Origin of the sequence: Burkholderia sp. Leaf177 (genome assembly GCF_001424345.1) — a bacterium.
In the GTDB taxonomy this organism is placed as follows: domain Bacteria; phylum Pseudomonadota; class Gammaproteobacteria; order Burkholderiales; family Burkholderiaceae; genus Caballeronia.
The window spans coordinates 288,358-501,580 of record NZ_LMPF01000022.1; the positions used below are offsets into that span (position 1 = coordinate 288,358).

Sequence of the window (213,223 nt, forward strand, 5' to 3'; positions counted from 1 at the left end):
CGAGGACGCACCTTTGCCGGGGACTCGCGCCGCTAAAAATGTGAGTCAGCTTCTTGATTGGGTTTTAGAGTGTCTAGTCTCGAAATTAGACGTTATCGATTGAGATTCGTTCGCCTCTAAGTGCAGCGAACACGCGGCAAAAGCCGTTACAACACGCAATGTACGGGCCAGAGATGTCTGGGCTGCATAGCGGATTAACTGTTCTTCTTGCTGGGCCGTGTTTTGTCTGGTGGCTTGCAGCCGCCTGGGAACATCGCGCACTTATTCATCACAGGGAGAGACGAAGGTACAGTTATATCGCACGTATGTGCGGGTGATAGGCCTGCCGTCGCGAATGCTTGATGAAACCGAACTGCGGCTTTCAACCTGGAGCTCGTCGTCTCGTCCAGTTTAATCTGTTATTGAGGCGTTATTTACACAATGCAGATCGGTTCGAAAATAGGAGTTAAGCTCGCTCATTCTTGGTTGTACCCTCGCACTTTGTAGCGTCATTTTCACAAACTTGCCACGTATTTTTTAAATAGGATAACGAAGGAAAAGACATTCATTTGTTTTTACATCGCTGCATCACCGCCCTTTTCAAAGCCTCTGAAAAGACAGCAAGCAGATACAAAACTGTGCTTGCGGATGCTACAGCAAGAAGGGTGTTAGGGCAGGTTCCCAAGATTGTTGATTTTTTGCATGGGTTGACGGGAAATCATGGCAGGTGTGACGCTGCGCAGGATCCCGACGAAGCTTTTTAACCAAATAGGTAGGATTGGAAGCCATGAACAGAGCAATCATCTTGTCGTGCGTGCTTGGCGGAGCCTGCGCGGGTGCGCAGGCTCAGAGTAGCGTTACGCTTTACGGAATTGTGGATAACGGTCTGTCGTGGCAGAACAGTTCCGCCTCACTCGGATCTACGTCAGGGGGCCGATCGCTCGTGAAGATGACCGCTGGTGTGTGGGCCGGCAGCCGCTTCGGCTTAAAGGGCAGCGAAGACCTTGGAGGTGGCACGAAAGCAATCTTCGCACTTGAGGCAGGTTTTAACAGCGCAAACGGTACGTCCCAGTTCACAGGCGGGTTGTTCACGCGACAGTCGTGGGTGGGTGTGACGAACACCCGCTTTGGGACACTGACAGCCGGCCGACAATACACCGCGTATTACACAATCCTCGCGCCTTGGAGTCCAACCACATGGTTGACCGGCTACTTCGGTGCGCACCCCGGCGATGTCGATTCTCTTGATAACATTTATCGCGCCAATAATTCGCTCGTCTATCAGTCGCCCACAATCGGGGGCTTCACGCTTGGCGCGTCTTATGCTTTGGGAGGCGTGGCCGGCAGCGTCAATGCAGGTTCGACTTGGACTGCGGGCCTGCAATATGCAAACGGGCCGTTTGGGGTGGGCGCTGCGTTCGAACGCATCAACAATTCGACGCCAGGTGGAGGCACTTGGGGCCCGGCTTCGACAACATCAAATGGTGGCGCGGAGCCGGCTGTCTCGGCAATCAACAATGGCTACCAGACCGCGCAAGCGCAGCAGCGTTTCGCAGTAACCGGTGGCTACCAAATCTCCGCTGCGTGGGACGTGTCGGCTTCATACTCCAATGTCCAGTACATTCCAGGCATCGGATCAGGGTTTCGTACTACGGCTATCTTTAACTCTGCCGGAGCGGTGTTGCACTTTCGACCGTCGACATCGTGGGACTTCGCAGGCGGGTATAGTTACACGCGCGCAACGCTTGCGAATGGCGTCTCTAATGCTGCTCAGTATCACCAGGTCACGTTATCTCAGTACTACGCTTTGTCAAAACGGACTGGTCTCTATGCCGTCGAATCAGGTCAACGTGCCAACGGCAACACTCTTTCGAGCAACGGCAAGGTCATCATTGCAACTCCATCGCTTGGCGATGGATTCAGTAGCACTCCGGCATCCTCGCGAAGCCAGATTGCTGTCGGCATAGGCTTTGTGCACCGCTTCTGATGTCGAGCAGGTCGGCCCGAGGATTTATAACCCCGCTGCCGACCCGCAGTTTGCTGCTTGCGCGTTATCGTCGCGCGGATCCGCCGACGCTATCCCACAGGAACGGGGCAAGCACGGCTCTGTTCAGTTCGGCGCCGAGACCAGCGCCTTCGGGCAGTGCTAGGTACCCATGGCGGATTCAACTCGGGCGCATTGGTAATCGTTTCAATGGCGCCATCGTGAAGGCGGAAGTATGGGTAAAGCCAAGCATTCGGCAGAGGCGCCGATGATCTGTGTCAACGTATTAACATCGGGCTTGCTGATGAAAATCGCATCAATCGCTTCTGTTAGGCTTTGACAGACTGTTCCCGCCTATTAGGTCGTACGCCGCGCGAACGCGACGAAGACAGGAACTATCTGGTCCCTATTTTCGTGGCCGATCTGCGCTGCGAGCGCATAGTTTTCGGCCGACGCTGCGCGAGGTGCGCTCAGGATTTGTACGATAGGGTGCACTTCCCGTAAAGCCTCACGAGGAGGGGTCTAACCCTTCGCACGAACCATATATGGAAGCCTGCATGCGGCAACACCGCTGCGTGCCGTTCAGTGGGTAGAACTGTTAATGACACGCAAGACCGACCCACCTCGGCAAAAAGGTAGCAAGACAGTAGGACGAATTCGACAAGTGATGTATCGGGGACAAAAAATGGGTAGCTTTTCAAGCTGACGCGGTCGGCTATTACCTGAGAGTATGCGCACGCTTGCCGCTGAGGTGTAGGAAGTAATGGATAACACCGATATGGGAACCGGCGAGCAACGTCGAAATGCCCGCAAACGTGTTCCGCGATTCAAAGTGCGCACCTGACATCCGTTGGAATGCTCTGAGCGCGTCAACGACCCATATTTTCAGCTGCCCGCCAATGATCAAACTGTCCAGTCAAGAATGACCTTTCCGCTTTCGCCCGAAAGCATCGTGGCGAACGCCTGCTCATAGTCGGCGACGGGGAAGCGGTGGGTGAGGATCGGCGAAAGATCGAGGCCGCTCTGCAGCATCGCGACCATCTTGTACCAGGTCTCGAACATTTCTCGGCCGTATATGCCCTTGATCTCCAGCCCCTTGAAAATTACCTGGGTCCAGTCGATTGCGGTTTGTGATGGCGGAATTCCGAGCAGGGCTACCTTTCCGCCATGATTCATCGCGTCGAGCATGCTGGTGAAAGCGCTTGGCACGCCCGACATTTCTAGACCAACATCGAAGCCTTCTATGATGTGCAGGTCAGCCATTACGTCGCGCAAAGAGTCCCGCGATACATTCACAGCCCGCGTCGCGCCCATTTTGCTGGCGAGTTCAAGGCGGTAGTCATTAATGTCGGTAATCACCACATTGCGAGCGCCCACGTGCTTCGCGATCGCCACCGCCATTATTCCGATCGGGCCTGCGCCGGTAATTAGCACATCCTCGCCGACGAGATTAAAAGAGAGCGCCGTGTGCGTCGCATTGCCGAATGGGTCGAAGATCGCAGCGAGGTCGTCCGAAATTTCGGCAGGGATTCGGAACGCATTAAACGCGGGGATCACCAAGAATTCCGCAAAGGCCCCCTCACGGTTCACGCCAACGCCGATCGTATTGCGGCAAAGGTGGCGCCGCCCCGCACGGCAATTGCGGCAAAAACCGCACGTAATATGCCCTTCGCCCGACACACGGTCGCCAATTGCAAAACCGCTTACCTCCTGGCCCATGGCCACAATTTCACCGACATACTCATGACCAACATGCATCGGGACAGGGATGGTTTTTTGCGCCCACTCGTCCCATTTCCAGATGTGGATATCGGTACCGCATATAGCAGTACGCGTGACGCGGATCATCACGTCGTTGTGGCCGATCTCAGGCTTATCGACGTCGGTCAACGTGAGGCCAGGTGCGCGTTCGAGTTTCGCCAATGCTTTCAAGGTCGTCTCCTGTCAGATGATGCCGAGCAAGCGGCCGACGCGCGCGAACGCATCGACTGCGAAATCTATTTGCTTGAATGTGTGCGCCGCACTCATTTGCGTGCGAATCCGCGCGCGTCCCTTTGGCACCACGGGAAACGAAAACCCGATCACATACACTCCTTCCGAGAGCAATGCCTCGGCCATGCGTGACGCCAATTGAGCATCGCCCAGCATGACTGGGATGATCGGATGCTCCCCAGGCACGAGCGTGAAGCCGAGCGCGTTCATGGCAGAACGGAATCGCGCGCCGTTGTCGCGCACCCGCTTGCGAAGCGCCGCACCTTCGGTGTTCGCGAGCAGCTCGAGCACCTTGAGTGTCGCTGCGGCAATGCTGGGTGCGAGCGTGTTCGAAAACAGATAAGGCCGTGAGCGTTGGCGCAGGAGGTTGATCACCTCTTGGGATGCGGCGACATACCCTCCAGAAGCGCCCCCAAGCGCTTTGCCGAGCGTCCCCGTGATAATGTCCACGCGCGACAGCACGCCGCAATGTTCGGGCGTTCCGCGCCCATGCTCACCAATGAAACCGACCGCGTGTGAATCATCGACCATGACGAGCGCGCCGTAGCGATCGGCCAGATCGCAGATGCCGGCGAGATCGGCGATGATCCCGTCCATGGAAAAGACTCCATCGGTGGCAATCAGCTTGAAGCGCGCGCCGGCGGCATCCGCTTCGCGCAACCGGGCTTCGAGATCGGTGAGATCGTTGTTCTTGTAGCGGTATCGTTTTGCTTTGGACAAGCGCACGCCGTCAATAATGCTTGCGTGGTTGAGCTCGTCGCTGATGATCGCGTCCGACTGGTCAAGCAAGGTCTCGAATAGTCCGCCGTTGGCATCATAGCAACTGGAGTACAAGATGCAATCGTCGGTTTGTAGGAACGCCGCGATGGAGTGCTCTAAATCTTTGTGGACCTGTTGCGTTCCACAGATGAAACGCACTGACGCCATACCAAAACCGTCTTGGTCAAGCCCCTCCTTGGCAGCGTCAATTAGACGCGCATCGTCCGCGAGACCCAAATAATTGTTCGCGCAGAAGTTCAGGACGTTCGAACCGTTGGCAAGCCGGATATCCGGGGATTGCGGACTTGCGATGACACGTTCCGTCTTGTAGAACCCATCCGCGCGGATTTGTTCGAGCGTGCCACGCAGATGGGTCAGATACTGGTCGTGCATTGAATAAGCTCCTAAAAGAGCGGTTGCCGATGCCTGCTATAGTGTAACGAAATCCACCGGAAGTAAACGATATATCGAACAGATTTCCGGTATGCCGAACATATTATTTAGATGGGTCCACAAATGGCAAGTTCCGGAACCCGGCGCGCAGTGAAAAGCGGCGTGGCGGCAGCCATCGAATTCGCAGCGGCTCCGCCTCGAGTGGGCGAGCAGATCGCGCGCTTGCGCGCTGAGCGAGGCATGACTCTGGACAACTTGTCCCGGGCAGCAGGCGTGTCGAAGTCGATGCTCTCAGAGATCGAACGCGACAAAGCCAATCCCACGATTGCGGTGGCGTGGCGGTTGACCAACGCGCTTGGCGTGAGCCTCGACTATCTGTTTGCGCAGCAACATGCGCCAGAAGCGATTGCGGTATCGAGTCCGCACGATATCCCGACGTTAAATGGACCAGAGGCGAAATATCAACTGCGTGTATGGGGACCAATCGAGCTAGCGGGAAAATTCGAGTGGTACGAGTTGTTGCTGCAACCGGGCGGAGCACTGGTATCGAATCCACACGAACCAGGCACCCGGGAACATCTAACAGTGCTGCAAGGCACTATAGAAATCGAAGCGGCGGGGACGACCAAACGCCTGAAAGTCGCAGATACGGCCCGATATGTTGCGGATGAGCCGCACTCAATCCGCAATCCCGGGAAGACGGAAGCAAAGGCGCTGCTGGTCGTGATCCACTTATGAAACAGAGCATCGGAGCCATGCTCCGGAGTTGCATGTGTTCGATGCAGGGGCGCAGAAGCCTTTGCAATGAGTTAAGCGGGCAAAATTTCTTTCGTGCGCCTGCTCACGACTTGAGGCGTCAGAGAGCGGGCGTTTCCTCCAAAGATCCGATTCGCGGATTTAGTGCGGCGCACCTTTATCATTAGTACCCATTGCAGAGGCTGCTGCTGCCGCCGAAGCGCCGTGCAAATGCATCGCCTTGTCTCGCTTATGAAGCGTCGTTCCGATGTCGCCCTTATGCAGTTGTCCTGCTGCGGTGGACGCGGCCGTGTTGCCGCTTGAAGCTGCGTTTTGAGCGAATATAGGTGGCGCAAACGCGAGCGTGAGGACCCCAAGCAAAATCAATTTTTTCGTTTTTTCCATGAAAGATCTCGTCAGTGGCAGGGATAAACCGTGTTTCTTATTCAAACACATTCGTTGGTCTCATGTAACTCTGGCCCGATAAACGACCTCCATCCCATCGTGCAGATGGGCCGAATGACAAAGTACCTCGACGTTGCTCTGTCACGGACATATTGGTTCATCGGAAAATATCTTAAGATATTCTAAGTTAAGCTGTGATCGGGATGCGTCGAGCAAACGGAAACGCGAACACGCAATGCGCTTCCAGCCCTTGCCATCACGTCACATTTACTAGAACTTATGTCGGATACCGACAATCGCAGCCATCTGGTTTGAAGTCGATGACGGAGAAAGGAAGTTGATATTGGCGACGGCAGCCGTTCCGGTCGAATCAACCCCAGACGCATGCTGGTACACGGCATTAGCGTAAAGGTCGGTTCGTTTCGACAAAAAGTAATCGGCACCCATCATTCCTTGATGATATTTCGCATCGTTGACACCATACCCCTTCGTATAGTCGTATGCGATACCGAGGACCAAGGCAGGAGTGAGCTGGTACGCGAAGTTCACTTCGGCATTATGAAACTTCGCGGCGCCCCCGGCGCCTACCCTCGGTAACCCTGCTTCCGTTCCGATATCCTTGAACTGAGTGTTACTGTATGTCGCCCCAACCGTTGCCGACCCGAATTTATAAGCGGCGGCTGCACTTATAACTTGCTGTGTCTTCGCAGAAGCGTAGCCCGAATACACTCGACTGCCCGTCATGTTGCTGGCGGTCGTGCTCGATGTCGCATTATTTCCAAAGAAAGAATAATTTGGATCTTTCACATTCAAGTATGCAGCGCCAAGGGAAAGTGGCCCTTGTGAGTACGCGGTGCCGACTGACCAGATCTGGTTTCGGTTGAACTGTCCGGAAACACCGCCGAGGCTGTAGAGGCCGCCAAAAGTGAAGCCAGCGTAGGAATTGCTGGCGTACTTGATTGCATTGTTAGCCCGGAGCGTATTGTTCATGTTATCTAGGTCACCAGGATGGGCGCCAAAATATGACATCCACTGGTCGGCAGCGATAAAGAGGCCAGTGTAGTCAACCACTGAATCGTATTGCCGACCCAGTGTGATGGTGCCGAACTGTTTCGAAGAAATTCCGACGAAGGCCAGTCGACCAAATTCATCGCCGCCTTGCCCCAATCTTCCATTATAGGAGTTGAACCCATTCTGAAGATTGAATACAGCCGATAGGCCGCCCCCGATGTCCTCACTCCCGCGTAATCCCCAACGACTACCATTCAAATTACCGCTGCTTGCCTCATAAAGTTTCTGACCAGAATTGTTGTTACTGTATAGGAACCCCTGATCGACAATACCGTAAAGCGTAACATTGCTCTGAGCGTACGCCACGTTGCCAAGCACTGCAGTCGCTGCCATTGCATAAATCGCTTTTTTCACAGCAGATCCTTATTAGTAAGAACATGTTGGGCCGATACGGAAAACCTAAGGACAACTTAGCGTATCGTTTTGAGAAACTAAGATCCCAAAGGGAAGGTTGGGAAATCTACAACTCGCCAATTTATACTTTGGCTAAGGCTTACATTGCACGAACGTAAATACTACAGACCGAGGTGAAGCTGATGAATAAAGGAAGGCTTTTCAATGACATCCTTTTTTCGAAACAATCGAGTAAGCGAAGCCGCACTCTTGGGATACCGGACCGTACGATGTGCGCAAATCAGTGTCCGCGCTAATCCTCGAGACATGCCGCAAGTCTTGGCACCGCCGCGCGCGCTTCACATCCAGTCGGGAAAACGGAGGCGAAACTGAGAAAGCCGATCTTTGCTCCTGCTCGCTGGATGATCGTCGCCGCCCTCGCTTCTGACAGGCTAGAACCGGCTCCGACTGTTGAAATACCTTGGGACCGCAGCAGCTTCATCGTGTCTGCGAGGCCTTCGTATCCAGCATCGAGAATGTGATTGTTTGCTAGCGCCATGACGTCGAAACCGGCTAGGGACAATTCGCTGCCATTTTTGCCGGCGATAAAACGCGACAAAGACAAGATCGAATTTCTGCAATAAGTCACTAGATCCCCGGAAGGCATCACTTGAGTGCTGGCGTTTTACAAATACGTCACCAACTGCACCGAACATCCATTTAGTCATTACTGCTCCAACCCAAGCTCAATCGGGTTTCGAGATTATTGAGATGCGAATGACATTCAGTCAACGAGCAGGTGCGAGAATAAATAGTAAGGGTATCTTGTATCGCTCCAGCACAGTTCGCCATTTTGTACTATGAAACCAGGGCTTACTAAGCGAGCGCATATGTCGTCGATTCGTTGACAAGTGCGCGAGTGTTCTAAGTGACTCGTTTAAATATCCCAAGTGCCTTAGCTATCTTCGATTTGCTTAGTATCATCTAAGCTACGAAGCCTTCTCCACATAAATGAATGATGAGAGTTTGGATTCGATACAGCAGGGCACCCTCTAAACCTTTGAGGGTTACGCCTTTTCTTTTCGCTGCTAGAGAATGCTTGGCAGACTGCTACCTTTTTCAGACAAGAGAGCGTTTGTAGGTTTCCGGCAATACGATTAAATAGGTGAAAATCGAAACAATACAAATAACGCCTATGTAAGCTGCGAGATACAAAGTACCGCCCTTCCCCTGTAACCAAGTCGCAACGAGCGGGGCAGTGCCTCCGAAAATCAATGCGGAAATCGCATACGGTACGCCAATTCCCGATGTTCGTATGTGAGTGGGAAACAGCTCCGCGAAGACTGTTCCGATCACCGAATTATTCATCGCAACGAAGAGCGAACCTACAACTGCTACAAGCAAATAGGTACGAAAAGTTGCGACCCCTACTAGCATTGAGAGAAGCGGATAAGTGAAAAAGAGAAAAAGGAAAGCGGCTGATATGAGCATAGGCTTTCTGCCTATCCGATCAGAGACGGCCGCAAGAATCGGAACCGCGACGCAAAAAACGACGTTCGCGATCACGCTGCCGGTGAATGCCTGCGCAAGGTTCATCTGACCGACAAGGTGCGCATAGGTAGGAAGAAAAATCATCCACATAAAATATTGAACTGTATTCATTTGAATCACAAAAACCGTAAAAACCTCTTTCGGGTAAGCTCTCAGGGAACTCAGGATCGATACGATTCCTACACGCTGTTGATCAACGGCCTTTGTAAGTCTCTCAAACGCGGGGGTTTCTCCGATATCGCGGCGGATATAAAGCCCAAAGAGAGACAAAATCGCGCCGAGCACGAATGGCAAACGCCATCCCCAAGAGGTGAGTGTCGCGGGCGCGAAGCTTGCGGAAACCAGACCAGAAACGCCGGTTGCCATAAGGATACCCAAGCCGATGGCCGCCATTTGCGGCGAAGCATTTACAGCCCGATGTCGGTTCGACGCATGCTCGTTCAGGAAAGTCACTGCAATTTGAAACTCACCTCCGGCAGCTATACCCTGTAGCAATCTTGCAAACACAAGAAGAAGCGGCGCTACAAGCCCTACTTGCGCGTAGGTCGGGCAAAGCGCAACAATAAGGCATCCACCACCAGACATAAGAATCGTGGCAGACAATAGTTTTCGGCGGCCGAGTTTGTCGGCAAGCGGGGATAGTAGAAACGCGCCAAGTGGCCTTCCAACATAGCCAATTGCGAAGACGGAATAGCTTGCGATCAATGATGCGGCAAGGCTGCTAGCGGGAAAGATCTGTTGCGCAAAGATGGCAGTCATTAATCCATAGATAGACCAGTCGTACCATTCAATCAGGTGGCCGACCGAGCCGGCCAAAAGTGTCTTGAACCGGTTCCCCTTGCGCTGTTCGGACGCTATCTCGAGACCATGTGCCGAGGGATTTTTCATGCCTTTTCCTGGTTGTGCTACCGCCAAGCCTAACGACAGTCAATGTCGGCCATGGGAGTCGATAGCGTTGTGAATAGCTGAACGGCTGAGTAAATTCACTATATTGAACTCAAAAAATTTCGTCAACAAAATATTGTGCTTTTGCAGCTTCGGCGATCGCTTTCGTATGTTGATGCCTCACCTACCTTTTCGAACTGGCCATTCGAGTTGTCCTGAATCACCCGTTCCCTTTGCGTCTTTGATCGTATTTGAAAGATAGGACCGGTGAATGTCGTAAACCCCTATATAAGCCGTAAATACTTGAGTAGCCATCTTTCGGTAGTGGAAACCCTGAGCGGGTAATCTCTTAGAGGCCTATTGATATGGTGGAAACCGTATGAATTGAAAAGCAACCTTGAAAAACGAGTTTCTGAAAATAAACTGACTACCGAGCTTCTGTGTCTCCGGATAGTGATATCTGAGGTTCTACCGAATACTTCGCACTACCGCGACAAGCCTGATAGTCAGTATTGTGGGCTACTGGCGCGAGCATAGAGTCTTAGGAGCGGTATCGGTCTTGCCATAAAGGCGCTCAGGTTCTCGTCGAACGTGATCGCTTTTCATCCCACGGCAACCTTGGGGTGAAATCAGAGATGGATGAAATTTTGCTTTGTGTTCATAATCCATAGGCAACGAGCTTCCGCATCAGTTTCGTTACAGATGGAGTGTGGGAGTGCGCTTTTGAATTGGAAACTATCGCCAGTAATGAGTTGTCGTTTCACTCCGTCGATAGATAACGTGATGATTCCTTCTAATACCAATCCAGCCTTTTCTCCGGCACCTATAAGCATTTCTTCGGCCGAAGAACGAGGTGGGAAGCTTACAATCATCACTTGAAGGTCGTGGTCCCCATGGGGTGATAGCAGCTGCTTCTTAACGCCGGTATCACCCACTCGGAAGAGTGGCCCTTCACCTCGCTTTCGAACGGTCTGATGATCAGAAGGGAGCTCAAAAACGAAATTGTCTTCTAGAAGCGTGGTCAAAGGCACTAATAACGCTAAGCGCAACCGTTCAAGAATTCGAATCGAGGGATTTGACACGCCTCGTTCGATCTGACTAATCATCCCGGTGGAAACGCCTGAAAGGACCGAGAGTGCGACAAGAGATAAGTTTTTTTGCTTTCGAAGCCTCAATAGTCGCTTGCCAACTCCACCGCTTGCATTCATTTTTTGTTTTACAAGATAAGGACGTTCTCTAAACCCGGGAGCACTGCGACCCATTGCCATGACGCTCAGCTTTGCAAACCTCCGAGACGGTTATCCGCTGCTCAAAGAATGCTTTACACATCATTCGCATCCTCTTCGATGGCATCGAAATCGATCAGAATACTTTTTTGGCGCATGCATGCCTCCATTGCTTGTCGGCCGAGGTCTTTACCTACGCCCGATCGTTTAAATCCGCCCGTTGGAATGATCATGTCGCCGCTACGGCCATAGCGATTGACCCAAATAGTTCCAGCAGCAATGCCGCGCGTCGCACGCAGTGCCTGGCCGATGTCGCTTGTATGTATCCCCGCTGCTAGGCCGTAAATTGGATGCCCAGCGAGCGCTATACCTTCTTCTTCTTCTTCGAAAGTTTGGACCGTTAACACTGGGCCAAAAATCTCTTCAACCACCGCGGTATTGGTTTCTGTCACATTGCCTAGTAGAGTAGGACGATGATAAAAGCCCTTCCCAGTGCCCTCGAAGAATCCTCCGCCATGGAGCACTTCAGCACCTTCATCGCGGCTTTTCGAGACTAAGAAGTCAATTCTGGAGGCTTGGGCTTGACTGATGATTGGCGAATAAGTCGTCCTGCTGTCCCACGTAACACCAGCCTTTATGGGCTCCAATAAGGCCGTCACCGCTTGAATCAATGGGCCTGCAATCCGCTCGTGAACAATAAGACGTGTTCCGGCGACGCAGGCTTGGCCTCCGTTACTCGTGAACCCACGAACAATGCACTTTGCAGCATGTGCAAGGTTAGGCACATGCTCAAATACGAGTTGTGGGCTTTTGCCTCCAAGCTCGAGAGTTACCGGCTTCACTCCGTGCTCTGCGATATCGCGCATGATCGCTGCGCCAGTCCGAGTAGAGCCTGTGAAGCTTACTTTTGAAACGTCTGGATGCCGTACAAGCGATGCGCCAGCCGTTTGCCCCCTACCATGGATAACGTTAAATATCCCAGGCGGTATCCCCGCCTCAATTGCCAGTTCGGCAAGACGAACCGTCGAAAATGGCGTCATTTCTGATGGCTTTAATACGACTGCATTGCCAGCCGCAAGGGCGGGACCGCATTTCCACGAAGCCATCGAAAGTGGAAAATTCCAAGGTGTGATCGCACCTATTACTCCGTAAGGCTCCGTAGCGATTAGCCCGAGGCTGTTAGTTCGTGTCGCGGCAACGTCGCCACCCAGTTTGTCCGCCATTTCGGCAAAAAAACGAATGGCCTCGGCAGTAAAAGGAACGTCGTCGGAAAAAGCGGCATACACCGGGCGTGTTGAACTAACCGCCTCAAGCTTCGCAAGATTTTCTACGTCACGATCAATGAGTGACGCCCAACGGAGCAAGATGCGCCCTCTTTCGCGAGGAGATCTAGTGCCCCAGCCGCTGATCCGAAGTGCTTCAATCGAGTTTGAAACTGCGAAATCAACGGTTTCCTTGCTTGCGTCTGGAATACTCGCTAAAAATTGACCGTCTGAAGGGCGCACCACGGCGATTTCGTCTTCTGCAGTAGGCGCACTGTAGGCCTGTCCTCCAATGTAGTGAGCAGAATTAAAAGTCAATGTGACAGGGTCGAAGTCCAAGAAAGTGCTAGTCATGTTGGTTCCCAGTGGAAAGCGCGCGTGTTTTCATTATATTGAAGTTTAGACCTTCGGTCGCAGCTTAGATGAATTTTTAAAAGGGTCTTTTCGCGTGCAGCTGACTTCTTGTTTGTAAATAGATCGGCACGTGCAGGTCCCCGAGATGCAAATAGATATAGACCCACAAAAGACAGACTGCGTTGAGGCCCACTTTTCAGGCCGTTCTTTGGCCTCCGCTCTAGGAGATAGGAGCCGAGCGGCCGATCGGCGAGACGCCAGAGATGCCGACTTAGCTCGCACGCTTGCACCTAGGCCGACATCCCCGGTCTCGGAACTGATGTGGTGTGGCGCGGTGCTTCGGGCTAATCGTGCGATAGCTATCGTCGAGACTGGTGAAGCTTAAAAGGCGGGCTATCAAAATGCCTATATCAGCAAGGGTGGTTTGCGTAAGTCGACAGGGTTGAAGCAATACTTAGCAGATCTGCGGCTGCTTTTGGAATGTGCGTGACAGCTACGCTGCTGGGATGGGATGACCCGAGCCGCGTCATGAGGAATGAAGTTTCGGGGAACATATGTGCGTACGGGATCACGGCCGACACGATCCAGGCGCATTACTCGCTGACAAAAACCCGCAGAAACTTACTGCGGAAAACAAAATTTACCGCTATTATTTTCAATATATTGACGATAACGAAATTTTGTTTTATAAGTAGAGCCGCCTCGGTATCCGTCGGATGCCGTCAATTGTTAACGTTCATTTATCATGCCCAAGAAGCAAGTAGTCGCTGTCAAAGAAAATTCCGTAAATGAGGGTCAAGTTGGCCAGCGACTTCGTGCGATTCGCATGTTGCGCAAATTGTCTATCAATGAGCTGTCGTTGAAGGCGGGCGTCTCAACGGGCATGGTTAGCCAAATTGAGCGGGGCCTTGCTAATCCGTCCATAAAAATGCTTGAACGATTAAGGCAAGCGCTTGATGTTCCACTGACCTCGTTTCTTGAAGACAGCGTACCTGAAAGACAGAGCGCACTTGAGAACGGGTTCGACGACGTCGAAGCTGCGATTCGGCGCGTCAACGACAGACCAGTCTTTCAGGTTGGCCCAAACGGAATCGTCAAGGAGCTCCTTTCGCCACGTCGAGATCACGATCTGCAATTTATGATTGTTCTCCTTCCCGCTGGCGTCGGCTCTGAAGAAGTGCTCATCGGCAGCGGGGAAAAGGCAGGATTGGTACTTGAGGGAAACGTCTTGCTGCAGATAGCTGATCAAAGTGCGGAGCTCTTTACAGGCGATAGTTTTCAGTTCAGTAGTACGCTGCCCCATAGCCTTCGAAACGGAAGCGATAGGACCGCACGTATTCTTTGGATCATGAACACCAAGCGTCCTGTCGTACACATTTAAGCTAACTAATAAAATGCCGCCGCTGCAGGCGTAAAAGCCTGAAGGGCGGGTTTTCGGTGTGCGCAACTGTCAAACGGGAAGGGCGCTTTTGGTCTCCTGTAGGACAAGCGCCGGAAACCGTTCGGCTAAACTGGCGAAGATCCCTTGCATCTGCGCCTCGAGCGTTGATGTGGCATGCTCGCCATTTGATACGGCTTGGAAAACCTGGCGCTTCAAGAAATGCCGCCAAAGGACTGGTGCACTCGCGAGGAATGAAGTAAGCAGATCGTAGCGTTCGGCGGACCACACTTGCTCAAAAGCGTGACGGGTTTCGCCATGGTCAAAATGTTTCGATTGCTGGACTATATGGCGACGAGCGCGCGCTGCGTCGGTCCGAACTTCATCGACCGAGCCTTCAGCAATCACAACGCCATATAATTCGTGTGCTTTTGCCTCAGATACAAATCCAGACCGAACATCTTCAAGCACACGTGCGGGATCACGTAACAATGGGTTGCCGTAGCCGCCGGCTCCGGGGCCAATCACGCGGATCACATCACCAGGGTCACAGGCGACTACATCGATGTTACCCAGCTCTAAACTATGTGGAGTGTCCGGATTTTTTTGAAACGTAGATACTGTTCCCGAAAGGCCGCCTAACACGCCCCATGACGCGAACAACGAGCGGTTACGGTTGCGGGCTGTTACTACAGTGTTGGGCGTGGATATCCGGAACTCCATTACTATGGCGGATCCACCCCGATACTGGCCTGCGCCGCCTGTATCAGGCTGAAGCCCATACCGCAAGAAATGGATCGGTACCTCGGCTTCGTTGATCTCAATGGGCGTATTCTTTAAAAAAGCCGAGGCTCCGCCGCAGCCTTCGATTCCATCCGAGCTCGGCGTCGCACCGCCGCCCCCGCCTACAGGTCCGATCGACGCCATAACCGGCCTGTCGTTGCGATCGGTAGTTTTCACATTCATCATTGCTGTACCACCTGGCGTCGTCACAGGCATCTTGCCTGGCAACGCGAGGGAAAACGCGCCGAACGTTGCGATCTGCGTGATTATGCAGGTCATCGAACGCATGCCGACGGCTGCGGGCGCTTCGCAGTTTACGACTGTCCCAGGCGGGAGGATCGCGCGAGCAACGCGCAGCGTGCCAGCATTCAGCCACAGTCTCGGGTCGAGGGTGTAAAGGACATAGGTGAGTCCCACTAACGCAAGCGGATGGCGTTCACGTCCGCCTGTCGGCATGTTCAAAGAAGATGCGAGCTGCGGATCGCTTCCGGTATAGTCAAGTATCAACTCATCTCCCTTGACTTTTACGGTAAGGGCAATACGGCAAGGAAACCCGCCGTCAGCGTCCTCATCGGCATAATCCGCGAAGAAGTACTCACCGTCTGGGATCTCCCGCACGATGTTGCGGGCTTGCTGCTCGGCGTAATCGAGAATAGCTAGAGCGCCATCTTTAAAATCTTTTACTCCGAACCGCTCAATGATTTCCTTGATTTTTCGTTCGCCGATATTCACCGAAGCAATTTGTGCCGTGAAGTCCCCCCAGTTCTGGTCGGGGGCTCGAACGTTAAGGCGCAAGATGCTCGCTACATCTTCATTGAGTTGGCCAGCTTTAAAGATTTTCAACGGAGGAACGCGGATTCCCTCCTGAACTGCCTCCGTCAAAGCACGAGACAATGATGCGGGAACAGCACCACCCATATCCGTATTGTGAATGTGACCACCTACGAAGCATACCAACTCACCTTCAACGAACACCGGCTTCCAAATGTGGATGTCGGGCGAGTGGGTCGCAACATGGCCGCTGTACGAATCGTTGGTGATACAAATGTCACCATCTTCATAATCATCGATCATGTCAATGATCGGCGCATAGTCTATGCCGCTATACCAAGGTGCACCAAAACTTCTTGGATTGGCGAAAGCCATACCCGTGGAAGTCAAAATCGTGCACGAGAAGTCCTCCGTTTCCTTGATGAAAGTGGAATGTGCTGTACGCATTAGGGTGAACGCCATGGCATCCGCAGCAGCAGTGCAATAGTTGGCTAGTACGTGCAGGTTGCGACGATCGATTGTCATGATCCGTAATCCCGAGCTTAGTCTTGGAGGGTCGAAATAATGAGATTGCCGAAGTCATCGACGTTCGCTGTCATCCCGGGCAGAATACAAGTTGTACAGTCATCTTGGGCGACAATAGCCGGCCCAGAAAACTGTTGACCAGCCAGCAGGGTTGCTCTTCGATAAAGCGGCATCGATAGGTTCTTGCCATCGATGTAGGCTTCGACGGTCGACTGCGGAGCAGGCGGCAAAAGACTGCGTTCGATCTTTGCCATCACGGGCTTCTGGGTCGCACCGGCAATCACTAATCGTAAGTTGATGATTTGTACAATTGCATTGCTATCGCAGTGACCAAAAAGTTTTTCATGTTGGGCGTGGAACGCTGACACGATGCTTTGAGTGTCGCCGCTCAAGAGCCATTCAACTTCAAGGGGTGTTTCAACTTCAAACGATTGGCCACGGTAACGAAGATCAGCTGAGCAAGTCACCGTCTGCTCGCCTTTGAAGCCCTGATCGTCTACCAACCAACTTTGCGCGCGCTCGTGCAACCGATTAAATGAGTCTTTTAGGTCCTGCGCAATGCCGACGTCTAGGTCACGGTAGATGGTTTGAATAAAGTCGTTTTTGAGATCAGCAATCAACCCACCTAGCGCACTTAATACACCAGGCGTAGGGGGCACGACGACGCCACGGACGTTCAGTTCGCGAGCCAAAAAGCACGCCATCATTGGCCCAGCACCGCCGAATGCGAGCAGGTAGAACTCTCGCGGATCAATACCGAATCGCGATACGAGGCCGCTCGTGTCCGCAAACATACCCGAAACTGCAATGCGGATGATGCTCTCCGCGGTCTCTTGCAGACTCAATCCGAGTTGGCTGGCAAGTGAGTTTACCGCAGCGTCCGCTTTGGAAACATCAACGTTAATCGCACTGTAGCCGAGCTCGCTATGACCAATAAGTCGACTTACCGCAAATGCATCAGTGACGGTCGCCCGGTCTCCCCCTTTGCCAAAGCACGCGGGTCCAGGAGACGATCCAGCGCTTTCGGGACCAACGTTGAGTACGCCCAATTCATCAACCCAAGCGATGGATCCCCCACCTTGACCGATAGAGGTGACCGAAACCGAAGGAATGAATATTTGAAATTCACCAATGATTTCGCCCGTACCATATTCGGCTTTCCCGTCAACAATGACAGCAACGTCCGCGCTCGTTCCGCCAACGTCGAAACTTAAAATTTTGGGTAGCCCCATCGTTTTCGCCAGAAACCCAGCGCCTATTACGCCAGACGCTGTTCCCGACAAAATCATCTGTACGCATTCCTGCTTGGCTTGCGCTGCGCCCATGACGCCCCCGTTGCTCTTGGTAATGCGCGGAGGTACGGGGACCCCAAGCTCAAGCAACGCATTCTCAAACGATGTCAAGTAGTGCGCTACTTTCGGCTGTACATAGCCACTAATGACCGCAGTAACAGTTCGTTCGTATTCCCTGATAATGGGCCATATTTCGCTAGAGCAAAAAACCGGTAAATTTGGAGCGAGCGAATTCAGAATTTCTTTAGCTCGCTCCTCGTTCTTGCTATTGCGATAGGAGTGTAAGAAGGAGATAACGATGCCTTCGCAACCGTGCAAGTTTGCCGATTCAAGCGCGCGCACGACTGTCTCGTGATTTACTTCCGTCAGTACCTCACCTGTTGCATCAGTTCTTTCCCTGACGGGAAACACTCTGTCTCGTGAGATCAGTGGTGCGGGACGACGAGAATAAAGGTCATGAAAACGCGGAATTTTTAGTCGGGCAAGTTCCAGAACGTCTTCAAAATCCTCGGTACAAAAGAGTGCCAGCTTTGCACCCTTACGTTGGATTACAGTGTTAATACCTACCGTCGTTCCATGCGTGAAATAGCTTATGTCAGTCGGGCTAATGCCATCCCTCGCCGAGAGGACGCCAAGGCCCTTTAGAACCTCCGCGCCAGGTTGATCGGGACGTGATAACACCTTGAGGGTTCGGATGCTGCTGTCAGTTTCGTCCAGCACTGCGAAGTCTGTGAACGAACCCCCTATGTCTACACCAACTCTGTAACCCATGGCATCTCAATAAGTGTGTGAAGTGTGGAACGAGTATTCACTATAGTGAATATTGTGTCAAGGCGATGTAGGCATCGTTTTCCTCTTCAGTTTCTCCCGAGTAGGCGATGCGGCGGGAGGCGCCGTATAAAATTCTGGTAGATGCATCCGCCATGCAACATCAACTGCCGCGTGCTCACGAAACGAGGTTCGTACAAGCACTACATCCTCACATGATTTCAATTGGGATATACGATGACACATATGCCGTTATCGACAGAAAGCAACACGCGAAAGTGATCTTTCAAATCAACTAAGTACCTCTTTTGCTCATCGCTATGTATAAATGTGAAGCGCCTCCTCGCTCTGCACAGCTTTGCCGCTGCAAGCAATCTTATGAGGTCGGCGATGATCATTTGATTGGTAGAGAGGTCGCACCGGTCGAAGATGGCAGACCTATAGCGTTCAATATATTGCTTGACACTCCGCTTTGTTGATTAAACAATATATGCTTTGTTGCAACACGCAGGCGATTGAGGCACTCGGCGCATCGGACATTTGATGAGGGTTTGCCCTTGGTAGAGGATACGCATGCAAATCGACTTGAAAGATTTTCATCAGCTTCATCAACTATTGGCGCCTCGAAGCGTCGCACTGTTCCTGAGCAACGGCCTGGAGTCTCGATGCGTATTTCACACCTGAGATCGGCAGTTGACCCAGCGTGACCCCCCGCAACTAGTGGTGAATTTGACAGTCCAACGAGACTTCACCATCGATGTGGTGAATAACCAGCTTTACTCCAGCAGTGAGCTTCGCATCGGTCAGCTTGGTTCAGGCCACGTTAGAAGGTCATTTTGGTATGAGACAAGACGTCGATTGTGCAGTTTGAAAGAAATCCAGGCGGAATTTATGTTGAGAGTGAATGAGGTTGCGGACAGCGATGGCTTTCCGGACAACGTAGACGTTGCGATCATAGGCGGAGGCATTGTTGGCGTAGCAGCGGCTTACGAGCTTGCCCGGTTCGGAGTGTCCGTGGCGCTCTTCGAAAAAGGATACATAGGTGCCGAGCAGTCCTCACGTAATTGGGGTTTCGTTCGGCAACAGAACCGTGATTTGCTTGAGTTACCCTTGGCCATGCGGAGCTTGCGTCGATGGGGCGAACTCAGCGACGAAATCGGATTTGATCTCGGGTTTAGACGAACTGGCATCTTATACGGAAGCGACAATCCGACCGAGATCGAGAAATGGGAGGAGTGGGGTAGGGCTGCACGTCAACAAGGTTTCGTTAGCCACATGCTTTCAGCGTCCGAGATTCGAGAGATCAGTGGTGTGCAACATCCAAATTTTAAGGCTGGCGTGTGGTCCCCTGACGATGGTCGCGCTGAGCCTTCAATGGCAGCTCCTGCTATCGCCGAAGGAGCGAAAAAGTTCGGTGCGAATATTTACCAGACCTGTGCGGTGCGAGGGTTTGACATTAGTGCAGGCCGTATATCCGGAGTTGTAACAGAGCGCGGACTTGTCCGCTCATCCACGGTTATTTGCGCTGGAGGGGCTTGGAGCTCGCGGCTGTGCCGTCAATATGGCATTGCGCTGCCATCAGCGAACATTGTCGGCTCTGCTATGCGCACTTCGGTGGCGCCCGAAGTTACAAATGGTTGTCTAAGTGCTGGCAATTTCGCAATGCGTCGACGCATTGACGGGGCCTATACCTTAGCGGTTCCCGGTCACGGCCGAATGGAATTGACGCCGCAAGGTCTTGGTTACGCGGCCAAATTCTATGAAGTCTATCGTAGCAAGGTAGCAAAGAAATTAAAAATCCGTATTGGAAAGAGTTTTTTTAACGGTCCTGAAGCAGCCGGTACGTGGTCATTGGACGATATCTCGCCGTTCGAAAAACAACGTGTACTGAATCCTAGTCCTGATCACGAGTGGGCAGCGATCGCTTTGCGTAGAGTTATTTCTGCTTATCCGGTCCTGTCACAGGTCCGGGTGGTACAGATGTGGGCGGGATTGATTGACACTACTCCAGACCTCTTTCCGGTGATCTCTACAGTTGATCAATTGCCGGGACTTGTGATCGCCTCCGGTTTTAGCGGACATGGCTTCGCGACCGGTCCAGGAGCGGGGCAGCTAATCGCCGAAATGGTGACTAATCGGCAGCCGTTCACTGACATATCTGACTACCGTCTTTCACGCTTTAGTGATGGCTCGGCAACGAAGCGCCCTGAAATGATGTAAAGCTGCAACCGGGCGCGGGCGGGTTGCTTGTCGCATCTGATAATCAAAATGAGCCTATGAGGGCCTGAGATCCAGATGGTCAAAGGACTTGATGATTGAAACGGCTGGCGCCTAGTCGACCCTTACTGATCGAAAATTGCCGAGGCTTATAACGATGAGCGTTGAAATCTATCCCATTGAAGTGGCGTTTCCCAGTATCGGTAGGCACGAGCATTCAAACACCGGCATTCCTTTCGTACATACATTCGAGTCAGGCGTCGCTGGGCCTCACGTGATGATAAATTCGCTTACACATGGAAACGAAGTGTGCGGTGCGATCGTCATTGACGCTCTCTTGCGCGGCAAATTGCGTCCGCGACGCGGTCGGTTGACGCTTGCGTTCGCCAATGTTGCTGCCTATAAAAGCTTCGACCCATCGTCACCCGACGCGGCTCGTTTCGTTGATCAGGATTTTAATCGCGTTTGGACGTCGAGTATTCTTGACGACGCGGCCAATATATCGAGCGAACTCTGTCGTGCTCGCGACATGCGCCCGCTCATCGATACCGTCGATTTATTACTCGACCTTCATTCAATGCACGAGGCTAGTTCGCCATTGATCGTAGCGGGACCTCTCGAGAAGGGCGAAGAGTTGTCGTGTCAGGTTGGCGTGCCAGCTACCGTCATCTGCGACCATGGTCATCCCGAAGGACGCCGACTGCGCGACTATGAGGGATTCGGAAATCCCGACAGTCCGAAAAATGCGTTGCTCATAGAATGTGGACAGCATTGGGCTGCGGAAGCCGTGGTTGTCGCAAAAGATGTAACTGCGCGATTTCTAGTATCGACGGGTGTAGTTGATACGGTAGACCTCCCGAGCGAATGGACAAGACCGTTGGAACCAGTGATGCGAGTCGTACGCGTCACGGAACCGGTTGTAGCTAACAGCTATGACTTTCGCTTTGCCGATGCGTACACAGGGTTGGAGCTCTTTGAAAAGGCCGGCACAATCATCGGTTGGTCAAACGGCGAACCGGTGCGCACCCCCTACGATCAATGCGTGCTTGTCATGCCGTCGCTTCGACAACTACGCCCTGGCGTCACAGTTGTGCGGTTTGGAAAATTGGCAAAAGAACTCAGACTCCCATGTTGAGTAGGATATTTGAGTCGACGCCTGAATGGTGCCCAAGGCACGAATAGAGCGTCTCGACGATACATCATCGGGTGACTCAGCGAGGCCGGCGCCGCCGTCTTTGTTTTCCCCGAGAGAGTTCGTATTACCGGTCAGGCGATGAAGTTCTTGGAAGGGTCAATTTATGTTTAATCGTGCTCAGGACGGCAGCGAAGGGGTTGTGATCGCATGCAATGTTGTAGCCCGCAACGTTACTGGCTGCATATTTTCATGTAACCAGTGAACATGATTTATAAAAGAGCCATTTCTTTGCCTTTCCCCGGCGCCGCGCCGAGTTTTACTCGAGCAGGGGACGCAAAAAAGATGTGTCGATAGTCCAAGCTCACGGTGATATTGATCTGGAGAAAGTCGCACAATAGCGCTCGAATCCTACGTGGCGGGCAGATGCGTGCTTCTACCACGAGAGTACTGCTATGACGAGGTGTTCGCGCCCGTACAGTCGAACAAATCGAGTCGTTAAACGTGCGGGTCAAGTCATCTTGGCAAGAAAGCGCCACACGTGATGCTATGTAAAACCACGATCGCGTTTAGCAATGCGTTAACGTTAGCTTTAATCACCATCTCCCGAGGTCAACCTCAGAGATCGGGAACACCGCTGACGATCCGTTTTGCAATTGGGAACAATAGCAATACGACTCACACTTGACGGAGACGGAAATGGCTGACTGGAATTTCGCCGCTGTGGGCGATGTCTTGATTAACCGAGAAAATCCCCGAGACGCATTTTTTGGGTCAAAGGATTTGTTGGAAAGATTCGATCTGGTGTTCGGCAACTGCGAGGGAGCTTTCACTGATTGTCCGCATTTTGCACCGAGTGCCGGGCTCCGAGTTTACTCTGCAAAAGCTAACGGAATGGGCCTAGCCGAGGCCGGTTTTAATGTTATGGGGCTCGCGAACAACCATATTCTTGATGCCGGGTACGAAGGGCTGGCGGATACTTTGGAGCTTCTGCACTCGCAGGGGATTAAGACAGTTGGGGTTGGTGCCAACTTGGCGGAGGCAAGAACGCCGACGATTGTGGAAAGGGACGGAGTGAAGGTTGGCTTCCTTGCTTTCGCTTCTGTGTACCCTACGGGCTATGAGGCTCGTGCGTCGGTCCCTGGCTTGGCCGCTATGCGAGTGCATTCGTTTGTTGCTTCCCTTAACCATCAGGATCCCGGCGTACCTCCTGAAGTTCGCACTATCCCGTATCCAGAAGATGTCGAACTGCTCAAATCGTTGATCATGGATCTGCGCACGAAGGTAGATGTCGTCGTTGTCAGCCACCATTGGGGACAATTTAGACCAGTCTATTTGACTGAATACGAGCGTGTGTTGGCCCACGCTTCTGTAGAGGCCGGCGCAGATATTGTCTTAGGACACCATCACCACTTCCTGCGCGGCGTAGAGATCTACATGGGCAAGCCGATCTATTATGGGTTGGGCCATTTTGTCTTTGACACTTTTGGCATTGAAATGACCGGCTATCTGCGTAAAGAGATGGGTGAGTACGCGATATATCCGCGCGATGGCTACCCCTTGCTTCCGTTTCACCCGGACGCCCGCATGACCTTGGTCGCATCGTTTGATTTCGACGGGAAGGTGATGAAATCATTTGGGTTCTTCCCGTGTCTCATTAATCAACAAAACCACGCTATTCCCTTTTTAGCGGGGGATCAGCAGGCTCAGGAAGTTATAGATTACGTTTCAAAGATTACCGATGAAGTATCGCTAAAAACACTGTACGGGCCTGTGTCGGAGAAAAATGGCTTCGCGTATTGTCGCTTATGGGAGAGCTAATTTCGGCGGGTCGAATAAGTGCGCTTGCGAGTAAAGAATTGACCTAAGCTGGTAGTTTCGATTGTTAGGCGGCTTAGGATCCGGTTGCCGTTTCCTTCGGTTTCTGGTTCCCGCTAGGCTTGCAGCTGACCGACAGCTCTGTCGGTTTTGCGCCAACTAGTCACCCTACCGTATAGCTTTTAGGTTGAAATTGAAGTCGTTGTAAGTTGCGGATCTGTATTGAACGGAAACACCTGTTTTGTACCGCTCTGTATCCCCGGGGCTTTCTGTTCTATTTCGGAAAATCCGGGGGCATTTTTTAATTCGCGGTGCAGCGAAACCATATGGCAAAGTTGCTTTTACATTATTTACCTTAAAAATTAAAAGGTCTTATATGGTTTTGTCCATACGTATCCGGATTCTTATTACTTGCACAGCTATCTTGGTCGCATCACTGGCTATTACTAGTGCTGTGAACTGGGTGATAGCACGCACCTATAATCATAAAAGCATCGACGAAAATCTTAATGCAATATCAGCTGGCCACTCCCTTGCTATCAGCGACTGGATTGACGGAAAGTCCAGAATGGTTGCTACAATTGCACCCGAGCAATTGAATGGCGATGCAACGATAGCTCTCACCCAACTTAAGACAGGCGGCGGATTTTCCGCGGCGTATGTAGGCTATCCAGATAAACGTTACATTGCTAATGCCGGAGAACCACGACCGGGGCCAGGTTTTGATCCGACTATGCGCCCTTGGTTTAAAATGGCGGTAGAAGCTGGAAAGTTGACCGTGACTAAGCCCTATATGGCATTAACGCTAGATAAGCTCGTCGTGACGTTCGCTAAGCCAGTGACTCTAAATGGCATATTCGAAGGCGTACTTTGTGCAAATGTACCACTTGATACGGTAAGCGCCGACATAAGGGGTATCCATCCGACCCCAAACAGCTTCGCTTTCATCACCGACAGCAGTGGCATCATCATTGCGCATCCCGATGCTAAACTTGCTTTAAAGGCTGCCACATACATAGTTCCGAACTTGACCGCTGAGACGCTGAATGGGCTTGCTGACACGTCGAAGCCCATGGCAGTCATAATTAATGGTGCAACGAAGTTGTTGCATGCAGAAAAAATCAAAGGCACTGACTGGAACTTGATCATCGCACTTGATGAATCGGAAGCAACAGCTGGAATGCGCGCAACGGCAATTGCGAACGTCATCACCCTGTTAGTCGTTGCTCTAGCAGCTAGCTTACTTTTAGGCGCCCTCACAGCGCCGCCATTTAGGCGCTTGTCCCACGTCCGCGATGCAATGCAGGAAATCGGCTCTGGCAGTGGAGACCTTACTAAACGCTTGCCAACGAGGGGCAATGACGAGGTCTCGGCTATCGCTAGTTCGTTTAATCTGTTTGTCGACAAAATGACATCGGTGCTGATCGACATCCGCAATAGCAGCGAATCCGTAAAAAATGCTGCGACTGAAATCTCCCAAGGCAACCAAGATTTGTCGGCACGCACCGAACACGCTGCGTCATCGCTTCAGCAAACGGCGGCCTTAATGGAAGAATTGCATGGTACGGTGCGGCAGACGGCCGATTCAGCGAACCATGCTAACCAATTGGCCAACGTGGCATCTCAGGTAGCCTTACGGGGTGGCATTGTTGTTGATGAAGTCGTTGCAACAATGGAAGCTATCTCGGATTCGTCAGGGAAGATCGCTGACATTATTAGCGTGATCGACGGCATTGCCTTCCAAACTAATATCCTCGCCTTGAACGCGGCGGTGGAAGCGGCGCGCGCCGGCGAGCAGGGCAGAGGTTTCGCGGTGGTGGCTGGCGAGGTTCGGACACTGGCGCAACGCAGCGCGCAAGCCGCAAAAGAAATCAACCAATTGATCTCCGACTCAGTAAGCAAAGTCGGCTCAGGTACACAACTTGTATCCACGGCTGGCGCCGCGATGCGCGAAATCGTCGATAGCGTACACAGGGTTAGCAATATTATCGAGGAAATTTCGATAGCGACGAGCGAGCAAAGCACCGGCATTGGACAAGTCAATCAAGCCGTGACGCAACTTGATGAAGTCACTCAGCAGAACGCAGCGCTGGTCGAAGAATCGTCGGCCGCTGCAGATTTTCTTAAAGAGCAATCGTTTAAACTGGCTGAAGCAGTGGGACGCTTCCGTATGATCGATCTCGGCCCGTTGCCATAGTAAGCTCGGTTTCGGATTAAGAAAGCTTTGGGCTGAGTCGCACAAGAGGCAGCGCGCCGTCTTGCTGATATTTCCGAGCTAATGCCTCAAGACTGGAGCAGCGGTTGGTGACACGGCGCAGCCTGAACTACCTTGGGGCTCTATAAGGCAGGGACTGCACGAAGCTTGATGCGTACTGTCCAGTGTTCCCACTCGCGAAAGCCTTTTCGGTGTGGGCCGTGCGGTTTTGCGGTTTGAGTGGCCGAGCGGGTGCGTCCAGCACCGCAAGCATGTTTCAGAGTGCCCGCGAAGTGAGGTATTCGGGCGCCCGTACAGCGGGTTTGCCCAATGGTAGCGCAATTTCCGTGGGACTTTAGCTTGCCGCACTGACGCTTCGTTATAGCGGACTGACCGCGGATACATGCCGATTCTGCCGAAACCGCGCGGACCGAGGATCCTATAACCGCCTGCCGCTTGCGAGATGTTTCGAAGCGGAAAAAGAGGGGAGAAGGAAAATGTCAACGCAGATGGCCCCAAGGGGCTTCAGCAGATGACCGACGAAGGACTTCGTCTCGCAAGGTACGCAGATAATGCCTGTAGCAAAACCGAAATGGGGTGTTAGCGATCATCACAGCTAAAACAGTCTGAGGAACACTTTAGTCATCCGCAGGAAAGCCAAAGGAACATCACCTCCGGACCATCGGCGTATGAATGGGTTATTACCGATGTAGGACGCCCGTCCACAGTCTGAACTTCTTCCTAAACTTAAATCTGTGCATAACATACTGAAGAGAGTTAACTAAAATAACCTCTTGTTGAAGGTTTAGTTGTCATGTACTGTTACAACGTTCCAAATATGCAGCACGGGAGAGATCGTTCGACAGAACGGCGCCGACGGAGCAACCGCCCCGGAAACTCTCAGGCAAAAGGACTGTTGCTGCAGGAACATCTGGAGAGTGGCGCTGCGTGCGTCCACCGAAGGGGAGCCTCGATCCTGAGATGGGCGGGCGAAACTCTCAGGTACAGGAACAGATGGGGCATCGCCGCCGGAAGCCGCAACGCGTAACGAACGCGTTCAGTTGCGACCAGCGATGCTCAACTCATCTGGACCACCTCGTATGCCACGAATTGCCATCATCGGCGCCGGGATTACTGGCGTCACCAGCGCTTATTCGCTCGCGAACCGCGGGTTTGAAGTCATTGTTTTTGAACGGCATCGCTATGCCGCCATGGAAACATCGTTCGCAAACGGCGGACAGCTTTCAGTAAGCAATGCCGAGGTCTGGAACCATACGGCGACAGTAATGAAAGGCCTGCGTTGGATGTTTACGCGCGATGCGCCGCTGCTGCTTAACCCGTCGCCCTCGTGGCACAAGTATTCATGGATGGGCGAATTTCTTCGCCAAATCCCGAATTATCGTGCCAACACCATTGAGACCGTGCGCCTTGCGCTCGCGGCGCGTGAGCATCTGTATTCGATCGCCAGTTGTGAAAGTATCCAATTTGATCTTGAGAGGCGCGGCATCCTGCATATTTATAAAAATCGGAACGATTTCGACGCTGCGGCGAAGGTCAATGAGTTGCTGCGTGAGGGCGGACTCGACCGGCATGCGGTTGGCGCAAATGAAATAGGCACTATCGAGCCGGCCTTGCACGGCGACTTCCATGGCGGCTTTTTCACTCCTTCGGATTCAACGGGCGACATCCACAAGTTCACGCGCGGTCTGGCCGACGCATGCGCGCGTCGCGGCGTCGAGTTCCGGTATGACACTTCTATAACGTCGATCAAACAAGACAGCGACGGACGTTTTTGCATCGAAGCGTTAAACGGTGGTGAGCCGGCCGAAGACACGTTCGAGCAAATTGTTGTGTGTGCAGGCGTGGGCAGTCGAGCGTTCGCCGCTATGCTGGGTGACCATGTTAACGTCTATCCGGTGAAGGGGTATTCGATCACCGTTTGTCTTGACGACGAGAAGAGCCAACGTGCTGCGCCCTGGGTGAGTCTCCTTGACGACAAGGCTAAGATTGTTACTAGCCGGCTTGGAGTCGATCGCTTCCGCGTGGCGGGCACGGCCGAGATCAACGGCATCAATCGTGACATACGCGCCGACCGTATAGCGCCGCTGGTCGGGTGGACGCGTCGTTTGTTCCCGGAAGTCTCAACGGGTCGCGTTATTCCGTGGGCAGGCCTGCGCCCGATGCTGCCGAGCATGTTACCGCGCGTCGGACGCGGTAAGCGTCCAGGCGTTTTCTACAATACCGGACACGGGCACCTTGGTTGGACACTTTCCGCCGCGACGGCCGAGTTGCTTGCTCAAAATGTCGAAAAGATAAAACGGCAATCGACCTCTTGAGTTTTCTTCGCAAATCGGGTCGACAGAAACGCCCTTATGATTGACTCCGCAACGTGGCCGATAAGCGTGACCATGTATCCCGTCATGCATATACAGGTCTTTCCGATGGGAACGATGTACTGAAGCAACCGGCGCTTTTTGGGCCGTAAGCGCTCGGCAATCTAAGGGTTCGGGAGCCGATGTCAGCCTACTGTTGAAGCTGAGGCTGCCAGAGGTGCGGTAACAGCTCATCGAGCCGACTGGCGGGCTGCGTAGGGAGCCGCGTCAGGAAGTCTTCAGATAGGCACAAAGATCGTGTCCATTAAGCTTCACAGACCGGATGAGACTCATCACTGCAACTTGGCGCCGACCGGCGCGAACTGAGCCTGCGAAGAGCAAATTCCGCCGGTTATGGAGAACTTCGCATAACCGGCGTCATGTGCACTTCCGTATTGTGCAGCGCGCGTTTCGTCTCCCAGTTCCTTTACCGGCCTAAACGTTTTGCGTAGCGGCGCCGAAGGGCTCAACTCCGCATAATAAATCGTGATCCGATGGTGTTCCGCAAACCCCTCCTGCGGAGACCGTTTTCTGGAGCATGCCTGAACCGTCTGGCCGGCGAGACTGGTTGTTAAATGGGCCACTGAACCAATTCGTCGATTCCTACATTGCTGAACTGGAGCGCCGACATTATGCACGAGATACCGTTGAAGCGCAGCCCCGGTGCCTCGCTCAATTCAGTTATTGGATGAGACGTAAGCGCCTTTGCGCTTCGGCTGTTGATTAAGCGTACGCACCCGGTAAAGTCATTGGCGGCTAGGATCAGGCGATAGCTTGTTTCAAGGCCGTTCGTGCAGTCGACCGGGCACATCACTGCACGACGTCCTCCACGCTGCGTAAGAGAACACAGCGAAGCCCAGCGCGAACATGCTTAATGGAGGCGATCATCGTCCATGCTGTCGTTGGAAGCTGTAAAAAATGCTGGGATGCGTTCTGCTAGGGCCACGTAACACGTCGCTGTCCAATCCGTGAAAATTCTTGTAGAGCGAGTTCAACAAATCTTGGTTCAACAGCGCGACCCGCACTCGCACGGACTGTTGCAATAAGAATGGATAGGCGCGCAGAGACGATATGGTAAATCAGCTGGTTGCGACGGTAGTACTTTTACGGGAGCGAATTTTGCCGTCGATTTGCGGAATGAACTCTTGTTTGATGAGTTCCCGCATGACGTGCATGAAGTCTGTCACGATCCTAGATCGCGGCTGGTGTGCTGGAAGTACCATAGAAACCTCGAACGGGATGGGAGGCTCAAGCCGACGAAATACCGCGCCGGGGTATTTAGCGTAGGTGGCCGAAAACAGGTCGATTACTGTTAGGCCCAGACCGCCGGCGGCCATGCTGCAAGCTGAGGGCGCAAGGGTGGTTTCTACCGGGCGTTCGCACGTAACGCCTGCCCCGTCCATCGCCATTTCCAGGCGCATGCGCAAAGGGTTGTTGGGGCTTAGGGAAATCAGGGGCTGGCCCTGCAGGTCGGAAATCTTGATCACTTTTTTGCGAGCAAGCGGATGAGTGCTCGGAAGCATACAGACGGCCTCGACAGCGGTGAACGGGATAATATCGACACCTGGGTATTCGTTGCCCATGATATGGACAAAACCGATGTCAAATTGATTGGCTGCGGTCAGCTCCAGAATGCTCAGTGAATTCCGCATGTCCAGCGACGTAGTGACGCCCGGCCGGTCGTGGGAAAAGCGGCGGACGCCTTCGGTCAACACACTAAGGCCCAGCGTAGTCATCGAGCCGATGCGCAAGGTACCTGCACGAAGTGTTTTCAAGTCCTGCGCCACGCGCTCAACGCGTTCAATTCCTTGGTAAAAGCGATCAACTTCGCTGAATAGACGCCGCGCTTCCGCGCCCGGTATCAGGCGATTGCCTTCTCGGCGAAACAAGCGCACCTGCAAGGTCTGCTCAAAATCCTTAATCAAACGGCTCACCGCAGGCTGGCTGATCTTCAACATCTCCGCTGCAATCGTCATGCTGCCGGTCACCATGACCTTGCGAAACGCTTCGAGTTGCCGCGGGTTCAGTTGCATGGCTGCCACCAAAGAAAAGGAGGATTAAAAGTTTCAGCATAACATTTTGTTATGTGCGTCCAACACTGTATGGGTTTGCGTTTGGAATATCGGAGCGGAATGATCTTCACCGTTGCCTTCATTGTCATCGGCCCGCCACATCATGGGGACGAGCCAAACTACTTCAAAAGATTAGAGAGCCGCCGTGCTGAACTATGCTATCCGACGCCTGTTGCTGCTGCCGCCCATGCTCCTGGCGATATCTGTTGCCGTGTTCATGGTGATGCATTTCATCCCCGGTGATCCCGCTAGGTTAGCGGCAGGTCCGGATGCCACCGAGGCAGATGTACAGCAAATTCGAGAGAACTACGGCCTAAATCGCCCGTTGGTTACACAGTACGTGGTCTATCTCAGCAAGGTTTCTCGAGGCGATTTTGGCGAATCGTTTCAGACCTACACCCCTGTGAGCGAGGGCATCGCGCGAACCCTTCCCGCAACTCTTGAATTAACAACTGCAGGAATGTTCCTGGCAGTCATTGTCGGGGTACCTCTTGGTATAGCAGCGGCGCTTAGGCCGCATAGCGCCCTAGACAATCTTCTAACAACGTTAGCTGTATTAGGAATTTCCATGCCAGGATTTTTTCTAGGCTTGCTGCTGATCTTGATATTTGCAGCGACGCTGGGCTGGCTTCCTCCAGATGGTAGAGGCGGGCCCCTTCACTTGATAATGCCAGCGATCACCCTTGGTTTGCCCTATGTCGCGACTTTCGCTCGTTTAACTCGTTCCACCATGATGGACGTCCTAGACGAAGACTTCATCCGGACCGCCTATGCCAAAGGGGTTCCGCGGTATCGCGTCGTTATTAAGCATGCCCTGGTGAATGCAGCCATTCCACTCATCACAATTTTCGGTATGGATTTTGGGCGGTTGTTGGGCGGTGCGGTGATAGTGGAAACCGTCTTTGCTTGGCCTGGACTCGGGAGATACATGCTGGCTGCGATCATCGCGCGAGACATATATGTGGTCCAAGGAACAATCCTCGTTTTTGCGACATCAGTTGTGCTCATCAATCTTCTAGTGGATCTTGCATATGGAATCATCGACCCTCGCATCGCATACGCCTGAGGCAGTCGTGTCGGCCTCTCGCTCTCCGCGTCGCGGGTTTATACGCTTCCTCGTAATCAGACGCCGATGGGTCGCGTTATCGGCCTTGTTGATCATCACGCTGATCGTGGGTGCGGCTGTAGCTGCGCCGTGGCTTTTTGATTGGAATGCGGTGACGCGAGTAAGTTTGGAAAAATCGTTAATACCACCAGGAGCCACCTACTGGCTCGGAACGGATGAACTAGGAAGAGACCTGTTAGGGCGTGTGCTGTGGGGCGCTCGCATTACGCTCGCCGTTGCGTTTGGCAGCGTTGTTATTGCGATGGTAGTTGGGATTTCATTAGGCGCAGCGTGCGGTTATTACTCCGGTGTAGCCCCGGCGGCCATCATGCGGCTTATGGATTTCTTGATCGCGTTTCCCCGCACTTTGGTGGCGATAGTTGTGGTAACGGTGGCGGGTAACAGTATCTCCAGTCTCACGCTGGCAATCGCAATTTCCACAATTCCAATCTACGTACGTTTTTTCGCGGGACCGATTAAGGCATTAAAGGAACGGGAGTTTGTGCTGGCATCAAAAACGATTGGGATGGGCGACTTTAAAATGCTGGTTACCCATATTCTTCCCAACGTTGGCTCGCTGATTATTGTGCAAGCGACTGTTTCTCTAGCGGAAGCGATCTTGATTGGATCGGGTCTAAGTTTTCTTGGCCTGGGTCCACCTCCTCCAATTCCGGAGTGGGGAGCGATGATCGCCGCGTCGCGCCCACTTTTAGTGATCCACCCATATGTCTTAATCGCACCAGGTGGAGCCTTATTCATTGTCATCCTTAGTTTTAACTTGGCCGGCGACGCTTTACGGGACTATGTAGATCCAAAGTCGCGGTATGGTCATTGACCTCATCAGACTCGATCGAGCAGCAATGAAGGCAGTTGATGAGCGAATCGAAGGGTTTGCCTTACATATCTAGGGAGCAGCAGCGCATGAAGCACCGAAGCATAAAACTGATGCTAGCGATGGTCCTGAGCATTACGACTGCTGCTCTCGACATAACACTGGCACATGCAGATACTGCGCTGACATACGTGCAGGGCACCGATATTGACACGCTCGACCCTGCGATAACACGTAGCACGACCTCGCAAATAGTGATCGCGCATTTGTTTAACCAACTGGTGATGTGGGACGGCCCGCAACTGAAAAAGATTGTGCCAGATCTGGCTGAATCATGGTCTACGTCAGCCGATGGTAAAAGTTGGCTTTTTAACTTGCGCACGAATGTAAAATTTCAAGACGGCACCATATTCAACGCGGCAGCGGTAAAGTTTAACCTCGATCGTATTCGCAATCCAAAGCTGGGGTCCCCTAATCGCTCCTACTTTGCCGATATTGAATCAGTAACGGCACCTTCGGAATTTGTCCTTGAGATTAAGACAAAGCGTCCCTCGCCGGTGTTACTTGAGACTCTCGCACAAAGTTGGGCGGCGATGAGTAGTCCGACTGCGATCCAAAAGTATGGCCGAGCTTATGGGCATCACCCAGTTGGAACGGGGCCATACGAATTCGAAAGCTGGATACCTAACGATCGGACGAATATCAGGCGCAACCCAACTTACTTTGGCCAACCTGCTAGCGCTGACGAACTGATCTTTCGCCCAGTACCGGAGGATTGGGCACGCGTTATCGAAATCAAAACGGAAAATGCTGACATGGCCGGCGATTTGTCGCCAGAGTCGGCATCCCAAATAAAAATTGACGGCAAAGTTTCGCTAACTCAAGTGCCCAGTTCGTATCAAGTTTTTTTTGAACTAAATGTCACAAAGCCGCCATTCGACGACGTCCGGATTCGACGTGCAGTGAATCTCGCAATCGACAGGCAAGCCATTGTTAGTAAGGTACTAATGGGCTACGGGAAGGTCCCCACAGGTCCGTTTCCTGAAGGCACTCAGGGCCGCAGAGTCTTTTCACCTGAGGCATTTGATCCTGAGGCTGCGCGTAAATTAATACGCGATGTCTATCCAAAAGGCTTCCCTGGAACGGTCGTAATCTGGACGCCTTCAGGGCGTTACACGAAAGATCGGCAGGTCGCTGAGGTAGTGCAGGGATACCTAAATGCGGTCGGCCTAAAGACCGAATTTCGAGTTTGGGAGTGGGCGTCTTACCAAAAAACGTTGTACCGACCTGAGACTGGAAAGGGTACGGGCAAGGGAACTAATGACGCCAACATGTGGCTGCTAGGGACTGGAATAAACGTGGCTGACATCCGCTTGCGACGCAAGCTCTCGACGGGAGATCCATCAAACCTGACCGGCTACAGCAATCCAAGGGTGGATCACTTATTGGAGGCGGCCGCCACAGAAATGAACTACGACAAGCGGTTGGGTTACTACGGAGACATTCAGGAGATTTTGTGGAAGGAAGCGCCCAACACAATCCCATTATTTGACGAAGTGCAGTTGTTCGGGACACGTAAAAATTTGCAAGGCTTTACTGTTTACGACGACGGAATTGTCGACTTAAAGCGGGCCGTACTAACAAAGTAACTGAGAAAACTGATGACTACACATATTGCTGAGAACGAAACCCTACTGACCGAAGCGCGCTTGAGTGCTCCCCCGGCTGAGCGTTTAGTCAAATACCACGACATCCCTGGCCTGGAACGTGAGAAAAGCCAGTACCGAGAGTTCCTAGCGGTCGATCTTGCACACACCGCAATGCTGGTCGAGGAAGGGATTATCGGGCGTCCGGTGGGACGTTCAATCTTAAAGCAACTGTTGCGGTTGCGGGAAATGCAGGCTGATGATTTTCCGACTGATGTTCGAAAAGGTAGCTTCTTGCTGCAGGTCGAGTCGTTTCTTTTGGCCGCAATTGGAGAGGATTTTGCCGGTCAGATGCATACCGGACGAAGCCGTATTGACCAAGGCGCCACTGTCCGGCGCCTCTACGATCGTAATCGCATGTTGGACGTCATGGATCGGCTAAATGTCCTTCAAACCGCGATATCCAATCAGGCTGCTCGGCATTCGCGAACCATCATGCCTGGGTACACACATATGCAACACGCTCAGCCCTGGGTTTTTGGACATTATCTGCTGAGCTTCGCAACACGTTTGCACGATAGTTTCGAACGGCTGACGCAAGCCTACGCGAGGGTGAATCGCAATCCGCTGGGGGCCGTAGGGCTTGCAGGAACCTCGTGGCCCTTAAATCGAACACGAACCACCAACCTTCTTGGCTTTGATGCTGTACTCGAAAATTCCAAATTGGGGCGCGAGGCGTGGTATGCCGCAGAAGCTATTGGTGCCCTTTCATTTGTGATGGCTGATATGAATGACCTCGCTACAGATCTGCACTTGTGGTCGAGTATTGAGTTCGGGCTGGTTGAAAGCGACGACAGCTACTGCGGAACCAGCAGCATATTCCCGCAGAAAAAAAACCCGGCAGCTTTGGAGACAATCAAAAAAGCGGCCGGAGAGGCGGTGACTTGGCTAGCAACTGCCCTAGCAACATTTCGGGCAGAAGGCACTGGAGACCAGGCGATGCGCGATTTGCCGCTCATTCATAGTGCATTGCAAACTACTGAAGGCATGCTCGACCTTTTCGCAGGAGTGATCGACACTCTAATCGTACATGACGCGCGGATGTCGGAACTGCTTGCCGGCAGTTGGTGCACGGCGAGCAACCTCGCTGATGTGATTGTGCGTGAGACGGGGATCTCGTTCCGACAGGTACACCATATCGTTGCACGCGTAGTACGCAATAGTTTGGCAACAGGCGTCAGACCGGCTGAACTAACGGGTGCTTCGCTTGATCGGGCGGCGATGGAAACGGCCGGTTTTTCTTTGAATCTCAGCGATGAGATTGTGCGCGACGCGCTTGATCCGCGTCGGTTCGTCGAAACACGAGTAACAACCGGAAGTGTCGGGCCTTCTCAGGTTGATCGGCTGTTAGCCGATGCATGTGTGGAACGCGAAAAAGATCGAAAATGGGTTGAACTTGCGCGGTCTCGACTGTCCTCAGCCGGCGCCGAACTGGATAGGGCAGTAGAAGCAATTTTGGCATGATGGAGCCTGTGATGGACGAGCAACTGGTAGCCCGAATAAAAAATCTACGTATTGCTTTTGGGGCTGGAGGTGCCGCGACGCCGGTAGTTCATGACGTCTCGTTCGATGTACGCCGCGGGCAGACGCTCGCAATAGTAGGAGAGTCCGGATCTGGTAAATCAGTCACCTCGCTTGCAATGATGCGCCTGGTAGAACTAGGAGGTGGCCATATTGTATCGGGCAGTATTCAGTTACGCACAAGGTTGCACGGTGTAATTGAACTGGTGAACGCCACCCAGGATACGTTGCGTAAGGTGCGGGGTTCCGACATAGCAATGATTTTTCAAGAGCCGATGACATCGTTGAACCCAATTTTCAAGATTGGTTCTCAGCTTGTTGAGGCCATCCTATTACATCGGCCCGAAGGCCATCGCGCCGCGAGAGCACGGGCTTTGCGAATGCTGGACCTTGTTCGTATTCCGGATTCTCGACAAGTCATAGACCGCTATCCACATCAACTTTCAGGCGGCATGCGACAGCGGGTGATGATCGCAATGGCGCTTGCGTGCGAGCCTGCCCTGTTGATTGCGGATGAACCAACAACGGCATTGGACGTAACCGTTCAAGCTCAAATCCTGCAAATCATCCGAGAACTGCAAAGCGAAATGGACATGGGGGTTATCTTCATAACGCATGACATGGGTGTTGTGGCTCAGATAGCCGACGATGTCATGGTGATGCGTCAAGGAGACACCTTAGAGCGTGGTACGGCCAAAAAGATATTCGGCTCTCCGGACCACGCATACACCCGGGCACTACTAGCTGCTGTGCCTAAGCTAGGAGCGATGAAAGGAACCGATCGGCCTGCGAAATTCCCTGTCGCTGACGACAGCGCCTCCCAAAACCCTGATCCGACGGCCGTGCCCACACGGTTGGTTCCGCAACGCAACAGCGACCCGTTGCTTCGAGTAAGGAAACTTGTTTGCAGGTACGACTTGCGCGGGGGGGTATTGGGAAGAGTGCAGAAACGGGTCCACGCCGTTGAAAGCGTGAGCTTTGATCTGCACTCAGGAGAAACCCTTGCGCTTGTCGGCGAGTCTGGTTGCGGCAAGTCGACAACAGCGCGCACGGTAGCTCGGATTATAGCGGCGCAAGGCGGCAGCATCGAATTCGGTGGCAAGAACATCGCTGATTTGAGGGGTGCCGAACTCAAAGCAGTGCGCCGCGAGATACAAATGGTATTTCAGGACCCGTACGCTTCTCTAGATCCGCGGCGAAGCATCGAGCAAAGCTTAATAGAGCCGCTTCTCGTTCATGGGATCATGCACGGCGCAGCAGCTCGCACTCGCGCAGGCGAATTGCTCGAACGAGTTGGATTACCGGCGTCATCCGCGCATCGGTATCCCCATCAGTTCTCAGGCGGGCAACGGCAGCGGATTTGCATCGCGCGGGCTCTAGCGTTGTCTCCTAAATTGGTCGTCGCTGACGAATCCGTCTCGGCACTTGATGTTTCTATCCAAGCGCAGATTATCAACTTAATACAGGACCTTCAGGCAGACCTCGGAATTGCCTTCCTTTTTATCTCGCATGACTTGGCTGTCGTAGAGCGAGTTAGTCATCGCGTGGCAGTGATGTACCTAGGTAGGATTGTCGAAATCGGGACTAGGCGCCAAATCTTTGAAACGCCGAGACATCCCTACACGCAGAAGCTGCTATCTGCAGTCCTCGTTGCTGACCCCGAAAAACGCACACTAAGTCGATCGTTGATCAGCGGAGATATTCCTAGTCCGGTGCACAACTTAACATATCGTCCAGAAGACGTTCGTCTAGAGGAAGTTGCCCCGGGCCATTACGTAGCCGCAACCTTATGACCCTTTGATCTACTACTCTCTAAGCGGAGTTTAAGTTTTCTGGTTTTTTTGGGCGCTTTTATTGACCCATTTTTTCAGTACGTAATCTGAAGTTCCGTCAACTTAAAAAATCAAAACGATTAGGATAACAAATGAAACGTTCCTTGTTTGCGCTTGCCGCACTGGTGGCATCAACCGGCGTCTCACATGCTCAGAGCAGTGTCAATCTGTACGGCATCGTCGACGCTGGGTTCTTATACACCAACAATTCAGCAGGGCAAAAGCTGTATTCGACGTCCGCCGGCAACCAGCAGGGCGATCGATGGGGCTTGCGTGGAAATGAAGACCTTGGTGGTGGTCTAAAGGCACTTTTCGTCCTCGAAAACGGTTTCAATGTGTTTACGGGTAGATTGAATCAGGGTGGAGACGAGTTTGGACGTCAGGCCTATGTGGGTCTTTCAAGCAATAATTTTGGTGCAGTTACATTAGGTCGCCAATATGACTCGGTTGTAGACTTCGTCGGGCCACTAGAAGCAGCGGATCAGTGGGCTACCTTTTATGGGGCACATCCGGGGGATCTTGACAACCTTAACAATTCAAACCGCACCAACAATTCAATCAAATACACAAGTTCGAATTACGGCGGTATCAAGTTTAGCGGCCTTTATAGTTTGGGGGGCGTCGCTGGCTCGTTTAACCGCAACCAAATCTTTTCGGGGGGTGTTGGATACACGCAGGGCCCTCTGATATTAGGGGCGGCGTATTTTAACGTAAAAAATCCTAACTATTCGGCGTTCGGGAATAACGCTTCATCGTCAGCCACTTCGTCGAATATGGGAGGCTCGCAAGTGTACTCAGGCTTCGCGTCAGCGCAGGCACAACAGGTGTTCGCGGCAGGCGGTGCTTATACGCTTGGTGCTGCAACCGTGGGCGGTACTTACAGCAATATACAATTCAAAGGGCTCGGACAGACCGCTGTAATGGGTCAACCTACTGGTGCGCCCAAGTTCGGCAATGCCAAGTTAAATAACATCGAAGGCAACTTCAAGTACCAAGTGACACCCGCGTTACTGTTAGGCATTGCTTACGACTATACGAAAGCTTACAGCCTTAATAACGAAAAAATCCATCAAGGTATGATCGGCGCTGATTACTTCTTGTCGAAACGAACGGACTTGTATGTGACGGGGTTATATCAACATGCATCCGGCAACAATTCGTTCGGTGCGCCAGCGACCGCTCAGCTTGCAGGTCTTTCAGCTTCAAGTACGTCAAATCAGGTCGCGGCGCTGCTTGGTATTCGTCACAAGTTCTAAAAAAGCGTGTTGCGATGCGACGCCATGCTGACGAAGAGTATGGCGTCAACGCTTTTGGTGGTTGTAAGAAACCAGCCCTTGTTCGAAAGACCCTGATCATCTTGTTCCTGTAGTTCCATAGCCTAATTAAAGACAACGTCAAGCAACCCATGTTCTCATCTATTCGCGTTCGTATCTTAATGATCTGCGTCGCAACTCTGGTCGCTGCTTTGTCGATAAGTGGGGTTCTAAATTACTATGTTGCCCGTTCCTATGACCAGGAGACGATTAACCAGAATCTTGCCGCCATCTCGGCCGGGCATTCATTGGCTATTAGTGATTGGCTGACAGAAAAGGCTACGATTGTCAATGCCATCACTCCGTTGCAGCTTGACGGCGATGCTGAAAACCTGCTTACCCAGGTAAAAGCGAGTGGCAGCTTTGCGGCTGTTTATATGGCATTCCCTGATAAGCGCTTCACATCGACGTCAAGCTTGGGCCATCGACCTTCCAGCGCCGACGTTGATCCCACAACACGACCCTATTACAGACAGGCTTTGGCAACTGGAAAACTCAGTGTGACTGATCCGTACATTGCACATACGTCCCGTAAGTTGGTTGTAACGCTGTCCCGTCCTATTCTAGAAAACGGCGCTATAAAAGCGGTCCTGGGTGCTGATATTGCCTTGGATTCGGTCAGTGCGAATGTGAACGCCATCCATCCGACTCCTGCAAGTTTTGCATTTCTAGTAAATCAAAACGGCACCATCATTGCTCATCCTGACGTAAAACTGAGCATGCGACCTGTTACTGACATTACGCGTAGTCTAACCGCAGAGACGATCAAGAGGCTTGGCGCCGCTTCGGAGCCATTGAATGTCAAAATCGGTGACAGAAATAAATTGTTGCACGCAGAAGCAATCCCTGGCACGGATTGGGAACTCGTCATTGCCCTCGACGAATCTGACGCCACAGCGGGTATGCATGCGCTAGCTCGAACGGAGTTTTTTGGCACGATGATTGTCGCTTTGGCAGCCATTTTACTTATTGGCATGCTTACAGCACCGCCTTTCAAGCGATTGTCTCATGCTCGGGATGCGATGGAGGAGATCGGTTCCGGAAGCGGCGATCTAACTAAGCGATTGTCTGCTGAAGGCGACGACGAAGTCGCCGCTATAGCGCGGTCGTTTAACCTTTTCGTCGACAAAATGACTTCAGTTTTGGTCGAGATAAGAATTAGCAGCGAAGCTGTAAAGAACGCTGCGTCCGAAATTTCACAAGGGAACCAAGACCTATCGGCTCGCACTGAGCATGCAGCCTCTTCTTTACAAGAGACAGCCGCGTCAATGGAAGAAATTCATGGCACGGTAGGACAATCAGCTGAGGCGGCTACTCAAGCTCACCGTCTCGCAGAGGCGGCTTCACAAGTGGCTCTGCAGGGAGGCGTCGCTGTTACTGAAGTAGTTTCAACCATGGCGGCGATATCTGCATCCTCGGGTAAGATTGCTGCCATCATCGGGGTCATCGATGGGATCGCTTTTCAGACTAATATCCTCGCTTTGAATGCTGCGGTCGAGGCTGCACGTGCAGGCGAGCAGGGCCGGGGATTTGCTGTCGTAGCCGGAGAAGTTCGAATTCTTGCTCAGCGCAGTGCGCAAGCTGCCAAAGAAATCAAGCAACTCATTGACGATTCGGCGAACAAGGTTACTAGAGGTGCACAGCTCGTGACAAACGCTGGTGAAACGATGGATGAAATCGTCAAGAGCGTTCGACAGGTGAGCACGATAATCGCAGAAATATCCGTGGCAACGAGCGAGCAAAGAACTGGCGTCGGGCAGGTCAATCAAGCCGTTACGCAGCTTGACGCAGTCACTCAACAAAACGCTGCTCTTGTCGAGCAATCGTCTGCAGCCGCAGATTTTCTGAAAGAGCAGTCATTTAAACTGGCGGAAATTGTAGGCAGGTTCCGTTTGGCCGATATCGCTTCGGCGCGTTAAGTCAATCTACTGCGACTGTCGTACTCCAGATAATCCACGGGGGTGTGCGCAGTCAACTCGTTTGACCCCATCCACGGTTATTCACCAACGGATTGCGCTTGCAAACAGCTTTTTATTAGGTACTCGTCGTATCCACTAAGCAAGTTAGAAGTACGCCTGAAACTAACCGTTAGGGAAAAGCATGGCAGTCAGTGTTCTAGATATATTCAAGATTGGCATCGGACCTTCGAGTTCACACACCGTCGGTCCCAAGCGCGCGGCGCCCATGTTTGTGCAGTCTCTTGAAGTGATGGGCTGCTAGAAGATACGGTTTCGGTAAAGTGCGAACTGTACGGCCCGCTGGGTGCCACCGGCAAGGGCCATGGGACAGACCGCGGTGTAACGAAGACGACATTCGGCCCAAACTACTAAGGATATGGAACGTAATGCAAGCCTGCGTGAGACGCGGTTGCGGGATCGCAAATGCCGACGCGGATGGGCTTCTTTCTGGTCCTTTCAGAGTAAAGCGGCGAGCCCCCGCCTTAACCTAGCGCTCCTTGACAGGCCGTAACAGGCGCTGACCGATCCCCCGTCCACCATCGATTGGATTAATCTGTACGCAATCGCAGTGAATGAAGAGAACGCGGCTGGTGGGCACGTCGTTACTGCGCCGACCAATGGCGCAGCGGGCATCATTCCAGCCGTGCTGCACTACTACGATCGATTTGTACCTGGGTCCAATTTAGAGGGCGTGAAAGATTTTCTATTAACGTCTGCCGCAATTGGAACGCTCTATAAGCTGAACGCTTCGATTTCAGGCGCTGAGGTTGGGTGCCAAGGCAAGGTTGGTGTTGCTTGTTCAATGGCGGCCGCCGGATTGACCGCTGTGATGGGCGGACCGCCCACCGAGGTATGTAATGCTGCTGAGATCGGCATGGAACACAACCCTCGGCCTCACATGTGACCATGTTTGGGGAATGGTCTAGATTCCTTGCATTGAACGCAATGCGATGGGTTCAGTAAAGGCGGTGAATGCGGCGCGCATGGCTTTACGAGGGGATGGCACGCACTATGTTTCGCTCGATTCGGTCATCAAAACAATGATGCAAACAGGCGCGGATATGGAGACTAAGTACAAAGAGACATCGCGCGGCGGTTTGGCAGTTAATATTGTCGAGTGCTGAACCTCACGGCGATGAAGTTCATCCTCGCTAATCGATCCATCGTACGTGTTCAACGCGTGCATTCTCGAAGCGCTTTCTCTTTGCTGCGTCTGCAGGAGGCGCTTTGGCAGCCCGTTCTCAATCTCGAATCCGAGGCCTTTCCGCAGGGAAGGGCGAATTGCGATCACTTGTCGGGGCATCGCTCGAGGTCCCGAATGAGCGGCTTGCCTATGCATTTTCAGTCGGCAGCTTTCACGTTAACTCGGTGTGCGAAACCGGTTTCTACCCAAAAACGGGTGTTAACACATTTATACGCGCAACGGTGAAAGAATTATGTCGCTGCACCGTTTCTGATATTCAAGCCGTACGGATGCCCATGCATGTCCCAAAGTGTTGGTGATGTCAAAGGCAAGTCGGACCCGTACGCACATACACATGCCTTCACTCTCAAACGTGATGGTGTTGCGAATCTAGAAGCGACAGCTTCGACCTAGGTTGCGCACAATAGATAATTGACGTTTTTCTGGAGAGCTTTTTTATGTTCCATTCTCGTTTCGTCGCCGTGGTCGCTGCTCTATCAATAACTGCTGTTGGGATGATTCCACCGGTCGCAATGGCGCAAAATGCTGAAACGGCTGCATCAACACCCAAGCAAATCAAGAATTTGCAACGCAAGGAAGCCCGAAAAGCTAACCGCGAACGGAAGGACGCAGAAATAGGCACTCTAGAAAAGAACGGTTACAACCCCTCTGCCAACCAGACCGACTATCCGCAAAACATCCAAAATGCGGAAAAGAAAGCTGCCGCTGCGAAGGCTTCGTCGACACCCTAATGCTGGCTTTCCCGCGCGCGGCCGCTTGCTCCGGATCGAGTAACCCGCCGGAGTGGGCTTCTCGAAGTCGGGGAGGTCCCAAGATTGAGCGCGTCGGCAAGTGCCTGATCACTGTTTAAGCTGAATTTCGGGAAGTGAGCGACTCTCTGTGAAAGTGCCGACTAGCTAGCCCGCCCGCGCGTGGGTCACCAACCTCTCCATGCGGTTGCACATCTTCCGAATGGAAGATCGCGGCTCACCTTTGTAACTAGGTCCGCGGGACAGTAATGGTTCCCACAGCTTAGGCCGTGGCATCGAGTCACCCGCGGCATGCGTCGCTCGACGCGGTGCGTGCAGCGAGTCGTTCTCGTGCTCATCTCGCATGCCGCTGGGGAAAGCTCGCGCAGATCTTATACGGGTCCGCTGACGCTGTCCCATAAGAACGGGGCGAGCACGGCTTGGTTTAATTCGGCGCCAAGACCCGCGCCCTCGGGCAGCGCCAGGTAGCCATCTTTTATCTTCAACTCCGGTGCGTCGACGATCGTGTCAATGGCGCCATCGTGAAGTCGGAAGTAGGGGTAAAGCTCAAGCATGGATACATTCGGCAGATTAACCCCTAAATGAAGCGCGACCTGCGTGGCAAGCGCACTTCCACAAACGTGGGGAGCAACTCGCATCCCGAATGCTTCGGCCATTGCAGCAATCTTTTTCGTCTCCATTATTCCGCCGGTGTTGCANAAGCGCGACCTGCGTGGCAAGCGCACTTCCACAAACGTGGGGAGCAACTCGCATCCCGAATGCTTCGGCCATTGCAGCAATCTTTTTCGTCTCCATTATTCCGCCGGTGTTGCACGGATCGGGCTGGACGATGTCGACTGCTCGCGTTTCGATTAGCGCGCGCATCTGATGACGCCCGTAATTGCGCTCGCCCGCAGCCAACGGAATCGACGTGCGTGCGGCGACCCACGCCATTGCTTCGGCGTCGGATGGATCAGTGGGCTCTTCGACGAAGAGAATATCGTAAGGCTCGAAGCGGCTGCAAAGTCGCGTGGCTTCTGCCGCGGTGAGCCCGCCACTCAGATCCAGCATCAGATCGACGTGAGGCCCGATCGCGTTGCGCACCGCCCTAACGCGCGCAACTGCCAGGTCAGCCTGTTCACGTGTGATCGCCCGTTGGCTCACATGTCGCATATTGGCTCCGACCATCTGGCCGAGCGGATAGAACTTGAGCGCGGTGTAGCCATCGTTAAGTGGACGTTCGGTCGCGCGAGCGAATTCATCGGGCGTCTGAGCAGATTCGTACCAGCCGTTTGCATAGCAGCGAACGCGGTCGTTGACCGCACCACCTAGCATCTCGTAGACCGGAAGACCGCAGGCGCGGCCTTTGATGTCCCATAAGGCCTGCTCGATTGCACTCAACGCGGCGAACACGATCGTGCCACCACCTTTGCCCCAGAAGGTGTGGTCATAGACGTGCGTGGAAAACGCTTCGATGCGAGCGGGATCGCGGCCAATCAGATCAGCGGCGAGGTCCTTTAACATGCCGGCGGCGGCTGTCGCGCCACGACCGTATGCAACGCCTGCTTCGCCGATGCCGCGCAACCCTTCGTCGGTTACTACTTCAACAAGGATGGGATGCAGTTTGCCGCTTTGGGCCAAATAGATGTTAACTTGCGTGATTATCATGGGGATCGGAAGAGAATTTATAACGTCGATTTAAAGAATGGGCGTTTCACCATCGAACTACACCACTACATAGGGCACTGGGTTAGCCCCTAGATGATCCCCCGATTCAAGCCGCCATTGGCTAATAGCAACTGGCCCGTGACGTAGGACGAGGCGGGACACACCAGAAAGCGACGGTGTCTACTATTTCCTCTAGTTTTCCTCGTGCGGCCCATTGAGATTGTGCGTGGCAATTGCAAATCAAAATTGAGTACAGCGCTCTCCATCAGCCTAGGAAGCACGCAGTTCTTGCGTATGGCCGATGCAGCGTTTCGGGCGGCGTAAAGACGCGTGAAGCCGTGATGGGCTGAGCGCGCAGGACCAAGCAGGTTCCGGAGCCTTGACCTGAAGGCCTCCATGCCCGATAACGCGACGATTGCGCCGCCTCCCGACCCAGTGGATGAGGCGTTGTGAACTTAGCGGTACTTACCGTTCCGTCAACCAGCAAGTCGACGGTTTTTTGCCAGGCCTCGCGGGTAATCGCAAACAAGTCAGGTTTGATTTCAGGTTCGAACCTGAAGCCTTCCAAGCTAATCGACGGAGCCGGAGTGATCTCAAGATTGTTCAGTATGGACGCATAGCGGTCGGTGCTGCTTACTTCCGCGTCCAGCAGGCCACATTGGGCAATTGTGTCTCTGACGAAGCCCTTCAGATCGCTCTTTTCTGTCAGTGAGCCTGCGAAACTCCATGCATGGAGCTCGGCAGCAAGCCTCTGGCAGCCGGAGCGCAACCTTAAAGCCAGCCGATAGACCTGGTGGGCAAGTAAGCGTGCCGTCGCAGCTCCAATGCTGCAGCTCGCTCCTGTAACCATGGCAACAGAAGGCTCCGCGCGGTCCGACACGCTTGCTATCCCAATTGCTCTACGATCGGCGTCTCCGGCCACATTAATCTCCATAAAGATTGGCTTTCATCAGTCGACACAATAATCGCCGTCAGGGGTTTCGATGAAGTTCAAAGTATTTCTAACCGCGCAGACCGGATGCTCGTCATTTCGCCGATACTGCCGGGCCATCCAGGAGGCCGTAGCCGGAAGGAGGCGCAAACAATCCACCGCGCTGAACTTCGAGCGCGCGTCCGATTTGAAAAGCCATGGGGTCGGCGTAGCGACGAACAACTATCTGAACAGCAGTGGGGAGGCCCTCGACATCTCCCATAGGTATGCTCAGGGAAGCGAGGTCCATCAGATTAACGAAACGGGTGAAAAGACCAAACGGCGCGGCTGCGTCGTGCGCGCCTTCTATGGGCTTTGCCGTAATCGGCGATGAGGGAAGCAGTATGGCATCCGCACCTGCGAAGTAGTGATGGATCTCTGTTTGCAACAGCCGCCGCTGCGCTTCGTAGCCAAGGTAGTCCTTGATGTTCATCGTTTTGCCGCGCGACATTCGCTTCGCAATTTCCGCGTTGACGAGACTGTTCTCCATGTCGACAAGATCGCCGTAACGGTCCCAAGCTTCCACGGTCGTAATGTTGGCACCGAGGCTTGCATATGTTTCTAGCGAGCGAGGTAGTGGCTTCTGCTCGAGGACCGCGCCCATCGCTTCGAGATCAACGATCGTCGTCTTGAAGCGCTCAAGGATTCCGGGTTCTGCGCCTTTGAGGTCATCCATGGTCGGATAGCGCAAAGTTAGCCCCGCAACACCCTTGTTGAGATTCACAAGAGCGTCTGCCCGCTGAACCCCAAATGTTGCCGGATCGTCTGCATCCTCTCCTTGCAACGCCGCTTGAATGAGTGCCGCGTCCTCGACCGAACGGGTCATCGGCCCGACTGTGTCGAAGATTAGGGCGAGCGGCTGCACCCCGCCGCGTCCGACCAGCCCGAGCGAGGTCTTCATTCCTACAATGCCACACAATGCCGAAGGGCTGCGCACTGAGCCGCCCGTATCGGTGCCTAGCGCAACGGGGACCAGCCCGGCAGCTACCGCCACAGCTGATCCGCTGGATGACCCGCCCGGCACTCGTTGAACTAGAGCATCCCGTGGGTTGACCGGAGTGCCGACGCTTGGATTCGTTCCCCAACTGCCGTAAGCGAATTCGACCGTATGCGTCTTGCCAACAAGGATCATGCCCTCGTCCAACAATCGCCGGACAGCCGTGGCCGATCGAATTGCGGGCGTGGTTGCGGAGGCCTTCGATCCGGCCAACGTGGCATATCCCTCGACGTCAAACAGATCCTTGGCCGCGAATGGAACACCGTCAAGGGTGCCCCTTGCCTGGTTGCGGGACCGTCTTTCGTCCGATTCCCTCGCCGCCCGTAGCGCGTCATCCCCGTAGACCTCGACAAACGCGCTCAATGCCTGGTCGTACGTATGGATGCGAGCAAGCAATTCGATCACCAGTACTTCCGATGTGAAATCGCCTCGGGCCAATGCCTTGCCGATACCGGTAGCGGAAAGAAATGCAAGGTTCATGTCAGTCCGTTTTCCAAGGATGTTTGTTAGAACTTATAGGCGCGCCGTTGCTTCAGCCTTACGGTGAGCCTAAGGATCAAAGCGGATTTTAACATGATACAATCGATTGCATCAGAAAAACAATCGATTGTATTTTTCGAAGTTCGCCGCGGGTTCTTAGTGCGGGGTTAACAAGGCACAAAACGTTGGTGTTCGTTCCGACATTTGTAAAACCCATAATTTTGGCAGCAAGCTTGTTTCCGTGAGTGCTTTGGATGCATCCAAAGCAAACGGATAAACTGGGTCTGCTAAAAAGGCATCTTGAGCGGGGCAGAAAGATCCTGGCTCCGCATGAGACGGTGATGATCGACAACGGTGCGCCGAACAAATGCTCAAACTTGGGAATCACAGGGTGACTTCGTCTTGACCGTTGAGACCTGGCGTGACCCAAAGGCTGACTAAAATTGTGAAGTGCTCGCATGCCAGGCCTACGAACCAATCAAGCTGAATTAGGCACGGTCAAAAGCGTCATTTAAAGAAACTCTTATATTCTAGTGCCGTCAGTCGGAATACGGCAGCGCGAAAATTATCTTCTACGGTATACCGCTCTGAAACAAGTTCAAACGGTCTTTCTACAAAGGTTTCGAATGGAACGTTCAGCCGATGCCCCTGTTGCGCAGTAGCTCAGGCTCCGCACATGTGTATGCTACGCCCTAGAAAAGCGTCGTCGAGAGATCCGAAGATGCGAAGAAGAAGGCCACTATGTCGGCAACTCTTTGAATGAGGCCTAAATTTATCGAACCTTGCGACCCTCTGAGGATATTGAATAAGTTCAACCCAGCTATTACTCTATGAGGTTGCGCCTTCGGGAGCCGCTGGGTCTTTTCCGAAACCGCTGCTAAATGCGCTCGTGAGCAGCAGCACCTTTAAAGTGATCAACCTACAACCTTGGACTCATTGAAAGAACGGAACATGCCTACTTCATCAACCGACGACACATCGCTACGGCAGGCCGGGAGACGACCAAGGATGGCCGAGATCGCGCGCTTGGCAGGTGTCGATATCTCGACCGTCAGCCGCGCCTTGGCGGGAAGCCCACTAGTTGCCAAAGAGACTCGGGCGCTGATTGATCAGATTGTGCGCGATACCGGATACGTGGTGAATGAAGCAGCCCGCAATTTGCGCGATGGCCGCGCCAATCAAGTGCTTGTCATTGTTTCAGACATCGCCGCGCCATTCTATTCTGATGTTCTCCAAGGCATTGTCGAAACACTTGCGGAACGGGGAGTAAATGTTTTGTTGGGCGTTACGTTGCGCCAGCCCAAGCGTGAGGAAAAATTGGGGCAACAACTGCTGACCGGCGTCGTTGATGGCATCATCACCATTACAGGAAGTGCCCCAAAGGCGATCCTTAACATGGAGGGATTCGATCGGAAAGTGGTCGCGATATCGCGACCAGTACCACACGATGGCGTTACATGCGTGACCATTGATAACTTTGCTGCCGCCAATGAAGTGATGGCACATCTTTATGCGATGGGGCATCGGCGCATTGTCCACATCGGCGGCCCTAACCACTCTGAGACATATCGTGATCGTAGCGCGGCGTACGTCGATTTTATGCGCGATCACGGCCTCGCAGAGCTAACGAACGTACGCTCGACGGGCTCTTTCAAAGACGACGCTGAGTCCGGTTTTGAGATCATGAAATCTATGCTCGAAGATGGGTTGCATCCTACAGCGGTTTTCTGTGCCACCGATGAGCTTGCCATTAGCGCTATGGCCGCTGCACGGCAGGCCGGCCTTGACATACCGGGTGACGTGTCGTTCTTTGGTTTTGATGACCTGAAACTGGCGGGGCTCATGTATCCCGCATTGTCGACAGTGTCCGTGCCGCGCTTCGAGATGGGGCGACGGGGGGCAGAAGTGCTCTTCCGCCAGATTTACAAGGGCGCAAGAGCATCCACCAGAATCGCGCTTGAGCATCGTCTGGTTCTAAGGAAGAGTGTGGCGCAAATCTGAATTGGCGTGGATTGCTCGGCTCGGCAACACCTGTGTAGATGACGATCAACAGCAAGGCCGCAACTGATGTTGTAGCTGGGTCGTCGCCAGGGCCCCCGGACGATCTAATAGCGGCACGCTTGCCGTCTATGTGTGAATTTCTTTTCCATCGCCGTACTAGCGAGGACCTAGCTTTGCCGCGCTATCTCGGTCAGGCAGGCGCTAGAGTCTTATCGTATTGAACGGTTAAATCTAAGCATGGTATTAGCCCAAAGTAGATTTATAAGGTTCCTTGCAATCGCATTGGCTCTTCGCAGTCGCCACGCCAAGACGCTTCTGTCTTCGGACGTCTAGGTCTTTCGAGCCAATGACTTCCGGGTTGACCTTTTCCCGTAGTCGCGGCCACAGTTCCACTGACACAAACATTCCGCCACTATTTTCGCACCCGTCGCGACCGTGCAGAAATAAAGGAGATTCGCTACTGACTATGCAATCGATTGCATATCGGATACAATCGATTGTAATCCGTATTGTGACTTGTCAGGCGAAATTTTCAAACCGATGCCCGGGGCAAAGGGTGCCTAGACGATGATAAAAGTCATGGGACTTTTTCGCTATAGGTAAACCCTTATTAAATCGTCGCGTGTGCCTACGTGATAAGGCCCCACAAACCATTTCTCAGAGAAAAGCATGCTCTTTACCACGCTGCGTAGCCGGTTAATCGCGGTATGTGTCACCACGGTTATGTTTGCAATGCTCTCGCTCATCGCGACGAACTATTTGACGACAAAATCACGGATGGTGGACACGCTGGACAAGCAGATGCGACAGTTGTCTGAGAGCGATTCAGCAACGATCGCCGAATGGATTTCTTCGAGGAAGTCGGTGGTCTCATCGATTAAGCAAGCGATTGCATTCCCAGATCCATCGTCTGCAGTTAAGGCTGCGAGAACGGCCGGTGGCTTCGACGACGCCTATATCGGGTACGCGGATAAACGCGCAGTATTCTCGCAACAGCGACCTCTGGCGCTTGGTTACGATCCAACTAAGCGCCCTTGGTATATCAAGGCGTCTCAATCGCCTGGGCCTGTAGTCACCTCACCTTATGCAAGCGCAAGCACAGGCAAGCTATTGGTGACCTTTGCAGAGGCCGCCACTGGTGCCGGTGGCGCTGTCAGCGCTGTCGCTGCTGCTGATGTTTTACTCGACACTGTCATACACACAGTGATCGAGATTAAGCCAACATCGAACAGCTATGCCTTCCTTGTTGATAGCGCTGGAAAAGTCATTGCGCATCCCAATGCGAGCCTGACATTAAAGCCAATTTCAGACTTAGATGGAGCTCTCTCGGCTACCTCTTTAGCTGGAATAGAGGCTTCACATCACAGTAAGATGGCCAGACTCGACGGACGGGAACGCTTGTTGCAAGTTGCAAAAGTTGCGGGAACGGATTGGATGCTTGTTATTGTGCTCGACCTGTCCGACGCGATGCTTCCCCTAACTGCGATGCTAACCTCATCAGCGCTTATCGCCCTAGTTTTAGTACTTGTTGCATCTTTGCTTTTAAGCGTGCTCATTGCGAAATCGTTAAAGGGCCTGGGATTGGTGCGTGATGCTTTGCAAGAGATCGCGACTGGAGACGGTGACTTGACGCGTCGTCTAGATGCGAGCGGTGCGGACGAACTGGGACAGATCGCAAAAGCTTTTAATCGTTTTGTCGACAAAATCGCTTTAGTGCTGTTGGACATTCGTACTGCGAGCGAAACGATTAAAGCGGCTTCCCGTGAAATTGCAGAGGGCAACAGCAATTTGTCTTCTCGAACTGAAACTCAAGCCGCTTCGCTTGAGGAAACCGCGTCTGCAATGGAAGAGCTTACGTCCGGTGTGAATCAAAATGCCGGCAATGCCGAACAAGCAAATCAACTCGCACTTTCAGCATCTAATGTTGCTTTCCAAGCAGGAGCGATGGTGAATGAAATCATCAATGTAATGGGAGCAATCAATACGTCGTCAAAGAAGGTCGCCGATATTATTTCCGTTATTGACGGAATTGCTTTTCAAACCAACATTCTAGCGCTTAATGCCGCTGTTGAGTCTGCTAGAGCAGGCGAACAGGGGCGTGGTTTTGCTGTGGTGGCGAGTGAAGTACGTAACCTTGCTCAGCGATCTGCGACAGCTGCGAAGGAAATAAAATTGCTCATTGTTGAATCTGTAGGGCAAGTAGAGCAGGGTAGCCAGTTAGTCGAACAAGCTGGGGCAACAATGACAAATGTCGTCACCAATGTTCAGCGTGTCAGTGATGTAATTGCGGAGATCACTGTCGCAAGCCAAGAGCAAAGTCGAGGGATCAACGAAACAAATCAAGCCATCTCGCAGATGGATGAAACCACGCAGCAGAATGCTGCTCTTGTCGAAGAAGCCGCTGCGGGTGCCCAATCGTTGCAAGACCAGGCAAACCATCTTGCAAAGGTGGTGAGTTCTTTTAAGCTCGAGTAATAGGGATTATTGCATTGCGCAACCTTGATCGACGACTAGTTGGGAGTCCGCGTATCAAACCATGCAAGACGGTAATTGGACTTGAGATCAGGTTGTGACTATATATGCCCGAAGCATGATGCTTTATAAGCGGTTTTTGGCATGTGGGCGACGTTCCGCGCCGGCTCGATAGCGAATGCTGTATGCGGTTCAAACGTCTGTCTTTTGATTCGATTTTCGATTTTTGCGCTTGATGCGTCTCGTCGTTGCAGCAAAACGGTGTGATCTTGGGCATGAGGTTGCCGGGTTCACGGAAACAATAGGTGGTTTCGCCGCACGAACGAGTGCTAACGAGGCGTCGCTCGGTTCGCACTTGATCGTCGCTCATTGCGCAAATCGACTATGGCTGTGGCAAATAACTTTGGCATCGAACTAGACTTTATGCGGCCGAAAACCTTTGGCATAAGCTCGACGACTTAGAAACACGAACGTCTCCGGCGTGTCGTGCACGTATATGCCGCGCAAAATATGGCTAACATCAGAGCGCGTCTCAGTCATTTAACGGCTCCCGTCCCGTGCGGCGGCGCAGCTATCAATTTTAACCGACCGCTCGAGCCGCGTACGCGGATCGTGAATGACAACAACGCTTTGCCTGCCCGCCTGCCCGCTGCCTAGCCGCCGCGTGCTCGTGCCGTCAGGCGCATGCACTTTTTCTGTCTGTTTCCGAACAAGATAGTCTCGAAAATTTATTTTGAAGGTTTGACAATACAATCGATTGCATGTCAAATACAAACGATTGTATAACTATTCCTGGAGATGACGTAATGACCGAAAGCTCAGCAACTACCAAGCTGACTTTGCCCACCGATATGGATTACCGCACGCGCATCGAACGCGCTCAAGCTGCGATGAAGAAGCATGGCATCGATGTTCTCGCGTTGGCAGGCATCGACATGCATCGCTTTTTTACCGGACTTAACGGCTTGCCGCTCACTAGGCCAATCTGGTTGGTCCTTCCGAAAGAAGGTAACGTCGGATTTGTCTCGCCCGGCAGTGAAGTCAAGGAAATACGAGCGCGGTGCGGCGCGCCGGTAGTTGCCCGGTGGGTCGAATGGAAGGAGGCCGTGCCAGCCCCCCTGACGCATCAGGATGCGCTCGCCAAATATCTCGAACAAATCGCACCCGCCGCGCGTTCCATTGGCGTCGACTTCAATGGAACGAACGGCGGAAACATCGGCCTGGTGACTCAAGCGCTCGGCGCCGAGCGTGTCAAAGACGTCACGGCGATGATGCGAGATTTGCTTGCAGTAAAAGATGCGGCCGCGCTTGGCGTTATTCGGCTTAGCTGTGACGTCATTGCTCACCAGTTCAACGCCAGCTGTGCTGTGATCGCCCCTGGCGTCCCGGAATGGGAAGTGTCGCTCGCTTCTTTCGTCGCTGGGACCAGACGAGCTGCAGAGCTATGGAACGGGGACGAGGAGCAGTCACCATTAGCGCTGGGCCTGCATATGACAGGAAGTGGGACCGACCGCACGGCGCGCTGCCATGCCGCAGGAGCGGGCCGCAGAATGCAGGACGGCGATATTGTGCAAATATGCCGTTGTAGTACCGGTTTCTTCGGACACCTGATTGGCTTCGACCGTCCTGTTAAAGTTAGTTCGAAAGAGCCGTCTCAGGAATTGCGCAAGATCGTTGATTTCGCGCGTGAATCACAAGAGGCGGCGTTGGCCGCGGTGCGTCCCGGTGCAACAGCCGGCGAGGTGCATGCTGCCGCAATGGAGGTGATCGAACGCGTCGGTTGGGAGAATCCTATCCTGCACCGGACGGGGCGTTCAATCGGTTATTCTGGTTGGGACGGCCACGAGATCAAAGCGGATTCGCCTACCATTCTTGAACCGGGCATGGTGTTTACCGTCGAGCCGGGAATCTACGTAGATGGCGTTGGCGGTGCGCGCTTTGGCGACACCGTCGTTGTGACTGAGAATGGATGCGAAGTTCTTACCCCGTTCGACCTTGGCAGAGAAGTCAAATGAGTAACCAGTCGTCCGCCGCAGTTTCTTTCCAGCGGGTTACCCGACGTTATGGCCACGTCAATGCGGTAAGCGATGTCAGTCTTGACATCTCACCGGGCGAGTTTTTCGCGCTGCTCGGATCGAGCGGTTCGGGCAAAACAACGCTTCTTATGCTCCTTGCCGGCTTCGACAAACCAACCGAAGGCCGCGTACTCATGTCGGGCAAGTCTGTGTCCGACGTACCGCCGCATCGGCGGCAAATTGGTGTCGTCTTCCAAAACTACGCGCTTTTCCCGCATCTAACGGCTGCCGAAAATGTTGCCTATCCCCTAAAGATGCGTGGCGTCGGGCGCGCCGAGCGCGAAACCCGTGTGAAAGCGGCTCTTGGCCTCGTCAATCTTACTGATCGCTGGTCATCGTATCCGTCACAGATGTCTGGTGGACAGCAGCAACGTGTGGCGCTCGCCCGCGCTCTTGTCTTCGGACCCGACCTTCTGCTCATGGACGAACCATTGGGTGCTCTCGACCGAAGGTTGCGCGACCAAATGCAGCAGGAGCTGAAGCGCATTCAGGGTGAGCTTGGCATCACAGTTATCTACGTTACGCATGACCAGTCGGAAGCCATGGCTATGGCTGACCGTATTGGCATCATGGCCGAGGGGCGTCTGCTTCAGGTTGCCGATCCGACCACCATCTACGCAGCGCCGACCAATCATTTTGTGGCACGTTTCCTCGGTGAATGCTCGATTCTGCGCGTCTCGTCAATCGATGGCGGACGAGGATATGAGATTTGCGGCGTACGTCAGTCGTTGCCGTCGCCCGCAACGGCGCCCTTCGATATTGTAGTGAGACCGGAAAATGTCTCCATCCATTCCGTCAACGAAGCCGTGTCAGGCGATGTCCGCGGTGTACCCGCATCTATACGAAACATCACATATCTCGGCGCGGGCTGGCACGTAACGCTGGAGCTTCCTGACGGGCAAACCCTGCTCGCCAACATCGTGCGTGGAGACCATCTGACCGCAAAACTAGCGCCTGGGGAATCCGTCGTCGTCCGATGGGTGCCGAAAGTGGTCGCAATTCTTCCGGCTGAAAAATCTTCGTGAAACAAAGTTTTTTGGGGGTAGGACAAATGAGACAAATCGGACTGAAATTGAATACCTTCGCTGGGTTAATCGTTGCGGCCAGCGCAATCTTCCTGCACCAGTCGGCATTTGCGGCCGACCCGGCTAAGGTCGTGGTCGCCGCTTATGGCGGCTCCTTCCAGGATGCACAGACAAAGGCTTTCTTTGATCCTTACGCCAAAACGACTGGAGCCAAAGTCATTGGCACGACCGGCAGCGGTCATGCCAAGATCAAAGCCATGGTCTTGAGCGGCAACATCACTTGGGACGTGGTCTCGGCTGACGCTGCAGCCTACGAGAGCGAGATGAAGGATAACCTTCTTCAACCACTCGATTACTCAGTTATTAAGGCCGATGGCATTCCTGCCAATCTCCGCACGAAATACGGCATCGGCTACATGAAGTTTTCCGAGAACCTTGCGTGGAATAAAAGTAAGTTTCCGAATGGACTAACCCCAGCACAATTTTTCGACCCAGCGGTAAAAGCGCGTCGCGTGCTGCTGGCGTTGCCGTATTACAACCTCGAGTTCGCACTGTTAGCTGACGGTGTGAAGCCGTCTGAACTTTATCCTTTGGACGTAGCCCGCGGTCTCAAAGTCATCGATCGTATCAAGGACCAAATCGTCGGTTTCAAGCCGCCGTCAGATGTCCAAGCGCTCATCCAGCAGGGCGAGGTTGACGCCGCGTTCGCTCCCGGCGGGCGCGTCAATAATGCCATCAAGGCCGGGGCTAACTGGGCTTATACGTACGACGGATCGGTTACTGTTGTCGAATATTGGGCGGTAGTGAAGGGCGCTCCTAATGCAGCGGAGGCAATGAAATTCATTAATTTCGCCGTTCAGCCGAAGCAGCAGGCGGAACTTCCGCGCCATATCTTCTATGGCCCGACTAACATCGACGCGCTTAAGCTTATTGACCCTTCCGTTGCCAAGGATCTGCCGGGCACACCGGAGAACGAAAAGCGCAGCGCAATTCTCAATTCAAAGTGGTGGAATGAGAATCTTGATTCTGTGACGGCCCAATGGAACACGTACGTCATGCGCTAACAGGCGCGTAAATAAAAAATAGGAAACACGAAGATGAGACGCAGTAGCGGGTTCATAAATTGGAACGTAAATGGGGATTTGATTCTACTGTTGGCGCCAGTAACTATTTTGCTTCTCCTCGCTTTCGCTCTACCGTTGCTGGCTATCGTGCCGGAGGCGTTCGGAGGCGATGCCGCTGCGCGCTTTATGCGTATCTTCGGCGATCCAGTGTACCGAACGGTGATCTGGACAACGGCGCGGATCAGCTTGGAGGCCACCGCGATAACTCTGGTGGTCTCCTTTCCACTGGCGTGGATTTTAAGCCGGGCGACTGGAATGAAGGCGTTGCTGCTTGGGCTTTTAGTGTTGGTTCCCTTCCTGACAAGCGTGTTGGTGCGAACGTTCGCCTGGCTGGCGATCCTCGGACAGCACGGCCTTATCAACGCGACCCTTCTGAGCTTGGGGTTGATTTCGGAGCCGCTTCCCCTTCTGTTCAGCGAGCTAGCAGTCTTGCTCGCACTCGTGCAATGTTCAATCCCAATGATGGTCTTCGCTCTCGTCACTGTTCTCCGGCGCATTGACGGACGCATTCTCTTAGCCGCTCACACGCTTGGGGCGGGCCCGTTGCGCATCTGGTCAGGGGTCATTCTTCCGCTTTCGATCCGCGGCATCCAATCTGGCGTCACTATCATCTTCCTGTTCACCATGGCAAGCTTCATCGCGCCGGCTTTTCTTGGCAGTCAGCGCCAGCAGATGCTTGCTCAAGTAATTCAGTCGGAGATCGATACCGGAGCGGACTGGGCTTTGGCAGCGGCGCTTGGTATCACGCTTGCATTAATAGGAACAATCTTCGCCACGGCATTCTCTTCGCTAGCCCGGTATGTGTCGCGTTGGCAGCGTCCAGGTTTGTTACCAGTGACTGCTCCGTCAGTACATGTGGAGCAGGCGGACAAGTCACTTCTTCGGAAACCTGTAAAGCTGTCACCGTCCCGTTTCCGCGTTTTTGCGGGTCTTCGCGTCGACGGGCGCTTGGTGAAACCGATCTACCTGTGTGTCATCTCTTTCTTCATCCTCCTTCCGCTGGTCGTGCTCATCCCGGTGTCGTTCAGTTCGGCAGAGGTTCTCATTTTTCCGCCTCCCGGCTACTCCTTGCGATGGTTTGAAACGATCTTTCATAGCCAGGAATGGATTGCGGCAGGGCTGACCAGCCTTCGCATTGGTACCGCGACCTGCGCTGCGACCTTGGTCATTGCCACCTTAACGGTGCTCGGCATTGGCCGTACTTTTCGTTACGAGAGTGCTGCCGAAGCGCTACTGCTGTCGCCCTTAACGGTACCAAGTGTTGTCTTCGCATTAGGTGCTTATCTCGCTTTCTCCCGGGTGGGACTTGTAGATACTGAGATAGGGATCATCATTGCTCATACCGTTTTGATCTTCCCAATTGTCTATCAGGTTGCATCGGCAACATATAGTTCCATTGATTCTCGCCTGTCCCTTGCAGCGGCGAGCCTTGGGGCGAACCCGTGGCGCATTTTTCGAACGATTGTTTTTCCTTTGCTCCTTCCGGGCCTCGGAGTCGGAGCCCTGCTTGCGATGCTTCTATCGTTCGATGAATCTGTCGCTTCAATTTTTCTCAGCAATTTGTCGGTGAAGACCCTACCGCGTATGTTGTGGGAAGGCATTCGCTTCAATACGAGTCCCGAATCTGCGGCCGTCTCCGTGGTGCTAATGGGCATGACATGCACCTTGGTCGTCGTCGGCATGGTGGTTGTTCTGCGGCGCCGCCGAAAGAACGCGCTATTGCCGGTATAAACGCACCTGGTGTTTTTGAGCGTCGTAGCGGCGGGAGGTGGCCACACTATTGCGATGTGGCGGAATATTCCTTTCGCCGTATGAAAGCAACTGGGCGGCCGCATCGCAGTAGACGGCGCGCTGCTGGATTTTTCTATCGACGGAAGGGCAGCGTATCAACCTAGGCAGCTGCTTGTATGAGATCAAAGCATACATATCCTGCCTTCTCATAGTAGTTCGTCGAGAACGTTGACCTTAGAGGTTGTACATCTTGGCCTGGGCGACAGGCCTGGTGGTGGTAAATAGACCGCGCCTCAATCGACTCGAAGTGTAATTTTTTTGTTTATTGCCTTGTGGCCAGGGCGTCTGGCCGAGCCGACTTTAACAGTAGTAGCTTGTTGGTCGTTGCACCGTGTTTTGGGTGAAAGTGAAGTATTAAATCTCCGCCGATTCATCGTCTTATCTAGACATTTAGGATTACACATGAAAAAATCGCTTCTTTTTATAGCAGCGCTAACCTCATTCGCCGGTGCTGCCCACGGACAGAGCAGCATCACATTGTATGGCATTGTCGACGCGGGTCTTTTGTACAGCAACAATTCCGCTGGCCAAAAACTTTATGCGACAAGTGCCGGCAATTTGCAAGGCGACCGCTGGGGCCTGAAAGGGACTGAAGATCTAGGCGGCGGGCTGAGGGCTGTGTTTTTGTTGGAAAACGGTTTTAATGTTTATACGGGAAGGCTGAATCAGGGCGGGGACGAGTTCGGCCGTCAAGCATACGTTGGTATCAAGAGTGACCAGTTTGGCGCGGTGACCCTCGGTCGTCAATATGACTCTGTAGTCGATTTTGTGGGTTTGCTTGAAGCTGCGGACCAATGGGCGCCAGGTCAAGCGGCTCATCCGGGCGACCTCGACAATTTAAACAATACTAACCGAACTAACAACGCCATCAAGTACACGAGCGCTAACTATGGGGGGATAACATTCGGCGGCGTGTATAGCCTGGGAGGCGTTGCTGGCAATTTTAATCGCAACCAAATCTTCTCGGGCGGGATCGGCTACTCCCGAGGTCCGCTGGTGTTTGATTTAGCGTATTTGAACGTCAAAAACCCTAACTATTCATTCTTTGGGAATAATTCAACGTCGTCTGCAACCGCAACTAGTATGGGTGGCTCGCAAGTCTATTCAGGCTTCGCGTCTGCGCAGACGCAGCAAGTGATCGCTGCGGGCGGGGCGTACACGTTCGGCCCGGCGACGTTGGGCGGTACGTACAGCAACACCCAATTCAAGGGTCTGGGGCAGACCGGTGTGACAGGCCAGCCGACCGGGTCGCCAACATCCGGGAACGCAAAACTTCACAACGCGGAAGTGAACTTTAAGTATCAGTTGACGCCGGCACTGCTGCTCGGTGTTGCGTACGACTACACGAAGGCGTACAGCGTAAATAATGAAAAGATACATCAAGGGATAGTTGGTGTGGATTACTTCCTTTCAAAACGTACTGATCTATATGCTACAGGCTTGTATCAACACGTTTCAGGCACCAACTCTTTCGGAGCTCCAGCCACCGCACAGTTGACAGGCCTGTCAGCGTCAAGCACGTCAAATCAAGTTGCAGCAGTTTTCGGAATCCGACACAAATTCTGACATCGATGAATAGTTTGAATATGGGTGCCACTAGCCGTTAGCGTGAAGGCACCTATAGCAACTTTGTTGGAAAATCGACGATAGAAATTTAGGTTTGGACGCTATCCCACTATCCAAAGTTATAGACTTCCTTTGTTGACTTTTGATTGCCTGGGTCGCTAATGGCGCTCGCGACAATCGGAGTTGGTCAAGCAGGAGTGTTTGGAGATAGTGGTATGTCCGGGATTCGGGATAAATTCCCGCACGGCTTCGCGCATTGTGGCCTAGACCTCGTTTGGATCAAATCTCGCAATCGTTGATCACGTCACGCCGGCCTCTCATCCTCGTCCGTGGCTTCGGGTGGCATATCCGCGACCGCTTGGATCGACTCCGCGGTTGCGGTAATCGAGCGAACTCGCTCGAGGTGAGCGGCTTGACCAGAAAGCGCAGCTCAGTGCGTATAGAATTTGCGAGCGGTCGCTGCCCGCCTTGACGAGAAGCGCGTCGGCGCAAGGGTCGCGCGCGTCTGTTGCTGGATGTCGGATGTCGCTGCTCCTTTTGCTGTCTGCCCACAAATATAAATCACTCCTGCGTGGCGCACGATCTTGCTTATGCGTGGCTTCACGTCATTACGGTCGATTTGATTGGTCATCTAGACTTATCCTTATTGGTCCCCGGCGTATCGGAACCAGAATTCAGTGCAGCAAGTGAGTGCAGCGGGATCGGTTTGATCGGTGCGCGCACGTGGTACGCTCCAATTTGCTGCGGCGTCTCATGCCGGGCTTCTGCCAATATTTGCGTGACAGTAATCCCACACAGCCGGCCTTGGCATGGACCCATGCCGCACCGGCTAAAAAATTTGGTTTGGTTGGGCCCGGCACAGCCCATACGGGCCATTTCGCGCACCCGGCCAGCGGTCACTTCTTCGCATCGGCAAACCATCGTGTCGTCGGCGGGAGAACCGATCCACAGCGGCGGGCGATAGAGCGAATCCAGGAACGGGCGAACTGCGTGCTCGCGTGCGAGTGTCCGCCGCCAACGCCTCGCATAACCGTCGCGCGCTGCCTCGCTAATTCGGCCCGAGAGGTGCGCGATTGCCAGCGCCGCCAGGGTGCCGCTGGCCTCGGCCGCTAGTGCACCCTCGACGCCGCCGCCATCCCCTGCAATCCAGACTCCATCAAGAGTGCTCACTCCCCAGGCATCGCGCACCGGGCGCCAGGCAAGTTGAGTATTGCTCCATGTATGCTCTAGCTGAAGCAGGCGGGTGATCTGCGAGTTTGGCACGACGCCATGGTGCAAGAGCACGACGTCGGCTGGCACGATAACTTCGTTTCCGCGATGGCGGAAACGCACTGCTTGAGCATGCGTTGCTCCATCGACCGCAAGATCGGTGGCGCATTTATACCAAGGGATTTTTGCTGAGCGCAACTTAGCGAGCATGCGCAACCCTTTGACCAAGGGCCCCGGCGCCCGCATTGCGCTCGGTAATGCGCGCAGTGCCGGAATCCTGTTGGCACGAGGTGCAGTTTCCACCAGCGCAGTCAGTTGGGCTCCCGCGTCGAGCAGTTGACATGCAACCAGCAACAAGAGGGGACCGGCGCCTACCAGCACGACACGCCCATCAGGTATGGACGGTCCAGACTTCAAGGCGATCTGGGCGGCTCCAGCATTCATAACGCCGGGCAGCGTCCAGCCGGGGATCGGTGACGGCCGCTCAAGCGCGCCAGTTGCAATTACTAGATGTGGCGCGCAAATCCGCTCGGATCGGCCGGCCGCAAGAAAGGTTACGGTGCGATCCTCCCCAATGTCCCACACGAGCGCCCCCGTTCGAACGTCGACGTTGGTCTGCTTAAGCCGTTCCACCAGATTTCGCCCGGCAGCGTAATCCGGTCCGAGAAGCGTCTTGATGGATTCATCCAAAGTCCCAACGTTCCGATAGATTTGTCCGCCAGGGCGTGCCTGTTCATCGAGAAGTGCCACCTTAAGACCGATCTCGCTAGCCGTAATGGCCGTAGCCATGCCGGCAGGACCGGCGCCTATTACGATAAGGTCATGAGTCATTTCACTTCTCCCGGCGCGCGTGGCCCGTTCTGCAACCGTACGGTCATGCCGTCTCGGACTTCAATCATGCAAGCCTGCACGTTTGCCTGACCGTCGACCTCGACGAGGCACTCGAAACACGCTCCCATTAGGCAGAGCGGCGCGCGCGGGGCTCCCGAGACGGGCGTGGTGCGAGTATGGTTGAGCCCTGCTTCGAGCAGTGCGAGCGCGATTGTGTCGCCGTCACGGGCGTAAATGGTCCGGCCCTCGACCTTCAATGCGACGGGTCGTCGCGGTGTGTCAACGTCCAGCGGTCGGAACATGGAATCGCTCTGCAGTAAAGGTCTGAATTCCTGCCGGCCGGGACACGCCGCGGATCCAATCCGCGATATCACCCGCGTGCTGCGCGGCAAGCGTTATCCCGCTGTGGCAAGTGACCAGAAACGCGCCGGGACACGAGCGCGACTCTTCGTAAATCGGATACCCGTCGGGCGTCATTACCCGTAGTGCACCCCACGCACGGACAACGTTGACGTTGGCGAGCAGAGGAAAATAGCGCGCGGCGTCACTCGACATTTGGGCAAGCTCAGGCACCGTAGTGCGTTTATCGAAACCGACGTCTTCCTTTGAGTCTCCAATCTGGATCACGCCTTCACCGGTCTGACGTACATGCAGCGTCGGATAGCGGAGGAAGGGCTGCAGACGTTCCGTGACAATCACCTGCCCCCGCACCGGGTCGACTGGCGCAAAGAGCCCAACCTGCGGCGCGAGCAGGCGATTTCCTAGTCCGGCCGCCAGCACGACGCGACTTGCGATATGCGTAGCCTTGGCGGTCTCAGCGTAAAAATGGCCCTCTCGAAAATCTAGTCGCTCGACAGTTTCTCCGGTGCGTAACGTTCCATGTAGATTCGCGAATGCCTGAACGAGCGCTCGAAGCAGTCGCAATGGGCTCACGTGCCCATCGAGGGGCGAAAAAATTGCTCCAGCTACCGCCGGTCCACTATGCGGCACGCGCTCGCGCACCTCGGTTGCGCTCAGGTGTTCAAACGGATACGCCTCCTCAATTGAGTCGCGGATGCGCGCCATGTCGCCAGCGCGTTTGGCAAGTTCTTCATCACTAAAGCCCATGCGCAGGCCACCGATTTGCGACAGCTCGAGGTCAACACCGCTGAGCGCGGCCAGCTCCGTAGCAAATGCTGGCCACACCTTAGCGGATCCGACAGTCCAGCGCGCATACTCCGGTCGATTTAGCCCCTTTCCCTGGACCCACACAAGGCCAAAGTTACCGCGCGCCGCGCGAAATACGTCGTCGCCCTGATCAAGCACAGTAACATTTTGCCCCGCGCGGCAAAGTCCATACGCGACGGCCATGCCGATCACACCGCCGCCGATCACGAGTGTCTCAGCAGATAGAAGAGGTTTCATGTGTTCCCCGAAAGAATGCGATCAAGCCCGAACAGACGGTCGAGCAAAAGCATCAGCACGAGCGTGAGTACAATCAACACTGTGGACACTGATGCGAGCATCGGATCGATTGTGTTGGCGATGTAGTTGTACATTTTCACGGGCAGGGTTTCGGAGGACGGTGACGCGACGAATATAGTCATCGTCAGTTCGTCGAAACTACTAATGAACGCAATCAGCCAACCGCCCGTGACGCCTGACGCAATAAGAGGCAGTTCAACGCGTCGAAAGGCGGTCCATCCTGACGCACCAAGGGTCTGCGCTGCGTAGCCTATCGACCGGTCGAATCCAGCCGCGGAAGCAATCACCAAACGCAAGACGTACGGCAAAACGACAAGCGTATGCGCGAGAATGAGGGTCGACATAGAGCCGACCATGCTGAACTGCGTGAAAAAGCGTAATAAAGCGATCCCTAGCACGACATTAGGAACCATCAGCGGCGACATCAGGAGACTCATCAGCGTTTCGCGTCCCGCGAAACGGAACCACGCGATTGCGAGTCCCGCTGGGAGCGCCAGCAGCGTTGCGAGCGTGGCGGCACCGGTAGCAAGCCCCATGCTGCGCCAAAATGCATCTATGAAGTCGGGCGCTTCGATAATCGCGCGATACCAACGCAAAGACGCGCCGTCAAACGGCATCGACACGTAGCCCTTGTCAGTGAACGACACGAGCACAACGGTCACCAGTGGTGCGAGCATGAATATCGCAAAGAGTGTGTGAAAGACAAGCAGTGGGAAAGTTGTACGTCGCATCAAAACACCTGTTTGTAACGACGTTCGACAAAGCGCCCAACAGCGATCGATGTGGCGAACACCGCCACCATCAATACAACCGCGAGCGCAGTGCCCAGTGGCCAGTTGAGGTTGCCGAGGATTTCGTCGTAGATAGTTGTTGAAACAACCTTAAGGCGCCGTCCGCCGATGATCGCCGGCGTCGCGAACGCACTCGCTGTCAAGGCGAACACGATCAGACTGCCGGACAGCACACCTGGAATAACCTGAGGTAGAACGATGCGCCGCAGTACTGTGACAGACGCAGCTCCAAGCGTTTCGGCAGCGCTCTCTGCAGCGGGATCGGTCTTCTGTAATGACGTCCACACAGCGAGCACCATGAATGGCACCTGGACGTGGACAAGCGCTATCACGACGCCTGTGAACGTGAACATCATCGTGATCGGATTATCGATGATATGAAGGGCTAGCAGCGTGCGATTTACGATTCCCTCGTTGCCAAATAACACCGCCCAACCGAGCGTGCGCACGACGACCGACATCAACAGTGGACCGAGCACGATGAACATCGACACAGCGCGCCAACGCTTGGACAGGCTAGCCAGCACATACGCCTCAGGCACGCCGATCAAGATGCAGAGGAAGGTGACGATTGCGGCTAAGCCCGCCGTACGTAAATAGATGTGCTGGTAGTAAGCATCACCGAAAACCTGCGAGTATTGCGTGGCTGACAAATGCGTCACGCCATTCGACGCGGTGCCGTACAGGCTGAGCGACAGCGTCATGAGGAGCGGCACAACTACAAACCCGAGCATGACGAGTGCCGCTGGGCCAGCGAGCCCGTAGGGAAGCGGACTGCGGATAGAAGGCGTCATCGCATGCTCCTTGCGACTACGCGAACATGTTCGCACTCCCAACTCAGCCCGATGCTAGCGCCTTCGGGAGAGGGCGCTATGCCGTTGTTGATCTGGGCATACTGAATCATCCCAAACGCAGTATCAACGTGTAAAAGCCAGTGATTGCCGAGAAACAGGCGTCCCGTGATCTGTCCCGTCACAAGGGCGGAATTTTCCGTCTGGCGGATCTTTTCCGGCCGAATAATATAGTCCACCTCGCCTTCGGGCGCGTCTATTGGACAGGGAAGCGTGCGGCCGTTAACCTCCAGCACGCCATCCCGGCTCCGACCACAAAACACGTTCGCCTTGCCAAGAAATGTGGAAACGAACCGCCCGTTGGGTGACTCGTACATTTCAAAAGGGCTCGCGACCTGTTGCACCGCACCTTTGTTCATCAGCACGACGCGGTCTGCAAGCGTCAAAGCTTCGGCTTGATCGTGGGTAACCATCAAGGTGGTGATTCCGAGCCGATGCTGCAACGCGCGCAACTCTATCTGCATATCGTCGCGCAGCTTCGCGTCCAGCGCACCCATTGGTTCATCGAGTAACAGCACGCGTGGCTCTATAACGAGTGCTCGCGCCATTGCTACACGTTGACGCTGCCCACCCGACAACTCACTCGGATAACGGTGCTTGGAGCCGTCGAGATGCACAAGTTCTAGGGCCTCGTCGACCCGCTTTTTACGCTTCGAAGCCGGCGTTTTCCGCATTTCAAGGCCAAAACTCACATTTTGCTCAACTGTCATGTGCGGGAATAACGCGTAGCTTTGAAACACTACACCAAGGCCGCGCGAACTTGGCTTCATGCGCGTGATGTCCTCGCCATCCAGCATGATGGTGCCCGCACTTGGTAATACGAGTCCCGCCAGCATCTGCAGAGTTGTTGTCTTGCCGCAGCCTGATGGTCCAAGCAGACAGACGAATTCGCCACGCTCGATTGAGAGCGTGCAATCCTGTACCGCAACAAAATCATCGTAGCGCTTCACTAGGCCTTCTAGTCGCAGGTAGCTCATGCTGAAGCAACCTCCCGACAATGCCGCGCCGAAGCAATTTCTGCCGCGCTTATGATTAAAATGTAATGCGCCATCAATCATGTCTCCGGTATTGTTTTTGAGCTTGCATCAATGCTAAAACACCCAAAATGCCATGAACATGCAGGATTTAGACGCTGTATATGCCCACAGGTTATATGAGAAATATTCCTAGTTTTCGACACATTGAGGCGTTTCGGGCGGTCATGCTAACCGGGACGGTTGTCGGTGCGGCAAGCCTTCTGAGCATCACGCAGCCCGCGGTTAGCCGAACAATCGCGCTGCTTGAGCTGCAACTCGGCTTCAGCCTATTTCTAAGGCGCGGCCGGCGGCTTTTGCCAACTGTCGAGGCGCAGACGCTGTATCGTGAGATTGAAAAGGTGTATATCGGCGCTGAACGGATAGGTCAGGTCGCGCAGGACATCCGCTTTCAGCGCGCCGGCGCGATACGCGTGGCGACATTACCTGCGCTCGCGCTCTCTATAGTGCCGCGCGCAATCTACGCTTTTTTGGCGTCGCGGCCGTCAGTCACAGCGACGGTCCACAGCCTTCCATCGCGCCAGATTGCTGACCTAGTTTCGACGGGCCAGTTCGACGTGGGACTGGTCGAAATGCCGATTTCGAGAGCCGCGATCACCATGGAGCCGCTCCAGCCCGTCGATTCGACCGTGATCATGCCGCCGGGCCATCGGCTCGCCGCAGCCCAGTCCGTACGAATTGCTGACCTCGATGGCGAGCGCATGGTGATGCTCTCCCAGCACAGCTACGTGCGCTACCAGATTGACGACGCGTTTGCGCAGGTCAACGCGTCAGCTAACGTCGTTGTGGAGACACACAACTCTTTAGTCGCGGCAGGACTGGTCGCGGCGGGAGTCGGCGTCTCGATCGTCTCGGCGTTCACGATCGAATCATTCGACGCAAGCAAGGTGATCGCCAGGCCGCTCGAGGGCGGACTTATGTCGCGCTACGCCATCATTTTTCCGGACTCCGCAACAACTTCATCTCTCGCGAAAGCTTTCGCGACAGAGATTGAGAAAGCGATGTCTACGGAGTGACCGAAGTTTGCGTGCACTGCGGCGATCCATAACATCTGGGCATAAGCAGCCCTCACAATTCCTCTTTTCGACCAGGGCAGCCGTCTCTAATATTTCATCAATCTGGCCATTGAGCTGGGCAACCCGAGGGTCGGTGCTACGCTGACCTTCACTGTAAATATAGTGAGACGCCGATGCGCGCACATATCAGTTTTCTGGGCATTCTTGCGATGACGGCGACGATCGGCGTGCATGCGGCGGATTCGACGTTGTACGTCGCCGGTTTTGGCGGTGACGTCGAGAAAGCGTTCCGCGACAAGATCATTCCACCCTTCGAGGCGAAGACCGGCGTTAAGGTGGTCTATGTGCCAGGCAACTCCACCGACACCTTGGCAAAATTGCAGGCACAAAAGGGCAGGCAGTCGATCTCTGTTGCGATCATCGATGATGCGCCGATGAGTCTCGCGATCCAGGCGGGTCTGTGCGCCAAGGTTGAAGACGGCCCTAATTCTGCGAACGTGTACCCGAGCGCGAAACGTGCAAACGGCGAAGCGATTGGATTGGGTTATGGCGCAACGGGCTTGGTGTACAACACGCAAGCGTTCGCGAAGAATGGCTGGCCGACTCCCACGTCATGGAAGGACCTCGAAGACAAGCGCTACGCCGGCAAGATCGTCATCCCGCCGATAACGAACGGTTTCGGCTTGCTCGCGCTGGTGATGGAAGCACGCCTAAACGGGGGTGGCGAGGACAATATCGATCCCGGCTTTTCAAAGATGAAGAGCATCGCACCGAGTGTATTGGACTGGGAACCGTCGCCAGGCAAGATGGCTGAGTTGCTGCAAACGGGCGACGCGGCGCTCGGCGTATGGGGCAACGGTCGGGTGCGCGCGTTGGTAGCGCAGGGCGCGCCAGTCAAGTTTGTCTATCCAAAAGAAGGCGCCCTGATGATTCTGAGCGAAGTTTGTCCTGTGCAGGGTGCGCCGCTGCAGCAACAGGCGCAGGCTTTCATCCAATATCTTCTAAGCCCAGACGTCCAAGCCATCTTCACGCAAGCGACGGGTCTCGGCCCCGTCAATAAGGACACGAAGCTGCCACCTGCAGTTGCCGCAGATGTTGTCTACGGACCGGAGAACGTCCAAAAGCTGATCAGGACCGACATCATCGTCATCAACGCGAATCGTATGGCGTGGACCGGGCGCTGGAATCGGGAAGTCGAAAAGTGAGCGATCGGACGAGTGATATTGTCGGCCATCGCTGCTCGCTGACCGTGGTCCAACGGCTCGCTGACTACGTGGACACGGCGCGAGCGCGGCCCGCATCGGCGACGGCCACAAACGCTGCGGTTCGTTGCTTACTCGACCTGCTCGGTGCAGCGGCTGCGGGCATGTTTGAGCCGGGCGTCGCGGCTGTTCGACGCATGGCCCAAGCGGCAATGCCTGGAGGCTGCGCACCTATCTGGTTCACGGGCGAACGCGGTTCTGTGCTGTCTGCGGCATGGGCCAACAGCGCCGCAGCCGCGGCGCTCGATCTCGACGATGGCCACCGTCTGGCGCGCGGTCATCCAGGCGCTGCGGTGATTCCAACAGCCTTGGCCGTTGCAAGTGAAACTGGCGCAACGATTGACGTGCTTTTAAATGCGATTGTGATCGGCTATGAGGTCGGGATATCGGTGGGTGCTGCGCGCCTGTCTTACGGCAACACGGGCACATGGTCGGCGTATGCGGTCGTAGCAGCCGCAGCCGTTCTGCGCGGGACATCTCGCGACTTGCTGGCACACGCGTTTGCGATAGCAGGCGAAAGTGCCCCGAATCAGCTATTTTCGAGCGCGCCAGCGCAGACACCATTGCCCGAAGGCAGCGACGTCAAGGAAGGGATTCCATGGTCTGTTGTTACCGGGCTCGCAGCCCTTGGTCTCGCCGAAGCGGGCCATACAGGACCGCGTAACGTCCTGGACAGCGCGCTGCATTACCGTTTCGCAAAGAACTTCGAACCGGGCTCCGCGCTGCACATTGGCAACGTATATTTCAAACTTTATGCCTGTTGCCGTCACGTGCACGCGCCGCTCGACGCGCTGCTCGCACTGATCGAAGCGCATTGCATTGACCTGCGTAGGATTGAGATGATTGAGGTCGAAACCTATAGTGGCGCTTTACGCATCTCGAACAGCGTGCGTCCCGCGAACTTGGCAGATATTCAGTACAGCATTCCCTATTGTCTCGGGCTCGTCGCGACGCTTGGACAGCAATCGTTACTTCCGCTCACCGCCGAATCGCTCGGTAACGAACAGGCAGCCGCGCTTGCAGCAAAGGTCAGGCTCAAGCTGGATTTCGACCTTGAAGCGCGCTTCCCGGCGGAAACGCTGGCCCGAGTGGCGATAGTGTGTGGCGGGGTGCGTTATGTCTCGGCGGTGACCGCACCTCGCGGGGAAGCGAGTGCGCCTCTTTCCAACGATGCATTGGAGACGAAATTTATCGCCGCAACGCGCAAAGTGGCAACGGCTACACAGCAACAACGTCTCTTGAACGCGCTGCGTGATGTCCGTAGTGAAGATTTATGTTCACTCGACGCCTGTCTCAACGAGTTGACGTTGACGTGTCAGTGAACATGACTAACGACCACATCAAAGTACTCCTGCAACGCGCCGGTCTGCATTTGTCGTCAGTCCAGAGTGAGCAGATCGCTGGAGGCTGGACACTCATCGAACCGATGCTTGTGCGCATCCGAGTTGGCAAGCCTGGCTGCATAAATGAACCGGCGCACATTTTTCGCGTTGACGCCTACACAGCCAGCGCGACAGATACGGAGAAGCTGTGATGGACACGCCGACGATTGCGGAGGCCGCCGCCCTAATAGCCGCGCGGAAGCTCTCTCCGGTGGAGTTAGTCGAGCATTGCCTTGCCCGCATCGAGGCACTCGACGGTGTGCTTCACAGCTTTATCACGGTAACAGCCGAGCGCGCACGGGACGACGCTCGCGCTGCGGAAAAACGCATGATGGCCGGCACGTTGCGCGGCAAGCTCGACGGCGTTCCAATCGCGCACAAGGACATATTTTCCACGAGGGGTATTGCGACGACAGCGCATTCGCGGCTGCTACAACACTCGGTGCCGACCGAAGACGCCCATATCGTCGCGCGTCTTGCCGATGCTGGCACGTCACTGCTCGGCAAGCTGGCTACGCATGAGTTCGCCCTGGGCGGACCACCCTTCGATCTTCCTTGGCCACCAGCGCGTAACCCGTGGAACACTGATTACTTCACCTCGGGCTCTTCGAGTGGCACCGCTGCGGCCATTGCCGCCGGTCTGATATTAGGTGGTACTGGTTCGGATACCGCGGGATCTATCCGCAGTCCTGCGTCTTTGTGCGGCATCGCAGGCATCAAGCCGACCTACGGGCTATGCAGTCGGCGCGGTGTCCTGCCGCTGGCGTATTCTCTTGATCATGTCGGGCCGATGGCTGCAACTGTTGAGGATTGCGCAATCTTACTGCAAGCGATGGCTGGGCACGACTGCTACGATCCTGCAAGCGCGGACCGTGCGGTGCCCGATTTTAGCGCCGGGATCGGACGAAGCGTGGAGGGTCTGCGCATCGGCGTCGTTTCAAATTGGCACGAAATCGATCACCCGATCAGCGCCGCCGTTCTGAACGGCATCGCAGATGCGCTCGCAATCTGGCGCGCTCAGGGCGCCGACATTGTCGAAGTCCAGATGCCATCGCTCTTTGAGTACCAGGCCTCGAGCTTTGTCGTAATGCTGAGCGAAGCATATTCCGTGCACGAAGCCACGATGAAAAAGCGCTTTGACGAATATGGCGAGCGTTTGCGCAATCGTCTTTCGATAGGCGCATTGATTTCGAGCGCTGATTACATTGCGGCGCTGCGCAGCCGCGAGCACTTGTGCGCCAGGACGGCCCGCTGCGCTGCGAGCGTCGACGTTCTAATCACGGCAGGCGCACCAGCTGAGGCACCGCGCATCGACAGTGTGCCGGAGTGGGGCGACCTCTCGTCGCCAGGATTCAACACGCCCTTTAATCTTACTGGCTGGCCAGCAATGTCCGTGTGCTCGGGCTATGGCGAAGGTGGATTACCGGTGGCGGTGCAAGTTGCCGCAAGACCTTTTCAAGAGGCAGCGGTACTGCAGGTCGCACATGCGTTTGAGCGGACAGCCAATCTGCGCGAGCGGCAACCGTCGATGCGTACACAATCTAGGCCGACGCCGTTAGGTACCGACCCGGTGAAACACCTGATAAGACATTAGATACGTTAAGCTCAACGCTCTAGTTTGCTTTCTTCTTAAACGGAGACTCAAGCTTCCATAGCGCCAGGGGAAATCGCAGCCGATAACAATATTCAGTTGCTGGTATGACGATGATTTCGTAGCGAGCGTTCAAACGTGAGAGCATGCCGGGCAACAGTTCGGTAGTTAAGAACCTCACTTGCGGCTACGCTCTCACTCCACGGTGCGCCGCCATCTGGAAGTGGCGTACTTCGCCTGTGCATTCAACCATTGGCGCGTTATGCGCATGCGCCAGGCAGACGAATAAATAGCGCTCCGTGTGGATTGATGAAGGGACAGGACTATTTGCACTGGCTAACGCTGCTCGGTATACGCGCTTTCAGCCTCGGCGACGCTAATTAAGCGGGTCGTGAATGTGTTTGTACGTTTGAAGTTTGCGGATTCGCTCGTGCCGACTCTGAACTTTATTTGTTTCGGACAAGGCAAGGTGCATTTTGTAATGCCTGCGGTGGAGCGAAACCATATGGCACGAATTGCTCGGAAGTGTTTTTTCAGAAAATCAAAGGTCATCTATGGTTTCATCCATACGTATCCGGATTCTTGTTACTTGCATAGCTATCGTGTTCGCAGCTTTGGTGGTTACCGGCTGCTTGAACTGGGTAGTAGCGAGCACCTATAACCAAAAGAGCATTAACGAGAACCTTACCGCGATTTCAGCGGGCCACTCGCTGGCTATTAGCGACTGGATTGAAGGGAAGTCGACGATGGTTGCGTCGATTGCACCTGAGCAATTGCATGGCGATGCAACGACCGCCGTCACGCAACTTAAGCTAGGGGGCGGATTCTCTGCGGCGTATGTCGGGTATCCAGATAAACATTTTACTTACAATGTTGGAGGAAGTCGACCGGCTGCGGGCTACGATCCGACCCTTCGCCCTTGGTTCAAGCAGGCGGTAACAGCTGGTGAGCTGACAGTAACCAAACCTTACATGGCATCAACACTACATAAGCTGGTAGTGACCTTCGCCAGGCCAGTAACCTTTAATGGAATATTCGAAGGCGTTGTTGGCGCGGATATCCCACTGGATACAGTGAGTGCTGGTGTTACCGCGATCCATCCGACTCCAAATAGCTTCGCTTTCGTAACCGACCGCAATGGCACGATCATCGCGCATCCGGATGCGAAATTAGCTTTAAGGAAATTCACAGACTTAGTCCCTGACGTGACCGCTGCGACTCTTAATGGGCTTGCCGACGCCTCCCAGCCCCTTGCGGTGGTGATCAACGGCGCAACAAAATTGTTGCACGCAGAAAAAATCGCGGGCACTGACTGGGTACTGGTTATTGCGCTCGATGAATCGGAAGCAACAGCCGGAATGCGCGCAACGGCGATTGCGAACGGCATTACTCTTTTAGTCGTCGCGCTAGCAGCCAGCCTATTTCTTAGCGCCCTCACGGCGCCGCCATTTAGACGCTTGTCCCAAGCCCGCGATGCAATGCAGGAAATCGGCTCTGGCAGCGGAGATCTAACCAAGCGCTTGCCAACAGTGGGTAACGACGAAGTTACGGCTATCGCACGTTCATTTAATCTGTTTGTCGACAAAATGACATCAGTGCTGATTGAAATTCGTACTAGCAGCGCATCCGTGAAGCATGCCGCAACTGAAATCTCGCAAGGCAACCAAGATCTGTCGGCACGCACCGAACATGCTGCGTCGTCGCTGCAGCAAACCGCGGCGTCAATGGAAGAACTGCACGGTACGGTGCGGCAGACGGCAGAATCAGCTAGTCATGCGAACCATTTAGCCAACGTTGCTTCTCAAGTAGCGTCACAGGGCGGCATGGTTGTTGAAGAGGTCGTTGCAACAATGGAGGCGATCTCGGATTCGTCAGGGAAAATTGCTGCGATTATTGACGTCGTCGAGGGCATCGCCTTTCAGACTAATATCCTTGCTTTAAACGCTGCGGTGGAAGCGGCGCGCGCCGGTGAGCAAGGTCGAGGGTTCGCGGTCGTGGCTGGCGAAGTTCGAACACTGGCGCAACGCAGCGCGCAAGCAGCCAGAGAAATCAAACAGTTGATCTCCGACTCAGTAAGCAAAGTTGGCTCAGGTACGCAACTTGTATCCACGGCCGGCGCCGCGATGCGCGAAATCGTCGATAGCGTACATAGGGTTGGTAATATCATCGAGGAAATTTCGGTAGCGACTAGCGAGCAAAGCACCGGCATTGGACAAGTCAACCAAGCAGTGACGCAGCTTGATGAAGTCACTCAGCAGAACGCAGCGCTGGTCGAAGAGTCGTCGGCCGCTGCAGACTTTCTTAAAGAGCAGTCGTTTAAGCTGGCTGAAGCAGTGGGACGCTTCCGCATGAGTGATCTCGAGTCGTTCCCTTAACAAGGGCAGACTTAAAAGTGAAAGTTGGCTTAAGCCTCAAGTCGGGTTTCACAAAGCATAAAGTGATAAAAGGGAACGGGGCGAGCACGGGCCGGTTCAGTTCGGCGCCAAGACCCGCGCCCTCGGGCAGCGCCAGGTAGCCATCTTTTATCTTCAACTCCGGTGCGTCGACGATCGTTTCAATGGCGCCATCGTGAAGTCGGAAGTAGGGGTGAAGCTCAAGCATGGATACATTCGGCAGATTAACCCCCAAATAAAGCGCGACCTGCGTGGCAAGCGCACTTCCACAAACGTGGGGAGCAACTCGCATCCCGAATGCTTCGGCCATTGCAGCAATCTTTTTCGTCTCCATTATTCCGCCGGTGTTGCAAGGAGCCCCATTCGGAGATGAAACCGTGGCCGCCGTAGNTTAACCCCCAAATAAGCGCGACCTGCGTGGCAAGCGCACTTCCACAAACGTGGGGAGCAACTCGCATCCCGAATGCTTCGGCCATTGCAGCAATCTTTTTCGTCTCCATTATTCCGCCGGTGTTGCAAGGATCGGGCTGGGCGATGTCGACTGCTCGCGTTTCGATTAGCGCGCGCATCTGATGACGGCCGTAGTTGCGCTCGCCCGCAGCCAACGGAATCGACGTGCGTGCGGCGACCCACGCCATTGCTTCGGCGTCGGATGGATCGGTAGGTTCTTCGACGAAGAGAATATCAAGTGTGCCCAATATACTGTTTCACTCACGCGTCCGGCTTAATAGGTGGCCTGGTACCCGCCATATGCATCAGCTTGCAATGAGCCACTGAATGCCTCGAGATGATGTTGCGGATGGATGCTTGGAGTCTGGCGTGTAGCTAAACCATACCGCCCGACGACGTCTTATCAGCCAAGCAAGATCATCACGCATATACACCAACAGGCACCCTGTCTTAGTCTTACCGTTGCCGGGCGCGAGCACTGTACAGCCGTGTCACAGGCATTGCGTCTAGACGCCGCCACCAAATGGCGACGTAACGCCTCAACGAGCCGTTGCAGGAACGTCGCGCAGTGATCCGCCGACTTCGCGAGCAAAGAACGATCAAGCTTCACACCTTTGCATGCCTCTAGTTAACACTCGACAATGTTAACAGCTAAACCGCCGCGAGAAGTCTCTTTGTACTTCGTTTTCATGTCCGCTCCCGTCTCCATCATCGTCTTGATCACAGAGTCCAGTGAAACATAATGGGTTCCATCTCCAAGCATCGCCATACGTGCGGCGTTTACCGCCTTAACCGCACCCATCGCGTTGCGTTCGATACACGGAATTTGAACCATACCGCCCACTGGGTCGCAAGTCAGCCCAAGATTGTGCTCCATGCCAATTTCTGCGGCATGCTCGACCTGCGAAGGTGTGCCACCAAGTGACGCGCAAAGTCCGCCGGCGGCCATAGAGCATGCAACACCTACCTCGCCCTGACACCCAACTTCTGCGCCAGAAATCGACGCATTCATCTTGTAAAGAATTCCTATCGCCGCCGCGGTTAGCAAGAAATTACGAATGCCAGATTGATCTGCTTTAGGGACGAATTGGGCGTAATAATGCAAAACGGCCGGAATGACTCCTGCCGCTCCGTTTGTGGGTGCTGTAACTACAGTACCGCCACTCGCATTCTCTTCGTTGACCGCCAGCGCGAACAGATTTAGCCAATCCAGCGTGGCCAACGAGCGGTCGCCGTCGGCCTGTTCGCGAGAAAGCAGCTTCTGATATAAGCCGGCGGCCCTTCGTTTGACTTTTAATGGCCCAGGAAGATGCCCCTCTGTTCGGCAACCGCGCACCACACAGGCCTGCATAACCGTCCAGATACTCTGGATTTTGGCATCAATCTCCTCTCCCTGCCGCCAGGTAAGCTCATTTTCAAACATTAGCTCAGCGATCGACAAATTGTCTCGTTCACACAACTTAAGAATATCGCTTCCACTTGTGAAGGGGTAGGGTAACCTTTGCGGAGCTGCTAAAACATGGCTATTCTCCGAACCGGCTGTAACGACAAAGCCTCCACCAACCGAAAAGTATGTTTGCTGTCGGACGACTGCGCCCTCTTTGTCGTATGAGAATAGCTTCAAGCCATTAGGATGTTCCTTCAAGACTCGACGATAAAAAATCACGTCTTCATCGACCAAAAAGGTCACATCACGCATTCCTCCAAGTGAAAGCTCTCGTTGTTCCCGGATCATACTGACCTTGACATCAATGGTATCGGCATCTATTTTTTCTGGGGCCTCGCCCATCAAGCCAAGCATTACCCCTTTGTCTGTTCCATGGCCTTTTCCCGTCGCACCAAGCGACCCATATAGCTCTACTCTCAGTCGGGAAACACTCTCGAACACGCCTTCATCTTGCAAATGCTTGACGAACAACAATGCTGCACGCATAGGTCCAACTGTGTGCGAACTGGATGGGCCAATACCAATCTTGAATAGGTCAAATACACTGACTGTCATTTTATCTTCCGGAATATGCGACGGATAATGCTGCCCGCTACGCGCCTATGCGCAAGGAATGTGTTCACTCGAATAATTCGGGGCGTTCTTCGCTAAAGCGGAATGCCCTATAGAAATCGTATTTAATTGGTGCTTGGGTTTTTAACAAAATGTAGCCTGCGCCGGCGCTTCTGTTTGCACTCCAGATCACTGTGCGGAAATGAGCTGACCACGAAGCGCGTAGCGTCCAAATTTAATAAGTGAAGCTAGCGTGCTTTAAAATCCGCTACGGTGTCGCAATAGACTCATCGTTCGTTGCGCAAATGCGCAATGGGACTTGCGAATTGTGCCACAATCGCCCGCGCCAAATCTAATTCATTAAAGCTTAGTTGCTATCGAATTTCTTGATGCCACAGGCTTCTTCTGTATTTAGTCCAGCATAGGGAAAAGAAAGTCTGGCGCTCTTGTCAGCTGTGCGCAAGTGCTTACGGTTAGATCAATTGAAAGACAGACACCGCAGAGCGGAGCCGGCCAGCTTGTTCGTCCAATGAAGATGCGGCAGCTGCAGCCTGCTCAACAAGCGCCGCGTTATGCTGCGTGACCTCATCCATATCTGTTACAGCGCGGCTTACCTGCTCGATCCCGACGCTTTGTTGATCGGACGCTGCAGTGATTTCGCCGATTATCGTTGAGACTCGGCCAATCGATTTAACAAGTTCGGACATCCGCTCGCCTGCTATTTCGACGAGCCGATTGCCATCAGTTACCTTTTCGGCAGTAACTTGAATCAGTTGCTTGATATCGTTCGCCGCACTTGCACTGCGCTGTGCAAGCGTACGCACTTCGGAGGCGACCACTGCAAACCCGCGGCCTTCTTCGCCGGCGCGCGCCGCTTCAACTGCCGCATTAAGCGCAAGAATGTTTGTCTGAAAGGCGATGCTCTCAATTACCGAGGTGATGACTGCTACTTTCGTGGATTGGTCGGCAATTTGTTTCATCGTTAATACTACTGCTTCTACAGCGGATTTCCCACGCAACGTAGCCTCCGTAGTCGAGTTAACAAGCCCCTTCGCCTCACGAGCGTTGTCGGCGTTCTGCTTAACCGTCAAGGTAAGTCGCTCCATGCTCGAGGCCGTTTCCTGCAGAGAAGCCGCCTGCTCCTCCGTGCGCTGGGACAAATTAAGATTGCCCTGCGCAATCTCGCCCGAACCGAGTGCGATTGATTGACTGGCTGCGTGAATCTCAGCAATCATCGTGATTAGCCTTAACCTCATCTCGCCAAGCTCCGCAAGCAGGCTGCCTGAAGGCGCGGATCCTGTGTCGAATTCGACGCTTAAGTTGCCGTTGGCAATTTCCGATGCGACCGCCATTGCATCCGCCGGTTCGCCACCGAGTATAGACTTAACGCTGCGCAGCACCGTCCATGCGATCGCAGCAACAGCCGCGACAATGACGACAGCAATAACGCCCAGCCTTAGCATCAGCATGTTAAACATAGCATTGATGTCGTCATAGAAAAATCCTGTGCCAACCCACCAGTTCCAATCCCGAATAAAGACAACGCCTTGCAACTTGGGCACGGGGTCACTACCTGGGCTGCGCATAACAGGTTCGTCGACCAGTGCAAAGTGAGATTTGGCCATCGCCGTGCCATAAGCCGAGCTTTCGCTTAAGCCACTCCGGGCTTTCGTACCAACAAACTTTTCGTTCTGATGAACCAAAACAGTCCCATCGGCGCTGTGCACCCAAAAGTAGCTCTCTGGATTTGCGTTCAACCTACTCAGTGATTCTTTCGTCGCCTGCTGTGCTTGATCATGCGACATTGTCCCGCGGGTTTCCAAATCCTTATATGCGTTGACCAGATGCTCAGCTTTCGTAAGGAAGACCACAATTTCGTCGCGGCGACTTTTGACCAATGCCGCATGCAGGGTCTGTAAAGCGGTCCCTGCAAGCAGCACAATGCCCAGCAGGGCTATTCCCACCAAAATCAACAATTTCGTAAAGAGTTTCATTCCAATCCTACTTGTTAACGGATGACCTGCTTGAGGTCATTTTTTGCGTCGCGACTAAGTAAATTTTGATGCAGGTCTCATAATAGAGGCCGTTCCTCGATGAGACCTACCATCTAATTACTGGCCGCGGCGCTTCTCCCAGTGACAACAGTGGAGTTTTTTGCTGACGGCTCTCGACAAGCTTCCAGTCCGCTTTGCAAGCAATTGACGCTTCGCCTAACCACCGCATTCAATCTAAAATTTGTGTCGAATGCCTACACGCGCAGCAAACTGATTCTGGGTTGCAGAAGCCGTAACGTTTGGCAAGGCGGCGACCACGGCGACAACACCGGTACCTGCCGGGTTTGCTCCATAACCGCTCGCATGTTGATACTGAGCTGTAATATAAACGTCAGTTCGTTTAGAAAGGAAGTAGTCAAGCCCGGTCATGCCTTGGTGATACTTGGCTGCCGAAGAACCGTTGACGCTGGTTCCACACAAATAGTCGTAGGCAAGCCCTAGAAGAAGAGCGGGTGTCAATTGGTATTTGAAGTTTGCTTCGACATTATTAAAAGTCGCCGTTCTGCCTGAAAAGGCCGAGGCATAAGAAGATCCCAAATCGTAGAACTTGATGTTCGAGTAGGTTGCGCCTATTGTCGCTGCACCTAAAGCGTAAGCGCCACCTGCGGCAGCTACTTGGTATGTGTGCGCCGAACCATAACCGCTATACACGGCCGATACGGCGTTTGATGTCGTTGTGTTAGGTGTGCCCGATGTCGAATTCCCAAAATATGAAACATTTGGATTTCTTACATTTATATAAGCAGCAGATAGCACGAGTGGTCCGCTCGCGTATTGTCCACCGACTGACCATATTTGGTTGCGAGAGAGATCACCCGAAACGCCTCCAAGGCTATACAAGCCATCGAAAGTAAATCCGTGAATTGTAGGACTTGCATATTTAACAGCGTTGTTCACGCGAAAAGAGTTATTAAAGTTGTCGATATCCCCCGGGTGCGTACCGATCGAAGTAGCCCATTGCGTACCCGCCTCAAGCGGACCAAGAAAATCTACGACCGAGTCGTACATACGGCCAAAGGTGACCGTACCATAAGTACTCTCTAAGCCAACGTACGCTTGGCGACCGAACCCAAGGCCGCCTTGTCCAAGTTTGCCGGTGCTTGCGTCATACCCCCCCTCAATTCTAAAAATGGCTTTCATGCCGCCGCCCAACTCTTCCGATCCCTTCATGCCCCAACGGTTTCCCTGCATGATCCCGCTATTTACGAGATATTGGTGTTTACCGCCGCTGTTATTAACCATGGTCACGCCTTCATCGATAAGCCCATAAAGGGTCACCGTGCTCTGCGCGCACGCGATCGTGGAAGAAGAGAGCAAGACCACTGCCGCAGCGCACACACAGTGTATTTTGATTTCTGTCGTCATTAAATTCTCAGTTTGGTTAGGATAGCTGATTACAAAGCTTGAATGCTGGCTCTTGATTCGTCCCTCCGCACCCCACAGTCCGCTAAGGGATATTGAGTCACGCGACGGCAAAGGCTTATCAAGCGCCTTGTTGAGGAACCTAAAACTAGCGGGATTTATCTGTTCTCAAAGCCGGAGATCGTGGTCGAAGTGAGAATGACCTACGAGCATCAGGTTTTAGGGATATTAGAGGCGCCTGAAAGCGTTGTTTTCAACGTGCTTTGAACGATAGTGCTCCACCCTTCCATGACGAAAGCGTGCAGATTACTAGCCCGCTAACTAGGGCGGCCGGAACGAGCAAGAAGGCAGGAGCAGCCGGCATGTGCGATTTAGCGATGAGCCATGTTGAGAGGAATGGCGAAAATCCTCCAAATATAGAGACCGATAATGTGTATCCAACACTCATCCAAGTAGTGCGAAGCTTCGTCGGAAATATTTCGCAAATGGTTGCTGGCGCAGGTCCAGAGAACAATGAAAACAAGGCGCCGAAGCAACATTGCAGTAAAATCACCTGACCGAAACTTGTTCCGCTGGACATAACATGGAGGATGGGATAAGCGACCACCGCGGTGATTCCGCAGCTCAGGAGGAGAAGCGGTTTTCGTCCGACCCGGTCAGATAAGGCGCCCGCAATCGGCAATAAGATCGCTTGCACGAGAAGAGCTACATCACTGGAGATCAACGCCTGATTACGTGTTAGTCCAGCTTCCCGTTGCGTATATGTGACCATGTATGCATTGACGAGGTAAGCAAGAACGGTCCAAAAGATCGTAAATCCAAACGCTTTAAGTCCAAGAACCAAGGCATCAGACGCTTTTGTCAGCGGTTGCTTATCCTTTTTACTCTGGGTGTATTCGGGCGTTTCTTCGATGTTCGAACGTAAGAAGATGCTAAAAAAAGATATTGCCAACCCGCCCGCTATGAACGGTATGCGCCACGCCCACCCTTGAACTACCTCTGCTGGAAGGAACGAAAGCATGGACGCAACTAAAGAAGCGAGCAATGCCGCAGTTGTCGCACTTAATGTTTGAAAGCTACCAAAGAAACCTCGTCGCTCAGGCGGACACGATTCGACTATGAACGCTGTAGACGTACCATACTCACCGCCGGCTGCAAAGCCTTGTAAGGCACGCAACATAACGAGCAGTGTCGGGGCTGCCAGACCGATCGTCTCAAAGCTCGGTACTAGACCAATGCCGATGCTGCCGATAGCCATACAAGTTACGGTGAGGATCATTGCCGGTTTGCGCCCTTTGATGTCGCCAATACGGCCGATGACAAGACTGCCGATTGGACGCGCCACGAACCCGACGCCGTAGGCGGCAAACGTCTGTAATAACGAAACTATTGGATCGGCATTGGGGAAAAACAGTTTGGCAATAGTCGAAACAAAGTAGGCATAGACTGCAAAGTCGTAAAATTCTAAAAAGTTTCCGCTTGCTGCTGCAATCACGGCAACCCAAGTCTTTCGAGTTGCATTGTTGGGCGGCGTCATAGATGTCCTTTCACTCATCGCATTTCTCGCGTCACTCGGGATTAACTGCTTGGAGTTCGTTGATAATTAGTTCAGGCGCAGCGAAACGCCGATTTGAAAGCACCGGCAAGATGGATCTAGCATATGCAATACGCTTAGGATCTATTTCTGCGAAAATGAGTGCCTCGGTCTCACCGGCGCGCACGATAGATACTCCCAGCGGATCAACGACAACACTTGCCCCAATGTTGCGCGGGCCACATTCTCCGCTAGCTATAACGTAGCAAGTGTTATCTAATGCGCGAGCAGTCGTTAAAACTTCCCAGTGCCACTCTTTCAGAGGGCCTCTCACCCAGGCTGCAGGCAATACGAGGGCGTCAGCACCGTCGAGGGCAAGCTTCCGAGCTAACTCAGGAAAACGGATGTCGTAGCACGTCATCATGCCAAATCGCATTTCATCTATTTCGACGAGTGATGGGACCTCATTACCGGGCGCAACACCCACTGACTCCTGCATAGAGAAAGCATCGTAGAGGTGCAACTTCTCGTACTTCGCGATAACCTTTCCGGTACGGATCGCAACGAGCACATTTTTGACACGTTTTGTCCCGGTCGAAATGTGAATGGTAAGCATGGTGGTCATGTCATTGCTGCGACTCGCGTCGAGCAGCGCTGACAGGAATGGGCCGTCGAGCGGCTGCGCGGCGCTTAGCACGAGGTCTGGGTCAGCGATGTCACGTGCGAGGACGCCTTCCGGTAAAACCAAAAGGCGGGCGCCTGACCCCGCCGCAGTTTGCATAACGTCAACGCACGTACGTTGATTCTTTTGCCATTCGCGGTTTACTGCAATTTGTCCGATCGCTATTTTCAATCTCGTCTCCTTAGTTATACAAAATGTCTTTTCAACGTTGAAATACCGCTCTAGCCTCGATGGGTCTATCGATAATGCGCTGCTCGAATAACTCAAGTGCGAAGTCGCCAATCATTTTTTCATTGTGTTCCAATCCGTTAGCGTTCCAATCTAAAGGCAGATCGCGACTCGTTCGCACGATGTCATCAATCAGCCAAGGTGTGGTGTCTTGGTACTTAACACGTTTTTCTCGCCAGAGGCGTGCCGATTCGTCTAGAAGCTCACTAAGCTCATCGACAAGGGTGGGAAACATCCCAGTCAAGTCCCTCTTAATCCCGAGCAAATGGATTCCGGGTACGTAACCAACGTCATGAAAATACTGAACTTCGTGTTTTCGAAAATCTGATAGTAGAAACCGAAGTTTCGTGTCTGAACGCATAAATTCGGAAGGGAGAAATGGCGTGAAAAGGGCGTCGAGTTCTCCAGTATCCATCAATGCCGTTAACGGGCGCTCTCCGGACACAGCTTCAATATGTCCCTTCTCTGCAAATTTCCCTAAGCGGTCAAAAACCGGGTCGTCTGCTGACAACCTGCCAGCAAACCAACGGACATCATCAATGCTCACACCGACGCGGCGAAGTAACGTACGTGTCCATGTATTGCCAGAGTCGGCCCAACCGGTCACTCCAACGCGCTTACCTGCCAATTGCTCTAAGCTGACGACATCGCTGTCGGTGCGGGTAAGGATGCAACGTTGACGGAAACCCCGCATCAGGAAGTGTGGAATGCACTCTAGTGGGTAGCCACCGTGCGAGATACCTTGTACAAATTTACTAAAGGAAACCTCGCCCGCGTCGTATGCGTTGTTAAGAGTCCAATCCTGCACAGACTCCATGCGATGGACCTCTACCTCCAGCCGCTCTGACTGCACATCTCCTAAAGCAAGTGGCGTCAGGTAGTCCCAATCTCGAACCGCTAGCTTTATCTTTACCCGCATTTGCTTTTCCTTTATCGCCTTACTAACTCATAATTTGAGTGTATGAACGTCACAATAAATGTACAATCTGTTTTTTGTACTTGCACAAACTATTGCTATGCGCGACGACGAAAGAATTGCTGACCTTGCTGCACGGATCCAAGACCGTAGCCCGCGCGGGATCGCGGTTGAGATTTCGAACCTGATCCGCTCTGGCGATCTGCCGATCGGCACCAAGCTTCCCGCAGTTAGGGATCTCGCCGCTGCGCTCGAAGTAAGCCCGTCCACCGTGTCTAGTGCTTGGCGTCAACTACGCTCATACAGAATGGTTTCGGGAACACGTCGAAACGGTGTCTGGGTACAGGGCGACCAAACTTCTTTGCGGCCCATCCGGTATGAAGGTCGCGGCAACTTCGGTCCTTATGTCGTTAAAGACCTACGCCTCGCCGCGCCTGACCCGGATCTTCTTCCTGACCTATCACAAGCTCTTGTCCAAGCAACCGACGCTCCGAATCTGCATAGCTATACACGCGAAATCATCACTCCCGCATTGGTTGAGGCTGTTACCAATGTCTGGCCATACGATGCGCCAGCGTTTATCGCGACCAATGGCGGATACGATGCGCTATACCTCGCCCTTATTTCAGCAGTGCTTCCCGGGGCTTATGTAGCGGTCGAGGATCCGGCTACAGTACGCATACTCGATATCGTCGACAAAATCGGGGGGCGCTCTATCTCTGTCGAATGCGATAACGAAGGACCGCTTCCCGAATCGCTAACGGCGGCTCTCGAACGCAAGCCTGCAGCTTTCCTATTTCAACCAGGGACGCATGCAACAACCGGGCGTCAGCTAACCGCAAAGCGTTTGGCTACCTTGGCTGCTCTTTTAAAAAAAAGCGGCACTTTGATTATTGAAGATGATGGTCTGAGCTTCGTTGCGCCCAAACTCGCAGCAAGCCTAGGAAAATGGTATCCGGACCGCACTGTTCACATAAAGTCTTTTTCCAAGTCCCATGGTCCCGATTTACGTCTGGCGGTTATGTCTGGTTCGGAAAAAATAATCGATCAAGTTCGCGGCTATCGTAATTTTCGCGAAGGCTGGACAAGCCGCATCCTGCAAAACGCAGCGGCGTGGCTATTACAAAATCCTGAGTCGGTCGCCTGCGTACAGCGAGCGCGCGAAATCTACTTCGAGCGCAGCGCCGCATTCTCACGCGCGCTTAGCGAGCGAGACGTTACGCATACTGCCGGCGGACTTGTCGCTTGGGTCGCTGTTCCATCTGAGCAGAGCGCCCTCGTTACACTTGCTTCGCGTGGGATCGCGGTGAATGCAGGTAGCCCAAACGCACTAACTAAAACGGCCTGCCTCCGCATCGCTACGGGCCAACTGGCCGACGGAGTCGAAAATATCGCAGATGCGGTTTTTGCCGCCCTAAATAATTCAGATTGGCAAGGACCAGCTAATGTCGATTACTGATCATTTAGAAGCATTCGAACTGTTTCACGATTGCCTAAGGCATACTTCCTGCCGACAAGTCCATCCAATACAAGGCGTTCAATATTTATTCAGTCAACTTACTCGCTATCGTCGCGATCCTGGCGAGGCGGGTGTACTGCCACAGGTCTCCCTTAAGTCCAATGTTCACCGTGCAAGTAGGTGTTCGACCGCGCGGTATAAGCCATAAGGGATCTCTTGAGGATTCCCTTTAAGCGCTACTGCAGCTTCCAGTTGAACGATCCTATCAGTCAATGCCGCATGCTTATCTAGAACACCATGCTCGTCCAGTCCTGACGGCGCAAGGTCGAACGGGTCGCTAATACCTACAGGTATTTCCAGCTCGGAGCCGCTGCCGGTACGCAACTTGATTGCTTTTCTCTCAGAGTGCTGATACCGAAAAACTCTTGTAAAGCGAAGATGTTCAGAAGTTGAGCTGATCGAGTCCCATTCGGGACCTGGTTCAATGTCAGCGACTAAAAGACTGAAAGTTGCGGGAAAGCTAAACGCAATGTCCGCCGACCCAAGTAGCTCGCCCTCGCAAAATTTCTCCACGTTGGACGGTCCATAAAGAACGATCTCTACTATCTCCTCGCATTTAGCCAGGGACATGAGCAAATCCGCGAAGGCCTTTAAGTACTCCTGCATAAACCAGCAGACTGGGAAACGTTTGAACCCTACACGCATTACAGCAGGTTTGTTGTTTGAAAAATCCGCGCACTGCCATTGATCGGACCCAGCCATCCGCCACATGCCATTCTCGCCGTCAAGCGGATTAGTTATACCCGTTTGTCCTTCGGCGGCAAGATCCGCTGCTAATACGGCCCCGGCGGCGACCCAGCCGAGGTTGTTTTTTAATGACGGTACCGGTCGTTCATACCATTTTGCGGTGTACGGAAGCACCGAGTGGGCAACAGCTACTCCGATAATCCGATCGATCATCATGTCGGAGACGCCGAGAGCAACGGCTATTGCAATACTCGCCGCGACGGTATCCCATACACCAACTGATCGAACCAGAGCGGCTTGTTCGGACGACGGCAACGCGGCGGAACTCAATAGCCAGTGTGCCTCATAACCTGCAGCTATACCGCGTAAAAGATTTTCAGTAGGCAAAGCGCCACGCGCCCCAACTGATAATACCGCTCCGACAATCGGCGAGCCGGGATGGCCAAGCAGCGTATCGTCGTAATCCAAACAATTAGCCGCTTGTCCATATAAGTAGGCCATTCCAAAAGCCGAGACGCAACTAGCAAGACCAAGTCCCTGTATCTTCGTTGCAAACAGCGATTGCGCAACAATCGCGCTTGGTTGGAAATGTTTCAGAGAGAGTCCTGCACAAAAGCACGAAAGGCTGTCTAAGAGGCACAACTCGGTCCGGTGTCTTAGATCCGGAACCAAAGCCTTATCTCGAAAAGGCGTAACACGCGCTATCAACTCAGACGTCGCTTGCCCGTAATAATCCATTCCCAATTCTCCAAACATGAAAATTTTAGGGTTGCTGCCTCGGCGAGCGTCAACCATCGTGAAGGATCTGGTTTATTGCGCTGCGTCGCAGCGCGCGTTTTAGATTGGTTCGCTATCTTCAAAACACTGCACTTCAAGCGTGTCAACAGCTGACTCGACCATCCAAAGAATATTGATAAATAAAAAGTTGCACAATGACGATTTTGTGCTTGCACAAAAATATTGCGATTTTTAGGGTTTTCCTTAGAACGCTTGAGTCGTAAAAGCACGAGAGGAACAATGGGCGAGCTTACAAGTTAAGGGATGGTTGTTTGGGGAAAAACCTTTCGGGGAGCAAGGGGCTGGGCGGTATTTCGCCGCTGCGTTGCTTGGTGCAATCACTGCCTGGCGACGTGGTCACTCATCAAAGTTTTCGATAACCCTAACGCGAGGGTCGATTGGGCAAACGGTCTTACTCGCGCCACAATGAAATCCCCACGAACAAGGCACTGTCCCCCCAACGGTCGACATGTCGGACCGGGGTTACCCCACAGTGTTTTCGAATTCCATATTGATAGGTCAAACATGAACTTTACCGTCACATCGCTCGTTAAAGAATTTGTGGCTGAAATTCCCGACTTTCCATTTGACAGATACAACGACGAAACCATTGCCCAGTTCCGTGAGGTTTGGAAGCAATATCCACTTATTCGTTTCCGCAATGTTAATATCGATGACGCGACACAAGTGAAATTCAGCAAACGACTTGGGCCGCCAGTTATCCATCCTCGTCAGCTACAAGAAGGTAAAAATTCAGAATTTCCCGAAATTCTTGTTATCAGCAACAAGAAGAAGGCCGATGGCTCGGCGGCCGGTGACCTAGGCGACGGCGAAGTGAAGTGGCACACTGACACATGGTTTGTTGAACAACCTCCTTCGGCGGGCATCCTTCGATCGATAGAACTCCCTCCTGAAGGTGGCAATACGTATTTTGCGAACATGTATGCGGCGTACGCGCAGCTACCTGAAGAACTTAAGCAAAAACTGAAGGGTTTGCAAATTCATCACCAAGACGTAGTCGACGGTCGGGGCGATGTCCGCCTTGGCAAGCAAAAACCTAATAACGACAATTACGAAACTTGGTCGGGAATTGACCATCCAATCGCGCGTCTCCACGCTGATTCGCGAAAACCTTGCATCTATCTCGGTGGTGAACGCAATCGCCAGTCTATCGTCGGGATGCCATCGGCCGAAGCACAAGGGTTGCTTTCTGACCTTTGGGAGCGCGCTACTGACAAGCGGCATGTTTGGGTTCAGCAATGGCAAACAGGCGATATGATGATGTGGGACAATCGTTGCCTAATGCATTATCGTGACTCTTTCGATGCCAATGCTAGTCGGTTAATGCATCGCACAACAGTTGAAGGGGAACGTCCCATCGCCGCTACTTGAGGTATCTAACCCTTAGCCTTATAAAGACGCGAATAGTTGGTACGCTAACAAACCTACGGTGAAGCGATTACAACGTCGCTTTGCGGTGTCGTCTTGACTACTCCAAATGGTTTCGTTGTTTTGACCGTTTCTACGGTGCTCCCCATAATGGGACTAAAACTTAGACAGATTGAAGCATTTCGCGCCGTAATGCGTGCTGGCTCAATGACAGCAGCAGCTGAAACGCTCGCCATAGGCCAGCCGGGAATAAGCTATCAGATATCGACTCTTGAGACTGCAGTAGGCTTTGCGCTTTTCAATCGAGCCAAAGGGAAGCTCACCCCCACTTCAGAAGCATTTCAGCTGCTGTCTGAGGTAGATCGACTCTATGAAGGCCTTACGGGAATCGAGGCTGCCGCGGTAGAGATCGCGGGGCACCATCGAGCGGTCTTGCGTGTGCTGCTCACGTCAGCTTTCTCAAATACTACACTCGTAGGCGCGATCGGACGATTTGCCGCGAGTCATCCCGGTTTGCGCATAGACCTCGATGCCGCACACAGGCCCGCAGTAGTGCGCAATGTTGCGAATGGGCTGGCCGACATTGGTATCGTTTCGCTTCCGGTTAATGTAAGCCGGACTCTTGCAGAGCCACTTTTTACAAGCGCATTAGTTTGTGTTCTACCGCAAGCACATCCGCTTGCACAAAAATCATCTATTTGTCCGGACGACCTAGCGTCGGTGTCGCTAGTCGCAATGAAACCCGGCGGCGTGATCCGTCCAATTCTAGAGCGTTGGTTCAGCGCTGCAGGCATTCATCGGGTTTTTGACTATGAAGTTCGTGACGCATGGGCCGCAATTGAACTCGTGCGGGTTGGACTCGGGGTCACGGTCGTCTCTCGAATCAGTGCGGCGTCTCAAGCTGTAAGACGTGACGACGATCTAATAATGGTTCCAATTGAAGCTATTGAGAACATAGAAGTCGCAGCTATCATGCCCGAGACTGGGGCAGTTAACCGGACGGTTGCGTCGCTCGTTGCTTTCCTAAAGGAAAACTTGCCAATGTATGGGTGACGCGTTTCGTGCAGGTTTGAAGCGTTTCTCCAAACAGGCGGATGGCGAAATGTAGGGATACGGGATAAGTTAGACTAGGGCGCTTGTCGTTAGACTAGACAAGCGGAAATTTTTAGACCAGCCCGGACTTGGGCGGAATGTTGAGTGCAGCGGGCGGCGCCATGGTCGGGGGGCAGCCATGCTACATGGCGCTGACACATCTTCCAACGTCAAAAAATGGCCGAGCAACCCGAACGTTCGGAGCGCATCCGAACGGTCAGCCGACGGCTTCCGCTGGTTGGTAGCCTTCAGTGGCAGGAAGCACAAGACGGAACACGATGCGGGCTTGCATTCTTCGGTAAATCTCCTGTGGGTTAGGTTTTAATCGGAGTTGACATAATCTTATTTATCACCGAAATGGGTGTAGCAGCTAAGTTGTAATGTCCGCTTCTAGCCATATTCAAATGTCCGCTTCTCGGCGGCTTAAGCTTAGCCGGCGTCGATTCCCACGGCGCTGGAGGCTACGATGGCGGCGACGGACAGAATCACCATGACGATGCGCGAGTTGGACCGGTTCAAAGTGATTCAGTCGGTGGTCGACGGGCACCTCAAGCCGTGGCGAGCCGCCGAGCGATTATTGTTGACGACGCGCCAGGTTCGACGCCTCGCAGCACGTCTGCGCGAACAAGGACCGCCAGGGTTGATCTCGGGCAGATGCGCCAAGCCGAGCAATCACCGGATTGATGCAGGAGTCGCGGTGCGAGCCGTAGCCATCATCAAGGAGCGCTACGCTGATTTTGGCCCGACTTTGGCCTGCGAGAAGCTGCGCGAGTGCCACGACCTGAAGCTGGCCAAGGAGACGGTCAGGCGCTTGATGATCGACGCGCGCTTATGGACACCGCGCCGACAACGTCCGCCCAAGATCCATCAGCCGAGGAACCGGCGTTCGTGCCTGGGCGAGCTGATCCAGATCGATGGCAGCGATCACCGGTGGTTTGAAGACCGGGTGCCGGCGTGAACGCTGCTGGTGTTTATTGACGACGCGACCAGCCGGTTGATGACGTTGCACTTTACTGCGACCGAGTCGACCTTCAGCTATTTCGAAGCGACGCGGCGCTATATCGAGCAGCATGGCAAGCCCATGGCGCTCTACAGCGACCGCGCCAGCGTGTTCTCGGCCAATCAAAAAAGCACGGCTGACAAAGGCATAACGCAGTTTGGCCGGGCCTTGTACGAACTCAATGTCGACACCTTTTGCGCCAACAGCAGTCAGGCCAAAGGCCGCGTCGAACGGGCCAATCTGACTTTGCAGGACCGGCTTGTGAAGGAATTGAGGTTGCGCGGAATCGACACGCAAGCGGCGGCGAATGTTTATGCGCCCCACTTCATTGCCGACTTTAACAACCGGTTTGGCAAGGCACCGAAGAGCGACTACAACGCGCATAGGCCACTGCGCGACGACGAGGACCTGGATTCGGTCTTAACGTCTCGTGCATCGCGCTGCGTGTCGAACACACTGACCGTGCAATACGATCGCGTGCTCTACCTGCTCGATGATTCGCCCGTGACCCGAGCGCTGATTCATCACTATCTGGACGTGTACGAGTACCCGGATGGTCGCATCGAAATCGTGGCCAACGGCACTGCTCTACCCTATCGCCAGTACGACCGGCTCTCGGATGTAGACCAGGGTGCCGAGATTGATAACAAGCGCCTTGGACACATCCTTGCGCTGTCTAGGCAGGTGCAAACAGAGCGCGACAACCGACGTATCTCGGGCTCGCCATCAAGGACCAATCAGGGCGAACCGGTAAAACCGAAGATGCGGGCCAACAACACGCGTAAGCAACGCGAGCTCAAGCAGATTGACCTGGATGCAATGATCTTGCGAACCTCTGAAAGGCAGGCAGCCGCGGTGGGGAAACTACCTTCTACAGAGATAATTCTCGACCTAAAACCGGACATTTCAACTTAGCCCGAACCCCGACATCTGAACTTAGCCTCGACAGTGGGGCCACATCATTATCGCTGTGTTACTGTCCGAACTGAACGCCAATGAGGCGCTCATATGCGCCAACGTCGGCGGATTTTATCGCGCGGCAAAGCTGATAAACGGCGCCTTCTTTTTTTGCGTCAGCTATGAGTGAAATAGCATCTGCCGAAAGAATTTCGATAGGTTTAGAGACGTTTCCATCGACGATTTCAATTTCAAAATGCCACCCGCCAGAACCCTCGGACGAACCGGCAAATGAAAAGCTAAGGAGACGAGCGAGCGTGTTCTCTCTTTTAGGAATCGAGCGGTCTTCAAGCGCGGAGACGGACTACGCCACTCATCAAGAATAGTTCACTGTTAGCGCTTTAGAGCGCGAAACGTAGCTAATCCAGCTCGGGGTTCGCGATGTCAGCACGAACGATCGACTGTCCCATTTCTTCAGCGGCTTGAGTTGCCTTTTCTCGGGACGCAAAAGGACCTATGCTTTCGGCGCCCATTTTATCGACAACTCGGTTTGTTCATTTTGCGCCCCGAACGCCTGGACGAGATCAAGATACTCGCGAGTCATCGCCTCTGCCTGATCTGAAGACGACGCGGTCTCGCCCAATACATCGACGGTTGTTCGGAAACCTGCCGCATGAAGAGCATGGATGCGCGCGCGGGCACCGGAAAGCGTCTCGTCGGCGATATACCGGCGAGAGATCTTACGTATCAGTGAACGGGGGACGAGCGGGATGGCGTGAGCAGCCATCGTATTGAAAATACGCATGTTGTGGTCTCTTGAAAGTGCAACCGCGCGAATCTAAATGTGGGGAGTCGATTCGAGCGGCATCTCCGGACTATCGTTGACAATAGGTCCGGGACGAACACCGAGGTGGATGCAACGACTGCATCAACTCAGGTTTCAGTGCGTTCTCGAGGGAGGCCAGGCAGCTGCATACATTGTTCAATGTGGACTTGATGCTGGATTGATTAAAGCCTGTTTCGCTGTTTGAAGCAGGTGAGGCGGATCGTAGCACGAATGAGCCGTGCTGGATTCGACCGTGATTGTTGGCGATCGCCGCGAAGACCTAAAACGCTTGATAGTGGCCGAGCACGATCAGGTATGGCGTTCGAGCGACGCCAAATAACGGCGTAGCGTAGCGACACCATCTACCTGGAAGCCGTGCTTTGTATCGCTCCAGGGAGCTGACGAAGGTTCCTTACGATCGCGTGGAACGTTCCCGTTAGCGCCGTATGCACTGCTTTAAGGTGCGCCATCTGCTCACGACTTGCGCCGAGATCCGTCGAGTATGGTAGATCCATCGGCCACAAAACCCCCGGGGAGTCGGCAGTGCAGGCGGTATTCGCAACATCCAGCCTTATACCGACCGTTCGATTTGATCAAAGTATGGCTTCGTAACATTCAAATATTCGCGAACACCCGGCTGATATAGGCTGTGTTCTCCATAGCGGCCATGAACTGCAGATTGAACGGAGCCAATCATGCCATTTATCAACGTCAAAATCGCGGGCCCGACCCTTGCCATAGAGCAGATTTGTCGACTTCAGCGTGGGCTGACCGACCTCATATCAGAGGCATTTCACCAAGAGCGCGAATCGACGTCCGTCCTTGTCGAACAAGTGCCAACGGGCAAATGGTCGATTGCGGGTGACATCGAGCCTGTTCTTGCTCATGTCACAGCCACTGTCAATGCCGCCAGCCACGCCGCAGACAATAAGGCGCGATTTATCGCCGAAGCACATCAGCTCCTCAAGTTGATCCTGGGCGATGGCCTGCCTTCGGCAACCTACGTGGTCGTCAACGAACTTCCAGACGATTCCTGGGGTTACGGCGGGATCACGCTAGAACATCGAGCGAAATCTGCACACCTCGGTACTGCATGATCTTGCTCGGCTAAATATCTACCTTCGGAAGGAGTTTGCGATGCCCCTCGTACGAATCTCAGTCGTCAAAGGCAAATCGCCAGCGCAGTTACGCGCAATGGCGGACGGTATTCATCAAGCACTGGTCGAAACCTATAACGTCCCTCTAAAAGACCGCTTCCAAGTAATCGAACAGCGAGAGCCTGGGGAGATTATTTACGACAGCGACTACCTAGGAATAGATCGAACTGACGACTTGGTCATCGTACATATCATTGCCGGCCGTTGGCGCGACACTGCAGCCAAGAAGGCGCTTTACTCGGCGATTGCTCAACGGTTGTCTTCCGACCCTGGCGTGCGCCCCGAAGACGTACAGGTCATCATTTCATCCAATGACAAAGACGATTGGTCTTTCGGGAATGGCATCGCGTCTTATGTCCCGGACACGCAATCATCCTGAACCATTCAAACAGCTCTCTCTTGGAAAATAACATGATCGTTCTCGTAACCGGTGCTAGCTCGGGCTTTGGTGCGGCTATTTCACGACGTTTCGTGTCGGCAGGTCATCGAGTCATTGCGGCAGGACGTCGTCAATCGCGGCTTGAAGCACTTGCCGACGACCTAGGGCGAGACCACGTCTACCCCCTCGTTCTGGATGTTCGAGATCGAGATGCAGTCGAAGCTGCGATTGTCGGTTTGCCCGTGGATTTTGCCGAAGTAGATCTGCTGGTGAACAACGCCGGTCTCGCCGCGGGCCTGGATCCGGCCTATGCAGCTGACGTTGAAGACTGGGACACGATGATTAACACTAATGTGAAAGGCGTCATGTATCTCAGCCGCTTTGTACTGCCCGGAATGGTCGCACGCAACCGTGGCCACGTGATTAACCTGGGATCTACCGCAGCAACATATCCCTATCCTGGCGGTAACGTGTACGGAGCCACAAAGGCATTCGTGCGTCAATTTTCTCTGAATATGCGTGCCGACTTGTCCGGTACTGCGGTTCGCATAACAGTAGTAGAACCGGGTCTCGTCGGCGGCTCTGAATTCTCGACGGTGCGTTTCCGGGGCGACCAGGATCGTGCGTCCCAGGTGTATGAGGGGACTAACGCCCTCACACCTGACGACATCGCGGAGACGGTCTTTTGGGCCGCAACACTGCCTGCGCACATGAACATTAATGCTATCGAGTTGATGCCGGTGAGCCAGTCATTCGGGACGCTGCCGGTGCATCGCGCAAGTGGAAGCTGATTAATAGATATCCACATCGATCCGATAACGATGGGCAAAGAGCAACTCAATGCTGTTAATGCGCGGCGACGCAAAACACTCGCAGGCTTCGCCAGCCTGACGCTTGTTCCATGGGTGAACGCATGGGCACGCGATCAAACAATCCAGTCCAATCCGTTAAATGTAGGGAGCAACACAATGCCTGGCAATCAAATGAATGGTGTACCGAATATGGACGGGATTCGACAACTTACATTTGACGACATCAACGGGCTTTCAGTCCGTGTTCTGGAGGCGGGTTATGAGACACCCGGGCGCCCCGCCGTGTTGCTTCTGCATGGTTTCCCCGAGACGGCGTACAGCTGGCGCAAGGTCATGCCCGCGCTTGCCGCTGCGGGCTACCACGTCATCGCTCCGGATCAGCGTGGCTATGGGCAAACCACCGGTTGGGACGATCGATACGATGGGGATGTCTCGTCTTTTCGCACTCATGCGTACGCACGAGACGCTCTGGGTGTTGTCATGGCGATGGGTTACCGGACAGTATCGGCGGTGGTTGGGCACGATTTTGGCGCGATGGTTGCGGCGTATTGCGCGCTTGTGCGTCCGGACGTCTTTCGTTCGCTCGTGCTCATGAGCTTTCCGTTCGACGGACCACCTTCCATTCCCTTCAATACACTTGAAAAACCGGCAGCACCGGCCCATCCATCACTCGACGAACAACTGGCCGCGTTGCCCCGACCCCGTATGGACAGCATGACCTATTTCGGGACGCGAGAAGCGAACGACAACATGCAATTCTCCGCTCAAGGCCTGAACAACTTTCTGCGAGCGTATTACCACGTGAAGAGCGCTGACTGGCCGGAAAACCATCCTCACGCACTGGTGTCTGGTTCGGCTCAAGAGCTTGCTACGTTACCAACGTACTACATCATGGACCGTGGTATTGGAATGGCGGAAACCGTCTCGCCCCACATGCCTACATCGCTTCAGATTGCGGACAACCATTGGCTGACCGACAGCGAGCTGGCCGTCTATGTAAATGCATTTCAACGCACGGGCTTTCAGGGTGGACTCAATTGGTTTCGCTGCCACACCGGGGCGATTGGCAAGTCGGAGATCGAGTTATTTTCTGGACGCACCATCGATGTGCCGTCGTGCTACATCGCCGGGGTGGCGGATTGGGGGACCTACCGCAAAGCGGGCGCTCTCGATCGAATGCAGACCCATACGTGTACGCGCATGCACGGGATACACCTGGTCGAGGATGCGGGGCACTGGGTACAACAGGAGCAACCTCAACGCTTTACGCGCTTGCTGCTGGACTTTCTGCAGCAAAGCAAAGGCGAGTTGAGCAAAGAGACCGTATGAGCAAAAGCCTTTATTCAAGCAGCCGCGCTAGCGCGACACGCTTGTTTGCCGCTGTCTTTTCATACGCTTTCCCCGCGACAGCCGCCAACAGAAACGAGGAAGAGAGGTTTCACAGCAGTGGGAGCCAGCATGAATAAACCGGTGCTCGTGTTTGACATCGCCGAGACGATTCTGGATTTGCAAGGGCTGACGCCAGTGCTTGAACGGATATTCGACCACACCACGATCCTGCGTACTTGGTTCGACGAAGTGATCCTTTACTCGCAAGCGCTTTCGATCACCGGCAATTATGCAGACGCAGGCCGCGTGGGGGTCGCGGTTTTGGAGATGTTGGCGAGAACACGCGGACGCACCGTTAGCGCGGCGCATTTGGCCATGTTCAAGCAAACTGCCTGCTCGTTGCAGCCCTATCCAGATGTGAAGTCGGGGCTTGCGCGCCTTCAACTGAATGGCTTCGACATGGTGACCCTGAGTAACAATCCGCGCGCAACCTGCGAGACGCAACTGACGTACGCTGGTATCCGCCCCTTTTTCAAACATGTGTTCAGTATTGACGACGTCGTGCGTCGTTACAAACCTGCGCCGGAATCATATCTCGCCGTGGCGAAAGCGCTTGACGCGAGTCCCGCTAACTTGTGGCTCATCACCTGTCACGCCTTCGATGCAATGGGCGCAAAATCCGCAGGCTTGCATGCTGCGTTTATCGAGCGGCCGGGCAAGGCATCGTTTATGGTCGGTGAACAACCGGACCTGATGGGCGATGACCTGGATGAGCTGTCGCATTTGCTGATCAATCAATTCGCAAGCTGATAAATTGCGCGAAAGGGAGCAATACCATGATCATCAAGCAATATCAAATTTCCTTGCCTGCCGACTATCGCATGCAGGTCATTCGCGATCGTGTTGCAAGCAGGGGAGCGTCCTTTGACACCTTCGCAGGGCTCGGCCTCAAGTGCTTCCTTATTCGCGAGAAAGGAAAGTTTGGCGCTATGGCCAACGAGTACTCGCCCGTTTATTTGTGGCCGCAAACCGGTTCTATGTGGGATTTTCTCGCTGGCCCTGCTTTCGAAGCAATCAAAGAATCATTTGGCGTACCACTCGTCAATGCTTGGCCCGGGCTGGTCTTCGCTCAGAGCGAAAACTCGACCGATCCAACGACCATTGCATCCGTTACGCGCGAAGAGGAATGCTTGCTACCGGACACGAATCTAACGGAGCTCCGACATAGAGAGGCCACAATTGCAGCAGAGCGTGTCAATGCCACGAAGGGCTTGTTCGCTCGTGCCGTCGGCCTTGATCCACGCGGCTGGCGTCTCGTTCGGTTTGACTATTGGACACAGCCGCAGGCTGATCTGTCCAGTGAACTTCTTAGCTATGAAGTCCTGCACGTTTCGGCTCCGGCCTTTGATGACCTGATGGCGCCCGCGCGAGATTGACATTACCAGCAGGGCAATCTTGCCGCACCTGCCTGCCCGATGTGCGATCACGCGCGACTCGCACGCGCGACTCGTTTTGCGCCCCGTACACAAATTACGAAGTACCATCCGGATAGGGCCCGACGGCCAACCGCACTTTTCGCCGGACGAATCATACGAATAGCGCCTTGATCCAGGCAAGGTCGAACAGAATAATGGTCCGCTTAAAAACCGCATCTTTCAAAAAGTTATTTCGGGGTTAATAGACCATGGCCGGTCGTACGAATCTTGACATGGATGTTCTGCGCACGTTTGTCACCGGCTTCGAACTCGGCAGTTTTGCAAGGGCGGCAGACAGGCTTGGTCGTTCGCAATCGGCCATCAGTACGCAGTTGCGCAAGCTCGAAGAGCAGATTGGCGTGCCGCTGGTGCAGAAATCTGGCCGGGGACTGGCGCTTACCACGGCCGGGGAAGCGCTGCTCAGCTATGCAAAGCGTTTGCTCGAACTCAATGACGAAGCCGTGGACACTATCCGCGGCTCGGATCTTGGAGGTTGGGTTCGAATTGGCATACCCCAAGATTTCGCAGATACGTTTTTGCCCGCTGTTTTGGGACGCTTCTCCAAAGCGCATCCTAAAGTCAGAGTTGAAGTTCAAGTCGACCGAAGCGCGCTTCTGATCGAAAAGACAATCAAGGGTGACCTGGACATCGCGCTGGTTTGGGGAGATAGCGGAGATGCGCCGAACGCCCAGCGGTTAGCTGAGCTTTCGATATCCTGGATCGGTCGTCCTGATTGGGGTGGAAGGCAGAGTTTGGGACTCGAGCCAGTTCCATTGATTGCATTTGCCCCACCCTGTTCGTTTCGTGCCTCAGGCATTGCCGCGCTTGACGCTGCCGGGATTCCCTGGCGGCTAGTCGTCACTTCTCCAAGTCTTTCCGGACTCTGGGCCGCTGCTGGGGCGGGACTCGGCATCACAGTGCGCACGACGATCAATATGCCCGGTACGCTGTCAGCGCTCGATGCAGTAGCGACGGGCTTACCGCCGCTGCCCTCCGTACCGCTTGTGCTACATCGAGCAGAATCAGAGCCTGACGCCGCGGTAAAGAAGCTGACGAAGATCGTCTTACGCGCTATACACGACGAGATAAGACATTTGCACGTGGGATCTCTGATAGTAAGTGGCGAAGCAAGCTAATCGGGATCCTTGAGCCTGGCTATGAACCTTCCCGCCAGCTCGAACTGGAGGCGCTTGCCGAGTCGCCTGAACGCGGTCAGGGATGAACATTACGCTTCTGAGCGCGTTGATTGCGATAGTCCGAAAGCGGCAGCCCGCCCTGTCCGATGTCCTCAATCCCATGTTCGTGGAAAATAACGGTTGTATCTTCATGCGGCTTGCCCATTACGGTAAAGAGAAGATCGGCAATGCCTTTGTACACTGCGGCTTTCTGCTCGCGCGTCGTGCGCTCTGCGCCAGGACTGGTGCCCTCACGGGTCACCAGGATATTCACGATTGGCATACGGTTCTCCGGGAAAAAAACGGTGGCGCCGCGTTGCGCGCCTCCTATGCATTTATCGCCCGGCGATCAGTCCGCCATCGACGTGAAGGATTTCCCCGGTCGAGAAGGCTGCGTCCTCGAGGTAGAGCACCGCTCGAACGATATCTTCCACCTCGCCTAGCTTGTTCATCGGATGGAAGGCGGCCAGCTTCTCCAGCATGCTCGGATCGTGCATGGGCGTGCGGATGACGCCCGGCGCCACTGCGTTCACGCGGATGCCGCGCGTGGCGTACTCGATCGCCATGCTTTTGGTGGCGGAATTCATCCCGCCTTTCGTCAGCATCGCGATAAACGCAGGAGAGAGCGAGCTGGCAAATTCCGCCGTTGAGGCCGTGATCTGGACGACATGTCCGCTGCCTTGCTTCAACATCACCGGAATAACCTGCTGGGTGGTGAAGAAAAACCCGTCGAGATTGGTCCTTACCTTGAGCCGATAATCTTCTTCTGTATATTCAGTAAATGGCTTACCGATAAAGATGCCGGCATTATTCACCAGCGTGTCAATGCGGCCAAACCTGTCCATGGCTGCCGCGACCACCCGCTTGCCCGTCTGCGGATCGCCGATATCGCCCGCGACGGTCACTATGTCCGGATCGGCCGATGGCTGGATCGAGCGCGACGTCGCGACAACACCGTAGCCACGCGCACGAAAACCATTGACTATGCCTTCGCCCATTCCCTGTGAAGCGCCAGTGACAATGACTACCTTTTTTTGACTCATGATATTGCTCCTAGCAGTTGACTTGACCCGGATGCCCTAGGCATCTCGTGGCATGGAGAGAAGGTTATCGCTGGACTTTGGGAATTGGGAGTCGTTATCCTTGCGCAATGACTGATAAAAAACGCACAGAAATCGATTGGCAGGACATGCGGATTTTCTTGGCGCTGGGACGCTACGGGAGCCTGTCTGCTACGGCACGCGCACTGCGCGTAAATCACGCGACGGTCGCCCGCCGTGTTCAGTCTCTCGAGGAGAGCGTGGGCAAGAAACTGGTCGAACGCAGGCCGGAGGGATACGTACTGACACCTGCCGGACACGATGCGTTGAAGGTTGCAGCAGAAATGGAAGTTGCGGCGCAGACAATGAAGCATGCCGGTACGAGCGATGGCGACGGCAGCCTTCGAGGCCTGGTGCGCATAAATGCGCCGCCTGCGCTGGCGCAGGGTTTCATACTTTCCCGGCTCACCCAGCTGGCCGAGTCCTATCCTGGCATCGACATAGACCTTGCGACGAACCTTCGTTCGGTTAGTCTCGATCGGCACAAAGCAGATATCGCGGTGCGCGTGGGCCGTCTTGTCGATGCGGACCTGATCGCGAAATCACTCGGCGGGATGGCGTTTGGCTTCTATGGCGCACAAGCGCAGTGTGAACGAATTGAACGCGGAGAGCCTCCCGTATTTGTGAATTTCAACGAGGAAAGCGCTGACATGCCGGGCACAAGCTGGCTGACGCAGCATTTTCCCCGCGCTCGCATTTCACTTCGTGCAGAGAACCACATCCTGCAAGCCATTGCAGCGCGGGACGGTGCAGGACTGGCTTTGCTTCCTCATTATCTGGGCCGAGCTCTATCTGGACTAAGCTTATGCGCGCTCGGGCCAGTGCCTCCTTCGCGAGATATGTGGCTGCTCATACGCAGGCAGGATCGGAACGTCCCGACGCTACGCGTGGTAATGCAACACTTGATCGATTCCTTCAAGGAAAACGAAGCGCTTTTTGGCGACTGAGCGTCCGGTGTGTCAGACCCGCAAAGCACCCATGCCGTTTATGCCGAAATCCGGTCTGACGCTAACCTAACTTTTAGGCTTGGTTACTTCTGTCTCTGTCCTTTTTTTGGGCCGCGAAGCCAAATACGCATTTTCGCGCGCCCAGATCACTACCTCGCTACGACTGTGAAGATCGAGTTTCGCGTAAATGGTCGCCACGTGGTTGCGAACGGTATTCAAAGCGAGATCCAGGTGCTTCGCGATTTCCTTGTCGGCGAGTCCTTCACATAGAGCGTCGAATACGTCTCGCTCCCGTGCAGTCAGATCGTCGAGCCGACCCTTAGACGTTTCCGACGCATTCGAACGCCGGACATTTGCCAGTTTTTCGATAAGCGTTTTACTGAACCAGGATGCGTCCTGCATGACTGCTTCGATGGCATCGACCAGTTCCATTTCCGAACGCTTTCGCTCACTGATATCGAGCCACGCCATCAACACGCAATCCTGCCGATTGATGCTGACCGATTCGGCCGATACCAGGCAGCGGATCGTCTCCCCGTTCTTTTTGCGTACGTCGAACTCCACGTTGCGAACCCCGGTGCCCGTTTCGAGCAAATCTGCAAGTCGGCTGCGCACATCGCCGATCCAGACGTTGGCATCTGCACCCGCACGGCCAATAATATCTTCCGCCGCGTAACCCGTTGTTGCAGTGAAGGCCTCGTTGAGATCGAGAATCACAAACCCGTCCGCCGTCACCACCGCGCTCGGGACCGGTAGCATGCGAAAAGCTTTCTGGAAACGTTCCTCGCTTTGACGAAGCGTACTCTCCGCCTTTTTGCGTGGCTCGAGATCCATGAAGGTGAAGAGCATGCAATCCTCATCACCTATATCGATAGGTTGCCCCGCCACCACGACCGGCTTCAAACCGCCGTCCGGAAGGCGAAGCTCAGCTTCCATCTGCGGTATTGTCGCGCCTTGACTCAGGCGTTCGATCGCGATGCCCCGCTTTTCAGCGTTCTCGAACACATCCAGTTCATACACTGATCGTCCGATGACATCTTCACGAACATACCCCGTCATCTCCAGGAACCCCTGATTGACCTTCATGTAGCGCTGATCGCTCAACCGGCAGATCACGGCAGGTGCGGGATTTGCATTGAAGGTCTTCTCGAAGCGCTGCTCGGCGCTCGCCCATTCAGTTGCATCGTGAACGATCAAAGCAAGACAGTCCGGTTCGCTCTGGCTGTTCGTCAGCACAAGACTGCGCACCCGATGCACCCAGTTGACCGAGTCGTCATGTGCGGGAAATACCTCGACCACGACGTCGCTGAAACATTCTCCCGCGATCACGCGTTCGATTGGATATTGCCCGTTTGAAAGGGTATGGTTGTTGCGATAGCGAAGACGGAACCTCTCGCGATATTCCGCCACGTCTCGACCGAGGTCGCTGACATTTTCTACGCCATGCATGCCGAGGGCCGCTTCATTCGCCCACAGGATGCGTTGATCCGGCTCGATCAGGATGACGCCCTCGGTCAGTCCGGTGATAATCTGCTGAAGTTGACGCCTGTCCGTCTCGGTACGCAGCACGCGGTCGTTCATGGTTGATTTCTTCCTGGATAGCGATGCAGCTTTACCGCCGGCATTGTTAAGAACTGCATGGGCAAATCGCGCCCTCGGCGCCACACGCAAAAAAGATCGTGGCATCGACGGCGCGGGGACACTCAATCACTTGCCATTACACCACGACTTCCTCACGCAACGGATTGCTGCGACGTCCCAGAAACCCGGCGAATCCGGACACAAGCGCACCCAGAAGCAATATCACGACGCCGGCCCACGCGGCATGACTCACGCCGCTTGCGGCCGCCTCACCGGCTTGACGCGCCTTCTGCTCGGCCTGGATCTTCAGGCTTCGATATTTCTCGAGCGCCTGGTTATACGTCTGCTCGTAGTTATCCGCGATGGTCTGCGCCTCAGGCCGACTTTTCCCGGTGCGTGCCATGATGACGTTCACAAGCGCTTCCTTGTCCGCCGCGTTGAGCGCGGGGTACGCCTTCTGTTTCAACCTATCGAAAAAGCTGCTGAGATCATTGGCGGAGTCCTGCGGCGCCGCGGCAGCGTTTGCAGCCGCAGCAGTCCCTTCGCTCGCTGCGCCCTGAGCAGACGCCTTGAGATTTGACGGGTCGAGCGCCGGCTTGCCGGTCTGGCGCAGCAGCGACTCGAGTTGCCCCTGGACGTCGGTCATGTCTATGTCGATGCCATTATCCTTAAGCGCCGTTTTCACGCCGGATGCAATGCCCGGAGCAGCTGCTGCTACGCCCTGACCTGCCACCGATAGTCCCGCTCGAGCCATCCCGGATGCGGTCCCGAGCGCGCCCCCCGCCAGGCTTGAAAGCATGTAGAGCGTGACCAGCGTGGTCATCGACCAGCACAGGACGCCGTGAAGCGCGCCGCGCCGTGGCGCAGACCGTCCCGCGAAAAAACCGCCGATCGCAAGCGACACGAGGGTGGATACGCCGACCCAGATCCCCGCGCCAGTGCCGAATCCGGCAAACGGATTGCGCTCGCCCATCGGGTCTAGCGCGCTTGCACCGATCGCTGTGCCCAATACGCCAAGGAACAGATAAGTCATCATGGCCAGCAACAAGCCGACGAACACAGCACCCCACGATACGCGCAATGCGTTCATTGGCGATGTGTCGAGAGAAGCATTGATTAGATTCATGGATCACCTTCTTTTAGCAGATCAGGGAGCACCCAAGTCGGGGTCCCATTTCGACGTCTCTGTCGGGCGGACTAGCGCCCTGCCCACAGGACACCTGCGATAAAACTTACGGCTGCGACCAGCGCCAGCGACGCAACAGGATTGCTCTTGGTCGCACCACGCACGGTGTCGAGCGCTTCGCCGTAGGTCTGCTGGGCTATGCCGGCAGCTTGACGAGCATGACCTTCGAACTGCGTGCCGTTATCGCCGGTAGCGCTGCCGAGCGTGGCCTGCGCCTTGCCAACGGCTTCTTTGACCGATCCTTGTGTTTTCTCAAACATACAATACCTTTTTAATGATTTAATTCGGATGACGAATCATCGATGGCTTTCGATGGTTGTCTTTTCAACAATAGTCATGTGCCGGCGTTTAGTCTTTGCCGGTAAATTTATCGCCGATGTCCTTCGCCTTCTCCTGTGCTTTGCCCACGCCTTCCTGCACTTTCCCCTCGGTCTTTTCAGCGGCTCCTTCGACTTCCAGTGACGTGTTGCCCGTCACCTTTCCCAGCGCTTCCTTCACCGAGCCCTTGACCTGCTTCAGCGTTCCATCGACCGTATTCTTGTTCATTTCACTGCTCCGTAGGTATATTTAGGAGGTAGGTATCGACACGGGCGACATGGCACCGTGTAGACAAAAGTTTAGGGTTAGGGAGCAAGGAGGCGCCAGATACAAACGCGCTATATAAAGTAGTGCGTTTGCGTACCATCACGCACTTGGATTAGTAAGGTTCAGATAAGCCGTGGGCCATTTGGTAAAAACGCCGGCAAGCGCGTCCGCTGCGGCGTTCACCCGCGGATTTCCAAGGCAAACGCACGAGGTTAGTCGAAAACATGGCGTTGGCGATTGATGTCTTGCGTGTTCGAGAAACGTGGACTGCGGGTGACACGCTGCGCGGGAAACGATAAGATGTCCTTCAAACTTCATCACAAGGGCCACGCCGCTCACCATAAGCACGGAAGTTCGCGCAGATGGTCAGCCCGTTGATCGCTCCAACACCGACCTTCTGGACCAGCGTCAGGCCTGCAAAAACAGCTACCGCGCCCACGATGCCGCCTAAAGGCGACCACCATTTCTTATAGCAAAAACACATGCGTGAGAATTACAACTCGCGTCGCGCAGCTGTCGGCATAAATGCCATCATCTATATGAGGCAAGCCAAGGTCGAAGAAGATCGCATCGTAAATCGGGCAGCTGTCAGCTCCAACGCGGGCCACCGTCGTAGGCAACATCAGCGTGATGTCCAAGGTTATCCACAAGCGCTCCTAAAGCCTCAGCAGACGGAGTCATCCTCGACAAATAAAACTCGCATAATTACGCCAACGTTTGGTCAAATCTGCATACCTTCAACTTCACCGAGCTGGGTCGAAGACTCAACTGGAATCCGGTAGCTTGGTGCATGGTTAGATGCCTGAAAACGCTCAGACGCGAAACTTCAAGGCATGGCGAGCATTCAGGCAAATGCCGCTGAACTTATAACACGTGCAAACCGCTACACCAGCAACTTGATTAACTGACTACAAATCAAGTGAGCCTACGTTTAACGTTGGAATAGCCATAAATGCAGGTTTAGCAAAAAAGAACCCTTGCATGAGCGTGACACCGTACGCGGCAAAGAAATCGCGCTCGCCGCGTGTCTCAATGCCTTCGGCAATAACTTTGATGCCTAAACCTTCGCACATGGCGAGCACGCCCCGGGCAATGATCTGCCTCGCCGCGTCCGTATCAATGTTACGTACCAATCCCATATCGAGCTTTATGAAGTCCGGTTGGAAGTCCGCTAGCAACGTAAGGCCTGAATAGCCGGCTCCGAAGTCATCAATGGCGGTCTGGAAACCGAACTCTTTGTATGCCTTGAATATATCTACCAGATGAGGTCGGCTAACGATGTTTTCGCCCTCGACTGTTTCGAAAATTATCCGCTCTATAGGAAAGCCATACTTTTCTGCAGCGGCGAATGTACTTCGGATGCACGCTTCTGGCCGGTAGACCGCGTTCGGCATGAAATTAATTGAGAGCAGCGACTCCATTTGAATGCTAGCGGCCTGTCCGATCGCTGTTGTTCGACATCGCTGGTCGAACTGATACCGGTTGGTCTCACTGACCTGCGACAAGACCGATCCGGCGGATTCGCCGTTAAGGCCGCGAACAAGCGCCTCGCATGCAAATATTGTCTTCGATGCCAAGTCAACGATCGGTTGAAACGCAAAAGCTAGTTCGATAGGATTTGGGATGTCCGAATGACAGCCAACACAACCCGAGTTTTGTATGGATTGGAAACCTTTCGTAACCACCGACATAGCACAATGCTCCTTATCTATTCATTCTCTCGCGCTCCGACAAGCCGCGATAACACACCCTTAACGACGAGAATCCCGCCAAGCTTTAGGAAATTACTGGGTCGGCAATCCTTACTCTGAAGACGGTGTCATACTGCCTTCGCCTACGCTCCCGTGTTTAAACGCAATCACTTGGGGTTCAAGCAGTTTTTGCCAATTTAGGCCCGCCATGCAGCATGCGTGATCGGATCATTTACGGCTTTTACAGCATTTGATGATTTCACTTCGTGTCGCTCACTGCCTTAGCGGCGAGCTGGCGCTCCCGCATTCTTAAATTAATTCGATCGGATGTGAGTTCGGCCAGTGTTTTGAGCGTTGCCCGCTGCTCCTTACTGATCTGTCTTGGCTTGTTGTCGATTACGCAGAGCGATCCCAGCGCATAGCCTGCATAGTCCCTGATCGGCGCGCCCGCATAAAAACGAATTTGGGGCGTTCCGGTGACCAGAGGATTGCCGCGAAAAAGATCGTCAGCCGCCGCATCTTCGACCACGAAAACGCCGTTTTTCACGATCGTATAGTTGCAAAATGCCCAGAGGCGCGGCGTCTGGCGTTCGGTCAGGCCGACCTGCGCTTTGAACCACTGCCGGTCATACGTTAGCAGACTCATCAGGCAGATCGGCGTTTGTAATACGTTTGCCGCTACCTGGACTATTTTGTCGAAGGCATGCTCCGAAGGAGTATCGACTAGGCCCGTCCGGTTCAGTGCCTTGAGCCGCTCGTTTTCGTCGGCAGGAACCGGATATCCGCGGATGCTCTCCGACAACGCAGGTATCTGTTTCGATGGATCGGGTTCGCTTTGCCCCAGGATTGCCTCGACGATCGCGCGCAATTCTTCGTTGCCCGACTGCGGCGACGCGACAGTTACCTGCTTGTCTGCAGCGAGTTGCGTCACGGCCTGCTCCGCCGTCATGTCGCCGAGTAGGAGCACGTGCATATGCCCGAGCAGCGGATCGCTAAAAAGATGCGTGAGCATTGCGAGCTGTTCGCGTTTCGTACCTCCCAGTTCAATCACTACGACCGACGGCATGGTGCGGCCAATGATGGTCAGAGAAGAAAGCGGATCGCCTTCATCAATCGCGATCACTTCACCGAGCCCCGATAGTGCTTCGCAAATTCGCGCACCGTTGGCCTTGCCCACCTGAACCATAACTACCGGTCTGCGCATTGGCTCCGACGGCCCCAGCCGTTCGCGCAGCGAGATCACCTCGCTTCTACGCACGCGCCGGTGTCCGCCGGGCGTCTTCCAAGACTCCAATGCGTATTGCTCGATCCAGGTTTGCGCGGTGCGCGTCGACACTCCCAGCAAGGCTGCAGCTTCTCGGGGGGTGATGATTGGATCGTCCATGATGCGGGAAAAAAGTGGAATGGGCATGGACACACGCTGGGAAAACGATTGCGCGGTCGTTTCTCCATTTTACCTGTTCCGGGAGGCTCAATCAGTAAAAATGCGAAATCTGGCAAATTCGGAAAAATTGTTAAAGTATCCCGCCCATCCATCGTTAACCATCTATGAATGGTTCCGCGGACTCTCTTCCGCACTCGGAAAACGCGAGACTCCGCGGCCCCAAAATAACTAAAGAGGTGTTTGATGAGATGGAAATCCTGGACAGTTCGCGGTCGGCTTGCAGCTTCTTATGGCATGCTGATGATCCTTCTCGTCGTAGTCGCGGGACTCGCGCTTATTGAGCTCAGCGAGGCAAACCACCGACTGAAAACATATATCGACGGCGTGAGCGAGCGCGCAGATCTCGCCATGCGAGTGCGAACCGCCGTGGACCGGCGCGCGATCGCGGCGCGCAATCTCGTGATCGTCGTTTCAGCCGATGACATGGCGGCCGAGAATGCAGCGGTCCTCGCCGCCCATGAAGATGTCTGGTCGAACCTGACAAAACTCAATAACTCCGTCGCCAGATCCGATGACCCCGACGCTAAAACATTGATCGACGCAATTGCATCGGTCGAGCGTGAGTACGGGCCGGTTGCACTGGACATTGTGAAAGACGCGCTCGAAGGCCGCCAGAATCAGGCGCGCGTAAAGATCACGTCAAATTGCCGCCCACTTCTCGCTGCACTTGTGAAATCGACCGATGATTTCGCGCTCTACACGCGAGAGCAAGCGGGCAAGCTAAAAATGCAGTCCGACGGCGCGTATGCAACGCAGCGCGCGATTCTTGTTGGGCTTTGCGCCCTGGCTCTGGCGCTGGCGCTCGCAGCCGGTGTGCTCATCACACGCAGCCTCACCCGCGCGCTCGGCGCCGAGCCGGACATGTTGCGCGCCGAGGCCGAACGGGTGGCCCGCGGCGAACTTACGCTCTCCCACGCGTCGCACAACGCGCCGCAGGGCAGCGTGATGGCGTCAATGGAGAACATGCGCGCGAGCCTAATTCGGCTGATCGGCGAAGTGCGCGGAGCGGCGCAGAATATCGCGAATGGTTCGACAGAAATTGCTGCGGGCAACATCGACTTGTCCTCGCGTACAGAACAACAGGCCGCGTCCTTGCAGCAAACCGCCTCAAGCATGGACGAACTGACCTCGACCGTGCGCAGCAATGCAGAGAACGCCGTGCTTGCCAGCACGCTTGCGTCGGACGCATCGAACGTCGCGACGCGGGGCAATGAGGTTGTCGGCCGTCTCGTGAACAGCATGTCGGCGATCAGCGACAATTCAGGCCGGATTGCGGAGATTACCGGCATTATCGAAGGCATCTCGTTCCAGACGAATATCCTGGCGCTCAACGCTGCCGTGGAAGCCGCACGCGCGGGCGAACAGGGTCGGGGGTTTGCGGTCGTTGCGTCCGAAGTGCGTAGTCTCGCCCAACGTTCATCTAATGCGGCCAAGGAAATCAAGGGGCTGATCTCAACGTCGGTTGACACCGTCCGTCAAGGCTCGCAATTTGCAGACGAAGCAGGCGTCACCATTTCAGAGGTCACGGCGGCCGTCTCGCGCGTAACCACCATCCTTGGCGAAATCTCATCTGCCTCGGGCGACCAGAGCCGTGGCATCGAGCAGGTCAACCTCGCAATCACTCAAATGGACCAGGTAACGCAACAGAATGCTGCGCTCGTGGAGGAAGCCGCGGCCGCTTCGCAATCTCTTGAAACACAGGGCAAACGGCTTATCGAAAGTGTGTCGCAGTTCCGGTTTGCTGTCGTGCCCGGCGAACACATGGTACTTTAAGACCCGATGATCGAGTCGTCGGAACTTAAGCGTACAGCGTCCGGCTACATGCATTTTATTCGGCCGGCCCCCCTGACACGTCTGCGGGGCGCCCTATGACCGTGTGGCCCACATTTTGGCAAGAATCTTTGGCGCGCCAACAGCGTTGGTACCCCAATCGAACACGACCGGTGTTGTTTAAGGTGCGAGTCGAGCCCGACTGAACCGGAACCCCGCAAGTGCCCAGCCCTGCGCGCATGCAATCGAAAGGACTGCTCCGCTGTTGGTGAACGAGGCCACCAAAGACGAATACCGACTTAATTCTGTCACCGTTGCGCGTATAAAACTGTCAACTCGTGTTTTTGGGTTGAACGCCGGTTTTGCGCATCGGGTTAACACTGAAGCGCGAACGAACGAAAACGCTTGAACGGCCCCGTCATTCGACGCCTCTAGCAATGCTCCGGCGGATGATCGCTATGCGCACTTCCCTACGCAACGGCTTCGGATTCAAGATTGAGAACGGACCACCGTAGCGCGCTCTGCAAAAGTCGCAACGGAATGGTGCTTCTAGAATGCACGCATTGATTACATAGGGCGTTTCATGGCCACAACGGCGGCACTCTGTTTCCAAGGGAAGCTTATGGACCGGACAAATGCTCTCGCTCGGCCGCTGAAACAGCACGCTGTGATAGCCAAGGCTTGAGCATGAACGGCAGTACCTGAAATGCTCGCAGCACTGTCGATGCTCAGAGCCCGCCAGAAGCGAACGTCGCAAGAGTCGCACCGAAACACCCAACGTACTCGACAGTTTCCGGATATCGACGAATGCGAGATTTGGAGGCACCCCCTCGTAGGGATCAAGCTTCGCATTCACCTAATTGGCCACAAGATGGCCCGGCAATCGGTTGGCGAGGACGAACTTCCACAATATCGACACGATGGATTCGCGCGGCCAGATCCACCTCGGATCAAACACGTAGCCGAGAGCAGGAGCGAGCAGTTCCTCGTCTAGGGACAGTATTGGAAACCGCGACCATGCCCGCTCATCAGGCAGTCGCGAGCATGTTGCCGGTGGCATGGCGGGTCATCAGGCAGTCGCGAGCACGTTGCCGGTAGCATGGCGACTCTGCACGTAACCACAGTGGCGCACGGCGTGAGCCCACATCGCCGAACCCGGACGGTAGTGAGGATCGTCGCGAAGCTCGCTTTCTTTAAGACCGATTTCTACCGCTCGAACGAAGGATTCCATCGGAATCTCTAAACGACCCGGAAGACACGCTTTGTTATGCGCTTCCTCGAAGGCATTCCATAAAACATGAGCGTCGTCCATCAGGCGATATCCAGCGTCGAACGCTTGTGGAATGTAGAAACGCGTGAACGTCCAATCGTTGCCTTAAGGATACGTTGTCTCGTCATAACCTAGCAGGCACGTTGCGACGTCGTCGGCGTTCCTGACCCCGTAAAACGCCATTTCCTCGACCATGAGGCGCGCGACAATTTGCGTCTTGTTGGCGATTTGAAGCCCTGTCTTCTGCGCGAGCAACTCTTGCTGACCCACCAGGAACGTGAAGAGCTTGATTTGTTGCCGGTCAAGTGCGTCGTGGACGTCGCGAAGCCACTCATATTCATTCTCGTTCAGGCGCTGCGCCTCGTCGCAAAAGAGCACTACAACGCCGCTACCGGCTCGTGCAGCGGCTTCGCGGATCTTGGCGGTCAGTCGCATGCGTTTCGACGGGTTCCCGCCCGTGTCCGGCTGTGGATAACCCACCGCCGAAAGGAGGTTGGAAAAGAAGGGGCCTTCCGCGTGGCGCGGCTTGTGTTCACATTGCGCGTGGTACGTCGTCACCTTCGGATAGTTTCGGGCGAACAACAGGCGTACATACTCGATCGCTCGCGTCTTGCCGATCCGAGACGGGCCGTAGATGAGAGCGCCCGTGATTCGATAGCGAAGGCAACGAGCGACGAGGTCGTAGAGTTCCTGGATGGCGGGCGTTGCAATACGATAGTTACCGGTGGCCAGTGGGTGAATCGAGGGGTCGATTGACCGTGGAATTTCGATAGACATTGCACACCCCCTTCACTATCTCGTCCTAAAAGACCTGCCCTGTCCCGATGCTGAGCCTACGTGCGTGAGCAATTGGCGTCGGCAGCGTTTCCCGGTCCACGACTTCTGCAGCCATCGGCGATAACGCCTCATTGGCACCGCTTGCGGTGCCTCTCACCCGCGGCGGCCCGGCTGGTGTGCGTATCAACGGCGCTGGCGTCATCGCGCGCATCGCCTGCACTAATTCGGTTGCCGCCTTTCGCTTATGTTTTGCTTGCGCCAACTTCTGCTTCAAGTACGCTTCGATTGGATTGGAATCGAACGTCCCGCTGTAGCGTCTGGTGTCGGAGGCCTTGCGGATCTCTCGTCGTAGCTTCAGATTGTGGGGAACAACTCGCCACATCCCCTGCGCTTCGAGGACACCGAGTTCCGAACCGTCAGGCAGAAACGCGCGGACGGAACGAAGATCATCCGAATTGATGTAGACCAACAGCTGGCGGCCAATCAAATGCGTGCTCGATGCCAGGATCGCATTGGTGTAGCGGGCACCGTACAGGTTGATATGTGGCCGCACCCCCAGTTCCAAATACGCTCTTACCCGAGAGCGTCGCGCGCTCTGCATCAGGCACATGGCTTCGAGAGGCGTCACGTTATTCAATCCAGCGTGGGGCGTGCCGTTGTAGTTGGCCATGGCATATTCGATCAGCTCCTCCAATTCATCGAACGAGACATACAAGCGAAGGCCGCCCTTTGGATCGGATAAGGCGCGCCGCAGATCCCTCGGGTGTGACCCGGTGTAACCCGGGAGGCGGGATGAAAACCGCGTGTGCACGGTGCCGAAAAGACGTTCAACGTAGGGCCGTTCATCCGGGCTATGCCGAGGACCGGCATCGACACAACAGCCGACGAATTCGCAAAGCGCCGATAGCGTCTCGTTTGCAAGGTTGGCTTTCGCGTTATCCAGCTTGATCCATTCCCAGGTCGCGTAGCCCAACTCGAGCAGGCGTTCCGATGGGAACCCTTCTTGCGGCCCGTATGAGAGGCCCGGGATCGTGAATATCCGGGATCTGTGCGGTTCCAATGCTTTCTCGATCGTCTTGATCACGTCGTATCGACTGTATTCCCTGCCAAGAACTAGGTTGTATCCGAGCACCGCTCGGGTACATACATCGATGATAACCAGCAGCCAGACCCTTTCGATCTCAAACTCGTGCTCTAAGCCAAGAGGGTCCGCGATGACTACTTTAAGACGAATATCGAGGCGGTGACCGTCGAACTCAACGACCTGATAGGGACGCGTCGCCGTCGGCGAAGAGATTAGGTCGTCGATGCGCGGGAGCCCCTTGAGATGAGTGGCGCCAGCCGCATGCGCGGCCACGCCGAAGTTGCGCAACATCTCTGCCTTGAGACGTCTCGACAACACTCGGAGCGCCTTGTCTGCGGTGTTGAAGGGATAATCGGCTGCGGTCAATCCGGCGGACCTGCATTGCCGCAGGAATTCGTCGTGAACAGCGGCCAGCCCGCTTAGCCGCGTACGCAACGCCCCGTCGGTGTGAATCTGTTCAAGCAAAACTTTGCGTCGCTTCACCTGAAGCGCAAGCCACGCTGAGAGCGCCGGGTAACGCTCTAAAAGGTATGAAAATGCGCCGGCTGTTCCGCGAGATCCTTGCTCACCACGCACAACGACCGGATTTATACGCTCATATCGATTGCAATGGACGCCAGACATCAACCCGCGATAACCATTGATTCGCCCATCGTCATGTTGAGCAAGCGCTCGGTCAAGCCATCGATAGAGCTGGCGGCGGTTAATCCCATGCTCGAGCTCGATGCCTTTGATGGCTCGCCCGTTTGCATACTGCTGGACCGCAAGCATTCTTGTCTGAAACGCCGCCTTCGCCCTGGGTTCAAAATCCGTGTAGGCCACGGTTGGCCATTGACCGAGGTCAATCGCTTGCAGCTCGGCTTTACGCCGATTCACGATGGCGCTCCGGCCACGACGAACGGCGTTAGCAATGACAGTGATTCACATGCATATCTGGCGCAGTTAGCCGACCCTCGTGCAGCAGCTGGAAAGTTGCTGCGCGCACAACGGTTGGGTCACCCGTTGAGAACTCACGCTCAATCGTCACCAGCTGCTGTGGCTTGTTCGCGAACCGTTCGATACCCGTGAGAAGAGACCTCGAGATTAAACCTCGTGTCGCTACGATGCTGGGAAGCATGCGATGCCAATTATCGATCCACATACGGGCAGCGACCAATTCTACGTGCGGAATGAAACGCACCGGTAATGCCGACGTATCAAGCGTGTCACGAACATCGGCATCCTCCTCTCCGGGCGAATCTGCCGCGATCAACAACTCGGATTTGTCGGCATACCGCACAGAGAAGTCGACTTGATGGTAACGCTCGCCGATCAAAATCGTCCCCGGACGTTCGCTAAACGTAACAACTGATGGATCCGATTCAATGAGCATCCACGCATCCAGTACGACGCGGCGATAGATCGTGAGCCTGCGGCTAAGCTTGGGGGCTAAAAACCTCAAACCGGTGCGCGCCTCGGGCGCGAATCATCGCGGTTGGCGCTCTCGAATGAAGGGAATGTTCCATAAGATAAAAACCTCATGGACGGGCTTTGAATTTTAAAACGCGAATTGACAAAATCAAGTCGCACTAACGCGAGTTGACGATTTTAAGTCGTTTGGAGTGTGCTTAACAATGTCAACTCGAATCAGCGCTTCATTGCTGTACATGGTTTCCGGATTGACAGAATTCTGTCGAACGACGCCTGCCGAGCACCCGTCATTGAGCGCTTTGTGCTCCTTAGCCCATAACCGATTATTTAGGCACTAGGGATGGCGCCGGTACGTCGAGCATACTCAACTCATCAGCCGCTTCGATCGGCTTTCTCACCATCACGAGATAGATCACCGCAGCCGCTGCGGCAACTCCTGCACTAATAAGCAACGCTTGTACAAAAGAGTGGGTCCGGTCGACCACGATACCCGTTACAAGCGGTGCAAGGGAGCCGCCGAAATACCCCCCAAAATTCTGAATGCTGCTCAGCGAAGCAACCTGGTGTCTCGGCGCCACAACTGTCACGAGCGCCCACGCTGAGCCGCTCGCCATTTGCACGAAAAACATCGCGGCACAGATGTACACAACGGCTAGGGTCGTGCTTGGCGTATATGCAGCCGGAATGGTGAACGCAGCGCCTCCAAGGAGGCCAATACACAGAGGCCACTTGCGGCTCGCCAAAGGAGCCAAGCCGCGGCGCAACAATCTATCTGCAATATGCCCGCTTAGCAAAACGCCAATGGTGCCAAACACGTATGGCACTGAGACAAGCCATCCGGTCCTTGCAATCGACAAATGGCGCTCATGTTCGAAGTATGCTGGCAGCCAAGCGAGGTACAGCCACACCATATAGATGATGCCAATGTTGCCGAGCACCATGCCCCAGGTCGTACGCATGGTAAAAAGCCGCCGCCATTCCGGCCAGGTCAAACGTCGGGACGCGCCTTCGGCAGCCTGTCCTTCGGTCAGGTAAGCAACGTCGGCAGCATCCAACAAAAGACCGTTTCGATTGCGATAGATCGCATACCAGCCAATCGATATTGCAATGCCTACCACGCCCATTGCGATAAACATACCGCGCCATCCGAGCGTGAGCATCGCGATGGTGAGAACGGGCGGTGCAAGTCCTGGCCCGAGCGTCGTTGCTGCTGCGAACAAGCCGGTCGGCGCACCGCGGTCACGCAGTGCAAACCATTCGCTCACCACTTTCGCCGATGCAGGAAATTGTGGCGCCTCACCAATCCCGAGGAACACCCGCGCGACGAGAAATTGATGGAGTGACTGCACGAGCCCCCCCGCGAGTTGCGCCACGGACCAGACGAACATGCCGAGCCCGAGCATCAGCCGCGCGCCGAACCGGTCGACCATTACGCCGATAGGCAGTTGCGATATCGCATAAGGCAACGCGAACGCAGAGAGCAGCAAGCCCATCTGCGACGCGCTGAGTCCAAGCTCGCCCGCGACCGAATGATTGGCGATCGACAGCGTGCTGCGGTCCATGTAGTTCACGATTCCGGCGACCGTGAGAAAGGTCATCGCGATCCATTGGACGCGACGAAGCCTGGACGTCTTCCGTTCCATGACGAGTGTCTCCCCGACGATTGATATGACTGGTTTTTTTACGGATCTAGCGCGAATGTTCGGGCGTGGCGTCTTCGCGTAGACGTCGCGGTGTCGGCTTTACGTGCTTTTCCGACATGCCGTTGAAGACCGTGCCAATCAGACCGCGCTTCAAGTCCGACGTGCCGAACATCCAGTCGGCGAGAGGCAATGTGAAGTTCATGTTGTGTGTCATCATCCATTGCGGATTGTGGTGGGCAATGTGATGACGCCGCATGGTGTTGACGAGGGGAATGCGCCGGACGGTGGCGTTGTCCGGAAGATGCGCACACAGGTGCATGGCTTCAAACAGCAGATACATGCCGACCACCGTGGTCATCACCAGCCAGCCGGCATTCGCCGATACGACGAAGCCCGCGATCACCGCCGGAATGGCGGTCAGCACGACAATGCCGGGCAACGCAAAAGTGGGAAAAAACACAATGTTGAGATCGCGTGAATTGGCAAGACGTGCGTCGTCGTGGGTGAAAAACTGATGATGCGTCAACGTATGACGCTGATACAGCGCGCGCGTCACCGCGTTGTTGCCAGGCTTGTGCAGGAAGTTCACATGCACGTACCACTCCATCAGGTTCCACGCGATTATGACGATCGGCACGATCAGCCATTCGAGCGGACGCACCGGTCCGTGGATGCGCCATATGCAGACAGCCACCACGATTGCGCCGATCGCAAGAATGATGCTGCCGTGACGGACGCCGCTGTAATCAGCCGCTATCTTTGATCGGTAGTCCGATTGAAACGCAGCCTGGCGTGCCGAAGGTCGAGCGGGCTTGATGGTGGGGTTCATTGTCGTCTCCTTAGCTTACTTGTATCTTGGTGCCGTGCATGCTTTCAGGTTCAAGTCTCGTTCGCGCGCCGCGGCGGCGCTGCGGCAGGAAGCAACAGCTTGTCCGGATTGAACAGCATGCCCGGATCCAGGACCGCCTTGATCTGGCGCATCAGATCCAGTTCCACCGCCGATTTGTAATGCGCCAGCGCGCCCCGCTTCGTCCGGCCAATTCCATGTTCCGCGCTGATCGACCCTTCGTATTGCGTCACGAGGTCGAAGACCGCGCGATCGAAGTGCTCGGTCATCGGCACGAACCGTTCGTCGCCACCCGCGGGCGCGGTGAGATTGAAGTGGACATTGCCATCGCCGAAATGGCCGAAGGCGAGCGGGCGCACACCCGGCAATAGTGCACGGCACGCGGCAATGGCTTCATCGACAAAACGCGGGATCGACGTGACCGGCACCGACACATCGTATTTGATCGATGCACCTTCGGCCTTCTGCGCCTCGACCACGGCCTCGCGGATTTTCCAGAGCGCAAGGCGTTGCTGCTCGCTGACTGCAACCACGCCATCGACCACGCCGCCCGCTTCCATCGCTGACTCGAAGAGCGTCTCCATTACGCTGTTGAGTTCCGCGTGCGGCGACGACGTCGACATTTCCAGCAGCACGTACCACGGATAGGCAGCGGGCAATGGATCGCGGACTCCCGCCACGTGCTGCGACGCAATCTCGATGCCAAAGCGCGGAATGAATTCGAACGCGGTCAGCAAGTCGGCGGTCTGCGCGCGCGCGAGCGCCAGCAGGTCGATAACGGCATCGAGCGAGGTCAGCGCGAACAACGCCGTTCCTGTGCACACTGGCTTCGGAAAAAGCCGCAACGTGGCCGCGGTGATGATCCCGAGCGTTCCTTCCGCGCCGATAAACAAATGCTTCAGGTCGTAGCCCGTATTGTCCTTGCGCAGCGCGCGCAGGCCGTTCAGCACGCGGCCATCGGGCAACACCACTTCCACGCCGAGCGTCAGTTCGCGCGCGTTGCCGTAGCGCAGCACTTGCAGACCGCCGGCGTTCGTAGAAAGATTGCCGCCAATCTGGCAACTGCCCTGCGCGCCGAGACTCAGCGGAAACAGGCGGTCGTATTTATCGGCTTCTTGCTGGATATCGGCCAGAATGCAGCCCGCTTCAACGGTGATCGCAAAGTTGCCCGGATCGATGCTGCGAATCTGGCGCATGCGTCCCATCGACAAAACGATGTTGTCGCCATCTTCCGGAGGAACGCCCGCGCCGCAAAGCCCCGTGTTGCCGCCTTGCGGGATGATCGTCACACCCGCCGAAGCGCACAGCGCAACCACTTCGGACACTTGCGCGGTGCTTGACGGCCGCACCACCAGCGCCGTGTTACCGCGATACAACCCGCGATGCTCGATCAGGTGCGGCTCGATATCGTCCGCTTGCTGCAGCCAGCCAGCGTCGCCAACGATCGCCTTGATCCGTTCGACAACCGCGTTGAGCGCGAGCGAACGCAACGCTGGCTCGACGGCGTTCATGGTTTGGCCTCGGGCGTGCCCGAATATTTTTGCGCGCCGCCGACAGCGAAATTTTCCGGCTTGATTTCGCGGATGATGATCCGCACGTCTTCGCGTTTTACGCCTGCCGCTTCAATGGTTGCATCGGTCAGCGCGGCAATCAGCCTGCGCTTGATTTCCACGCTGCGTCCTTCAATCAGGTTCACTTCAATGATGGGCATCAGATCGTCCTTGAGTCGCGTGTCGGAGCATGGAATCGAATTTATCGAATAAATTCTGATATGTAAATGGTGTTATATTTGCGACCGATATCGGAACAAAAAGCCGCCAATCTTCTTTTCCTGACCTGGACACGCATGAAAATGACGACATCTCCCGACACTTCGCCCGACGAAGACACGCTCGACGCCTCCGGGCCGCCGCGCTCACCGGTGCGCAGCCTCAATATTCTTCAGCGCCTCGTGCGGTCATCGGGCGGACTCACGCTGTCGCAATTGAGCTCGGCGCTCGACGTGCCGAAAACCTCGGTGTTCTCGTTATTGAAGGCGCTCACGCAAGCCGGCTACGTACAAACCGACGGCACGCGCTACGAGCTCGGCCCCGAGGCGCTGCAACTCGGCACGCTGATCGCGGCGCGCGGCAGCGCACCGGACGCAAGCCAATTGCCGAGCATCGCGCAACCATTCCTCGAATCGCTCGCCGAGCGCTCAGGCGAAACCGTCTTCGTCCTGACGCGTACGGAAGACGCCCAGTCGGTGGTTTATGTCGCTCGCGCCGAAAGCGCGCATCCAATCCGGTTCATGGCGTCGATTGGCGAAAAGCGGCCGCTTTATTCGTCGGCGGGAGGACGCACGGTGCTTGCGTTCATGCCCGACGACGAACAGGAGCGCTACCTGAAGCCGCTGAAAACCATTGCATTCACAAGCAAGACCGTCACCGATAAAACCCGTCTGCGCGCGATGCTCAAGGAGATTCGCCGCACGGGCATTGCAACCACGACCGACGACACGCATATCGGCGTCTCCGCCTACGGCACGCCCGTTTATTCCGCCAACGGCGCGGTGATCGCGGCGCTGGTCCTCGCCGCGCCGACCGAGCGTGCGTTGCCGCAAAGCGAGCGCTTGATTGCGTTATTGCGCGAATACGCGGCAACACTTTCCCGCGCGATGGGTTACGTCGCGCCTATGCGTTGAGCGTTTGCCGTTGCTTCAGGGTGTCGGCGACTGACAGCGCGCTGGTATCGCTTGTGGTCACGCGGCGCAGGTCGCGCGGGAACGTTTCGTCGTAAGCGCGGCCGCGATGCATCGTGCAGCGGTTGTCCCAGATCACGAGATCGCCCACGCGCCATTCATGAACATGGACGAACTCGCGCTGCGTGGCGTGATCGAGAAGGTCGCGCAAAACCATGCGCCCTTCCGGCACGGGCAAGCCGACAATATGCGACGCATGCGAACCGATATACAACGCCCGCCGGCCATGCGCAGGCGATGTACGCACCAGCGGATGGCGCACGGGCGGCAACGCATCGCGTTCTTCCTGCGAGAAATCGGTAAAGCCCAGTTGCTCGCGCGAATACATCAACGCGTGTTCGGCGACCATCTCGCCAATGCGCGATTTCATCGGTTCGGGCAGGTGATCGTAGGCGCTGCGGGTATCGGCGAATTCGGTTTCACCGCCTGCGGGCGGCACGGTGCGCGCGTACAACATTGAAAGCGCGCCGGGCATCGCGCGAAACGAGCTGTCTGTGTGCCACAGCCGGTTCCCGAGCAACAGCATGCGCAAGCGGTCATCGACTGCGCGCGGCGCGCCGCTTTCATCGAGATTCGATACATCCACAATCTCGCGCCGCTCGATCCGCTGCTTCGTCTGCGCGTTGTAGCGCGTGACCGAAGGTTCGAGCGGTCCGAATCGCTCGGCGAATGCCACTTGCTGCTCGTTGGTCAGCGTCTGGTCGCGGATCACCACGACGCCGTATGTATCGATGGCGACAGCGATTGCTTCGAGCGCCTCGTGATCCGGCTGCGCGAGATCGACGCCGCTCACCTGCGCCGCGAAGTTTCCGTGCAGGATTTCGGTGACAGGATGCATGACGGCTCCCTCCTGATTTTGGGCACGGCGAATTCAACGGCTCGCCGATGTCTTCGTGATCATGGGACATGTGGAACTGGATAGCGGCTGGAACGCATCCGCAGCCGGTACGGTTGCCCGGATGTTGTAGTAGTCCCACGGTTTCTTTGATTCAGCGGGCGTCTTCACCTGCACCAGATAAAGATCCTTCAGCAGCCGTCCGTCCTCGCGGATCGTGCCGTTGTGCGCATAGATATCGTTGACCGGCGCGCTCTTCATCTGCTTCATGACAATGGCGCTGTCGTCGGTTCCTGTCGCCTTGACGGCCTTCAGGTAGGTCAGCGTGGCGGAATAACCGGCCGCTTGAATTGCGGTTGGCATCTTGTTCATGCGTTTGAAGAACCGCTCGGAAAACTTGCGGGTCTCGGCATTTGCGTCCCAATAGAAGCCCTCAATCGTGTAAAGGTTCTGCGCGAGCGGCAAGCCGAGCGAATGGACGTCAGTCAGGAGAAACGCCATGGCGACCACGCTTTGCTTGCCTGAACGCGTCACGCCGAATTCATTGGCTGCCTTTACCGCGTTGATCATGTCGCCGCCAGCGTCGGCAAGCGCAATCATCTTCGCGCCCGATGCCTGCGCCTGAAGCATGAACGACGAGAAATCGGATGCATTGAACGGATGCTTGGCGCTCCCGAGAACCTTGCCCTTGTTGCCGACAATGACCGCCGTTGCGTCCTTTTCCATCGCCTTGCCGAATGCGGAATCGGCGGTGATGAAAAACCACGAGTCGCCGCCGCGTTTCACGAGGAGCTTGGGCGTGCTGGCAAGTGCGACCGTATCGATCTGATAATGAACGGTATAGGGCGAACACGCGTCGTTCGTCAGGCGCGACGAATACGCGCCCGTCACCATCACCACACGCTGCTTTTGCCGGCCGATCTCGACCACCGCCAGCGAGGGCGATGAGCCCACCAGATCCGTGATCATGTCCACGTGACCCTGGTCGAACCATTCGCGCGCCTTCGACGACGCCACGTCCGCCTTGTTCTGATGATCGGCGTAGACCACATCGATCTTCTTGCCGGCAACCGTGCCGCCGAAGTCCTCGACTGCCATGCGCACCGCCTCGACCGATCCTTTGCCGGAGAAGTCCGAGTACAGGCCGGTGAGATCGGTCAGCACGCCGATACGGACGACGTCGTCGGAGATGCGCGGGTTCTGGGCAAATGCCGCCGTGCATGAAAGGGAAAGCGACGCCAGCAACATGCGCCTGGCGTTGATAGGGTTGGGGCTCATGTAACTTGTCTCCTGAATGTGTTTTTTATGCCCGGCGTGATTTTTGCAGCACCTCCGGATTCAGGATGTTTGGCGGACGTCCGGCGTCGTGACCAACGTCGAGCGCAGCCAGCAGATTGTCCACGGCGAGATTCGCCAGTGCACGGCGCGCGGCGGTTGTCGCGCTGCCTATATGCGGACTCATCACGAGGTTCGGTGCATCGAATAAAGACGGATGCAACGCCGGTTCGTTCTCGAAGACATCCAGTCCGGCACCCGCCAGCTTTCCTTGTCTGAGCGCATTTGCGAGCGCGGCGTCATCCACGATTCCACCGCGCGCCACGTTCACGAGCGTGGCGGTTGGTTTCATTGCCGCGAGTTCGGCTGCGCCGATCGTGTGATGCGCCTCCACGCTGTAGGGCAAGGTCAGCACGACATGGTCAGCCTCGTGCAGGAGTTCATCGCGGGGAACGTAGGACGCGTTGCACGCCTCTTCGATATCCGCATCGAGCCGCGTCCGGTTGTGATAGATAACCTTCATCCGGAACCCGGCTGCGCGCCGCGCGATGGCCTGCCCTATGCGCCCCATTCCCATGATGCCGAGCGTTGAATGATGCAGGTCCACACCAAGGAACAGGTTGTACGCAAAACCCTTCCACGTGCCGGAGCGCACGTGGACATCGCTTTCGGGAATGCGCCGCGCCGCGCTGATCAGCAAGCCCCAGGCAAGATCCGCGACGCTTTCGTTCGATATATCCGGCGTGTTCGTCGCGATAATCCCGGCCCGCGTAATAGCGGCCAGATCAAAGTTGTTGTAACCCGCCGCGCAGTTGGAAACCGCGCGCAAATGCGGCGCGTGCTCGATCAGCGCGCCGTCTATACGCTCTCCGCCCATGAGCATGGCGCCGGTTTTATCGGCGATACATAGCCGCAGTTGCTCAGGCGTGAGCGGCACATCGTCCATATTGCGATCGAGTTCGAAGTGCGCTTCGAGGCGTTCGAGTATGTCCGGAAAAGTCGCGCGCGCGACCAGCACCTTGGGTTTCACTGCGGCTCCTTCGAGGTAAAGTCCGGCGTGAGCACGGTGCGTCCAATGACTTCGCCCGCGCGCATTGCGTCGAGGACCGCGTTGACTTCTGACAACGGGCGGCGCGTGACGGGCAACGCGGGCAGGCCTTTTGCGGCGACCAGCGTCATCAGTTCGCGCATCTCGGCAGGCGAGCCGACATACGATCCTTCAACCGACAACGCGCGCAATACGAGTGTGGGAATGGGAATGGAAAGCTCGCCGCCGAACATGCCGACGATCACGAGCTTTGCGCCTTTTCGCAGCACGCTTGCGCCTCGTTCCACCGATGCCGGCGAACCGACAAAGTCGATCACGGCCGCCGCGCCGCCATGGGTTGTTTCGATAATGCCGAGCGCATCTTCCGCCGATGTTCCAAACGCCGCGCTTGCGCCGAGTTCGAGCGCTGCATTGCGTTTCTCTTCGTTCGGCTCGATCACGATCGCAGGCGGCAACCCCATCAGCTTGATCAACGCAAGGCACATCAGCCCGAGTCCGCCCGCGCCGATGATCACAACCGGTCCGCCGTTCGCGTGGGCGCGCGCCCTGGTGAGCGCGCTGTAAGCGGTAATACCCGCGCAGGCAAGCGGCGCGGCGCGGGCGGGATCGGTATCCGGAGTCAATGGGAAAAGAAAGCGCGCTTCAGGCACGTGCAGATGGGTCCCGAACCCGCCGCTGCGGAACACGCCGAGAAAGCGCGGATTCGGGCACAGATGATCTTCGCCACTCACGCAACGTTCGCACGCGCCGCAGCCAATCCACGGATAAGCCAGCACGCGTTGTCCTACGGTTATTCCTTCTACGTCCGGTCCCATTGCGATGACTTCGCCAACGCTTTCGTGACCGAGCGTATGCGGCATGCGAATGCCTCGATCGGCCATGGAAATGCGCTTGCCGCGCCCGAGGTCGAAGAATCCATCGATGAGATGCAGGTCTGTATGACACACGCCCGCCGCAAGCACGCGCAACGTCACTTCGGTTCCCTTCGGTTGCGGCATCTCGACCTCGGCGCGTACGAGCGCCGCGCCGTTCGCGACCATCTGGAACTGATGGGGCCGGGTGTCCAGCGTCATTTGGATTGTCTCCTGCTTACGATGTGCTTGCGGTTTGGTCCAAGATAGCACGCACAATCTCATAACGGAACGTAATTATATTTGTTCTTATATCGGAATAACAAAGACGCAAAGATGCAGCTTCCCGTATCCGGCCAGTATCAGGAAGCGGGACGTTTTTCGAAGGTGGGAATGCCGTCCGGCAAGCAATGGAACGACTGCTTGTCAGCGAGATTGATGATGCGATCCGGCATGCCGTAGATACCGGGGTCATCGAGCGTGCCGACCTTGATCAGCATCAGGCCTGGCATGCGCGGCGAACGGGTCAGGATATGCGTGCCGCATTCAGGACAAAAGTCACGCGTGACGGGCGCGGCGAGGTCAGGCCGTGTGAATTGTTTCGGCGAACCCGCCGTGTACGTAAAAGCGCTTCCCGGCATCACGATCAACACGTTCGGACCACCGCCCGACAAATATTGGCATTCGCGGCAATGGCATTGAAGCCGCATGAGCGGCTCGTCTTCAGCGCGATACGAGAGATGCCCGCAATAACAATGTCCGGTCAGGGTCATGAGGAATGTGCAGTAGATGAAGCGGCAGCAAGCAAGCCGGAAAACCCGGCGCGCAACATGCTTTGGTCCGATCCAATGATGAACATGGTCACGCCGAGCGCCGCGAACCGGCCGACTTCGGCGCCGTTGGCAAGGAACATTGCGACCGGTTTGCGAGCGGCGCGAGCGCGCACGCAGATTGTTTCGACGTGGCGTTGCAACAGCGGAGCGTCGAGTGAATCCAGGCCGCACGACAACGCCAGATCCGCGCGGCCGATAAACCAGCCATCGACGGCGGAAGCGCCGATTTCATCGAGGTGATCGAGCGCTTCGGCATCCTCGATCTGCGCCAGGCTGATCGTGGCGGCATCGGCGGTATTCACGTGCGTTTTCATCTGTACCGAACCATAGCGCCCAGCACGCGGCGAGTTCGAAAAACCGCGCGTGCCGCCGCGGTATCGGCAGGACCGGTCGAACGCGATCGCATCGGCCGCATTGCGCACATGCGGCGCGACGATTCCCGCCGCGCCCAGATCCAGCGATTCGCCAAGATGAGCGCCTTCGAAAGATGGCACGCGCACCAGCGCCGGCAAATCCGCGCTGCGGGCGGCGAGCATGCAAAGGTCGAGCGATTCACGCGAGAACGGCGCGTGCTCGGCGTCCAGCACAATGAAATCGAGCGCCGTCTCGCCCAGCACTTCCACGGTCTGTGGCGACGTCGTCTTCACGAACGTGCCAATCAGCCGTTCGCCACGCAGCAATCTGCCGCGCAATTCAAGGCTGCGGTTCATTGGCCTGTTGATACTCCACCAGATGCAGATAATCCGCGCGCACCGGCGCGAAGATATCGAGATTCAGCGCGACTTCCGTGCCGAGCGGTTCCGCGTAGTGCTGCACGTTCGGCGGAATGCGAATGATGCTGCCCGGACCGGCGTCGAAGGTTTCATCGCCGACATGAAAGCGCACCTGTCCCTGTACGATCATCACGACCTGCTCAAAAGTATGGCTGTGCGGCGAGACATCCATGCCCGGCGACAGCCAGTTCATCACGGCCATGAAATGGTCGCCGCGAAACGCCGCGCGTTCCACGCCTGGGCGCACGGTCTCGCGCGGCAAGTCGTTGAAGTTGTAGAGGGTGGTCATCAAGCTGTCTCCGGTTTGAGCATCACATCTCGCTCACGAACTTCGTATTGAGAAACGCGTCGAGTCCTTCCTGGCCGGCTTCCGACCCGTAGCCGCTTTCCTTGATGCCGCCAAAAGGCGCTTCAGCTATGGATACCGTCAGGTTGTTGATGCCGACAACGCCTGCCTCCAGCGCACGCGCGACCGCAATGGAGCGCTTGTTCGACTCAGTGAACGCATAGGCGGCGAGCCCGTAGGGCAGGCGGTTGGCGTGATCGACCGCTTCGTCCAGCGTACTGAACGGATTGGCGATGGCAAGTGGTCCGAACGGTTCCTCGTTCATCATTTGTGCGTGGTCCGGTACTTCGGCGAGGAACGTGGGTTGCCAGAAATGACCCTTGTTAGCTCCGCGCTCGCCACCGGTGAGCACGCGCGCGCCTTGCTTCGTCGCATCGGCGACCAGACGTTCCATTGCGTCGATCCGCCGCCCGTTCGCCATGGATCCCATCTGGTTCGCCGGATCGAGACCGTTGCCCACGCTGACACGTCCGATCGCCTCGGTAAATGCCTGTACGAACTGCTTGTAGATGCCTTCCTGCACATAAAAGCGCGTAGGCGCAATACAGACTTGGCCCGCGTTGCGGATCTTGCCGATCACGAGCGTTTTCACGACGTCTTCCACATTTACATCGTCGAACACGATCACCGGGGAGTGGCCGCCGAGTTCGAACGTGGCTTTCTTCATGCCGTCGGCGGCGAGCCGCGCAAGATGCTTGCCAATACCGGTCGAACCTGTAAACGTGATCTTCTTGATGACCGGCGATGCAATCAAATAGCGCGAGATGAAATCCGGCACGCCGGTGACAATATTCAGCACGCCGTTGGGCAAACCCGCATCTTGCAGCGCCTTGGCAAAAGCGAGCGCTGCAGACGGCGTTTCCTCCGCCGGTTTCAGGATGCAGGTGCATCCCGCCGAGAGCGAGGCCGCGATCTTGCGCGACGAGAGCATCGCTGGAAAATTCCATGGCGAGAACGCGGCAACCGGACCGACAGGCTCCTTCATGACGAGCCATCTGTGCCCCACGTTACGGGACGGCACGATTCGCCCGTATGCGCGCCGCCCTTCTTCCGCAAACCATTCGAACGTATCAGCAGCGCCCAGCACTTCGCCGCGCGCTTCGACAAGCGTCTTGCCTTGCTCACGGGTGGTCTGCGCTGCGATCAGTTCAGCCCGCTCGCGGATCAGGTTAGCCGCGTCCTTCAGGATTCGGGCACGGTCATACGGTGCGACGCAAGACCAGCTCTTGAAAGCCCGTGCGGAGGAATCGAGCGCGGCGTTTAGATTCTGTTCCGACGCATGCGGAACACGTCCGATTTCTTCTTCTGTCGCCGGATTGCGCAGCGGCTGGGACGGGTTGCCTTGCGCTCTGATCCACTCTCCGTCGATGAAAAGATGCGGTTCGGGTATGAAATCTTTCATGAACGGGTCCCCTATTGCGACGCAGGAAAATTGTGATCATCGGATGACCGCTAGTCTAATGCGTCCGTTCTCATAAGAAAACAATATATTTATAGTTCCGATATCGGACCCATTTAGCCTCTGGGTATTGGCGGAGTTCTTGCATGTCGTTGATTCATCCAGGGTCGATGACTCGCTGCTCTCACGACTTCGATCAGCGCAAGGTGCGCAAAACGACCTCTACCCAGCTCGGTTGCCTAATAACGAAGATACCTGCAAGGCACGAGTCTAAAAAATTCTTTCGAGCGGCGACGTGGAATGGGATCAGCGCATACATGGACATGAACATGGACGACATTAGTCGCATACAAAGAAGCTTGACGCGATGTGGAGGCTTAATCCGACTGGCTCGCGCTCCTCGCAGTACATCATCAAAAAATGCGGCGACCGATCTGCCAGTACAGCACGGTGAGTTCCGCGTTCACTGCAGCAGCTGCGCGGGCACGTGCGCCATCGATCAGCTGTCGAACGTCGTCGAGCAAGGAACTGAAAATCAAATCAGTCATACGTAAAAGCCAAAGGAATTGCGTGCACCGCGGATGGATCGAGGGGGCACCTTACCGGAAACCATGCAGGTGCGAAACCCCGCCTTATCGATCGTCAATTCTCTTCGCAGCTCGGAGAAAATCTTGTTTCTCTATTGCTTGTCGCGCGATGGGCGACGGCACGAACACGCGACAGATGATGTGCTGGCCATCTTCGGTAATATGTATATATCGCGAGTACTGTACTATTAAGAATCGTCAGGAGCAAAAATGGAGCACTAGGGGTTTCGGTGAGCGTCGAGGGACTGTGTCGCGCTGGTGGCGTCTTCAGCCATTCGAGCACTCTCATCCCAGAAGTCCCCATGCTGGGCGGAGAGGACAGAATCGGCATGAACCAACTGTGCTTTCGTCACTGTTGCCTTGATAAGAGCGAGCAGACGACGCTCAATATCCGATCAGATCGAACGGCCGAGGTCCCGCAGTTTCCGTTCGGCGGGTATCAGGATGCGACGCTCATACGGCCGGCAATGAGCGTGCTGGAGCAGCTCATCAAGGGTAAGGGATTCGATGGCATTCTGTCGCATCCACGCTTCCAGTCCTGCCCAGTGGCTCGGTCCGATGGACGTCAGGCCGAGATATTCGCAGATCCAGACCTGATGCTCGTACAGCGTCTWATAGCGCCGATAAAGTGTGCGAAGGGACGCGATAGTCGGGGTGGGCAGGCCGAGCCGCTCGCCAATGTRGCGCAGTAACTGGCGCGGGAGTGTGCCGACATGATCCAGGGTGCGGCCACTGGACCGCAGAAAGACCAGTTGGATGGCAACGCCGGCAAGCCGATCGCGTCGAAAGCGCTCGTTGATTGCTGCAATGTCGCTGTCAGTCAACGCGAAGTAACGCTCCACGTCGAATTCCAATAGTCGAGCGGGCAGGCGATCCTGTCCCACATAACGATATTCTAGGCTTGGCATTTCCGCCTCCCGTCAAGGTGGCGCGTTTTAATCACGGGCAGATATGTTATCGCAGACGCATTTTGAGCCTTCGGACAAAAGTCGAAACCTCTTGGCAGCCCATAAATTAAGGTGCTTCCGAGAAAACCGCCTGATTTAGCACGAAAAGGACGAATACCCCGGTCCGAGGCCCGGACTATCGAGTGCCGCCTTTTGCAATGTCTAGCTTCCAAGCATTTTGATTAAAGACACTGGCTGCTGCAAAAAAGTTTTTAACGGTATACCTGGATCGACAAGACGATCGGGCGAAATCACTTTTCGGGCGATGACCAACCGGCGGCACACTCCCATATCCCGTCCGTTGTTCACCGTGACCGCGGCTGCCAATGATCCGTTCGAGTCCAGCGCCAGCACGCAGAAGGAGCCTTGCACAGGATCGCCGCGAACAACCTTGGTCTGATTCGCCGTGAAGAACCCAAGCGTTTGTACGTTGCAGTCGTATTGATCCGACCAGAGCCACGGAGTTTCCTCGTAAGCTACGTTGTCGCCGAGCATGTTTGCCGCGGCAACGGCTGGCTGGTTCTCGGCAACTTGCCAAGATTCCACCCGAACGTGGCGGCCAACCGAAGGGTTAAAGTGATTCGTTACCTCGCCGGCCGCGTAGATTGCCGGGTCGGATGTGCGGCAATGTGCATCGACCAAGATTCCGTTGTCCACAGCAAGACCCGCCGATTCCGCGAGTTCCACATTCGGAAGCACGCCAATGCCCACCACAACAACATCGGCATGGATGACGGACGGGCCGCTTGCATCCATAGTCACGATCGATGCAACCGCATTAGCAGATGCATCAATGGCGACCGGTGTGGTTGCAAGCTTGACATCCACGCCGTGACGCCTGTGCAGCTCAAGCATGAATGCGCCGACTTCAGCTGGCATGGATCGTTGCAGCAAGCGGTCAGCAGGTTCGATCAAGCTCACAGCACAACCGCGTGTCCTGGCCGATGCCGCCACCTCCAGTCCGATGAACCCGCCGCCGAGAACCGTGACACGCGCCCCCGGAACGAGCGCCTTACGCAACGCACGGGCGTCAGCAACGGTACGCACATAATGAATATGCACTGCCCCGTTCACAGGCCCGCCAAAACGGCGCACCCGCGATCCCGTTGCAAGCAGCAAGCATGTGTAGCCAATGCGCGACCCATCGTCGAGAATCACGCAGCGATCAGAACGATTGACTTTCGCCACGCGCATGCCGAGACGCAACTCGATGCGCTGATCTTCGTACCAGTTCGCATCCCGAATGAATGCACGATGCTCGCCATCGTCCATGAGCAACGCATCTTTCGACAATACCGGCCGGTCGTAAGGCAGCTCTGTCTCTTCGCCGACCATAACGATACGAATATCCGGCGAGCGTTCGCGTAGCGTTTCAGCAGCTCGCCGCGCGGCGTGGCCCGCGCCGACAATCACATAAGCGTCGTTCATTCAACCTGGACCTCGACGTTGTCGCCGTTGATGCGAACCGGATAGCTACGGACCGCCTCCACAATAGGCGCGCACCGTGGCGCACCTGTGCGGATATCGACCAGACCTTGATGCAGCGGGCACTCCACGCATCCGTCTTCCACGAAACCATCCGACAGCCGCGCGTGACCGTGCGTGCAGAGATCATGCAGCGCGAAGATATCGTCGCCAAGACGAAACATTGCGATAGGCTTGTTGGCCGCAACCACGGCAACAGGCTCGCCTTCCTCGAAGTCATTGAGCACGCCAACAGGATGCCAGGCGTTGTCGATCTGGTTCATCGCAGGCTCCATCAGATTGGCGTGGCGAGCAAAGTCTGCACGCGCGATGTGTCATAGATCACGCGTTTGGACCGGTAGCGCAAACCGTCAACTGTCCTTACTACTTTGTCGTAGTACTTTCCGGCCTGATAGACGTTCGATTCGCCATTCGTACGTGTCTGAACCACGACGTAGTTGCTTTCTGTTTCGATCACGCCATCCTGTTGTCCGATCACGCACAGACCGGACGTCATATGCCGGTAGCTGTGTTCCTCGAAGATATTGGCGTTGCGCAAGGACACCACACGGTCGCGCAGCATCTTCTGGTTGTTGCAGAAAATGATGCCGATAGGCAAGCCCATGTCGGCGTTTTCCTTCGGGACGATCTCGTACAGACAATCTTCGGTGAAGAGCGCCGGCCACATCTCCAGCCGGTCGTTGTCGAGGGTGTTGATGTACTGGTCCTGCAGCAGGTGAAGCTGGAACCACAATGTCATGTCTTCCATGATGCTTGGCGTCTGCATGGATTAGTACCCCATCAGTTTCTGATATCCGACCCAGAACTTGCGGATCAGGCTTTCGGTGATGACGGTATCCTGCTGGTCGGGATTGCCGCGTGACATTTCGATTACCGATGTCGCGCCGGCGTCGCGAATGGTCCCCCGCTGAACGAGTTCGGTCGCTTCAGTATCTTCCATCGATATATAACCGGCGGGCCCGACCAGATTGGCCTGCTTGATACGCAATTCGCGCATTTCGGGCGTGTCGTCCGCATAGCCGAAGAAGTGGAAAATCAACTCGAAGCTATCTGGTCCCTTCGGCAACAACTGGCGTGCAACCAGCGTGTTATGGATCTGCTGAATCACGAGCTGCGGAAAAATCGGCTGGATATGATTGGTCGTGTCTTCTTCGAATTCCGAAATCAACCCGAGGATGGATTCATCTTCAAGCGCAAATCCTTCGTCGAACGAGCGGATGTTTTGCTGCTTGTATGCGGCCGAATTGTCCTCGCCTGTTTTTGTCACCGTGATGATGCTGTGAAGGCCATGCGTGGCGTCGGGAATGGATCGCGCTTTCATTCCGACGCGGAAAATATTGAAAGTCGTATGGAACAGGTGGAGCATGCTCGCGTGATACGGGTCCTTCACGTTCTCGAAATAAAGCTTCCAGTTCGACTTCGAAAACTGACGCGTGCACCCGAGATATTCAATTGGCTTATGAAAAATCCGGTCGATCCACGGACGCATTTCCGCGCCGAGATAATTAGGCAACGGTTCCACGGTGTCACTGAACGTGGCGAATACCACGCCGCGATAACTCTCCACGCGAAGTTTCCGCAGACCATGATTTTTCGGATCGAAGTCGGCGGGCATTCCGGTCATGCTTTTCTGTCCCCGTCGAAACGGCACGCCGAGCAGGTTGCCGCTTTTATCGAAGCTCCACTGGTGATACACGCATGTGTGCGAACTCGCATTGCCGCGCGATTTGCGGCACACGGATGCGCCGCGATGCGCACATCGGTTGACCCACGCCGCCAGCGTTCCGTCGTCGTTGCGCGTGACAACGACCGGGGTATCGCCCACGAACGTGCTCTTGAAATCGCCCGGCTTCGGAATCTCTGCTTCGAGCGCGACAAAATTCCAGGTCGGCCCGCGATAAATCCGCTCCTGCTCGCGCTCATAAACGGCTTGCGAACTGAAGACCTTGTACGGCACGCGCGATCCGTCGTCGTGAGGAAAATTGACCATATCGGTGTCGAGCGCGTTCATGGGGCGCAGGGGCACCTCGCGCAGCACGTCCGGCGCATCGAGCGCATTCAATCCGTTCGGTTCCATGGCGGATAGTCCTTTTTGTGGGGATTTCGTATGGAGCGATTTTTGGTGCGCCAAAATAGGTGGTCTATCCATTAATGGCTGCATTCATGGCGCGTTATCCACTTCCGGCACTTTTCCACCGGCACGGTCAAACGCCGGTTGCAGTACCATTGCTAACACTGTTTTCCGCTTAACGGACACGTCCATGTCACCCGCCGCTTTTCGTGCCGATGCACTGCGAAGCTACCGATTATTCGAATCGAACGATCTCGATGAAACACGCGAACTGATTTCGCGCGTGATGCAGCCGCACGCGCTCGTGCCTGCGGGTCTTGGCGGCGGCCGCTCGCATATGGATTTCGTGAAGCTCGGTGGATTGGGACTTGGCACCATCGGCTTTGGCGAAGCCATGCGTGTGGATGTAAAAGCAGTCGATGGTTATTACCTGCTGATGTTTTGCGTCGCCGGCGAAGCCGAAGTTCGCACCATGGGCCGTTCCATGCAGGTGAACCGGAAGCAAGGCGTGCTTTGCGCGCCCGGCCAGGCATTTAACGCGCATCTATCGCCGGGATGCGAGCAGTTCGTGCTGCGTATCGATCCGCAGGCGTTCGAAACGCAGACAGGGTTCGCCGCGAGCAGCCTTGCGTCGCTGGTACCGGTTGGTGGCGTTCATCTGCGTGGCTGGATGCAGCAGCTTCAACTCGTCGCAAGCTCGACCGAATTGCTTGCGTGCGCGCGCGCCAATCCGAATGTCGCCACGCAACTGGAACGCCTCTTGATCGATTTGTTCGCTGCGGGACACGTAAGCGACGCGAACCACGCGACGGCATCGAATGGCCGCGCTGCGATGAGCGTTTCGCCGGGGTTCGTCAAGCGTGCGGAAGCGTTTATACAAGCGCGCTGCACGGAACCGCTGGAACTCGCCGATATCGCCATCGCAGCAGGCGTTTCTTCAAGGACCTTGCGTGACGGCTTCCAGCAATTCAAGGGCGTCAGTCCCATGCAATACGTGCGGACGCTACGTCTTGACCGCGCTCGTGAAGCTTTGCGGGAACGACCGTCAGACGTGCGTGTCGCGGAGATTGCTCTAGATTGCGGATTCACGCATCTTGGTCGTTTTGCGATTGCCTACAAAGAAATCTTTGGCGAATCGCCGTCGGATACCTTGCGCATCAGATAGCGTAGCGGCAACGTTCCTCTAAGCTTTCCGCTTACCTCAACGATCGTCCGCATGCACCGACGACGGGTGCCGGCAAAGCGCCCTCACCTCCACTTGCATATACGGAAACAGCGGCAACTGGCTCAAGACTTCGTGCAAGTGCGAAGGACTTTCGACGTCGAAAATGCTGACGTTGGCGTACTGTCCGACAATGCGCCACAAGTGCCGCCACACGCCGCTCTGCTGTAATCGTTGCGCCATTTCTTTCTCTTTGGCTTTCAATGCAACGGCTTGCTCCGCGTCCATATCGACGGGAAGGTTGACGATCATCTCAACGTGAAACAGCATCGCTGCTCCTGGATTTTTGCATGCTCAAGAAAGAAAACCGTGAGCGCGTCAATCGCGCCCACGGCCGGAGAGATCACGCTTTTGCGCGGAGACGCTCGACTTCCGTTGCGGGCACATTGTCCCGCTCCTTGAAGAGCGTGAAATCAAAGTCGATCAGCGCAAATTTTCCTTCGACGCCGTATGGCTTGCCCGCATCGCCCGCCGATTTTTTAAGCTCGGGCACGAGGCCATCGCGCGTAGCGAAAGCGAAGTCGTCCCACAAGTAGGGATCTCCGTCGATATTGATTTGTGTCGTCAGTTTTCTGGAGCCGGGCGCGGAGATAAAAAAGTGAATATGGGCGGGACGATGCCCGTGGCGTCCCAATTGGTCGAGCAGAAGTTGTGTCTTGCCTTGCGGCGGCACGCTATAGCCGACCGGGACCACGCTGCGGAAACTGTAGTTACCGTCGCGATCGGTTTGAATCGAGCGGCGCAGGTTGAACGCCGGTTGCGACTTGTCGAAATGGGAGTAATTACCCAGATGATTCGCGTGCCACACTTCGACCAGCGCACCGCCGAGCGGCTTGCCGTCCTCGCCGAGAACGCGCCCGCGCATGACCAGCGTTTCGCCCGGGTCCGTACCGTCGTCCAGACGCGCGAATCTCTCAGAAAGCGGCGCGCCCGCAACGTACAGCGGCCCTTCAATAGTCCGTGGCGTGCCGCCTTCGAGACCCGCGCTGGCTTCCGCCTCGTCGAGCCGCAGATCCAGGAAGTGCTCGAAACCGAGCCCCGCCGCGAGCAGACCCAATTCACCGCTCTGTCCGGCTTCCGCCAGGTAATTCACCGCGGTCCAGAATTCACCGGGCTGGACGTCGAGGTCTTCGATCGTATAAAACAGATCGCGAATGATGCGATTGACAATAGCCCTCGTGCGCGGATTGCCGGCCTCCGTGGCACTGTCGTTGAACTTTTGCAGCAGCGAGTCGATTGCTTGATGGTCCATGCTTGTCTCCTTTGCTTTGGGGGATTCGATATGACGCGCAGCCTCACAGCGCCCGCTTTCAACTTGCGCCGATGCTCACGCTTTTTGTTGCATCGCGTCGCAGACGGCCAATCTTTTCCCAGTCAAGCGTCACGCCGAGACCTGGTCCATCGGGCAGGTGCAGCGCGAAGTCCTGGTATCGCAGCGGCTCGGTGAGAATTTCTTCCGTGAGCAGCAACGGTCCGAACAGCTCGGTGCCCCACTTCAGCGAAGCAAAGGTGCTGAAGAGTTGCGCGGACGCAATCGTTCCTATCGCGCCTTCCAACATCGTGCCGCCATACAGGTCGATCTGCGCAGCAAGCGCGATTGCCGCCACGCTGCCCGCGCCGGACAGTCCGCCCGACTGAGCAATCTTTATTGCGAACACATCGGCTGCTCGCAGGCTTGCAAGCTCGAACGCATCGGCCGGACCGTGCAACGCTTCGTCGGCCATGATCGGTGCACACGCCAGTGCGCTCAGACGCTTGAGCCCCGCCTTGTTATGGGCGTGTATGGGTTGTTCTACTAAGGTAATGCCCGCGCCTGCCAAACGAGGCAGCGCCCAGATTGCATCGGATTCGCGCCAAGCCTGATTGACGTCCACGCGCACTTCACCCCGCTCGCCCAACGCTTCCTTGATGGCGATCACATGCGCCACGTCGTCAGCCACTTCGCGCAGACCGATCTTCAGCTTGAACACGCGATGCCGCCGGCTTTCGAGCGCACCTCGCGCCTCTTCAATGTCGCGTGCCGTGTCGCCACTTGCAAGCGTCCACGCGACTTCCACGCTATCGCGCACGCGACCGCCGAACAGTTCGGAAAGCGGTACGCCCAGACGCTGCGCCTGTGCGTCGAACAATGCAGTTTCGAGCGCGCATTTGGCAAAGCGATTGCCCTGGAAAAGCGTGTGCAGCTCCGCCATTGCCGCGCCCGGTCGCGTTGCGTCCCGCCCCATGAGGCGCGGCGCGAAGTAGGTATCGATATTGACCTTGATGCTTTCCGGACTCTCCTCGCCGTAAGCAAGTCCTCCGATTGTCGTGCCCTCTCCCACGCCTACAATACCGTCGGCGCATTGAATGCGAACGAGTACGAGCGTCTGGCAATTCATGGTCGCAACCGACAGCCGATGCGGCCGGATAGTCGGCACATCCACGAGAATGGTCTCTACTGCCTGTATTTTCACGGGTGTTGCTATCATGCGTTCCTCCTGAAGGCCCCCATGTTACGAACGAACCTGCAGGGACGTCCAACACCTATTTCGACTACTTCCATACCTTAGGGGTATGCATGGAACTTCGCCAGCTTCGATACTTCGTCGCCGTCGCCGAAGAGATGAACATCACGCGTGCGGCGGACCGGCTGCACATGACGCAGCCGCCGCTCAGCCGGCAGATACAACAGATCGAGGAGAGCATCGGCTTGCCGCTTTTCGCGCGCGGTGCGCGGCCCTTGCGTCTCACCGAAGCAGGCCGGATCTTCTACACGCAGGCCAAACGCCTGCTCACGGAAGCGGACGAACTCGCACCGCTCACGCGCCGGCTCGCGCAACTGGCAGAGCGCGTGGTGATCGGATTCGTGCCTTCGACTTTGTACGGCGCGTTGCCCGCTGTGATCCGCGCTTTTCGGGAGAGCGCGCCACACATCGAGTTGTCGCTGATTGAAATGTTCACGATCGAGCAGCTTGCTGCGCTCAAGGGCGGACGTATCGATGTCGGATTCGGCCGCCTGCGTTTCGACGATAATCAACTTGCACGCGAAGTGCTGGTGGAAGAGCCGCTGATCGCCGCCTTGCCGCAAGACCATCCGCTTGCGAATACCGATGGGCCCCTGACGCTTGCGGCGCTCGCACGCGAGACGCTGATTGTTTATCCGAGCACGCCGCGTCCGAGTTATGCGGACCAGCAGTTATCGGCAATGCGCGATCACGCGCTCGAACCTGCCGCGGTTCACGAAGTGCGCGAGTTGCAGACCGCGCTCGGCCTCGTGGCGGCGAACGTGGGCGTGTGTCTCGTGCCCATGAGCGTCGACGGCCTGCGTGCGCATGGCGTGGTCTACAGAGCCATTGCGGAACATTCCACGTCGCCGATCATCATGAGCCGCCGCAGCGAAGATAGTTCGCCTGCGACCACGCTGCTGTGCGCGCTTGCCCGCCAGTCGTTCCACGCGTGACGAACCCCTACCGCTCGAAATCGTTCGCTGCGATCTTGATCACGATGTCGTTCGGACGAACCAGCCTGTTCGATACCGCAGCGTAGAGCCGGCCGGGCCGCACGGCGCGAATCTGCGTGCGTGCCGTGGCCGGGTCGTCGGCGGTCGGATCCACGATTTCCGCGATGACATCGCCCGCGTTCACGTCCGTGCCGAGCGCAAACGGATAGACGATCACCCCGCCCACCGGCGTGCGCATCATCGAGATGGCTTCGTGCGGCGTTTTCTCGCCCGACCAAACCGCGTCGGGATTGAAGTTGCCTTCCACCACGCCCATGCGCGCAAGGTAGCGGAAGATTGCCTGCGCGTCCGCACGAGCGAGTTCATCAGATACATCGGCCGTGCCGCGCATCTCGATGGTGACGCTGACATTTCCCTGCGCCACAGGAAACTCCTCGCCGAACTTTTGCGCCAGATCGTGCCAGGGCTTGCTGCAGGTTCCATCGAAGAGAATGGGGGTATCCGTCACATGCACCAGCGCCGGATCGATCTCCGCAATCAACGGGTCGAGCATTGCCTCGCACCACGGCGCGACGACCATGCCCGCGATTGCAACCAGTTCGGAATGCGAATCGATGACGAAATCCGCATCGATTGCCAGCTTGAGCAAGTTGTTCTGCAACGACTGAACCTCGGTCGCGGGACGCAGCGCTTCGAGCGTGTCTTTCAGCGCGGCACGAATGACGTCCTTGTTCGTATCGATATCCGCGCCGAGCTTGCCTTCGACGCGCACCGCCAGGCCCGCGCTCAGATCAGGCCAGCCACGGTTGTAATTGCCGCCGCCATCGAGCGCTTCGCGGCCAATCTGATTGCCGAGCACGTTATCGGACAGCCCGATCGGATTGGCGAAAGGCACGATCACCAGTTCGCCCTTCATTTTTCCCGCCCGGTCGGCGGCCAGCGCGAGATCGAGCAAATGATGGCCAATCAGAAGGCCAGGCGTTTCGTTCGCGTGAAGTGCTGCCTGATAATACGCCTTGGGCCGCGCTCCGGCCTTCCCGACACGATGCACCTTGAGCGTTCGCTGCGTGCCGGGGCTTGAGGAAAGAAGAGAAACGTATTCGATCAGATGTGCCACAGAAATCCTCTTTAATGCTATTTTCTCTTTACTCGACGGCGCGTCATTTGACTTCACCGGTCGCCGGGGTTCTGAAGCTTACTTTCGCCGATGAACTAGCTTCTTTGCTCTCGCCCTCGAAGCGGGGATACCGGCCAAGCAGCAACAAGACTCCAGCGCCCGCTACGACAACCACCGCGTTGATGATCAAGACCGCTTCATAGCCATTCAGCGTGACGAGCAACTTGCTGAACGAGAATGGCCCGAGACCCGCGCCGACCGCAAAGCCGATGAACACGCCGCCGTAGATGGCGCTGTAGGCGCGCATGCCGAAATAACGCGATACCAGGTAGGCCAGTGCATCGTACTCCACGCCCGACGACGTCCCGACAATCAGGACCAGCAAAGATGCAATCCAGAAACTGTTCACGCCGTGTGCCAGCAGCAGAAACGAAAGCGCGCACGGCAGCAACATGCCGAAGATCACAACCGGCGCCCAGATACGGTCGAGGAACCATCCCGTCAACAGCCGGCCGATCACAATCCCGATTCCGTACCACGAAGCAATGCTGACGGCATCGCTCATGCCGAAACCCGACTTGGTCCAGAAACGCTCGAGGTTCGGTGCAATGCCGGCAAGCGCTAGAGAGAGCAAAAAGAAGCTGCCGGTCAGGATCCAGAACGCCGGCGTTTTCACAGCCTGGATAAACGGCATGCCGGGAACGTCGGCAATTTTTGTATCGACAGCACCAGCGTGAGCGGCCGGATCGATCTTCGGCTCGCGAAAGAACGCAATGGCAATCGGCAGCGTGATCACGAGCAGGAATGCACCGAGACACACGTAAGCGATACGCCAGCCGAACATCGAGATCATGTGGAACGCATACAGTTTGATCATCGCGCCGAAGATGCCTGTTCCCACCAGACAGATGCCGAGCGCCATGCCCCGGTGCTGCCTGAAATGCACCACTACGCTCTTGGTCCACGTCACTGGCAGCGTGCCTGCGCCCAAGACCGTGATGACCGCATACGTGAGGTAGAACCGGACGATTGAACCGTTCGTGAACGCGAGCAGCATCCAGCCAATGGCAAGACCAACAACGGAGACCAGCACGATACGGCGCGGCCCGATCCTGTCCGCCAGCGTGCCAATATAGGGTCCCAGAAGGCTTGATCCGAAGAACAGGATCATGAAGGTCAGCATGACTTGCGAGTCGGCCCAGCCGAACGTCTTGGTGAGCGATGGCAGGAACACGCCCGCGCTGTATGACGCCATGGTTGTCATGCTGGTACCAATGCCGATGGTCGCGGCAACGATGATGCCCCACCCCGTTTTGAATTCACTTGCGCTTGACATGACGTTTCCTTGGTCCCTGCATTCATGGCTGATGATGCGCCGCGTAGGCGTCGAATGATTTGATCAAATTATTCTTTGATCGGATTCGATTTTTTGCGAGCAAAATTCCCGTGTCAAGCCAAAGGGCCGTTCAGCGCGAAAAAAATCCGGTACCGCATGTTCGGAGACACCATTTCAATGATTCAAATTCGGCGCGCAGAGCCAAATTACTTTGGTTTCCTTAGCGTATTCACGGCTGGGTTCTGGCCGGATTAGATACCCGCCTTTTCGCCTGCGCAATCCGCGTAAAGCCCCTGCAATTCAAGTGCGCTTCGTCTTCACCGGCGCATTGCGTCCTGCACGATTCCGACCGGTAACAACAGCTGCGGGGCAAACCGTGCGAACCCGTGCGCCTTGATCGGCGAAGCGCTCGTAATTGGCATAGGCAGGATGGATGGATCGTTCTCAACGAGGAACCGGCCGAGCCGCGCGCCCATGGAAGTCGACATGGCAATGCCCCGGCCATTGCAACCGAGCGGAGCAAGCCAGCGATCATCGATACGAAAAAGTCGCGGCAGGAAATCCGGCGTCAGCGCGGCAGACCCACGCCAGATGTAGTCGAAACACACCGTCCCCAGTTGCGGAAAGATGCGCTCCATGCGACGCGCGAGCGAGCGCAGCAGTCGCGGCTTGGCAAGCCACTGCGAAACCGGCGCCATGCCGCCGGTCACAATGCGTCCGTCGGACGTGTAACGCAGCGCGAAAAGATTGTTTCGCGTGTCCGAAAGCGCCTCGTTGCCCGCAAGCACCTGCTTGCGAACGAGATCCGCGACCGGCTGCGTGGCCAGCTGGAACACCGTGAGCGGGACGATGCTTTTTCGGACCGCGGGCGTGAGGTCGTTATTGGCGCCTTGCATGGCGTTCGTGCATTGCAGGACCTGTTTCGTCGTCACCATGCCATGCCCTGTACGCAAACGACGGCGCTCGCCGTCAGCCACGACGGACTCCACGCGCGTGCCGGAAAAGATTCGGACTCCTTTCTCCGATGCCACCCGCGCAAGCTCGTTCGTGTACGCGAAGGGATTCAGGTGGCCACCGCTGGCATCGAACAATGCGCCGTGAAATTGCGCGCTGCCCACCCGTGCGCGCGTCTCTTGTGCGTTCAGCCACTGCGCCCGGCCGCCTGCGCGCTGCCAGTCTTCGACTCTTCCTGCAAGTGCTGGCGCAAGTTCCCGGGCGTGAGCGGGATTGAGCCAGCCGGACTGGATGGCATCGCACGAAAGACCATGGCGCGCGATCAGATCGAAAACTGTCTGCGCGCCCTGTGCAACCATGGAAACCATGCGCTCGCCGTGCGTGTCGCCCATCAGGCGAAGAACATCGCGAGGACCGAGACGCGGCAAGCTCGGCACGATCAACCCGCCGTTCCTGCCGGACGCGCCCGCAGCCGGAGTGTCCGCTTCCAGCACGATCACGCGACGTCCAAGTTCGGCCAGCGTCAGCGCGCAACTCAAGCCCATGATGCCGGCGCCTATGATAGCGACATCGCAGTCGAGCTCTCCTTGTAATTCATCGAATGTCACTGCCGGCGCTGCCGCGACCGGCCAATAATTTACATCCAGCGCTTGCGTGTCCATGCCGAATCATTCGCCCCGCGCGAGACGCAGCGTGCATGCGCCGCTTTTTCGAATGGCTCCGCACGCGCGCGCGAGTTCAGGGACATCGGCTGGATCGGCTCGGGCAATCACACTGCCTGCCAGCCAGCCGATCGGAAACAACATGCGTCCGCCGGGTGCGTAGAAAAAGCCCAGGTCGAACACGGGATTCGGATTGCCGCCCCACATCTTTGCGGGCACGTAGGCGAGCACGAGATCTCCGGCCTGTGGCGTGACGGTCGCGTTCTCCGGCGCCAGCGGCCGCGAATTGCGCTCGGCGCCGATCATCGCCGATGGAATCGGGCACGAAATCTCAGGGCCTGTCCACATGGCATGGATGGCCGGCATCTCGCGCGGCTGGGCGAGCAAGTCCCACAGAAAGCTCGTGCCTTCCGGCGCCGCTTGTTCCAGCAAGCCGAACCGGATTGCCAGGCCGCTGCCCGATTCTGAAACCACCACGCTTTTGCTGCTCATCGATCATTTCTCCAGGGTCCGTCGTCTGGCGCGTTCAATGTCGCACCGGCCAAAAATAATTTGATCAAATCATATCCCACCGATTTTTGCGATGGCAAGGATTAGTTTCCTGAGGGCTCAATTAGACGGTTAGCTGTGGATTGAGCCCGAAAAAACTTGACACCGACTTATCGTCAGAAAACACTAGCGCACCTCGTGATAATTTGATCAAATTTGGATGCGACGCCGAAACCCGAGCTGAATCATCCGCCGTTCCAGGAAAGGAGTTCTAGCAATGCTTTTATCGCCAGGCATGTCGGTGCCTGATTTTCCGATTGTTATCGGCGGGTCGTCGCGCCAGTTTCACGATTGGATGGGCGAAGGCTGGGCGCTGGTTGTCGCGCTCAAAGCCATGTCGCCAACCTGCAGCACGGAAGTTGCCGCGCTCGACGCGCTCGTGCCGTCGTTCGCGGGTTGCAATACGAAAGTGCTCGGCGTGACCGCTGATGCGCCTGCGCTGATCCAGGCGTGGCTTGGCGATTTGAGCGAAGTTCTGGGATGCGTGCCGAGTTTCGACCTGGCAACGGACGCTTCGCCTGCAGCGTCCACGGCGCTGGGTTTCGTCGATGAAACCGCGCTCAACACCTTGCATCGCACGGCGCTTATTGTCTCGCCCGAGAAAAAGATCGTGGCGACGGTGACGTATCCCGTGACGAACGGGCGCAACTTTCCGGAACTGCTGCGTGTATTGCGGGCGGCACAACTGACCGCAGCGAAGCGCGTCGCGACGCCGGCGGCATGGAGCGACGGAGAACCCGTCATGCTGCCTCCGTCGCTTTCACAAGCCGACGCCGAGCGGCTTTATCCGGCAGGCGTCAGGGTGTTACGCCCCTACTTGCGCATGGTCGCGCAGCCGCTGCCCTAACCGCCTAACTTGCAGGATCGAACCAATGACTGGAGTCAAGCGTTTCGAAGTCGTCTCCCGAGAGACTGTCTTCAACGGCATGGCGTTTGGAGAAAACGGCAGCGTAGGCGCATACGAGTTGCTTTCGGGCCGCGCGCATTGCGAGATCGATCCGGCGCACGCGCTGAACGAAGGTATCGTTAATCTTGCGAATGCGCCTCGCTCGGCCAGCGGCCTGGTTGAATACGGCGTCGATTTTCATATCTACAAGCCAGTCGAGCTTGCGCGCGGCAACGGCTGGATGTTTTACGAGTTCCTCAATCGCGGGACTCAACGCGGTATTGTGCGTATCAACAATGCGCCGGTCGTGGCGTTGCCGAAGCAGCCTGAAGATATCGGCAATGGCTTTCTCATGCATCAGGGATTTTCGATTGTCTGGACCGCGTGGCAAGGCAACGTGGAACCGGGCGGCGGACGCATGCTCGCGCAATTTCCAGTAGCTACGCGAAATGGCGAGCCGGACGGCAAGCCGATCATCGGCACGGGATGGGAAGAATTTGTGCTCGACGCGACCGACTCCATTCGTGGCGCGCAACTGAAGGAACTCGACGATACACACGTACTGCTTACATTGTCGTATCCAGCGGCGAGCCTCGATCCCACAACCGCAACGCTGACCGCGCGCCAGCACGAGCGCGATCCGCGCGCGATGCCGCCGGGAATCGCATGGCATTTCGTCGATGAAAACACGATTTGCGTCGAGCGTTCGCCGGAGTGCACGCTGGATCGCGGCGCGATCTTCGAATTCATCTATCGGGCGCGTGATCCGGTCGTGATGGGACTCGGCTACGCCAGCGTGCGTGACGTGATGGACTTTCTCAAGCACGAGACCACTGATACCCACGGCAATCCCAATCCTCTGGGCACGCTGCCCGGCATTCCGCCAAGCCGGGCGCTCGGCTTCGGTTTGTCCCAAAGCGGCCGGGTGCTGCGCGATTTTCTGTATGAAGGCTTCAACGAAAGCACGTTGCACCGGCAGGTATTCGACGCGGTCGTGCCGATCATCGCAGGCTCGCGTCGTGCGTGGATCAATGCGCCCTTCTCGCAACCGGGCCGATATTCGCGCCAGCACGAAGACCATTCGTACCCCGGCGATCAGTTCCCGTTTGCTTATGCCACGCTCGCAGATCCCGTCAGCGGACGCACCGCGGGCATTCTCCAACGCGCGCGGGCGTCGAACACAGCGCCCAAGGTCATGCACATGGATACCGATTCGGAAGTCTGGTCGGCGCGCGCGTCATTGGTCGCCACCGACTGCGAAGGCCGCGACCTTCCCGACGATCCCGACGTGCGCCTCTATCTGACAAGCGGTATTGCGCACGGCGACTATCCGCTGCCAAGCGCCCCTGTGACGCTGCACGCGACCAATCCGCTGACCTACGGCGCGACGCTACGTGCGCTTTTCGTGGCGATGGTGGATTGGGTCGATCGCGGTATTGAACCGCCGCCGAGTGTGTTTCCATCGCACAAGGAAGGCACATGGTGGACGCTCGACGCCTTTACCGAGCATTTTGAAAAGACAACCGGCCTTGCAAGTCCGGGTGTCATGAACGAACTGCGGTTGCTCGATCACACACAGGTACCGCCGCTCGAAGGCGCGCTTTATCCGGCGTTCGTGCCCGCCGTGGATACAGACGGAAACGGCAGCGCGGGCATACGCCAGCCTTTCGTTCAGGCACCGCTCGGCACGCACGCGGGCTGGGCGCCGCGAGCGCCGGGCTTTGCGAAAGGCGCGCTCTACAGCGTGTACGGCTCGTATATTCCGTTTGTAGCCGATGACCCAATGCGTGCATCAGGTGACCTCCGGCCGTCGCTCGCCGCACGATACGCTTCCCGCGACGAATGGAAAGCGCGGCTCCTTGCATCGGCGCAAAGTCTCGTGGATGCCCGGTTAATGCTCGCTTCAGACCTCGAACAACTGCGCCGCGAACTCGATATCTCAACCGATCCATTTCATATCCTATGACCATGAAGCCGCACGACTGGAGCAGCACCATAGCGCTTGTCACGGGCGCGAATGGCGGGCTGGGCACCGCGTTTATCGACGAATTGCTGCGCCTCGGAGTCCAAAAAATCTACGCGGCGAGTCGCAGCGCAACGATCTCGCATGCCGATGAACGTGTGGTGCCGATCACACTGGACGTGACCGATCCCGCTCTGGTCGCCGCTGCGGCGCGTGCTGCCTCGGACGTCACGTTGCTGATCAACAACGCGGGACTCAACACGCAGTCGGGAGCATTCGCACCGGATTGTGCCGATGCCGCCTGGCGCGAGATGGAAGTCAATTACTTCGGTATCCTTTCCATGGCGCGGGCGTTCGCGCCCGGTCTTATCGAACATCAGGGCGCGATGATCAATGTGCTATCAATACTTGCACGCATTGCGCTTGCGCCCATGGCTACACTGTGCGCGTCCAAAGCGGCCGCGCTGCGCCTGACCGAAAGCCTTCGTGCCGAACTCGGCGCGAAAGGCGTGCGTGTGTTGGCGCTGCTGCCGGGCGCAATCGATACCGCCATGAGCCGCCATTATCCCGGCGAAAAGCTCGCGCCGGCTGAGGTGGTGAAAGCCGCCTTCGAAGGTCTAGTGAAAGACGAAAGCGAGGTCTATGTGGGCGATATGGCCCAGGGCGTAGCCGCTGCGCTCGCTACGAACCGCGCCGACGTGCAGGCTCAGTTCCTCGCCGCGGCAACCGCAACATGAACATCCGGGAGAAGTCAGTGGGACATAACATCGAAATCACGAGCAGCGGCGGCAAAACGTTTTCGGCCTACATGGCTGCGCCCGCGCAAGGATCAGGACCAGGCCTCGTGCTGTTGCAGGAGATCTTCGGCATCAACGACTACATGAAGTCGATGGCCGAACGATTCGCGGAAGAAGGATATGTGGTGCTGGTTCCGGATCTGTTCTGGCGCATGCAGCCAGGTGTCGAGCTCGGTCACGACGATGCCGGATTTGCCGCCGCGCTCGACTTCAACGAGCGGCTCGACATCGACCTGGCGGTGAGGGACATCGCCTCCACAGTCCAGGCTCTGCGAGCGCTTCCCGAGCATGCGGGAAAGGTCGGCGCTATCGGCTATTGCCTCGGCGGCAAGCTCGCCATGCTCTCGGCTGCGGCAATCGATCTGGATTGCGCAGTCAGTTACTACGGCGTGGGACTCGACGCCTATCTGGACCGGGTCGCATCGATTTCCTGCCCGATGATCTTTCACTTTGCCGGCAACGACGGGCTGTGCCCGCCTGAAACTCGCGCGACCATACAGACTGCGTTGAAGGCGCGGGATGGCATTGAAATGTACGTGTACGAAGGTTGCGACCACGCGTTTGCAACGCCATCGCGCGAGAGCTTCGACAAACCCGCATCCATGATGGCGTACTCGCGGACCATGGGAATGCTGCGCAAGATCCTTGGACCGGTCTACGACCTGAACGCGCTGTGGGAAGAGCACTGCTATTACGAATTCGGCACACGCGACGTCGACGCGGTCATGCCCACAATGGTTGCCGCGCCGTATGTGAACCACGTGCCGACCATGACGGGCGGCGTGGGCCACGACGAATTGAAGCGCTTCTACAAGTACCATTTCGTCGATGCCAACCCCGCCGACACGCGCCTCATTCCAATTTCGCGCACCATGGGCGCAGATCGAATCGTCGATGAATTCGTTTTCTGCGCCACGCACGATCGCGAGATCGACTGGCTGCTGCCGGGCCTTGCGCCCACCGGCAAATACTTCGAGATTCCCATGCTCGCGGTGATCTGCTTTCGCGGCAACAAGCTGTACAACGAACACATCTATTGGGATCAGGCATCGGTGCTCGTGCAAATTGGCGCACTCGATCCTGCTGGCTTGCCGGTGGCCGGGATCCAGACAGCTAAGAAACTCCTCGACGAAATGCTGCCCACCAATGCGCTGATGCCGAACTGGCAATCGAGCGAGGGCCGGCCCGTCTAGTTCCTTCGAACAACCGCGTTGCTTTTCTTCGTCGTAACGCGCCGTTTGCGCGGGGACGGCGTTCGTCTATATAACGGATATTGAATACTCATAACGAGCTTCATCATGAAACTTGCCAAGCGCATTACCGGAACGTCGAAGAAATCCTTCGGCATGTATGAAAAAGCTGCCCGCATGGGTGGCGATACGTCGGACCTGATTCATCTGGAACTGGGCAGCCCGCATGCCGACACACCCGACCTGATCAAGCAGGCAACGGTCGACGCCCTCATGCGCGGCGACGTGCATTACAGCGACCTGCGCGGGCTGCCCGCACTGCGCCGCGCGCTCGCAGCGAAGCTGCAACAACAGAATGCGCTCGATGTCACCGAAGACGAAGTGATCGTCACGAACGGCCTCACGCATGGCTCGTTCGCTGCGTTCTTCGCGCTGCTCGACGAAGGCGACGAAGTCATCTTGCTAGCGCCGTATTATCCGCAGCATGTCGGCAAAATCGAGCTTGCGGGTGCGCGTCCGGTACTCGTGGACCTCGACCGCAACAACAATTTTTCCATCGACGCGAAAGCGATCGAAGCGGCCATCACGCCGAAAACGAAAGTGATCGTGATCGTGAATCCGGCGAATCCCACAGGCCGTGTCTACACGCGCGAGGAACTCGAGCAACTCGCCGACCTTGCAATCCGCCACGACCTGGTGGTGATGTCAGACGAAGTGTATGAAGAGATCGTGTACGACAGCGCGCGTCACATCAGCATTGCAAGCTTGCCGGGAATGAAAGCGCGCACGATCTCCATGTTCGCATTCACGAAATCGTATGCCATGGATGGCTGGCGCATTGGTTACGTGGCCGCGCCCGCGGACGCGATTGGCGCAATGCTCAAGATCACCGCGAACGACGTCACGCACGTGAACACGTTCATTCAGGCAGGCGCGCTCGCGGCCGTCACCGCGCCGCGCACTGCGCTCGCTCATCTTCTCGACGATGACCGCGAAAAGCGAGACCTGGTTGTCGAGAGTTTGAACGACATGCGTAACGTCACGTGCGCGCAGCCGGAAGGTGCGATCTATGCATTTCCGGATATCGCCAGGACGGGGTTGTCGGCGCAAGCGTGCGCTGACCGCATCCTGGAGGAAGCGCGTGTCGTAGTGGAAGCAGGCAGCTTCTATGGCGCGGCGGGCGAAGGCCATCTTCGCGTGTGCTTCGGGTCGGAATCGAAGGAGCGCGTTGCGGAAGCCATGACGCGCTTGCATCAATTCTTCGAAACGCTTTAGAGAATCCAGCGGCGTTCGAGCACACTAAAAAGCCCGCTGACCTTCGAGTCAGCGGGCTTTGTCTTGCATGGAACGTTTGCACGTCCCATGCTGCCTGCATCAGAAACGATGCCGGATACCAATGTCGCCCACCACCTGATTCGCCGACGACGACGTGCCAATACCAATGATCGACGCGCGCGCATTGTCACCCTGGGCGTGCTCGGTCAGCACCATTGCGTAGACATCGGTGCGCTTGGATAACGCATAGTCGATCGTCGTGCTGATTTGATGCAACTTGAGGCCGCCAAGCGTTGTAAGCGTGTAGCCGGCTGCGCCGGTCAGCGCCGGCGTGAACGAGTACGTAAAGCCCACCTGGCCGTTGCGGAACATCGCGTTTTCTACGTTTTTGCCGCGCACACCTGCGTACAGCGCCTGCGTGTACATGGCATAGACGAAGGTCTTTGCGAACCTGTAGCTCGACGCAACGCCCATGGTTCGCAGATAACTGCCGCCTACCACATTGCGCCCTGTTGGCAGACCTGTCAGCGACGAGACGTCTAGCAGCGACCCCGATCCCGCGACCTCCGTATAGGCGGCTGCTACGTTCCATGCGCCAAGGTTGTAGCTTGCCGAGTAGCTGTATGAACGGCCATCGCCATTGATATCGCCGGGCAAATTCGAGAAGCCGTACATGGCGCCGAATTGCAGGCCCGACCAAACCGGCGTGAGGTACTGCACCGAGTTCGTCAGGCGCTGCGCATTGGCGCGATCGTTGGCGAGCGGATGGTCGGAAAACTGGCCTAGAAGCCAGGTCGAGGTCTCATACATACCCAGCGTCGCGCCCATGTAGTCGTACTGGTTGCCGAGCGTCAGCGTGCCGTATGTGTTGTCCCTCAGGCCGACATACGCCTGGCGGCCAAAAAGCTTGCCGCCCTGCCCCAGCGCGCCGGTGCCTGTGCTGTAGCCGTTTTCAAGCACAAAAATTGCGCTCGTGCCGCCACCCAGATCCTCGATGCCGCGAAAACCTACGCGGTTGGCCTGCATGACGGAGTTGGTGAACTCGTATTCGTGCTTGCCTCCGACGTTGCTTACATATCCCACGCCGGCATCCACGATGCCATACAGCGTGACCGAGCTCTGAGCATGGGCGGCTGGCGAGAGCGCGGTGACGCAAGCTGCGGCGACTGCGGGAGCGATTACCTTCGAACGGCGCGAAAAGAAGCGTCTGGTCATGTGCTGGTTTCGTGAAAGAGTAAGGATCGACCAACGCCGTCCGGGAAGACTATCCGGTCATGGCGGGTTCGAATGACAATTCAGATAATTTGATCAAATAATAATTTGATGAAACGAATTGTTTTTGAGCCGAAATTCGCTGTCAAGCATTCGATTAGAATTTCGGCTGGTGTGCCACACCGCGTGCTTGTGGCGGGCGGTTCGTATCGCTGATACGATATGGACGCTGTTTTGATCGAACGATCACGGAGCTTCGATGTTAGGAAACCAGATACAACGCGTCGTCAAGCGGGGCACCTTGCAGGAGTCCATTTATGGGCAATTGCGCACGTCGCTCATGCAGGGACGGTTCGAGCCCGGGCAACAACTCACGGTCGCCGTCCTGGCGGAAGCCTTCGGCTCGAGCGCCATGCCCGTACGCGAGGCGCTACGGCAGCTGGTAGTGGAAAAAGGACTCATCGCACTTCCCAACGGCACAATCCAGGTACCGGAGGTCAGCGAAAAGCGGCTGCGAGACTTGTGTGAGGCCCGGCTTGCGCTCGAAGGACTTGCAACGGCCATGGCCTGCGAGAACATGGATGCGTCGTCGCTGCGTCGGCTCAAGCGGCTTATTTCAGAGCACGAACTCGCAATCAAGCATGACGGCATCCACGAGAGTCTGGAGAAAAACCAGGAGTTCCATTTTTTGATTTATAACGGCTCCGGCTCCACGGTGTTGCCGCAACTCATCGAAACCGTGTGGCTGCAATGCGGTCCGTATATGCGTGTGGTGACCGAAGAGGTCGAACGCAATCAGGACGTGCCGTATCATACGGCGGGCACCAATTATCATCATATCGTTGCTGAAGCGCTCGAAAAACGTGACGCACAAGCGGCTCGCAGCGCGATGGAAAAAGACATCAAGCTCGCCTTCGATTTTCTTATCGATGTGATGCGGACTCGAGAGCCTCACTCGGTCGTTTGATGCCTCAACTAGCGAATCCCATTGCGCTGCTAAACTGATGTTTGGTCCAGCGAGGTAGGCAATGCCCTGATACTGGTCTTGTTCATTCTTTGACCCCGGGCATTACAAAACTTAACTATCCACTTGGCCCATCGCGCGCCCGTTTAGCCGCGATCAAATTCCCTTTAGATCAAGTGTTTCGATGCTTACGGCAGTCTGAAATTCCAGCCCGTCGGGCAGGACTGTCATGCGCAGGCAGGGCCGCATCTCGCCGTAGACTTCCTGTATGCCGACGTGGTGGACAGCAACACGGCCCAGCCGGTGCCCGACGGCACGCCGGGAGTGCTGGTTCTTACGCATCTCGACAAGCAGGCGGGACCGCTCGTACGCTGGTGGACCGGCGATATCGTCGTGAGGACAGCACGCCCTGCACGTGCGGGCGCACGCATGCGCGGCTCGCCGGCGGCGTCCAGGGGTGCGCGGACGATATGCTCGTCGTGCGCGGGGTAAAGGTGTTCCCTCATCGGTGGAGCAGATCATGCACGGTTTCGAAGAACTCGGCAGCGAGTATCAGATCGTGCTCGACCCCTCAGTGCGCGACGCAAACAGCGGTTTCCTAACCGGCATCTGCCTGCGCATAGAAGCACTCAACTGATCGTCACGAGCATCATCGAATTCAACCTTGATGCCGTTGGGAAATCGAATCTCCAAGCGAGGTGCAGTCTCCCTTGGCTGGGCCTGAGTTGGAAGCACGGGTATGAAAGCCGCTGCCGCCGGATTCAAGGTCTTAGCCACCGGCACGATCCCGGTGCTCGCCCGCCGTTTTTTGTCGGCCGTAACCCACGTACGCAACAAGTTCGCGTTTAATCTGTGGTTCAGTGCGAGACGTGCGACGGACACGCCCGGCGCCATGCAGGCCTCGATCAGTTCTCGCTTGGCTTTCGGGTCGTACACGCATCGACCGTCCTGCTTGCGGCCTACAATAAGCCGCGCTTTTAACTCTGAGGTGATGTCAGTCATAGATGTCCACGTTGATTTACGTGGACATATGGTCGCCACTGTGAGGCGCTTCCGCTAGACGCTGACAACGGACCGCTTACGAAACAACGTAAGCGCTCGGCGATCTCAGGGGTTCGGGAGCCGATGTCAGCCTACTGTTGAAGCTGAGGCTGCCAGAGGTGCGGTGACAGCTCATCGAGCCAACTGGCGGGCTGCGTAGGGAGCCGCGTCAGGATGTTTTTCAGATAGGCATAGGGATCGTGTCCGTTAAGCTTCGCTGACTGGATAAGACTCATCACTGCAGCCTGGCGCCGACCCGCGCGAGCTGAGCCCGCGAAGAGCCAATTCCCTATGTTAGAGAAGCAATTCCATAACAGAGGGAACTGGCTCTTCAGTGACACCGTCGTCGGCGCAAATGCCGCCGCCAATCTGTATTCGCTCGTGCAGACTTGCAAAGCCAATAGCATCGAGCCGTACCATTACCTCATCGCGTTGTTCAAAGGTCTGCCGAACGCGCGCACCGCCGACGACTACGAGGCTTTGCTGCCCTGGCGACTAAATCCTCACGTGGCCTGACGCATGTCGTACGGCAATGCGCAAGGGACACCGTCTAATGCGCGCTTACGAAACTCCGACGCAGCCGATACACCGTCGTCCAATGCACGCCGAGGAGAAGCGCAGCGAGAACTGCCTGTTCTCGGGATAGCGGTCCCCGACCCAATGGTCGAAGCACCGATGCGACCTTCTCATTGCGGCCGCTCCTCTCGTTAGCGTCCGTCACCGCCGCTCCTTTCCGACCTTCGTCCAAAGGCATTAGCAGAATTAAAGGGCACGGCGGACGCGCTAGCAAATAACGATTGCTTATGTCAAATTAGTACTTGAATTGTCCAAACGCAGGGTCGAACACCGCGCGCACGGTCGCATATCCGGCTCTTTGTTTGCACGACGCCAGCTACCAATCACAGTCTATGCGCATCAAGCCGTAGCTGTCGCGTTGTGTCGGCCGCCTCATAACCCCGCATTACTTTGGCAAAATCTGCCAAAGCGTGCTAGAGCTGTTTTATGACGACTATGAACATTTCCCTACCGGATTCGCTGATGGTCTACGTCCACGAACAGGTTGGCGAGGGCAGGTACGGCTCGAGTAGCGAATACGTCCGCGAACTGATCCGAAAAGACCAAGATCGCAAGCCTCTGCGCGAAATAATCCTGCAGGGTGCGATGTCCGGCCTCGCCGCCCCTGTTGACGCCGACTACTTCAAATCGCTGCGCGCTCGCGTGCATACTTTTCGCAGATAAGGGCTGAGCCCGTCATACCGACAAGGCTAGCTAGGCAGGACGAGGTGACGCACTACAATGTAGACGAAGGCTCGCAGGAGGCTGCGCTCGGATTCATCGCGGAGATCGAGCAGGCTTGCCAGCGCCTTTCCAAACACCCGAACATCGGGTCTCCCCGTTACGCGTACGAGCTGGGTATCCCAGACCTGCGGTCGTGGCCACTGATCGCTATCCCCACCTAATCTTCTGTATTGAGCGCGAGGCCCATGTGGAAGTCTGGCGCGTGCTCGACGGCAAGCGGGATATTCCGGCTTGGCTGGAAAGTAACGACGATGAGACTCATTGACAGCCTCTGCACTACACCAGGTCCGTGAGGAGCATTCACGCACTTTCCCCTTTTGCCGCTTCATCGTGCATCTAACCGGCAGCACTCCCCGCCATGCGCAAACTGTCACGTCGCATTTCGGGGGTACCATATATCCGAACCAGTGCAGCGGCCCGCTGCACAAATTGATAAACCGCTAGCTTTAATACGCATAGGAATGCGTACTATCGTTAAGGTGCATCTCCCACATATTATGTTCACTTCCGAAATTAGTGAACTGCAACAGCACCTACTCGAGGCGAGCGGGTCGCTGGCCCGCCTCGACACAACGCAATCCGCTCGAACGACAAATGATGCCCGTTGAACGCTAATTTGAACTCTCGGCGCAAGGCGGAGGCGGTTTCCTTGTTTTGGTCATTGACGAAGCGCGGGATATGAGTCTGCGCAAGTGACTGTGGCTCGTGGAGATTCACAGTCTTCTTGGGAAGCAGTGCGTGCGCTCGTGAGTATTTCTGATCGCTTCGTTGCATTTCCTCGATGAACCACTCGGCACCGTGACAATGCAGCCATTCTATTTTTGATCTGCTGAGCAGACATTCGCCGATTTAAAACTAAGGCCAAGACCCTACGCGCGTGTATTCATAGGTTTCGCGACCCGTTCAATTTCGTTCAACGGGTCATTTTTTTTTTGAACTGGTGGCCGTTCGCTCCCCTATCTAAGCTGCCTGTATGTTTATGACGAGCGACTGGACGCTGCATCGAGCGCCCGCCGCGTCCGCCCATTCATTAATAGGATTCAAGATGAACGGAATTAAAAAACTGACTGCAATCCTCGCGTTTGCGACCACGTTGACGATGCAAACGCGCGCCTTCGCGGTGGAATGGGATTTTGCAAGCGCAAACGCACCTGGAAATTATCAAACGAAACTGGACGAGAAGTTTGCAGCAGAAGTTGCTGCCGCCACGTCCAACGAAGTGAAGATCACGGTACATGCTGGTGGACAACTGGGGTTCAAGGGACCGGAGATGCTTGGCGTTATCCGCGATGGACTTGTCCCAACAGGAACGTTCATGTTTTCGCAGCAGGTCGGCATCTCGCCTGTGCTGGGTGCCGGCGCCCTGCCCTATCTGGTGTCGGGCTTTAATGAAATGAAAGTCTTCTGGACCATCGCGCGGCCAGTTTTCAACGCCGAATTCGCGAAGTTCAACCAGAAGCTGCTTGTCACCATCCCGTGGCCCGGGCAAAACGTCTTTGCCAAAACGGAGTTGTCGAGTCCGGACACGTTCAAGTCAATGAAAATCCGTACCACCGACCGCAACGGTAGCGACTACTTCCGCACGCTGGGAGCATCGCCCGCGCAAATTCCCTGGGGCGAAGTCGTGCCCGCGCTGTCGACAGGCGTCATCAACAGCGTGTCCACATCGACCTCTTCCGCCGTCGACGGACAGTTCTGGGACTTCCAGAAAGTCTGCAACGTCGTCAACTGGCAATCGAATCTGGATGTGATCTCCGTCAATCTGGATGTCTGGAACAAGCTAAGCCCCAAAAACCAGAAGGCGATTGAAGCGGTCGCCGCGCGGCTCGAGCCGGAGTTCTGGAAAGCCGCGCAAGCAGAAGACGCGCGAAACTTCGAAACGCTCAAAGGCCGGGGAATGGAAATCTACTCGCCTCCGGCAGGCGTGCGCAGCGCCATGGCCGAAAAAGCCAAACCGAGCTGGACAGCCTATGAGCAATCGGTTCCCGCTGCAAAACCGCTGCTCGACCAGTACCTGAAAGCCGTCGGCAAATAATCAATTCTGGGCCGTGCTTGAGCACGAATATGGCACGGATACGGGCCCGGATCCGGCCAGTACAAAGAGCTTAAGGCGGAGCGCTTCAATGGAAAACATCGATACACACGTCCCGGTAGCCAACTCGCGAGTACGCCTGCTGATTCAGCGGGCGCTCCTTGCAATCGATACGGTGGCAAAGCTGGATGGCTGGCTGGGCGCGCTATGCCTGTTTCTTCTCTGCCTTCTGATGATTGCGGGCATTGTCGTCAGAACGCTGTCGAGCGCGGTGAGCTGGCTGCCGAAGGACATTCCGATTGCATGGGAGTACAGCTCCTATCTGATGGCCGTGACCTTCACATTCGGCGCCGCGCTCACGCTTCGAGCCGGCGGACATATCCGGGTCAGGGTGTTCTTGTCGAATGCCTCGCCCGCAGTCGTGACTGCGCTCGAATGCATCTCGAGTGCCGCCGGCCTCGCCTTCGCCACGTTTTTCACCGCTGCAATGACGCACTTTTCGTACAGGGCGTATGCCATCGACGAACGTTCGCTTGCCAGCAATACGCCGTTGTGGATACCGGAAGCGCTCGTCGCGTTCGGCGCAATGCTGCTCGCCTTGCAGTTGCTCGCGCGTCTTGGCCAGCTCTTTCTCGGCGAGCCGGTCGAAGACAAAAACATGGTTCGCTGATCGCGGACGGCACACCACAGACAGAGGTCGGATATGGCAATGATATTGACGACGATGGGCGTGCTGCTGTTCGGCGGATTGTCCATCGGCATCTGGGTCGGGCTGACCCTTGCAATCACAGGTTCGCTGACGCTGTTCATCTTCAAGTCGATTCCCGTGGACCGGCTGGTCGCCCAGTACGCGTGGAACATCATGACGACGCAGGAGCTGCTGGCGCTGCCGCTTTTCATCGTGATGGGCGAGATCTTGTTTCGCACCCGCATCTCGACATCGCTCTTCAAGGGACTCGCGCCATGGGCGAGTTTGTTGCCGGGCAAGCTGCTGCATTCGAATGTCATCGGATGCTCGATCTTCGCCGCGATCTCCGGTTCGTCCGCGGCGACCACGCAGATCGTCGGACGGGTCACGCTGGCCGAGCTGGACAGGCGTCACTATGACCGGCGTATTTCGATGGGCAGCCTGGCCGGCGCGGGCACGCTCGGCTTTCTGGTGCCGCCATCGAACATCATGATTGTGTATGGCGTGCTCGCGCAGGTCTCCGTACTCAAACTATTCGCCGCTGGACTAGTTCCCGCGATCCTTCTTGCGTTGTGCTTCATGGTGTGGATCATGATCCACACCACGTTAGACAAGAGCCTGATTCCCGAAGAAGAAAGCCTCAGCACCTTGCCGTGGAGCGAACGCTGGGCGTCGCTCCGACATCTGGCGCCGGTGTCGCTATTGATCCTGGCGGTGCTGGGAAGCATGTACGGCGGGCTGGTCACGCCTTCCGAAGCCGCAGCGGCGGGCGTGGTCGGCGCGCTTGGAATTGCAGGGTTTCAGAGAGATTTGAGCCTTGCGAAACTCAAGGAAGTCGGACTGGGTGCGGTGAAGACCTGCTCGATGATCGCGCTGATCATCCTGGGTGCGTCAATTCTGGGAAGCGCCTCCGCATTTCTTGGCGTGGGTCAGGCAGCCGCGAGCTTCGTGCATGAACTGCACCTCTCGCCATTCGCCCTGCTGTTCGTGCTGTTCCTCGGCTATATCCTGCTCGGCTCGTTTCTCGAGGGCTTTTCGATCATCGTGATTACGCTCCCAATCGTATTACCGATGGTGGTAGCGGCCGGCTTCAACGCAATCTGGTTTGGCATCTTTCTAGTGATCGCAGTCGAGATCGTGCAGGTGCATCCGCCAATAGGCTTCAATCTTTTCGTGATCCAGGGCATCACGGGCGAGAAGCTGTCGGTCATCACCAAAGCCACGCTGCCTTATCTTGCGTTGCTCATCTTGTTCGGCATCACCTTGATTCTGTTTCCGGAGATTGCGCTCTGGTTGCCCGAACACCTTGGCATGAAGTGAGCGTTCGTGGTTCGAGTTAGAGACTCACGCCGCCACGCGGTTGTTTATCGCAGTTGAAAGGGAAAAATAATGACGTCAAGGTTTGCTGTTTCAGTTGATATCGGCGGAACGTTCACAGACTTTGTCGTGCTCGACAGCGCGAAGAGGAAAGTGACGACAGCCAAGGTGCTAAGCACACCGCACCGCTCGGAGGAAGCGATCTTCTCCGGTTTCGAGCATCTGCGAGAGCAGTCGGAACTGGATCTGGCGGATTGCGATGTCTTTCTGCATGCCACCACGGTGATCACCAACGCCGTCATTGAACGGCGGGGACATGACTTCATCCTGCTTCACACGGAAGGATTTGGCACGACACTCGAAACTGGCCGCGAGCACCGCTACAACGTATCGAATCTCAGGCTGGCATTTCCGAAGCCGCTGACCCGGCACCGGCTCAAGATACCGGTCCGCGAACGTATCGCGCATACGGGCAAGCTCGTGCAGCAACCAGACAAGACCGCATTGATCGGCGATGTTCGCCGTCTGGTCGACGCAACCGGCATTCGCAACTTCGCCATCTGTTTCCTGCACGCGTTTCAGAATCCGGAGAACGAGCAACGCGTGGAACACTGGCTCACTGAAGCATTTCCGGATGCGGTCATCTCGACATCCAGCGCGCTAGCGCCGCGATCCGGCGAATACGAACGCTGGATGACCTGCGCCGTCAACGCATTTACCAAGCCGTTGCTTGCGCAATACGTGAAGCGTCTGGACGAAGGCGTGCGCGACAGGGGTTTCGCGGGCCGGCTGATGATGATGACGTCGTCCGGCCTTCCCCTTCCGATCGACCATTGCGTGCATGCGCCCGTTCGTTTGATTGAGTCCGGGCCCGCAGCGGGCGTGCTTGCCGCGCGGGAGATTGCTGCCCGCAATGCACCGGAAGGCAACGACGCGCAACACCCTACGGTGCTCGCCTATGACATGGGCGGAACGACCGCGAAAGGCGCGTTTCTCATCGAAGGCAAAGTCGATGTACATGCCGGTCTTGAAGTGGCACGCGAGGGCGCATTCGAAGCCGGCAGCGGTTTCCCGTTGATGATTCCCGCGCTCGATCTGATCGAGATTGGCGCGGGAGGTGGCAGCATCGCGGAGGTCGATGAGCGCGGCGCAATTTCCGTCGGGCCTCGAAGCGCAGGGGCGGCGCCCGGTCCCGCCTGTTATGCGCGAGGCGGGCTGGCTGCAACCGTCACTGACGCGAATCTTTTTCTGGGCTTCCTTGGCGAAGAAAACTTCCGCAACAGCGGCATCGATGCGTCACGAGCCGAAGCGAAGCGCGCCATCCACGACAACATCGCCGCACGCCTCGATATTCCGGTGGAGCGAGCGGCAATCGGCGTTCATCGCACGATCAACGAGAACGTCGCGCGCGCGTTTCGCGTTCACGCGGCCGAGCTTGGCGTCGACTATCGCAGGGCGACGCTGGTCTGCACCGGCGGCTCGTCGCCAGTGCACGCGTTGCCTATTGCGCGGCTGTTGTCGATTCGCCGGGTGATCTTTCCGTTCGCCGCGGGCGTTGCATCGGCGATGGGCCAGTTTGCGAGCAGCGAAGGCATCGTCCTGCAGCAAACGCGAAAAAGGAATTTTGCCGAAGTCGACCGTGACACGATCGCGCGCGAGGTCGATCAACTCGTGCAAGCGGAACCGTATGCAAGGCAACTGGTGGAAACGGGCGCGCGAACGGTCGTGAAACTTGGCATGCGCTACGAAGGACAGGATTCCGAAGTAACGGTCGATATCTCCGATGCGGATGGTTTTCCGGACACGGGCACGATCCGCGAGCGCTTCTTCGACGCCTACAAAGAGATTTTCGGACTGAGCTTCGCGAACTACGGCATCGAGATCAGCACGTGGATCGTGGAAGTCTCGCTGCCGGACCAGCTCAAGTCGGTCCGCGAGTTGACTTACGATGCCCTGACGCCATCGGCGAAACCGGAGAAGAACCCGCGCTCGTGCTACATCAGCTCCGACGAAACGCAGACCGAGGAATGGACCGAAGTCCCGGTCTTCAACCGCTACGCATTGCAGGCCGGCTGGACCCATGCGGGTCCAGCGCTGATAGAAGAGAACGATACGACCATTTATATTCCCGCGTACGCCCGCGTTCAGGTGGCGGCAACGCTGGATCTCATTGCGGAGATCAAGCCGTGACAGCTATATCAAGCATGGACCCGGTGGACGCCGGCATTATCTGGTCACGCTTTGTTTCCGTGGCCGACGAAATGGTCTCGGCCATGGAACGGACTGCATTTTCCACCATGGTGCGGGCGAGCGGCGATTTTTCGTGCATGTTGTTCGATGCGCGCGGCAAGCTGATCGCTCAGGGCGCGACAAGCGTGCCGTCATTCACGGGAACGGGTCCAAGCACACTCGGGCACATGCTCGAAGCGTTCAACGCGGCCGAACTGCAGGACGGCGATATCGTGGTGACCAACGATCCGTGGATTGGAACGGGCCATACGTTCGATATCAACGTGATGAAGCCCATCTTTTTCCATGGCGCGATCGTGGGCTTCTGTCTGACCGTATCGCATTTGGCGGACGTGGGCGGCGTGGGCATGGGATCGGTGGCACGGGACGTTTATGAAGAAGGCTTTTCGCTTCCACCCGTCAAGCTCTTTCAGGCCGGCGTCGAGAATCGCTTCGTGATCGACTTCATCCGGCATAACGTGCGCACGGTCGACTACGTGCTGGGCGACATCTACTGCAATGTGGCCGCCTGCAACGTGGGCGCGCAGGGCCTGATCAAGATTCTTGCCGAGCACAGGCTGTCGAGCACCATCGATGCAGCCGATGCCATCTTCGCGCTCACGCGCAAGTCGATCATCGCGAAGCTGGAAGCAATGCCGAAAGGTCGATACACGGCCACGATCCCGGTTGAAGGCGGCGGCGATTTTCCGGACATCTCGCTGTCGGTCGCCGTCACGCTGGACGATACGGGCTTTGGCTACGACTTCGCCGGAACAGACCCGGTCGTGGGCCGCGGTGTCAACGTGCCGCTCTGCTATACGCGCGCATTTTGCTACTTCTGCACGAAAGTGCTTGTCGCGCCCAACATTCCGAACAACCAGGCCATCCTCGATTTCGTCACCATCCAGGCGCCCGATAATTGCATTCTCAATGCGCTCAGGCCCAACCCCACGGGTGCGCGTCACGTGTTCGGACATTTTGTCGGTCCGCTGATTTTCAATGCGCTCGCCGATGCCTTCCCGCACGACGTGCAAGCCGATTCCGGCATGGTGTTTCAGATGAACCTTCGCGGCCAGACGCGCGCGGGCAAGCACTATTCGTCGATCTATTTCTCGGCGGGCGGATACGGTGCATTGCTGGGCTACGATGGCCGCGCGGCATTGCCGGCACCGGCCAATATCATCGGCGGATCGGTCGAGTTCTGGGAGCAGCAGCTCGACTGCACATTCCTCAAGAAGGAAGTCCTGGAAAACACCGGCGGCGCGGGGGAATTTCAAGGCGGCAACGGGCAGGTCTTTGCCATCCGGAACGACACGGGGCATCCGCTCGAAGCGTCGTTCATGGCATCGCGCACGCGCATTGCCGCCAAGGGATTCGCGGGCGCCAATGCGGGCGCGCACCGGCTTGTGCTCGTAGATGGCGTCGAGACCGATCCCAAGGCACGCGTGCTGATTCCGCAAGGGGGTATCGTGGAGATTCGCGATGCGGGCGGTGGCGGATTTGGTGACCCCGATCTGCGTTCGTCCGACAAAATCAAAGCGGACCTCGAAGCCGGTTTGATCAGCGAACGGTTCGTGGAAGCGCATTATCCAAAACAATCGCGTCAGATCGAATTGGCGGAGCATGCGGGCGCTTCTCGCGCGACTTTTTGAAAACGGTCTGACTCAAACATGAAGAGGGAACGACATGAATGGCGTGACAGAACTGGGCGGCAAGACATTCAAGCGGCGCTTCGTGCGGAGCGGTGACATCCGCTTTCATATGGTCGATGGCGGTGTGGGACCGACTGTTGTGCTGATCGCGGGCTTTCCGCAAACTGCTTACGCGTGGCGTCGTGTTCAACCCTTGCTGGCCGGCGCGTATCGCACCATTGCAATCGATCTGCCGGGCCAGGGTTATTCCGACAAGCCAACGGACGGCTACGACACACAGACGGCCGCCCGTCGTATCCATGATCTCTTGCAGCAATTGAGCGTGGGCCGGCACTTCTATGTGGGGCACGACATTGGATCGTGGATTGCGTACCCGTACGCTCACGATTACGCCGCGGATCTGGACGGCATCGTTTTTATCGACGGCAATATTCCCGGCATTACGCTCAAGGCAGAGGTCTCGGTCACCGCGCCGTCGAACTGGAAAAGCTGGCACTTTCTGTTCAACGCGGTGGACGATCTTCCCGAGGCGTTGATCGCGGGCCGAGAGCGCATTCTGATCGAATGGTTCTTTAACCGCAAAACCGCCAACGCAATGGCCACGTTCGAACCCGCCGACGTCGATCAATACGTCAAAGCCTATGCATCTCCCGGCGGCCTGCGCGGCATGCTCGGTTATTACCGGGCCGTCGAAGAAGACATGCGCCAGAATCAGAAGCTCTTTGCCAACCGGATCAAGCCGCCCGTCCTCGCGCTTGGCGGCGACGTAGGCAGCGCGCCGACAATCCACGAGTTGATGAAGCCACTTTGCGAGAACCTTCAGGGCGGCGTGATCGAGGACTGCGGACACTACATTCCCGAAGAGCAACCTGAGGCGCTCGCAGCCGAACTGATGCGCTTCTTCAACGGGTGTCTCGGATGATTTTTTGAAACGCGCTATGCTGGCCGTCATGCAAAGCAACGGGAGGTCGAATGACAGCCGGTTCGAAAAAGCAGGTTCCCGGCGATGCCGATTCATCGCCGGATTTACCGTCTCACGCGTCGCCTGAATCGCCTGCATCGCCTGAATCGCGTCGTGCCCGTTTCCCGCCGCTCAAGTCGCTGATAGCGTTCGAAGCAGCCGCCCGTCATGGCAGCTTCACCCAGGGCGCAGATGAAATCGGCATCACGACTTCAGCGGTCAGCCATCACATCCAGCAGATCGAGGATTTTCTCGGCGTGCCGCTATTCCAGCGTCACGCCGGGCGCGCCGTGGTAACCGTGGCAGGCCGAACCTATGCGCGCGAACTGGAGAAAGCTTTCGGGCTGATCGCCAATGCAACGAGCCTGATTGCGCCACGATCATGGGGAGGCGATCTTTCCATCGCCGTGCCGAACAGTTTCTCAGTGAAATGGCTGCAACCGCGTTTGCGAACCTTTCTCAAGGCCAACCCGCTTTTCAGGGTCCGACTCGCCACGCTGCACACGCATGAGCTCGACGCCAATCGTTATGATATTGCCATTGCGCATGGCCCTCAGACGCCGGGACTCAAGCTCGCCGAGCCGCTACTGATCGAGCGGCTCAGGCCGCTGTGCAGTCCGCAACTCGTCCAGGAACTAAATCTCAAAAGTCCCAAGGATCTCGCCAAGGCAACGCTCATTCATTCGAACAATCCGCTGAACTGGGTGGAGTACTTCCGGCGCATCGGCAACTTTGTCGTCAAGCCGGCTCACGATCTCTGGCTCGATCGTTCGGCGATGGCAGTAGAGGCCGCCGTGGAGGGGCTGGGCGTGGTGCTGGAGAGCGAGATTATCGCGGAAGAAGAGTTGCGCGATGGCAGGTTGATCGAACCGTTTCCTGATCTGAAATTCAGCGTCGAAAACATTTCCTACTACTTGCTGCGGTCCTCGAGTTTGCGCAATTCCGCCGAGGCGGCTGTGTTCGAAAAATGGCTGCGTGCCGAGCTTGAACTCGCCAATCTGCGCACGATGGTCTGAAACAGATGGCACGCGCACGCCGCTGGCATTACGTCGCGGCCTGCTCAAAGTCGCGTCGCCATCCCAATCCCTCAATGGTGGTCGAACGCGGCAGGTATTCGCAGCCGATCCACCCCCCATATCCGCTGTTCGCGATTGCCTGGGCGATATCGTTCCACGGCAGGCCGCCTGTGCCCGGTTCGTATCGTCCAGGCACGTCCGCGACCTGAATGTGCGCAATATCCTCCCGGTAAAGCGCGAACGCCTCAAGCACGTCAAGTCCGCTCATTCCCGCGTGATAAAAATCGAAAAGCAGTTTGACCTTACCTTGCGGCATCTGGCGGATTATCGCGCTCGCTTGAGCGAGACTTCGTAGAAAATAACCGGGCACGTCATGCTGGTTTAGACACTCGAGTACGAAAGTCACGTTGGTTCCTTCCGAACGACGCGCGGCCCAAGCCAGATTGTCGATGAAAACAGCGTCGGCCTCCGGCATCGTGCACTCAACAGGCACCTTTCCGGCCATCAGATGAACCAGATTGCAGCCAAGTGCGTCCGCATAATCGAGCGCCTGCTCAACACCATCGCGAAACATGTCCGTGCAACCTGGAATGCAGGCGTAACCGTTGGCGCCGACTTCTGCCGAGCCGGGAACAGGCGTATTGATCAGCACTTGCGTCAGATCCCATTGCTTCAGCGCATCTCGCAGCGACACCAGATCATAGGCATACGGTGAAGCGTATTCGACCGCCGCGAAGCCGTTTTTCGCGGCGACCTCGAAACGTTCAGTGAATGGCAGCTCCGTGAAAAGCCACTTGAGATTGGCAGCGAAGCGGACGTTCGCATGGGCTTCGTTCATCGACGTGGCGCTATCGGCAGCATTAAATTCACGATTCATACCAGTCCCACGATCATTTCAACTTCGACGGCCGCGCCGTGCGGAAGTTGCTGCACGCCGATAGCGCTCCGTGCATGCTTGCCGCGCTCGCCAAGCACATCGATAAACACACGCGACGCACCGTCGATCACTGCACCCTGCCCGACAAAATCCGGCGTTGAAGCAACGAAACCCGTGATCTTCAGTATCCTGACGATACGTTCATACCCGCCTAGCGCAAGTGCGAGCGAATCGAGACAAGCCTGCGCGCAAAGCGCCGCCGCGTGTTGGGCGTCTTCCGCTGAAACGTCGGCACCGACCCGGCCGGTATATTTCAGCGCGCCGTTCTGACGCGGCAACTGGCCGCTTACAAATGCCAGATTGCCGAAGATCGTGACAGGGGTAACGAGTTGATTCGGCGCTTGCTTTGCAGCCGGATGCGACATGAGATTCTCCCTTTTATCGGATGAGATAGCGTTGCCTGCTTATTGTTCGTAGAAGTCATAGAAGCGTCAGTCCGAGACGGCGATACGCCTCTCGCGCGGTCTCCGAAAACAGCGACTCGATCAATGCGACGCCGTGCGCCGATGACATGGATTCAGCGAACATCGCCACATCGAAGTCTGTATAGCATTGGCATTCTTCGGGAAGCGGCCCGATTATTTCGATGCCATCGACCATGGCCAGCTCGCTCATTTGCTGGATGGCAACATCGGCTTCGCCTCGCGCCACGCATTCGCCAGTGAAGCCTTTGTCGATGATCGTGGCTCGCTCGTTGACGCGCGCGGCAATCCCCAGCTTCTCTATCAAGGCCGCAAAGTAAACCCCGCTTGCACCTGTCCTGGAGTACGCGACCGAGCGCGCGCCCAGCAGCAACAGCCGTAGTTCGTCGACGCTCCCCACTGGCTTTTGCGATGCCCGCGCTGAACCCGCGATGCCTACGCCGGTCCTGGCCAAAGGACGCACTGTCGATGGATTCACGATCTGCGCCGCGCCGAGATCGCCTACGTACTCGCGCGTGGCGATCAGCACATCAGCTCTTTCACCACGGGACACGCGCTGCCGAAGCATATTGGTGGGATCGAACGTGCATCGCACGTCAACGCCGGCACGCTTCTCGAATGCGGGGATGATGACCTCGACAAGCGCGCTTTTCACGGCAAGCGTACTCATGAGTGACACGGTCTGGTTGCGCGGCTCAAAAGACATCAGCGGTTCCGTTGTGGAGATGGGCGAGCGTCACGTCTCAATCCAGCAGACCCAGCCGCCTTTTCAGATCGGCTACGGCACTGCGCGGCGCGGAAAACACCGGACAACTCGCCACGAGCGAGACAGCGTCGAGCGCTTCGGAGGTCGAGAAATGCGCCAGCATGATTGCGTCGTAGCCGTGCAACTGCGAGGCCTTTTCAGCGACGAGACGGTTATGCGTGGCAGTGTCGCCAGCGCGCAGACTATCGATTGCGCCATCCACCACGAACGTGGCGAGCGTGGCCTCAGGATTGATTCGCGATGCTTCCTCGAAAAATTCCGCCACCATCGTGGGAAGCGCCGGAGCAAACGTCGCAATCATGGCGATGTTTTTTCCTCGCGAAAGCGCGTCGGCAAACATCGCGGTATTTGGCTTGCAAACGGGAATGGGAAGCGCCGAAGCGGCTGCGTCGACGGCGGGACCAAATGCCGAGCACGTGGCGAGCACGGCATCCGCGCCTGTTTCGAACCCATAACGCGCGAGGTTCACGAAGCGGGTTCGCAGCGCGTCGGGCAGTTCCTTGCTTTTGCCTCGCGCTGTTGTCAAACCGTCGTCAAGCAGATTGGTGAGTCTGGCCTCGGGCCAGTCGATCGCGAACGCCTGCAGGACAGGCGCCATCGCGACCGGCGTAGCGTGAAGCAGCACGATAGAAACATCAGGTCTCATGGAATTGTTGAAGCGCCTTGTTCGAGTAATGCTGCGATCAGCGACGGCTAAACCTTATCGGCTGAATCGACCCTGTTCAAACGCAAAAAATTCAATGCGCGTTGAGTCTCAATCAAGTCGGGTGAACGTTTCCCACCTTCGTGGTTCGTTTTTACCGTGTAGGACGCGACAGAACCGCATTTCCTCACCCGCGTCGGCGCACGGCGTCCATCATGTACACGCACGTGATGGACCGCTGGGGGATCTTCTACGATCAACCCATCATCCTCAACGAGCTGCAAGCAGGCGCAGCGATCGAAGGCGTCATTCGACAAAGTGCACGAGGGACGTGGCACAACTCGCCGTGGACACTCATGGGTATACGGATTTCGCAATGGGGCTTGCCCGGGCGCTCGGCTTCGACCTGTGGCCACGAATTGCTCATCTGCGCGACCGCCGTTTGCATGTGCCACGGCATCACGCCGTGCCAGCGGAGCTTGTGGCCGTGAACGACTGTGATGTGCACCTGGACCTCATCGAAAGCATCTGGGACGAATTCGTTCGGGTGGCAGCGTCGATTCAAAGCGGTCGCTGTACGGCGGTCGAGGCGTTGACCCGGTTCGGCGCAGCGGCGCGTGGACAGTCCGTGTACGACGGTGGCGTTCATATCGGGCGACTGTTCCGTACGGTTTTTCTGATCGACTATTTCACCGATCCGATATTCCGCAGCGAGCTTCAGCATGTCCTCAATCGTGGTGAAGCCGTACACGAGTACCAACCGGTTGGCAGATCATTGCGCTGTCTCTGGCAGGCGAGACAACTCGCGGATCAACAAGAGCAGCACGCTCGGCGATACCTCTCCCCGCACGCGAAGGCGCGCATGGTCGAAGTCGACCTCGCACACGCCAGATTCGGTGCGTGCATCCTCCGTTACGGATGCGCGTGTCGCTGGCGTCACGGTCGGCGCGTCCTCGACCATTGAAACCAGGCAAGCAATAACGTAGGCGCGTGAATCTCAGCAACCGCCGCCGCCAGCTGTACCGTGGGCAAACCGAAGGCACCGTCCAATTACTGATGGCGCCACTTAAACAGCAGGTCTGCGTTGACGTCGTTCTTACGGGCGCTCAATGCCAAGGAAGCACCCGGTTCGAACGATTGTTCGGCAAGCTATCGCTTGAATTCCAATGAGAAATTGGGCCGCTTATAGCGACCTTCCATGCCGCGCCCACTCAATGACTTATCCATGTATTGCGTCCACCAACGATTTGGTGGACGCAAAAATAGCCGAAGCCGCTTGTCTCGTAAAGACGGCCCTGATGCATCGCTTACGTATCACAGGTCGATTTGTGAGGCTCTAAGAAAGCGTGGACGAGGCCGCCTGACTCCTTAAGAATTTGGATATGTTCAAAACGTGGATCAGCATTTGTTCGGCAACGCACAGGCAATTTCGCAACTGTTGCCACAATTCGCCAAATGCAAGGACTAACCCTGATATGCTGAAGGCCTCTCAGGTTCCGTGCCCTCGGCGGGAACCTTTCAGCCCTGCCGACAAGGTGGGGCTTTTTTTCATGCTTGTCCGACCGGGAGCAACGCTTGTTTGGGTGGCACGCACCTACGTGGGCGCGTGCCTATCTTGCTCTCAGGTTCCATCCCCCGGTTACAACGTTCGCTCCCGGTAGGCAAATAGTATAAGCGACCAACCTAAGCGTCATTGTTTTGTTTACCCAATTCGGGAAATTGTGCAGCAACACAACGATTTACGGGTAACTGTTGCCGAATCACTGTATAAGGTTGTGCGCCCGCGTCTAAGATGCATCTTTGTGGGACAGCGGCTAGGGTTTGCGCTGAAGGACGGGATATCTATCCCCAAGAGCCTTTAACACCTAATCACTAGGAAAAAGCTTCCCGTCTATTCCACTTAACGGGTGGCGTTGTAGCTCTAACGTATTGAAGATTGGGCGATTGTCCTTGTCTTTTCCGCATCGGCGGAGACATAAAGTGCGTGTCCTTTTCAATGTCACAAAAGTTTAGAAAAAACAAAGACCCCGCAAAGAAACAAGATGCAAGATGCAAGATGCGATGCTCGACCTTGACTTGCAAGTCAGATGAAACCATCGCGTATTTCTTCGAAACATTCTAACGGGTAGGCTCAGCCCGTCAGACAGTCAAGCTTTCAAGATGAAGATCTTCGGTTTCCATTCGGCACCGGCAGCGAGGAACACAACGTCATCAGTTGTCGCGGATGTTCGAAGCGCGACAGGTCACCCAGCTCGGAGACCAGGCCGATCGCCGACGTGAAGTTAATTCCGCGCATAGCCTGCAATGCGAGTACGACTGGGTAAAACCGCCAGCTGATGACAGATTCACGCAATGCCAGCTCCAGCCTCTCACATTGCGCGAGTCGATCTTCGATCGTGCGCCTGTGTTCATTGAACGTCAGCTGTTGCCATGCGCTGTCGAACGAGAACGTACTTATCCAGCGTCGGTGGGTGGGCCCCCAGTTGGCCCGGCCAAAGTAATGAATGCCGTGGGCAAGCAGAAACGATTTGAGCCTGCAGCGTGCGGCCTTCAGATCTTCCCTAGCAGCCGACCAGGCGCGTGCCAGGTCTCGGAACGATTCGTCTTCGACCGATGGCACATGTACGGCCGAGAGGTCTCCGGCGCGTGGAGAACGCACCAGTTTGATCGCGTCGCGACGGTCTGTTTTGACGCGATCTCCCGGTTTCCGTGGAATGAGTGACGGTGCGCAGACCATGCAGTCGAAGCCTTTAACGACCAGCCTCCTGTACAACCCATATCCGCAGGGCCCTGCTCCATAGACAAAGCAAATGTGTCGCGCCTTTGTTTGCAACCTCTTGCACAACCGGTCGATATCAATTTGCATGGTGCCGACCTTTCCAAACAGTTTAACTTCGCTCATGCCGATCGGCGTACGCAACCGTGATCGAATCCTTATGGACATCCAGTCCTAAGTACAACGTGCTATCGTTTTCCACGCTGGCCTCCGTGTCGGAACAGTCCATTGAGCGGAAACTCCGTCCCCACTCAATGCGGGTCTGGCAGCAATGCTAACCCGCGCTCAATTCCCTCGGCGGCCAGCCTTGCCGAAGGGGAGTCATACTGACTTGCTTATCCTCTGGAGTTCCATCTTGCTGCCCGAACCTGTCTGTCCCGGGACGAGACCGAGCCACGCGGCAAATTGACGGCCCGACTTGAAGGCTTTGGCTTGGCCCATCGTTGCCACTGCGGCCGTAGCGGTTAACAAACCAACGCCCGGAATCTCCGCGATCGCCTTGGCAGCCTCATCATTCTTCATCCATTCCTGCAACCGACGCTCGATCTGGGCAATCTGCCGATCCAGATCCTCAAGCCCGCTCCATTGCTCCCGCAATATGTCAATCAAACTCGCAGGCAAGCATCCTGCCAACCTTTCCGGAACTCCCGCGACCGCCCAATTCAACACCGCCCGACCAACGCCCATCACCTCGCCATATTCAGTTGGCAACCCACGCAGGCTGTTGATCTGCATTGTGCAAAACTTGACCAACTGCTGACGCACGCGATGTAGAGCGAGGACCAACTGCTGCGCCTCGGTCTTCACGGCAACCGATTTGCTGGCCATCTGCGTCGCCATCCAAATTGCTCGCGCGTCTGCCGCGTCGTTTTTGTTGCAATGTTAAAAGCCTTGTCCAACATTGCGCGCATAAGCTTTACCAGACGGCCCATCTCGATCAATCGTCGGGCCCAGGGTTGCGAACCGCTGCAAGACTCCATCCCGATGAGGCACGCATTGCGATTGGCGAAGTACTCAAGAAACGCCGCGCGCTTAACAGGCCTCTTCACGATCTCGCTGGTCTCTGGATCGACCCAGTGAACCTGCATCACGTTTTTTTCGATGTCCACACCAACGATCGTATGCGTCATGACGGAAACCTTCCTAACAGCAGTGAGCCAATATAATTGCCGATTTTCCAAAATCGATATCGATCAGCGCGCACCGGTTGATAGCTAACGCGGTTATTACCGATGGGTGGGGGTCTTTCATATCATTCAACTCGACTCAGTCCATCCCCGTTTTACCTGAATTCCCGATTGACAGAATTCCGTCTAACGACAGCGAAGGGTCAGTCTGCAAGGGGCCGCTCATCATTCGGGAAGAGATGTTCGCTCAAGAAATCGACAAACACGCGTACCTTGGGCGGTGTCATGCGTCCTGACGGCCATAACGCGCGAAACGGGATATGGTCTTCGAGGAACGCATTTAGCACCGTGACGAGCCTGCCATCCGCCAGTTGGGCGCGCACCAGGTAATCGGGCGCGTTGGTCAAACCTAGTCCATGCTCGGCCATTGCGATAAGCGGTTCTACCGCGCTTGCGATGGCTGTCGCCGGAAGCTCGACTTCCACGGGCGCGTTATCGCGTACGAAGTTCCATCGACGCAATCGGCCGCTGCGCGAGAGACGGTGTTGCAGACACGCGTGCGTCGTCAGTTGTTCGGGCGTCGTAGGCATCCCGCGCTCCTTCAAATAAGCCGGCGATGCAACGATCAGATGCGCGTAATGCCCGAGCATCCGCGTGGTGAGTTGTGAGTCCGCGGCATCGCCGGTGCGCAACACGACATCGAGACGATCGTCAATTACATCCACGATACGGTCGCTGAAATCGATATCAAGTTGAACGTCGGGATATCGAAGCATAAACGCAGAGATGACCGGCATCAGCAGCGTGCCGACCAGCGGAATGCTCACGCGCAAACGGCCTGTCGGCTTCGCGCGTGAGAAAGCGAGCTCCGATTCGGCTTCCTCGATCTCGCCGAGAATGCGCTGGCAGCGCATAAGAAAGAGTTCGCCTTCGTTCGTAAGCCGAACGCTGCGCGTGCTGCGATGAAACAGCCGCACGCTTAAACGCGCTTCGAGTCGCGCAATAGCCTTTCCGATGGCGGACGCCGAAAGCCCGAGTTGCCGCCCCGCCTCCGCGAAGTTCAGCACTTCCGCCGCGCGCGTAAAGATCACCATGCCGCTCAAGTGATCCATCGCGCCGTTCGATGCACTCGCCGGTTCGGCCTTGGCCATCGCGCGTGTCTCCGTGGTTGCGCGTCTATTCGGTGAACATGAAGCGGCGCGTCGAGAATGACGCAAGCGCGCCATCGATCAGCCGATGCATGCGCACTGCATCCGCGAAATCGGGTGCTTCGTGCGTGCAGTGCGAAACATCATGCGCGTATGCCCAATATAACTCGCCTAACTCGAGCACGGCCGAAGGTAGCTCTGACGCCGGCAGACGATGATAACCCTGCGGCACGTCGAGCCGTGCGAGCGGTTGCTTGTCGCCATGTGCGCCGAGGATCACATAATCGTCGCCAACATCGCCGAAAGCCGATTCGTTCGTGATGCGTAAATCGCCTTCCGTGCCGGTGATATCGATCTGCACGCCCGACCCGTTGCGCTTTCCGCCCTCAATATGCACCGACAGCACCGCGCGCTCGTCGAGCATGCCCATGAGCACGAGCTGATCGGGCGCGGTGGTGTTCATCGACACACCGGTTTCCTTGATGGTGACCGAAGGAAACTGATTCGGCGTAAGCGCTGCAATCGCCACGGGCCAGCCCGTGGCCGCGAACACCATGTCCATGAAGTGGCCGCCGTAGATCGCCACCACGGATGAGAAGTTTTCCGGCGGCACGGTCCATTCGAGCGCACGCGAACGCAGCGCCTGAAGGTAATTCATGCTCACATGCATACGCACCGAACGCAATTCGCCGACAAACCCCTGTGCGAGTAGATCGCGCACATAGCGGTTATGCGGTGCGACACGTCGTTGCAAACCGACCATATGACGCACGTCACGCGCGCGGGCGAGTTCGAGCAATTCCTGCGATTGCGCGACCGTTGTCGTCAACGGCCACTCGCAATACACGTCCTTGCCTGCTTCGATCACACGCTTCACGGTCTGTGCGTGCTGAGGCGCGGTATTCAAAACGACAACTAGATCGATGTCCGCACTATCGATCAACTCATCCACCGATGATGCCACTCGCCCGATGTGATATTCGCGCGCCGCCGCTTCGGCTGCTTCCCTCCGCTGGCTGAAAACCGCCTGAAGAGCGTATTGCGGCAGCAGGTCGAGCACGCGCAAATGCCCATGCCGAGCCCAATTGCCAACGCCGATCACGCCGACGCGCAAGGGCAATTTCTGGTTCGTTTCCATCATTCGAATCTCCAAGGAATCGAAGGGCGAAGCGCCTTCGAGATGGATCGGATTATCGGAATGCGCCTCCACGCGATAAATGCGGGCAAAGCGAATGAAGTGTTTGCCGCGGTCGAACAATCGCTGAAGCCACGCTGCGACAGGCTTCTGCGGATTGCGGACACGGGTGTCCGGTGTGACCGAACGCATGAAGCGTTTTTCGCGCGGTCGCCGATGTCTAGAGTTCAGTCCAGAGTCGCAGCCAGCCGGCGCGACACAACAGCTTCCCCGAATGCGGAGATCGTCATGTCCAGTCTCTTTTCCAGCGTCAAAGTCGGTTCGTATGAATTTGCTCACCGCGTCGTGTTGGCGCCCCTCACCCGCATGCGCGCCGAAAGCGGCGCACGTCCCGGCCCGTTGATGGCTGAATACTACGCGCAACGTACCTCGCCCGGCGCGCTGCTGATCGGCGAAGCGACCATCGCCGCCGCGAACGGCAACGGATATCTCGGTGCGCCCGGTCTTTACGATGACAGCCAGATCGCCGGATGGAAGCTCGTCACCGATGCCGTGCACGCGCGCGGTGGCCGCATGTTCCTGCAGCTCTATCACGCGGGACGCCAGTCGAATGCGCAGTTGCAGCCGGATGGCGGCCGCCCGGTCGGCCCGTCCGAAATCGAACATGGCGGCGTGGCGTACACCGAATCCGGCTGGGTGCCGAACACGCCGAATCGCGCGCTCGAGACAGCGGAAATTGCAGGCATCGTAGAAAGTTTTCGTGATGCCGCGGCGCGCGGTGTAAAGGCCGGTTTCGATGGCGTCGAACTCCACGCAGCGAACGGTTATCTGTTCGACCAGTTCCTTCAGGACGGCAGCAACAAGCGCACCGACGAATACGGTGGTTCGATCGCCAACCGCGCGCGCCTGCTGCTCGACGCTACGCGCGCCGTGATCGGCGTGTGGGGCGCGGACAAGGTCGCGGTACGCATCGGTCCAAGCGGCGCATTCGGCGATATGTCGGACAGCAATCCCGAAGCCCTCTTCACCTATGTGACCGATGAACTCGACAAGCTCGGCATTGCCTATCTGCATCTGATTGAACCGCGCATCGTCGGCAATATCGAGGACGAAACGCGCGATCAACGTCCGCTCGCTGCGCAGTCGCTGCGTCCGCATTTTCATGGACCGATCATCGCGGCAGGCGGTTTCGATGGCGACAGCGCCGATGCAATTCTCCAGGCCGGCGATGCGGATCTCGTCGCCTTCGGGCGGCATTTCATCGCGAATCCGGATTTGCCGGAACGGTTGCGCCAGCACCTTCCGTTGAACAAGTACGACCGCGAGACGTTCTTCGGCGGCACGGAAGCGGGCTATACCGACTATCCGTTTTATAGCCCGCAAGCAGTAGCGGCTTGATACCGTTTCTTTACTTGTTTCGGAGCTTCTCATGAATGCCGATCAAACCGCGCCCGTTTGCGACGCCATGCCCCCCTCTTCCGCTCCACGCGCGCGTTCGTGGCTGGCGGTGCTTTCCATCGCGCTCGGTTCGTTCGCTTTCGTGACGACCGAATACATGCCGGTGGGCGTGCTGCCGAAGATTGCATCGGATCTCGCAGTGACGCCCGGCACCGCCGGTTTGATGACGACAACCCCGGGCATCATCGCGGCGTTCGCAGCGCCGCTCTTGCTGCTCGCAGCGGGCCGTCTGAACCGGCGGCTGATTCTGCTTACGCTGTCGGTCGCGCTCGTCGCGTCGAATCTCATCAGCGCGTTCGCAACCAATTTAACCGTGATGCTCGCCGGGCGCGCGTTGCTTGGGCTCATTCTCGGCGGCTTCTGGACGGTGGCGCTCGGCGTGTCGGGCCAGATCGTTTCGGAGCGTGAAAACGCGCGGGCGAGCGCGGTTATCTTCATGGGGATCACGCTGGCAACAGTGATCGGCGTGCCGTTGGGGACGTTCATCGCTGAGATTACGTCGTGGCGCATATCGTTTTACGGGACGGCGGCGCTTGCGCTGGTCGCGCTGGTGTCGCAGGCTTTATTGTTGCCCGATTTGCCGCCACGCACGGCCGCGCGGGTGAAGGATTTCGCGCACATGCTTTCGCGTGGGACGGTGCTTCGCAGTCTATCGCTGGTGGCGCTGTTGTTCGGTGCGCATTTCAGCGCTTATACATATATCGCGCCATATCTCGAGGCAAACGCTGCGCTCGACGCCCGGTGGGTAACTGCATTGTTGCTGGGCTTCGGCGTCGTGGGGTTTCTTTCGAACTTCGTGGCTGCGCGGTTCGTAACGTCGCATCCGCGTGTTGCGTTGTTCGCGATGACCGTATTAGTAATGGCTTCGTTGCTGGCATTGCCCGTGGTCGCGCAGTGGCTGCCGGGCGTCGTAGCGGGCGTGTTCGCGTGGGGCGTTGCCTATGGCGCCATCCCACTCGCCCTGAGTGTGTGGATGCAGATGACATCGTCTGAACGGCCGGAAGCGGCATCGGCGTTGTTCGTGAGCGCCGTGCAGACGGCGATAGCCGCGGGATCGCTGGCAGGCGGTGTGGCGTTCGATCACGCAGGCGCGGTCGGTGCGATGCATTTGGGCGTTATGCTCGGTGTGGCGGGTCTTAGCGTGCTGGCGACATTTGCGAAGGGCCAGACGTTGGAGAAGTCTTTGCGTTGACGCGAGCGGACGAACGCCGCGCTTAAGCTCGTCAGAATCGACGTTCCAGTGCGGAAACCGGCTATTGTCACGGCACGGTTCTGGCCTCGCCTGCGACACCTCGCTTTTCGACCAATTGCAGTCGGCCGACTCACCGTGACGTAGCGGATGGCTTTCATAGTGGGCACGAACGTTGATTTAGTCGCTTACGCTGCGGCAGACGTGTCCAAATTCGGGCAAAAAACTTGGAAGTCTAAAGTACTCACTCTCCAGGCGCATCTCAACGTCGCACAGCAGTATTATTCGTAGCCGTAAGCAGCGCGGTAATACGGGCAGGCCAATCGGCGAAATGCAATCGAATAGCTTGAGTTGCTGAAACGTTCGGCGTGAGCCACAAGGAGCGCGTGTATCGTAGCGTAATCGTAATCGTCCAGAGTTCACGACCCCAGTTTCACAAGCTCATCGCTAATGCTGGTGCGCGTCGAGCATTTTTTCTGCGCTATCTGCGCGCCGGCCGAGCTGACAAGACAGTCACTTCGACAGTATCCGCAGACGATTTTGTGCGCTTGCTGCTAAGTACGTTAATCGGGATGCGGGTACTGGCGCGGGAGCGACTTGAGCGCGTCCTACTGAAAGGCTAGTGCGGCCTCTGTACGCGCTGCTCGACAGTGTTGCACACTCTGCCACGCCAATCACAACTGAAACCTAAGGCGGGCTGCGGTCACAATTAGCCGCTCCGACGCAACCTCAGCCAAAACGCTTTCCGACGGTCCGCCTGAGGCAGGAGACCGCGGTCGGTACGATTGAATTCGCACATCCCATCGCTGCGCCGCGGTTTTCCTTTATTTATTTGGAAACTTTTAAGCAACCAGTGCAGCCATTAATTCTTTGCTGCGCGCGCGCTCGACACACCTTCCGACAACACTAAACAGTCAAGGCCGACAACGCTGCGGTATCAACAGGACCGAAAGTCTACATCCGTGATCGCTGGTCGGTGGTGCGCAGGGGCGTGAGCTTAATAGCGACAAGCACCGAAGATTCCAGCAAGCTCCGCACGCGATGGGTCAGCTCTGGGTAGGATGAAATTTTGGTTGTTCGGCAAGCTGATCCTTACATTTTCAGTGATCACAATAAAAATTACGGACGTCTGTAACCGGTAGTTCACGCGCGGCGAATTAGTCAGTACAGGGCAGCTATTCTTTTGTCTTGAATTTATCTAACCGCTGGCCCGACCGGCAAACTTAATCTAATTGGAGTTACAAATGAAAAAATTTGCTCTCGCAGCAATCGCAGCCGGCTTCCTCGCGTGCGGTGGCTCGGCATTCGCCCAAGCAAGCGGCGCGATGTCTAACGACGCCATGAGCCACGATTCGATGGCAAAGGATTCGATGGCAAAGGACTCCATGTCGAAGGACGGCATGAGTCATGACGCAATGAAGAAAGAAGGTACGACCAACGCCATGAAGCATGACGACAAAATGAAGGACGGGATGGCCCACGAAGCATCCGGCGCTATGTCTAAGTAAAGGCTGCAGAAAGGCCGTCCTCAATAAAACGGCGTGATTTTCGTAGCCTTCGCTGTCCCCGAGTCCGTCATGCGCGCACCATTATCCCGTCCACTGCGCGCTTGTTGCGGTAGTTCAACGAGGCTGCGGCCAAGGCGAGCACATAAGCTGCACGAGACACGTCGGGTCTGCCTCAGCTCGCAGAGCTTGTCGTGTTGATAAGCGTCGAAAGAAGCAATGATTGGTTGCCGAGCGACAAGCGGTTGAGCTATATCGCTTGCAACCATAATGCGAAGACCGTCGTGACGCTCACAATGCACGCGGGCTACTAGGTCATCTTTGCATAGAAAGACGGGTTTGCCCTCTTAGATTTAAGCGCCACTTTCAGAAGCCCACATGAGCACGACGATTCAGCATCAACATAGTTCAATTTTACACGCTGTATGGGTGCGCTTGGCGCACTGGCTAAACGCGCTAGCCGTTGTGCTCATGCTGATGTCGGGATGGCGAATCTATAACGCTTCGCCGGTTTTCAAGGGTTTCATAATTCCCAATAGCGTTACGCTTGGTGGATGGTTGGGCGGTGCCTTGCAATGGCATTTTGCAGCGATGTGGCTGTTGTTCTTTAACGGCCTGTTCTACCTCGGTATGAACATCGCCACGGGCCGTATCAAAACAAAATTCTTTCCGCTGTCACCGCTCGCAGTCTTGCACGATCTCGGCAAGGCATTAAAAGGGCATTTGTCGCACGCCGACCCAAGCAAGTACAACGCCGTGCAAAAAATTGCTTATTTATTTGTCATGCTTGATATCACTGTGCTCATCTTGTCGGGGCTTGCGATCTGGAAATCCGTGCAGTTTCCGATCCTCCGTGACCTGTTCGGCGGCTATGACTTTGCACGGGTCGTGCACTTCAGCGCAATGTCGCTGATCGCAGCATTTATTGTTGTGCATCTGGTTATGGTCACCCTCGTGCCACGCTCGCTGCTGACAATGATCCGCGGCCGATAATTCTCAAGGGAATCACTCGCATGAACCCGCTCAAACCTATTAAGAAGCCACGTCTGAACATCGATCGTGAGTCGCTGATCATCGACGTGCGTCGTCAACTCGACAAGCCGTCACGTCGCTTGTTTGGCCAGCGCATATTGACGCTAGGCGGCCTTGCCATGATGACTGGCTGCACGCTGGTCGATGATAAATCTGTCGATACATTCCTTACTCGCATATCGCACATGAATGACACCGTGCAAGGATGGCTCTTCGATCCGAATCGGCTCGCTCCTACCTACACGGAAGCGCAGATCACCCGGCCGTTCCCCTTCAACGCGTTTTACGGCGTCGATCAAGCGCCCGAAGTGGACGGCGGAAGTTTCCGCTTAAAAATAAGCGGACTGGTGCAGAACAAGAACGTGTGGACCTTGCAGGATCTCAATGCGCTGCCGAAGGCTGAGCAAATAACGCGGCATATCTGCGTAGAGGGATGGAGCGCGATCGGGCGCTGGGGCGGCACGCCATTCTCCGAATTGTTGAAGCGCATCGGCGCCGATACATCGGCAAAATATGTGGGCTTCAAATGCGCCGACGACTACTACGAAAGCATCGATATGCCCACGGCCTTGCACCCTCAGACATTGCTGACCTTCACTTATGACGGTCAGCTTTTGCCAGCCAAGTACGGTTATCCGATGAAGCTCAGGATGCCGACAAAACTAGGTTACAAGAATCCGAAGCACATCATGGAAATCTTCGTGACAAACACGTTTCCAGGCGGCTACTGGGTCGACCAAGGTTATAACTGGTTCGGCGGGTCCTGAGTCATATAACAGCACAGGCCGAGCTACCTCAGTGGAGAAAGATTGGGCGTGTTCCAGGTTACGAGACGCCATTCACTCATAGTGGCCTTGGCGGCAACGAAGGCATCGATCATGTCAAGCGAATGGACGCACCGCCTGAAGATCTTTCTCCAGCGCTTCTGCCAACCAACTACCGCGTGTATGACGTGTATGTCTGGAAGCTGGGGTATTATTCTCAGCCCTATCCACTGGACGATCGCCATCCACACCGGCCTACTTACCGGACTGCTGGCGATATTCCTGACGTTCACGCCTGCAAGTAAAATACTTTACCATCGATATGGTAACGCGCTGATCGTAGGATTATTGACGACAGCGGGCGACGCTTACTCGCATATGGGTCACTACCATATCGCCGCGGCGGAGCATATTATCACGGGCATGATTTCCGGCATCCTAACCTTGGGGATGTCTTATCTGTTCGAGGACAGAGCGCGTCGTCTTCGTGCGGCATGGACGCGAGCGCTAGTATGAAGAAAGCCCTGCCCAATTGTCGATTGTTTCCAACGCGAAATTCGCCGTCGAAGTAAGTCGAGTGAGCCATCTGGCCACATCGTCACCAGAGGCGCACGCCAAGACCAACTGTCACCTACACAGCTATAAAGCGAAGTTTGGAAACCCTTCGTCCTGAGCGAGAAGTTTTTGTAATCGATGCTTAGCCTTCTCCATACGATGCATTGGCAATGACGATAGCTGGTCGTCATGAAGCAGAAGCAGAGCCGCAATAGAGAGCGCGTCCGCATCGGAGATGCGTCCACATTTCGCTATCCGCTGCGCGGACAATGCTTTATTTCAGTGCTTTCTTGCGCTTGGCGTTGGTCGGTCTGGCCACTTTGGTCCCGTTGAGATACCTCTGCTTCTGGACTACATCTTCAGTGTCTTTAAGCCCTTTTTAATGATTGAGGGGATGTGGGGGGTTTTCCCGAGGGTTGAAAAGACGTCTACAGCCTCTCATTCCTCGGAACAATGTTACGCTCGGTTATGGTGCAGTGCGTACGTAGGTCCAGTCGGCTCGCTTAATTAGCATGGCAAATGGCGTAGCGGAAGCGAACAAGCCCATTTTTTGGACTCTAAGTCCGAACTCCGTGGCCATCAGCCATCGCGATCAGAATTTGCCGAGGAAATTCGCAAAACGCAGATTTGATGCTAAAATCGATGCATGAAAGCATCAATCAGGGGTTAAAAGCAATGAGGACCACTGTCACGATCGATGACGCTCTCTATCAAGAGGCATTGGAACTTGCCGATCCTGGGACCGAAAAAGCGGACTTATTCCGAGTCGCGATGCAGACATTTGTCCGTATCCAAGCTGCAAAGCGTCTTGCTACGCTTGGCGGTACGATCCCACAGATGCGCGAGATCCCTCGACGTCGCTTGGAAACGGACACACCGTGAACGTGTTGGTCGACACCTCGGTGTGGGTTGACCATTTTCGGCAGCGCAATGAGACGCTCGCTTACTTGCTTAGCACGGATCAAGCGCTTACCCATCCGCTGATTCTCTTTGAGCTGGCGTGCGGAACCCCGCCCGCACCACGAGCACGGTCCCTCCACGATATCGGGCTGCTTCGTCAGGTTGTTCAAGCGACATGGAGCGAGGCCATGCGTTTCATTGAAACGGAGCGGTTGTATGGCCAAGGATGCGGCGCTGTTGACTTGATGCTGCTCGCCTCGACGTTAATGACTCCAAGTGCCGAGATCTGGACGCTGGACAACCGACTTGCCACGCTCGCCCGCAAATTTGGCGTTCTCTATCCTCGCGACGCGCATTAAATTTGCGTTTGCTCATCGAGATCGGTGAAGCGTCGACTTCAAGATATTGGATCACAGCAGCAATCGCAAGAACCACCAAGGCGGCTTATTTCGAACATATTGCCCTGTGCTTACAGCACAGTCGATGATTTCCGCCGATGCCACGGGCTTTGAAGCGATAAGTCCCCGTGTTCATTGTTGCGCCCAAGGCGTGGAGACAGGCTCCGCGCCCATATCCCGCGTGTTCCTTAATCGTGTGCGGGTGGGATACTGTTGCTCCACCGGTGGATATTCACAGGTCTGTATTTAGCAGACACGTACGAATTGCACCCTCCATCTTTGACTTGATACTTGTTAAATGAAACGTCAATCCATCGCGATTGGAGTAATTTGAAACAACGGACATGTATCTCTGTCCGTAATCTTTATTTGTTGGCTAGCCCCGATAGTAGGTTGACGATCTGCAGTCATACCCGCATCAATCGCTTGTCCCAAAATAATCGTCCATCACGCCAACGTTCTCGCGAAGCAGTGTTTCACGTCATCGGTGCCAGAGGCGCACGCCGATACGAAACCAGAAACTCATACTTTCAAGCTACTTTGAGCAGCAGCCGGCGAGATGAACGGATGATTTGTATCTGATCGTGATCGATTTTGAAACGGCGCATTTCGCTGCCGTGGCTATGCGTGTCGCCAATTAGCCACTACCATCAACACGTCCTTTGCAGTGGCTTTCTCTTACCGGCCTCATGCTCGCCCGCCGGTTTCATCGCGGGCTTTTTTACGTTTAGAGTTTCTCCTTAGGACAGATCTGTTTTCGTCGTGTTACGTACAGATCATGCCTACCGGAGAAACGTATGCCTACGCGGACATTCGAGAACCTGCCAGCGGCCGAGCAAGATGATTTTTTTGCGATACGTGATAGGGCGGATCTCGATCCAAAAACCTCAGCGCCTCGTTCACTGAAAAATAGCCGGTACAGCGAAGTTCGCACTTGCAGGCGTTCGGAAGTCGTTTAATTAACAAGCATCGCGTGTGTACGAAGACGGCAAAGCGTTGCCATGGACAAAGCCTCAAGAGGACGTTTGCGTACGCGCGTTCGGCGCGACCAAGTCGAACTAGGCTCGAGTCTCGCAGATCCCATCACGCGGTTACCTAACGTGCACGGCAAGAATTGCCGCTCTCTGCGCAACGACGTTTGTCGGTCTGAGCGCAGGCAGCGCAGGCGTGTGCGAAAAAAGATCGTCGCCAGGCCCATGGCCCTTTACCGAGCGCCAGTACGCCTAAAAGCGATTGACGCCCGAATATCCGAGGCAGCAATAAAAACATTAACGTTGGCTCCTTGCGGCCAATCTTGCAGCTGAGATTTCCGAATAGGAGGCCATCTAACCAACGCACTCCGAAAATCGCCAGAATTAATAATGAAGCAGTGTGCAAAGTGACATCAAACGACCTCGCTATGTCCGCAAGTACGAATGTAATAAAGAGAAAGTCGACGGCGTCAAATGCCCATAGGCACCACGTTCACGGAAGCGGCGCTAAGGCGCAGGTTTGATATCGCCATACGAAGGGAGGTACCAGGCAGTGGCCAGTATCAGACGTGGCCACCTTTCCGGGAGTCAAACACGGTCATTGCGAGTCCCGCGCTGATTTTGCGATCGGGCGTCAAGACCGTTGAACAATTGAGTAACGAAACCTGGTTGACAAGCGAAACCCGTCCGGGCGACTGGGAAGCATGGGTCAAGGCAACGGGGATGCCCCACGCTTCGAGCCAATCGTACGTTACGGTTCGATCATTTTTTTGTGACTTTGCAAGCCGATGATCCGCCGGTTTTATAGCTCCACAGGGCATACGGAGCGATAATTGTTTCCCGTCCAAGAAAAGTCATTTTTTTTCCCAGCGTGTCGGAAAAAGTAATAGTCGGATTCTACGCGGCGCGTCTTCCACTAAATGTCGTTGCTCCAAGGGCTTTGAAAATCTATCTCAAGTGTAGACCAATTTGTTAGCGTGATGCTTACATAAGTACGGACACACCTTTTGGGCATCGTACCGATTCACTATGCTCCACGAGACTCGCCGTTAACATTTTTTGCATCAGAACCGCTCTTTGAGGTGCTTCACGGCGATTTGACCCCGCATTGAAATTTCCGTGCTTCTGCTGTTATCAGTTGCATGTTTGAAAAATCATCTTTATTTCAGGCTGTCCGGTGGCACGCGTAGCTCGCAGCCTGCTGCTAGGGTGCTTGTAGGATGAACGATTGCAATGTGTAATTCAACCAATGCTGGGGAATGCAACAACCTCGGAAATTATTTGACCTCAATTTACGACTATAAGAGCAATGGTTTGCAAAGCATGGATAAATGCCCAAAACGCCTATGGTGATCAGCCATGATGCTCAATGTATTGTAATGTTACTTTTACGGATGCGAATGGCCTCGTTCAGAGCAGTTCCATCTCGGATGACGCCGCGCGGCGACTGCGGCGGCATCTTAAATTCAACCCGGCGCTATTGCAGACCCGTCACGTAAACGCATCCGCCTTAGGCGAAAACTTCAAATATAGATTGGTCGAGATGCGCTGCGTCGGTTAAGCCTAGTTTGATCTGTCCGTGCGCGATTTAGTGCCGTTAGGCACCGCATTACGTCACCGACACTATTTTGGCCTATTAAATATACGGGGTAAGCAGTCATTCACGCGGAGTCGTTCTGAGTTTTCGTGCTGGCGAAGGCAGTTCGCTTCAATGCGAGTTGTAAAACCGCAAACAGATTGGTATCGGTCAAAGCGAACGAAGAATACTCGTAATCCACTCTGCGGATGGTTGGTGACAACATTGCATACCTCCTTAGCCTAAAGGGATCTTCGGCGATGCTCGCAACCGACATGTTTGCCGCGCGTGGGGATATCATTGTTTCCAATTCGCTTGCGATCCTTCTTGATACGCATGTCGGGGTAACCAAAAACTACGACGCTGCAAAAGAACTTGGCATGAACGAGCGTTCGACAAAAAGACTCCCGATTGCGATGAGCAGTTTTGCTCCAGAAGAGCCTGTCGAGGCCCTTAGAAGTGCATGGTACGACGGACATTCGCGTAGGCCTTGTCCTATGTGGCAGATCGCAGATTTGCCGGACAGCTTTTTTCAGACGGAGTCATGACGGGCAAGCACGACGCAGATACAGGTTTTCACACGTTCGCGTTCATAAATGCACCGTATCCAACATCTGTGCAAGTTGCATGATTAACAGAATAGTTTGGCTCAAAGTGCGAACTGTGAACGCCTACGGGTCACAGGTTTACCGAACACTATTGTTTGTCGTTGCGGCTTCGATCACGACGCTATTCATCGACACTAGACCAAATCCGTAGGAAGATGTGTTACTCGCTCGAAATTGGGCTCATCGTTCAGTTGTGCAGGTCTTGCACCGCCGCGCGCCTCCGAACGTTAATCCCGGTTTTTGAGAAAATGAGCAAGCGCCTACCACACGACGACCAGACGGAATTTTCAGTCTGGAACAAAAAAAGATCCGTCCAGCCTGGCATACAGCGAAAGGTGCTCGTTGCTCATACGGATCGTTCCATTGGCGAGTCAATTGTCCTGATGCTCGGATTGCGAGGCAATTCGAGCATGTACGCGCCCGACCTCGAAAGCCTTCACCTACAGCTCGACTTTTGGGATCCTGCGGTCGTTTTTATCGATACCAGGTTAGAAGATAAGACCGATTATGCCTTCATGCTCGCTATGAAATCGGATCCGCTGCATTCCGCACGTCTGTGGATTGCGATGAGCGACATCGCGAAGGAAGAAAGTGCCGAGACCCTAAGAAATATGGGTTTCGATGGGCTATGTCGGCGGCCATGTCCTGTCTGGAAACTGTATGAGATTTTGAACGAGTTTTATCTCCCTATCACAAGACAACATGATCCCGATCAAGACAAATGAGCCTGATCACCAGCGTTGGTGTTCCACGATACAAGAAAATCTACGCAACTCATTTCAAGGTTGGCCTGCTTAGGCAAGTGGCAGACGTACTCAACGTCGATATGTTGATGCTGCTACTCGATATGGACATCGTTGCCATCGGATGAGTGGATAACGAGATGGTTCAGCGGTAGAATAATCCGAGATGTACCACCGTCCTAAGCCGTGCCGATAGCGATCATCACGTACGCTTGACTTTCGGCCGACAGACCTTCCATGGCGAACGGCCATTGTCAGCCGCGCGATCCGGGATCGCTGTGTTCTCACAAAGATCGAGAGAGGACTTCCAAAAAATCAATGCGGGCCGCGCAATCTGCAGCCGTCATCGACTAAAGCGCAACGCTGCACACACCCATCTGCTATAGAACGAGGCGTTAAAGCCCGCGGGTCTTTGCCGAAGAATCAGATCACATGCACTCGGCAAGCTGAAAAACAACATGTACGCCGACTATGGAAGGCTACCATGTGTAGCCGCACCAAATCTAAATGATATTTAGAACATTAAACTGAAAAAGATTTATAAATCTCAACGCGCGGCAGAAACTTTTAAACCGAGCGCCTCGTCGATTGCCGCGGCAAGCGTCTCAATCTGAAACGGCTTTTGAAGTAAGATGGCGTCATGCTTTAAAGTACCTTTGATAACGTCCATGTTCGACTCACCCGTCATAAAAATAACTGGTAGCAACGGATCGTACTCGCGTAGAACGACTTGCAGCACTGGCCCACTCATGCCGCGCATTGAGAAGTTGGCCACGACGGCGTCTGGAAGCATATCTTCGATGGCGTAAATAGCAGCCGATGCCGTTTGCGCTGATCTCACCGCGTATCCGGCATCGACGAGGAGCTCGACTAAAGTCCTGTGTGTCTCGACGTTGTCATCTACGATCAATATGTTCGCTTTTAATGCGGCGGACGTTATGTCTTCATCAGCTAATTGAACATTCGGCGTCACATCCGCATACGTCGCCACCGGCTTCAAGAGAAGCACGATCGATGTTCCTTTTCCTACATTGGTCTCTACCATCGCAGTACCCGAGCACTTCATCGCCAATCCATAGACTTGCGACAATCCCAGACCGGTTCCCTTATTGCCTTTTGTCGAAAAAAACGGCTCGAATACTCGACTTGCAACAGAATACGGCATGCCGGGGCCGGTATCGGTGACGCGCAGTTCAAGATACTGCCCATCTGTCACGCCAGGCTCGCATACAACATCGCGCATACGAGTCAAAATGCGTATTTCTCCGGAATTTTCCATCGCGTCGCGTGCGTTGATCACCATGTTCAGGATCGCCGCTTCAACTTGCGTCGCATCACAAGTCACGCGCACACCGCTTGTCTCTAAATCAAATCGAAGCCGAACATTTGCGCTTAGCACACTGGTAAGAAGGTCGCGCATGCCTGCGATCTGCTCGGACACAGAAATGGCTTCGCGAGCAGGCGTTTCGTCCCGTGAAAACGCAAGCAGTCTAGCAATAAGCTTGGCACCACGTTCAACAGATTGCAGCCCCGTGGTTGCGTATCGTTTGATTGCAAGATTGTCTGCCTTGCGCTCAATCAGCTGCAAGCTAACGCTGACCGATTGAAGCAGATTGTTGAAGTCATGTGCTAGTCCACTCGTCAACTGACCAATAGACGCTACGCGTTGTCTTTGTCGAAAGGGTGCATGTTCGCGCTCGTCGTCGGCAAGAGCATCAATGATTTTATGACGTAGGCTCTCGGTCTGGGCAGCTCGCTCAATATCCAGTATCCGAAGCTGAAGCAGTGCTGCGGTTTGCCGTGCCAACGCTTTTAATGCGCGCTGCTGTTCTTCGGAAAGCCCACGCGGGACAGTGTCAATCACGCATACCGTGCCAAGGGCATAACCGTTCTCAGTCACAATCGGCGCACCTGCGTAAAATCGAATTTCTGGGCCCCCTACTACAAGCGGGTTTTCACTGAAACGCTCGTCCTTGCTGGCATCCTCAACGATAAACAAGTCGTTTGGCTGAAGGATTGCGTGCGCACAAAAAGCCGCGTCACGGTGTGTTTCGCGTACGTCAAGACCGATACATGCTTTGAACCACTGCCGCTCACGGTCAATAATGGACACAAGCGCAATTGGCACTTCGCAGATACGCATCGCGAGCGCAACAATATCGTCGTATGCTTGTTCCGGAAGCGTGTCAAGCACGCCAAGCTTTTCGAGCGCACCTAGCCGTGATGCTTCGTTCGGTAGGATCGGCGCTGTTTGGTAGCCCATAAAAATAGGATAGTAAAAAAAACAAAAAAGCCCATTCCAAAGGCATGATCGAGGTGGTCCCGGTTTGCGGACCACAATGGAAATAGGTTAAGCAGTTAAGGCACAGCAGTTTGCAAATGAAGCGATTTTCAGGGTCAAGCAACCACATACTATAGCCGACCACCCAATACGCGAGTGTTTTGTGAGTAATATATATCTATATGATGAAAAAGATCGCGTTTGAATTCGGTCATAATATTCGCTTTTTAGCGGTATTCTGCTAGCACGGATTTTTGTGGGTCAGGGCAAGGATAAGCGTCACAAGGTGGACCGGCGATTGGCCCTTCTGACAGTACCCATCAAACTCGTTGCCTACAGCGTGCCGACGTACTTCGTTTTCATCGAGCGCGGTAAAAGCAATGATGGCGATTCCCAGAGTTCGTTGGTCCTGGCGCAACGCAAGCGCGGCTTCGAATCCTGTGCATTCGGGCATTGAAATATCCATAACAACCGCGTGCGGGACTGAGCTAGTAGCCATCAATATAGCTTCACGTCCGCCGAATGCCACACGGCACTGCATACGTTCGAACGTCAGGTAAGCAGCCAACGCTTCAGCTGCGTTGACGTTGTCGTCTACCACCAAGATCTGAAGCGGCGTGTGGTGCACCATCACGCGCCGGTCAGTCCATGGAACAATAAATCGGTCGAGAACGGCGGTCATATGGGAACGAGTATTAAGTTGCTGCTACTGCAAGCAATCCGCAATCCCGACTCATTGATCTATGACAATGCCCCATTTTATATAACGTCGAGGAACGCCATGGGCGGGATGTGAACCTAGGCGTTATGTCATTTGGTTCTCGTAACGGCGACAACTTTTGGACCCATGACGGCATCCATGTGGGCTGTTTCACTAGCTCCGAGATTTTCGCTGCGCCGGCGCCTACCTTGGCGAAATGATCGGCACCACCCATCTGAACACTTGCCAACCTTAGTCCATGTTGATGCAGCAAGGCTTCGATCCCATGAAAGACGGATCATCTCCACATCTTATGCGAACAGCAGTAGCGACTTGGTGCTGACAGGCTACGAGGATTTTCCTGAACCGTAAATGCTGCGATAAGGCGAGAGACAAACTGACTTGTGATGGGATGTACTGCCTGCACATTTAAAGACCGTGTGGGAATCAATAAGTATTCTATGCAATACCAATTGCAAGAATTAACGACTGCTAGATCCTCGCGCCAAGAGCCACGCGATAGCGCGGCGCGGGCAGTAAGTGGCCGCGCCGCGAGACTGGCGTCGTCGGTCATCCAGTAAGGCACACTGATCTGCGCCGACAGGTGTGCCCTGCGTAGCGTGAAACTTCGTTCTTCCGTTATTCCTAAATTTGCGGTCCTGCCATCGTTGCGGATCTATGGGCGAACGGGCCAATTGCACCCGAAGGTCGGCGTTGTGGTCGAAGTGACGACGATGCAGGAGTTTTGAGCGGCCGCGTTCTGCGCGAACACCGCCGAGGCGCGAACAACAAGCGTCCGCTTCTCGGAATTCTTCGCAGTAGCGATTCGAATACCGTCGCCCCCGGTGCGCAAGCTCCCGGTAAGCCAGTCCGAACACGCGGCGGCGATGTACTCCATTCAGTGGGTGACTATCGCGTGGTGCGCGCAGACCGGCGTAACAACCATTACGGGCGCAGCCGCTGGATGTGGCGGCCTTGATAAAATGCAAACAGGGACGCAATCGGTACTGACCATCAGGCCGTTTCTGACCGCGATTCGCAATCTCTTTGACGGGCTAATAAATGGCCAAGCGATACCGCATACTTCGGTGCCTCCAAAACTTCTGCTCGAAGAGCTGAACGGAACTCTTTATGCATGTCGCCATCCGAAGTCTGCTGTACTGCGAACTCCGGTCGTTTCGATAACGCGAGTTAGGGGTCTCCTGGCCACCGATCGTCCGCAACGGCCCGCAGGACTTGCCCCCTCGGAGAGTCGACCATGACTTCGGAGCGGGTATTTTCCAGATCAACATTTGCAACGGTTTCTAAATTGCATTCGCGTTGGCGGCCAACAGCCTTTGCTTTACACGGACCTGTCTGAGCACGTGATCTTGTTCTCGGACTGTATCCACAAATGCTTCATTAACCCGAACGGCTCTCGCCGCGGCTTAACGCCCTACAAGCTTGATACCTGCGCTCAGGTGCTGCAATGTCGGTCTTTAAAAATTCCAATCTGGTCGTTTATCAGGTTTATGCTTTCGCGACGCAGTGTTTCACTTGACCGGCAATTCCTGAGGCGCACGCCGTTACGCTGAGCGAGGAGCACATACCTTTAAGCTAATCAAACGCAGCAGCCGACGAGATCAAGAAATGATTTGTACCCTATCGTAATCGATTTTGAAACGGTGCATTTCGCTACCGTGACTATGCGCGTCGCCAATTAGCCACTACCATCGAGTCGTCCTTTGCAGTGGCTTTCTTTTACCGGCCTGATGCTCGCCCGCCAGTTCCATAGCGGGCTTTTTTACGTTTGAGTTCTCCACAGCAGCGTCGCCTACGAAACCGGGATTGCAGACAGAGAGCGCATGCGCCGCGCGTTCGTCCGGACGTTCGGCGTTCCTACGGACGTGCTACGGAGAAATGCTGGATCGGTGGCAGACGCGGTTTAAACAAGCTCAACTTGGATCTGATGCCAATTAGGATTGCCAAGTTTTTGGTTATCAATGTGGATACCTTAACGATTGAACAAGGCAACACACAAGATGGAGAGCACAGCGGTGCCCTCAAGGGCGAGTGCGGACTGCCCTTTGCGGATACAGTGCATCGATTCGATGCCTTCAATCGTGATCGCGGCACTTCTGAACCGTTTAAACCCGAGCATCACATCCGCTCTGAACCTGATACGTCTTTGGGCCTGTTTGATCAGATTATCTAGATACGTCGAACAACGCAACGTTGCTTCCTCGGGGCAGCAAGTCATCAGCCCTCATCTCAGACACGGCCCGATGCAAAGCTGCGTAACCATCAAGCGTGAAGGGCATGAATGGCTGTCCCTGATTTTATGGCCTTTTCGAAAAATGCTTTTGTTGCTCTCACGTCGCGTTCCGGCGCGCAGCATAAAGTCTACCGTCTGACTGGCCCCATTCACCGCCCGATGTAGATAAACCCATTTGCCTCGGATCCACATCTACGTCTTGTCAGCGGCCAGGACCGTCCCACGGGTGTCGTGAAACAATTCGAGCGGTTGATGAACTCGGTTGTATAGCGCTGCACCCGAAGCCGGATCGTCGTGTGACCAAGCGATAACCTTCGCTCACTACCATCTCGACCAGATCGCGCAAGCTGCGTTTGTAGCACAGAGCGGAAGTTGACCCACAGCTAATCATTGCTCTGAATGCTTAACCTCATCAATGCTCAAGGTGATGACTGATCAGCGCCGTGCCTAGCGTGTTTAGAGCGAAGATGTTACTAAGGGCCGCATATGAATGCCCACTAAGCGCATACCCACTGCCATTCCATCACGACCGCAATGACCGCAGAAACCGAAGGCATTGGCGCACCAATGAACGCCATAAAAGCGGCTGATCCTGGGTGCCGTCAAGAGAACGACTTTTTTGCACGCTAAGCATCGGACCTGATGCCTAATATGTCTCTACGCGACCTAATTCTGGCACTCGCAATTGGATTGCCCAGCTTCTGCGTCGCACTGCAAACCAGACTTGGCGTGCTCTCGACTATGGTGGGCGATTGTAATTAGAGCTCGGTAATTACGGTCCCCACGATGTTTTCCGCAAAATCGTCGCCGAACACACTAGCCGGTGTCTCAAAGCCCGGTCGATGATCTCCGCCCAGCACCCGCAGCGCCGCTTCCACGGCCGCAAGCGGCGTGTACGAATAACCGTTCACGGTTTCGATGACCGCTCTGACCACCGCGCCGTCCGCACCAGTGACTTCCACCACCGCGCGGGCACACTGGATATCCCGTTCTGCCTGGCTTGGTCCATCGGGAAGCTTTGACAACTCGCCGACAGGAAAGGCTGTACCAGTGACGTTCACGAACATAGCGATGTTGGGGATGCCGGTCGAGTGCCATGCGGTGACGAGGTCACCGAAGGACAGCGGCGCGCACGTGACGGGTCCATTGCCGAAGTCGAACAGCGCCGAGGTGGCCTCCGGTGTGGCAACCAATTTGCCGTCTACACGTGCCATCAGGCCCGCGCCAACGATTTCTCCGGCACTGATGGCCGATCCGCGCGACATGGAGCCGGCAACTTGGAGGGCGACCCGCAGCGAGACGGGCTGCGCGACCCGTCGTGAAAGCTGCAGTGCCAGGCAGTCGGTCGGCACCACGTCCCAACCCACGCCAGGCAGCAGCATCACGCCGGCGCGGGAGGCGTCGGCACCGAGGCGTTCGGCCAACCGATAAACATTGATTTCCGCCGTGATGTCGAGGTAGTGGGAGCCCGCCTCGATGCACGCGCGTATCAGCGGCTCCGCGGTTTTGGCAAATGGCCCGGCGCAGTTCAGCAAGACGGAGACGCCAACAAGAGACTCGGCTAAGTGGCCGACGTCGAGTGGAAAGGTGCTGTAGGGCACGTCCAGTTCGCGGGCGAGCGCCGCCAGCTTGGTTGTGTTGCGGCCCGCGATGGCGAAATCGAGCCCTGCGGTCTTGGCCTGTCTGGCCACCAAGCTGCCGGTGTAGCCCGTGGCGCCGTAGATGAGAATGCGGCTCAAGCCCGGGCCTCTTGTGTGTCCTGCGCGTTCTGCCAACTCTTAAAGACGAACTCAAGGCTGTAGCCGTCCGGGTCGAATACGTTGGCGGCATAGTAGCGCGGGTCGTAGTACAGCCGCGCTGCTGGCGCACCGTTGTCCGTGGCACCAACGGCCATAGCGGCGGCGTAGGCCGCGTCAACCGCAGCGGTGCCGTTCGCCACAAAGCCGACGTGCACCGCCTGCCCCTGCACCACGCCTTCGCGCAGCCAGAAGAACACGCGCCCGTTCGCCCCAAAGCCTTTGAGGTCGGGGTGACCCGGCGGACCGTCTTTCCCGTAGTAGTCGAGACTGTGAGTGATTTTAAGTGGCGCGAGCGCGGCGGTGTAGAAAGCCACCGACCGTTCGACGTCGCTCACCGAAAGAAAGATATGGTCAAGCATGGAATGGAATCCTTTGTTCAGATGTTGTAGCCGCCGGCGACTTCAATCGTCTGCGCGTTGATCCAGCCGCTGTCCGCAGACAGCAGGCTGGCAATGACGCGACCGACGTCGTCGGGCTCGCCGATGCGGCCGAGTGCGGTCTGTCCGGCAAGCATAGTTACGAACTCCGACATTTGATCGAATGTCCCGCTGGTCATGTCGGTGCGAATCGCGCCGGGGGAAATCGCGTTTGCTCGGATACCGCGCGAGCCGAATTCCTTGGCCATGTAGCGCGTCAGCACTTCCAGCCCACCCTTGAATGCCGCATAAGGGGCCGCACCCGGTGTCGCCACGCGCGTCGTTGCACTGGTCAGGTTGACGATGTGGCTACCATCGGCCATCAGCGGCAGCAGCGCCTGGGTCAGAAAGAAAGGGCCCTTGAGGTGCACGTTCAACAAGCCGTCGAACTCGGCCTCGGTCACCGATTCGATAGCATTGAACGCGCCGTAGCCTGCGTTGTTGACCAGGGCGTCAAAGCGATCCCTACTCCAGGTGGTCGCTAATGTGGCGGCAACGCTAGCACGGAAACCGGGGAACGATGCGACCTTGCCGACATCGAGCGCCAGCGCTACGGCTTTGCCGCCCTCACTTTCGATTTGACGAACGACTTCCTCAGCGCCAGCCCGATGGTTTTTGTAAGTGAGGATGACGCCCATACCGCGCTTCGCGGCTTGAATGGCGGTGCTGGCCCCGAGGCCACGGCTTGCGCCGGTGATGATGACGATGCTCATGTGTTTTCTTCGTTGGTAGGTGGCGCCTGAACGATAGGGCCCGGATGCCCTGCGAGCCTGCCCGTTCCTGCCTCAAACCTGCCTAATCCTGCTTTGAACCTACTTTTCTTCTTGCACATCCAGGGGTATTGCGATCTGATGTGGTCCATGGACGAACAATTGAAAGAACTCCGAAACCTGGCAGCCAAGGCCAAAAACCGCCTGACTGAGACGGGCATTCCGCGGGTCGCCATGGTGCAGGGCAAGATTCCAGAGCACGAGCTTAGTGCCGTCTATGACCCTATGGTTAATCTGATTCTGCAGGGAAGCAAATCAATGACCATCGGCGACCGCACCCTACACTACTGCCCGGCAAACTATTTCGTCATGTCCGTCGACCTGCCTGCAGTCGGCACGGTATGGCCGGCAGCGACCGGCGAGCCCTACTTGGCCGTGGCCCTGACGCTGCAGCCGACGTTGATTGCCGCCCTCATGGCGGACTTGCCTAATTCCGCTTACGCTGAGAAAACGACAACCAAAGCGGGAAACGGGTTTTCGGTCGCTGCCGTTACCCCGGATTTGATGGATGCATGGGTCCGCATGTTGCGCCTGATGGAACGTCCCGCCGACATACCCGCGTTGGCGCCCGTGTATGAACGCGAAATTCTTTACCGGGTGCTGCAGGGGCCGCACGGCGCGATGCTGCGCGACATTGCGACGCCAGACAGCGCCATCGGACGGATCAGCCTGGCCATCCAGTGGATACGGCGCGACTTCGCCGAACCGATGCGCGTCGAGGCGCTGGCACAAAAGGCCAATATGAGCGTCTCAGCGTTCCACCGGCATTTCAAGGCGGTCACGGCTATGAGCCCTGTGCAATACCAGAAGCGCATCCGCTTACTGCAGGCCCGCACGCTACTGGTGGTGGGCAGAAAAAGTGTTACCAGGGCGGCCTTCGAGGTCGGCTATGAGAGTCCCACCCAGTTCAGCCGCGAGTACGCCCGCGCCTTCGGACTTTCACCGGGACGCGACGCCGAACAGATACTGTCCCGGTATGCGCCGACTGTCGACCTCGGTGCACCGACCCAACGTCCAATGGCGTCGTATGCTGCAAGCAACTGATCCTTGCGATCCGGCACACGTGTAGCCCTATGCTCGTCAAACGATTGCAGCCACGGTTGCGCGCTCTGCCGGAGATTTAAACCTGGCAACGTCCCGCGCAGGCGGCATTCCGAACATGCGCGCGTATTCGCGGTTGAATTGCGAAGCGCGTTCATAACCAACGGCGAAAGCAATCGAAGCGGCATCGCGAGGCTCGAACAGTAGCAGCCAGCGAGCCCTGAGCAGACGAAGACGCTTTTGATATTGGATGGGCGTCATGGCGGTAATCGACCTGAAGTGGCGATAGAAAGCCGCGACGCTCATATTGGCCATCGCCGCGATGTGTTCCACACGGAATGCTTCCGTATAGTGTTCACGAATCCAGTGGATCGCACGCCGGATTTGCGAGAGCCGTCCATCGGGGCTCGCCATGTCACGCAACATGCCTCCGTACGGTCCCTGCAAGGCGCGAAACAGGATTTCTCTCTCAATCATGGGCGCGAGCACCGCCGCTTCAAGTGGGCGATCAATCAGCCGCATCATGCGCAGCCACGCGTCGATCATTTCAGCAGGCGCCGGCACGCTGGAAAAGCAACTCGCTTTGGATGGCTCGCCGACTTCGACATCACCCTGCAGCAAACCGGCGATGACATATGGGTCGAGGGTCAGGCTGATCGCGAGATAGGGTCGCCCCGGCCCGCCTTGACGAATCTGCCCAGTGGCGGGCACATCCACAGGCACGAGGAAGTACGTGGCCGATCCGTAATCCAGAATCCTATCGCCAATAGACAGGGTTTTGGAGCCCTGTAGCACCAAGTGCAGCATGGGTTGATAAACCTGATCGGCGCACACCTCTGCCCGGACCATGGCCACACGCGGTATCCCGATATCTGTCCACTTGTTTTCAGCGCGCATCACGATGCCGCGCAGTTCATCCATTGCATGAGTCATGTTGCCGATCATGGTGCAGACCTGTAAGCAAAGCAAGCATATGAGAAGAATAGGCAAGTATGCGAGAAGAACTGGCACCCAGGGAGTCTCGGTTGGCTGAATACTGGAATCCAGCGGACAACACATTCAAGCACCAACGTCTGCCGTATTGACCTGTGCAAAAACTTACTCAATTTTAAAAAAAGTATGCCATGAAGCTCAAAGGAAAAATTGCTATCGTCACCGGCGCATCAAGCGGCATCGGTGCCGGCATTGCCAAGGCACTGGCCGCTGAGGGCGCTACCGTTGTCGTGAACTATGCCAGCAACAGGAAGGGCGCCGACGCAGTCGTCGACGCCATCGAAGCGGCGGGTGGGAAGGCGCTCGCCGTACAGGCCGACATAAGCCAGGCCGCGGACGTCGTCCGCTTGTTCAACACCATCAAGTCCGATCACGGAAAGCTGGACGTGCTGGTGAACAATGCAGGCGTCGCGGTATTTGAAATGGTCGCCGACATGACAGAAGAGGCCTTCCACAAGCAGTTCAACGTTAACGTGCTGGGTTACTTCCTTGCGATCCGGGAAGCGGTAAGCATTTCAGCGATACCGGCGGCAGCATTATCAACATCAGCTCGATCCTCAGCACCGATCCCTATTTGGCCTCTAGCGTCTATGCGGCGACCAAGGGCGCCGTCGACACGATGACATTCGCGTTGGCTCGCGAGCTAGGTCCACGCGGGATTCGGGTCAACTCGATCTTGCCCGGTCATACCAACACGCCCGCCACTGAAGGTAATTTTGCCGGCGAGCTCGGCGTGAAACTGATTGCCGGTACGCCGCTCGGCCGCTTTGGCGAGCCCGAGGACATTGCGCCGGTTGCGGTTTTCCTGGCATCGCAAGACTCGCACTGGGTAACGGGCGAGTCGCTTAGGGCAGCAGGTGGCGTGCGCGGCGTCGGGTACTGAACATTGCAGGCACAAGTAAAGATGTGATTAGAGAAAAAATGAAACCACTGTGAAGGGTCGCACGTCACCTCAAAAGCCGAAATAACATGCCATCCTGCCGTCAGGAAATCCCTGCTATCGCTACGTGAAAGCTGAGAGCACAATCATCCTGTAGCCAGGTTATCTTTTAAGATATGCGAGCTTTTTTGTGTGGTGCTTGCTGCGGAGGAAACGAACATCGACAACCGCGAATGACGAAAGAAAACGGCCTGCACTGAGTCCTACCGTCTACGTATATCTTCTATCAACCTATTATTTAAGCGTTTGACAAAACTATTAAAACCTTCATACCGGCTGCGATTTTCCGCGGCGCTTTGGCCGCACATGCCCTGTAGATAGGCGGTGGCGCTTCGGCATCACGGTTTGCTGACAACGCGGGAGCTTAAATGCATCACGTACAGATCGAAGCAGACATTCGCCACCTAGAGCGCGTGATCGAGATTGTTGTTGCCATAGACGCCTTCCCATCGTCCTATTGGAGCGATCGGGTTGATGCAGTAAGGCTGAACAACTTAATTCCCTCCCAGAAAGCGCGGCTGGAGAGAATCAATAAGCGCCTCGAACAGCACAGACCGCTCAGATGAGCCGTGCCGACGCTAGCTGTCCGATCAACCGGTGATCGAGCGCTCGTCTTGCAAAGGTATTTTGTTGCGGCTTGCCACTCAAACCTCGATGCAGCTTTCTGACTCAGATCAAGTAGGGTGGGCACAATTAGCTGGCGATTTGTATGCCCGCAGCATTGCAGCCGACGGCGTTCTTGACGCGAACCGATTCTCGCTGTTCTGTAGCGACGTTCTTTTTTAGGAATATTAATGACTGTGTGTGCCTGCGCACGTAAAGGCTATATTTCAAAACATAGGGTCCGTAACTTTAGCCCAAACTTGATGACATGTTCCAACGAACCATATTGATTGGCCGTTCAAACCTTAACTCAGCCATGGTTGTTTGGGAGAAGGTAGGAGGCCGACACTAACAGCAGGGAGTGCCGTTGTGTCCTGGCTAGATGACTACTTCGCTTCTGGTCATGACTTGATCGTCAACATGACCGCCACGACAGTGGAAACGTCGCGATGTGGCGCTTCACAAGGAATCACACGTTGGAATGAGAATGGACATGGTCTAGTGCCTGGCTCGCCCTGCATTTCGGTCTATTTTGCGACGGCAGAGCTAAAATTCCACGAGGAAGGCATCTTCCCATCACACTATATAGGGCGATTTGAAAGTGTCAGTGTTGCGCCCAGCTTACACACCAGAAAAACGCGAATCGAACCCAGTACCTTCCAAACAATCATTATTGGTAAGAAGCCAGGCGATGGCTGTTATCTACTCATTGCTCCCGACAACATCCTTGAAGCGACGGTTTGCCTCCCTAAGACTGACGAGATCGATGCCTGTAGCATTCGTTTCTTATATACGTTTAAAATTTTTCATAGCGCTCTACCGATAAGTGTTCCGTGATGCGTCAGCTTCAGCGTAGACAGTTCATAGATCTACCGGTTTCCAGCCCCTCGGGCATTTCGCTATACCCGCTTTCTTTTGATGTACGCACCAGTCAATCCCTCAGCGGTCTTACGGTCAAATCGCGCGGCTGTCGCCGACTCCAGCTTCATGCAGCTACGCGCTACCATGGCAATCCTCGATTGTATGCAGGTCGTCATGCTCACCTAGATAACGAACAAATATCGTCTTTGGTCAAATCGGAGCGGAGCGCTCCTCTCTTGATCGCCTAAGCTGGCGGGAGCGTCTCGTGCTTGCGAGGTCTACACCACGCGCACATACTCATGTTGATTGAGGCGCGCAATCGATAAACAGATCCGTGTCTACTGCTGGATACTAGACTGAAGCCGGTAATGTGATCAGCTATCGTCTAGCCGCGCGTGGATGCATCCCAGAGACAAGAGGGCTGTCGCAGCATTGTCTTTGGCAACCATAACGAACTTTGAGACTCGCGAAAAGATGCGGCACACTAATTGCCATTCGAGCAATGCAGTCGTTGCATCGCGCTTCTCATTCACCTGTCGTTCTGATTTAATTATCCATCTGGTTCGCGCAAGGGTGCAGCGCATCGCGTACAACCAAACTTTCCCAGTAGGATTCGATCTTGAACAAGCAAATTTTAACGGCAAGTGAAATCCAGCAAGCGATCAACCAAGACCTCGAAAAGGCTGGGCTTGGCTCATCCTATCGGGTTGGAGTTCCGGTTCGTCTAATGCCGGGTACGCCGGATGGACATAACTGGCACTTCGTGGATCTGCTAAGTGGCGACAGCAAAGCCATGGAGACGGTTACAGGCATTCTTTCGGACGCGCGAAATCGATATGCATTGCTGGAAGAGTGAAGCGCTGCGGGGCAAAGTGCACGCCCTATCCACATAAAAATCAGTCGCCCGCACCGAATGCGCGCACGAGAACCAGAACAGCTCATAGGTGGGCGCGTTTCAACCTGAGGTGAAGCCGTCATGATTACGCTTGAAGCGAACACGCCGCTTCCCAAATTGCTCGGCTACGCTGGCGCGATCCCATTTATCGCACTTGCACTCCTTGTGCACATGCTCGCCAACCATCAAGACGTGGTGAGGCATGCGCTATTGGGCTACGGCGCGTGCATCGTGTCGTTCGTGGGCGCCGTTCACTGGGGTATATGGCTTGCAACAAATGGCAAGCGCGCAGCTGGCATTTTATGGAGTGTTGTTCCGTCGATCGCCGCCTGGGTCGTCCTTAGCGTCAACGATCGACTCTCTTGCCTTGCGATGGCAGCAGTACTTGTATCCTGCCTCATTGCAGATTTTCGTTTCCGCCAGCTTGGCGACCTTCCGCAATGGTACGTGCAAATGCGGATTACCCTGACCACCGTGGGCGCGCTTTCGTTGATAGCAGGGACCTTTGGCACGTAACCCTCGTGAGACTGAACGGGTGGCAGCCACTGTCGTCGACCCACGTTAGACATCCAAACCCTTAACCTAAACCAGCGAAAAAAGCTCATGAAACGCGCAACCTGGAACGGAACGGAACGGTAATTGCATCGGCCGCCGATGACGAGATCAAGATGGTAGAGGGCAATTGGTACTTCCCACCCCACGCGTTGAAACTGGATTATTTGAAGCCAAGCGAAAAGGTTTCGACGTGCGGACGGAAGGGCGAAGCACATTATTACGACGTAATAGTAGACGGTCAGACAAATGCGGACGCGGCGTGGTACTACGCAACCCTTCTCGCCACAGCACGCGAGATCGCCGGACACGTCGCATATTGGCGCGGCATCCGTATTGAGGAATAGCATCGTCTCGAGTGACTGGCGCAATGCTCGATCACCTTGAACCCGCGCCTGCGATTGCTGCTGTCTCTTTGTTGGTTTGCACGCAATCCTGACCCACGGGGGGTGCGGACAAAATCTCGGACTACCAAGAGGTAGTTCATGTATTCATACGAAGACCGCATCTGTGCCGTCAGGCTGTACATCAAATTGGGGCGACGTGTCGCTGCGACCATCCGACAGCTTGGTTAGCCGACCAAGAATTCCCTCAAGAGCTGGCACCAGGAATTTGAACGGAGTCTTGATCTGCCTGCTGGTCACGCACGTTCAAAGCCGAAATATTCACAGGAGCAGAAGCAGCACGCTGTTGAACACTATCTTGAGCAGGGTCGCTGCATCTCCTGGACACTCAGGGCATTGGGCTATCCCGGCCGCGCATCACCCTACGCCTGGATCCGGGAACTGACGCCTGAAGAGCACACGCGTGTCGTCGGTCGATCTGAAGCAGCATCGCTGGGCCTCAAGCAGGCAGCTGTCATCGCCCTGTGTACAAGACGGGAAAGTGCGCAGGCGATAGCGCAACAGCTTGGCGTTTGCCGGCCAACGTTGTACAACTGGAAGAACCAGCTACTCGGCCGCGAGGCTCCTGCATCCATGAAGCGCCATCACGATAAGCCGTCCGTTTGTGAGCGGGAAGCACTGGAACAGCAGCTCGAGGAATTACAACGCCAGGTGCGACAACTGCAGCTTGAGCAGGACATCCTGAAGGCGGCAAATGAAATTCTAAAAAAAGACGTGGCATCGACCGGAAGTCCCTGAGCAATCGGGAGAAGACACTACTGGTTGATGCCCTGAAACTAACATATGGCATTCCGGATTTGCTGAGAGAAGTGAGCCTGGCACGCAGTTCCTACATCTACCATCGGGCACGGCTTGAGGCTACGGACAAAGATGTTGAGGTACGTCGTGCTATCGCAGACATTTTTGAAGACAATCATCGCTGCTATGGCTATCGACGCATTCCGGCGTCGCTAGGCAGGCAACACCTCATGATTTCGGAGAAGGTTGTTCAACGTCTGATGAAGCAGGAACGTCTGGTTGCGAGCACACGGAAACGTCGTGGCAACGACGTCAGCGCTAGAGGTTTGCAGAACATCACGTCGCAGTTTACGGCTGGAAAGATGTCAGATGGTTTTGCTCCGTTGGGTCCCTGGCTGGTTACTCGCGATCTTGTTCCTGATCCGAACAACCTGCGTTTGCAAACTCGCATGAATGGTGAAATCAGGCAGGACTGTAACACCAGCGAGATGATATTCAATTGCAGGAAAATTATTAGTTACGTCACCGGGATTATGACTATCGAAGCGGGCGACATCCTTTTTCACTGGCACTCCCCCGGGAGTGATTTGGGGCCAAAAGGTTCCCCGGGAACAGCGCCAGTGGTTGAAAGCCGGCGACAGAGTCGTCTCCTCCATTGAGGGGTTGGGAGAACTGACTGTTGACTTCCGTTAATACGAGGTAACTCATGGGAAATGACGCGACAATCGAACGGCTTTACATTCTCAATGGGGGTATCGCACAGGTCGACGATGCTTCAATCTACTCTCCTGGGGTCGATGTAGGCGAGCCGATGACCCTGAGCTGCAATGCGTATCTCATTCGTCATCAAAATTCGTGGATGCTATGGGACACGGGCACCCAAGACGATCTGATTGGTGAGCCAGGAGGGCGCATCATCGCTCACGGAATTCGTGGGACAGTCAGCAGCACTATTGCATCTCAGCTTGAGGAAATCGGCGTCAAGCCGGACGAAATTGCGACGTTGGCACTTTCACATGCGCATTACGACCACGTTGGTAACTGCCGCCTTTTTCGAAATGCACAGTGGATCGTCCAAAGGTCTGAATACGACGCGATGTTCGGCGTCCATCCTGACGAGTACGGGTTCCGACCTGAACTTTACAATTCCTTGCGAGATAACAAAACGAAACTAATTGAGGGCGATTATGACGTTTTTGGGGATGGCTCGGTCCGTATTATTTTCACACCAGGCCACACGCCTGGTCACTGCTCGTTGTTGTTGCACCTTCCACGAATGGGCAAAGTGCTACTAAGCGGGGATGTCGCTCATAACCGTCGAAATTTTCAGTGCAGGTGTTTCCCGTCGTTCAACTTCGATAAGCTTCAATCGGTTGCGTCCATGAATAAGGTCGAAGAGCTTCTTGAGACTGAGACTGCGACGATGTTTGTCAACCATGACGTTTTGCAGAATGCAACATTGCCCCACGCGCCCCGGTGGATCGCGTGAAGTCGATCTTTAGGACAATGAATATCATAGGCAGGAGCGTTCCCGTCAATTACTGCTAGAACGTATGGGCCTCTTTTGGATTTGAAGTGGGTGAGCGCGCTTCAAGGGTTCGCTGCGCCGGGCTCTCGCCCGCCCTTGACCCGCAAAACCACCCGCTGAGGATTCAAAAGAGGCCTAATAAAACGTATTAGATGAGCACCACACATTCCAAAGGCGAAGGGGATAGTTTTTTTCAAACCCGTGGCTGACAGCTTAGCCCAACTCGCGCCCGTTAAGCGACATGGCACGTGCGTAGACTGAAGTCGTGTTTTGGTGACTGACATCACCAGGTAAAGCGAGCATAACCAACCAGTAGCCTCAACCTTATACAGGAATTGACCCTGATTCGGACGAGCTTAATAGCTGCGGCAGCATACATTTTCGTTTTTTAGCGCGCCCTCCTTCGCACAGGGTACGAGCACCACGTCGCAACCTACGATCGCCGCGTCGAGTAACGATAACAGTGCTGTTGGCATGGACACCAGCGGGCGCAGTGATGCGGGTGTCGGGGCGGGACTTACACGCGCGGAGGTGCGCCAGGACTTGATTCGTTCGGAGCGTAACGGGCAAATCGCTTCACTGAACACGACCATTTATCGTGGCGGAAGCTGAAACATTTGTTGGAAGCTATCATTCATGGGCCGCTAACCTGCAACGCGTGCAGATTTTTGATAGGTTAGCCCCGTAACGATCTCGCCAATCGAATACGGGTCTTGAAGCGTCGGCCGGTCCACCGTCTGTCTTCGCGATGATTAAGGAATGGAGCAAGATCATCGACTGTTTCGCATGCGTGACACACCGTATCGTCTTTCGTCCGGAACAACCAGACAGCCGCAGGGACGTGGATACCAATCGCTTAGTCTTTCAATAACGTTTGTGGGGTAGATCGCGAAGGCTTTGATCAACATTTTCTATATGGCGGCATGGAACATGCGGTTATAAGATCTCGCTACCGTAATAAATGCAAGATATTCAATGTCAAATCAACTGCTCATGCAATCGCGTCGACGCATACTCAAGGCAGCGGGCGCTGCCGCGGTACTCACTGCTTCACCAATGCGATTCGCTTGCGCAGCCGAATCCAGCATCACGGACAAGCTCGCGCGATACATGGTCCTGGCCCGCGATACCGCTCTCCCCGATACAGTGATTACCGAATGCAAGCACCGCATCCTCGATACATTCGGCGCCATGGTCTCGGGTTCGCGGATGAGACCGGGCATGGACGCGGCCAGCTATGTACGCGCGCTGGGCGGCACGGCGCAGTCATCGGTGATCGGTGCGTCGTTCCAGACTACGTCGATCAATGCCGCGCTTGTTAATGCAATGTGCGCGCACTCCGATGAAACCGACGACTTCGAACCCGTGACAAAGGCGCATCCGGGAAGCTCGGTCGTGCCGTCGGCACTTGCCGTCGCAGAAAAGGAAGGCCGCAGCGGCCAGGAGTTCATCCGGGCCGTTGCGCTGGGATACGATCTCGCCTGTCGCCTGCTGATGGCGCTCGGCCCCGATGAAGTGCGCGGGTCGCACAGAAGCGCGGAAGGCACGGCGTCGACGTTCGGCTCGCTCGGCGCGGCTGCGTCGCTTGCACGGCTCGATGAGCAACGCACGCGATTCGCCATTTCCTATGCGGCGCAACAGGTGTCGGGGTTGTGGAGCTGGGTCAAGGACAAGGATCACATCGAGAAGGCGTTCGACTTTGCAGGCATGGGCGCACGCAACGGCGTGACGGCGGTCACCATGGTCCAGGCAGGCATGACGGGTGTCGACGATGTCCTCGACGGCACCAACAACCTCTTCATCGCGTTATCGACGCATCCGAATCCGCAAGCCATGCTCGATGGTCTTGGCAGCCGCTTCTACGTGACGGAGACAGCGATCAAGACGTTTTCGGTCGGCTATCCGATTCAGTCCCCGGTCGATGCGTTCCTCGCGCTGCGCAAGCAATACTCCCTGACGCCTGATTCGGTGCGCAGCATTCTGGTGAAGATTCCATCGGATGCTCAGGAGATCGTTGGCGATAGCGCGATGCCGGACGTCAACTGTTCGCATCTGGTGGCATTGGCGCTGGTGAAAGGCGAGGTATCGTTTGCCGACAGCCACGATGTGTCGCTCATGCGCGACCCGGTGATTCAGGCACAGCGTGCAAAGGTCACCGTTACACCCGATTCGGCGCTGATGGATCCATCGGCGCCTCGCGGGGCGATCGTCGAAGTGACATTGTTCGATGGCCGCAAGGTCCAGCACTTCACAAAGTATCCTCCCGGCACTAAGGAGAACCCACTCAGTACCGAAGCAGTCAGTGCCAAGGCACGCGACCTGATGGTCCCAGTTCTTGGACAACGCAAGACCGAACAACTGATCGATAAAATCAATGCGCTCGAAACGGTGAGCGATATCCGCGAACTGCGGCCTCTCTTTATCGCTTGAGTTCCTTGCAGCTATCCATCAATAAACCAATCGAGTGTGACAACGTGAAAAATGTCGTGGCGGTGATTGCTCCAGGCGCAATGGGAAGCGCTATTGCGAAGCAGCTCAATGACAACGGGGCGACGGTGCTGACATCGTTGAAAAATCGCAGCGATGCCGCCCGCAAACGCGCACTGGATTCGGGCATGCAGGATGCCGATGATATCGACATCGCCAGCGCGGACTATGTGCTGTCGGTCGTACCGCCGTCGGAAGCGCGTGGCCTCGCGCAGCGACTCGCGCCGCACTTCGGGCGAGCAACGCGGAAAGCGTTGTTCGTCGATTGCAATGCGATCAGTCCGCAAAGCGTCACGGCCGTTAGTCAGGTCACTACCGATGCAGGTGCTCGGTTTGTCGATGGCTGCATCATTGGTTTGCCTCCTGTGCCAGGCGAACCGGGTCCGGCGCTCTATGTATCCGGTCCCCATGCCCAGGACGCGATGCCGCTCGCACAACTCGGCATGGACATGCGCTTCCTTGATGGCGCGATCGGCGCGGCATCGGCATTGAAGATGAGTTACGCGGGCATCACCAAGGGACTGACGGGGATTGCGGCGGCCATGATCCTGGCGGCAACCCGTGCCGGTGCCGCTCCGGCACTAAGAGAAGAGTTGGAGAAGAGTCAGCCGGCGTTGCTGAAGCGATTTTCCACCGGGCTGCCCGATATGTTTCCAAAGGCTTATCGATGGGTAGCGGAAATGCGGGAAATCGCTGCGTTTGCAGAGAGCGGAAGCGGTGCAAGCGAAGTCTATGAAGGTCTTGCACTTTTATATGAAGCCTTGGCCAAGGACTTCGAAAACGATCTGGCTTTAATCGACTCGCTAAACGCATTCCTTGAGCCGCCGCGTTCTAGCGACAAATAAGCAAGGCGTCTTAGTAACCGACATTTCTGACAGCTTCCCGTTGGCTTACTGACTGGCTGCGTCGGGTAGGCTATGTGCATGTCGATAGGCACGACCCTTCAAACCCATCGAGCGCTTATGACCACATGGTATGGACGAATGACACGAGTCCAGAAACTGACGTTCTGGGCGTGTTGGGGCGGATGGGCGCTGGACGGCATGGATGTGCAGATCTTTGCGTTTCTCATCCCTACCCTCGCCACCTTGTGGGGCATGACCAAGCCTCAAGCAGGATTGATCAGCACCGCTGTGTTGATTACCTCTGCTGTAGGCGGAATCATTGCGGGAGTGCTGGCTGATCGCATCGGACGAATGCGTGTGCTGCAAATCACCATCCTCTGGTTCGCGACATTTACCGGCCTTTCCGCATTTACTCATGATTTCCATCAGTTACTGATCACGCGCAGTCTCCAAGGCCTCGGCTTCGGTGGCGAATGGGCAGCGGGCGCCATCCTGATTGGCGAAGTCGCAAGCAAGGAATCCCGTGGGCGCGCGGTCGGCAGCGTGCAAGGTGGATGGCCAGTCGGTTATGGCGTAGCAGCACTCCTTTACTTCCTGAGCTTTACCTTTCTTTCGCAGCAGTGGGCTTGGCGCGTCCTGTTTATGGTGGGTGTGCTACCCGCGCTATCCGTGCTATGGCTAAGACGCAATGTGCCGGAGTCACCCGCGTTCGTCGAGGCGGCAAGCGTCACGGAGAAGACCAAGGTCACCGAGACTATGGCACTTGTCTTCCCGAAGAAGATGTTTCGCAGTACGGCTACTGCGTCTCTACTCGCAGCAGGCGCACTAGGCGGCAATTACACCATACTGACCTGGCTCGCGACCTTCCTTAAACAGAACCACGGCATGAGCGTAGGCACGACGACGATCTATGTCGCTGCAAATATTTTCGGATCGTTTTGTGGATACATGGGCGCAGCGCAGTTAAGCGATGCGCTTGGACGGAAGAAGACGTTCGTGCTCTCGGCGCTTTGTGCCGTAGTGACTATCCTGCTCTATACGTTGACATCGGTTCATGGTCCCGTGATGTTTCTGCTCGGATACTTACTCGGCATGTTCCAGTCGGGCATCGTGTCGGGCATGGGAGCCTGTTTCTCGGAGTTATTTCCTGCGCCGATACGCGCAAGCGCCGGTGGCTTTTCATACAACTTCGGACGGGGTGTCGGATCGTTGATTCCCGCGGCCGTGGGGCTCACGAGTGCCCGGTTCGGACTTGCGCCCTCTATTGGTGTCTGGGCAGTCGGCTCTTACGCATTTGTTTTCATAGGCGCTCTATTGATGCCGGAGACTCGTAACAAGGAGCTCGAATCGAGCTTGTAGATTTGAATACTCTTATCGTCTGACACATCTTCGATTCCATGCGAAGACACTCTTAGGGAGAACACAATGCAAGTAAACATGAGTGGACGCGTTGCCATCATAACCGGTGGCAGCAAGGGACTCGGGCGTGCGATCGCCGCGAGAATGGCGCAAAGCGGTGCCGATGTTGCTTTGCTCGCACGTGGGCCGGAAACGCTCGAAGAAGCGCGTGCATTCGTGTTGAAAAACGCTAAAGGCCGTGTCCATATGTCTCCGTGCGATGTCACAAAAGCAGACGACATTGCTGCAGCGTATTTGGATGTGATGAAAGCGTTCGGGAGAGTCGACATCGTCGTCAATAACGCGGGCGTCGCACAGACGGGACCGTTTGCGTCCATATCGGATGAAACCTGGCAAGCCGACCTCGACCTGAAGTTATTTGCTGCCATCCGTCTCACCCGCCTCGCCTGGCCGCAAATGGTCGAACGGCGTTGGGGGCGTGTGATCAATGTACTTAACATCGGGGCCAAGGCCCCCAAGGCGGCATCGGCGCCTACTTCCGTCTCTCGCGCAGCGGGCATGGCGCTGACTAAAGTACTTGCAGGCGAAGGTGCGCCTCACAACATCCTCGTGAACTCTCTGCATGTCGGACTAATCGATAGCGACCAGTGGGCGCGCAAACACGCAGACGCGGGAACCGGCTCTTATGACGATTTCCTTGCGAAGATGGCCGAAGGTATCCCGCTTGGACGGGTAGGCACGGCAGAGGAATTCGCGAACGTAGCCTGTTTTCTAGCCTCCGAGCTCGCAAGTTACGTAACAGGAACGTCGATCAATGTCGACGGCAACCTGTCGCCCGCGATGTGAGCGTAACGGGCAAAATCAAATCGATTAAAACTGAACGAGATACCTTCATGCCAATTGTAAAACAACGATTTCACCGCTTATTAGCCACTCTATTATTGATCTCTGCATCGGGATTCGCGCAAGCAGAGCCATCGGCGGGATCACCGTGGACAGAGCCATCGACGGGCGTGCAGTTCGTCTGGGTGCCGAGCGGTTGCTTCAATCAGGGTGCGACCGATGGCGCTAGAAAGGAACGGCCCGTGCATCAAGTGTGCGTTCGTGGTTTCTATATGGGCAAGTATGAGGTCACTCAGGAACAATACGATAAATTGATGGGAAATAATCCCAGTGACTTCAAAGGTCCGAAGCATCCCGTTGAACGGGTGGCGTGGACGGACGCAGTAGCAGCAGCGCAAAAGTTGGGTAAGCAAAGCGGTAATGTGATTGGCTTGCCCAGTGAATCACAATGGGAATATGCTTGTCGGGCCGGCGCGCAGAATAACACCTATTGCGGCTCTGGCGACATCGCCGATTTGGCATGGTTTTCGGACAATAGCAACGACACCACGCATGACATTGGCGGCAAACGGCCCAATGCATGGAATTTATACGATATGACCGGCAATGTTTGGGAATGGACGCAAGATTGCTACAACGACAACTACGAAGGCGCGCCCAAGGACGGTAGCGCGTGGACGACCGGCGACTGCGAAGACCGCGTCACGCGCGGCGGTGGTTGGAACCGCGCGGCTTCGCGTGCGAGGGTTTCTTATCGGGGTGGCGACGGAACGGATCACCGCGACAACAATATCGGCTTCCGTTTGGCCAGGACCGTACCCTGACCATTGATAAAATCGCTTGATAGGTCAAGGGTACGGTGCGGCATTGGATGCGTCGCACGCATTTACTGTGGGCAAGTGGCTATTGCTCAGGACGATCGCGGAGGAAGTCCGCAATGTTGTCGCGGCGGGCGCGGACTAGATCCATTTCAACACACCTCGCGCAAAATGTCGGTGGCGACCTGGGCATAGAGCGCAGTAGTTTCAAGCCTATTGACAGCAGCAATAGGCTTGACTATGTCCTGCTCAGAAATACGTCCCGTGGCGGACGAGGCTGCCAGAATGACATCATGTCAGCGCGCATCGATCGACTGTCGGCTCTTCGGCAACGAGAGCCTATAGGAGACGCTTGCGCGCATTGCAGCAAACGAGCAGTTTGGCGCCCGTCAAACCCTCCGCATAGCAATACGCTGCACTATCGCTACCACGATCTTGCCGTTTTGGGTTCACCGTCATCCGCGTTTCAATCTATCCCACGCACGATCCGCCCCGATAAATCGCCATAGCAGTGAACGTTTCGATCACATCGGAGCACTCCGTGGTTTTCTCCCTCGGGGCTTGTAGGACGCCTGCCCGCCGGCTTCTGCGCGAGTTCGCTTGCACGCGGATTGGGGCAGGCGTCATACATGCCTAAACATGAAGAGACACTCGCTCCGAGGTAACCGGGTCACTCAACAGTCCGCTTCCAACCCGCAAAGGAACACTCGATCGCTGCCCTCATCCGGCGAGTGGCGTCGATGATGGATCGCCGCATCATTGTGTATCGGTGCTTGAAGATTGCGGATGAGCGTCGCCACACTACCCATAGAGAACGCCAAGACGCCGATAGTGGTGAAGTCTAAAGCGAGTTGCTTTCGCGACGACGTTGACACTGGGCCTCCCTGCGATGTGCGGCAATAGTTGCGAGGGCCCGCCCCACTCTCGGTTTCGCGACCGATCTCACTTTGTGAGGTGCTGCGCGATGAAAAGCGCTGCACGGTCAAGCGCATAGTCGGCTTCTTCGAGCATGCCGGTGAACGCCTGGAAGACATGCGGCACATCGGCGGTGATGTCGAGAATCACGTCGACCCCGGCATCGCGAGCGCGTGTCGCGAGACGCACGGAGTCGTCGAGCAGAAGCTCGTTTGTGCCTACCTGAAGCAAGATGGGTGGAAAGCCGCTCAGGTCGGCATGCACCGCAGGGGCAAGCAATGGACTGTCCGGGTTCTTGCCCGCGAGGTACATGGCGCCTGTGTGTCCCATGCCTTCGCGCGTGAAGAATGGATCCACGCCTTCCTTTGTGATCATCGTCGCTCCCGATCGGGTATGGTCCAGACCGGGAGAAAACGCGACGAGTGCGGCAGGTAGCGGCACACCGGCGTCGCGCGCGCTGAGGCTGGTCGTCACGGTCAGGCCGCCTCCGGCCGAGTCGCCGGCGAACACGACAGAAGACGGATCGATGCCATCGTCCAGCAAGCTCCGGTAAGCGGCGAGGCAGTCTTCAATGCCTACGGGAAAGGGATGCTCGGGCGCAAGCCGATAATCGAAGGAAATTGCCCGCACGGAAGTACGGCGGACGAGTTCTGCGGTAAGGCACATCGCGGTCTGTGGCGATCCGAGCGAGAACGAACCACCATGAAAATAGAGGATCGTCCCCGAACGTGCCCCGGATTTTGGCTCGACAAGGACGGCTTGGCGACCGGCGAGCTCTATGGGAACCTGAGTCACCTCGTCAGAAACAGGGAACCTGCCCATCATTTTAGAAAAGCCCTCTCGCATCTCCTCAACCGGTAGCGGCTTGAATCCCTGTGGTACTTTTCGCAACATTACATCAATTGCGCGGCGCTGTTCCTTGCTCATCGAGTATTTCCATTGTTAGTTGAGGGTGCGTTCACGCATCCATATGCATCCGTTCACTGGCACATTCACTTCCTACGTTGCACTCGCTCGAATCCGAACGCAGCGCATATAACAGAAAAAACTTAGCAAACGAATGCCACCAGACGGTTCTCGATTAAGTTCAGCTATTCGTCCACGGCGTGGGCGCGGGAGTTTCGCAGTACGGTTCGACGTCTTCTTCCGGAATCATCCCGTCGTCCGTACCCGCCATGGCGATCTCAAGGAAGCACATGTCTTGACTGTAGTCGAAAAGATAATGTGTGATGCCTGGCGGCATGTTAACGAAATCGCCGGTCTCGACGAAGGTTTGCTTGCCTTCGTACATGAAACGAGCCCAGCCGCTCACCATGTAGATGGCGTGGAAGCCAAGCTTGTGGCGATGCCAGCCCGTGCCGTATTCCGGAGCCTCGTTGGCGCGGACAAGATGGACGTCAAGGCGATTTCCGGTTGCGTCCCGGATGCCGGGATCGGCGTAGCGAAAGAAATTGCGGAGGCCGGCCTGTGTCCACACCAGGTCGCGTCCTTTGGCGTGGTGGAATCTGTTCACCGGGCCGGAACCGTTGAGGCCAAGCGAGTATTCGGTGGAGCGGGCTGAAAGAGCCTCGTTCTCTTCGTTAGTGAAAGTCGTAGGTGGGGTGTCAGGGTGATGCATCAGAAGCTCCTTTCTTTTGCGACGCTGCCGGTTATATTCGACAAGTGGATTTATTTCCGGCCGCGCTACCGTTTAAAAATCCGATCTATGAATCTACGGTGTCCGCGGACCGCATAGCTTCCGCAGCGACTCGTATGTTCCCCGGCGTCCGCGAAAACTTCGTAGGTATGCCGACACCCCGAAGCCGACCTTCGGTCGGATGGTCGTACTCATAGACCATGCCGGTCGCATTCAGATGCTTGTCGTCGATTAGGTCGTCGAATTTCGCGATCTGCGAATGCGGAATGTCCGCCGCCTCCAGCAATGTGAGCCATTCGGCCGTCGTACGCGTTGCTACTATTCCGGCCAACGCCTCATACAACGCGTCGATGTTCTTGCTTCGATTAGTGGCATCCGAGAAATTCGGGTCGCCGGCGAGATCAACCCTGCCGGCAATCGTGAAGAACCTTTGCCATTGAGCCGTTGTGTAGGGGAGAAGAGCGAGATAACCATCAATTGTCCGATATGGGCGCCGGTGCGGTGACATAACACGCGCGTAGCCAGAATCGCCTAACGGTGGAATAAACGTTTGACCGGCGAGTTGCTCGACCGCAATAAATGACACAAGGGTTTCGAACATCGGCACCTCTACTGCCTGTCCTTCCCCAGAACGTTCCCGCTCGTAAAGCGCCATCGGAATCGCGTACGCAATGGTGAGTCCGGCGACTTTGTCCGCGAGTATCGTGTTTACATATTGAGGGGTATCATTGTTGCTGGCACCCTGAAACGCAGCCATTCCGCATTGAGCCTGAATGATGTCGTCGAATGCGGGTCGACCCGCGTAAGGGCCCGCTTCCGAATATCCGTAGGCCCCGCAATAGATCAGTCGCGGGTTCGACTGCTGCAGTGATAAATAGTCAAGGCCGAGTCGTTGCAAGGACTTGGGACGCACATTCGAAACGAAAACATCGGCTGCGCGAATCAACTTTTTGAGCGCGGCTAAGTCTTCTGGCACCTTTAGATCAAGCATGATTGCGCGCTTGTTTCTATTCAGATTCAGAAACGCAGCACCCATCGCGGAATGACGCGCCGGCGCCGTATGACGAAACACGTCCCCCTCAGGCGATTCGACCTTTATAACAGAGGCACCCATATCGCCGAGGATTTGCGTCGCGTACGGACCCATCCCAACCGAGGTCATGTCCAACACGCGGACCCCCGCGAGCGGGCCAGTCGCCCGCAAGCCGTCTTCGTCAAACAATGTCGTTATATCATTCCCTTGGTTACTAGCCTTCATATGTTGCCTTCCTTCATTGACTCGCGGGTTATCAGTGCAGCAGGTAGCAAATCAGATTGGGAATATCCCGAGCAATACGCATGCGATGGACATCACGACAGTTGCTCCGAATAAAAACGGTATGGCGAACTTCTGGTGTTCCGATAGTTCGACGCCCGCGAGTCCAACCAGCAAAAACGTCGCAGGCGTCAGCGGACTGACGGGAAAACCGGTCGTCATCTGCCCAAGCAACGCGGCTTGAGCGACCTGAATCGGCGGAACGCCTAACTGTTGGGCCGCTCCAGCGATGACCGGCAATATCCCGAAGTAAAACGAATCCGGATCGAAGATCAGGCTTAGCGGCATCGATATCAGGCCCATCGCAAATGGAATGTGCACCGCATGTCCTGCAGGAATGAAATGAACCGCGGCATTCGCCATTGCCTTGAGCATGCCAGTTCCGGTCATGATTCCGGTAAAAGCGCCTGCGGCAAGCAGCACGCTCGCCATCATCAGCGCCGCTCTCGCGTGTGCGTCGATTCGGCGACGCTGTTCGTCGGCGTCTGGATAGTTCAGGAACAGCGCAATCACGGTTCCAATCATGAACATAACGACGGGTTCGACCTTGCCGCTGATCATCACTGCCATGACGGAAACGGTAAGCAGTAGGTTCGGCCAGAAAAGAGCCGGCCGGCGTAGTCTGCGTTCCAGTTCGGATAGTTCGCGCCGTGGCATCTCGAAGCCGACTCCGTCAAATACGAGACCCAGACGGCGTTCTTCCCTTTTTCCAAGAAGATAGGCGGTCGTGAACACGAAGATCAGCCCGATGCCTTGAACCGCCAGAATGGGACGGAAGATCGTGGTTGCGGGGATGTGCAAAGCTACAGAAGCGCGGATCATGACACCCGTCCAGGGCAGAAAGTTGACACCCGCCGCCAAGGCGGCCACGCAGGTCAGCAGTCGCTTGTCCATCTTCATGCGTTCGAACACAGGAAGCATTGCGGGAATCGTAATCAGAAAGCACACTGCTCCAGAGCCGTCGAGATGGATCAACAGAGCGAGCAGCGCGGTGCCCATCAGAATGCGCGTGGGCCGACCCCGCATCACCAGCAGAATGCGCGTGATAATCGGATCGAGCATGCCGGCGTCGGTGACAATCCCGAAGAACACAATGGCAAAAATGAACATGCCGACTACTGAAGAAACACTCTCGATACCTTTTACGACGAAGGTTGCCGTTCGTAAACCAAAGCCGCTTACGAGTGCGGCAACGATCGGCACGATAATCAGCGCGGCAAGTGGCGACATACGCTTCGTCAGAATCAACATGAATAGCGTCAGTACAGCTATTAGTCCGGTAAGCGCAAGCATTATGTCTCCTTCAAACGCTGTTTTATATCGAGCGGTCGGCAGCGAGGTCGACGTCGCTTCAAAGTGGTATTTGCGGCTCAATTAGGCTGAGTCGGGGGCTCTGCGAAGCGCTTCGCGCAGTATCAGGCGCTTGCCGGACGGACCACACGCCCCGGATTTTCTTCGTAGGGCGGCGAGTAGATCACCAGAATTTTTGCGGGCTTGTCACTGACGACTGTGAAGACATGCATCGAGTCTGCGGGGAAGTAGCAGCAGTCGCCCGGCCCAAGTTCTGAACGTTCGCCATTGACTTCGGCAATAGCCCGGCCTTCAAGTACATAGCAAACCTGCTCAATGCCAGGGTGCGCATGCGGCAACGCGCCTTTGCCTTTTTCGATAGTTCCATGCAACACTTCAAGCTGTTTAGCGCCAACGATTTCGGGTCCAATGAGGCGCCGGTTCAATGTGCCGACGTGATTGGCGGGGTGATATCCGGGCACATCGTCCAGTCGAACAAAATATCGCTTGTCTGCCATGGTAATACTCCTTGCTGGTCTTTCGCCTTCGGTCACGATTTTGTCGCGTTTAGGTTGGGGGACGGTGTTACTCGCCGGAATTAGCGGCAACCGCGGTAGTCGCAGTCAGGATGCGCGTCGCGAGTTTGTGATGAGGGCGATCCAGCATACGACCGTCGAGCGTAGCGACGCCATCGCCGGATCCGAACGCTGCTATCACCCGAGTGGCCCACGCCCGCTCTTCTGCTGAAGGCGAAAATGCTTCGTTAATCACGGCAATCTGTGCCGGATGGATTGCCGCTTTCGCAGCGAATCCATCGCGCCGTGCAATGTCTGACTCCGCGCGCAACGCTTCGGCGTTATGGATCTCCACAGGTATTGTGTCTATCGCAGTGACGCCTGCGTGGGAGGCGGCGAACAAACACATCGAACGGGCAAGATCAAACGCCGGCGTCCATTGCCCGTTCAAATGTGCGGTTCTGGCGCCCACATCGGCGGATAGATCCTCCGCGCCCCACATCAAGCCGTATAAGCGTGGCGACGCATCCTTGTAGGTGTTCAGGCCGAACACAGACGTTGCCGTTTCGGTGGCAATGGCAACGATCGCGGTCGCGATCGAGTCGTCCGGGTATGCTTTTTCGAAGGCATCCAGATACAGCCCAAGCATTCGAACGTCGCACCCGCCACGGCTTTTGGGAAGCACATAGCCATCGGGACGAAACGGCATCGTAGCCGCAAGGTCATCTAGCGTCAGGCCAGTTGCGAGACCGTTGAGCCGAATAAATACGCGCTTTTCGATTGCATGTCGTTTCTCGCCAAGAAACTCTGCAAGACAAGATCTTGCGTCGACTTTTCTCTCCGGTGCGACTGCGTCTTCAAGATCGAAGATGACTGCATCCGCTGAACTGCTGAGCGCCTTGTCCATCTTGCGGCGGCTGTCGGCGGGAACGAACAGGAATGAGCGAATCACGTCGACCGCCGAAGCATCATGGCCGTCCGGTTGCATCTGCACACTATATCGCCAGTCTGTTTCGTAGCGACGTGTTCAAACTCAACAAGGCCGGCGTTAGGACGCGACTGGCTTGACCGGATGGCGACGACGGTCGTGCGCGCACGGACCGTGTCTCCTTGGAAGACGGGCTTTGGAAACGTAACCTCCCTCAAACCGAGGTTTGCCACTGTCGTGCCCAAGGTCGTGTCGTTCACGGTAATACCGACGAGCAATCCGAGCGTGAATAGGCTATTGACCAGTGGCTTGCCGAACTCCGTCTTCGACGCGAATTCGGCGTCTATATGCAGAGGTTGCACGTTCAAGGTTAGACAACTGAAGAGCATATTGTCCATCTCGGTGATGGTTCTGGCCCATCCGTGCTCGAACGTTTTTCCTACCTCGAATTCTTCGAAAAAAAGGCCGGCCATCTCATCTCCTGCTGCGACGGTGAGTATCAGAGACAGCCGCGCCGGACAGTTAGGCGTCTCACTGCCGGAAAGAATGGACTCAATCGTGAAACACGTCCAATATATAAGCTCGACGGTTTGATATGTATAACGTCTCACCATGATTTCAGCTCGCTTGCTAGTCCAGTTCGTTGCAGTCGCGGAAGAATTGCACTTCGGAAAGGCTGCGCTGAGGCTCCATATGGCGCAGCCGCCGCTTAGTCAGGCAATCAGAAATCTGGAGGAGATTGTCGGCGTGGCTTTACTAAGCCGAAACAAGCATTTCGTCGCCCTCACACCGGCGGGGGCAGCGTTCCTTCAAGAGGCTCGAGAGCTTCTGGAGCGCGGACAGAGGGCTATCGACGTCGCTCGTCGCGCGAGTCAGGGTTTGACTGGCACCATCACCGTGGGCTTCGTGGGGTCCGTGAGTTACGCGCTTTTGCCCCGAATCCTGCTGGATTTCCGGAAGCGCTTCCCGTCGATCCACATCGATTTGAGAGAGCTAACATCAACCGAACAGATCGAAAATCTGCGCGCACACAAGATCGATCTCGGCATTGTTCGGCTTCCACTTAACAACGCGGCTGACATGGAGTTGAGCACGATCGCGACGGAGCGTCTGATTGCCGTTCTGCCGCGGAATCATCGTCTTGCCGGAGCAAAGACCTTGCAACTCAAAGATCTGGCTAACGACGCGTTCATGATTTTCCCCAGCGACAAGATACCGAGTCTGCACGCGAAGTTTCTCCTTGCCTGTGAAACGGCAGGATTCAGTCCTCGCATTGTTTTGGAGGCGTGGCAAATGGCAAGCATGGTCAGTCTCGTGGCAACGGGGGTGGGCGTCGCGTTATTGCCAGCGCAAGTGAGCAGCAGTCCTCATCTGGGCGTGGTGTATAAAGATCTGTTCGATCAGTCCGAGCACCTTGATCTTAAAGTTGCCGCGGCCTGGCGACCGGGTGTAGTCTCCGGCCCAGTTCGCTCGATGCTGTCCATTTTGGAGCACGAGAAGGAACGCGGTCCCTCAGGTCGCCCTTAAATTGGGCAGCGAGCAAAACTCATTCACAGGCTCACCGGCTGCCGACGTGCGGTTTCGAAACGAATATGTTCATGACTTATTGTTGGCGGAACCAAAGCGTTACCTGACAGCCCGCAAAAGGCAATGACCGCATCGAATCCACTTCATGAATGGCGGCAGTACTCCAAAATGCGCCTCACGAGCAGCCAGATCGAACCGACCGCTTCGGGGTCGCGTCCTGCCATTAGCCCTAGACCGACATGATTTTGTCAACAGTACGTGTATAAACTTGTCTACATGGACGCCCCCCTTTGCTATACATGGATTCCGGATTGACAGAATTCTGTCGAACGACGTGAATGTAAGCGTTGATCATGCGCGATGTCACTCGACCATACTACGGCGAGTCAAGGAGACTCTGCCGGGACTCAAAAACCGTCCGTGTGGGATTGGTACGGCATATCGGCTTATGAAATCGAGCGGCATGGTAGGTTGCCACCGCAACCAAGGTCGCCCGGAGGCATGACGCGACTCGTTTTTGCAGAGCTATCAAGGCTGGCAAATTTCTAGGATGAAGCCGTCATTCTCTTTGACAACCTACTCAGCGAAGCCAGAACGGCTAACTTGAACACCCGCTGCCTGCAATCCTGCAATGTTAATGGCAACTCCCATGTTAATCGCCAGTAGCACTTGTACGTGTTCTGGACCTTCTGGACCTGGACGTGGTCAATAGTGCAGAGTTCCGTAATTGGATGCGTGCGCTGGAATTCGACCACGCGGTCGTTTGCACGTGGCAGCCGACCGGGCATCTCAAGGAGGCGCATTGCGGTCGAAATGTGCGCTGGGTCCAGTTTCGGGATCATGGCGGCGACGTTCTTCACTTCCATTTCAGTGCCGTGAGCGATCAACGCAGCGTACAGCGAGACCAGTTCATTCGCATCGCGCGCCTTGCGTGACCGGAGCACTTCACTGAAGCCAGTGTGGGCGTCCATTTCCGTGAGCATGTCGGCGAACTGCACGGCTCCGATCTGCTTGAATATCAGATCCCGCGTGCGTTTCGGTATGCCGTCGGGCGGCAATGCCTCAATGCCGGACAGGTGCATCACGCCGTCGGTGCCGATCGTCACGCGGCCTGCCTCGCGCGCTTCCTCCAGCGCAGCCAGGCCTACCTTCAGGTGTTCTGTCAGCCGTTCAAGAAACGGCGCTGCGGTCCCCGGCAATCCGAGCAACGAAAGATAATGGTCGCGATTGCCTGCCCATTGGGCAGATGGTATCAGTAACTGATCGCGTTCCCGGAACGACAGGCTGTGGTTGACCCAGACCGAGCCGCGGCGAAGCCCCTTACGCAGCCCCGTGATTGCCGATGCTTCCAGTGCCGCAACGCTTGCACCCGATCGCCACCCTTGATGAGATCGCTCCAGGCGGCGCTGACCGGCACGTCACTGTCGGGCGGCAATTCGCTCGCGCCTTTGTCATGCAGTGCGCTGATGAGTTCGAATTGTCGCAGGCTTGGTTCCGCTTCTCTGCCTACGAAGCCTAGCTCGCGTAACGGCCCGAGCAGATTGCGGATACGGTGATGATCGTTGGTGAGCATTTCGCGTACGCTGGCTGCGTGACTTGCGGGTGGTTTGTCTACGAGATCCTCGAGAACCTTGCCAATATTATCGAGACGTCCTTGCGCCGTACGCTTGTTATCCTGAACCAGCGCCTTGATCGCGCCCAGTTGCTGCCGATATTCGACAGCCGAGCGTGCCTGCCTGACGGTCGTGTGGTCGTAAGCCTGCCGCACGAGGTCTGAGACCCGACGCCCTGTTTGATAGAGTAGCGCGTCCGTCAACTCGAGCAGTGTGACGCGCAGGAAAAAGATCAGCTCGATGGTGCGAGTCGACTCCTTGAGTTCGCGGACCTTCGCAGGCCGGCGCGCCTGGATGCGCTGCGCGTACGCACGCTGCTTTTCGAATGGAACGGCGTCGAGTATCCACGTATGCGCACCGAGTTCCTTGAGGAAGCGGACCTTCATATGGGTTTCGGTGAGCGTCGAGGGACTGTGTCGCGCTGGTGGCGTCTTCAGCCATCCGAGCACTCTCATCCCAGAAGTCCCATGCTGGGCGGAGAGGACAGAATCGGCATGAACCAACTGTGCTTTCGTCACTGTTGCCTTGATAAGAGCGAGCAGACGACGCTCAATATCCGACCAGATCGAACGGCCGAGGTCCCGCAGTTTCCGTTCGGCGGGTATCAAGATGCGACGCTCATACAGCCAGCAATGGGCGTGCTGGAGCAGCTCATCAAGGGTAAGGGATTCGATGGCATTCTGTCGCATCCACGCTTCCAGTCCTGCCCAGTGGCTCGGTCCGATGGACGTCAGGCCGAGATATNAAGGCTTGCGCTTGCTCATCGGTCGCGCCTTGCTGCTTCTTGTAACCCCACGCCGCGAGATACGGCAATGGGCGTGCTGGAGCAGCTCATCAAGGGTAAGGGATTCGATGGCATTCTGTCGCATCCACGCTTCCAGTCCTGCCCAGTGGCTCGGTCCGATGGACGTCAGGCCGAGATATTCGCAGATCCAGACCTGATGCTCGTACAGCGTCTWATAGCGCCGATAAAGTGTGCGAAGGGACGCGATAGTCGGGGTGGGCAGGCCGAGCCGCTCGCCAATGTGGCGAGTAACTGGCGCGGGAGTGTGCCGACATGATCCAGGGTGCGGCCACTGGACCGCAGAAAGACCAGTTGGATGGCAACGCCGGCAAGCCGATCGCGTCGAAAGCGCTCGTTGATTGCTGCAATGTCGCTGTCAGTCAACGCGAAGTAACGCTCCACGTCGAATTCC

171 protein-coding genes, 20 pseudogenes and 2 riboswitches (1 of these 193 cut by a window edge) are annotated in these 213,223 nt (G+C 55.7%); of the genes and pseudogenes, 92 read left to right on the forward strand and 99 right to left on the reverse strand.

Going from position 1 to position 213,223, the window contains the following annotated elements; translation table 11 throughout:
• Together ASG35_RS20125 and ASG35_RS20130 are read left to right on the forward strand one after the other, a co-directional pair.
• On the forward strand, positions 1–103 hold the final stretch of the coding sequence (locus tag ASG35_RS20125) for a TIGR00725 family protein (protein ID WP_235527656.1). Its footprint begins 404 nt before the window's first position; only the last 103 of its 507 coding nucleotides appear in the window; the start codon falls outside the window, past its left edge; the stop codon is at positions 101–103.
• Between the two features lie 663 nt (positions 104–766).
• The gene (locus ASG35_RS20130; protein WP_056361587.1) at positions 767–1,966 is read left to right on the forward strand and encodes a porin; all 1,200 of its coding nucleotides are present in this window, start codon (positions 767–769) and stop codon (positions 1,964–1,966) included.
• Between the two features lie 900 nt (positions 1,967–2,866).
• Here ASG35_RS20130 and tdh read toward each other — a convergent pair.
• Both tdh and ASG35_RS20145 read right to left on the reverse strand, forming a co-directional pair.
• Positions 2,867–3,895, reverse strand: coding sequence for an L-threonine 3-dehydrogenase (gene tdh / locus ASG35_RS20140; protein ID WP_056361594.1), 1,029 nt, complete (start codon positions 3,893–3,895; stop codon positions 2,867–2,869).
• Positions 3,896–3,907: 12 nt separating this feature from the next.
• Positions 3,908–5,107: a glycine C-acetyltransferase gene (locus ASG35_RS20145; protein ID WP_056361598.1), complete on the reverse strand. Its 1,200-nt coding sequence runs from the start codon at positions 5,105–5,107 to the stop codon at positions 3,908–3,910.
• A 111-nt stretch (positions 5,108–5,218) separates the two neighbouring features.
• Here ASG35_RS20145 and ASG35_RS20150 point away from each other — a divergent pair, with 111 nt between their 5' ends.
• A complete protein-coding gene (locus tag ASG35_RS20150) occupies positions 5,219–5,845 on the forward strand; it encodes an XRE family transcriptional regulator (protein ID WP_082508495.1) in 627 nt (208 codons plus the stop codon).
• A 159-nt stretch (positions 5,846–6,004) separates the two neighbouring features.
• Here ASG35_RS20150 and ASG35_RS20155 read toward each other — a convergent pair whose 3' ends face one another.
• The 6 genes from ASG35_RS20155 to ASG35_RS20180 form a co-directional block, all read right to left on the reverse strand.
• Positions 6,005–6,247, reverse strand: coding sequence for a hypothetical protein (locus ASG35_RS20155; protein WP_056361604.1), 243 nt, complete (start codon positions 6,245–6,247; stop codon positions 6,005–6,007).
• A gap of 270 nt (positions 6,248–6,517) precedes the next feature.
• Positions 6,518–7,672: a porin gene (locus ASG35_RS20160; RefSeq protein WP_056361607.1), complete on the reverse strand. Its 1,155-nt coding sequence runs from the start codon at positions 7,670–7,672 to the stop codon at positions 6,518–6,520.
• Between the two features lie 292 nt (positions 7,673–7,964).
• Positions 7,965–8,276, reverse strand: a complete 312-nt coding sequence (locus ASG35_RS20165; protein ID WP_162244430.1) for a CapA family protein — start codon at positions 8,274–8,276, stop codon at positions 7,965–7,967.
• A gap of 494 nt (positions 8,277–8,770) precedes the next feature.
• A complete protein-coding gene (locus ASG35_RS20170; protein ID WP_156393283.1) occupies positions 8,771–10,090 on the reverse strand; it encodes an MFS transporter in 1,320 nt (439 codons plus the stop codon).
• A 626-nt stretch (positions 10,091–10,716) separates the two neighbouring features.
• The gene (locus ASG35_RS20175) at positions 10,717–11,355 is read right to left on the reverse strand and encodes a cupin domain-containing protein (protein ID WP_235527633.1); all 639 of its coding nucleotides are present in this window, start codon (positions 11,353–11,355) and stop codon (positions 10,717–10,719) included.
• Positions 11,356–11,408: 53 nt separating this feature from the next.
• The gene (locus ASG35_RS20180; RefSeq protein WP_056361616.1) at positions 11,409–12,929 is read right to left on the reverse strand and encodes an aldehyde dehydrogenase family protein; all 1,521 of its coding nucleotides are present in this window, start codon (positions 12,927–12,929) and stop codon (positions 11,409–11,411) included.
• 745 nt (positions 12,930–13,674) lie between these two features.
• On the opposite strand from ASG35_RS20180, the gene ASG35_RS30940 reads away from it, so the two are divergent.
• Positions 13,675–14,310 (forward strand): helix-turn-helix domain-containing protein, encoded by a 636-nt coding sequence (locus tag ASG35_RS30940; protein ID WP_082508497.1) that lies wholly within the window; start codon positions 13,675–13,677, stop codon positions 14,308–14,310.
• 69 nt (positions 14,311–14,379) lie between these two features.
• Here ASG35_RS30940 and ASG35_RS20190 read toward each other — a convergent pair whose 3' ends face one another.
• Both ASG35_RS20190 and ASG35_RS20195 read right to left on the reverse strand, forming a co-directional pair.
• The gene (locus tag ASG35_RS20190) at positions 14,380–16,386 is read right to left on the reverse strand and encodes a hydantoinase B/oxoprolinase family protein (protein WP_056361622.1); all 2,007 of its coding nucleotides are present in this window, start codon (positions 16,384–16,386) and stop codon (positions 14,380–14,382) included.
• 17 nt (positions 16,387–16,403) lie between these two features.
• Complete coding sequence (locus ASG35_RS20195) at positions 16,404–18,449, reverse strand: hydantoinase/oxoprolinase family protein (RefSeq protein WP_056361625.1); 2,046 nt, start codon at positions 18,447–18,449, stop codon at positions 16,404–16,406.
• An 888-nt stretch (positions 18,450–19,337) separates the two neighbouring features.
• Here ASG35_RS20195 and ASG35_RS20205 point away from each other — a divergent pair.
• From ASG35_RS20205 to ASG35_RS20225, 5 genes are all read left to right on the forward strand, one after another.
• Positions 19,338–20,666, forward strand: coding sequence for an NAD(P)/FAD-dependent oxidoreductase (locus ASG35_RS20205; RefSeq protein ID WP_056362155.1), 1,329 nt, complete (start codon positions 19,338–19,340; stop codon positions 20,664–20,666).
• A gap of 154 nt (positions 20,667–20,820) precedes the next feature.
• Positions 20,821–21,798, forward strand: coding sequence for a M14 family metallopeptidase (locus ASG35_RS20210; protein ID WP_056361630.1), 978 nt, complete (start codon positions 20,821–20,823; stop codon positions 21,796–21,798).
• Positions 21,799–22,494: 696 nt separating this feature from the next.
• Entirely contained in the window at positions 22,495–23,616 is a 1,122-nt protein-coding gene (locus ASG35_RS20215) for a CapA family protein (protein WP_156393284.1), read from the forward strand.
• A 373-nt stretch (positions 23,617–23,989) separates the two neighbouring features.
• On the forward strand, positions 23,990–25,810 hold the full coding sequence (locus ASG35_RS20220; protein ID WP_056361638.1) for a methyl-accepting chemotaxis protein: 1,821 nt from the start codon (positions 23,990–23,992) through the stop codon (positions 25,808–25,810).
• Between the two features lie 833 nt (positions 25,811–26,643).
• A riboswitch (glycine riboswitch) is annotated at positions 26,644–26,733 on the forward strand.
• A 2-nt stretch (positions 26,734–26,735) separates the two neighbouring features.
• A riboswitch (glycine riboswitch) is annotated at positions 26,736–26,824 on the forward strand.
• Positions 26,825–26,907: 83 nt separating this feature from the next.
• Positions 26,908–28,143, forward strand: a complete 1,236-nt coding sequence (locus tag ASG35_RS20225) for a D-amino acid dehydrogenase (RefSeq protein WP_056361641.1) — start codon at positions 26,908–26,910, stop codon at positions 28,141–28,143.
• 187 nt (positions 28,144–28,330) lie between these two features.
• Here ASG35_RS20225 and ASG35_RS32240 read toward each other — a convergent pair.
• Positions 28,331–28,530 (reverse strand): annotated as a pseudogene (locus ASG35_RS32240) (transposase domain-containing protein); the annotation flags it as partial.
• A gap of 728 nt (positions 28,531–29,258) precedes the next feature.
• Positions 29,259–30,212, reverse strand: a complete 954-nt coding sequence (locus tag ASG35_RS20230; RefSeq protein WP_056361644.1) for a LysR substrate-binding domain-containing protein — start codon at positions 30,210–30,212, stop codon at positions 29,259–29,261.
• 184 nt (positions 30,213–30,396) lie between these two features.
• On the opposite strand from ASG35_RS20230, the gene ASG35_RS20235 reads away from it, so the two are divergent.
• From ASG35_RS20235 to ASG35_RS20275, 9 genes and pseudogenes are all read left to right on the forward strand, one after another.
• A complete protein-coding gene (locus ASG35_RS20235; protein WP_056361647.1) occupies positions 30,397–31,317 on the forward strand; it encodes an ABC transporter permease in 921 nt (306 codons plus the stop codon).
• Between the two features lie 85 nt (positions 31,318–31,402).
• The gene (locus ASG35_RS20240) at positions 31,403–32,191 is read left to right on the forward strand and encodes an ABC transporter permease (RefSeq protein WP_235527634.1); all 789 of its coding nucleotides are present in this window, start codon (positions 31,403–31,405) and stop codon (positions 32,189–32,191) included.
• A gap of 38 nt (positions 32,192–32,229) precedes the next feature.
• Positions 32,230–33,837, forward strand: a complete 1,608-nt coding sequence (locus ASG35_RS20245) for an ABC transporter substrate-binding protein (RefSeq protein WP_235527636.1) — start codon at positions 32,230–32,232, stop codon at positions 33,835–33,837.
• 12 nt (positions 33,838–33,849) lie between these two features.
• Positions 33,850–35,358, forward strand: a complete 1,509-nt coding sequence (argH, locus tag ASG35_RS20250; RefSeq protein ID WP_056361653.1) for an argininosuccinate lyase — start codon at positions 33,850–33,852, stop codon at positions 35,356–35,358.
• 11 nt (positions 35,359–35,369) lie between these two features.
• A complete protein-coding gene (locus ASG35_RS20255) occupies positions 35,370–37,208 on the forward strand; it encodes a dipeptide ABC transporter ATP-binding protein (protein WP_156393285.1) in 1,839 nt (612 codons plus the stop codon).
• A gap of 131 nt (positions 37,209–37,339) precedes the next feature.
• A complete protein-coding gene (locus ASG35_RS20260; RefSeq protein ID WP_056361658.1) occupies positions 37,340–38,503 on the forward strand; it encodes a porin in 1,164 nt (387 codons plus the stop codon).
• A 149-nt stretch (positions 38,504–38,652) separates the two neighbouring features.
• Entirely contained in the window at positions 38,653–40,479 is a 1,827-nt protein-coding gene (locus ASG35_RS20265) for a methyl-accepting chemotaxis protein (RefSeq protein ID WP_056361662.1), read from the forward strand.
• 181 nt (positions 40,480–40,660) lie between these two features.
• Positions 40,661–41,642 (forward strand): annotated as a pseudogene (locus tag ASG35_RS20270) (L-serine ammonia-lyase).
• A 517-nt stretch (positions 41,643–42,159) separates the two neighbouring features.
• Positions 42,160–42,453 (forward strand): hypothetical protein, encoded by a 294-nt coding sequence (locus tag ASG35_RS20275; RefSeq protein ID WP_056361665.1) that lies wholly within the window; start codon positions 42,160–42,162, stop codon positions 42,451–42,453.
• A gap of 389 nt (positions 42,454–42,842) precedes the next feature.
• Here ASG35_RS20275 and ASG35_RS30950 read toward each other — a convergent pair.
• From ASG35_RS30950 to ASG35_RS20295, 4 genes and pseudogenes are all read right to left on the reverse strand, one after another.
• A partial coding sequence (locus tag ASG35_RS30950; protein ID WP_327019654.1) for an enolase C-terminal domain-like protein occupies positions 42,843–43,169 on the reverse strand: 327 nt, incomplete at its 5' end.
• Position 43,170: 1 nt separating this feature from the next.
• Positions 43,171–44,118 (reverse strand): annotated as a pseudogene (locus tag ASG35_RS32800) (mandelate racemase/muconate lactonizing enzyme family protein); the annotation flags it as partial.
• A gap of 89 nt (positions 44,119–44,207) precedes the next feature.
• Positions 44,208–44,537: pseudogene (locus ASG35_RS32805) on the reverse strand (SDR family oxidoreductase); the annotation flags it as partial.
• 606 nt (positions 44,538–45,143) lie between these two features.
• Positions 45,144–46,565: an amidase gene (locus ASG35_RS20295; protein ID WP_056361677.1), complete on the reverse strand. Its 1,422-nt coding sequence runs from the start codon at positions 46,563–46,565 to the stop codon at positions 45,144–45,146.
• 1,008 nt (positions 46,566–47,573) lie between these two features.
• Between ASG35_RS20295 and ASG35_RS20300 the strand changes: the two genes are divergently transcribed.
• The 7 genes from ASG35_RS20300 (at position 47,574) to ASG35_RS20330 (ending at position 58,619) form a co-directional block, all read left to right on the forward strand.
• Positions 47,574–48,566, forward strand: coding sequence for a LacI family DNA-binding transcriptional regulator (locus tag ASG35_RS20300; protein WP_056361681.1), 993 nt, complete (start codon positions 47,574–47,576; stop codon positions 48,564–48,566).
• Between the two features lie 669 nt (positions 48,567–49,235).
• Positions 49,236–51,041: a methyl-accepting chemotaxis protein gene (locus ASG35_RS20305; protein WP_056361685.1), complete on the forward strand. Its 1,806-nt coding sequence runs from the start codon at positions 49,236–49,238 to the stop codon at positions 51,039–51,041.
• An 803-nt stretch (positions 51,042–51,844) separates the two neighbouring features.
• Positions 51,845–53,053, forward strand: a complete 1,209-nt coding sequence (locus ASG35_RS20310) for a M24 family metallopeptidase (protein ID WP_056361689.1) — start codon at positions 51,845–51,847, stop codon at positions 53,051–53,053.
• Positions 53,050–54,138: an ABC transporter ATP-binding protein gene (locus tag ASG35_RS20315; RefSeq protein ID WP_056361693.1), complete on the forward strand. Its 1,089-nt coding sequence runs from the start codon at positions 53,050–53,052 to the stop codon at positions 54,136–54,138. The genes ASG35_RS20310 and ASG35_RS20315 overlap by 4 nt, the downstream gene beginning before the upstream one ends.
• Positions 54,135–55,202 carry an ABC transporter substrate-binding protein gene (locus ASG35_RS20320; protein WP_156393286.1) on the forward strand — a complete coding sequence of 356 codons (1,068 nt, stop codon included), beginning with the start codon at positions 54,135–54,137 and terminating at the stop codon, positions 55,200–55,202. The genes ASG35_RS20315 and ASG35_RS20320 overlap by 4 nt, the downstream gene beginning before the upstream one ends.
• Positions 55,203–55,235: 33 nt before the next feature.
• Positions 55,236–56,993: an ABC transporter permease subunit gene (locus tag ASG35_RS20325; RefSeq protein ID WP_082508503.1), complete on the forward strand. Its 1,758-nt coding sequence runs from the start codon at positions 55,236–55,238 to the stop codon at positions 56,991–56,993.
• A 462-nt stretch (positions 56,994–57,455) separates the two neighbouring features.
• On the forward strand, positions 57,456–58,619 hold the full coding sequence (locus ASG35_RS20330) for a porin (RefSeq protein ID WP_056361702.1): 1,164 nt from the start codon (positions 57,456–57,458) through the stop codon (positions 58,617–58,619).
• A gap of 430 nt (positions 58,620–59,049) precedes the next feature.
• On the opposite strand, the gene ASG35_RS31555 is transcribed toward ASG35_RS20330, so the two are convergent.
• From ASG35_RS31555 to ASG35_RS20360, 7 genes are read right to left on the reverse strand one after another with little or no spacing between them, the layout of a single operon-like run.
• Complete coding sequence (locus ASG35_RS31555; RefSeq protein WP_156393287.1) at positions 59,050–59,250, reverse strand: hypothetical protein; 201 nt, start codon at positions 59,248–59,250, stop codon at positions 59,050–59,052.
• A complete protein-coding gene (locus tag ASG35_RS20335; RefSeq protein ID WP_056361704.1) occupies positions 59,247–60,659 on the reverse strand; it encodes an NAD(P)/FAD-dependent oxidoreductase in 1,413 nt (470 codons plus the stop codon). The genes ASG35_RS31555 and ASG35_RS20335 overlap by 4 nt, the downstream gene beginning before the upstream one ends.
• Entirely contained in the window at positions 60,656–60,961 is a 306-nt protein-coding gene (locus ASG35_RS20340) for a (2Fe-2S)-binding protein (RefSeq protein ID WP_056361707.1), read from the reverse strand. Before ASG35_RS20340 ends, ASG35_RS20335 begins: the two co-directional genes overlap by 4 nt.
• The gene (locus ASG35_RS20345; RefSeq protein WP_056361711.1) at positions 60,939–62,063 is read right to left on the reverse strand and encodes an NAD(P)/FAD-dependent oxidoreductase; all 1,125 of its coding nucleotides are present in this window, start codon (positions 62,061–62,063) and stop codon (positions 60,939–60,941) included. The genes ASG35_RS20340 and ASG35_RS20345 overlap by 23 nt, the downstream gene beginning before the upstream one ends.
• Positions 62,060–62,854 carry an ABC transporter permease gene (locus ASG35_RS20350; protein WP_056361715.1) on the reverse strand — a complete coding sequence of 265 codons (795 nt, stop codon included), beginning with the start codon at positions 62,852–62,854 and terminating at the stop codon, positions 62,060–62,062. The genes ASG35_RS20345 and ASG35_RS20350 overlap by 4 nt, the downstream gene beginning before the upstream one ends.
• Positions 62,854–63,708, reverse strand: coding sequence for an ABC transporter permease (locus tag ASG35_RS20355; protein WP_056361718.1), 855 nt, complete (start codon positions 63,706–63,708; stop codon positions 62,854–62,856). Before ASG35_RS20355 ends, ASG35_RS20350 begins: the two co-directional genes overlap by 1 nt.
• Positions 63,705–64,742, reverse strand: coding sequence for an ABC transporter ATP-binding protein (locus tag ASG35_RS20360; RefSeq protein ID WP_056361720.1), 1,038 nt, complete (start codon positions 64,740–64,742; stop codon positions 63,705–63,707). The genes ASG35_RS20355 and ASG35_RS20360 overlap by 4 nt, the downstream gene beginning before the upstream one ends.
• A gap of 161 nt (positions 64,743–64,903) precedes the next feature.
• On the opposite strand from ASG35_RS20360, the gene ASG35_RS20365 reads away from it, so the two are divergent.
• The 5 genes from ASG35_RS20365 to ASG35_RS20390 all read left to right on the forward strand — a co-directional run bounded on the left by ASG35_RS20365 (position 64,904) and on the right by ASG35_RS20390 (position 72,425).
• Positions 64,904–65,815, forward strand: a complete 912-nt coding sequence (locus tag ASG35_RS20365) for a LysR substrate-binding domain-containing protein (RefSeq protein WP_235527638.1) — start codon at positions 64,904–64,906, stop codon at positions 65,813–65,815.
• 173 nt (positions 65,816–65,988) lie between these two features.
• Positions 65,989–67,020, forward strand: coding sequence for an ABC transporter substrate-binding protein (locus ASG35_RS20370; RefSeq protein ID WP_056361729.1), 1,032 nt, complete (start codon positions 65,989–65,991; stop codon positions 67,018–67,020).
• Entirely contained in the window at positions 67,017–68,399 is a 1,383-nt protein-coding gene (locus ASG35_RS20375) for an MmgE/PrpD family protein (RefSeq protein WP_056361732.1), read from the forward strand. The genes ASG35_RS20370 and ASG35_RS20375 overlap by 4 nt, the downstream gene beginning before the upstream one ends.
• Positions 68,400–68,610: 211 nt before the next feature.
• Positions 68,611–70,053 (forward strand): amidase, encoded by a 1,443-nt coding sequence (locus ASG35_RS20385; protein ID WP_056361739.1) that lies wholly within the window; start codon positions 68,611–68,613, stop codon positions 70,051–70,053.
• A 551-nt stretch (positions 70,054–70,604) separates the two neighbouring features.
• Positions 70,605–72,425 (forward strand): methyl-accepting chemotaxis protein, encoded by a 1,821-nt coding sequence (locus tag ASG35_RS20390; protein ID WP_056361742.1) that lies wholly within the window; start codon positions 70,605–70,607, stop codon positions 72,423–72,425.
• On the opposite strand, the gene ASG35_RS32810 is transcribed toward ASG35_RS20390, so the two are convergent.
• The 9 genes and pseudogenes from ASG35_RS32810 to ASG35_RS20425 all read right to left on the reverse strand — a co-directional run bounded on the left by ASG35_RS32810 (position 72,367) and on the right by ASG35_RS20425 (position 81,671).
• A complete protein-coding gene (locus ASG35_RS32810; RefSeq protein ID WP_200945757.1) occupies positions 72,367–72,777 on the reverse strand; it encodes an enolase C-terminal domain-like protein in 411 nt (136 codons plus the stop codon). The two genes, ASG35_RS20390 and ASG35_RS32810, sit on opposite strands and share 59 nt — an antisense overlap.
• Positions 72,778–72,834: 57 nt before the next feature.
• Positions 72,835–73,141 (reverse strand): annotated as a pseudogene (locus tag ASG35_RS32815) (enolase C-terminal domain-like protein); the annotation flags it as partial.
• Between the two features lie 155 nt (positions 73,142–73,296).
• Positions 73,297–73,503 (reverse strand): hypothetical protein, encoded by a 207-nt coding sequence (locus tag ASG35_RS32820; RefSeq protein WP_156393288.1) that lies wholly within the window; start codon positions 73,501–73,503, stop codon positions 73,297–73,299.
• Between the two features lie 18 nt (positions 73,504–73,521).
• On the reverse strand, positions 73,522–74,895 hold the full coding sequence (locus ASG35_RS20400) for an L-serine ammonia-lyase (protein WP_056361748.1): 1,374 nt from the start codon (positions 74,893–74,895) through the stop codon (positions 73,522–73,524).
• A 470-nt stretch (positions 74,896–75,365) separates the two neighbouring features.
• Positions 75,366–76,886 carry a methyl-accepting chemotaxis protein gene (locus ASG35_RS20405; RefSeq protein ID WP_056361751.1) on the reverse strand — a complete coding sequence of 507 codons (1,521 nt, stop codon included), beginning with the start codon at positions 76,884–76,886 and terminating at the stop codon, positions 75,366–75,368.
• Positions 76,887–77,120: 234 nt separating this feature from the next.
• Complete coding sequence (locus ASG35_RS20410) at positions 77,121–78,311, reverse strand: porin (RefSeq protein WP_056361754.1); 1,191 nt, start codon at positions 78,309–78,311, stop codon at positions 77,121–77,123.
• Positions 78,312–78,561: 250 nt separating this feature from the next.
• The gene (locus tag ASG35_RS20415) at positions 78,562–79,845 is read right to left on the reverse strand and encodes an MFS transporter (protein WP_056362161.1); all 1,284 of its coding nucleotides are present in this window, start codon (positions 79,843–79,845) and stop codon (positions 78,562–78,564) included.
• Between the two features lie 31 nt (positions 79,846–79,876).
• On the reverse strand, positions 79,877–80,695 hold the full coding sequence (locus ASG35_RS20420; RefSeq protein WP_056361758.1) for a deaminated glutathione amidase: 819 nt from the start codon (positions 80,693–80,695) through the stop codon (positions 79,877–79,879).
• A gap of 31 nt (positions 80,696–80,726) precedes the next feature.
• Entirely contained in the window at positions 80,727–81,671 is a 945-nt protein-coding gene (locus ASG35_RS20425) for an ABC transporter substrate-binding protein (RefSeq protein ID WP_056361761.1), read from the reverse strand.
• A gap of 58 nt (positions 81,672–81,729) precedes the next feature.
• Between ASG35_RS20425 and ASG35_RS20430 the strand changes: the two genes are divergently transcribed.
• A complete protein-coding gene (locus ASG35_RS20430; RefSeq protein WP_235527639.1) occupies positions 81,730–83,127 on the forward strand; it encodes an aminotransferase-like domain-containing protein in 1,398 nt (465 codons plus the stop codon).
• 165 nt (positions 83,128–83,292) lie between these two features.
• On the opposite strand, the gene ASG35_RS20435 is transcribed toward ASG35_RS20430, so the two are convergent.
• Positions 83,293–84,612 (reverse strand): MmgE/PrpD family protein, encoded by a 1,320-nt coding sequence (locus tag ASG35_RS20435; RefSeq protein ID WP_162244431.1) that lies wholly within the window; start codon positions 84,610–84,612, stop codon positions 83,293–83,295.
• A gap of 564 nt (positions 84,613–85,176) precedes the next feature.
• Between ASG35_RS20435 and ASG35_RS20440 the strand changes: the two genes are divergently transcribed.
• From ASG35_RS20440 to ASG35_RS20450, 3 genes and pseudogenes are all read left to right on the forward strand, one after another.
• Positions 85,177–86,043 carry a TauD/TfdA dioxygenase family protein gene (locus ASG35_RS20440; protein WP_056361767.1) on the forward strand — a complete coding sequence of 289 codons (867 nt, stop codon included), beginning with the start codon at positions 85,177–85,179 and terminating at the stop codon, positions 86,041–86,043.
• A 93-nt stretch (positions 86,044–86,136) separates the two neighbouring features.
• Positions 86,137–87,093, forward strand: coding sequence for a LysR family transcriptional regulator (locus tag ASG35_RS20445; protein ID WP_156393289.1), 957 nt, complete (start codon positions 86,137–86,139; stop codon positions 87,091–87,093).
• A gap of 505 nt (positions 87,094–87,598) precedes the next feature.
• A pseudogene (locus tag ASG35_RS20450) lies at positions 87,599–89,047 on the forward strand (ISNCY family transposase).
• A 401-nt stretch (positions 89,048–89,448) separates the two neighbouring features.
• Here the strand turns inward: ASG35_RS20450 and ASG35_RS32535 are convergent.
• Both ASG35_RS32535 and ASG35_RS20455 read right to left on the reverse strand, forming a co-directional pair.
• Positions 89,449–89,562 carry a DUF6723 family protein gene (locus ASG35_RS32535; RefSeq protein ID WP_327019655.1) on the reverse strand — a complete coding sequence of 38 codons (114 nt, stop codon included), beginning with the start codon at positions 89,560–89,562 and terminating at the stop codon, positions 89,449–89,451.
• Complete coding sequence (locus ASG35_RS20455; protein ID WP_056361772.1) at positions 89,544–89,834, reverse strand: hypothetical protein; 291 nt, start codon at positions 89,832–89,834, stop codon at positions 89,544–89,546. The genes ASG35_RS32535 and ASG35_RS20455 overlap by 19 nt, the downstream gene beginning before the upstream one ends.
• Positions 89,835–90,550: 716 nt before the next feature.
• Here ASG35_RS20455 and ASG35_RS20460 point away from each other — a divergent pair.
• The 7 genes from ASG35_RS20460 to ASG35_RS20490 all read left to right on the forward strand — a co-directional run bounded on the left by ASG35_RS20460 (position 90,551) and on the right by ASG35_RS20490 (position 96,143).
• Entirely contained in the window at positions 90,551–90,952 is a 402-nt protein-coding gene (locus ASG35_RS20460; RefSeq protein WP_056361777.1) for a tautomerase family protein, read from the forward strand.
• 40 nt (positions 90,953–90,992) lie between these two features.
• A complete protein-coding gene (locus ASG35_RS20465; RefSeq protein ID WP_056361782.1) occupies positions 90,993–91,391 on the forward strand; it encodes a tautomerase family protein in 399 nt (132 codons plus the stop codon).
• Between the two features lie 32 nt (positions 91,392–91,423).
• A complete protein-coding gene (locus ASG35_RS20470; protein WP_056361786.1) occupies positions 91,424–92,182 on the forward strand; it encodes an SDR family NAD(P)-dependent oxidoreductase in 759 nt (252 codons plus the stop codon).
• Between the two features lie 30 nt (positions 92,183–92,212).
• Positions 92,213–93,532, forward strand: a complete 1,320-nt coding sequence (locus ASG35_RS20475; RefSeq protein WP_327019656.1) for an alpha/beta hydrolase — start codon at positions 92,213–92,215, stop codon at positions 93,530–93,532.
• Positions 93,533–93,577: 45 nt separating this feature from the next.
• A complete protein-coding gene (locus ASG35_RS20480) occupies positions 93,578–94,342 on the forward strand; it encodes a haloacid dehalogenase type II (protein ID WP_156393290.1) in 765 nt (254 codons plus the stop codon).
• A 26-nt stretch (positions 94,343–94,368) separates the two neighbouring features.
• Positions 94,369–94,968, forward strand: a complete 600-nt coding sequence (locus ASG35_RS20485; protein ID WP_056361792.1) for a DUF4865 family protein — start codon at positions 94,369–94,371, stop codon at positions 94,966–94,968.
• Between the two features lie 272 nt (positions 94,969–95,240).
• Positions 95,241–96,143 (forward strand): LysR substrate-binding domain-containing protein, encoded by a 903-nt coding sequence (locus ASG35_RS20490; protein ID WP_235527641.1) that lies wholly within the window; start codon positions 95,241–95,243, stop codon positions 96,141–96,143.
• Positions 96,144–96,219: 76 nt separating this feature from the next.
• Here the strand turns inward: ASG35_RS20490 and ASG35_RS20495 are convergent, their stop codons facing one another.
• Together ASG35_RS20495 and ASG35_RS20500 are read right to left on the reverse strand one after the other, a co-directional pair.
• On the reverse strand, positions 96,220–96,465 hold the full coding sequence (locus tag ASG35_RS20495) for a tautomerase family protein (RefSeq protein WP_056361798.1): 246 nt from the start codon (positions 96,463–96,465) through the stop codon (positions 96,220–96,222).
• A 52-nt stretch (positions 96,466–96,517) separates the two neighbouring features.
• Positions 96,518–97,225 carry an SDR family NAD(P)-dependent oxidoreductase gene (locus ASG35_RS20500; protein ID WP_082508504.1) on the reverse strand — a complete coding sequence of 236 codons (708 nt, stop codon included), beginning with the start codon at positions 97,223–97,225 and terminating at the stop codon, positions 96,518–96,520.
• A 107-nt stretch (positions 97,226–97,332) separates the two neighbouring features.
• On the opposite strand from ASG35_RS20500, the gene ASG35_RS20505 reads away from it, so the two are divergent.
• Positions 97,333–98,229, forward strand: coding sequence for a LysR family transcriptional regulator (locus ASG35_RS20505; RefSeq protein WP_056361804.1), 897 nt, complete (start codon positions 97,333–97,335; stop codon positions 98,227–98,229).
• A gap of 66 nt (positions 98,230–98,295) precedes the next feature.
• Here ASG35_RS20505 and ASG35_RS20510 read toward each other — a convergent pair whose 3' ends face one another.
• The 7 genes from ASG35_RS20510 to ASG35_RS32250 all read right to left on the reverse strand — a co-directional run bounded on the left by ASG35_RS20510 (position 98,296) and on the right by ASG35_RS32250 (position 104,683).
• The gene (locus ASG35_RS20510) at positions 98,296–99,810 is read right to left on the reverse strand and encodes a helix-turn-helix transcriptional regulator (protein WP_056361807.1); all 1,515 of its coding nucleotides are present in this window, start codon (positions 99,808–99,810) and stop codon (positions 98,296–98,298) included.
• Positions 99,811–99,946: 136 nt separating this feature from the next.
• Positions 99,947–100,936, reverse strand: a complete 990-nt coding sequence (locus ASG35_RS20515; RefSeq protein ID WP_056361808.1) for a hypothetical protein — start codon at positions 100,934–100,936, stop codon at positions 99,947–99,949.
• 71 nt (positions 100,937–101,007) lie between these two features.
• Complete coding sequence (locus tag ASG35_RS20520; protein WP_056361809.1) at positions 101,008–101,256, reverse strand: CsbD family protein; 249 nt, start codon at positions 101,254–101,256, stop codon at positions 101,008–101,010.
• Between the two features lie 88 nt (positions 101,257–101,344).
• On the reverse strand, positions 101,345–101,542 hold the full coding sequence (locus ASG35_RS20525; RefSeq protein ID WP_056361811.1) for a CsbD family protein: 198 nt from the start codon (positions 101,540–101,542) through the stop codon (positions 101,345–101,347).
• Positions 101,543–101,888: 346 nt separating this feature from the next.
• On the reverse strand, positions 101,889–102,065 hold the full coding sequence (locus tag ASG35_RS32540) for a DMT family transporter (protein WP_327019657.1): 177 nt from the start codon (positions 102,063–102,065) through the stop codon (positions 101,889–101,891).
• A gap of 424 nt (positions 102,066–102,489) precedes the next feature.
• Entirely contained in the window at positions 102,490–103,272 is a 783-nt protein-coding gene (locus ASG35_RS20530; RefSeq protein ID WP_056361812.1) for an EAL domain-containing protein, read from the reverse strand.
• 259 nt (positions 103,273–103,531) lie between these two features.
• Positions 103,532–104,683: a GAF domain-containing protein gene (locus tag ASG35_RS32250; RefSeq protein ID WP_082508505.1), complete on the reverse strand. Its 1,152-nt coding sequence runs from the start codon at positions 104,681–104,683 to the stop codon at positions 103,532–103,534.
• Positions 104,684–104,899: 216 nt separating this feature from the next.
• Here ASG35_RS32250 and ASG35_RS32545 point away from each other — a divergent pair, with 216 nt between their 5' ends.
• Positions 104,900–106,489, forward strand: coding sequence for a methyl-accepting chemotaxis protein (locus ASG35_RS32545; protein ID WP_056361818.1), 1,590 nt, complete (start codon positions 104,900–104,902; stop codon positions 106,487–106,489).
• Between the two features lie 1,066 nt (positions 106,490–107,555).
• On the opposite strand, the pseudogene ASG35_RS20550 reads toward ASG35_RS32545, so the two are convergent.
• From ASG35_RS20550 to ASG35_RS20580, 7 genes and pseudogenes are all read right to left on the reverse strand, one after another.
• A pseudogene (locus ASG35_RS20550) lies at positions 107,556–108,533 on the reverse strand (AAA family ATPase).
• 25 nt (positions 108,534–108,558) lie between these two features.
• Entirely contained in the window at positions 108,559–110,493 is a 1,935-nt protein-coding gene (locus tag ASG35_RS20555; RefSeq protein WP_056361831.1) for a helix-turn-helix domain-containing protein, read from the reverse strand.
• A 28-nt stretch (positions 110,494–110,521) separates the two neighbouring features.
• Positions 110,522–110,989, reverse strand: a complete 468-nt coding sequence (locus ASG35_RS20560; protein ID WP_327019658.1) for a hypothetical protein — start codon at positions 110,987–110,989, stop codon at positions 110,522–110,524.
• A gap of 361 nt (positions 110,990–111,350) precedes the next feature.
• A complete protein-coding gene (locus ASG35_RS20565) occupies positions 111,351–112,670 on the reverse strand; it encodes an MFS transporter (RefSeq protein WP_056361838.1) in 1,320 nt (439 codons plus the stop codon).
• A 46-nt stretch (positions 112,671–112,716) separates the two neighbouring features.
• Positions 112,717–113,499 (reverse strand): hypothetical protein, encoded by a 783-nt coding sequence (locus ASG35_RS20570; RefSeq protein WP_056361841.1) that lies wholly within the window; start codon positions 113,497–113,499, stop codon positions 112,717–112,719.
• A gap of 50 nt (positions 113,500–113,549) precedes the next feature.
• A complete protein-coding gene (locus tag ASG35_RS20575; RefSeq protein WP_056361844.1) occupies positions 113,550–115,028 on the reverse strand; it encodes an FAD-binding oxidoreductase in 1,479 nt (492 codons plus the stop codon).
• Positions 115,025–115,228 (reverse strand): tautomerase family protein, encoded by a 204-nt coding sequence (locus tag ASG35_RS20580; RefSeq protein WP_056361847.1) that lies wholly within the window; start codon positions 115,226–115,228, stop codon positions 115,025–115,027. The genes ASG35_RS20575 and ASG35_RS20580 overlap by 4 nt, the downstream gene beginning before the upstream one ends.
• A 135-nt stretch (positions 115,229–115,363) precedes the next feature.
• Here ASG35_RS20580 and ASG35_RS20585 point away from each other — a divergent pair, with 135 nt between their 5' ends.
• Positions 115,364–116,200 (forward strand): IclR family transcriptional regulator, encoded by an 837-nt coding sequence (locus ASG35_RS20585; protein WP_235527642.1) that lies wholly within the window; start codon positions 115,364–115,366, stop codon positions 116,198–116,200.
• Here ASG35_RS20585 and ASG35_RS20590 read toward each other — a convergent pair.
• The 14 genes and pseudogenes from ASG35_RS20590 to andAc all read right to left on the reverse strand — a co-directional run bounded on the left by ASG35_RS20590 (position 116,190) and on the right by andAc (position 128,647).
• Complete coding sequence (locus ASG35_RS20590) at positions 116,190–117,095, reverse strand: TauD/TfdA dioxygenase family protein (protein ID WP_056361853.1); 906 nt, start codon at positions 117,093–117,095, stop codon at positions 116,190–116,192. The genes ASG35_RS20585 and ASG35_RS20590 overlap by 11 nt on opposite strands.
• A 33-nt stretch (positions 117,096–117,128) precedes the next feature.
• The gene (locus tag ASG35_RS20595) at positions 117,129–118,370 is read right to left on the reverse strand and encodes an ABC transporter substrate-binding protein (RefSeq protein WP_056361856.1); all 1,242 of its coding nucleotides are present in this window, start codon (positions 118,368–118,370) and stop codon (positions 117,129–117,131) included.
• Between the two features lie 25 nt (positions 118,371–118,395).
• Entirely contained in the window at positions 118,396–119,397 is a 1,002-nt protein-coding gene (locus ASG35_RS20600; protein ID WP_056361859.1) for a 2-hydroxyacid dehydrogenase, read from the reverse strand.
• Positions 119,394–120,488: an alcohol dehydrogenase gene (locus ASG35_RS20605; RefSeq protein WP_235527644.1), complete on the reverse strand. Its 1,095-nt coding sequence runs from the start codon at positions 120,486–120,488 to the stop codon at positions 119,394–119,396. The genes ASG35_RS20600 and ASG35_RS20605 overlap by 4 nt, the downstream gene beginning before the upstream one ends.
• A gap of 140 nt (positions 120,489–120,628) precedes the next feature.
• On the reverse strand, positions 120,629–121,039 hold the full coding sequence (locus ASG35_RS20610) for a GFA family protein (RefSeq protein WP_056361865.1): 411 nt from the start codon (positions 121,037–121,039) through the stop codon (positions 120,629–120,631).
• Entirely contained in the window at positions 121,036–121,809 is a 774-nt protein-coding gene (locus ASG35_RS20615) for an HpcH/HpaI aldolase family protein (protein ID WP_056361869.1), read from the reverse strand. The genes ASG35_RS20610 and ASG35_RS20615 overlap by 4 nt, the downstream gene beginning before the upstream one ends.
• Positions 121,793–122,161: a cupin domain-containing protein gene (locus ASG35_RS20620; protein ID WP_056362172.1), complete on the reverse strand. Its 369-nt coding sequence runs from the start codon at positions 122,159–122,161 to the stop codon at positions 121,793–121,795. The genes ASG35_RS20615 and ASG35_RS20620 overlap by 17 nt, the downstream gene beginning before the upstream one ends.
• A gap of 22 nt (positions 122,162–122,183) precedes the next feature.
• On the reverse strand, positions 122,184–123,620 hold the full coding sequence (locus tag ASG35_RS20625; protein WP_056361871.1) for an NAD-dependent succinate-semialdehyde dehydrogenase: 1,437 nt from the start codon (positions 123,618–123,620) through the stop codon (positions 122,184–122,186).
• A 385-nt stretch (positions 123,621–124,005) separates the two neighbouring features.
• A pseudogene (locus tag ASG35_RS31570) lies at positions 124,006–124,165 on the reverse strand (DUF1016 N-terminal domain-containing protein); the annotation flags it as partial.
• Between the two features lie 262 nt (positions 124,166–124,427).
• A pseudogene (locus tag ASG35_RS30975) lies at positions 124,428–125,112 on the reverse strand (DUF4158 domain-containing protein); the annotation flags it as partial.
• A gap of 201 nt (positions 125,113–125,313) precedes the next feature.
• On the reverse strand, positions 125,314–126,579 hold the full coding sequence (andAa, locus tag ASG35_RS20635) for an anthranilate 1,2-dioxygenase system ferredoxin--NAD(+) reductase (RefSeq protein ID WP_056361877.1): 1,266 nt from the start codon (positions 126,577–126,579) through the stop codon (positions 125,314–125,316).
• The gene (gene andAb, locus ASG35_RS20640) at positions 126,576–126,899 is read right to left on the reverse strand and encodes an anthranilate 1,2-dioxygenase ferredoxin subunit AndAb (protein ID WP_056362175.1); all 324 of its coding nucleotides are present in this window, start codon (positions 126,897–126,899) and stop codon (positions 126,576–126,578) included. The genes andAa and andAb overlap by 4 nt, the downstream gene beginning before the upstream one ends.
• 11 nt (positions 126,900–126,910) lie before the next feature.
• On the reverse strand, positions 126,911–127,384 hold the full coding sequence (gene andAd, locus ASG35_RS20645; protein WP_156393306.1) for an anthranilate 1,2-dioxygenase small subunit AndAd: 474 nt from the start codon (positions 127,382–127,384) through the stop codon (positions 126,911–126,913).
• Between the two features lie 21 nt (positions 127,385–127,405).
• On the reverse strand, positions 127,406–128,647 hold the full coding sequence (gene andAc / locus ASG35_RS20650) for an anthranilate 1,2-dioxygenase large subunit AndAc (RefSeq protein WP_056362177.1): 1,242 nt from the start codon (positions 128,645–128,647) through the stop codon (positions 127,406–127,408).
• A gap of 250 nt (positions 128,648–128,897) precedes the next feature.
• On the opposite strand from andAc, the gene andR reads away from it, so the two are divergent.
• On the forward strand, positions 128,898–129,872 hold the full coding sequence (gene andR, locus ASG35_RS20655; protein ID WP_056361884.1) for an anthranilate 1,2-dioxygenase regulatory protein AndR: 975 nt from the start codon (positions 128,898–128,900) through the stop codon (positions 129,870–129,872).
• Positions 129,873–129,908: 36 nt separating this feature from the next.
• On the opposite strand, the gene catC is transcribed toward andR, so the two are convergent.
• From catC to ASG35_RS20670, 3 genes are all read right to left on the reverse strand, one after another.
• Complete coding sequence (gene catC, locus ASG35_RS20660; RefSeq protein WP_056361885.1) at positions 129,909–130,199, reverse strand: muconolactone Delta-isomerase; 291 nt, start codon at positions 130,197–130,199, stop codon at positions 129,909–129,911.
• Positions 130,200–130,272: 73 nt separating this feature from the next.
• Positions 130,273–131,181, reverse strand: a complete 909-nt coding sequence (gene catA / locus ASG35_RS20665) for a catechol 1,2-dioxygenase (protein WP_056361888.1) — start codon at positions 131,179–131,181, stop codon at positions 130,273–130,275.
• 58 nt (positions 131,182–131,239) lie between these two features.
• A complete protein-coding gene (locus ASG35_RS20670) occupies positions 131,240–132,397 on the reverse strand; it encodes a muconate/chloromuconate family cycloisomerase (protein WP_056361890.1) in 1,158 nt (385 codons plus the stop codon).
• Positions 132,398–132,486: 89 nt separating this feature from the next.
• Here ASG35_RS20670 and ASG35_RS20675 point away from each other — a divergent pair, with 89 nt between their 5' ends.
• A complete protein-coding gene (locus tag ASG35_RS20675) occupies positions 132,487–133,368 on the forward strand; it encodes a LysR family transcriptional regulator (RefSeq protein WP_056361892.1) in 882 nt (293 codons plus the stop codon).
• Positions 133,369–133,375: 7 nt separating this feature from the next.
• Here the strand turns inward: ASG35_RS20675 and ASG35_RS20680 are convergent, their stop codons facing one another.
• The 4 genes from ASG35_RS20680 to ASG35_RS20695 all read right to left on the reverse strand — a co-directional run bounded on the left by ASG35_RS20680 (position 133,376) and on the right by ASG35_RS20695 (position 137,929).
• A complete protein-coding gene (locus ASG35_RS20680; protein ID WP_056361895.1) occupies positions 133,376–134,485 on the reverse strand; it encodes a succinylglutamate desuccinylase/aspartoacylase family protein in 1,110 nt (369 codons plus the stop codon).
• Positions 134,486–134,528: 43 nt separating this feature from the next.
• On the reverse strand, positions 134,529–135,821 hold the full coding sequence (locus ASG35_RS20685; protein ID WP_056361898.1) for an MFS transporter: 1,293 nt from the start codon (positions 135,819–135,821) through the stop codon (positions 134,529–134,531).
• A gap of 317 nt (positions 135,822–136,138) precedes the next feature.
• Complete coding sequence (locus tag ASG35_RS20690; RefSeq protein ID WP_056361899.1) at positions 136,139–137,437, reverse strand: NAD(P)/FAD-dependent oxidoreductase; 1,299 nt, start codon at positions 137,435–137,437, stop codon at positions 136,139–136,141.
• Positions 137,438–137,443: 6 nt separating this feature from the next.
• Positions 137,444–137,929: a DUF3830 family protein gene (locus tag ASG35_RS20695; RefSeq protein WP_056361902.1), complete on the reverse strand. Its 486-nt coding sequence runs from the start codon at positions 137,927–137,929 to the stop codon at positions 137,444–137,446.
• 274 nt (positions 137,930–138,203) lie between these two features.
• Here ASG35_RS20695 and ASG35_RS20700 point away from each other — a divergent pair, with 274 nt between their 5' ends.
• The 5 genes from ASG35_RS20700 (at position 138,204) to ASG35_RS20720 (ending at position 144,097) form a co-directional block, all read left to right on the forward strand.
• Positions 138,204–138,833 carry a redoxin domain-containing protein gene (locus ASG35_RS20700; RefSeq protein WP_056361905.1) on the forward strand — a complete coding sequence of 210 codons (630 nt, stop codon included), beginning with the start codon at positions 138,204–138,206 and terminating at the stop codon, positions 138,831–138,833.
• 25 nt (positions 138,834–138,858) lie between these two features.
• Positions 138,859–140,838 (forward strand): alpha/beta hydrolase domain-containing protein, encoded by a 1,980-nt coding sequence (locus tag ASG35_RS20705; RefSeq protein ID WP_156393292.1) that lies wholly within the window; start codon positions 138,859–138,861, stop codon positions 140,836–140,838.
• Positions 140,835–141,572 carry an SDR family NAD(P)-dependent oxidoreductase gene (locus ASG35_RS20710; RefSeq protein WP_235527645.1) on the forward strand — a complete coding sequence of 246 codons (738 nt, stop codon included), beginning with the start codon at positions 140,835–140,837 and terminating at the stop codon, positions 141,570–141,572. Before ASG35_RS20705 ends, ASG35_RS20710 begins: the two co-directional genes overlap by 4 nt.
• Positions 141,569–142,825, forward strand: a complete 1,257-nt coding sequence (locus tag ASG35_RS20715) for a dienelactone hydrolase family protein (protein WP_056361916.1) — start codon at positions 141,569–141,571, stop codon at positions 142,823–142,825. The genes ASG35_RS20710 and ASG35_RS20715 overlap by 4 nt, the downstream gene beginning before the upstream one ends.
• 105 nt (positions 142,826–142,930) lie before the next feature.
• Complete coding sequence (locus ASG35_RS20720; RefSeq protein WP_200945759.1) at positions 142,931–144,097, forward strand: pyridoxal phosphate-dependent aminotransferase; 1,167 nt, start codon at positions 142,931–142,933, stop codon at positions 144,095–144,097.
• Between the two features lie 99 nt (positions 144,098–144,196).
• Here ASG35_RS20720 and ASG35_RS20725 read toward each other — a convergent pair whose 3' ends face one another.
• Complete coding sequence (locus tag ASG35_RS20725) at positions 144,197–145,312, reverse strand: porin (protein ID WP_056361923.1); 1,116 nt, start codon at positions 145,310–145,312, stop codon at positions 144,197–144,199.
• 256 nt (positions 145,313–145,568) lie between these two features.
• Here ASG35_RS20725 and ASG35_RS20730 point away from each other — a divergent pair, with 256 nt between their 5' ends.
• Together ASG35_RS20730 and ASG35_RS32265 are read left to right on the forward strand one after the other, a co-directional pair.
• Complete coding sequence (locus ASG35_RS20730; RefSeq protein WP_056361926.1) at positions 145,569–146,276, forward strand: GntR family transcriptional regulator; 708 nt, start codon at positions 145,569–145,571, stop codon at positions 146,274–146,276.
• A 276-nt stretch (positions 146,277–146,552) separates the two neighbouring features.
• A complete protein-coding gene (locus tag ASG35_RS32265) occupies positions 146,553–146,765 on the forward strand; it encodes a hypothetical protein (protein ID WP_156393293.1) in 213 nt (70 codons plus the stop codon).
• A gap of 60 nt (positions 146,766–146,825) precedes the next feature.
• On the opposite strand, the gene ASG35_RS20740 is transcribed toward ASG35_RS32265, so the two are convergent.
• Entirely contained in the window at positions 146,826–147,275 is a 450-nt protein-coding gene (locus ASG35_RS20740) for a transposase (RefSeq protein WP_056361932.1), read from the reverse strand.
• A 131-nt stretch (positions 147,276–147,406) separates the two neighbouring features.
• Positions 147,407–147,601 (reverse strand): annotated as a pseudogene (locus ASG35_RS30980) (transposase domain-containing protein); the annotation flags it as partial.
• Positions 147,602–147,629: 28 nt separating this feature from the next.
• On the opposite strand from ASG35_RS30980, the pseudogene ASG35_RS20745 reads away from it, so the two are divergent.
• The 9 genes and pseudogenes from ASG35_RS20745 to ASG35_RS20785 all read left to right on the forward strand — a co-directional run.
• Positions 147,630–147,830, forward strand: a pseudogene (locus ASG35_RS20745) (transposase domain-containing protein); the annotation flags it as partial.
• A gap of 486 nt (positions 147,831–148,316) precedes the next feature.
• Positions 148,317–148,553 (forward strand): type II toxin-antitoxin system ParD family antitoxin, encoded by a 237-nt coding sequence (locus ASG35_RS20750; protein WP_056361938.1) that lies wholly within the window; start codon positions 148,317–148,319, stop codon positions 148,551–148,553.
• Between the two features lie 1,105 nt (positions 148,554–149,658).
• Positions 149,659–150,648 carry a TRAP transporter substrate-binding protein gene (locus ASG35_RS20755; protein ID WP_056361941.1) on the forward strand — a complete coding sequence of 330 codons (990 nt, stop codon included), beginning with the start codon at positions 149,659–149,661 and terminating at the stop codon, positions 150,646–150,648.
• Positions 150,649–150,736: 88 nt separating this feature from the next.
• Positions 150,737–151,315: a TRAP transporter small permease subunit gene (locus ASG35_RS20760; protein ID WP_056361943.1), complete on the forward strand. Its 579-nt coding sequence runs from the start codon at positions 150,737–150,739 to the stop codon at positions 151,313–151,315.
• A gap of 33 nt (positions 151,316–151,348) precedes the next feature.
• Complete coding sequence (locus ASG35_RS20765) at positions 151,349–152,653, forward strand: TRAP transporter large permease (protein ID WP_056361947.1); 1,305 nt, start codon at positions 151,349–151,351, stop codon at positions 152,651–152,653.
• A 69-nt stretch (positions 152,654–152,722) separates the two neighbouring features.
• Complete coding sequence (locus ASG35_RS20770; protein ID WP_056361950.1) at positions 152,723–154,840, forward strand: hydantoinase/oxoprolinase family protein; 2,118 nt, start codon at positions 152,723–152,725, stop codon at positions 154,838–154,840.
• Positions 154,837–156,531 (forward strand): hydantoinase B/oxoprolinase family protein, encoded by a 1,695-nt coding sequence (locus ASG35_RS20775; RefSeq protein WP_162244433.1) that lies wholly within the window; start codon positions 154,837–154,839, stop codon positions 156,529–156,531. Before ASG35_RS20770 ends, ASG35_RS20775 begins: the two co-directional genes overlap by 4 nt.
• Before the next feature lie 34 nt (positions 156,532–156,565).
• Entirely contained in the window at positions 156,566–157,453 is an 888-nt protein-coding gene (locus tag ASG35_RS20780; RefSeq protein ID WP_056361958.1) for an alpha/beta fold hydrolase, read from the forward strand.
• Positions 157,454–157,503: 50 nt separating this feature from the next.
• On the forward strand, positions 157,504–158,508 hold the full coding sequence (locus tag ASG35_RS20785) for a LysR substrate-binding domain-containing protein (RefSeq protein WP_082508511.1): 1,005 nt from the start codon (positions 157,504–157,506) through the stop codon (positions 158,506–158,508).
• A 28-nt stretch (positions 158,509–158,536) separates the two neighbouring features.
• Here ASG35_RS20785 and ASG35_RS20790 read toward each other — a convergent pair whose 3' ends face one another.
• Genes ASG35_RS20790 through ASG35_RS20805 form a run of 4 tightly spaced genes read right to left on the reverse strand, consistent with a single transcriptional unit; the run spans position 158,537 to position 161,279 of the window.
• Positions 158,537–159,346 carry a hydroxypyruvate isomerase family protein gene (locus ASG35_RS20790; protein WP_235527647.1) on the reverse strand — a complete coding sequence of 270 codons (810 nt, stop codon included), beginning with the start codon at positions 159,344–159,346 and terminating at the stop codon, positions 158,537–158,539.
• 35 nt (positions 159,347–159,381) lie between these two features.
• On the reverse strand, positions 159,382–159,810 hold the full coding sequence (locus tag ASG35_RS20795; RefSeq protein WP_056361966.1) for a RidA family protein: 429 nt from the start codon (positions 159,808–159,810) through the stop codon (positions 159,382–159,384).
• Positions 159,811–159,865: 55 nt separating this feature from the next.
• Complete coding sequence (locus ASG35_RS20800; protein WP_082508512.1) at positions 159,866–160,573, reverse strand: molybdate ABC transporter substrate-binding protein; 708 nt, start codon at positions 160,571–160,573, stop codon at positions 159,866–159,868.
• Positions 160,574–160,610: 37 nt separating this feature from the next.
• A complete protein-coding gene (locus ASG35_RS20805; RefSeq protein ID WP_056361972.1) occupies positions 160,611–161,279 on the reverse strand; it encodes an arylsulfatase in 669 nt (222 codons plus the stop codon).
• A gap of 188 nt (positions 161,280–161,467) precedes the next feature.
• On the opposite strand from ASG35_RS20805, the pseudogene ASG35_RS20810 reads away from it, so the two are divergent.
• Positions 161,468–162,036 (forward strand): annotated as a pseudogene (locus ASG35_RS20810) (Tn3 family transposase); the annotation flags it as partial.
• A 290-nt stretch (positions 162,037–162,326) separates the two neighbouring features.
• On the opposite strand, the pseudogene ASG35_RS32825 reads toward ASG35_RS20810, so the two are convergent.
• The 5 genes and pseudogenes from ASG35_RS32825 to ASG35_RS20830 form a co-directional block, all read right to left on the reverse strand.
• Positions 162,327–162,410 (reverse strand): annotated as a pseudogene (locus ASG35_RS32825) (IS66-like element accessory protein TnpA); the annotation flags it as partial.
• 1,072 nt (positions 162,411–163,482) lie between these two features.
• Positions 163,483–164,254 (reverse strand): annotated as a pseudogene (locus ASG35_RS20815) (IS110 family transposase); the annotation flags it as partial.
• A gap of 128 nt (positions 164,255–164,382) precedes the next feature.
• A pseudogene (locus ASG35_RS20820) lies at positions 164,383–165,182 on the reverse strand (IS110 family transposase); the annotation flags it as partial.
• A gap of 200 nt (positions 165,183–165,382) precedes the next feature.
• Entirely contained in the window at positions 165,383–166,291 is a 909-nt protein-coding gene (locus tag ASG35_RS20825) for a LysR family transcriptional regulator (protein ID WP_056362183.1), read from the reverse strand.
• Between the two features lie 64 nt (positions 166,292–166,355).
• Positions 166,356–167,654 carry a Gfo/Idh/MocA family protein gene (locus tag ASG35_RS20830; protein WP_235527648.1) on the reverse strand — a complete coding sequence of 433 codons (1,299 nt, stop codon included), beginning with the start codon at positions 167,652–167,654 and terminating at the stop codon, positions 166,356–166,358.
• A gap of 96 nt (positions 167,655–167,750) precedes the next feature.
• Between ASG35_RS20830 and ASG35_RS20835 the strand changes: the two genes are divergently transcribed.
• The 12 genes from ASG35_RS20835 (at position 167,751) to ASG35_RS31585 (ending at position 179,289) form a co-directional block, all read left to right on the forward strand.
• Positions 167,751–168,860: an alkene reductase gene (locus ASG35_RS20835; protein ID WP_056361978.1), complete on the forward strand. Its 1,110-nt coding sequence runs from the start codon at positions 167,751–167,753 to the stop codon at positions 168,858–168,860.
• 31 nt (positions 168,861–168,891) lie between these two features.
• On the forward strand, positions 168,892–170,112 hold the full coding sequence (locus ASG35_RS20840) for an MFS transporter (protein ID WP_056361981.1): 1,221 nt from the start codon (positions 168,892–168,894) through the stop codon (positions 170,110–170,112).
• A 1,241-nt stretch (positions 170,113–171,353) separates the two neighbouring features.
• A complete protein-coding gene (locus ASG35_RS20845) occupies positions 171,354–171,617 on the forward strand; it encodes a pentapeptide MXKDX repeat protein (RefSeq protein WP_056361984.1) in 264 nt (87 codons plus the stop codon).
• Between the two features lie 375 nt (positions 171,618–171,992).
• Complete coding sequence (locus ASG35_RS20850; protein ID WP_056361989.1) at positions 171,993–172,607, forward strand: cytochrome b/b6 domain-containing protein; 615 nt, start codon at positions 171,993–171,995, stop codon at positions 172,605–172,607.
• Positions 172,608–172,627: 20 nt separating this feature from the next.
• The gene (locus tag ASG35_RS20855) at positions 172,628–173,413 is read left to right on the forward strand and encodes a molybdopterin-dependent oxidoreductase (protein ID WP_056361991.1); all 786 of its coding nucleotides are present in this window, start codon (positions 172,628–172,630) and stop codon (positions 173,411–173,413) included.
• 111 nt (positions 173,414–173,524) lie between these two features.
• Positions 173,525–173,926 carry a hypothetical protein gene (locus tag ASG35_RS20860; protein WP_056361994.1) on the forward strand — a complete coding sequence of 134 codons (402 nt, stop codon included), beginning with the start codon at positions 173,525–173,527 and terminating at the stop codon, positions 173,924–173,926.
• A gap of 714 nt (positions 173,927–174,640) precedes the next feature.
• The gene (locus ASG35_RS20865) at positions 174,641–174,847 is read left to right on the forward strand and encodes a type II toxin-antitoxin system VapB family antitoxin (protein ID WP_056362190.1); all 207 of its coding nucleotides are present in this window, start codon (positions 174,641–174,643) and stop codon (positions 174,845–174,847) included.
• Complete coding sequence (locus tag ASG35_RS20870) at positions 174,844–175,224, forward strand: type II toxin-antitoxin system VapC family toxin (RefSeq protein ID WP_056361996.1); 381 nt, start codon at positions 174,844–174,846, stop codon at positions 175,222–175,224. The genes ASG35_RS20865 and ASG35_RS20870 overlap by 4 nt, the downstream gene beginning before the upstream one ends.
• Before the next feature lie 1,484 nt (positions 175,225–176,708).
• The gene (locus tag ASG35_RS32550; RefSeq protein ID WP_327019659.1) at positions 176,709–177,026 is read left to right on the forward strand and encodes a LysR substrate-binding domain-containing protein; all 318 of its coding nucleotides are present in this window, start codon (positions 176,709–176,711) and stop codon (positions 177,024–177,026) included.
• 1,044 nt (positions 177,027–178,070) lie between these two features.
• A complete protein-coding gene (locus tag ASG35_RS20875; RefSeq protein WP_156393294.1) occupies positions 178,071–178,358 on the forward strand; it encodes a hypothetical protein in 288 nt (95 codons plus the stop codon).
• Positions 178,359–178,666: 308 nt separating this feature from the next.
• On the forward strand, positions 178,667–179,143 hold the full coding sequence (locus ASG35_RS20880; protein ID WP_156393295.1) for a response regulator receiver protein: 477 nt from the start codon (positions 178,667–178,669) through the stop codon (positions 179,141–179,143).
• The gene (locus ASG35_RS31585) at positions 179,140–179,289 is read left to right on the forward strand and encodes a hypothetical protein (protein ID WP_156393296.1); all 150 of its coding nucleotides are present in this window, start codon (positions 179,140–179,142) and stop codon (positions 179,287–179,289) included. The genes ASG35_RS20880 and ASG35_RS31585 overlap by 4 nt, the downstream gene beginning before the upstream one ends.
• A 419-nt stretch (positions 179,290–179,708) precedes the next feature.
• Here ASG35_RS31585 and ASG35_RS20885 read toward each other — a convergent pair whose 3' ends face one another.
• Both ASG35_RS20885 and ASG35_RS20890 read right to left on the reverse strand, forming a co-directional pair.
• Positions 179,709–181,424 carry an ATP-binding protein gene (locus tag ASG35_RS20885; protein ID WP_082508514.1) on the reverse strand — a complete coding sequence of 572 codons (1,716 nt, stop codon included), beginning with the start codon at positions 181,422–181,424 and terminating at the stop codon, positions 179,709–179,711.
• Positions 181,425–181,683: 259 nt separating this feature from the next.
• Positions 181,684–182,124, reverse strand: a complete 441-nt coding sequence (locus ASG35_RS20890; protein WP_082508515.1) for a response regulator — start codon at positions 182,122–182,124, stop codon at positions 181,684–181,686.
• A gap of 1,826 nt (positions 182,125–183,950) precedes the next feature.
• Between ASG35_RS20890 and ASG35_RS32275 the strand changes: the two are divergent.
• Positions 183,951–184,070, forward strand: a pseudogene (locus tag ASG35_RS32275) (GlxA family transcriptional regulator); the annotation flags it as partial.
• 11 nt (positions 184,071–184,081) lie between these two features.
• On the forward strand, positions 184,082–184,336 hold the full coding sequence (locus tag ASG35_RS32830; RefSeq protein WP_442854852.1) for a hypothetical protein: 255 nt from the start codon (positions 184,082–184,084) through the stop codon (positions 184,334–184,336).
• 818 nt (positions 184,337–185,154) lie between these two features.
• Here the strand turns inward: ASG35_RS32830 and ASG35_RS20900 are convergent.
• Genes ASG35_RS20900 through ASG35_RS20910 form a run of 3 tightly spaced genes read right to left on the reverse strand, consistent with a single transcriptional unit; the run spans position 185,155 to position 187,324 of the window.
• The gene (locus ASG35_RS20900; protein WP_056362011.1) at positions 185,155–186,135 is read right to left on the reverse strand and encodes a saccharopine dehydrogenase family protein; all 981 of its coding nucleotides are present in this window, start codon (positions 186,133–186,135) and stop codon (positions 185,155–185,157) included.
• On the reverse strand, positions 186,132–186,554 hold the full coding sequence (locus tag ASG35_RS20905) for a VOC family protein (protein WP_056362014.1): 423 nt from the start codon (positions 186,552–186,554) through the stop codon (positions 186,132–186,134). The genes ASG35_RS20900 and ASG35_RS20905 overlap by 4 nt, the downstream gene beginning before the upstream one ends.
• Positions 186,555–186,571: 17 nt before the next feature.
• Positions 186,572–187,324: an SDR family NAD(P)-dependent oxidoreductase gene (locus ASG35_RS20910; protein WP_056362017.1), complete on the reverse strand. Its 753-nt coding sequence runs from the start codon at positions 187,322–187,324 to the stop codon at positions 186,572–186,574.
• A 147-nt stretch (positions 187,325–187,471) separates the two neighbouring features.
• Between ASG35_RS20910 and ASG35_RS20915 the strand changes: the two genes are divergently transcribed.
• Complete coding sequence (locus ASG35_RS20915) at positions 187,472–188,425, forward strand: AraC family transcriptional regulator (protein WP_056362195.1); 954 nt, start codon at positions 187,472–187,474, stop codon at positions 188,423–188,425.
• A 36-nt stretch (positions 188,426–188,461) separates the two neighbouring features.
• On the opposite strand, the gene ASG35_RS20920 is transcribed toward ASG35_RS20915, so the two are convergent.
• Positions 188,462–189,367: an AraC family transcriptional regulator gene (locus ASG35_RS20920; RefSeq protein ID WP_200945762.1), complete on the reverse strand. Its 906-nt coding sequence runs from the start codon at positions 189,365–189,367 to the stop codon at positions 188,462–188,464.
• A 179-nt stretch (positions 189,368–189,546) separates the two neighbouring features.
• Between ASG35_RS20920 and ASG35_RS20925 the strand changes: the two are divergent.
• From ASG35_RS20925 to ASG35_RS20985, 13 genes and pseudogenes are all read left to right on the forward strand, one after another.
• Positions 189,547–190,298, forward strand: a pseudogene (locus ASG35_RS20925) (SDR family NAD(P)-dependent oxidoreductase).
• Positions 190,299–190,723: 425 nt separating this feature from the next.
• Complete coding sequence (locus ASG35_RS32280) at positions 190,724–190,921, forward strand: hypothetical protein (protein WP_056362020.1); 198 nt, start codon at positions 190,724–190,726, stop codon at positions 190,919–190,921.
• A gap of 1,517 nt (positions 190,922–192,438) precedes the next feature.
• The gene (locus ASG35_RS20935) at positions 192,439–192,675 is read left to right on the forward strand and encodes a hypothetical protein (protein WP_056362022.1); all 237 of its coding nucleotides are present in this window, start codon (positions 192,439–192,441) and stop codon (positions 192,673–192,675) included.
• Positions 192,676–192,795: 120 nt separating this feature from the next.
• Positions 192,796–193,230, forward strand: a complete 435-nt coding sequence (locus ASG35_RS20940; protein WP_056362026.1) for a DUF3429 domain-containing protein — start codon at positions 192,796–192,798, stop codon at positions 193,228–193,230.
• A gap of 101 nt (positions 193,231–193,331) precedes the next feature.
• Positions 193,332–193,613: a DUF427 domain-containing protein gene (locus ASG35_RS20945; RefSeq protein WP_268761134.1), complete on the forward strand. Its 282-nt coding sequence runs from the start codon at positions 193,332–193,334 to the stop codon at positions 193,611–193,613.
• A gap of 138 nt (positions 193,614–193,751) precedes the next feature.
• Positions 193,752–194,905, forward strand: a pseudogene (locus ASG35_RS32285) (fumarylacetoacetate hydrolase family protein); the annotation flags it as partial.
• An 85-nt stretch (positions 194,906–194,990) separates the two neighbouring features.
• Positions 194,991–195,101: a hypothetical protein gene (locus tag ASG35_RS32465; RefSeq protein ID WP_268761133.1), complete on the forward strand. Its 111-nt coding sequence runs from the start codon at positions 194,991–194,993 to the stop codon at positions 195,099–195,101.
• 13 nt (positions 195,102–195,114) lie between these two features.
• Positions 195,115–195,897, forward strand: coding sequence for an N-acyl homoserine lactonase family protein (locus tag ASG35_RS20960; RefSeq protein WP_056362035.1), 783 nt, complete (start codon positions 195,115–195,117; stop codon positions 195,895–195,897).
• Positions 195,898–196,911: 1,014 nt separating this feature from the next.
• Complete coding sequence (locus tag ASG35_RS20965; RefSeq protein WP_056362037.1) at positions 196,912–198,366, forward strand: MmgE/PrpD family protein; 1,455 nt, start codon at positions 196,912–196,914, stop codon at positions 198,364–198,366.
• A gap of 44 nt (positions 198,367–198,410) precedes the next feature.
• Positions 198,411–199,268: an NAD(P)-dependent oxidoreductase gene (locus tag ASG35_RS20970; RefSeq protein WP_156393298.1), complete on the forward strand. Its 858-nt coding sequence runs from the start codon at positions 198,411–198,413 to the stop codon at positions 199,266–199,268.
• Between the two features lie 117 nt (positions 199,269–199,385).
• Complete coding sequence (locus ASG35_RS20975) at positions 199,386–200,627, forward strand: MFS transporter (protein WP_056362039.1); 1,242 nt, start codon at positions 199,386–199,388, stop codon at positions 200,625–200,627.
• A 66-nt stretch (positions 200,628–200,693) separates the two neighbouring features.
• Positions 200,694–201,473: an SDR family oxidoreductase gene (locus ASG35_RS20980; protein WP_056362041.1), complete on the forward strand. Its 780-nt coding sequence runs from the start codon at positions 200,694–200,696 to the stop codon at positions 201,471–201,473.
• Between the two features lie 47 nt (positions 201,474–201,520).
• Positions 201,521–202,294: a formylglycine-generating enzyme family protein gene (locus ASG35_RS20985; RefSeq protein ID WP_082508516.1), complete on the forward strand. Its 774-nt coding sequence runs from the start codon at positions 201,521–201,523 to the stop codon at positions 202,292–202,294.
• Between the two features lie 936 nt (positions 202,295–203,230).
• On the opposite strand, the gene ASG35_RS20990 is transcribed toward ASG35_RS20985, so the two are convergent.
• The 7 genes from ASG35_RS20990 to ASG35_RS21020 all read right to left on the reverse strand — a co-directional run bounded on the left by ASG35_RS20990 (position 203,231) and on the right by ASG35_RS21020 (position 209,360).
• A complete protein-coding gene (locus tag ASG35_RS20990; protein WP_056362045.1) occupies positions 203,231–204,130 on the reverse strand; it encodes an alpha/beta hydrolase in 900 nt (299 codons plus the stop codon).
• A 160-nt stretch (positions 204,131–204,290) separates the two neighbouring features.
• A complete protein-coding gene (locus ASG35_RS20995) occupies positions 204,291–204,821 on the reverse strand; it encodes a cupin domain-containing protein (protein ID WP_082508517.1) in 531 nt (176 codons plus the stop codon).
• 85 nt (positions 204,822–204,906) lie between these two features.
• The gene (locus tag ASG35_RS21000; RefSeq protein WP_056362050.1) at positions 204,907–206,097 is read right to left on the reverse strand and encodes a CaiB/BaiF CoA transferase family protein; all 1,191 of its coding nucleotides are present in this window, start codon (positions 206,095–206,097) and stop codon (positions 204,907–204,909) included.
• Positions 206,098–206,148: 51 nt separating this feature from the next.
• Positions 206,149–207,447 carry a CitMHS family transporter gene (locus ASG35_RS21005; RefSeq protein ID WP_056362053.1) on the reverse strand — a complete coding sequence of 433 codons (1,299 nt, stop codon included), beginning with the start codon at positions 207,445–207,447 and terminating at the stop codon, positions 206,149–206,151.
• Positions 207,448–207,569: 122 nt separating this feature from the next.
• Positions 207,570–207,962 carry a cupin domain-containing protein gene (locus ASG35_RS21010; protein ID WP_056362056.1) on the reverse strand — a complete coding sequence of 131 codons (393 nt, stop codon included), beginning with the start codon at positions 207,960–207,962 and terminating at the stop codon, positions 207,570–207,572.
• A gap of 67 nt (positions 207,963–208,029) precedes the next feature.
• A complete protein-coding gene (locus ASG35_RS21015) occupies positions 208,030–208,911 on the reverse strand; it encodes an HpcH/HpaI aldolase/citrate lyase family protein (protein WP_235527649.1) in 882 nt (293 codons plus the stop codon).
• Positions 208,908–209,360, reverse strand: coding sequence for a MaoC family dehydratase (locus ASG35_RS21020; RefSeq protein ID WP_056362208.1), 453 nt, complete (start codon positions 209,358–209,360; stop codon positions 208,908–208,910). Before ASG35_RS21020 ends, ASG35_RS21015 begins: the two co-directional genes overlap by 4 nt.
• A gap of 139 nt (positions 209,361–209,499) precedes the next feature.
• Here ASG35_RS21020 and ASG35_RS21025 point away from each other — a divergent pair, with 139 nt between their 5' ends.
• A complete protein-coding gene (locus tag ASG35_RS21025) occupies positions 209,500–210,414 on the forward strand; it encodes a LysR family transcriptional regulator (protein WP_056362059.1) in 915 nt (304 codons plus the stop codon).
• A gap of 716 nt (positions 210,415–211,130) precedes the next feature.
• On the opposite strand, the pseudogene ASG35_RS32835 reads toward ASG35_RS21025, so the two are convergent.
• Positions 211,131–212,771: pseudogene (locus ASG35_RS32835) on the reverse strand (Tn3 family transposase); the annotation flags it as partial.
• Between the two features lies 1 nt (position 212,772).
• A pseudogene (locus tag ASG35_RS32840) lies at positions 212,773–213,223 on the reverse strand (DUF4158 domain-containing protein); the annotation flags it as partial.

Excerpts from the sequence above, each read along its gene's own strand:
- ASG35_RS20130 (WP_056361587.1), top strand. The coding sequence starts at position 767 with ATGAACAGAGCAATCATCTTGTCGTGCGTGCTTGGCGGAGCCTGCGCG.
- ASG35_RS20145 (WP_056361598.1), bottom strand. The coding sequence starts at position 5,107 with ATGCACGACCAGTATCTGACCCATCTGCGTGGCACGCTCGAACAAATC.
- ASG35_RS20150 (WP_082508495.1), top strand. The coding sequence starts at position 5,219 with ATGGGTCCACAAATGGCAAGTTCCGGAACCCGGCGCGCAGTGAAAAGC.
- ASG35_RS20155 (WP_056361604.1), bottom strand. The coding sequence starts at position 6,247 with ATGGAAAAAACGAAAAAATTGATTTTGCTTGGGGTCCTCACGCTCGCG.
- ASG35_RS20170 (WP_156393283.1), bottom strand. The coding sequence starts at position 10,090 with ATGAAAAATCCCTCGGCACATGGTCTCGAGATAGCGTCCGAACAGCGC.
- ASG35_RS20175 (WP_235527633.1), bottom strand. The coding sequence starts at position 11,355 with ATGGCAATGGGTCGCAGTGCTCCCGGGTTTAGAGAACGTCCTTATCTT.
- ASG35_RS20180 (WP_056361616.1), bottom strand. The coding sequence starts at position 12,929 with ATGACTAGCACTTTCTTGGACTTCGACCCTGTCACATTGACTTTTAAT.
- ASG35_RS30940 (WP_082508497.1), top strand. The coding sequence starts at position 13,675 with ATGCCCAAGAAGCAAGTAGTCGCTGTCAAAGAAAATTCCGTAAATGAG.
- ASG35_RS20190 (WP_056361622.1), bottom strand. The coding sequence starts at position 16,386 with ATGACAATCGATCGTCGCAACCTGCACGTACTAGCCAACTATTGCACT.
- ASG35_RS20195 (WP_056361625.1), bottom strand. The coding sequence starts at position 18,449 with ATGGGTTACAGAGTTGGTGTAGACATAGGGGGTTCGTTCACAGACTTC.
- ASG35_RS20205 (WP_056362155.1), top strand. The coding sequence starts at position 19,338 with ATGTTGAGAGTGAATGAGGTTGCGGACAGCGATGGCTTTCCGGACAAC.
- ASG35_RS20210 (WP_056361630.1), top strand. The coding sequence starts at position 20,821 with ATGAGCGTTGAAATCTATCCCATTGAAGTGGCGTTTCCCAGTATCGGT.
- ASG35_RS20215 (WP_156393284.1), top strand. The coding sequence starts at position 22,495 with ATGGCTGACTGGAATTTCGCCGCTGTGGGCGATGTCTTGATTAACCGA.
- ASG35_RS20220 (WP_056361638.1), top strand. The coding sequence starts at position 23,990 with ATGGTTTTGTCCATACGTATCCGGATTCTTATTACTTGCACAGCTATC.
- ASG35_RS20225 (WP_056361641.1), top strand. The coding sequence starts at position 26,908 with ATGCCACGAATTGCCATCATCGGCGCCGGGATTACTGGCGTCACCAGC.
- ASG35_RS20230 (WP_056361644.1), bottom strand. The coding sequence starts at position 30,212 with ATGCAACTGAACCCGCGGCAACTCGAAGCGTTTCGCAAGGTCATGGTG.
- ASG35_RS20245 (WP_235527636.1), top strand. The coding sequence starts at position 32,230 with ATGAGCGAATCGAAGGGTTTGCCTTACATATCTAGGGAGCAGCAGCGC.
- argH (WP_056361653.1), top strand. The coding sequence starts at position 33,850 with ATGACTACACATATTGCTGAGAACGAAACCCTACTGACCGAAGCGCGC.
- ASG35_RS20255 (WP_156393285.1), top strand. The coding sequence starts at position 35,370 with ATGGACGAGCAACTGGTAGCCCGAATAAAAAATCTACGTATTGCTTTT.
- ASG35_RS20260 (WP_056361658.1), top strand. The coding sequence starts at position 37,340 with ATGAAACGTTCCTTGTTTGCGCTTGCCGCACTGGTGGCATCAACCGGC.
- ASG35_RS20265 (WP_056361662.1), top strand. The coding sequence starts at position 38,653 with ATGTTCTCATCTATTCGCGTTCGTATCTTAATGATCTGCGTCGCAACT.
- ASG35_RS20275 (WP_056361665.1), top strand. The coding sequence starts at position 42,160 with ATGTTCCATTCTCGTTTCGTCGCCGTGGTCGCTGCTCTATCAATAACT.
- ASG35_RS20295 (WP_056361677.1), bottom strand. The coding sequence starts at position 46,565 with ATGAACCTTGCATTTCTTTCCGCTACCGGTATCGGCAAGGCATTGGCC.
- ASG35_RS20300 (WP_056361681.1), top strand. The coding sequence starts at position 47,574 with ATGGCCGAGATCGCGCGCTTGGCAGGTGTCGATATCTCGACCGTCAGC.
- ASG35_RS20305 (WP_056361685.1), top strand. The coding sequence starts at position 49,236 with ATGCTCTTTACCACGCTGCGTAGCCGGTTAATCGCGGTATGTGTCACC.
- ASG35_RS20310 (WP_056361689.1), top strand. The coding sequence starts at position 51,845 with ATGACCGAAAGCTCAGCAACTACCAAGCTGACTTTGCCCACCGATATG.
- ASG35_RS20315 (WP_056361693.1), top strand. The coding sequence starts at position 53,050 with ATGAGTAACCAGTCGTCCGCCGCAGTTTCTTTCCAGCGGGTTACCCGA.
- ASG35_RS20325 (WP_082508503.1), top strand. The coding sequence starts at position 55,236 with ATGAGACGCAGTAGCGGGTTCATAAATTGGAACGTAAATGGGGATTTG.
- ASG35_RS20330 (WP_056361702.1), top strand. The coding sequence starts at position 57,456 with ATGAAAAAATCGCTTCTTTTTATAGCAGCGCTAACCTCATTCGCCGGT.
- ASG35_RS31555 (WP_156393287.1), bottom strand. The coding sequence starts at position 59,250 with ATGACCAATCAAATCGACCGTAATGACGTGAAGCCACGCATAAGCAAG.
- ASG35_RS20335 (WP_056361704.1), bottom strand. The coding sequence starts at position 60,659 with ATGACTCATGACCTTATCGTAATAGGCGCCGGTCCTGCCGGCATGGCT.
- ASG35_RS20340 (WP_056361707.1), bottom strand. The coding sequence starts at position 60,961 with ATGTTCCGACCGCTGGACGTTGACACACCGCGACGACCCGTCGCATTG.
- ASG35_RS20345 (WP_056361711.1), bottom strand. The coding sequence starts at position 62,063 with ATGAAACCTCTTCTATCTGCTGAGACACTCGTGATCGGCGGCGGTGTG.
- ASG35_RS20350 (WP_056361715.1), bottom strand. The coding sequence starts at position 62,854 with ATGCGACGTACAACTTTCCCACTGCTTGTCTTTCACACACTCTTTGCG.
- ASG35_RS20355 (WP_056361718.1), bottom strand. The coding sequence starts at position 63,708 with ATGACGCCTTCTATCCGCAGTCCGCTTCCCTACGGGCTCGCTGGCCCA.
- ASG35_RS20360 (WP_056361720.1), bottom strand. The coding sequence starts at position 64,742 with ATGAGCTACCTGCGACTAGAAGGCCTAGTGAAGCGCTACGATGATTTT.
- ASG35_RS20365 (WP_235527638.1), top strand. The coding sequence starts at position 64,904 with ATGCCCACAGGTTATATGAGAAATATTCCTAGTTTTCGACACATTGAG.
- ASG35_RS20370 (WP_056361729.1), top strand. The coding sequence starts at position 65,989 with ATGCGCGCACATATCAGTTTTCTGGGCATTCTTGCGATGACGGCGACG.
- ASG35_RS20385 (WP_056361739.1), top strand. The coding sequence starts at position 68,611 with ATGGACACGCCGACGATTGCGGAGGCCGCCGCCCTAATAGCCGCGCGG.
- ASG35_RS20390 (WP_056361742.1), top strand. The coding sequence starts at position 70,605 with ATGGTTTCATCCATACGTATCCGGATTCTTGTTACTTGCATAGCTATC.
- ASG35_RS32810 (WP_200945757.1), bottom strand. The coding sequence starts at position 72,777 with ATGGAGACGAAAAAGATTGCTGCAATGGCCGAAGCATTCGGGATGCGA.
- ASG35_RS20400 (WP_056361748.1), bottom strand. The coding sequence starts at position 74,895 with ATGACAGTCAGTGTATTTGACCTATTCAAGATTGGTATTGGCCCATCC.
- ASG35_RS20405 (WP_056361751.1), bottom strand. The coding sequence starts at position 76,886 with ATGAAACTCTTTACGAAATTGTTGATTTTGGTGGGAATAGCCCTGCTG.
- ASG35_RS20410 (WP_056361754.1), bottom strand. The coding sequence starts at position 78,311 with ATGACGACAGAAATCAAAATACACTGTGTGTGCGCTGCGGCAGTGGTC.
- ASG35_RS20415 (WP_056362161.1), bottom strand. The coding sequence starts at position 79,845 with ATGACGCCGCCCAACAATGCAACTCGAAAGACTTGGGTTGCCGTGATT.
- ASG35_RS20425 (WP_056361761.1), bottom strand. The coding sequence starts at position 81,671 with ATGCGGGTAAAGATAAAGCTAGCGGTTCGAGATTGGGACTACCTGACG.
- ASG35_RS20430 (WP_235527639.1), top strand. The coding sequence starts at position 81,730 with ATGTACAATCTGTTTTTTGTACTTGCACAAACTATTGCTATGCGCGAC.
- ASG35_RS20435 (WP_162244431.1), bottom strand. The coding sequence starts at position 84,612 with ATGGATTATTACGGGCAAGCGACGTCTGAGTTGATAGCGCGTGTTACG.
- ASG35_RS20440 (WP_056361767.1), top strand. The coding sequence starts at position 85,177 with ATGAACTTTACCGTCACATCGCTCGTTAAAGAATTTGTGGCTGAAATT.
- ASG35_RS32535 (WP_327019655.1), bottom strand. The coding sequence starts at position 89,562 with ATGGGCGCCGAAAGCATAGGTCCTTTTGCGTCCCGAGAAAAGGCAACT.
- ASG35_RS20455 (WP_056361772.1), bottom strand. The coding sequence starts at position 89,834 with ATGCGTATTTTCAATACGATGGCTGCTCACGCCATCCCGCTCGTCCCC.
- ASG35_RS20460 (WP_056361777.1), top strand. The coding sequence starts at position 90,551 with ATGCCATTTATCAACGTCAAAATCGCGGGCCCGACCCTTGCCATAGAG.
- ASG35_RS20465 (WP_056361782.1), top strand. The coding sequence starts at position 90,993 with ATGCCCCTCGTACGAATCTCAGTCGTCAAAGGCAAATCGCCAGCGCAG.
- ASG35_RS20470 (WP_056361786.1), top strand. The coding sequence starts at position 91,424 with ATGATCGTTCTCGTAACCGGTGCTAGCTCGGGCTTTGGTGCGGCTATT.
- ASG35_RS20475 (WP_327019656.1), top strand. The coding sequence starts at position 92,213 with ATGGGCAAAGAGCAACTCAATGCTGTTAATGCGCGGCGACGCAAAACA.
- ASG35_RS20485 (WP_056361792.1), top strand. The coding sequence starts at position 94,369 with ATGATCATCAAGCAATATCAAATTTCCTTGCCTGCCGACTATCGCATG.
- ASG35_RS20490 (WP_235527641.1), top strand. The coding sequence starts at position 95,241 with ATGGATGTTCTGCGCACGTTTGTCACCGGCTTCGAACTCGGCAGTTTT.
- ASG35_RS20495 (WP_056361798.1), bottom strand. The coding sequence starts at position 96,465 with ATGCCAATCGTGAATATCCTGGTGACCCGTGAGGGCACCAGTCCTGGC.
- ASG35_RS20500 (WP_082508504.1), bottom strand. The coding sequence starts at position 97,225 with ATGAGTCAAAAAAAGGTAGTCATTGTCACTGGCGCTTCACAGGGAATG.
- ASG35_RS20505 (WP_056361804.1), top strand. The coding sequence starts at position 97,333 with ATGACTGATAAAAAACGCACAGAAATCGATTGGCAGGACATGCGGATT.
- ASG35_RS20510 (WP_056361807.1), bottom strand. The coding sequence starts at position 99,810 with ATGAACGACCGCGTGCTGCGTACCGAGACGGACAGGCGTCAACTTCAG.
- ASG35_RS20515 (WP_056361808.1), bottom strand. The coding sequence starts at position 100,936 with ATGAATCTAATCAATGCTTCTCTCGACACATCGCCAATGAACGCATTG.
- ASG35_RS20520 (WP_056361809.1), bottom strand. The coding sequence starts at position 101,256 with ATGTTTGAGAAAACACAAGGATCGGTCAAAGAAGCCGTTGGCAAGGCG.
- ASG35_RS20525 (WP_056361811.1), bottom strand. The coding sequence starts at position 101,542 with ATGAACAAGAATACGGTCGATGGAACGCTGAAGCAGGTCAAGGGCTCG.
- ASG35_RS32540 (WP_327019657.1), bottom strand. The coding sequence starts at position 102,065 with ATGTGTTTTTGCTATAAGAAATGGTGGTCGCCTTTAGGCGGCATCGTG.
- ASG35_RS20530 (WP_056361812.1), bottom strand. The coding sequence starts at position 103,272 with ATGTCGGTGGTTACGAAAGGTTTCCAATCCATACAAAACTCGGGTTGT.
- ASG35_RS32250 (WP_082508505.1), bottom strand. The coding sequence starts at position 104,683 with ATGCCCATTCCACTTTTTTCCCGCATCATGGACGATCCAATCATCACC.
- ASG35_RS32545 (WP_056361818.1), top strand. The coding sequence starts at position 104,900 with ATGAGATGGAAATCCTGGACAGTTCGCGGTCGGCTTGCAGCTTCTTAT.
- ASG35_RS20560 (WP_327019658.1), bottom strand. The coding sequence starts at position 110,989 with ATGCTCATTGAATCGGATCCATCAGTTGTTACGTTTAGCGAACGTCCG.
- ASG35_RS20565 (WP_056361838.1), bottom strand. The coding sequence starts at position 112,670 with ATGGAACGGAAGACGTCCAGGCTTCGTCGCGTCCAATGGATCGCGATG.
- ASG35_RS20570 (WP_056361841.1), bottom strand. The coding sequence starts at position 113,499 with ATGAACCCCACCATCAAGCCCGCTCGACCTTCGGCACGCCAGGCTGCG.
- ASG35_RS20575 (WP_056361844.1), bottom strand. The coding sequence starts at position 115,028 with ATGAACGCCGTCGAGCCAGCGTTGCGTTCGCTCGCGCTCAACGCGGTT.
- ASG35_RS20580 (WP_056361847.1), bottom strand. The coding sequence starts at position 115,228 with ATGCCCATCATTGAAGTGAACCTGATTGAAGGACGCAGCGTGGAAATC.
- ASG35_RS20585 (WP_235527642.1), top strand. The coding sequence starts at position 115,364 with ATGAAAATGACGACATCTCCCGACACTTCGCCCGACGAAGACACGCTC.
- ASG35_RS20590 (WP_056361853.1), bottom strand. The coding sequence starts at position 117,095 with ATGCATCCTGTCACCGAAATCCTGCACGGAAACTTCGCGGCGCAGGTG.
- ASG35_RS20595 (WP_056361856.1), bottom strand. The coding sequence starts at position 118,370 with ATGAGCCCCAACCCTATCAACGCCAGGCGCATGTTGCTGGCGTCGCTT.
- ASG35_RS20605 (WP_235527644.1), bottom strand. The coding sequence starts at position 120,488 with ATGACGCTGGACACCCGGCCCCATCAGTTCCAGATGGTCGCGAACGGC.
- ASG35_RS20610 (WP_056361865.1), bottom strand. The coding sequence starts at position 121,039 with ATGACCCTGACCGGACATTGTTATTGCGGGCATCTCTCGTATCGCGCT.
- ASG35_RS20615 (WP_056361869.1), bottom strand. The coding sequence starts at position 121,809 with ATGAACCGCAGCCTTGAATTGCGCGGCAGATTGCTGCGTGGCGAACGG.
- ASG35_RS20620 (WP_056362172.1), bottom strand. The coding sequence starts at position 122,161 with ATGACCACCCTCTACAACTTCAACGACTTGCCGCGCGAGACCGTGCGC.
- ASG35_RS20625 (WP_056361871.1), bottom strand. The coding sequence starts at position 123,620 with ATGAAAGATTTCATACCCGAACCGCATCTTTTCATCGACGGAGAGTGG.
- andAa (WP_056361877.1), bottom strand. The coding sequence starts at position 126,579 with ATGAACGACGCTTATGTGATTGTCGGCGCGGGCCACGCCGCGCGGCGA.
- andAb (WP_056362175.1), bottom strand. The coding sequence starts at position 126,899 with ATGAACCAGATCGACAACGCCTGGCATCCTGTTGGCGTGCTCAATGAC.
- andAd (WP_156393306.1), bottom strand. The coding sequence starts at position 127,384 with ATGGAAGACATGACATTGTGGTTCCAGCTTCACCTGCTGCAGGACCAG.
- andAc (WP_056362177.1), bottom strand. The coding sequence starts at position 128,647 with ATGAACGCGCTCGACACCGATATGGTCAATTTTCCTCACGACGACGGA.
- andR (WP_056361884.1), top strand. The coding sequence starts at position 128,898 with ATGTCACCCGCCGCTTTTCGTGCCGATGCACTGCGAAGCTACCGATTA.
- catC (WP_056361885.1), bottom strand. The coding sequence starts at position 130,199 with ATGCTGTTTCACGTTGAGATGATCGTCAACCTTCCCGTCGATATGGAC.
- catA (WP_056361888.1), bottom strand. The coding sequence starts at position 131,181 with ATGGACCATCAAGCAATCGACTCGCTGCTGCAAAAGTTCAACGACAGT.
- ASG35_RS20670 (WP_056361890.1), bottom strand. The coding sequence starts at position 132,397 with ATGATAGCAACACCCGTGAAAATACAGGCAGTAGAGACCATTCTCGTG.
- ASG35_RS20675 (WP_056361892.1), top strand. The coding sequence starts at position 132,487 with ATGGAACTTCGCCAGCTTCGATACTTCGTCGCCGTCGCCGAAGAGATG.
- ASG35_RS20685 (WP_056361898.1), bottom strand. The coding sequence starts at position 135,821 with ATGTCAAGCGCAAGTGAATTCAAAACGGGGTGGGGCATCATCGTTGCC.
- ASG35_RS20690 (WP_056361899.1), bottom strand. The coding sequence starts at position 137,437 with ATGGACACGCAAGCGCTGGATGTAAATTATTGGCCGGTCGCGGCAGCG.
- ASG35_RS20695 (WP_056361902.1), bottom strand. The coding sequence starts at position 137,929 with ATGAGCAGCAAAAGCGTGGTGGTTTCAGAATCGGGCAGCGGCCTGGCA.
- ASG35_RS20700 (WP_056361905.1), top strand. The coding sequence starts at position 138,204 with ATGCTTTTATCGCCAGGCATGTCGGTGCCTGATTTTCCGATTGTTATC.
- ASG35_RS20705 (WP_156393292.1), top strand. The coding sequence starts at position 138,859 with ATGACTGGAGTCAAGCGTTTCGAAGTCGTCTCCCGAGAGACTGTCTTC.
- ASG35_RS20710 (WP_235527645.1), top strand. The coding sequence starts at position 140,835 with ATGACCATGAAGCCGCACGACTGGAGCAGCACCATAGCGCTTGTCACG.
- ASG35_RS20715 (WP_056361916.1), top strand. The coding sequence starts at position 141,569 with ATGAACATCCGGGAGAAGTCAGTGGGACATAACATCGAAATCACGAGC.
- ASG35_RS20720 (WP_200945759.1), top strand. The coding sequence starts at position 142,931 with ATGAAACTTGCCAAGCGCATTACCGGAACGTCGAAGAAATCCTTCGGC.
- ASG35_RS20725 (WP_056361923.1), bottom strand. The coding sequence starts at position 145,312 with ATGACCAGACGCTTCTTTTCGCGCCGTTCGAAGGTAATCGCTCCCGCA.
- ASG35_RS20730 (WP_056361926.1), top strand. The coding sequence starts at position 145,569 with ATGTTAGGAAACCAGATACAACGCGTCGTCAAGCGGGGCACCTTGCAG.
- ASG35_RS20740 (WP_056361932.1), bottom strand. The coding sequence starts at position 147,275 with ATGACTGACATCACCTCAGAGTTAAAAGCGCGGCTTATTGTAGGCCGC.
- ASG35_RS20750 (WP_056361938.1), top strand. The coding sequence starts at position 148,317 with ATGACGACTATGAACATTTCCCTACCGGATTCGCTGATGGTCTACGTC.
- ASG35_RS20755 (WP_056361941.1), top strand. The coding sequence starts at position 149,659 with ATGAACGGAATTAAAAAACTGACTGCAATCCTCGCGTTTGCGACCACG.
- ASG35_RS20760 (WP_056361943.1), top strand. The coding sequence starts at position 150,737 with ATGGAAAACATCGATACACACGTCCCGGTAGCCAACTCGCGAGTACGC.
- ASG35_RS20765 (WP_056361947.1), top strand. The coding sequence starts at position 151,349 with ATGGCAATGATATTGACGACGATGGGCGTGCTGCTGTTCGGCGGATTG.
- ASG35_RS20770 (WP_056361950.1), top strand. The coding sequence starts at position 152,723 with ATGACGTCAAGGTTTGCTGTTTCAGTTGATATCGGCGGAACGTTCACA.
- ASG35_RS20780 (WP_056361958.1), top strand. The coding sequence starts at position 156,566 with ATGAATGGCGTGACAGAACTGGGCGGCAAGACATTCAAGCGGCGCTTC.
- ASG35_RS20785 (WP_082508511.1), top strand. The coding sequence starts at position 157,504 with ATGACAGCCGGTTCGAAAAAGCAGGTTCCCGGCGATGCCGATTCATCG.
- ASG35_RS20790 (WP_235527647.1), bottom strand. The coding sequence starts at position 159,346 with ATGAACGAAGCCCATGCGAACGTCCGCTTCGCTGCCAATCTCAAGTGG.
- ASG35_RS20795 (WP_056361966.1), bottom strand. The coding sequence starts at position 159,810 with ATGTCGCATCCGGCTGCAAAGCAAGCGCCGAATCAACTCGTTACCCCT.
- ASG35_RS20800 (WP_082508512.1), bottom strand. The coding sequence starts at position 160,573 with ATGTCTTTTGAGCCGCGCAACCAGACCGTGTCACTCATGAGTACGCTT.
- ASG35_RS20805 (WP_056361972.1), bottom strand. The coding sequence starts at position 161,279 with ATGAGACCTGATGTTTCTATCGTGCTGCTTCACGCTACGCCGGTCGCG.
- ASG35_RS20825 (WP_056362183.1), bottom strand. The coding sequence starts at position 166,291 with ATGGATCACTTGAGCGGCATGGTGATCTTTACGCGCGCGGCGGAAGTG.
- ASG35_RS20830 (WP_235527648.1), bottom strand. The coding sequence starts at position 167,654 with ATGCGTTCGGTCACACCGGACACCCGTGTCCGCAATCCGCAGAAGCCT.
- ASG35_RS20835 (WP_056361978.1), top strand. The coding sequence starts at position 167,751 with ATGTCCAGTCTCTTTTCCAGCGTCAAAGTCGGTTCGTATGAATTTGCT.
- ASG35_RS20840 (WP_056361981.1), top strand. The coding sequence starts at position 168,892 with ATGAATGCCGATCAAACCGCGCCCGTTTGCGACGCCATGCCCCCCTCT.
- ASG35_RS20845 (WP_056361984.1), top strand. The coding sequence starts at position 171,354 with ATGAAAAAATTTGCTCTCGCAGCAATCGCAGCCGGCTTCCTCGCGTGC.
- ASG35_RS20850 (WP_056361989.1), top strand. The coding sequence starts at position 171,993 with ATGAGCACGACGATTCAGCATCAACATAGTTCAATTTTACACGCTGTA.
- ASG35_RS20855 (WP_056361991.1), top strand. The coding sequence starts at position 172,628 with ATGAACCCGCTCAAACCTATTAAGAAGCCACGTCTGAACATCGATCGT.
- ASG35_RS20860 (WP_056361994.1), top strand. The coding sequence starts at position 173,525 with ATGTCAAGCGAATGGACGCACCGCCTGAAGATCTTTCTCCAGCGCTTC.
- ASG35_RS20865 (WP_056362190.1), top strand. The coding sequence starts at position 174,641 with ATGAGGACCACTGTCACGATCGATGACGCTCTCTATCAAGAGGCATTG.
- ASG35_RS32550 (WP_327019659.1), top strand. The coding sequence starts at position 176,709 with ATGCCCATAGGCACCACGTTCACGGAAGCGGCGCTAAGGCGCAGGTTT.
- ASG35_RS20875 (WP_156393294.1), top strand. The coding sequence starts at position 178,071 with ATGCTCGCAACCGACATGTTTGCCGCGCGTGGGGATATCATTGTTTCC.
- ASG35_RS20880 (WP_156393295.1), top strand. The coding sequence starts at position 178,667 with ATGAGCAAGCGCCTACCACACGACGACCAGACGGAATTTTCAGTCTGG.
- ASG35_RS31585 (WP_156393296.1), top strand. The coding sequence starts at position 179,140 with ATGAGCCTGATCACCAGCGTTGGTGTTCCACGATACAAGAAAATCTAC.
- ASG35_RS20885 (WP_082508514.1), bottom strand. The coding sequence starts at position 181,424 with ATGGGCTACCAAACAGCGCCGATCCTACCGAACGAAGCATCACGGCTA.
- ASG35_RS20890 (WP_082508515.1), bottom strand. The coding sequence starts at position 182,124 with ATGACCGCCGTTCTCGACCGATTTATTGTTCCATGGACTGACCGGCGC.
- ASG35_RS20905 (WP_056362014.1), bottom strand. The coding sequence starts at position 186,554 with ATGCTTGACCATATCTTTCTTTCGGTGAGCGACGTCGAACGGTCGGTG.
- ASG35_RS20910 (WP_056362017.1), bottom strand. The coding sequence starts at position 187,324 with ATGAGCATCGTCATCATCACCGGCGCAAGCCGTGGCCTCGGGGCCAGC.
- ASG35_RS20915 (WP_056362195.1), top strand. The coding sequence starts at position 187,472 with ATGGACGAACAATTGAAAGAACTCCGAAACCTGGCAGCCAAGGCCAAA.
- ASG35_RS20920 (WP_200945762.1), bottom strand. The coding sequence starts at position 189,367 with ATGATCGGCAACATGACTCATGCAATGGATGAACTGCGCGGCATCGTG.
- ASG35_RS32280 (WP_056362020.1), top strand. The coding sequence starts at position 190,724 with ATGCATCACGTACAGATCGAAGCAGACATTCGCCACCTAGAGCGCGTG.
- ASG35_RS20940 (WP_056362026.1), top strand. The coding sequence starts at position 192,796 with ATGATTACGCTTGAAGCGAACACGCCGCTTCCCAAATTGCTCGGCTAC.
- ASG35_RS20960 (WP_056362035.1), top strand. The coding sequence starts at position 195,115 with ATGGGAAATGACGCGACAATCGAACGGCTTTACATTCTCAATGGGGGT.
- ASG35_RS20965 (WP_056362037.1), top strand. The coding sequence starts at position 196,912 with ATGTCAAATCAACTGCTCATGCAATCGCGTCGACGCATACTCAAGGCA.
- ASG35_RS20975 (WP_056362039.1), top strand. The coding sequence starts at position 199,386 with ATGACCACATGGTATGGACGAATGACACGAGTCCAGAAACTGACGTTC.
- ASG35_RS20980 (WP_056362041.1), top strand. The coding sequence starts at position 200,694 with ATGCAAGTAAACATGAGTGGACGCGTTGCCATCATAACCGGTGGCAGC.
- ASG35_RS20985 (WP_082508516.1), top strand. The coding sequence starts at position 201,521 with ATGCCAATTGTAAAACAACGATTTCACCGCTTATTAGCCACTCTATTA.
- ASG35_RS20990 (WP_056362045.1), bottom strand. The coding sequence starts at position 204,130 with ATGAGCAAGGAACAGCGCCGCGCAATTGATGTAATGTTGCGAAAAGTA.
- ASG35_RS20995 (WP_082508517.1), bottom strand. The coding sequence starts at position 204,821 with ATGCATCACCCTGACACCCCACCTACGACTTTCACTAACGAAGAGAAC.
- ASG35_RS21000 (WP_056362050.1), bottom strand. The coding sequence starts at position 206,097 with ATGAAGGCTAGTAACCAAGGGAATGATATAACGACATTGTTTGACGAA.
- ASG35_RS21005 (WP_056362053.1), bottom strand. The coding sequence starts at position 207,447 with ATGCTTGCGCTTACCGGACTAATAGCTGTACTGACGCTATTCATGTTG.
- ASG35_RS21010 (WP_056362056.1), bottom strand. The coding sequence starts at position 207,962 with ATGGCAGACAAGCGATATTTTGTTCGACTGGACGATGTGCCCGGATAT.
- ASG35_RS21020 (WP_056362208.1), bottom strand. The coding sequence starts at position 209,360 with ATGGCCGGCCTTTTTTTCGAAGAATTCGAGGTAGGAAAAACGTTCGAG.
- ASG35_RS21025 (WP_056362059.1), top strand. The coding sequence starts at position 209,500 with ATGATTTCAGCTCGCTTGCTAGTCCAGTTCGTTGCAGTCGCGGAAGAA.